Below are 230,686 nucleotides of genomic sequence, written 5' to 3'. Positions count from 1 at the left end.
CGCTGAACTGGCAATGGCCAGCGACCCTGGCTCCCAATCTGGGATCTCCTTCGGGCCAGGGGGCCTTCGAGAAACCAAGGCGAATTTCGCTGTCGTCCAGATAGACGCACTTGCCCGCGCATTGCCGGCTGCCGGTGCACTTTTTGCCGGCGTCGGGAAAGCGATGCACGCACCGTTCCGTCTGGGCGCGGCCGTCGCGCATGATCCTGCCGCCGCCGGCAGCGCACGCTTTTTGCTCCGCCCGGGACATTTCTCCCGCCGCCCGGGCATCGCCCACGGAAAGCAGCGCGAGAAGTGCCGCCGATCCGCTGATCGCCATCCTTCTCACGCGCCCTCCCGGCTCGCAGCGCAACACGGGAAGCCTCAGCGCCCGGCGCGCCGCCTGTCACGCAGCCAGAACAGCACCGCCGCCAGCGCGCCCACTACGACGCCGCCGACCACGCCGGCCGAAGGCTCTCGCGCGATCATGCCGATCGTGGCGCCGGCCAGGATCGCGATCGCGAGCAGGATGCCGGCGGCGGCGGGTTCGGGCTGTTGCTTGTCGCTCATCGTGTCCTCCCTGCCACTCCGCCGCAGAGCTGGCCAGCCCCGCGCGAGCGGCGTCTAGCGGTGGACCGTTGCCTGCCCTAGGGGAGGAGCATGCCTGCGGTAACCATGCGGGCGGCGATGTATGCCGCCGCGGCTGCGACATTCTGCCTGATGCCGCCGTCCGCTGGCGCGCAGACGGCCGTGCCCGCTACAGCCGAGCCACAGGCTACCCCCGCAGCCACCGGCGCCGACGCGACGCAGACGGCGCCGATCGATACCGATCTGCCGCTCGCGCCCATGCCCGATCTGGGGGTCGACTGGCCGGATCTTTCCGCACCCGATGCCGGCGCGGCACCCGCCCCTGCCCCGGCATCCTCCACGGCACCTGCATCCGCCGCTGCCCGATCGGCCACCTCCGCGCCCGCCGGGAAGGGAAAGGGCGCGCCCAAGAACGCCGGCACGGATGCCGAGCTGATGCGCCCCTATAGCGTGGCGATCACCGGCATAGACGAATTGGGCGCGGATTTCCGATTGCGCTTCAATGCGTTGTCCGCGCTGGACGCGGGGCATGGCAAGCCCGCCAACGCCGCCCAAATCGATCGCCGGGTGAGCGAGGACGAGACGCTGATGAAGCAGCTGCTCCGCTCGATCGGCCGCTATGACGGCGAGGTGGCGAGCCGGGTGGATGCGAGCGACAGCGCGATCACGGTGACGCTCGCCGTGACGCCGGGGCGCGACTATCATTTCTCGCGCATCGACCTGCCGGGCATCGATGCCGCCGGACCACGCGCCGACGTGCTGACCGCCGCCTTCGCCATCCGCACCGGCGATTCGGTGAATGCGGAGCGCGTGACCAACGAGGTGATCGCCTATCGCGCGCGGCTGGGCCACCAGGGCTTCCCTTTCGCCAAGGTGGGCGAGCCGGAGGTGACGGTGGATCACGCCACCGGCGAGGCGACACTGTCGCTGGCGGTGGATCCCGGCGCGCCGGCCCGCTTCGGCAAGATCATCCCGGCCGGCAACCGCCCCGTCTTTTCCGCGCGCCATATCGGCGAAATCGCCCGCTTCCACGCCGGGCAGGAATATGATGCCGTGCGGCTGGACGATCTGCGCCGCGCGCTGATCCAGACCAGCCTCGTGTCCGTCGCGACGATCACGCCCGTCCCGAGCGACGATCCCGGCATCGTCGACATACGCGTGCTGACGGAGCCGGCCCCGCCGCGCACCGTGGCGAGCGAACTGGGCTATGGCACGGGCGAAGGCGCGCGCGCCGAAATTTCATGGCAGCATCGCAATCTCCTGCCGCCCGAGGGCGCCGTGACGTTTCGCGCCATCGCCGGCACGCGCGAACAATTGCTGAGCGCCACGCTGCGCAGATCCAACTTCCAGGCTCGGGACCGGGTGCTCAACGCGCAGGTGGCCGCTTCGCACAGCAATCTCAACGCCTATGACGCGCGCACCTTCTCGGTATCGGCCAATCTGGAGCGCCAGACGAACATCATCTGGCAGAAGAAATGGATATGGTCGGGCGGCGGCGAACTGCTCGCCACCGACGAAAGGGACACGATCAAGGCGACGGGCCAGCCGCGCCGACGCACCTATTTCGTGATCGCCGCCCCCGGCAGCCTGGCCTATGACGGATCGGACGATCTGCTGAACCCGAGCCGGGGCTATCGCCTGTCGCTGCGCATCTCGCCCGAGGCATCGCTACGCAAGCAGTTCGACGGCTATCTGAAGGCGCAATTCGATGCGAGCGCCTATCTGCCGGTCACTTCCCGGATCGTGCTGGCGGGGCGGATCCGTTTCGCCTCGATCACGGGCACGCAGACATCGAGCATCGCCCCGTCGCGCCGGCTGTATTCGGGCGGCGGCGGATCGGTGCGCGGCTACAGCTATCAGGGGATTGGCCCGGTCGACGTGGACGGCGATCCCGTCGGCGGGCGCGGCCTTGCCGAATTCGGCACGGAGGCCCGCTTCCGCTTCGGCGCGTTCGGCGTGGTGCCCTTCTTCGACGGCGGCAATCTTTCCGACGCCTCCAACCCCACGTTCAAGACGATCCGCTACGGCGCGGGGCTGGGCGCGCGTTATTATACCAGCTTCGGGCCGATCCGCATCGACGTGGGCACGCCGATCAACCGCCGCGCCGGGGAATCGCGCGTCGCCGTCTATGTTTCGCTGGGGCAGGCCTTCTGATGGAGGACGAAAGCCAGCAGCACGCCCCTGCGGACGAGACGCCGCCCGCGAAGCGCCGCCGCTGGCTGCGCGCGATTCTGGGCATGCTGCTGGGGCTGGTCGCGATTCTGGGGCTGGCCGTGATCGCGGTGGATACCGGACCCGGCCACCGCCTGATCGTCGATCGTATCGCCGCACTGAAGATCAAGACGGGCCTGCGCATCCGGATCGGCCGGATTGAGGGATCGATCTGGAACCGCGCGGTGCTGCGCGACGTGCGGCTCTATGATCTCAAGGGCCAGTTCTTCGAGGCGCCCGCCATCCGGCTGGACTGGCACCCGCTGGGCTGGCTTTCCAACCGGCTGGATATCGAGAGCCTCTCCTCCGATCTGGTGATGCTGGATCGGCTGCCCACGCTGCGCCGGACGAAGAAGGGACCGATCCTGCCGGGCTTCGACATCCGCATCGGCAGGCTGGAGATCAAGCGGCTGCGGCTGGGCAAGGCGGTGGGCGGCACGGCGGCGGAAGCGAAGCTGGCCGCGCGCGCCCATATCCACAAGCGCCGCGCGATGATCTGGCTGCAGACAGCGAGCGACAAGGGCGATCGTCTCGCGATCGATCTGGATGCCGAACCCGATGGCGATGTCTTCCGCCTGATCGCGCGTGCCGAAGGGCCTGCGGGCGGCGTGCTTGGCGGCCTGTTCGGCACGAAGCGGCCGATCCTGGCGGCGGTGGACGGGCATGGCACCTGGTCGCGCTGGCAGGGTGCCGCGCAGGCCCGTCTGGACGGACGCCAGATCGCCGATCTGGCGCTGACAGTGAAGGATGGCGATTATGGATTGAGCGGGCGGCTGGCCCCCTCCCCCTTCCTCCACGGCAAGCTGCAGCGGCTGACCACGCCCGCCATCTCCGTGGCGGGGCAGGCGCGGCTGGCGGACCGACAGCTGACCGGCCATCTGGCGCTGGCGGCGCCGGCGCTGCGGATCGCGGTGGGCGGCCGGATCGATCTGGCCGAAAGCGCCTTCCGCGCTTTCGCGATCGATGCCGAACTGCGCCAGCCCCCGGCGCTTTTCCCGAACATGACCGGTCGGGAGGTGCGGCTGCACGCCGTGCTGAACGGCGATTTCCGGGAGCCGGACTTCCGCTACGCGCTGACCAGCCCGCACATCGCCTTCGACAATACCGGCTTCGATCGCGTCTCGGCCACGGGCGCGGGCCGGTTCGGCAAGATGCCGGTGATGCTGCCGATCACGCTTTCCGCCGCGCGCGTCACCGGGATCGGCGATGTCGCGGGCGGCATCCTCGCCAACCTCTCCGTAAAGGGGACGCTGGCGATCGACGCGAAGACGGTGACGGGCACCGGCCTGCTGCTTTCGTCCGACAAGCTGAACGGCAAGCTGGGCCTGCGCCTCGATCTGGCGAGCGGCGCCTATGACGTCGCGCTGACGGGTGGCCTGCAGCGTTATCTGATCCCCGGGCTGGGCATTGTCGACGTGGACAGCGTGCTTTCGATCGTGCCCGGCCCCGGCGGACATGGCACGATCGTGACCGGGCGCGGCACCGCCGACGTGCGCCGCTTCGACAATGCCTTCCTCCGTTCGCTGGCGGGCGGCCTGCCGCATCTGGAAACGAAGCTGATCCGCGATCCGGACGGCACGCTGCGCTTCCAGGATCTGGTGCTGACGGCTCCGGCGATCCGCATCACCGGCACGGGGCTGCGCCGCCGCGACGGCACCTTCAAGTTCGACGGGCAGGGTCGGCAGGATGTCTATGGCACGTTCCGCCTGGGGCTGGACGGGCAGATCGATCATCCCAAGGTGGATCTGCTGCTGGACACGCCCGTGCCCGCGCTGGGGACGACAGGCGTGCATCTCGCGCTGGATCCCGTGCCGCAGGGCTTCGATTTCCACGCAACGGGCGGCTCCTATCTCGGGCCCTTCGCGGGCAATGGCCGGATCGAGACGACACCGAACCAGCCGACCTTCATCGACGTGCGCGCGCTCGACGTTTCGGGCACACGCGCGAGCGGGCGGCTGCGATCCGATCCGGATGGCTTTACCGGGCGGCTGGATCTGAATGGCGGCGGCATCGCCGGTTCGCTCCAGTTCGCGCCGCAGGAAAGCATCCAGCGGATCGACCCGCACCTCACCTTCGCCAATGCGAAGCTGGCTACGCTCACGCCGATCGCGATCGGCCGGGGGCGGCTGGACGGATCGATCCTCATCGATCCCGCCGGCATCGGCATGGACGGCACGTTCGCCGGACGCGGGCTGCGGCGCGGCAAGCTTTCGATCGATCGGCTGGCGGCCGAGGCGCATCTGCGCGGCGGGCGCGGCACGGCGACCGGCACGATCGTGGGCAGCCGGGGCAAGACATTCGATCTCAAGCTCGGCGCGCAGGTGGAGCCTGGCCACATCACCGTCACCGGATCCGGCAATCTGGATGGCAGGCCGATCCAGATGCCCCAGCCGGCCAGCTTCACGGCACAGCAGGATGGCTGGCACCTCGCGCCCGTGCGACTGGAATATGGTGGCGGCACCGCGCTGGTGGGCGGCGAATTCCGGCCCGGCCGCGTCGCGATCGATTCGACGATGGAGCGGATGCCGCTCATCATGGCGGACATCTTCGTGCCGAAGCTGGGCCTTTCCGGCTATGCCAGCGGCAAATTCTCCTTCCGGCGCGAGGGCAAGGCGCTGCCCGTGGGGCGGATGGACCTGACGCTGCGCGGGCTGGCGCGCGCCGGCCTCGTCCTCGCATCGCAGCCGATCGACGTGGGGCTGGCCGCCGTGCTGACCCCCAGCGGCATCGCCGCGCGCGCCGTCGCCGTTTCGCAGGGCAAGACGATCGGCCGGGCGCAGGCGCGGGTGGCGCCGCTGCCACCGGGTGACGATCTGGCCGAACGGATCCTGAGCGCGCCCCTCTTCGGCCAGCTGCGCTACAGCGGACCGGCCGACATTCTCTGGCGGCTGACCGGCGTGGAGACGATCGACCTTTCCGGCCCGCTGACCGTGACGGCGGACACGAGCGGCACGCTGGCCGATCCGCAGATACGCGGATCGCTGCGCACCGATGCGGGCCGGCTGGAAAGCAGCGTCACCGGCACGGTGGTGCGCAACGTGAAGGCGGCGGGCACGTTCGAGGGATCGCGCCTGCTGCTCTCCTCGATGAGCGGCGAGACACCCGAAGGCGGCACGCTGAGCGGCCGGGGCGATTTCGATCTTTCGGGCGCGACCGGCGTGGCGATGAACCTCTCGCTCGTCGCGAACAACGCCCAGTTGCTCAACCGCGACGATATCGGCGCGACCGTGACCGGCCCGATCACGATCCGATCGGACGGGCGCACGGGCACGATCGGCGGCGAGGTGGATCTTGTGAAGAGCCGCTATCAGCTGGGCAGCGCCGCCGCCGCGCAGGTGCCCCAGCTCGCCGTGACCGACATCAATGCCGACGACGACGATTTCGACGACACGCTGCCGGCCACGCCCTGGCAGATGGATCTCAAGGCGCATGCGCGCAATCGCGTGATGGTGCGCGGGCTGGGCCTGGACAGCGAATGGCGCGCGGACCTGACGATCAAGGGCGCGGTGACCAATCCGGCGATCGGCGGCAAGGCCGATCTGGTGCGCGGCGGCTATCAGTTTGCCGGCCGCCGCTTCGAACTGGAGCGCGGCGTCATCCGGTTCACCGGCGCCGCCCCGCCCGATCCGATCCTGGACATCACGGCGCGCGCCGACATTCAGGGGCTCAACGCCTCGATCCAGGTTTCGGGCACGGGCCTGAAGCCGGAGATCAGCTTCCAGAGCGTACCGGCCCTGCCGGAGGACGAACTGCTTTCGCGCCTGTTATTCGGCACGTCGATCACCAACCTTTCGGCGCCGGAAGCACTGCAACTGGCGTCGGCCGTCGCCTCGCTCAGAAGCTCGGGCGGGGGTGGGCTCAATCTGGATCCGATCAACGCCGTGCGCCGCGCCGTGCGCCTCGATCGCCTGCGCATCCTGCCCGCCGATCCCACCACGGGCGCCAAATCGGCGGTGGCGGCAGGCAAATATATCGGGCGGCGCACCTATGTGGAGGTGGTGACCGACGGCGCCGGCTATTCGGCGACGAGCGTGGAATTCCGCATCACGCGCTGGCTGTCCCTGCTTTCCACCATCTCCACGATCGGCCGCCAGAGCGCGAACGTGCGCGTCTCCAAGGATTATTGAGCGCGCGCGAGCGACTGCGGGGACGGCCTGCGGCTTGGTTGCGGTCGCTCAAAAATCAGGGGATAGTTGGCAAGATGATCGGATTTCACGACTACGTCGTCGATCGGCGGAGCGGGCGCCCTGAACCGCACGCCTCCTGGCAAGGCGAGCGGCTTATCACCTGGACCGGATGGGCGACGGCGATCGTTTCAGCGACCGGCGCGGCCTGTTACTACTATAAATGGCGCGAGATTGATGGCGCCGCCGCCATGCTCATCGGCGCGGGCATCTTTTCGCTTGTCGCATATGCGCGGTGGCACGCGCTCAGAAAGAAAAAGGCGGCTTTGCTGAAGGCCATCACCGCCTATCGAGCCTTGCTGGACAAGCCCTTCCTCTGACAACCGCCGACCATCACTCACGCTCGTCAATCTGGACGACGCTCGATCCAGTGAACGAATTCCCATGTGAGCGCGGCGCCTATCGCACCACAAGCTTCGAGGGTTTCGCCTTCGGCAAATAGCCAACCTGAGAACAACAGCACCGCGATCCAAAGGGTTATGATCGACGGCCTCGACATCAACCGACAGATTAGGGGCGCCAGCCCCCCGCCTGCCAATATCCCGGCCCCGTGGCCGCCGGATTGCACGGTGGCCATCATCGCCCCTCGCCTAGCTCGCCACCGGGGCGTGATGCGGGCGGAAGAGCTTGCCGCGTTCCGTGATCGTGACGGCGGCGATTATGCAGAAGCCGATCACGCTGAAGCCCGTGGCGAGCGGCACGGTCGTCCCGTTGAAGGACTGGCCGATCGCAAGCCCGATCAGCGCGCCCAGCAACGTCTGGAAGAAGCCCTGGATCGAGGAGGCCGTGCCGGCAATGTCGCCCACCGGCTCCATCGCCATCGATCCGAAATTGGCGCCCATCATGCCGAAGAAGAACATCGTGCCCGCCTGGATCAGGGCGAGCGTCCAGATCGTCTCGTGCCCGGAGACGGCAATGGCCAGATGGAGCAGCGACAGGCCGGTGAAGCCCAGCATCGCCGACTGCGAGACGCGGCGCGTGCCGAACCGGCCGACGATCCGCGAATTGAGGAAGGAGGCGACGCCCATCGTGGCCGCGATGCAGGCGAAGACGAGCGGAAACAGTTTCGCGGCATGGAAGATATCCGCGAAGATCTGCCCCACCGAATTGATGAAACCCATCATCGAACCGAAGGCGAAGGTGCTGCACAGGGTATAGCCGGCGGCGGTGCGATTGCCGATCACGCGCCCCATCGCCCGCGCGACGCCGCCGATCGATATGGGCCGCCGATATTCGGGATGCAGCGTTTCCCGCAGCGTGAGCGCGGCCGTGAGCCCCACCAGGCCGCCGAACAGGCCAAGCAACAGGAAGATCCAGCGCCATGATCCCGTGAGCAGCAGGATCGCCTGGCCGATGCTGGGCGCCAGGATCGGCACGGCGAGGAAGCACATGAAGGCGAGGCTCATCACCCGCGCCATCTGCCGGCCTTCATAACAATCGCGCACGATCGAGACGACCAACACGCGCGAGGCCGCAGCGGCGATGCCCTGGCAGAAGCGCGCGACGAGCAGCAGCTCGAACGTTTTCGACAGGCCGGCGATCAGGCTGAGCACGGCGAAGGACAATGTGCTCGCCACCACCACCGGCTTGCGCCCGTAGCGATCCGCGAGCGGCCCCCAGAAGAGTTGGGCCGAGCCGAAGCCGATCACATAGGAGGCGATCACCCACTGACGCTGATTTTCGGTGGGAATATGAAGGCTGCGCGCAATTTCCGGCAGGGCCGCGAGCATCACATCGATCGCCAGCGCATTCATGGCCATGAGGCAGGCCATGAGCGCCACGAACGGCCGGAACGAGAGACCGGGATCGGCGGCGCCGGGCGCACGGTTCGGCGGCACGGACATGCGCGGCCTACTCCCAAAGAAAAAGGGCGGGAGCAACCGCCCCCCGCCCCTTTTTTATACGATCCACCCAGGCAGGCTCGGCCGGCGGCGCGATGGCACCGGCCTGGCGAGCCAGCAGCCCCCGGGTTCCCGGGAGCCGGAGAGGATCAGGCCTCGGCGGCCGGCTTGCGGCCGCGACGCTTCGGAGCCGGCGCAGCCTCCGCGGCGACGCGCGGCTTGCGGCCGAGGCCGATCTTGTGCGCGAGCGCACGGCGCTGTTCGGCATAATTGGCGGCGACCATCGGATAGTCACGCGGAAGACCAAAGGCTTCGCGATAGCTTTCCGGCGTATAGCCATGCTGCGAAATGTGGCGGCGCAGCATCTTGTACGGCTTGCCATCGATCATGCTGACGAGGAAATCGGGCTTGATCGACGAACGCAGCGAAACAGCCCCCTTGGGCTTTTCCGCAGCGGGCTCCGCCGCAGGCGTGCCGAGCGCACCGAGCGCGCCATAAACGCTCTGGATCAGAGCGGCGACTTCGGCCGTGGGCACACTATTGTTGCTGACATGCGCCGACACGATATCGGCCGTAAGCGTGATCAAATCCTGATTATCGGTAGACACAGCAAACTCCTTGAGGACGGGCGCGATATAGTTCGACGAACGAGAAGCGCCAGAAGAAATTTGTAACATTGCCGCCCTGTTACGGCGGATTGTCGCAAACTGACGCCGAGCCGCGTCTGTGGATTTGGCGATAAACCTCCAAATACGAATTCACCATCGTATCTATGGAGAACCGTTTCTCGGCCGCCGCGCGGCAAGCGGCGCGATTAATCTGCTCGACACGCCCGATCGCGGCTACTGCTTCATCGAAACTGTCGACAAGAAAGCCTGTCACGCCGTTTTCGATCAATTCCGGCATGGAACCGCGCCGATAGGCGATAACAGGTGTGCCGCAGGCCATCGCCTCGATCACCGAAAGGCCGAAAGGTTCGTCGAAATCGATGAGATGCAGGAGCGCACGCGCCCGCCCAAGCGCGCGCATGCGCGACTCGCCGCCGACCGCGCCGAGATAGGCCACCGCATCGCCATCGACGAAGGGCGCCACCTCGCGCTCCCAATAGCCCTGATCCTGCACGATGCCGGCCATGACGAGCCTTCGTCCAGCAGCTTTTGCCGCGCGGATCGCAGCGCCGGCGCCCTTGTCCGGATGCATCCGGCCGAAGAAAAGCAGATCTTCCCCGCCTTCCGGATCGAACGGGAAATCCTCGATCGGAATGCCGTGATGGATGGTCGCGGCATAGCGCAGACCGGGGCGCCGATCGGCATGCGAAATCGCGACATAATCGACGCGATCCTCATAACGCTTGAACACCGGCAGGATCCGCGACGAGGAAAAGCCGTGGATCGTCGTCACCATCGGCGTATCGATCAATCGACTGAAGGCCAGCGGCATGAAATCCGCCTGATTGTGGATGATGTCGAAATCGCCGGCCTTCTCGAAGATATTGGCGAGATGAAGGATTTCCATGACCTTCGCATCCAGCCCCTCCGCTTCCGAATAGCCGGTGGGCACCACCGCATCCAATCTGGCCGCCGTAATGCTGTCCGCCGTGGCGAACAGAGTGACATCCACCCCGCGCGCGACCAGAGCTTCGGTGAGAAGGCTCGTCACATATTCCCACGGGCCATAATGGCGGGGCGGCGTGCGCCACGAAATGGGGGCCAGCATCGCGATCTTCATGATGCCGGCGCGGCCCGAAGAACGAGCCCCTCATTCCCCGCCAGATCGACGGAGCCGCGCCGGGAGGGGTCATCCGCCCGCATTCCGCGAACAGTGGAAAGAAGTTCCGTTACGGCCACAGTCTCCGGCAAATCGACGCGTGCATCCGCCGCGCCCAGATTGAGCAGAACGAAGATGCGTTCGCCGCCATCACTTCGCTCATAGGCGAGAACCGAATCGTGCCGCGCCATCAACCGGATGTCGCCAACGGCCAATGCCGGAAAAAGGCGCCTGATCCGCAATAATTCCCGATGGAGCGAGAGCATCGATCGATCCTCGCCCTGCTCGACCATGACATTCCGGGTTGGCCAGTCTTCATGAAGGGGCAACCAGGGGGTTCCGCGCGTGAACCCTGCCTGAGCGGAACTGTCCCACGCCATCGGAGTACGCACCGGATCCCGCCCGAAACCCAGCTCCGGCTCGCGCAATTCTCGCGGATCCGCGACCCGATCGGGCGGTATCCGGACGGCACCGATACCGATCTCGTCGCCATAATAAAGCGTGGGCGTGCCGCGCAACGTGAGCAGCAGCATCGCCGCGACACGCGCCTGCGCCTCCCCCAGCCGCGCCGCCACACGCGGGCGATCATGATTGCCGAGCACCCAATTGGGCCACCCGCCGGGCGGCAAAGCGGCCTCGTAATCCGCGATCAGATCATGCAGCAGGCGCGCATCCCAGGGCGCCTCGATCAACTGGAAATTGAAGGGTAGCTGCACGCCGGGCGCCGCATCCTTCCCATAATAGACCATCAATCGATCGATCGGGAGATAGATTTCCCCCACCAGCAGCCTGCCCCCATAGCTATCCGCCAGCGCGCGCATCTCCGCGGCGATGCCGTGGACTTCTGGCTGATCGGTGGAATGAAGCTGGAGCACGCGATGCATATCGGCCATGCCCGGGCTCCAGCCGGGATTAAGCGGATTATCCGGAAACGCCTCCGCCTTGATCATGTGCCACAATATATCGACGCGAAAGCCATCGACGCCGCGATCGAACCAGAAGCGCATCGCATCCAGCATCGCCGCCTTGAGATCGGGATTGCGCCAGTTGAGATCCGGCTGCTCGACGAGCATCGCATGATAATAATATTGGCCGGTGGCCTCATCCCATTCCCATGCCGGGCCGCCGAAATCGCTGATCCAGTTGTTGGGAGGGCCGCCATCGGGCGCCGCATCGCGCCAGATATACCAGTCCCGCTTCGGATGATCGCGCGCGGACCGGCTTTCCAGAAACCAGGGATGCTGATCGGAACTGTGATTGGGCACGAAATCCAGCAGAAGCCGGAGCCCGCGATCGTGCGCCGCCGCGATCAGACGATCGAAATCATCGAGCGTGCCGAACATCGGATGGATGCCGGTATAATCGGAGACATCATAGCCGAAATCCACCATCGGCGAAGGATAGATGGGCGAAATCCAGATCGCGTCCACGCCGAGATCGACGAAATGATCGAGGCGCCGAGCGATGCCCGCGAGATCGCCGATGCCATCGCCATTCGTATCCTGAAAGGAGCGCGGATAGATCTGGTAGACGACGGCGCCCTCCCACCATGGGCGGCCCATCACCCCTCCCCTTTCGGCAAGCGGGCGATCACGCGAAGCGACTCTTGGGGATATGGGTGATGCGGCAGGCGAGGTCCGCCTCGCCGCTGGCGACGACATAGCTATCCCCGCCATCGGCGATGCCGGTGGTGAAGACGACTTCGGTAGGAAGATAGAGCTGGTGCGCGATCGCGGCCGTCAGCCCCGGATTGGCCTCCAGCAGCGGAGCATCATCCTCCAGTCGCAATATCTTCCACGGCTCCTCCCGATCGAGCAGCGCCCAGAAGGTGCGATAGATGCCCACCTTCGCGCGCGTTTCCACGCCATGATAGAGGATCAGCCAGCCCGCATCGGTGAGGATCGGCTGGGCGCCGCCGCCCACCTTCATCGCCGATGTGGAGCCGCGCCGGGCACGAAGGAAGGGATGGTCGATCGGCTTCCAGTGCAGGGCATCGGGCGAACGCGCGAGATTGATCGAGGGGCCGCCCGCATAATCGCTGCCTTCGGGATAGGCGAAATAGAGTTCGCCGAGCGGGCGGGTGAGCGCGTGGAAGGCGCCATCCACCTTGCCTTCGAAGAAGATCATGTCCTTGTTCTGATGATCGAGGACGATGCCCTCCAGTTTCCATTCCCGCGCATCATCGGAAGTGTAGAGCGTGGTGGAATGACGCTCGGGCGAGACCGAACAGGTCGTCATGTACCAGCGATCGCCCACCTTCGTGATGCGCGCATCCTCCACGCCATAGGATTGGTAGGAGGCCGCCGGCGCGATCGCGCGATCATAATGGACCGCGATCACCGCCCGCCCGGAAGAATCGAGTTCCACCGGCAGCAGCCAGGAGAGCGAGGTGAGGGCCAGCATCCGATAGCTGGAGCCGCCGACATCGAACTGGCGCGGATCGCTCATGTTGACCGCCGTCAGCGGATGCTCATCCAGCAGATAACGCCCCTCTTCCCAGCGAATCGCATGCACCTGATCGCCGATCACAGGCTCCCGCAGCGCCTCCGCCACGCGCACCATCATCAGCAGATTGCCGCTGGCGAGGCGGGTGAAGCCGGGATTGAAGGCGCCGAGCACATAGGTTTCCGCGGTGAGCGAGCGACGCAGCGGCGATCGCCGCAAATCCACATCATCGGGCGCGAAGATCAGATAATCGTCCATTCATCCCCCATCGGCGCCCGCGCCTTTGCAACCAAAACCATGACGGTGCGATTTGCTCCCTGACATCCTAGGGAGCTTGCGTGACATGACGGCCTTCCGGAAGGGCGACAGGGTAAAATGGGCCTCCCACGGGGGGACCGCGCACGGCATCGTGGAGGCAAGGATCACCGCCCCGCGCCACATCAAGGGGCATATCGGGAGCCACAAGGCGGCCGCCTCTCACGACGATCCACAATATCTCGTGAAATCGGACAAAGGCGGCGAAGCGGCGCACAAGCCCGACGCCCTGAGGCGCGACTGAGCACGCGCCCTTACGAAACCACTCGCCTCCCCCGAAAACGCCGCCTAAGGAGAGGCATCCCAGAGCAGGAGAGCATAGATATGGCCAAGGATACCACGAAGGCGCCTACGGGTGGCATTCACAAGCCCGTGACCCCGTCCGCCGAACTCGGCGCGATCGTCGGCACCGGCGCGATGCCGCGCAGCGAAATCGTGAGCAAGATGTGGGAATACATCAAGAAAAATAACCTTCAGGACGCGAAGGACAAGCGGCAGATCAACGCCGACGCCGCGCTGGAGAAGGTCTTCGGCAAGAAGAGCGTCAGCATGTTCGAGATGAACAAGCACATCTCCGCTCACGTGAAGTAAGCGAAGGCGGGCGGACGGCAGAAGATGCCGTCCGCCACAAGCCTGTCGACGGCCGGTTCGGATTCCGGCGCGCCGCAAGATAATCTCTTCTCATATATCCGCTTCTCCTGTTATGTGTCCGGCATAAGAGAACCGGCGCGTCCCATAACACCGCGTCGTGCGATGAAGAGGGATGAACATGACGGAGCCAACCGACAAGATTTTGACGTTGACGGCCGAAATCGTCGCCGCCCATGTGGGGCATAATCGCGTCGGCCCTGCTGATCTTCCCGATCTTATCCAGCGCGTTCATCAGGCACTGAGCGGCCTCGGCACCGAGACAGTCGAAACGCCCATCGTCACCGAAACAAAGCCCGCCGTTTCGATCCGCTCTTCCATCAAGCCCGATTATATCGTCTGCCTGGAAGACGGTAAGAAGCTGACGATGCTGAAGCGCTATTTGCAGACGCGCTATGGCCTTACTCCGCAACAATATCGCCAGAAGTGGAAACTTCCGGCCGATTATCCGATGGTCGCCCCCAATTATGCGGATCGCCGGCGCGAACTGGCCAAGGCGATCGGCCTCGGCCGCAAGCCCAAGGCTCCGCCGCCCCCGCCCGCCGCCCCCGCCAAGCGCGGTCGCAAACCCAAGGCGGCCTAGGCGCCGTAGCCGACAAACGCCCCGTGCTTCCGCCAGATCGGAAGCACGGGTCATTCTAGCAGGCGAAAAGCTTATTTCGCCCGCAGGTAGCGATCGAACCAGCCCAGCATGCGGCCTTCCTGATCCGCCAGATTCTTCGGATCGCGGATGGCGTGGCCCTCATCGGCATAGATGACGAGTTCGGTGGGAACGCCCATCGCCTTCAGGCCGTGCCAGAATTCCAGGCTCTGCGCGGCCGGTGTCTCCACGTCGCGCTCGCCCACATACATCAAGGTCGGCGTCTTCGCATTCTTCACGAAACGCACCGGCGACAACGCATCGTAGATGGCGGGCTCGTCATAGGCGGAGGCGCCGAAATAGGGGATCATCCACTGATCGATCCCGTTCTGCCCGTAATAGGCCACCCAATCCGAGATGCCGGCGCCCGCCACCGCCGCCTTGAAGCGCTGGCTGTGCGTGACGGTCCACATCGTCATGAAGCCGCCATAGGAATGGCCATAGACGCCCAGCCTCTCGCCATCGATCGGCGCCTGCTTTTCCACCGCATCGATCCCCGCGAGGATATCGGAGAGATCCCCACCGCCGAAATCGCGCACATTGGCCCGCACGAAGGCGGCGCCCTGCCCATAGCTGCCGCGCGGATTGGGCTGGAACACCCAATAGCCCGCGCGCAGGAAGGCCGCGACAGGCCCGGTCCACGGGAAGCGCGGCGTGGAGGCCGAGGCCGGGCCGCCATGCACCACCGTGATCATCGGCGCTTTGGCAGAAGAAGCCACGGTCGAAGAGGCCGGGGTCGAAGAAACCGGGGCCGAGGGCGCCACGAGCCAGCCCTGCACCGCCCGGCCATCATTGCGCCAGCGAATATCGGTGGCGACGTTGGAGGAAACGATCGCATCATTTTCGTGGCTGATCGGCTTCATCCGGCCGAGCGGGCCGAACAGGATGCGCGGCGGCGTGGAATAATCCTCCGCCACCGCCGCCGCCCAGACGCCGCTGCGATCCAGCGCGACACGGCCATCGCCTGCATCCAGCGTTTCCGCCGCGACGGTCGGCGGCGCGAGCAGCCCCTTGACGGGATCGACGGCCGCGACGCCGGTGGAGCCCCCCTGCGTGACGCCCGCGATCAGCCGCTGCCCGCGCCAGGCGAGCGAAGTGAAGGTGGCCGGCGCCTTCTCCGTCAGATCACGGGGTGTTCCGCCGGTGATCGGCACGAGATAGACGTCGCCGCCCACCGCACCGAAATCGCTCATCAGCCCGCCGATGAAGGCGACGCTGCCGCCATCGGGCGAAACGCGCGGGAAATTCATCTGCATCTTCGGCGCGGCGATGGTGCGCATCGCGCCATCGATCGGGAAGGCACGCAGCGTGGCGACCCACCATTGATTGTCGCCATTGCCCTCCGCCGCCGTGCCGACGAAGCCGCGCCCGCCTGGCATCCAATCATATTCGTAAACGAATGTGCCCTCGGGAGAGACGAGCCGTGTCGCGCCGCCCGCCGCCGGCACGATCGCGATGCGGCGGCTGTCATCCTTCTCGCCGATCACGCCGATCTGGCGCACGCCGGGCATTGTGGCCCCCGTTTCCTTCGCGGCATCGATCGTGGCTAGGAAGGCGATGCTGCGCCCGTCCGCCGACCAGCGCGGATTGGCGGCCAGCCCCTTCACGCTCGTAATCTTGGTGAGCACGCCATTTTCGAGGCGCCACAAGATCGCCTCGCCCCGCGCGCTGGCCACGAAAGCGAGCGCGCGCCCATCCGGCGACCAGCTGAGCCCGTCATAACGGCAGACGTCACACGGATCATAGCCGACCGGCCGCGCCCGGCCCGTGGTATCCCGGATCGTGACGATGCCGTGCCCGGCCGAAGGCGCGCCCGCCGCATGGAGGCTGTCCACCGTCGCAATGCGCTTGCCGGCGGGATCCATCGCGAGCCCCGTATATTTGGCGAGCGAGACGGGAGTGGGCGAAGTGGCGGTGGAAACGGGGGCGGGAGCGAGGGCAGCGGCGGCGATCAGGGCGAACATCGGCAAGCAACATCCATCGAAGGAAAACAAGGCCGCGCCCCATGCGCCGCGGGGGCGGGGCTGGCAAGCGCCGTGCTACCGGGCCGCCATTCCGCGCGACGGGGCCGATCGCACGAAGGTGGCGGGACCTTCATGGCGGTTTTGCAGAGGCCCCCGCGCCGGGTCGCAGCTGCGGGCGCGCAAAGCTCCCCTCGACAGGCTCCGTGCGAACGGACAGATAACGCCCGCAGGACGATCCGCCGCGCGCGGCATGAGGGAGCAGGGGCCGCCAGGATGATCGATCGGGAGCATATGCTGTGATCCAGCCGCCCTCCTCCCCCGGCCAGCCCGCCGGCCGCCACGCCGTGACCTTCGTGCTGCTCGCGGTGCTGATCGATTCGATGGGCTTCGGCATCGTCCTGCCGGTCCTGCCCGATATCGTGATGAAGCTGGGCCATGTCGATCTGCCGGAAGCCACGCGCATCGGCGGCTGGCTGGGCGTGGTCTATGCGGCGGTGCAGTTTCTGACCGGGCCGCTGATGGGCAATCTGGGCGATCGCTTCGGGCGCAGGCCGGTGCTGCTGGGCGCACTGGCGGGCTTCGCGATCGATTATCTGCTCATGGGTTTCGCGCCCTCCCTCGGCTGGCTGTTCCTTGGCCGCGCGCTGGCGGGCCTGTTCGGCGCCTCCTTCGGCCCGGCGGGCGCGGCCCTGGCCGACATGTCCACGCCAGACGAACGCGCGCGCTATTTCGGGATGATGGGCGCCGCCTTCGGCATCGGCTTCGTCGTGGGGCCGGCGGTGGGCGGTCTGCTGGGCGAGTTCGGCCCGCGCGCGCCCTTCCACGCCGCCGCCGCACTCGCCGCCCTCAATTTCGTGATCGGCCTGTTCCTGTTTCCCGAAACGCTGAAGCGGGAGAATCGCCGCCCCTTCACGCTCGCCCGCGCCAATCCGGCAGGCGCGTGGCGGGCACTGGGCAAACTCCACGGCGTGATCCCGCTCAGCATCGCCGCCTTCTTCTGGCAGGTCGCGACGATGATCTATCCCGTCACCTGGGCCTATTTCGCGATCGCCGCCTTCGGCTGGACACCCGGCCTGATCGGCGCATCGCTCGCAATGGTCGGCATATTGATGGCGATCAGCCAGATGCTGTTCGTGGGGCCGGTGGTGAAAAGGCTGGGCGAGCGTGGATCCGTGGCGCTGGGCATCGCCGGCGCGATCGCGCAATTCCTCTGCTATATGGTGATCCAGGACGGGCGGCTCGTCTTCATCGTGATGCTGCTTCAGCCGATCCAGAGCCTTGTCTTCCCGGCGATGAACGGGCTGATGTCGCGCAAGGTGCCGCCTGATGCGCAGGGCGAGTTGCAGGGCTTCAACGGCAGCGTGGCGGCGATCGCGGCGATCTTCGCACCGGCCATCTTCAGCCCCGCTCTGGCTTTCTTCACCGGGCCTTCCGCGCCCTTCCGCTTCGTGGGCATCGGTTTCGCGATCGCGACTGCCTTCGCGCTGATCGCGCTGGTCATCCTGCTGCTGGGCGGCCGGGCGCCCGATCAGATGCCGCCGTCCACGCCCCGGTAACCAGCCTCCGCCAGGCGCACCAGCAATTCGGCGGCGCAGCGCGTGAGCAATTCCCCGTCGGTGGAGCGGATCACGAAATTCGCGCCGGTGCGCCCTTCGCGGAAGAAGGGATAGGAACCGATCTGGCACCCCGGATGATCCGCCTCCGCCCTGCGCAACAGCTCCGCCACGGCGCTTTCCGCGACCCAGCAGCCGATCGTGCGGGACAGGAGCGGCAGGCCGCCTTCCAGCGTGCCGGTGAGCGCCTCCAGCATGCGCGCCGCGATGCTGGGGACGCCTGCGAGAATGAAGATGTTGCCGATGCGGATGCCGGGCGCGCCCGAAGCCGCATTTTCGATCAGCCCCGCTCCTTCCGGCGCGCGCGCCATGCGCAGGCGCGCCTCGCTCAGGCCGCCGCGGTCGGCATAATAGTCCTCCAGTATGTCTCGCGCGCGTGGCTGGATGACGACGGGCAGCCCCAAGGCGGCGGCGATCGCATCGACCGTGATATCGTCATGCGTGGGGCCGATGCCGCCTGTCGTGAACAGATAATCGTTGCGGGCCGCGAGCGTGGAGACAGCCTCGCCGATCGCCTCCATCCGATCCGCCACCACGCGCACCTCGGCCAGGCGGATGCCCTGCACGTTCAGCCAGGTGGCGATCTGGGCGATGTTCCTGTCCTGCGTGCGGCCGGACAGGATCTCGTCACCGATCACCAGCAGCGCGGCCGTCCAGATGCGTGCGGGCTCCATCGCCCCACGCCATAGCGCGGGCCGCCGCGCTGGCAAAGCGGCGCCATTCGCCCTATATTCCGGCCATGACCCATTATCAGGCGATCACCTCCGACGATGTCGTTTCGCGCACCGGCGCGATCAAGCTCTACGGGCCAGACGGGTTCGAGGGGATGCGCCGGGCGGGCAGGCTGGCGGCCGAGATACTGGACGCGCTGGCGGCCCATATCGTGCCCGGCGTGACGACCGAGGAGATCGACCGGATCGTCTATGACATGACGATCGCAGGCGGCGCCGTGCCGGCCACGCTCGGCTATCGCGGCTATACGCACAGCTGCTGCATCAGCATCAATCATGTGGTGTGCCACGGCATTCCCAGCGCCAAGACGATCAAAGATGGCGACATCGTGAATGTCGACGTGACGCCCCTTCTGGATGGCTGGCATGGCGACACGAACCGCACCTATCTGGCCGGCAACGTGCCGCTGAAGGCGAAGAAGCTGGTCGAGGTGACCTATGAATGCCTGATGCTGGGCATCGCGCAGGCGAAGCCCGGCAATCATCTGGGCGATATCGGTCATGCGATCCAGACGCATGCCGAGAAGCACCGCTACGGTGTGGTGCGCGATTTCTGCGGCCATGGGGTAGGCCGCCTGTTCCACGACACGCCCGAGGTGGTGCATGTCGGCCGGCCGGGCACCGGGCCGGAGCTGAAGCCGGGCATGTTCTTCACGATCGAGCCGATGATCAATATCGGTCGGCCGGACGTGAAGGTGCTGGACGACGGCTGGACGGCCGTGACGCGCGACCGCAGCCTTTCCGCCCAGTTCGAACATTCGATCGGCATCACCGAAACCGGCTGCGAGATCTTCACGAAAAGCCCGATCGGGCTGGACGTGCCGCATCTGGGCGTGAGTGCCTGAGCAAGGCGTTTCCGCCCCCTCCCGGATCGCGATCCACGACCCGCCCGCCGCATGTTCCCATCCCGCAGGCGCGGTGCTCCGGCGAAGGCCGGAGCGCTGCAGGCAAAGCGGGCCACTACATCGAGGACATTCCGGCGTTCGCGTGACGCCGGAAAAAACGCGGATCGCCGCCCCCGGGAAGCGACAGACCTCCGGCGTTCATGCTCCTATCGCCCGGCCGCCGCGCCCAGCCGAGTGGATGCCCTCCCCCCGGATGCTGAATCGCGTCCACATGCCAGCCTTGCGGAAGATGCCCGCTAGCCTGCGCGAACTTTGATCCTCTGTGCCGGCTGCGACGTTTCGGGGCGGATGATCTCCGCGATCAGCAATGGCGGATCGGCCTGCCGATTTTCCAGGCGCCGGCGCACCAGCGCTTCCCATTCAGCGGCGTCCGTTTCCGACTCGATTCCCAGCCAGAAATGGCAGGGATTTCTCTCGCTCTCCATCGGCCATCTCCCGGGCCCGGCCATTTTCTGGCTGAGCTCATGATACAGGAGTTGGCGGCAGGCTGCCAGCACGGCGGCGCCCCTGCGCATTGGCGGCCGCCACGCTTCCCCCCAAGCCGCAGAAGCCGGCGCCCATAGCTCAGGGCTCCGGCTTTCGCCGGAGCATGCTCCGGCGCGCGCCTCAGCCGAGGTTGCGCTTGAACAGGGCCAGCATCTCGCGCCAGCCGCGCTCGGCCGAAACCTCGTCATAGATGGGGAAATCGGGCTTCATCCAGCCGTGGAGCGCGCCCGGATAGATTTCCGCGCGATGCTTCACGCCCGCATCGCTCAGCGCCTCTTCCATCCGCTCCGCCATTTCGGGCGGATAGCTGGGATCCTGATCGGCGCCGGCGACGTAGATTTCTCCCTTCATCCGGGGCGCGAGCAGATGCGGGCTGTCCGGCTTGTCCGATGCGATGCCGCCGCCATGATAGCTGGCCGCCGCCGCCACGCGATCCGGGAACGTGCCGGCCGCCGCCAGCGCCATGCCGCCGCCCATGCAGAAGCCGACCGTGCCGATCTTCGCGCCTTTCACATCGCTGCGCGTATCGAGATATTCGAGCAGATAGCGCGTATCCTCGGCCGCCTTGAGAGGGCCGGTCAGCGCCATATGCGGCCCGATGATCGCCATCAGATCGCCGGTGGCGAACGCCTCCTTGGGCGTCGGGATATGATAGTCGCCCGAGCGATAGAAGAGATCGGGAAGCAGCGCGAGATAGCCATTGGCGGCAAGCCGCTCCGCCACCTTGACGATGGCGGGGCGCATGCCGAGCGCATCCATATAGACGATCACCGCCGGCCAGGGGCCGCTGCCCTCCGGCGTGACGATCCGGGTGGGGCAATCGCCATCGGCCGTGCGAATGATGACCTGTTCGTGCGGCATGCTGAGCTCCCTGTCGTCGATCCGGCGCCGTCTGATCGTGCCGTGGGCCGCGCGTCAAGCAGGCGGGGCGCGAGATGGCCGGCCGATCCAGCCGCGCGCCGAAATCGGCCGAAATCAGCGCAGCGTCATCACGCCTTCGATCACGGTGACGCAGGTGCCGCCGAGCACGACGCGATCGCCCTCCAGCCGGCAGGCGAGGTGCCCGCCGCGCGCCGAGGCCTGAAAGGCGCTCAGGCTGGCACGGCCAAGCCGCTCCGCCCAATAGGGCACGACCACGGCGTGGGCCGATCCCGTCACGGGATCCTCGTCTATGCCCGCGCCCGGCGCGAAGGCCCGACTGACGATATCGGTATCCCGCCCGAGGCTCGTCACGATCGTGAGCCAGTCGCCCGACCGGGCCAGCCTTCGCATGTCCGGCGTGCAGGCGCGCACCGCCGCCTCATGGGCGAGCACGACCACGCCATAATGGCGCTCGTGCCATAGCGTCTCGACCACGTCGGCCGGATCCACGTCCAGCGCGGCCACGATTTCCGGCAGGGGCTTCGGATGCGGGATCCAGACGGGCAGAGTGAGTGCATAGCCCTGCCCGTCCCGCGCCACTTCCAGCAGGCCCGCCTTGCGCGTGGCGAAGCGCACACGATCGCGCGCGCCCATCAGCACATGGCCCGATGCCAGCGTCGCATGGCCGCACATCTCCACTTCGGAGGTGGGCGTGAACCAGCGCAGTTCATAATCGGCCGGACCATCGTCGAGCGGCACCGTGAAGGCGGTTTCGGCCAGATTATTCTCGGCAGCGATCGCCTGGAGCAGGGCGTCTTCCGGCCATGCCCCCAGCGGCATCACCGCCGCCGGATTGCCCGTGAAGGGACGATCGGCGAAGGCATCGACCTGTGTGAACGGCAGGCGCATCACGGGTAGAGCAGGCCTTCCGTCCAGCCGTCTCCACTGCGCGTGAAGACATGGCGTTCGTGCAGGCGATGCGCGCGATCCTGCCAGAATTCGATCCGCTCCACGGCAACCCGATAGCCGCCCCAGTGCGGCGGGCGCGGCACGGGCGCGCCTTCGTAGCGCGCCTTTACCGCATCGAATCGCGCCTCGAACGTGGCGCGCGAATCCAGCGGGCGAGACTGATCCGAAGCCCAGGCGCCCAGCTGGCTATCGCGCGCGCGGCTGGCGAAATAGGCATCCGCCTCCTCGGCCGAGACGAGCGACACCGGCCCTTCGACCCGCACCTGCCGGCGCAGCGACTTCCAGTGAAACAGCAGCGCCGCGCGCGCGGGATCCACCAGTTCGCCCGCCTTCCGGCTCTGCTGATTGGTGTAGAAGACGAAGCCGCGCGCATCATGCCCCTTCAGCAGCACCATGCGCGCGGAAGGCTGGCCATGCGCGCCCACCGTAGCCAGCGTCATCGCGGTGGGATCGTTGGGTTCGGATGCCTTCGCTTCGGCGAGCCATGCCTCGAACAGTGCGTGGGGATCGGATTCGCTCATGCGCGCGCCATAACGCGCCCGCCCCCGGTTTGAAATTGCCGGAAAGGAGCGATGCGCGGAGCCACAGGCGGCCGCGCGCCGCGCCGGGCCGTCAGCGGCCCACGAACAGGAAGGCCACCGCCCCCATCAGGCACAGGAAGGCGGCCGCGTGGCGCCAGTGGAGCGGCTCGCCCAGCACCAGCACCATGAAGCCGCCGAAGATCAGGAGCGCGATCGCTTCCTGCACGATCTTCAGCTGGCCGGCGGACCAGCCATGCGCATAGCCGATCCGGTTGGCGGGCACCGCGAAACAATATTCGACGAAGGCAATGCCCCAGCTGATGAGGATCACCGCGAGGAGCGGTTTTTCCATCCCCCCCTTCAGATGCCAGTACCACGCGGTGGTCATGAACAGGTTGGAGACGATGAGCAGCAGGATCGTGGGCATGGCCCGCTGTAGCGGGAAGCAATGCCCGCAGAAACAGTGACGGCCGCCGCCGCCTTGGCTATCCCGTCGCGACGCCTGACGAGGATGACCGCCGATGTTCCTGCCCTTCATCGCCGCCGCCGTGACCACCGCCGCCGATCGCGCCGCCGTGATGGCACCCGTAGAGGCGACCTTCGCCGCGCTCGCCGCGCATGACGGGGCGGCTTTGCTCGCCCAGACCTGGGGCATGGGCGGCGCGACCATCGCCGCGGAGCGGGAGGACGGCACGCGCAACGTGCGCCAGCTTACGTGGCAGCAGTTCGCCGACGCCATCAAGCCAGGCCCCGAGGCGCTGGAGGAGAAACTGGGCGACACGATCATGCGCGTGGATGGCGACATCGCGGTGGTCTGGGGCCGCTACACCTTCCGGATCGACGGCAAGATGCACCATTGCGGGATGGACCATTTCCAGCTGACCCGGATCGAGGGTCAGTGGAAGATCACGAACATCAGCTGGACGACGCGGACCGCCGGCTGCGGCGCCTGAGCATCGGCCTCCGGACAGGCGACCATAAGCGTTCCGCAGGCCGCACCGGCCCGCTCCCCCCTCAGCGCCCGGCGTAGGCGCTGTCCGCTTTCCATGCGGGCCGCGCCGGCGCATCGGCCACCTTCTGCGTGAGATCGTAGAAGAAGCGATTGAAACGGGCCGCCGCCTGCCAGTTGATCGGCTGGGACAGATCATCCTGCGGCCGGTGGTAGCGCGTCTCATACCAGCCCCGGTAGATCTTTTCCGAGGGCGATCCCGGCTTGTAGCCAAAGACGAAACCCGTGGCCGGGATGCCCTTGCGGATGAAGGGCCAGTGATCGGCGCGGGTGAGCAGGTTGCGCTCAGGCTCCGGATCGATCCGCACCGCGATCTTCTGCCGCGCCGCCACCTCGCGCACGTCGTCCCCCAGCGAACTGTCGTTCAGCGCATGCACCGTCAGCAGATCGAGCGGGAAGATGGGGCGGATCTGATCCAGATTGATATCCGCCACGATCGTCTTCAGCGGCACGGTGGGGTGATCGGTGAAATGGGTGGCGCCGAGCAGCCCCTTCTCCTCGCCCGTGAAGGCCGCGAACAGCACCGAACGGCGATAGCCCTTGCCCGCGCGCCGATCCGCCAGTTGCTGGAGCAGCGCGACATAGGCGGCATCGTCGAACGCGCCATTGTAGAGTGCGTCGCCATCCACCGCCTCGCCAAAGCCATAACCATCGAGATGCGCGGACACGACGACGATCTCGTTCTTCAGCACGGGATCGGTGCCCGGCAGCAGGGCCAGCACATTATCCGATCGCAGTGCTCGATGCGAAAGCACGACATGCGCTACCAGACGACCGGGGGCATCGAAGGCGGGCAAGGGGCGCCCCGCGCTCCCTTCGGCGACGATCGCCTCCGCCCCCGACGCGCCCCCCGCGAGCAGCGCGCCGAGAGCATCGGCATTGACCGTTCCGATCAGCATATCGTCATTGGCGGGCGGCGGCGCATCCTCGAAGCTCACCGTGCGCGCATAAGCGGCGGGCCAGCGCGGCGGCTCCACCGTGAAGGAAGGATCGGCGATCGTCAGCAGGCCGATCGCGCCGCCCGCCTTCGCCGCCTCGATCCGCTCGGGAGCGGCGGGAAGGCCGGGCTTGCGCGTGCCGTAGCAGAGCACGACCTTCCCGCGCACATCGGCCATCATATCCCGCCCGCAATAGCCGCGAAAGGCGAGCGGCGCATCCAGCTGCGTCGGCATGCCGGGCGAGGCGCGCAGCGTGAGATCATAGAGGAAGCGGAGCGGCCGGCCGCCCATGGCGACGCTGGTCCCTTCCTTTTCGATCGTCACATCGCCCAGCCTGAGCGTCTGGAAGAAGGAGCCGTTGTCGCCGGCCGGCTTGAGGCCTGCGCGAGCGAAGCCGGCCGCCACCAGGCGCGCCGCCCGATCATAGCCGGCCGAGCCCGTATCCCGGCCCTCCATATCATCACCCGACAGGGCCTGCGTCGCCTGCCACCACGCCGCCGTGTCGCGATCGGGGAGAGCCGGCGCGCGCGGCGGCCTGTGCCCGGCGGCGGCGATTGCGAGCAGGAACGGCAACATCATGGTCTTACCCCCGATGGCGGCAGGTTTGGTCACCTCGCGGAGGAACGCAAGGCCTCTCTCCTTCCCGCGCGCTGCTTTGGGCGGCCCTTCTTGCCGAACGCCGGCCCGATAGCGGGCGACGCGCGAAAAACGGACCGGCATTGGCCGGCGCTGGACAGGCCACCCTTTCGGTGGTTCAAGTTAACCATGAGTAACGTACCGGTTTCGAAGCGTTTTCGCTCGCAGAGCCTTGATCTGCATTATGTCGATTGGGGGGGTGACGACCTCCCGATCCTGATCCTTCTCCATGGCGGCAACGATCATTGCCGAAGCTGGGACCGGATCGCCGAGGCGCTATCGGATCGCTTCCGCGTGATCGCGCCCGATCTGCGCGGCCATGGCGACAGCGGCTGGTCCAACGATGGCCATTATTCGATCACGGCCCACGTCTTAGATCTGCTGGCGCTTTACGAGGCGCTGGGCGTCGAGACCGCGCCGATCCTGGCCCATTCCTTCGGGGGCATGGTCGCGCTGCGCTTCGCGGGCCTCTATCCCGCCGCCGTCTCCCGCCTGATCCTGCTGGAGAGCGCGGGGCGCTTCGATGCCGAGGCCGCTTGGCTCGCCACGCCGGTGGAGCATCGCATCACCGATTATTTCGAGAAACTGCGCAAGGCCGCCGCATCGCGGCCACGCCCTTATGCCAGCCTCGCGGAGGCCGCCGCGCGGATGAAGGAGCGGAATCCGAGGCTGTCGGACGCGCTTGCGCTGCACCTCGCGGATCATGGCACCCATCCGGGCGAGGACGGCCAGCGCCGCTGGAAATTCGATCCGCGCATACGCGCCCGCTTCCCCCACGACATCTCCTTCGAGGAAAGGCGGCGGCTGCGCTGGCAGGTGGCGGCCGCCGTGCTGATCGTGGACGGAGCCGAGCATTTCGGCGCGCCCGATCGCACGCCGCTGGACATTCCCGGCGCCCGGCGGGACATCATCGCCGAGGCTGGCCACTGGCCGCATCACGACCGGCCGGATGACGTGATCGCCGTGATCCTCCCGTTCCTCGATCAGGGCTCGCTCGGGCAGGGCTGAGTGAGAGGCAGCCCCGGAGCGCCGATCAGTGGGCCGGGCGCAGCTTGTGCAAGGCCAGCGCGATGATGCCGCCGACCACGAGCCCGGCCATCGCCGATCCGATCGCGCCGATCAGCCACGCCACCAGACCGCCGATCGCGGGCAGCGCCTCCCGCCCGGCCTCGCCGGCTTCGTGGAGCAGATGCGCGGGCAGCGCGAAGCCCAGCTTTTCCAGCCCGTGCACCAGGATGCCGCCACCGACCCACAGCATCGCCACCGTGCCGATCGACGCGAGCGCCGACATCACGATCGGCATGCCCTTCACCAGCCCGCGCCCGAGGGAGCGGACCACGCTGGCCGAACGGCGCGACAGATGCAGGCCGATATCGTCCATCTTCACGATCAGGCCGACCACGCCATAGACGCCCGCCGTGATCCCGATCGCCACGAGGATGAGCGCCACCGCCTGCGTGAGAATCGGGGAGGAGGAAACATCGCTCAGCGCGATCGCCATGATCTCCGCCGAGAGGATCAGATCGGTCCGGATCGCACCGGACACCTTCTGCTTTTCCAGCTCGGCCGGGCTGGAGGCGCCTTCGGCCTCATCCTCATGCCCCTCGCCGCTCATCGCCTCGATCAGTTTTTCGCCCGCCTCGAAACACAGAAACGCGCCGCCCGCCATCAGCAGCGGCGTGATCGCCCAGGGCGCGAAGGCGCTGAGCAGCAGGGCCGCCGGCAGCAGGATCAGCAATTTGTTGCGGAGCGAGCCCAGCGCGATCTTTGCGATGATCGGCAGTTCGCGCTCGGGCGACAGGCCGGTGACATAGCGCGGCGTGACGGCCGTATCATCGACCACGACGCCCACCGCCTTGCTGCCGGCCTTGCCCGCCGCCGCCGTCACATCATCCAGGCTCGCGGCGGCGAGCTTGGTGATGCCGGCAATATCATCGAGCAGGGCTACGAGACCGGAGGCCATGAAGATCCTGTGGCTGGAAGAAGACGCCCCACACCTGAAGCACCCGCGCGCGCGGCGCAAGCGGCGGTGCCGCGCTTCAGATCTCGACCTGGCTGCCCAGTTCCACCACGCGATTGGTCGGCAGCTTGAAGAATTCCATCGCGCTTTCCGCGTTGCGCACCATCCAGGCGAACAGATGCTCGCGCCAGATGGCCATGCCGGGGCGCGCCGAGGGGATCAGCGTCTGCCGGCTCAGGAAATAGCTGGTCTCCATCTGGCGGAAGGGGCCGCCGCAAATCTCGCGCATGTCCAGCGCGGCGGGCACATCCATCTCCTCCATGAAGCCGTAGCGGAGGAAGACGCGGAAGAAGCCCTCGCTCAGTTCCGAAACCTCGATGCGGCGATCATCCGCCACGAAGGGCACCGGCTCCACGATCAGCGTGAGGATCAGGTTCCGCTCGTGGAGCACCTTGTTGTGCTTCACATTGTGGAGCAGCGCGGGCGGAATGCCCTCCTTGGCGGAGGACAGGAAGACGGCGGTGCCGCGCACGCGCTCCAGCCGGGGCGAGGCCGAGGCGATGAAAAGCTCCGCCGCCATCATATCCTCAGCGATGCGCGCGCGCATCAGCGCGCGGCCCCTGGCCCATGTCGTCAGGATCGTGAAGACAATCGCCGCCACGAACAGCGGAAACCAGCCGCCATCGGGGATCTTGGTGACGTTGGACGCGAAATAGAGGCCATCGACGAACAGGAAGGCGCCGGTGGCCAGCCCCGCCAGCACCGGCGGCCAGCGCCACACCGTGAAGGTGAGCACGCCCAGCATGCAGGCGGTGATGAACATCGTGCCGGTGACGGCGATGCCATAGGCCGCGGCGAGATCGGAAGAGCTGCGGAAGCCCACCGTGATGAGCACGACCAGCACCAGCAGCAGCCAGTTGACCAGCGGAAGATAGATCTGCCCCGCCTCGCGCGCGCTGGTGTTCACGATCCGGAGGCGCGGCAGGAAGCCGAGCTGGATCGCCTGCTGCGTCACGGAGAAAGCGCCGGAAATCACCGCCTGGCTGGCGATGACGGTAGCGAGCGTGGCGAGAATCACGAGCGGCAGCCGGAAGGCTTCGGGCGCCATCAGGAAGAAGGGATTTTCGATCGCCTCCGGATGGGCGAGCAGCAGCGCCCCCTGCCCCAGATAATTGAGCATCAGGCAGGGGAAGGCCACATAGAGCCAGGAGAAGCTGATCGCCCGGCGGCCGAAATGCCCCATATCGGCATAGAGCGCCTCCGCCCCCGTCACCGCCAGGACGACCGATCCCAGCGCGAGGAAGGCCACCTTCGGATTCATCAGGAAGAAGCGCACGGCCCAGCGCGGATCGAGGCTGGCGACGATATCAGGCCGCCCCACGATATTGATCGCACCGAGCGCCGCGATGACGAGGAAATAGAAAAGCATCACCGGCCCGAACAGCGCGCCCACCCGTTCCGTGCCGTGCGACTGGATGGCGAACAGCCCGATCAGCACGAGGATCGAGATGGGCAGGACGAGGTGCGACAGCGCCGGTTGGACGACCGAGAGCCCCTCCACCGCCGACAGCACCGAAATGGCCGGCGTGATGATCGCATCGCCATAGAAAAGCGCCGTGGCGCTGACGCCGAGGATGGCGATCACCGGCGTCCATCGGCGCGTGCCCGCCGATCGCGTGACCAGCGCGAGCAGCGCGAGGCTGCCGCCCTCGCCATCATTGTCCGCGCGCAGGATGATGAGCACATATTTGACCGTGACGATCAGCATCATCGTCCAGAAGACGAGGCTGAGCACGCCGAACAGGTGCGCCGGATCCACCGCCAGCCGGTGGTGGCCGATGAAGCTTTCCTTCAGCGCATAGAGCGGCGACGTGCCGATATCACCGAAGACCACCCCGATCGCGCCGAGCGCGAGGAGGGTCGGCCGGCGATCGCCATGATGGGCGCTCGTTTCGGGATTGGCGGAATAGTTCGCCGGGGGCACGCTTTCTGGACCTTGCTGGCACCCGCACGACTCGGGCGGGCGGCCCTATGCTCCCGCGCGCGACGAAAAGCGAGACTTGCCCGATTCCCGCCCGCTCCGCCGCCATCCCCGCCCGGACGCACGGGGATGGCGATCGAGACCTTCGCCTCAGCCGAGCGGCGCGCCCGGCGGCGCGGGATAGCGCGAGCGCGGCCCTTCACCCCAGACCGGCATGGTCGTCCGGGGCGCCATCTTCTCGGGATCCTCGAGATAATGATCGATGTCGCGCGCGGACTGGCGATAGAAGGCCGCCGTCATCGGATCGCCATCCTTCTTGGCCTTGATCTCCGAGGCGAGCGAGGCCAGCCGATCCAGCGCATAGGCGCGCGCCTCCGGCGCTGTCGTCTTGGACGCGCCGAGAATCATCAGCGATTCGAGCGCGACGCGCTGGGTGACGCGCAGGATGGCGCGCTCCTCCGCGCTGCCGGCGGACGGAGCCCGCCACGTCCTGGCCATCACCGCGTCCACGGTTTCGGGCAGCGTCACCGCCCCCGGCTGGCGCGCCGCCAGCGCCACCAGCCGCGCGGCGCGATCCGGCGCGAACAGCGGCTGGATCACGAGCGAGGCCAGGATGCGCGCGGCACGCAGCTGATCGAACATGTCATCGCGCGAAAGATCCTCGCGGTTCGGATTGGGGCTGGGTGTGAGCTGCACGAGCAGGCTTTCCGGCAGCGTCATATTGGCGGGCTGGATCGCCTCCATCAGCAGATCCAGCGTGTCATGCTGCAACTTGGCCGGGATGAATTCGGTCGCGGGCATCGTTTCGCCCTTCACCGTGATGTTGGTGAAGATGCCGCCGATATATTTCACGCCGCTCTCGATCGCCCAGCGATGATGGAGATAGGCCATCCACAGCCGCGCATCGCGCAGCGTGCCGATCGGCTCGCCGGGCTTCAGCATATCCGGCCCGTAATGGGCGATCATGATCTTGCGGGCGTCCATCGCCTCGCGCAGATTCTCGGTCGGCGTCGCGCGGTCGTCATAGGCGGTCCAGCGCGGATCGCTGTCCGGCACGTAGAGGATGCCGTGCGCGCGCATGTCCGCGATGATCGCGTCGAGCCCCGCTTTCTCCTGCGCCGGCGCGAAAGGCGTATAGGCATAACGCACCATATAGGTGTCGTAGACGCCGATCTCCTTCTGGAAGCTTTCCGAAAGATCGAGCTTGCCGTTCACCACCTTCACGCGCGGGCTGGGATATTCCATCACCGAGGCCTGATTGTTCAGGCTCGACGCGAAATTGTGCCCGAAGCCGAGCGAGTGGCCCAGTTCGTGCGCCGTGAGCAGCGCCTGGCGCAGCAGGATCATGTCGCGCTGGCCCTTGGGCAGCGCATCCAGCGCGGCATCACCCTTGAGCAGAACGGGATCTGCCACCGTGATGCCCGATCCATCGGACGGCAGGCCGCCGGCATAGGCATCCCAGAAATTGCCGATCGTGCGGATGCGATAGCTGTCCATGTGCGTCTTGGAGCCCAGAAGCTCGCCCGTGCGCGGATCGCGATAGCCGCCGCTGGAGGAAAAGCCGCGCTCGTCGCGATCGATCCAGAGGACATAGGGATAGCGAATGTCCATGGGATCCATGTCCGCCGGCGCATCGGCCGCGACGATCGCATTGCTGAAGCCGGCCGCCTCGAACGCCTTGTTCCACCAGAGCAGGCCCTGCTTCATCGCGTGGCGGATCGGATCGGGGATCGCCGGATCGAAATAGATGGTGATCGGTTTCTTCGGATCGCTGATCGCCGCCGAGGGATCCTTCTTCTCCAGGCGATAGCGCGTGATCAGCGCCTCATAGGGCTGGTCATCCGGCTGCTTGTTGAAATCGGCGAAGCGCACGGTGGAGACGCCGATGCGCGGATCCGCCTCGCGCGGGACATAGCCCACCGGCGCGCGCAGGAAGCTGTGGTGGATGCGCAGCGTGAAGGCCTTGGGATCGGGCGTCACCGCGGAGACGAGGCTCGCCCCGCCGCCATTGCCCGAGGCATCCGGCGTGACGGCGCGGCCGCCGCTGCCGCCATCGGACGAGAAGGTGGCGACCGTCTCGATCTCCGTATTGTCGGGGAAGGCCTTCATCCGCTGCGGATAGAAAGTGAAACGGCCTGCATCGAAGCGGAAGGCACCCTGATTGGCGCGACGCAGCTTCGCCTCCACATCGGCGGCATCGCGCGCGAAAAGGGCGGTGGCATCGACGGTAACCTTGCCATCCGCCTCGGATTCGATCGGCAGGCTCGCCAGCACGGACGTGGGGAAACTATCCGCGACATTCTGCTTGCGCGCATCCGTGCCGCCCGTCGCCCGGAAATCGAGATTCTGGGCCACGACGAGCACCTTCTGCCCCTCGCGCACGAAATGGATCACCTCGCTCGCCTGGATGCCACGATCGAAGGGCAGCTCCACCGATCCGCCGCCCGTGGCCGCCGTGACATAATAGAGCACGTCCGCATCGAAGACCGGGACTTCCATCAGCACCTTGTTGCGCGCCGCATCGAACGCGAACGGCACGAAGCCCGGCTTCATCGGCGCGGATGCCGCCCTGGCCGGCGCGGCGGCCGCGGCACCCCGCGCGGGCGGCGCCGCGATCGCCGTGCCCAGAGCGACGAATGCCATTGCGGCGCAGCCGGTGCGCAGGACGATAAGGGCGCGTCCGCCGCGCGCGATCAATTTTGGCTTCATGCTGAAGGCTCCGAGACTGTCTTGCCGGGGTCGGCCCTCGGCAAGCCTAGCAGAAGGCCCCAGTACGGGTCCCGGCTTTCTTCGGCCAAAAGCAGCAACATGTTAGGGTAACCGGCTCGTTTTATTCAAATTTGCGAGGATTTCACAGTTTATTTCAAATCAGACACCGGTTTCCGGCGAGCCCTCGACACGGGTTAAAGCCTGCCAGCCATCAAAGAATACCCCATCGATACGGTACGGAAACATGGCCTACCTAACTCGATATTTGCCTATTCAACGGGCACGTGCCTATTATTTGAGCACATATTGGAGAGACATGCCATGTTCCTTCTCGCGCTAGCAGCCACCCTCGCCACCCCCGCCGTGGCGCCGCATCAGGCCTCGATCGATCATCGCGGCAGCGGCTATTCGGTCAGCTATCACCCGCGCATGGAGACGAAGATGAAGACGGTCGGCGTCGCCACCGGCGCGCGGATGAGCATGCAGCGCTGCCGCTGGACGACGACGCTGCAAGTGGAGCGGCAGATCGCCCGCCGCGACGAAGCCTCCGCCCACGCCACCCTGCTGCCCGCCGCATCGCGCACTTTCTCGGGCGAGCGGCACGGCCATTGCAGCGCACAGGGCGAAGCGAAGGCCGCGATCGGCGCGGACAAGATCCGGGATCATCTGGCATCGATCGCGGCGGCCGACCGGGGCGATGCCCTCGCCCAGATCGACGCCGCCTACAGCCTCGCCCAGGAGTGATCGCCGGCATACGCATCGCTTCGATGGCAGGAGCGGGAGCGGCGGCCACGGCCCTGCTGTGCGCCGCCGCCTCCGCCGCCCCGCCCCGCCTTTCGATTGAGGCGACAAGCGACCTGCGCGCGCGCGGGCTGAGCTGGAGCGATGGCCGGGCGAGCCTGCGGGCCGGACTCGACGCGCCGATCGCGGACGGCTTCTCGCTCGCGGGCGATCTCGCCGCGTTGCGCGGCGCCCCCCGCCACGGCGGCGCGGATGCCGGGCTCGATCTGGCTGCACGCTTTCGCCGGAACATCGACGGGTGGAGCCTTTCCGCCACGGCGGCACGGCGACTCTTCCTCGATGCGCGGGGGCAGGATTATTGGGAATTGGGCGCCGCCGCCGGGCGAACGATCGGCCCGGCGCTGCTGCGTGCGACGATCCACTACGCGCCCGATCAGAATGCCATTGGCGGAGACAATCTTCATCTCGGCGCGGAGGCGGATGTCGCCATTCCCGGCACGGCCTTCACGCTCTTCGGCGGGCTCGGCCACTCCTCCGGCAAAACGGGCGATGCCGCACGCGCGGCCCGGCTGCGACCGGACGGCGCCTATTTCGACTGGCGGCTGGGCGCGGAGCATGTGCACGGCCCCCTGGCGCTGGGCCTCGTCTATACGGACACGTCGATCACGCATGGCCGGCGGCGGACAGGCGGCACGGCCGAGCATGCCTCCGCCCGCCTCGCCGGTTATGCGCGGCTGGATTTCTGATCCGGCAAAGCCTCAATCGCGATCGTCGAAGGCCCTGCGCGCCGCCTCCACATCCATCAGATTCTCCTCCGCCCAGATCCACACGCCGCAAAATGCCGCGCCGAGGCCGCGCCCGAGCGCCGTCAGCCGATAGTCGACGCGCGGCGGCACCACCGCATGGACGGTGCGGACGACCAGACCATCCCGCTCCATGGCGCGCAGCGTCTGCGTCAGCATCTTCTGGCTCACGCCCTTCACCGCGCGCGAAAGCTGGGTGAAGCGCAATTCCCCCTGCTCTTCCAGCACCTCGAGCACGAGCATCGTCCATTTGTCCGCCACGCGCCCGATCAGGTCGTGCACCAGCGCCTCGACGCGCGGATCCACCTCCGGCGCCGCGCATTCTCCCGACGGGTTCGACATTGCCGCGGGCTGCCGTTCGCGCAGGTCGGCCATCCACACTCTCCTTTTGGTGGGTATAAAACTTTCGGGTGCCTTCTTTCGAAAGAACAGCGCCTCGCTAGATGCAGGCTTCGAGCAGGGCACGCAACAGGAGCGGCACATGAAAAGCAGCGGCAACACCATCCTCGTCACCGGCGGCGGCAGCGGCATCGGCCGCGCGCTCGCGCATCGCTGGCACGATCAGGGCAACACGGTCATCATCGCCGGGCGCCGCAGGCAGGCGCTGGAGGAAACGATCGCCGGGCGCGCGAACATGGCAGCGGTGACGCTGGACGTGGAAAGCCCGGAAGCGATCGACACCTTCGTGGCGGATCTCGTCGCCGCGCACCCGGCCCTCAACATCCTCGTCAACAATGCCGGCGTCATGGACCGCGAGGACCTGACGACGCGGCGCGATCTGCGGGTGGCCGAGGCGACGATCGTCACCAACCTGCTGGGGCCGATCCGGCTGACCAACGCGCTGGTGGATCATCTGGCGGCGCAGGCCGATTCCGCGATCGTCAACATCTCGTCCGGCCTCGGCTTCGTGCCGCTCAAGGCCGCGCCCACCTATTCGGCCACCAAGGCGGCGATCCATTCCTACACGATATCGCTGCGCGAGCAGCTTCGCGGCAGGATCGAGGTGATCGAGGTGGCGCCGCCCGCCGTACGCACCGATCTGACGCCTGGCCAGTCGACCCGCGAAGGCTATATGCCACTGGACGATTTCGCGGACGAAGTGATCGCGCTGTTTCGGCAGGCGCCGACGCCGGCGGAAATCCTGGTCAAGAATGTCCACTTCCTGCGCGCGGCCGAGGCCGAGGGGCGCTTTTCCGAGGCACTGGGCATGCTGAACAAGATGTGACAGCACGTCCGCGAGGGCGGAGGAAAACGTCTCCCCCTCGCCCGTCTTCCGAACGGCGCTCCGCCATATGTTAACAAAACGTAATAGTAATGGCCGCAGTATCGGTGCGCGACAGAAACGCCCGCATCGGCCATGACACGGCCAGACGGGAGTGATGGAGACTGAATTGGTGCTACCATCGCAAGAATTTCAATCGTTATTCTTCCGATATACTAGGCAATCGATGCTGCTTGGGCCATCAAGATCCCATGGCCCGCGCTGTGGGACGCGCGGACAAGCCTAAGGGAGACAATCGATGGCACGACGTTGGGCGTTCATTCTCGGCATTCTCGGCACGCTTGCGAGCAGCCCCGCCTGGGCGGATCGCGATACCGAATATTACACGTCCGTCACCGTATTCGGCGATAGCCTGGTGGATGCGGGCAATCTCTACATCGCCAATGGCGGGACGCGGCCCAATCCAGCGCTCGGCTATTTCGAGCATCGCTTCACCAACGGCTATGACTATCCCGATCTGCTCTCGCTGGATCTGTTCGGCGTGCCGACCACGCCTTCGCTGGCGGGCGGCAGCAACTATGCCTTTGGCGGCGCGCGCGTGATCGACACGGGCGACGGCATTCCCGATCTGGCCGCACAGCTGACCACCTTTGCGGCATCGGGCACGGGCATCGATCCCAACGGCCTCTACATCTTCAACTTCGGCGGCAATGACGTCTTCGCCGCGCGGGGCGAATTCGGCCCGAACGCGATCGGCACCTATTCAAGCGCCAGCGCCTATCTGCAGGCGGCGGCGGAGCAATATGTGGCCGGCGTCCAGTCGCTCATCGATCTCGGCGCCCGCAACATCCTGATGACCGATTTCCCCCTCGCCTTCGAACCGCTGACCGGCGAGGCCAATGGCTATCTGACGACGGCGCTGGCGAGCCTGACGGTGCCCTCCGATACCGATTTCTTCTTCTATAGCCTGAGCGACTTCAACCGGCGCGCCGTCACCGACTCCGCCTCGCTTGGCCTGCCGCCGCAGCGGACCGACACGAATTGCATCGCGGCGGGCGCGCAGGCCACGGGCTGCGTCGGCATTTTCTCGTTCGATGGCGTCCATGCATCGGCCCCGGTGCAGGCCGCCGGCTATCAGGAGCTGCTGCGCACCTTCGGCCTCGCTTCCGCCGTGCCCGAGCCGGCGAGCTGGATCATGATGATCCTGGGCTTCGGCGCGATCGGTGCCGCGATGCGCTCCCGCCGGCGCGAGCCCGCGATCGCCTTCGCCTGATCCCGTCCGCGAGACCCGAACAAAACCCCGCTGGCAGCCGTGCCGGCGGGGCAGCACGGCCCGCTCCCGATTCCGGGGGCGGGCCGTATCGCACCGCACTGGCGCGGCGCGATGCCGATCGGGCAATCAGCCGCCCGTCACGTCCAGGTTCGGATATTTGATGCCGAGCTGATCCAGATAGGTCGGATATTTGGCCGGATCGTAGTAGAATTTCTCCATCTGCGGCCGCAGCTTGTCCATCACGTCCTTGTTCAGCCAGATGGCCGGCTTGTCGCTCGCGGTGATGACGGGATCATATTTCTGATCCTTGAACTGCACATCCCGCTGGAACGCCTTGGCATCCGCGATCAACTTCGGCGTGGTCATCATATCCAGCACCGTGAAGGCCACCGCCTTGGCGCCCGCCACCGCGCCCTTGTGCGCGATCGGCGTGGCCATCGCGATCGCGCTGGTCTTGTTGTGGCCGATCATGCTGGGAATGTTGGAGGGATAGCGGATCGTGATCGTCGGCACCGTCCACATGATATCGCCGATATCGTCCGATCCGCCGCCGGTGGGCACGCGCGCCTCATAAGGGCCGCCGAGCGGGCTGATCGTGGTGGCGAGCGGCTTGATCGGGCGCTTCTGCGCGGTCTGCACCGCCTTGGTGAAGGACTGATCGTCCGCGCTCCACTTGGGCAGGCCGACGAGCTTGATATTCTCATAGGCGGCTTCGGCCATCGGCTTGTTGCCGTAATTGGGCGCGGCATAGCCCAGGATCTGATGCGTCACGCTGGTGCCGGTCGCCTTGGCGGCGGCCTCCGAAATCTCATTGCCCGTCTCATATAGGGCGCGGACATTCTTGAAGCCGAAATCGCGGAAATAATACCAGACGCTTGCCGTATCGGGCACCACGTTGGGCTGCCCGCCGCCATTGGTGATCACATAATGCGAGCGCTGCGAGATCGGCAGATGCTCGCGCCGCATGTTCCAGGCATTGTCCATCACCTCGACGCCATCCAGCGCGGAGCGGCCGTCCCACGGATCGCCGGCGGCATGCGCGGTGCGGCCGTGAAACGTATATTCCACCGATACGAGTGCGTTCGATCCCCCCATGCCCCAGCCCGTGGAAAAATCGCTGGAGACATGCGTGAAGATATTGGCGTCCACGCCCTTGAACAGGCCATCGCGCACATAATAGGCTTTCGTGGCGAGCAGTTCCTCGGCAATGCCGGGCCACAGCATCAGGCGGCCCTTGATGCCGTGCTTCACCATCACGTCCTTGATCGCGATCGCGGCCGCGATCTGGAGTGGCATGCCCGAATTGTGGCCCTCGCCATGGCCCGGCGCGCCTTCCACCATCGCTTTCAGCGTGGGCATGCCCGGATATTGCGAGGTGCCGAGCAGGCAATCCTCATCGCTGCCGAGTGCGATCAGCGGCCCGCCCTCGCCCCATGTCGCCGTCCAGGCACTGGGAATGCCGGCGACGCCCTTGGTGATCTTGAAGCCGTTCTTCTCCAGAATGGCCGTCAGATATTCCTGCGTCCTGAATTCCTGAAAGCCGGGCTCGGCAAAGCTGAACACGCTATCGACCATCTCCTGGACGAGCTTGGCATGCGCATCCACGTCGGCGGCGGCCTCGGCCTTCATCGCGGCGGGCGCGGCGGCGTGGACGGTGCCGATCGGTGCCACGCCGGCGAGCAGGCCCAGCGCCAGCGACTTGAGGCCCGTAGCTTTCATCACATGATCTCCGATCGAAAAAAGCGCCCCGACCTTCGCCGGAGCGCGACATTACGCACGATTGGCAGGCAAAAAGAAACCGGGCGGGCTTCCCGAAGGAGGCCCGCCCGGCAGTTGGTCGGATCAATAATCGACGCGGATGCCCATGCGGAAGACGCGGCCCAGAACATCGTAGAGGTTCCGGTTGGTCTGCGGATAGGCTTCGGTGTTGTCGCCGTTCGGGCCGTTGGCGACGAGCACCGGATCCTTGTTCAGGATGTTCTTGATCGAGAGGAAGACTGAGGCCTTCGTGTTCATGACCGTGAACTTGTAGTCCGCATTCATGTCGAAATACCACGCACCGGCGATGTGATTGCTGTTGGTGGTGCGATAGTCGCTCGTCGAAAGCGGGCAATCGGTGGTGCAGACGATGTAGTTGTTGTTGTACTTGCCCGACGAAACGCCGCGAGCCACCGCCTGGAACGAGAGGCCATTGTCCAGATTGTAGGCGGCCGAGAAGCGGAAGGTCCACTTCGGCAGGCTGCCCGTATTCTGGCCGGCGGCATCGGTGACGGCTGCCACGCCATTGTCGGTCTTCAGTTCGATCGCATGCGTGGCGAGGCCGCGCAGGCTGATCGTGCCGGGGCCGACGTGACGGCGATAGCTTGCCTCGAAGTCGATGCCCTGCGTCTTGATGCCGACGAAGTTGAGCGGCTTGATCGTGACGCTCTGGATGTCGGCATTCGGGTTGGTCGGGCTCGCCGTGCCACCTGAAGCAAGATTGATGTAGCTGCAGGAGGTCGCATCCTGCTGCACGCCATAGCAGAGGTCGACGAGGTTCTGCGCCGAATAGGTCGAGATCGCACCGGTCAGCTTGATCTTGTAATAGTCGATCGAGGCGGCGAAGCCCGGCAGGAAGGTCGGCGTCAGCACGATACCAGCGCCGTAGGTCTTGGCGATTTCCGGCTTCAGGGCTGGATTGCCGACCTGCGAGTTGATGTACGTGTCGGAAAGCGTGTTCGCGCCGCCCGCCACCGTCGGACGCGTAACCGAGTTGGTCGCGCCGCCGCCGGGGTTGAACAGTTCGCCCAGGTTGGGCGCGCGGATATCCCGGCTGATCGTGCCGCGCAGCTTGATGTCGGGGATCACCTGATAGGTGAGGCCCGTCTTCCACGTTTCCACCTGACCCGACGTGGAATAATCGGTCACGCGCAGCGCGCCGTTGAAATCCATGTTCTTGATGATCGGGATCACGGTTTCGACGAAGGCTTCCTTCACGCTGTAGTGACCGACCACAGGAATGAAGTTGCCGTAACGCCACGTCGGGTTGATCGTGCTGCCGGTGCCGATGGGAGCATAGAAGCTGTCGACGAAGCCGCTGACCTTCTCCTTGCGCGCCTCTGCGCCGAAGGCGAGGCTGACAGGGCCGGCCCACACTTCGAACAGGTTGTTTGTGGAGAAGCTGAGAGCGCCGATATCCTGCGTGATGCGCTGATCGCGCGTCGGATTGCGGCCGTTGCCGGTCACGTAATCGATGGCGGCCTGGCTCATGCCGCCCACGCCGATGCGATTGAGCGGAACGCAGGCGGCATCATCGTCGGCCGTGCTGGCATTGGCATTGACGGCGCACTTGATCGTGCCATCCGCCGCCGTGACGGCGTCGGTCGCCTTGGCCATGCGATCATAGTTCCAGGCGTTCACCAGCCGCTCGTGCGTCTTGGTGATGCCCTTCTGATAGTAGCCGCTCCAGTGCCAGTCGCGATCCAGCGCCGTGAAATCGCCGTCCGCGCCCGCCACATAGCGGAAGACTTCGCGCTTCATGTTGCTGCCCTGCGCGGGCAGGCCGGCATTGCCGGTGCTGATGATGATCGACTGGAGATTATTGGCCGTCATCAGCGCCTGAACCGCGGCGGGCAGATAGGGATTGCCCGACTTGATCTCGACGCCGCTGGTGGAGCTGGCACCCGGGCTCGTCGTCGTCGTCTGCGAAGGCGTCGCCTGATAATAGCTCAGGCCGCGATAATAGCTGTAGCCGAACTGGCCGAAGACGTTGAGCCAGGGCGCAACTTCATAGCTCGCGCGGCCAAAGGCGCTGCGACGGTCCTCGGACGGCAGCAGGGTGGCGGTGCCGACATGGCTGGAGCTGGCATAGGCATAGTCACCGCCGGACATCCACTGGCCACCACGCGCACCGACTGCGAGCGTGCCCGTCGTCGCCTTGCCCGTCGACGGATCGATCGTGCCGAAATAGGTGTTCTGCAAGCCGCGCACGGCATCCGACAGCGCGCTATTCGTGAGCGCGAGCGTGCTGCCGGCCGAATTCTTCACGCCAACAATCAGGCCGCCCGGCGTGAAATTGCCGGAGCCGACGCCGCGGCTGACCAGATATTCGTTGGTGCAGATCGTGGCCGCGCTGCTGTCCGTGCAGGCCGACGCGCTGTAAGCCGGATTGTTGATCGTGAAGAAGCCACTGTCATTCCAGTCGCGATCGATCGTCTGGATGCCCTTCTGGTGAAAATATTCACCGGAGGCGATCAGGTGGCCACGGCCATCGCCGAAGGTCATGCCGCCGGTGAGCGAGGCCTTGTGGTTCGCGCCGTCGCCATAGGTGGTGACGCCATATTCATACTCGGCCTTGAGGCCCTTATATTCCTTGTCGAGGATGAAGTTCACGACGCCGGAAACGGCGTCCGAGCCATAGGCCGAGGAGGCGCCGCCCGTCACGACTTCCACGCGCTGGATCAGCGCCTGCGGGATCGTGTTGACGTCGACCGTGCCATCCACCGTGGAGGAAACCGAGCGCTGGCCGTCGAGCAGGACGAGCGTGCGGTTCGCGCCGAGGTTGCGCAGGTTGACGGTGGCGACACCGGCCTGGCCGTTCGAGAGCGCGCCGTTCGAGCTGGCGGCCGTGGCCGAACCGCGCACGGCCGGCAGCGTATTCACGAAATCGTTGATGTTGGCGGGCGCTTCGCGGTTGATTTCTTCCGTGCTGATGACGGAAACCGGCGTCGGAGCGCTATAACCGTCGCGAACGATGCGCGTACCGGTAACGGTGATTTCACCTTCATTCGCCGGCGTCGGCTCTTCGCTGGCCAGCGTGGCAGGCGCAGCCTGCTGCGCCTGGACAGCCTCCACACCAAGACAAAGCGCCATTACGCCTACAGTTGCAAGAATAGCCCGCTTGCTTGCGGACACGGAATTTCGATCGCTGGACGCGATTCCGCTAAGAAGAGTCGTCATCGATTGCCCCCTTCAATTGAATGGCTGCCGAGCGATCCTCTCCGCTCTATTTATGTTTTTAATATCACCCTGATATTTATATTTTTGACGTCTTCAACGGATTGGATCTCATCCGGGGCGGAGTACATGCTCCGCCCCGATCGTCCGAATCTCCTGCGATGAACAAGGTGTAACAGAACCGCCGTATTCGATCCAATCAATCTTCACACATTTTGCGGGCGATTGGTTGGAAATCCACCAATCCCGCCTCATGAAGATCCGCTTTCAAGCGCTCGCGACGAGTTGAGCGCGTAAAACCACCGCAACAAATTCAACGGGCGAAAATCAGCGCCCCTCGCCCGGCCCGCTGAAGACGATCGGCGCGACGGTACGGTGCATCACTTCGCGCATGACGAAGCTGGAGCGGATCTTGGCGACATGCGGCAGCGTGGAAAGCTCGCTGCGATAGACGCGATCATAATCCTCGAGGCTGCGGACATGGACCATCATCAGGAAATCCGTGTCCCCGGAGACGAAGCTGCAATAGGACATGGAGGGGCATTTCACGACCGCCGTCTCGAATTCCACCAGCGCCTGCTCGGCCTGGCTCGACAATTCGATCGCCACCATCACGACGATGCCGAAACCGAGCCTCGGCAGATCCAGCTTTGACGTATATCCTGCGATGGCGCCGCGCTCTTCCAGTATCTTACGGCGCCGGGCGGCGGCGGTGCTGGACAAATGGACGCGTTCGCCGAGATTGACATCGGAGGCCCGCCCATCCGCGCTCAACTCCCGCAGGATGCGAAAGTCTGTGGCATCGATCGAATAGCTACCAGATTCGTCCATGAGTTTCGTCGTCCTAATTGGAAATCCTGCACTGTTGAGCACATTCCTGTCGAAAATTGAAGGGATGCACAAGCCGGAAACATGCTAGCCTCATCGCAGGTGCGGCACGGGCCGGCAGAAAATTTGGGGGCTTCATGATCTGGAAGGCGCGCGCCATCGGCGCGTTGATGGCATCCGTGTGGGCGGCAAATGCGCTCGATTGCGCCGTTGCGCAGGCGCCGGCCGCAGCCTTGCTGCCCGTTCGCGCCGTGGCCGGGGAAGGCCGCGTGTTTTTCACGCTTCCCGCGCCCGACGCGCAGGGAATCGCCGGCCGCTACCTCTATGCCAGCTCGATTCGCGAGGGCCTGGGCTCGGCCGATATCACGCTGGATCGCGGCATGACCGGCAGCCAGCAGATCCTGGCCTTCAAGCGGATCGGCAAGAAGGTGGCGGTGATCTTCGAGAATCACCAGTTCCGCGCGACGGGCGATGCCGATGTCGTGAAGGGCGGGATCGAGAGCTTCCCCGTCAGCGTCATCGCGATGCTGGACGTGGTTTCCACCGATGCCTCGGGCGCGCTCGTCGTGGACGTGACGCCTTTCCTCGGCAGGGACGTGGTGGGCATTGCGGACCGGCTGGGCGGCGGGGCCAGCTTCACGGGGGGCAACAGCGCCGCCGGCGGGCGGGGCTTTCGCCTGGCGGAGGCGCTGAGCGCGGTCGACGCCGCCTCGCTGAAAGCCTTCCCGGACAATATCGAGGTGGATGCGCTCCAGACTTTCACCTCGGACCAGCCCGGCCGCGACGTGAGCAGCATCGCGCCTGATCGGCGGCAGGTGAGCTTCATCGTCCACCACAGCTTCGTCCGCCTGCCGGCGCCGGGCTTCGTACCGCTGAAATATGATCAGCGCTCCGGCACGTTCGGCGATCTTCATTATGATTACGGCACGCCGCTGGGGCAGGACGTGGCCCAGATCGTCGCCAACCGCTTCCGCCTGGAGAAGGTCGATCCCTCGGCCCCGCGCTCGAAGGTGAAGAAGCCGATCATCTTCTACATCGACACGGCCGCGCCCGAGCCGGTGCGCACCGCGCTGATGGAAGGCGTGAACTACTGGAAGACGGCGTTCGACAAAGCCGGCTTCATCGATGCATTCGAGGCCAGGATCCTGCCGCCGGGTGCCGATCCGCTCGACGTGCGCTACAACATGGTCAACTGGACGAACCGGCTGACGCGCGGCTGGTCCTATGGCGGCGGAATCACCGATCCGCGCACGGGCGAGATCGTGAAGGGCAACGTCGTGCTGGGCGCGCTGCGCGTGCGGCAGGACATGATCCTGTTCGAGGGCCTCGTGGGAACGGCGGAGGAAAACAAGGGCACCGCCAACGATCCCGTGCGCGTGAGCCTGTCGCGCATCCGCCAGCTCGGCGCGCACGAGGTGGGCCATGCGCTGGGCTTCCAGCACAATTTCATCGGATCGACCGAGGATCGCACCTCGGTGATGGAATATCCCTTCCCGCGCATCAAGCTGGTGGACGGCAAGATCGACCTGTCCGACGCCTACAAGGATGGCGGCGGCGCATGGGACGATTTCACGGTGGACTGGCTCTATTCGGTGCCGCCGCCCGGCGTGGATCCCGACAAATGGGCGTGGGACAAGGCGCAGGCCATCCAGGGCAAGGTGCGCTACGTGATCGACGGCAGCCGCGGCCCCGAAGGCGTGAGCCCCTATTCGAGCATGTGGGATGACGGCCCCGATCCCACCGCATCGCTGAAACAGATCATGGCCGTGCGCCGCGTGGCGCTCAACAATTTCGGCCCGGGCGTGCTCCATCATGGCGAGCCGATGGCGAATCTCCAGCGCGTGTTCGTGCCCGTGTGGCTGCTCCACCGCTACAGCGTCTATTCGGCCGCCAAGGCGATCGGCGGCATCGATTATGACTATCTCGTCGTCGGAGACGGCCGCGATTTCGCCAAGCCCGCACCGGCCGCGATGCAGACGGCCGCGCTCGATGCGCTGCTGGAAACCCTGTCCTCGAAGGAACTGACGGTTCCGGACCGGCTGGTCATGCCGCTGTCGTCGGCCGCCACGGGGCCGCGCAACGTGCAGTTCAGCCAGGAGGTGTTCAAGACGGCGGCCTATACCGCCTTCGATCCGCTGGTGGCGGCCGATGTCGCCGCACAAATCACGCTGGATGCGCTGCTGGATCCCACGCGCCTGATCCGCGTCTATGAGCAGCATCGCCGTGATCCCTCGCTGCCCGGCCTCGATCTGCTGCTCGACCGGATCACGGCGGCCACGGTGGACCAGCGCGGCGATGCGGTCGCGCGGCGCGTGGCCTATCGCGCGCTCATCACCATGGCTCGCGTCGCCCGTGATCCGGAAAGCTCGCCGGATGTGGTGGCGATCGTCAACGACAGGCTGCGCACGATCGCCGGCCGCCTCGCCAGGGGCGGCGCGGGCGAGGATGGCGCGTGGAGCCGGAGCGTCGCCAAATTGCTGACCGACGAGGACATGCTGGCCCGCGAATTCGCCAAGAAGCAGGTCGCGCCCACCATCCCGCCCGGCATGCCGATCGGCGGCAGCCCGGATTTTGACTGGATGGAGCCGCTGTGATCCCGGCGCTTCCGCGCATGAAGCAGCGCCGCGGCCGCGCGGCATCGCCGGCTCGCGGGGCATGAGCCTGCGTCCGCCCCTGCCGCATCGCCCCTCCCCGGCGCCGGGGCGGCATGTGCTGGCGCTCGGCCTGCTCGCGCTGGTCGGTGGCTGCGGCAAGGGAGTGACCGCTTCGAAGAAGCTGGCGCCGCTGGTGGCGGCCGCCGCGGCGACACCGCATATGTTCATCGAACGCGTCGAGACCGTAGGCACCGCGCGGGCGAACGAACAGGTGACGCTGGCGGCACCGGTGACGGAGCGGATCGATCGGCTGTTCTTCGAGGATGGCGGCTATGTGCGGAAGGGCCAGATCATCGCGATCCTGGCGCAGGGCCAGGAGCAGGCCTCCCTCGCCGCCGCGCAGGCGGACGAGGCGCAGGCCATGTCGCAGCTGCGCCGCATCCAGGCGCTGAGCGCGCAGGGATTCGCCACCGGCACGACGCTGGATCAGCAGGTGGCGGCCGCCCGCCGCGCCCGATCGGATGCGGACAATGCCCGCGCGCAGATCGCCGATCGCGTGCTGCGCGCGCCCTTTTCCGGCTATGTCTCGCTGCGTACGGTTTCCGAAGGCGCTATCGTGAACCAGGGCACGCCCGTCGCCACCATTTCCGACATGTCGCGGATCAAGCTGGATTTCACCGTGCCGGAGACGGCATTGTCCTCCATCCACACCGGCCAGCCCCTGCAGGCGATCGCCGCCGCCTATCCGGATGAGCCGGTGCGCGGCCATATCGAGACGATCGATCCCGTGATCGATCCCGCCACGCGCGCCGCCACGATCCGCGCCATCCTGCCCAATCCCGGCAACCGGCTGAAGCCCGGCATGCTGCTGACGGTGGGGATCGAGGCCGCGACGCGCAAGGCGATGGCCGTGCCGGAACTGGCCGTCGTCGGCGATGGATCGGATCGCTACGTCTATGTCGTGGGCGCCGATCTCAAGGCCAAGCGCACGCCTGTCACCACCGGGCTGCACGATGACGGGCTGATCGAGATCAAGGGGCTGCCGGCCGACGCGCGCATCATCACCGAAGGCGTCGTGAAGGTGGCGGACGGGCAGACGGTGCGCCTGTCCGGCCCGGCCGAAAAGCAGACCGGCGGAGGCGGCTGAGCCATGTTCCTTTCCGACCTGTCCGTCCGCAGGCCGGTCGTCGCCGCGGTCGGCGCGATCCTGCTCACGATCATCGGCATCGTCGGCTTCCTGAATCTCTCGGTCCGCGAATATCCGGAGACGGATCCGCCCGTCGTTTCCGTGCAGACCAACTATATCGGCGCGGCCGCCGCGATCATGGAAAGCCGCGTCACGCAGCCGCTGGAGGAAAATCTGGCCGGCATCGAGGGGATCGAGACGATCACCTCCACTTCGTCGGACGGGCTTTCCAACATCTCCATCGAATTCCGCGCCGACCGCGACGTGGACGCCGCCGCCAATGACGTGCGAGATCGCGTATCGGGCGCGCTCAACGACCTGCCCGAGGATATCCTGCCGCCGATCGTGAAGAAGGTGGATGCGGATGCGCAGGCCATCATGTTCCTGACGGTGCAGGCGCCCGGCTGGGACAAGATGAAGCTTTCCGATTATGTCGAGCGCTACATCAAGGATCGCTTCTCCACGATCGATGGTGTGGCGGAGATCCAGATACGCGGACTTGCCCGCCCCTCCATGCGGGTGTGGCTGGATCCGGATCGCCTCGCCGCCTTCCGGCTGACGCCCAAGGATGTCGAGACGGCGCTGCGCTCGCAGAATGTGGAGCTTCCCGCCGGCCGGATCGAATCCGCATCGCAAAACCTCACTCTGCGCGTCAATCGCGGCTTCCGCACGGCGGCCGACTTCCGCAGCCTCGTCATCGGGCGCGGCACGGATGGCTATCTCGTCCGCCTGGGCGATGTCGCGCGCGTCGAGCAGGGGCCGGAAAACCCTTACACCAGCTGGCGCTACAATCAGCAGACCGGCGTCGGCATGGGCATCATCAAGCAATCCGGCGCCAACACACTCGCCGTGGCGCAGGCCGCCAAGAAGCTGGCCAACGATATCCAGAAGGAATTGCCGCCGGGCGTGCAGATCCTGATCGGATCGGACACGTCCATCTTCATCGAGGAAGCAATCCGGGGCGTGTATCACACGCTGGCCGAGGCGGCCGTGCTGGTGGTGGCGGTGATCTTCCTGTTCCTGGGTTCGTGGCGGGCGACCCTGATCCCGGCCATCACCGTGCCGATCTGCCTGCTTGCCACCTTTGCCGTGCTGTGGGCCTGCGGTTTTTCGATCAACCTGCTGACACTGCTGGCGCTGGTGCTCGCGATCGGCCTGGTGGTGGACGATGCGATCGTCGTGCTGGAAAATATCCACCACCGTATCGTCGGCGGGGAAGATCCGCTCGTCGCTTCCTTCCGGGGCACGCGGCAGGTGGGGTTCGCGGTGATTTCCACCACGCTCGTCGTCTGCGCGGTGTTCGTGCCGGTGATGTTCATCGCGGGCCAGACGGGGCTTCTGTTTCGTGAGCTGGCGGTGGCGATGATCGCATCGGTCGCCATTTCCGGCGTGCTCGCGCTCAGCCTCGCGCCGATGCTGTGTTCCAAGCTGCTGCGCAACGAAAAGCCGGGCCGTCTGGCCGCCTTCATCGATCGCAGCTTCGATCGGCTGGAGCGCGCCTATGAACGCACGCTGGAGCGGGTGATGGCCCGTCCGCTGCCGGTGATCCTCGTGGTGTGCGCCTTCCTCGCCGGATCCGCCTGGCTGTTCATGACGGTGGATACCGAACTGGTGCCCCCGGAGGATACCGGCGTTATCGAAGTGCGCCTGAACGCGCCCGAGGGAACCGGCTTCGACCAGCTCAACCGCTTCACCAAGCAGGCGGAAACGGTGCTGCTCCCGCTCATCGGCGATGGCCCCGTGCGCGCGATGAGCACCCGGCTGCCTTATTCCACCAGCGCGACCGAGGATTTCAACGCGGGCAGCATGACCGTTTTCCTGCGGCCGTGGGAGGAGCGCACCGCCACCTCGCTGGATGTGGTGAAGACGGTCAATTCCAAGCTCGCGGAGCTTACCTCCGTGCGCGGCAACGCCACCGTGCGATCCTCGCTGGGGCGCGGCCGCGGCCAGCCAGTGAATTTCGTGATCGCGGGCGCCACCTATCCCGATCTCGCCCGGGCGCGCGATCGCATCTTCGCCGCCGTGCGCGAAAATCCGGGGCTCGTGAACGTCGATGCCGATTATGTGGAATCCAAGCCGCAGGTGCTGATCGACGTCGATACCAAGCGCGCGGGCGATCTGGGCGTCTCCGTGGACGATGTGAGCCAGGCGCTGCAGACGCTGATGGGCTCCCGCCGCGTTTCCACCTATGCCGACAACGGCAAGGAATATCGCGTGATGGTGCAGGCCGAGGCCAAGGGCCGCAACGACGAGACGCGCCTCGCCAGCGTTTATGTCCGCTCGCGCAGCGGTGGCCTCGTCCCGCTTTCCAATCTGGTGAAGATGCGCGCCAGCTCCACCGCGCGCGAACTGGGCCGTTTCAACAAGATCCGCGCCATCACCTTCCAGGGCGGGCTCGCGCCGGGCTATTCCCTAGGCAAGGCGCTGAAGTTCTTCGAGGACGAAGCCGCCAAGAGCCCCGAGGTGCTGGCCGTCGGCTATCGCGGCGAGAGCCAGTCCCTGAAGCAGACGGGCAGCTCGATCTGGATCGTGTTCGGCATCACCGTCGTCATCATCTATCTGCTGCTGGCGGCCCAGTTCGAAAGCTTCATCCACCCCGCCGTCATCATCGCGACGGTTCCGCTGGCGGTGGCCGGCGGCGTGATCGGACTGTCGCTGGCGCATGTCACGATCAATCTGTTCAGCCAGATCGGCATCGTCATGCTCGTGGGCCTCGCCGCCAAGAACGGCATCCTGATCGTGGAGTTCGCCAACCAGCTGCGCGACGAGGGAATGGCCCTGCATGCCGCGATCGTCCACGCGTCGGTGCGCCGCCTGCGGCCGATCCTGATGACCTCGATCGCCACCGTGCTGGGCGCCGTGCCGCTGGCGATGAGCCATGGCGCGGGCGCGGGCGCGCGATCCGCCATCGGCGTGGTGATCGTGTTCGGCGTATCGATCGCGACGATCATCACGCTCTTCATCATCCCGTTGCTCTATGGCTGGTTCGCACGCCGCACCGGATCGCCGCTGGACGTGACCCGCCGGCTGGAAGCCGCACTGGCGGACGCGCCAGAAACCGGCGGCGGGCATCATACGGCCCCGGCGGAGTGAAACGAGCCTGATCCTTTCGAATATCCGTGAGCTTCCAGCATGGCGACAGGTGCGTCATCAGGACCACGCGGATTATCGCCAAGCGAATCCACAGTTTTTCTCGCGCGGCTATTGGCACCTCGAAGAAACGTTTTTCTTTGGAAAACCCCACGAAAAAAGGATCTTATCGTCAGGGTCCGAATGAACCGAAGATGCGTCGGACAATCTCCGGGCACTTCGACCTTGCCGAATTCGATCCGTTTCGGTTGAATATCCCTGTGGCGCCCAGGGGGCTCGGCGCCACGAAAAGGGGGGAACGCGCATCAAACGCGTCGCGATCGTGGTGGGCACGCGCCCTGAAGCGATCAAGCTCGCCCCGGTAGCCCGCGCCCTGCGCGCCCGGACCGATCTGGAAACCCGCATCGTCGCCACCGCCCAGCATCGCGATCTGCTGGATCAGGCGATGGCGGAAGTGGGCATCGTACCCGACATCGATCTGGATCTGATGAGGCCCCGCCAGACACTGCCCGACATTGCCGGCCGCTGCCTGATCGCGCTCGGCCAGACGTTCGCGCGCGAGCGGCCCGATTATGTGATCGCGCAGGGCGACACCACCACCGTCTGGGCCACCGCGCAGGCCGCGCATCTGGCCCGCATCCCCTTCGGCCATGTCGAGGCGGGGCTGCGCAGCGGCCTGCCCGACACGCCCTTTCCCGAAGAGATGAACCGCAGGATCGCCGGCCTGCTGGCCCGCCACCATTTCTGCCCCACGCCCGCCGCCCGCGCGAACCTGCTGCGCGAAGGAAGATCGGCCGGCACCATTCACGTCACCGGCAATACCGTGATCGATATGCTGCTCTGCATCGCCCGCGATCTGCCCGCTCCATCGCGCGGGCGCCGATCGCTGCTCGTGACCGTCCACCGCAGCGAGAATGTCCGCGCGCTTCCCGCCATCGCCGGCGCGATCCACGCCTTGCTGGAACGCTATCCCGATCTGCGCGTGCTCTGGCCGATCCACCCCAATCCCCGCCTGGCGCCCGCCATTCGCGGCGCGCTCGGCGCGCATCCGCGCGTCGATCTGACGAGGTCGCTTCCCTATCGCGCCTTCGTGCGCGCGATGCGCGACGCGCGCCTGATCCTCACGGACAGCGGTGGCATTCAGGAGGAAGGGCCGGCGCTCGGCACGCCCGTTCTGGTGCTCCGGGGGGAGACGGAACGCGGCGAGGCGATCGCCGCCGGAGCCGCCCGCCTGGTGGGTACGCGGGCCGATACGATCCTGCCCGCCGCGATCGAACTGATCGAGGATGATGCCGCCCACCGCCGCATGGCCGACGCGCCATCGCCCTATGGCGACGGCCGCGCGGGCGAGCGGATCGCGGAGGTGATCCACGCCTTCCTGAAGGAGGACGAGACGGTATCGGGGCGCACCGACGGAAGCCCCGCCGCCGACTGATCGGCGCGGCGCCGCGTGCGCCCTAGCTCCGCTTCATGCCCGGCGGCGGCGGGGGAGGCTGATGCGCCGAACGTGGCGCTGTCGGCAGCAAGGCCGCCACGCGCTTTTCGCCCGTCAGCGCGGCCTGCCCGGGGGGCGGACTACCCGGAACCGGCCGCCCGCCCCCGCCGGGAAACGGCCCGCCCGGAGGCGCGCCGGGCGGCGGCCCCGGCGGAAAACCGCCAGGCCCTCCCTCGCCGGGCGCGGGCGGGCGATCGATCGCCGGATTGGCGTTGCGATCGACCCGGACGAGCAGCGACGCGACATAGCGGCCTGCACTTTCGCGCACGGCGCCTTCCACCGTCGCCCCCGCTTCTATGGCGATGCCGTCTTCCGAATTCAGCGTATCGCGCAGTTCCGAGCGGCGATAGGCCTCCACCTGCGTGTAGAGATATTCGCTCAGCGTATCCGGCAGGAAGAATTGCGAGGTGAGGTTGGTCAGCGCGCCGCGCCGCACCTTGAAATGGATGTGCGTGGTGCGCCCCTGATACCAGCCAGGATAGATGGAATGGAAGGTGGCGGCGCCATCCGCCCCAACGGGCAAAGTGCCGCGCAGGAACGTCTTGCCCTTCATCGCCACGCCCGGCTGATCGAAGCCGGAATAGAGGCCCTGCGCATCGCAATGCCAGATATCGACGAGCGCGCCCTCATAAGGCCGGCCGATTTCGTCGACGACGGTGAACGTCACGTCCAGTGGAATGCCGCTCAGGCCCTCGGTGATGTCCGCCCGATTGAGGTTGAGCGCCAGATAATAAGGGCCTTCGGTCGTCTGCGCGGTGAGCCCGCCTGCGGGATGCGACGGCGACGCGGCAGTGGCGGGGCGCGACAGAGCGAGCGTTCCGGCGCCCGCGAGAGCCGATGACAGGAAAGTGCGGCGCCGGACAGGGGCGCCATCGGAGGGAAAGGTCATGCCGAGCGACTGCCCTTGCGCCCCTTTCGAGAGGTTGAACGAAGTTTCGCCGCGCAGGGCCGATCCGCCGCCCGGCCCGCGCGATCCCCAGCGGCCATGCGCCTCGCTGTTGCGCTCCCCCGCCCCCACCGGCTAGGAGCGCCGCCTTCCATACCCCTTACTGACGAAGGCTTTCCCGATGGGATTCCGCTGCGGCATCGTCGGCCTGCCGAACGTGGGCAAGTCGACGCTCTTCAACGCCTTGACCGAGACGGCGGCCGCGCAGGCCGCCAATTATCCGTTCTGCACGATCGAGCCCAATGTGGGCCAGGTGGCCGTGCCCGATCCCCGGCTGGACGATATCGCGCGCATCGCGGGATCGGCCAAGATCATCGAGACGCAGCTGGGCTTCGTCGACATTGCCGGGCTGGTGCGCGGAGCGAGCAAGGGCGAGGGCCTGGGCAACCAGTTCCTGGGCAATATCCGCGAATGCGATGCGATCATCCACGTCCTGCGCTGCTTCGAGGGCGAGGTGACCCATGTCGAGGGCAAGGTGGATCCGATCGCGGACGCCGAAACGGTGGAGACGGAGCTGATGCTCTCCGATCTCGAAAGCCTCGAAAAGCGCGTGCCGGCCTTCCAGAAGAAGGCGACGCAGGGCGACAAGGAGGCGAAGATTGCCGCCTCCATCCTGGGTCAGGCGCTGGATCTGCTGCGAGACGGCAAGCCCGCCCGCCTCGCCCAGCCGAAGGATGAGGATGAGAAGCGCGTCTTCGGCCAGGCGCAGCTGCTGACGGCCAAGCCCGTCCTCTACGTCTGTAATGTCGAGGAGGGCGCCGCCGCCGAGGGCAATGCGCTTTCCGCCAAGGTCTTCGCCAAGGCGGAGGCCGAAGGCGCGAAGGCCGTGATCGTCTCCGCCGCGATCGAGGCCGAGATCGTGACGCTCGATCCCGCCGACCGGGCCGATTTCCTCTCCGATCTGGGCCTGAAGGAAACCGGCCTCGCCCGCGTGATTCGCGCGGGATATGATCTGCTCCACCTCCAGACCTTCTTCACGGCGGGGCCGAAGGAGGCGCGCGCCTGGACGATCCCGATGGGCGCGAAGGCGCCGCAGGCGGCCGGCGCCATCCATTCGGATTTCGAGCGCGGCTTCATCCGCGCCGAAACGATCGCCTTCGCGGATTTCGTCGCCTGCAAGGGCGAGGCCGGCGCGCGCGAAGCAGGCAAGCTCCGCTCCGAAGGCAAGGACTATGTGGTCCATGACGGGGACGTGATGCTCTTCCGGTTCAACGTCTGATGGGCGCGCCGCGCCTCTGGTTCGAGGATATCGCGGTCGGCCGGATCGACCGCTATGGCGATTATCCGGTGACGCGCGAGGAAGTCCTCGATTTCGCGACACGCTATGATCCGCAGCCCTTCCATGTGGATGACGAGGCGGCGGCAAAAAGCCCCCTCTTCGGCCGGCTGGCGGCGAGCGGATGGCATACCGCCTCGATCGGGATGCGGATGACGGTGGATCATTGGGCGCCGCTCGGCTTCGCCTCGCTCGGCGCGGCGGGGATCGACGAATTGCGCTTCATCGCCCCGGTCTATCCGGGCGACCGGCTGCGTGCCGAGGCCGAGGTGCTGGAGACGCGGACATCGGCCTCGCGCCCCGCCGTGGGCATCGTGCGATCGCGCACCACGATCCTCAATCAGGAGGACAAGCCGGTGCTGAGCCACGTCGCAACCATCTTCGTCGCGCGGCGGCCGCAAGCCTAGCGCCTTCGGGCATCGGCGCCCCGCCGGGCTGTCGCCGCGCCCGGAAGGCACCAACGGGACGGATACGCGCGCTCGCGGCCGCCTCGCCACGGCGCACGGAATCCGCCGATAACAGCCGCGCTATGGAAAGTGCCACACACGTCGGGCATCGTCCGCGCATGGCCCTGATCTCCCGATTCGCCTCGCTCGCGCTCCTGGGCGCGCTTTCCGCCTGTGCCACGGCGCCCACCCCGCCACTTCCGGCCGCTTCCGCAGCCCCCGCCGCCGTCACGGCGGAGCAGCGCGCGCCGGTGACGATCCTGATTTCGATCGACGGCTTCCGGGCGGACTATCTGGATCGCGGCGCGACGCCCGCTCTTTCCGCGCTGGCGGGCGGCGGGCTCACCGCGGCGATGCGCCCCTCCTACCCTTCGAAGACCTTCCCCAATCACTGGACGCTCGTGACGGGCCTCGTTCCCGATCATCACGGCATCGTCTCCAACAATATGGAGGATATCGCGCGGCCGGGCGAGAAATTCACCATGTCCACCGACGATCCCTTCTGGTGGAACGCCGCCGAGCCAATCTGGGTGGCCGCCGAAAAGGCCGGCATCCGCAGCGCCACGATGTTCTGGCCGGGCAGCAATGTCGCGGTGGGCGGCGTCAAGAAGAAGGACGTGTTCGATTATATCGACGGCGGAACGCGGCCTGACGACTGGCAGCAGTTCAACATCGCCATCCCATCGCACCAGCGCGTCGAAACCCTGCTGGACTGGATGCGCCGCCCGGCCGACGTGCGCCCGAAATTCGTGACGGCCTATTTCGACACGATCGATACGGCCGGCCACAAATATGGCCCGGATTCCGCCGAGGTGACGAAGGCGCTGGGCGAACTGGATGCCGAAATCGGCCGCCTCGTGGCCGGGCTGAAGGCGCTGGGCCAGCCGGTGAATTTCGTGATCGTCGCCGATCACGGCATGGCGGGGATCGACAATGCGCGCACCGTGCCGCTGGCGAGCCTGGCCAGCGCGGCGGATGCGCGCGCCTTCGAAACGGGGCCGTTCGCGTCCTTCTATCCGGTCGCCGGCCATGAGAAGGCGCTGGAAGCCACGCTGCTGAAGCCGCACGATCATGCGCAATGCTGGCGCAAGGCCGAGATACCGGCGCGCCTGCATTACGGCACCAATCCGCGCATCCCCCCTTATTTCTGCATGACGGAGGTGGGCTGGAGCGTGGCCGACAAACCATTCGACGAGAAAGGCACGCACGGCTTCGACAATCGCGCGCCGGAGATGGCGGCGCTCTTCATCGCCAACGGCCCGGCCTTCCCCACCGCGCGGAAGCTGGCGCCGTTCGACAATGTGGACGTCTACCCGCTGCTGCGCGATGTGCTGGGGCTACCGGCGAAGGCCGGCGACGGGGATGACGCGCCTTTTCGCGGACTGGTGAAGCCCTAACGTCTCCCCGTCCTGAAAGGGAGGGATCAGGGGCGGGTCGCTCCGGTTGCGGCCTCGTCGGCCGCCGATATCCCGCCTCCCATTCCTTCCCTTCCGGAGAGGGCAGGAAGCTTACCGCCGGTCCTTCGTGGCGGCGAAGCGGATGTCGGGATTACGCTGCTGCACGTAGCTCAGCTCCCAGCTGTCCTTCGCCATGAAGACGGGCGCGCCATCGCGATCCTCTGCCATGGCGGAGCGATGATCGCCGATGAAGGCATCGATCAGCTTCTGATCGCCCGTCACCCAACGCGCCGTATCCCAGGGCGAAGGCTCGAAGCCCGCATCCACCTTATATTCCGCCGACAGGCGCGAGATCAGCACTTCCAGCTGGAGCTGGCCCACCACGCCCACGATCCACTGCGATCCGATCGAGGGATGGAAGACCTGCATGATCCCCTCCTCGGCCATGTCGTTGAGCGCGTTGCGCAGCTGCTTGGTCTTGGTGGGATCGGCCAGACGCACGCGGCGCAATATTTCCGGCGCGAAGTTCGGCAGGCCGGTGAAGCGCAGTTCCTCCCCCTCGGTCAGCGTATCGCCCACGCGCAGCGTGCCGTGATTGGGGATGCCGATGATGTCGCCGGGAAAGGCTTCGTCCGCCAGTTCGCGATCGCGCGCCATGAACAGCAGGGGGGAATGCACCGCGATCGTCTTGCCCGTGCCGATCTGGGCCAGCTTCATGCCGCGCCGGAACCGCCCCGCGCACAGCCGCATGAAGGCGATACGATCGCGATGCTGCGGATTCATGTTCGCCTGCACCTTGAAGATGAAGCCCGCGACGGCCGTCTCCTCGGGCTTCACCTCGCGCGGCTCCGCCGGCTGGGCGCGCGGCGGGGGCGCATGCTCGGCCAGCGCGTCGATCAGTTGCTCGACGCCGAAATCCTTCAGCGCGGAGCCGAAATAGACCGGAGTGAGATCGCCCGCGCGATAGGCGGCGACATCGAAGGCCGCATAGCCGCCCTGCGCCAGCTCGGCCTCCTCGCGCAGGCGGGACAGCGCCTGTCCGGATAGCAGGCCATCGAGCCTGGCATCGTCGAGCCCCTCGGTCGCCTCCCAGCGGCCTTCATAGGCGCCGGTGGCATCGTCGGCCGGCAGATAGATGCGGTCCCGCGCAAGATCGTAAATGCCCTCGAATTCGCCGCCCATGCCGGCGGGCCAGCTCATCGGGCAGACATCCAGCGCCAGCGCATCGGCAATCTCGTCCAGAAGCGCGAAGCCGTCGCGCCCCTCGCGGTCCACCTTGTTGACGAAGGTGATGATAGGCACGTTGCGCAGGCGGCAGACCTCGAACAGCTTGCGCGTCTGCGCCTCGATGCCGCGCGCCGCATCGATCACCATCACGGCCGAATCCACCGCCGTCAGCGTGCGATACGTATCTTCCGAGAAATCCTCGTGGCCCGGCGTATCCAGCAGATTGAAGGTGATGCCGCTGCGCTCGAACGTCATCACGCTGGAGGTGACGGAGATGCCGCGCTGCTGCTCGATCTTCATCCAGTCCGATCGCGCGCGCCGCGCCTGGCCGCGCGCGCGCACCTCGCCCGCCGCATGGATCGCGCCGCCGAACAGCAGCAGCTTTTCCGTCAGCGTGGTCTTGCCCGCGTCCGGGTGGGAGATGATCGCGAAAGTGCGACGGGGGGGAATGTTCTGGGAGGCCATGATCGGCCGCGCGCTTAGCAGTCTCGATGCGGGGCGTCATCCATCGCGAATGACGCCCCCGCGTGCGGCGCGTGGGGATTATCTGGCGGGGTGGCGCAGGACGGTGCGTGCGCACCTGTCATCGGCGATCACATCCGATCCCCAGTTGCTGGCCCATCTGGAAAGGCACGCGCCCTGCTAAGGCCTGTCCTTCCTCAGGCGGGTGGCCGAGGCACGCGGCGCGGCCACCGGAATCGTGAGCAGGGAAGAGGAAAGGCGCATGGCGGAGAGACGGCAAAAATCCTGACAAGGATCGCCTTTCCATTGCGCGCGGCGCCTGCCAAAGCGAAATCATGCTCAAGAAGATCATTCCCGACCCGTTCCTGCTCGTTTTGATCGGAACCGTCCTCCTCGCCAGCTTCCTGCCCGCACGCGGAACCTTCGCGGTTGCGGTCGGCTGGCTTTCCACGGTGACGGTGGTGCTGCTCTTCTTCTTCCATGGCGCGAAGCTGGCGCGCGAGCAGATCGTGGCGGGTATCACGCACTGGCGGCTGCATCTCGCCATCCTCGGCACGACCTTCGTGATGTTTCCGATCGTGGGCGTGATCGCGATGCATGCGCTGGCGGGCATCGTCCCCGCCCCGCTTGTGCTGGGCATCCTGTTTCTCGCCTGCCTGCCCAGCACCGTGCAATCCGCCATCGCCTTCGTCGCCATGGCGCACGGCAATGTCGGCGCGGCCGTGGCATCGGCATCGGCATCGCAGATGCTGGGCGTGATCCTCACGCCGCTGCTGATGGGCCTGCTCGCCGGCACGCGTGGCGGCAGCAGCGGGCTGGAAGGGATGGGCGAAGTGGCGCTCCAGATCCTGGTGCCCTTCATCGTCGGCCATCTGATGCGGCCGTGGCTGAAAGACTGGATCGCGCGCAACAAGCAACTCGTGAGCCTCACCGATCGCTCGACGATCGTGATCGCCGTCTACAGCGCGTTTTCCGCCGCCGTGCTGGGCGGGATCTGGCACCAGCTGCCGCCGGCGGCGCTGGCGATGCTGTTCGTCATCAACGCGATCCTGCTGGTCATCGGCCTCGCCTTCAGCTGGGGGCTGGGCGGGCTCTTCGGCTTCGCCCGCGAGGATCGCATCGCGCTTCTCTTCTGCGGCACCAAGAAGAGCCTGGTGCAGGGCGTGCCGATGGCGCGCGTTCTCTTCCCCGGCGGGGAGGCGGGCGTGATCGTGCTGCCGCTGATGATCTTCCACCAGATGCAGCTGATGGCCTGCGCCTTCATCGCCCGCGGCTTCGCCAATCGCGACGATGCAGCTTTGCGCAACCGTGCGTGAGTTTCACGCACTTGTGGGGTAAAGCGCGGCAAGGCTAGCCTCCGGACGGAACGCCGGCGCGACCGGCGAGCGTTGGAGGGATGATTGAACGACGAGGTCTATGCCGTTCCCGCAGACTGGGCGGCGCATGCGAAGGTGAATGCCGACCGCTACGAGACGATGTATCGTGCCTCCATCGATGATGCGGAGGCTTTCTGGCTGGATCAGGCGAAGAGGCTGGATTGGCTCGCTTTCCCCACCAGGGCCGATGAAAGCGATTTCGGGAAGGAGAATTTCGGCGTCCGCTGGTTTGCGGATGGCCGGCTGAACGTTTCCGCCAACTGCCTCGATCGCCATCTGGCGAGCCGGGGCGACGCCACCGCGATCATCTGGGAACCGGACGATCCCGCCGAGGCGCCCCGCACGCTGACCTATCTGGAGCTTTACGAACAGGTCTGCCGGCTCGCCAACGTGCTGAAGGCGCGGGGCGTGAAGAAAGGCGATCGCGTCACCGTTTACATGCCGATGATCCCGGAAGCGGCGGTGGCCCTGCTCGCCTGCGCGCGCATCGGCGCGATCCACTCGGTCGTGTTCGGCGGCTTTTCGCCCGAAGCGCTGGCGGGCCGGATCGAGGATTGCGGATCGACGGTGGTGATCACCGCCGACGAAGGCCGGCGCGGTGGCAGGGCCGTGCCGCTCAAGGCCAATGTCGATGCGGCCATCAGGCACGCGCCGATCGTGGAGACGGTGATCGTCGTCGCGGCGACCGGCGGCAAGGTCACGATGGTCGAGGGGCGCGACGTGGATTACGCGGCCGCGCTCGCCGACGCCTCCCCCGATTGCCCGGCCGAGCCGATGGGCGCCGAGGACCCGCTCTTCATCCTCTACACCAGCGGATCGACCGGCAAGCCCAAGGGCGTGATGCACACCGGTGGCGGCTATCTCCTCTGGGCAAGCCTCACGCACGAGGCGGTGTTCGATTATCGCCCCGGCCAGATCTACTGGTGCGCAGCCGATATCGGCTGGGTCACCGGCCACAGCTATATCGTCTATGGCCCGCTCGCGAATGGCGGCACCACCCTGATGTATGAAGGCGTGCCCAACTGGCCGGATGCCAGCCGCATCTGGCAGGTGGTGGATCGGCACCGGGTGGAGATCCTCTACACCGCCCCGACGGCGCTGCGCGCGCTGATGAAGGAGGGCGACGAGCATGTCACGAGCACGAGCCGCACCTCGCTGAAGCTGCTGGGCACGGTGGGCGAACCGATCAATCCCGAGGCATGGCGCTGGTATCACGAGATCGTTGGCGAGGGGCGCTGCCCGATCGTGGACACATGGTGGCAGACGGAAACGGGCGGGCACATGATCACCCCGCTGCCCGGCGCCACCGCCCTGAAGCCGGGATCGGCGACGACGCCCTTCTTCGGTGTCGAGCCCAAGCTGCTGGATCCGGAAGGCAGGGCGCTGGAGGGCGCTGCCGAAGGCAATCTCGTCATCGCCCGATCCTGGCCCGGCCAGATGCGCGGCGTATGGGGCGATCCCGAACGCTTCTTCCAGGCCTATTTCACGACCTATCCGGGCGTCTATACCACCGGCGACGGCGCCCGCCGCGACGCGGACGGCTATTGGTGGATCACCGGCCGGGTAGATGACGTCATCAACGTTTCCGGCCATCGCATGGGCACCGCCGAAGTGGAAAGCGCGCTGGTGCTGCACGAGACGGTGGCCGAGGCGGCGGTGGTGGGCTTCCCCCACGACATCAAGGGCCAGGGCATCTACGCTTATGTGACGCTGAACGCCGATGTCGAGGCGAGCGAGGATCTGCGCAAGGCGCTGCGCGCCTGGGTGCGCGAGGAGATCGGCCCGATCGCGACGCCGGATGCGATCCAGTTCGCCCCCGGCCTGCCCAAGACGCGCTCCGGCAAGATCATGCGCCGGATCCTGCGCAAGGTGGCCGAAGGAGACGTTTCCAGCCTGGGCGACACCAGCACGCTGGCGGACCCCGGCGTTGTGGACGATCTGATCGCCAACCGGGTGAAGTGACGGCCGCCGCCGCAGCCTAGACGGCTGTGGCGGCGATGAAGATCCAGCCGCCCCAGCCGGCCACCGCCAGAAGCGTGCCCAGGGGCAGGCGATCCTGCGCGCCCTTCCGCGCGAGGATCGCCCAGAGGATGCCGAGCGCGCAGGCGGCGAGCAGCACGAACGGCAGCGCGGCCCAGCCGAGCCATGCCCCGATCGCGCCGAGCAGCTTGGCATCCCCCCGCCCCAGCCCGATCCGGCCGCGCGCGCGGCGATAGGCGGCGGCCAGCAGGGCGAGCGCGGCATAGCCGGCAGCCGCGCCGATCAGGCGATCGATCGCGAGCGCCGGCCCGATCGCCAGCCCCAGCGCGCCGAGCGGCAGGGTCAGCCGATCGGGCAGCCAGAAATGATCGAGATCCAGGAGCGCGAGCACGGCCAGCCCCCAGCCGAAGAGTGCGCCCGCCGCGCCAGGCCAGCCCGGCGCGAGGATCAGCGCCACGGCACCGATCGCCGCGCACAGTACTTCCATCGCCGGATGGCGCCAGTCGATCGTGCCGCCGCAGCAGCCGGCGCGCCCGCGCTGGGCCACGAAACTGGCCAGCGGCACCAGCCGCCATGCCGCGATCGGCGCGCCGCATCCATCGCAGGCCGATCGCCCGCGCGCCACGGATCGGCCGGCGGGCCAGCGGATCGCCAGCGTGGAAAGAAAGCTTCCGGCAACCAAACCCAGCAACGCTCCTGCAACCGGAACAGGCCATGCGTCCGTATCCATGATCATGTTCGACGAGCGACCCTCGACTTTTGGTTCGGTTGAGGGCAGCAGCGATATGCGAGAGTCGCTCGGGGGCATAGGCGGCTGCGCGGGACGCATGCGCATTGGGGGATGGCGATGTTGCGGAAGCTGATCTCAGGCATCGCGCCGATCGCGGCGGGGCTGTGCTCGGCCGCGTCCATCGCCGCCGCGCCCGCGCCGATCATTCGCCCCAGCGTCGCGGACAGCTTCCGTCTCGGATCCGGCGGCTCCAGCCTGTGCCGCGTCCAGAGCCTGGCGGCGAGCCCGGTGAGCCGGGGCATGTTCGATCACAGCTATGCCATCGCCTGTCGCGATGCGGCGACGCCGGTGGGCGAGATCCATGTGATCCGCCCCGCCGCCAAGGAAGACCCGCTCGCGCGCCTTTCGGCCGGGACATGCGAGGCCCCCACCCAGCAGGCGCTGGAAAATGCCGGGACGGCGACGGCTTTCACCTGCGAGGGATCGCGGGCCGGCGTGCCGCTGCGCCGCTACGTGATCCGCCGGCGCGGCACCGTCTATGTGGCGCAGGGGCTTGCCGGCTATGACAGCGCCCTCGCGCTGGCGCTGCGATCGATCGTCGCGGATCGCGTGCTGCCGGGCGAGGTTTCGGTCGCGGTGACGGAGGCGGGCGATGCCGCCGCCTTCGCGCGCGTGCAGGCCGGCAGCCTCGATCTGGATCAGGCGCTGGCCGAAGGCTATCGCCGCAACAATGGTGGCAATTATGCCGAGGCCGCCGAATTCTTCGATACGCTGCTGCAACGCCGTTTCTCCGCCGCCGATCCGAACCGCCGCTACGGCGAATATATGGTCAACCGGGCGCTCCAGAAATCCAATCTCGGCGAATTTGCCGAGGCCGATGCGCTTTTCGCCGAGGCGCGCCGAATCCCCACTGCCGATCCGGTGGAACTGCGCCTGCGCCGCAACCTGGAGGCGATCAACCATCTCAATCAGGGCCGGCTGCCGCAGGCGCTGGCCGTGCTCGCCACGCCGGTGGCGCCCATCGGCGGGATCGAGGCCAGACCCGGACAGATCGACCCCGCCACCTCGGCCGCGATCAACAGCGAGGGGCCTTTCGCATCCGAACTGGGCATCGGCACGGTCGCCACGCTGACGCCGGAGGAAAAGGCCGCGATCCTCGATGCGCAGGCCATCTCCATCCGGGGCAGCATCCTGCGCCTGCAGGGCAGGAGTGCGCAGGCGCGCGCGGCGATGGACGACATGCTGGCGCGGATCGCCGGCATACGCGATGGCAACGTCAGTTCTGTCACGCGCCTGCGCGCGCAGGCGCTCTCCGAAATCGCCCAGATCGACGAGAGCGAGGGCAATGTTCCGCGCGCCGAGGCGGGGCTTCGCCAATCGCTGGCGATCCTCGATTCCGAATATCCGGGATCGGCGGCGGTGAATGCGGCGCGCGCGCGGCTGGGCGCCTTCCTCGCGCGCACGAACCGCATTCCCGAGGCACTCGCTTTCTATCGGCAGGTCGTCGATACGATGATCGCGAACGGCGGCGCCACCGCCGGCTTCGAAGGACTGCTCGCCCCCTATTTCACATTGCTCGCGCAGCAGATCCCGGCCAATCCCGCGCTCACCGCCAATTTCTTCGGTGCGGCACAGACGCTGCAGCGGCCCGGCCTCGCCGAAACGCAGGCGATCCTGACCCGCGAGCTTTCGGGCGGCGATGATGCCGCCTCCGCCCTGTTCCGCCAATCCGTGACGCTGGGGCGCGAGATCGAGCGGCAACGCATCGTGCTCGCCCGGCTCGCGACCATCGAAACGCCGTCGCCCGATCAACTGACCCAGATCACGGGCGGGCGCGAACGGCTGACGCAGCTTCAGGCGGATCAGGTGGGCATCCAGTCCCGGCTCGGCGCCTTCCCGCGCTATCGGGTCGTCTCGGGGCGCATCTCGTCGCTGCCCGAATTGCAGCAGGCGCTGAAGCCCGGCGAAGGCTATTGGAAGCTGCTCGTCGTCGGTGGGCGCGTCTTCGGCTTCTTCGCGACACAGACCGAGGCGACCGCCTGGGCGGTGGCGCTGGATGGCCCGGCGCTGGATACCGCCGTCGACGCGATCCGGGAGAGCATCGCCGTCACCGTCGACGGCCGGCTGGAAACCCATCCGTTCGATGTCGTGAAGGCCCGCTCGCTCTATCTCGCTCTCGCGGGTCCGCAGGCGGCCGCCTTCCCCAAGGTGAAGCATCTGATCTTCGAACCGGACGGCGCGATGCTGCGCCTGCCCGCCAACCTGCTGATTACCGAACAGGCCGGTGTCGACCGCTATCTGAAGCGGGCGGCGGATCCCAGGGGCGACCCGTTCGATTTCCGCGGAATCGCGTGGCTGGGCAAAGCGATCGACATCTCCACCTCCGTCAGCCCGCGCTCGTTCGAGGATGTGCGCAGGACGCCGCCTTCCACCGGCAGGAAGACCTATCTGGGCCTCGGCCACAATGCGCCCGTGCCGCCCATGCTTCAGCTGACATCGTTCAGCCCGCCCGCCCCCGGCACGCTGGACTGCAACTGGCCGCTGGCCGCCTGGAGCAATCCGATCTCGGCCAAGGAATTGCTGCTCGCCCAGAAGGTGATCGGCACGGACAAGGCGGATGTGGTGACGGGCGCGGCCTTCAACGACACCGCGATCCGCGACGCGAAGGATCTGGGCGAATATCGCATCCTCCATTTCGCCACGCACGGGCTGGTCGCGGCGCCGCGCCCCTCCTGTCTCGCGCGCCCCGCCTTGCTCACCTCCTTCGGCCCCACCGCGAGCGACGGCCTGCTGAGCTTCGTGGAGATTTACGATCTGAAGCTGGACGCCGATCTGGTGATCCTTTCGGCCTGCGACACGGCCGGCAGCGCCTCTGTCGATGCGACGCGCGAGGCGGGCGTCACCTCCGGCGGCGGCCGCGCACTGGACGGCCTGGTGCGCGCCTTCATCGGCGCCGGCAGCCGTTCGGTGCTGGCGACGCACTGGCCCGCGCCGGACGATTACCGCGCCACCGAGCGGCTGATCTCCGGCCTGTTCGAGGCGCCGGCGGGCACCTCCATCTCGGAAGCCCTGCGGCAGGGGCAGCTCAGGCTGATGGATGAGGCCGATACCTCGCATCCTTATTACTGGTCGGCCTTCGCGCTGATCGGCGACGGCGCCCAGCCCGTCCTACGGACGAAGTGAGGCGGGCATGGCGGCGGACGACACCGAGATGGCCGATCCCGGATCGGGCGAGTCCGTCGGCGCACTGAACGCGATCGGGCGCACGGCCCGGCGGATCGGCTATCGCCAGATTGCCGGAACCACCATCATCGTGATCCTCGCGCTGATCTTCGCCCGCTACAGCGCGCATCCGCGCATGCCGCTGACGGTGGACGTGGAGCGCGCCTTTTACGACGTGCGCCTGCTGATGACCGAACCCCGGGCCATACAGGACGACCGGATCGTGATGGTCGTCTATACCGATCAGACGCTGGAAGCGACGGCGCGCCGCTCCCCGCTGGATCGCACCGTGCTGGCCAAGGCACTCACCAACATCGACAAGCTGGGCGCCAAGGCGATCGGCATCGATATCCTGATCGACGAGCCCCAGCCTGAGGACGACCAGCTGATCGCTGCCTTCCGGGGCATGAAGACGCCGGTGAAGCTGGCCTTCGCCTCCAACGCCACGAACGGCACCTACATGCAGCCGTGGCAGGAGCAGTTCCTGCGCAAGTTCCTGGCATCGGTGAAGCCAGGCAATGTCGCACCCACGTCGATCCGGATCGAGGCGGATCCGGATAATGTGATGCGCAGCTGGCCCACGCGGCCGCCCGGCCTGCCGCCGCTGATGGCGAGCGCGCTGGCGCCTTCGGATCAGAAGTTCCGGAACTATAGCGGAAGCCTGCTGTATCGGGAGCCGCACAGCCTGGGCAAACAGGATGAGCGCGAAGCCTTTTCGAAGCTGTCGATCGAGCTGTTCAGCGATCCTCAGGCAGCGGCCTTCCTGAGGGACCAGATTGCGGGGCGCTACGTTCTGATCGGCGGAGATATTTCCGATATCGATCAGTTCCTGACACCCGCCACCCGGATCACCGGGCGCACGACCAGCGGGCTGGAAATCCACGCCAACATGCTCTCGCAGCTGCTGGACCATAAGGTGCCCCGCCACATTTATGGCGTGGCGAAATGGGGGGCGGCGTTCCTCGTGATCCTGGCCGCCGTGATCGCCGGCTTCACCGAGCTTTCCGCCGCGCGCAACGCTCTGGTGATCGTGGGATCGCTTTTGCTGCTGCTCGCGACGCCGGTGATCCTCCAGGCGATCGGCTTCGATACGCAGGGCCTGCCGATGTTCGGCTGGCTCGGCGGCTGGACCCTGGCCTTCATCGCCGCATCCAGCGCGGGACGCGCCGTAAGCTCCGACGAGCGCCGCTTCGCCCAATCGGCGCTCGGCAAATATCTGCCTCCGGACGTCGCCAAGCAGATATTGCGCGATCCGGACAAGCTGGCCCTCCACGGCGAGCAGCGCGAAATCTTCGCCATGTTCACCGATCTGGAAGGCTTCACCCAGCTTTCGTCGCAGATCCCCCCGGCGATGGTGGCGCAATTGCTGAACCGCTATCTCGACCTGCTTTCGGCGGTGGTGCTGGAACATGGCGGCACGCTGGACAAATTCGTGGGCGATGCCGTGATCGCCTTCTGGGGCGCGCCGATCTCGCGCCCCGACGATCCCGATCGCGCGGTGAAGGCGGCGATGGCGATGTATGCGGCGGGCGAACGCTTCCGGCAGGAGGCGCCCGCCGGCGTGCCCCCGATCGGGCGAACGCGCGTCGGCCTGCACATGGGCGTGGCGATCGTCGGCAATTTCGGCGGCGAGGGCCGCATCCAATATACGGCGCTGGGCGACAGCATGAACGCGGCCTCCCGCCTGGAAAGCGCCAACAAGAAGCTGCACACCACGCTGCTCGTGAGCGGCGATGTCGTCGCCCGATCGAAGCTGGATTGCTTCCGCCCGATGGGGCGCATCACGGTGCGCGGCCGATCGGAAACGCCGATGACGATCTACGAAGCCCTGCCGAATTGCGACAGGATACAGGCAAATGCCCTGGCGGATATTCTTTCGCGGTTCGATTCGGGGGATGCGGATGCTATTTTGTCGCTCCGGTCGCTGATTTCCCAGAACCCGAACGACCGCGCGCTCGTAAATCTGTTAGAACGTCTCGAACGAATTGGCCCGGGAGGGAGCTATGTACTCGACTGATCGTGTCGCGAAACTGGCGGCACTCTGTTTCATGGCGGCGGCGGCCGCGGCGCCGATTTCGGCCGCGACTCTGGTGGTCCGTTCGGCTGGGCCGTCCGCGGCATCCTATCCTCCGGGCAAGATGCTACAGCCAACGGCCAAGCTCGTCCTGAAGGCGAACGATCAGGTGACCCTGCTGGACGAGCATGGCACGCGCACGCTGCGCGGACCCGGCAATTTCGCGGCGACCGCCACGGCCGCCGTGGACGCCGACAGCGGCAATACCGCGCTCGCCGCCCTGGTTTCGCAGCGGACCGACCGGCGCGTGCGGATCGGAGCCGTGCGCGGCGTGGAGAGCGAGACCGGGCGCCCACCCAACATCTGGTTCATCGACGCATCCCGCGCGGGCACGGTCTGCGTGGCCGATCCGGCGACCGCGAACCTGTGGCGCCCGGGCAGCGATGCTCCCGCCAAGACCGTGATCGCCAGCGCCACAGGCTCCGCCAGGGCGACGATCGACTGGTCGCCCGGCCAGGCGGTGGGCGCCTGGCCCTCCGCATTGCCGATCACGGAGGGCGCCCGATACATGCTGACCACCGGCACCTCGGCACCGGTGGAGGTGCGCATCACGCTGAGCGGCAAGCCCGCCGCCGATGTGCAGGGCATGGCATCCACGCTGATCGCCAAGGGCTGCGCCGCGCAGCTGGATCAGTTGGTGGAAACGACAGCGGCGGCGACGAAAGCCAGCGGTGGTGAGTAATTTTTAAGACGGCATGACCAAGGGAGAGTGCGGCGGGGAGGCCGCACCGGGGAGAATGAATGCGGTTTAGCGGGGGAGCTTCTCATGGGCGGCTGGCGTCGGGCGCGATCGCGCTCGCGGCGATCGCCTGCCCGTCCGGTCTGCGCGCCCAGTCCGCACTCCAGACGCCGACGCGCGAGGCGATCGAGCGGGCGACCCCGCCGCAGGAAACCGCCCCGCCTTCGAAGCTGACGGTGGATGGCGGGGTGGAACGATCCCCCTGCCCGCTTGCAGAGCCGCGCTTCGCGGACATGACGATCGATTTCAAGGGCGCCGTCTTCGATAATCTCAAGGGCCTGACCCCGGAGGATCTGGCGCCGGCCTTCGCCGATTTCGTGGGCAAGAAGGTTTCGATCGCCACCGTGTGCGAGATACGCGACGCGGCCGCCACGATCCTGCGCCGCGCGGGCTATATCGCCGCCGTGCAGGTGCCGCCGCAGCGCATCGCGGACGGCACCGTCCATTTCGACGTGCTGATGGCCAGACTGGTGCGCGTGCAGGTGCGCGGCGACGGTGGCCATTCGGAGAAACTGCTCGCCGCCTATCTCGACAAGCTGACAGCGCAGCCCCTTTTCAACGAGAAGGAAGCCGAACGCTATCTGCTGCTCGCGCGCGATCTGCCGGGCTATGATGTGCGGCTGACGCTGCGCCCGGCGGGCACCGCGCCCGGCGAGGTGGTGGGCGAAGTCGTCGCCAGCCGCATTCCCTATACGCTGACGGCCAACCTCCAGAATTACGGCAGCCATCAGGTCGGCCGCTGGGGCGGGCTCATCACAGGGCAGGCGAATGATCTGCTTGGCTTCGGCGACAGGCTGACGCTCGGCCTGTTCCAGAGCCTCCAGACGCACGAGCAGACGGTGCTCCAGTCGGGTTACGACATCCGCGTCGGCGGCGAGGGCCTCACGATCGGCGGGCGCTTCACCTATGCCTGGACCCGACCCAGCGTGGGCCTGGGCGATCCGCTGAAATCCCGCACGCTGGTCGCCTCGCTGGAGGCCAGCTATCCGCTGCATCGTTCGCAGACATCGAACATCCGCCTCAGCGGTGGCGGCGATCTCGTCGATCAGGATCTCCGCTTCGCCGGCGCCCTGTTCACGCGCGACCGGCTGCGCGCCGCCTATCTCCAGCTGGATCTGGATGCGACCGATCCGCGCAGCATCACCGGCCGGCGCGGCTATTCCAGCATATTGCCATTGTGGCGCGTCTCCGGCTCGTTCGAGCTGCGCCGGGGCCTCGGCATATTGGGCGCGAGCGAGGATTGCGGCGCGCCGCCGCTCTACGCATTGTGCGCCGCGGGCGTGTCGCTCAGCCGCAGGCAGGCCGATCCCACCGCCAGCGTGCTGCGCTTCACGGGCTTCGGCGAGGTGCGGCCACGCCCCGATATCGGCATCGCCTTCTCACCCCGGCTGCAATACGGCTTCTCGCCGCTGATGAGCTATGAGCAATATTCGGGCGGCGCCTATACGATCGGGCGTGGCTACGATCCCGGCGCGATCATCGGCGATAGCGGTGCGGGCTTCTCGCTCGAGGGCCGCTACGGCACGTTGCTGCCGCGCAGCCGCACCGCCTTCGCCTTCCAGCCCTATGCCTTCTTCGATCTGGCGAAGGTCTGGAACAAGCGTCCTTTGCAGGACGAACCCGGCTCGATGACGATCTATTCGATCGGCGGCGGCCTGCGCGTGGCTTATGGCGATCGCGTGCGGCTGGATCTGACCGCCGCCACCCCGCTGAAGAAAGCGCCCAACGATCTGCGGCGCGGCGATACGCGGGTGATGGTGTCGCTCACGACACGTCTCATTCCGTGGGGGAAGTGATGCGGCATCCGAACCCCTGGCCGAACGCCAAAGCGAAAGCACAGGGAACGGGCACGCGCCGCCGCCGGCTGGAACTTTATACCACGGCCGCGATCGGCGGCCTCTCCGCCCTGCTGATCGTCGCGCCGGGCAACGCGCAATCCGTCAATCCGGGCGTGACGCCCACCGTGCGCGACAATGTCAGCACGCCGAGCGCGACAATCACCACCGGCACCGGCACCACCAACGTCCAGATCAATACGCCCCAGGCGATCATCGACTGGGGCGTGCCGGCCGGGACGGGCGCCTACGATTTCATCCAGGCGGGCACGACGACCACGTTCAGCTCGACCAGCAACTTCACCGTGCTGAACGTCGTCAACGTGCTGAGCGGATCGCCGCGCGCGATGCAGATCAACGGCAGCGTCGTATCGCTCGTCAACGGATCCACCGGCGGCAATGTTTGGTTCTACAGCCCCGGTGGCATCCTCGTCGGCGCCGGCGCCAGCTTCAATGTCGGCAGCCTGCTGCTCACCACGATCAATCCCGATCCGAACAATCTGCCCGGACAGAGCTTCTCCAGCTTCAGTGACGGCACAAACGGCACGATCGGCCTCACGACCGACACCAATATCTATCCCGGCGACAATGGCAGCCAGATTTCGATCCAGAACGGCGCCACGCTCACCGCGCAAAATTATATCGGCCTGGTGGCGCCCGCGATCGAAAATCAGGGCACGATCCGCGCGGGCGGCGCGATCGGCCTGATCGCGGGCGAACAGGTCAATCTCGATATCTCCATGGATGGCGGCCTGTTCGGCATCAGCGTTCCGCTGGGCACGAACACGCGCAACACATCCTCGCCCAATTACACGATCACCCAGGGCGGCGTGATCGGCGGCCCCGTGGGCAGCGCATCGGCGCGCAACACCTATATGGTCGCGGTGCCGAAAAATACGGCGGCGGCGATCTTCCTCGGCGGCAGCGTGGGCTATGATCTCGGCGCGACATCGGTGGATGGCATCGTCACGCTGACGGGCAATGGCGTCTCCACCTTCCTCGACAACAGCTATAACACGCCGACCGATACGGCGATCGACAGCTCGATCACCATCCCGGCCGCCACCTTCGCCACGAAGCTGGTGGCAGCGGCGGGCCGGATCGACGTCTCCGTCACAGGCGCGGATCTCAGCTTCGGCGGCGGCGCCACGCTGATCGGCAGCCAGAGCGCCACGCTGAACGTCGCCGCGACACGGACCCTCACGTCCGATGGCAATCTCGTCGTCCGTGGCCAGTTCGCCGACAGCGAAGGCACACAGACCGGCGGAACGGCCTCCGTGACGGTGGACGGCACGTTGCGCATCGCCCAGGGCAGCACGCTGACGATCGACGCCACCAGCCGGGGCATCGACGGCAGCGACGGCGACACCAACAGCGGCCTCGGCGGTGACGTAACCGGCGGCACGGCCACGCTGGCCGTGAATGGCGGCACGATCGAGGGCCTCACGGCGGGATCGATCGGCGGCAGCATCATCGTCTCGGCCGACGCCTTCGGCGGGGCCGGCTTCAATGGCGGCGGCAATGGCACGGGCGGAACCGCAGGCGTCGTCATGTCCGGCGGCACGATCGACGCGACCGCGATGCTCATCAGCGCGGCCGGCTCCGGCGGGACGAGCGTGCAGAATGGCGCCGGATCAGGCACGGGCGGCAATGCGAGCCTGCTGATGCAGGCCGGCGCGCAGGCGAACCCCCTCCTCCATCTGCCGAACGAACTCATCATCGATGCGAGCGGCAAGGGCGGCAACGCCATCTGCGACCTGTCCTGCTACGATGGCTCTGGTCTATTACTTATTTCAGCGACCGGCGCACTCGCGGGCGACGGCACCGGCGGCAATGCCAGCCTGACGATGACGGCCGCGAGCGGCGCGATCCAGGCCACCACCCTCGTGCTCGCCAGCGCAGGCACCGGCGGCAATGGCGGCTTGGCGATCGGCCCCGACGGCAACAGCATATTCTACAATGCCGGCGCCGGCGGCCAGGGATCGGGCGGCACATCGCAATGGTCGCAGAGCGCGGGCGACGTTTCCGTGCTGAGCATCAACGTCATGGCCGATGGCACGGGCGGAACCGGCGGCGACGCGCTCTATGACGGCTACGGCAACTTCACCCAGACCGGCAATGCCGGGGATGGCGGCGTGGGCCAGGGCGGCGTGGCGGCGATGCTCCTTTCGGGCACGGGCCGGATACTCGGGCAGAGCGGCGGATCGCTGACGCTGAGCGGCACCGGCCTTGGCGGAACGGGCGGCCTTTCCGAAGCGGCGCTGATGGGCACGGGCGGCATCGGCCGCGGCAATGGCGTGGATCCGATCCGGCTCAGCCTGGCCGGAACCTCCTCGATCACGCGCGACACCGTAATCGTGACGGGTGCGGCAGCGGGCGGCAGTGGCAGCGCCAGCGATTTCTCCGATGGCGACGGCGGTGCCGCCACGGGCAATGCCGTGCTGCTGGCATCCACCGGCGGCGCGCTCACCGTCGGCAGCCTCAACCTCGACAGTTCGGCGAGCGGCGGCGCCGGAGGATCGGGCAACAGCCCCAGCAGCGGCGGCAATGCGTCGGGGAGCAACTCGACGATCGATTTCACGGGCGGGCTGCTTGCCGCCACGACCACGCAGATCACCGCGACCGCGCAGGGCGGCATCGGCGGCGGATCGGGCGGCGGCACGCTCGGCATTTCCGATTCCGGCAATGCGATCGTGACGGCGACGGGCGCGGTCGTGAATCTCGGCCTCGCCAATATCTACACCTTCGCCAACGGCAACGATCCGTTCGTCACGATCGGCAGCGCGGCCTTTGGCGGCGACATATCGATCACCTCGCAGGCAGGCAGCACCGTGACCGCCGCCTTCGGGATGAACCTGCAGGCCTATGCGCATGGCGGATCGGGATCGAGCAGCGCCGCCGATGGCGTGGGCGGCGCGATCACGCTGCTCGCCACGGGCAACAGCGGCATCAGCTTCGGCAGCGCCAGCACCTTCGATTCGCGCGGCTATGGCGGCACCGCATTCTCCAGCGGCGCCGGTTCCGGCACCGGCGGCGTCCAGTCGATCCAGGCGCAGGCGGGCTCCAGCCTCAATTTCGCGCCGTTGCAGATCCTGACGGGCGGCACGGGCGGCGACGGGCTGTTCCAGGGCGGCAATGGCACGGGCGCCGCCGCCGGCCTGTTCGCGACCGGCAGCACCATCACCATATCCGGCATCACCATCGATACGAGCGGGGTCGCCGGATCGGGCTTTTCGGGCGCGGGCGGCACGGACATCGGCGGAGACGCGGTGCTGAGCGCCAGTTCCGGCGCCTTCTTCATCGCCGGAGACCTCTCCGTCTCCACGCTGGGCACCAACAATGGCAGCGGCGGCAACATCCTGATCGAGGCGAGCGGCAGCGGCGCGCTCTCGCAAATCTCGACCGTCACGGGCACGACCACGCTGGATGCCTCGGGCAGCGTCGCGACCGGCCTCATCACCATCCGCAACACCATCGACGGAGCAGCCACCCCGCTGAGCTTCGCGGACATCACCGCGACATCGTCGGGCACGCAGGACGCCGGGACACGGATTTCCATCCAGACGATCGACAACCGGATCAACGCCGGCCGCGTCCAGCTCGACACCGATTCCGACATCATGATCTCGGCAACGGGCGCCGGCGGGCTCTATGCCAGCGACGATTTCGTCTCGGCGGCGGGCGGGCGCACGACGATAGCAGGCAATCTGGCCGACCCGACGATCCAGGCCCGCAGCATCATCATCGATTATAACGAGATCACGGCCAACACCGCCTATCTGGACGCGGCGGGAACCGCCACGGATGCGGGCTATCTCACCATCCAGGGGCCCGGGGACCTGTCGCTTGGCCAGCTGCGGGCGAAGACCGGTATCTCGCTGGTTTCCGGCCGGAACGTGACGATCGCCGACGCCACCGTCACCGACAGCGCCATGTTCGACGGATCGGGCGATCTTTCAGGCGATAGTGCCTATATCGATGCCTCGGCCGGCTATTATGAGGGCCGTTTTGGCGGCCTGAGAACCAATGGATCGCTGACCGTGACGGGCGATGTTTCGGCCGCGGCCCGTATCTCGCTCTTTTCGGACACGGGCAGCATCTCGGTCTCGGGCCAGGTCCAGTCACAGAACCTGCTCGACGTGATCGCCGGCGACAATATCACGGTATCGGCGACCGGCGCGCTGAAGGCCGGAACGAACCCGCTGACCGGCTCCAGCGGCGGCCTTTCGATCCTGGCCGGCACAACGGGTGGCAGCAATCCCGGCAGCCTCGTCAATCTGGGCCTGATCGACGCCTTCGATTCGTTCCTCTCCATCTATGCGGACGCGATCCAGGCCAAGACCGGTACGTTCGGCGGGGGCAACATCTCGATCGGGCTGCAGGACAATGGTGTCACCGGCAATGACAGCGGCCTGCTGACGGCCGACTGTACGGCGGGCTCCCTCTGCCTGGGCAACATGCGGGCGAGCGGCCAGATCTTCCTCGACACGTCGAACCGCACGCCCGCGACGGTGACGTTGGCCGGCACGATCGCCGCCGACGGGCTCACCGTCTTTGCCAATAACGGCATCGTGCTGGGCAATAACGGGCTCATCACCGACATGGCGGTGGCGGGCAGCGCCCGGCTCGATGCCGGCATGGGCTCCATCACGGGAGCGTCCGGCGGCAGCGGCACGCTGACGGCGGGCGACATCCTCCTCTCCGCCGCCTCCCTTTCCGCGCCCAATCAGGGCTTCGTCACGACGAGCGGCGATCTTCTCGTCAACATCTCCGGGGCCGTGCAGGCCGGGACCTTCTCCAGCGCGGCGCGCTTCGGCCAGGATGTGGACGGCTTCGAAAACGGCCTGTTCCTGACCGGGCCGTTCGCCGCGACCGGGCTGCTCTCGGTGGCATCGGGCGATGTGGAAATCCGCGCGAGCGGCATCAACATCGGCCAGCTCGTCACCCCCAATGGCGTGACGCTTGCGGCACCGGCCGGCAACATCACCGTGGCGGATCTGCTCGCGGGCGGGAATGTCGCGGCCTCCGCCGCTTCCGCCAGCTTCCGATCGACCGGCGATCTCTCCTTCTCCACCATCTCGATCGGCAGCGGCGGGCTGCTCGCCATTGCCGATGGGCAGCTTTCGATCGCCAGCGCCACGATCGGTGCGGATACGATCCTCGGCAGCGCGAATGCGGGCGTCTCCGTCCAGACGATCACCTCGACGGGACCGATCTCCCTCTTCGCGGCGGGCGCCGTCTCCGTCACCAATCTCACGGAGGGGGGGACCGTCTCGGTCGACGCGGGCAGCGTGCAGATCGCCTCGACGGAATCGCTCACCTTCGCCAATGCGATCGCCCGCAACGGCGGCGTGAACATCTCCGTGCAGAACGATCTCAGCTTCGGCATCGGCCGGGCGACGGCGGATAGCAGCTTCACGGCGGGCGGTGCGCTACAGGTGACATCCTTCACCACGCCGGGGAATCTGACGCTGCAGGGCAACAGCGTCGGCAGCTTCACCGCATTGTCTGGCGCCAACGTCTCGATCACGGCGCTGTCGGGCAATATCGGCGGGCAGGCGCTGACGGCGACGGGCACGACGACCCTCTCGGCGCCGGGCACTGTCTCCGTTGCCGCGCTGGCGTCCACGGGCGGCGTCACGGCGAGCGGAAGCGGCATCTCGCTCTTCGCCCCGGCCGCGATGACGATCACGAGCGCGACGGCCGGCACCGGCGGCATGACGCTCAGCGCCGGCGGGCTGCTGACCGTGGCCAGCGCGGCGAGCGGTGCGGACATCCTGCTGGAAAGCAGCGGCGGCGCGATCACGGCACAGACGATCACGGCGGCCGGCCCGACCGTTGCGACAGCTCCGGGCGCGATCACGATCGCCAGCCTTTCTTCGGGCGGACCGGTGCGCGCGCAGGGCGGATCGGTGCAGATCGCCTCGCCCGGCACGCTCACCTTCACCGATGCCAGCGCCACGAGCGGCGGCGTGATCCTGACCACACAGGGCGCACTGACCGTGAACGCCGGCTCCGCGACCGGCAACAGTGCCTTCACGGCCAATGGCCTGCTCACGCTACCCACCTTCACCACGGCCGGCGATCTGCTGCTCCAGGGAAGCGGGATCAGCGCTTTCACGGCGCTTGCGGGCAGGAACGTGGCGCTCACCGCCGCCACCGGCCCGATAGCGGGCCAGTCGCTGACGGCGACCGGCACGACCACCCTTTCGACGCCAGGCGCAGTGACCATCGCGGCCTTGCGATCGACGGGAGCGGCCAGCGCGAGTGGCGGCGATATCGCGCTCACCTCGCCTGACACCCTCACGCTGGGCACGATCAGCGCGACCGGCACGGTGACGGGCAATGCGGCGGGCGCAATCACGTTCGACCAGATCGGCGGGACCGATGTCGCGCTCACCACCACCGCCGGCGGAATCAGTGGCCAGCGGCTGACGGCGAGCGGCAGCGCGATCCTTTCGGCGCCGGGCGCGATCGCCGTTTCGGGCGATTTCGGCGCGGCGACGGCATCCGTGACCGGCGCGAGCGTCGCGATCACCTCGACGCGCGACCTCACTTTCTCCACGCTTTCCAGCACCGGCGGCGATGCCACCGTCAGCACCACCGGCGCGCTTACCGTGAATGGCGGCAGCGCCACCGGCGCAGCCAACCTGTCTTCGGGCAGCACGCTGACGCTGGCTTCCTATTCCGCGGGATCGGACCTGATCCTGCGTGGCAACGGCATCAGCGCTTTCACGACGCTGTCGGGCCGCAACGTATCGATCACGGCCCTGTCGGGTGATATCAGCGGACAGACGCTGGCGGCGACCGGCACCACCTTCCTCTCCGCCCCCGGCATTGTTTCCATTTCGGCGCTTTCCTCCACGGGCGGAGTGACCGCGAGCGGCAACGGTATTTCGCTCTTCTCGACAGGCACCCTGACCATCGCCAGCGCTACCGCCGGCACAGCGGGCCTGGCGCTGAGCGCGGGCGGCCCCCTCACCGTTACCACGGCGACAAGCGGCGCGAATGCGCTGCTCGGCAGCGGCGCCGCCCTCACACTGGGCACGATCAGCGCGACCGGCACGGTGACGGGCAATGCGGCGGGCGCGATCACGTTCGACCAGATCGGCGGGACCGATGTCGCGCTCACCACCACCGCCGGCGGAATCAGCGGCCAGCGGCTGACGGCGAGCGGCAGTGCGATCCTTTCGGCGCCCGGCGCGATCGCCGTTTCGGGCGATTTCGGCGCGGCGACGGCATCCGTGACCGGCGCGAGCGTCGCGATCGCCTCGACGCGCGACCTCACTTTCTCCACGCTTTCCAGCACCGGCGGCGATGCCACCGTCAGCACCACCGGCGCGCTCACCGTGAATGGCGGCAGCGCCGCCGGCGCAGCCAACCTGTCTTCGGGCAGCACGCTGACGCTGGCGTCCTATTCCACCGGCACGGACCTGATCCTGTCGGCGGCGCGGCTGCCCGCCTTCGGCAATCTTACGGCGCGCAACATCAGCCTGACCGCGCTGGCCAGCGACCTGACCGGTGGTACGCTGATCGCGACCGGCACGACCAGCCTTGCGGCATCCGGCGCCGTCACGATCACCGATCTCCGCTCCACGGGTGCGGTGTCTCTGAGCGGCGCGACCGTGAACGTGGGATCCACCGTGGCGCTGAACGTCACCAATGCAAGCGCGGGCGACGGGGGCCTTCGCCTGCGATCGACCGGGGCACTCACATTGGGCAGCGCCACGAGCAGCGCAGGCGTGGATCTCGCCAGCACGGGCGGCAGCCTTACCGTCGGCACGATCACCATGACGGGTACGCCCGCCATCACGCCCCAAGCAGTGGCGGGCACGTCACCGCTCACCATCGCCTCGGCCGGCACGACCACGATCAACGGCGCGATCACGGGCGCCGGCGCCGCGACGATCAGTGGCGTGGGCCTAGTACTGAACGGCCTGATCGACGCGAGCGGCATCTCGCTCGCCTCGCAGACGATCGCCATCGGCCCGCAGGCGCTGATCGGCACGCTGGCGCGCACGGGCACCGTTTCCTTCACCAACAGCGGCACCAGCCGAAGCTTCATCGGCGGCACGGGCAGCCAGAGCGGCTATTCGCTGGACGCGGCCGCCCTTTCCCGCATCCAGGCCAGTTCGGTGACGCTCAACCTGCCGCAGACGGCCAACGGTTCCGTGGCGAACCCGGATGTCGTGATCGGCGCGCTCACCCTCTACGGCACGGGCGCGGCGGCACCGGCGGGATCGCTCCAGAATCTGGGCACCGGCCTGTTCAGCATCCTCACCGCCGGACAGGTGCAGGTGAACGGCGCGGTCCAGCTGCTCAATCTTCCGAACAACGGATCGGGCGGGCTCACCATCCGCGCCGCCGGAATCGACGTGGTGACGCCCACCGGATCGATCGTGCAGACGAACGCCGCCGGCGCGCCGGGCGGCACGCTGGATCTGGACGCGCGCATCGTGCGCGTCGCCAGCGCCAGCGCGCTCACCAGCCTGGCCACGCTCGATACGCCCAACGCGCGCGAGGCGCGGCTGGCCGAAAATGACGGCAATATGAGCGAGACGGGCTGGCTCAGCGCCAACACGATCCGTTTCGCTTATCCTTCGGGCATCGCGGCGGGCAGCGGCATCGCCGCCATCTATGTGCAGAATAGCGGCGGCACCGGCACCGATGCACGGCGCGGCCTGACCACGGGCACGGGCGGCGTGATCATCGCGGATTTCCCGACGAACGATCCGCCCGAAGTGTTCATCAGCGGCCGCACGCAAACGACACCGACGACCTTCCTGACCGGCGCGGCCTTCCTCGCCAGCATCTCCCAGACGGGATCGGGCGCGAACGCGACGGACATCCTCATCAACGGTTGCGTGCCATCCAGTGGCGTGTGCAGTGGCGCATCTCCCACCGCGGCCTTCATCGCCCAGCTGGCGCCGCCGCAGGACCTGATCGGCGTCATCAGCAATTCGACCGATGACGATCAGGACGAGGATTCGAACAAGCCGGGCGATCCCGTGCCCTCCGCCGCCCCCCAGACCCTGATCCAGCTGGCCCCGCCCAATACCGATGCGGACAATATGGCGAGCGACGATCCGGTGATCGGCGCGGGCAATGACAGCCTGTGGACGGGCGGTGGCGGCACCGGAGAAGGCGGCGCCGGGGCATCGCCCTTCGACACGATGATCGGGATCGGCAACGATGCGGGATCGGCCAACAACAGCGAACGGCCGGGCACCGGCGGCGCCAATGCGGGCACGCCGCAGCAGCCGGGCGAACGCGCGCCCGGCGTGAACCCGGCGACCGACGGCGGGCTTGGCGTTGGCAGCGATGCCGGCGATCAGCGCGCGGGCGCAGGCAATGGCGCGGGCAATGCGGCGGGCGGCAATAGCACGAATTCGAACATGCCGGCCGCACCGGGCAACGTTCCCAACGGGGGTGGCGGCATCGGCATGGGCGGCGACGCATCGGACCCGGCGGGCTCGAACGGAGGCGCTTCCCCCAACGGAGCCTCGGGCGCGCCGGGCTCCACCGGATCGACCACGCCGGGGACCACCAACAATAACCGCCAGACCGAGCAGAACGGGCCGCGCTAGGCCGGATCGACGTTCAAGTCCCAGGGCGAGGCAGTTCCAGGGTGGAACGGGCATGGCCCGGGCGGCCATGCCGGCGGCGGAGCCTATCGCGCGGTGGTGCCGGGCGTCGGACGAAGCGGAGCGCCCGCGAAGGTGGGAATACTTTCCTCGCCGCCCTTCGCCAGTGCCGAGACCGCAAAGAAATGATCGTCGATATTGGTGCGGGCGAGATCCACGCTGGTCACGTCCGCGCCGACATCGCGGCTATCCGTCCACGCCATGCCATCCGCGCGGCGCCAGCGGATGCGATAGCCGGCCGCCCCCGGAACGGCGGGCCAGCTGACTTTCGTATCGTCGCTCAGCGCGCCTGAAATCGCGGCCGATTCCGGTGCGGCGGGCGCCTCCGCCAGCCGGCGCGCGACGGCCATGTTCAGCGCCGTGACCTTCGCCAGATAGGGGAAATCGACGAACTCGATCGTATCGCCATAGCGACGGCCATTTTCGGTGCGCACCGTCTGGTGCTGGCGATCATAATTCTCCGTCGCCTCGGTGAAGCGGACGGCGGGCAGGCCGGCCTCCAGGAACGGGGTCTGATCGCCGCCGCGCTGGAAACGATCGGGACGGCGGATCGCCAGCGCCTCCAGCCCGATGCCGGGATCTGCCGCCGCCGTCGCCACGACGACCTTGGCGAGCGCGCGCGAGGGGCTGTCATCCTCCTCGCCGGTCTGGCGCTGCAACCGGGGATCGCCGAGGAAGCGTATGCCTTCCGAGAAGACGCGCACCTTATCGTCGACATGTTCGCCGCCGATGCCGTGCGTATTGCCCACGATATCGTTGTTGAGCACGGCCGCGACCTTCCAGCCGCGCGCCTTCGCCGTATCGGCCAGCAGCTTGCCGCCCCACAGACCCTGCTCCTCGCCCGACAGCAGGGCATAGACGATGGTGCCGGCGAACTTCTCGCGCGAGAGCAAGCGGGCCGTTTCCATCACGAGCGCGCTGCCCGAGGCATCGTCATTGGCGCCGGGGGCATCGGTGGCGATATCCATCACATCGTTCACGCGGCTGTCGATATGGCCCTGCACGATCACCACGCGATCGGGATCGCCCGTGCCCTTCTGGATCGCGATCACATCCTCCACCCGCACGCCATCGGGCGCGCGGGGCCCCGTGAACATATCGCCGATCGTTTCCACCGCGAGACAGCCGCCGCACGCTTTGGAATAGCTTTCGAAGCGGCCCGCCGCCCAGCGCCGCGCCGCGCCGATGCCGCGCTTCGGATCGGTGGTGGTGGAAAGCGTGTGGCGCGTGCCGAAGCCGACGAGCGAGGCGATCGTGGCACGCAGGGCGGCCGGATCGGGCTGCGCCGGGGCGGCCGCGACGAGAAGGGAGGATGCGGCGAGGAGAAAGACGGCTTTTTTCATGCGCCGGAACCTGCTGGCCTGCGCCATGTGTTGCAACCCGAATCGGAAGGGAGAATGACGATGGCCGAAACCACCGACGTGATTGATCGGGCGGAGCGAAGCCGCTTCGAGCTTGTGATCGACGGCCATATCGCGTTCGCCGCCTATCATCGCGACGGCAACGTCCTGACCTTCACCCACACGATCGTGCCACAGGCCCTGGCCGGACAGGGCATGGGATCGAAGCTGATCGGCGGCGCGCTGGCGCAGGTGCGCGCGCGGGGCGAGACGATCGTGGCGCAATGTTCGTTCGTGGCGGCCTATCTCGCCAAGCATCCCGAACAGGCCGATCTGATTTCCGGCTGACAGGCGGCTTGCCGGGGCGCGCCCTCCCCGCTATCAGCCCGCTTCCCCTCGAGAGAGCCGGCGCTTCGAGAAGCGATGGCCCGATGGCGGAGTGGTTACGCAGAGGACTGCAAATCCTTGCACGCCGGTTCGATTCCGGCTCGGGCCTCCAACTCTCTCGATGCACGCCGTGCCGCTGGCCCCGCGGGTGGGGCGACGCCGGACAAGCGGATTTCCGGAAGCGGCGCAGGCCCGCGCCGATGAGGCACGGGCTCCGCCTTCGTCCCCTCAGAGTTCGCCGATAATCTCGTGCAGCGCGCCGATGCAGTCCGCGCCCATCCGCATCGATCGCTCGGCCGACCAGCCGAATTCCGGATCGGGCAGCCCGTCATTGTCCTTGAAGGGCATTTCCAGCGTCATCGAAACGGCGCCGAACCGATTGGCGACCTGATTGGTCGACATGGTGAGGTTGGCCGATCCCGGCCGGGCCACCGCATAGCCATGCTCGATCTGGAAATCGGGCGAGCGGCGCGCGAGCGTCTCGCGATAGCGCAGGTAAAGGGCGCCCTGCTGGTCCGTCCAGTTGGGGATCCCCTCGAATCCTGCGACGAAGACGTAGGGAATCGCCTCGTCTCCATGCACGTCCATCGCGAAATCGACGCCGGTCTCGTCCATCCGGTTGCGCACGGCCAGCACTTCGGGACTGCGCTCGGGCGTGGGCGCATGCCATTCGCGGTTGAGGTTCACGCCCGCCGCGTTGGTGCGCAGATGGCCCCGGCGGGAGCCATCGGGATTCATGTTGGGCACGATATGGAAGGTCGCGGCGCGGCGCAGGGCGCGTGCGGCCGGATCATGCGGATCCGTCAGCTTCTCCAGCGCGCCCTCCATCCACCATTCGGCCATCGTCTCGCCGGGATGCTGGCGGGCATAAAGCCATACCTGCTTGCCGCCTTCGCCTAGCGTGAGGCAGTCCATCTCCTGCCCATCGAGCGTGAGGCCGAGCGAGCGATAGGATACGCCCGGCCGCGCGGAGATGCGCGCCACCAGATCATGGTGCCGCTCCATCGAATAAGGCGCGAAATAGGCGATCCATAGAGTGTCGCTTTCTGGCGTGGGGCGGATGGTGAGCACGCCGTCGCGATATTCGGTCTCCGCGAGCCGCCAGTGAACCCTGTCGGCGGAGATGCGCGCGGAATAGCCGGGCCAGCCCAGCGGATAGGCCGATCCGGCGCCGTTCAGGATCCGCAGCTCGATCGGCCGCCCGGCCGCGCCCGTCAGGCGGAAATAAAACCATTGATAGAAATCGCTGCCGCCATCGGCGACGATTTCCAGATCGAAGCGATCCCCCTGGGCGGCGACGACGCGAATATTGCCGGCATCGAAATCGGCCGAGATGCGCGCGCTCATTTCACGGTGATCGTGCGGCCGGAGACACCGGGGAAATCCCGGAAAACGGCCGAGGCGAGCATCTTCACCGTGGTCGCGGGATCGGCGGCGGCGGAGCCCGCCGGCGCGGCGGTCTCGGCCCGGCCTTCCCAGATGACCGTGCCCTCCGAGCGGCGCTTGATCTGAACCGCAAGGCGCGTGACCACGATCTCGTTCGAGCGCTTCTTGCCGATCGGGAAGCTGATGCCGAGGCCCACGCCCCCGCCATAGCTGCCGGTAGAGCCGCCCAGCCCGACCGATACCGGCGAACGCTGCGCCAGCGTCTCGCGCGAGCCGCGCTCGACGGAGATTACCGCCACCTGCTCCGATTGCTTGAGGCCGGGTGCCTCTGTGAAGCCGATTCGCGCGAGTTCGGCGCCGACGATCGAGGCATAGGTCTGATATTCCAGGCTGCCTCGATCGGCCGGCACCAGCGGCTCCACCGCAATCTCCCCGCGCGCGATCGGCTCGCCTAGGTGGAAACGCGTCACGCGGCTGGTGGGCGTGGTGGCACAACCGGCCAGGGCGAGAAGGGCGGCAAAGGCGGCAAGCGGCTTCAGGTGCATCGAAAAATCTCCCTGCGCAGCTGGTAGAAGCGCCATATCGGAGGTGCAACGTCCCACCCGTGGAAATCGCTGCATCGGATCGTCGCCGCGCTTTTCCTTGACTCTCGGCGCGCCTCTACCTAACGGACGCCTCTCTTTCGACAATCCAGACCAAGCAGGCAGTAACCGGGCCATGAAGATCCGCAATTCGCTCAAGTCGCTCAAGGACCGGCACCGGGACAACCGTGTGATCCGCCGTCGCGGCCGCACCTACGTCATCAACAAGACGAATCGCCGCTTCAAGGCCCGCCAGGGCTGATCCGGCTTTCGGCTGAGTGAAACGGCCGCGCGGGCAATCGCGCGGCCGTTTTCGCGCGTCCGGAGAAGATCGATGGAAGAGACGGCCGCGCCCCTCCTCCTGAAGATTTGCGGAATGCCGAAGGGCTGGAGGTGAAGAAAGCGGCAGGCGCAGGCCCGCACGGGTGCGCCCGCCGCCATCCCCATCCTCAATCGCGATAGCCGTCCAGTTCCTTGCCGGTCAGCCGCTGGACGTGGAGCACATTGGTGGAGCCCGGCGTTCCGAACGGCACGCCCGCCATGATGACGATTCGCTCACCGGCCTTGGCGAGACCGTGGCGCAGCGCCATGCGCTTGGCCTTGCCCACCATTTCCTCGAAGCTCGCCACATCACGCGTCTGCACGGCATGCGCGCCCCACAGCAGCCCCATGCGCCGCGCCGTCTGCAGCTTCGGCGTCAGCACCAGCACGGGCACGGACGGACGATCGCGCGCGATGCGGCGCGCGGACGAACCGGAAAGCGTGAAGCAGATGATCGCGCTGGCCGAGATGGTATCCGCGATGCCGCGCGCGGCCAGGCTCAGCGCGTCGGCCGTGGTCGCATCCGGCAGCGTCTCCGTGAAATGGAGGCGCGCGGCATAGCCCGGATCGTTTTCCACCGCCTTGGCGATGCTATCCATCATCGCGACCGATTCCACCGGCCAGGCGCCGGCCGCGCTTTCCGCCGAGAGCATCACCGCATCCGCGCCATCATAGATGGCGGTGGCGACGTCGGAGACTTCGGCCCGCGTGGGCGTGGGCGACAGAATCATCGATTCCAGCATCTGGGTGGCAACCACCACCGGACGCCCCATCGCGCGCGCGGCGGCGACGATCTGCTTCTGCACCAGCGGCACCTGCTGCGGCGGGCATTCCACGCCCAGATCGCCACGCGCGACCATCACCGCATCGGCCAGTTCCAGAATCCCGTCCAGCCGCTCCACCGCGGCCGGCTTCTCGATCTTGGCGAGCAGCATCGCCTTGCCGCCGATCAGGCGGCGCGCCTCGGCCACATCCTCCGGCCGCTGCACGAAGGACAGGGCGATCCAGTCCGCCCCCTCCTCCAGCGCGAAATCCAGATCGCGGCGATCCTTCTCCGTCAACGCCGCCATCGGCAGCACGACATCGGGCACGTTCAGGCCCTTCGAATTGGAGAGCGCGCCACCGACCTCGACGCGCGTGACGATCTTCTCCGGCGAGACGGACAATGCGCGCAGCACCAGCTTGCCATCATCCAGCAGCAGCCGCGCGCCGACCTCCAGCGCCTGGAAGATTTCGGGATGCGGCAACCGCACGCGCGCCGCATCGCCGGGAATATCCTCGCGATCGAGCACGAATTCCGCGCCCGTCTCCAGCATCACGCGGCCTTCCTCGAACCGGCCGACGCGGAGCTTGGGCCCCTGCAGATCGAACAGGATCGTGGTGGCGCGCTTGAGATCCTTTTCCAGCTCGCGGATCGCGGCGATCAGCGGCTTCTTATCCTCATGGCCGCCATGGCTCATGTTGATGCGGAACGTATCGGCACCGGCGAGCATCAGCGCGCGGATCATTTCAGGAGAGCTGGAAGCAGGACCCAGCGTCGCGACAACGCGCACCTTGCGTCCCCGGGGAGCGATCTGGCTCGGCATGGACATTTTCTCTTTCTGTGAGCGGCGGCGGCCTTATGCCCTGCTCACGCGGCGATGCAACCTCGCGGCACGCCCCGGCAACGTGATTTAACGCAGTTCGGCGCGAGGCCCGAGAAAAGCGAAATGGAGGGGTTGCGCGGCCCAAAACATCTGCTATCAGCCCCGCTCCCCGGGGGGCACAGCCCTCCTCCAACGCCGCGAGCGGGCGTAGCTCAGGGGTAGAGCACGACCTTGCCAAGGTCGGGGTCGAGGGTTCGAATCCCTTCGCCCGCTCCAGCGTTTCCCGAAGTGTCAGATACACTTAACCGCTTTGCGGTACGGGAATCCGCGTGTCCGGAACATGGCCGGACAACGATCAGCCTTCCATCCACGCCGCACCGCGTCATGGTTCCGGCTCCGTGCTGGTATTCACGGAAAAGGGGGACCTCCACCTCCCGATCGACCCGCTAGCAGCCCCCGTCCCGGCAATCCGCACAGGCCGCGAAGTGCCGGTTTTGCCGCACTGCGGCGCCTTGCCAGTTGGCCCCGGTTGGCGTACGCGCGACCCACCAGCCCAGGCCGGTTGACAAGGCCGGTCGGTGGCACCGCATCCGCCTTCGTGCGCTTCATGGCATTGGGAACAAGATGAGCCTTTACCTGGATTACCTGGCCGAAATCGAAAGCAGAGCACAGCAGGGGCTCTCTCCCAAGCCGATCGACGACGGCAAGCTGCTCAGCGAGATCATCGCCCTGATCCAGGATGCCGGCAGCGAGCATCGCGCCGAAGCGCTCAAATTCTTCATCTACAACACGCTGCCCGGCACCACGAGCGCCGCCGCCGTGAAGGCGGCCTTCCTGAAGCAGATCATCCTCGGCGAAGCGATCGTTCCGGAAATCACGCCCGCCTTCTCGCTCGAACTGCTGTCCCACATGAAGGGCGGCCCTTCGGTCGAGGTGCTGCTGGATATCGCGCTTGGCGACGATGCCGCCATCGCCGCGCAGGCGGGCGACGTTCTGAAGACCCAGGTGTTCCTCTATGACGCCGACCTGTTCCGCCTGCGCGACGCCTATGCGGCGGGCAATGAGGTAGCGAAGGCGGTGCTGGAAAGCTACGCCAAGGCGGAATTCTTCACCAAGCTCCCGGATGTGGAAGACGAGATCAAGGTCGTCACCTTCATCGCCGGAGAGGGCGATATCTCGACCGATCTGCTCTCGCCCGGCAACCAGGCGCATTCGCGCTCGGACCGCGAACTGCACGGGCAGTGCATGATCTCGCCCGAGGCGCAGAAGCAGATCGTGGCGCTCAAGGCGCAGCATCCCGACAAGCGCGTGATGATGATCGCCGAAAAGGGCACGATGGGCGTCGGCTCCTCGCGCATGTCCGGCGTGAACAATGTGGCGCTGTGGACCGGCAAGCAGCAGAGCCCCTACGTTCCCTTCGTCAATTACGCGCCTGTCGTGGCGGGCACGAACGGCATCTCGCCGATCTTCGCGACCACCGTGGACGTGACCGGCGGCATCGGCATCAACCTGAAGAACTGGGTCAAGATGAACGGCCCGGACGGCAAGCCGATCCTGAACAATGATGGCAATCCAGTGCTGGAGGAGAAATTCTCGGTCGAAACCGGCACGATCCTGAAGATCGACGTGAAGGGCAAGAAGCTGACCGACGAGGCCGGCAACGAGCTGGTCGATGTCGCCGCCGCCTTCACCCCGCAGAAGATGGAGTTCATGAAGGCGGGCAGTTCCTATGCCATCGTCTTCGGCAAGAAGCTCCAGACCTTCGCCGCCGAGACGCTGGGCATCGAGCCGACGCCGGTCTTCGCCCCGAACAAGGAAATCACGGTCGAGGGCCAGGGCCTGACTGCGGTGGAAAAGATCTTCAACCGCAATGCCGTGGGCGTGACGCCGGGCAAGGTGCTGCATGCCGGCTCCGACGTGCGCGTGAAGGTGAACATCGTCGGATCGCAGGACACGACCGGCCTGATGACGGCGCAGGAACTGGAGGCGATGGCCGCCACCGTCATCTCGCCGCTGGTGGACGGCGCCTACCAATCCGGCTGCCACACCGCTTCCGTGTGGGACAAGAAGGCGCAGGCCAACATCCCGAAGCTCATGTCTTTCATGAACAATTTCGGCCTGATCACCGCGCGCGATCCCAAGGGCGTCTATCATGCGATGACGGATGTGATCCACAAGGTGCTGAACGACATCACCGTGGACGACTGGGCGATCATCATCGGCGGCGACAGCCACACCCGCATGTCCAAGGGCGTGGCCTTCGGCGCGGATTCGGGCACGGTCGCGCTGGCGCTGGCCACGGGCGAGGCGACCATGCCAATCCCGCAATCGGTGAAGGTGACCTTCAAGGGCCGCATGCAGCCGCACATGGATTTCCGCGATGTCGTCCATGCCACCCAGGCGCAGATGCTCAAGCAGTGCGGTGACAATGTCTTCCAGGGCCGCATCATCGAAGTGCATATCGGCACGCTGCTGGCGGATCAGGCCTTCACCTTCACCGACTGGACAGCGGAGATGAAGGCCAAGGCCTCGATCTGCATTTCGGACAACGAGACGCTGATCGGATCGCTGGAAATCGCCAAGGCGCGCATCCAGATCATGATCGACAAGGGCATGGAGAATGCGGCGGGCACGCTGAAGGGCCTGATCGCCAAGGCCGATGCCCGCATCGCCGAGATCCGCTCCGGCACGAAGCCTGCGCTCGCGCCCGATCCCAACGCCAAATATTTCGCCGAGGTGGTCGTGGATCTCGACGTGATCGACGAGCCGATGATCGCGGATCCGGACGTGAACAACCCCGACGTATCCAAGCGCTACACGCACGACACGATCCGCCCGGTTTCCTATTATGGCGGCACCAAGAAGGTGGATCTCGGCTTCGTCGGATCGTGCATGGTGCACAAGGGCGATATGAAGATCATCGCCCAGATGTTCCGCAACATCGAGAAGGCCGAGGGCAAGGTGGAATTCAAGGCGCCGCTCGTCGTGGCGCCTCCGACCTACAATATCGTCGACGAGCTCAAGGCCGAGGGCGACTGGGAGATCCTGCGGAAATATTCGGGCTTCGAGTTTGACGACGTGCACCCGAAGACGGCCAACCGGACCGCTTACGAAAATATGCTCTATCTGGAGCGTCCGGGCTGCAACCTGTGCATGGGCAATCAGGAGAAGGCCGAGAAGGGCGACACCGTTCTCGCCACCTCCACCCGCCTGTTCCAGGGCCGCGTGGTCGAGGATACGGCCGAGAAGAAGGGTGAATCGCTGCTGGCCTCGACCCCGGTGGTGGTTCTCTCGACGATCCTCGGCCGCACGCCGAGCGCCGACGAATATAAGAGCGCCGTCGCGGGGATCGACCTGACCAAGTTCGCGCCGCCCAAGGCGGCCTGAGGCCGAAAACCCCGTTCGCTCCCCGCGCGGGGAGCGAACGGGGCTCTGCCGAAGCAATAAAGCGGCGGCCGGGCGCGGCATGGGCGGTTCGCCCGTGCCACTCTGGCGGGCCGCCCCCCCCTTCCGCCGAACCCGGACGCCATACCGGCTATCGATCCTGTGAAGGAACGGGGCGGCGCTCCGCCGGGCCAAAGCGATCCTCGAGGCCATTCCCGGACGGCAGGAACTCCGCCCGCTTCGCCATCGCTTTAGATGGCGGCTTCCCCGGCGCGGGCGATCGCGCGGCGGGCGATGCTTTCCGCGAACATCGGCGTTTCGCGGCGATTATGATCGCCGCCGGCGGATTGACGCGCCGCGGCGGCATCCTCGAACGCGATGCCATGCACTTCGAGGAAGGCCATGAAGGCATCGGTGGGTCGGGCGGTGACGCGGTTGGTGTAGCGGGTGCGGCCCCCGCCGGCATCTTCCGCGATCAGTTCCCAGAGCACATTGACCTGGGTGCGGCCATTGGCGGTGAATACATCCGAAATCGAGTTCATCCGCACGTAGCTCGGCGTCGCCTCGTCGGCGACATAATGCTGGACCACGAGGCCGGTGCCGATCATCTCCACGTTGATCGACATGCGCCGGCCATCATCGGTCGTCGTGGTGCCGGCCGCGATATGATCGGGCACGCAGCAGCGCTGATATTCCGCTTCCGGAAGGGTGAACAGCCATTCGGCGATGTCGATCTGCGCCAGCGGCACATCGATCTCGTGCGAATAAGCGGACTGGGACAGGATCTGGTCGAGGATCTTCACGGTCATTCTCCTTGATTTCGGCGGCGCGGGGCGGCGCTCCGATGGGCAGGGAATGCCTCGACAGGGGGGCGATGATAACGCACGCTCATTCGCAAACGGCTTTGCGATTTCGGCAAAGATGGAGTGCATATGAGGGATCCCCGCTTCGCCGAGCATCTGGCGGTGTTCGTCGAGGTGGTGCGCCACGGCAGCTTTTCGGGCGCGGCACGGCGTCGCGGGCAGACACCCTCGGCCATCGTGCGCCAGATCGACGCGCTGGAACATTCGCTCGGCGTGCCGCTGCTGATCCGCTCCACGCGTGCCCTGACGATGACGGACGCGGGCGAACGCCTGCACGAGCGGGCACAGCCGCTCTTGGACCAGCTGATCGACACGCATGCCGAAATCGCGGCATTCGATGGAGCGATCGCGGGCACATTCCGGCTGGCCTGCTTTCCCACCTTCGGCAAACGCTATGTGATCCCCGCGCTGGAGAGGGTGATGGCCGATCATCCGGGGCTGGCGGTCGAACTGGATCTGACGGAGCGTCTGGCGGATCCCGTGCGGGAGCGACTGGATGCCGTCATCCGCATCGGCCGGCTCGCCGACAGCACGCTGATCGCCTCGAAGCTCGCCGATCAGCGCCGGTTGCTGGTGGCGAGCCCAGGCTATCTCGAGCGCGCCGGCCGCCCGGAGACATTGGCCGAGTTGGCTGGCCACCGCCTGATCGACAAGCTCCACGGTGCCGATCTGCTCGGTTGGGGGGACATCGCCGCCAGGCCCGGCGGCGCGGCCGCGATTGCGCAAGCCATATTCCGTTGCGACGATTTCGAGGCGATGCGGCTGGCGTGTCTTGCCGGCATCGGCATCGCCTTCCTTCCCGACTGGGTGGTCGGACATGACGTGCAGGCAGGCAGGCTGGAACGGCTGGGGCCTGGCGGCGAACATTGGAATGCGACGCCTACGGGCGTATGGCTGCTGCGCGCGCTCGCCCAGCCTTCCGCCTGCCTGCGCATCATCAGCGCGGCCCTGCGCGAGGCGATCGGCGATCCGCCCGTCTGGGGCGGGACAGAACCGCGCCAGACGGCTTTCGAAGCGGGCCGAATGCCATGCCGGCCCGGAGATCGCGCCACGCCGAATGACCGAAGCGGTTGATCCGGCGAACCGGATCGAAAGCCCGCCTAAAGACCGCCGAACACGAAATTCGAAGCCGTGAACGAGGACAATTGCTTGTTCTGCACCGTCACGCTGTTGTTCGCATCCAGCGCGATCACGGTATCGCCGCCGACCATCGATGCATGCGCCATCACATCCGCAAAGGAGCCGAACGTGCCCGCGGCGAAGGAGATGACATCGCTGCCGAACGTGAAATCCGTGATGGTGTCGTGGCCGAAGCCGGTGCGGAAACCGAACGTGTCGGAACCGCCGCGCCCGGTCAGCACATTATTGGCTCCGTTGCCGATCAGCACGTTATCCTGACTGTTGCCGAGCGCATTGATCGCATTGGATCCGGTCAGCTCCAGCGCCTCGATGAACTGTCCGGCAAGATCGAAGCCGATCGAGGAATAGACCTTGTCATTCCCATACCCCTGATATTCGATCACCTGATCGCCGACATTATCGACATAGTAGGTATCATCCCCGGCACCGCCGCTCATGATATCGGCACCCGCCATCCCGTTCATCACGTTATTTCCGTAGTTTCCGTTGATGATATTGTTCTGGGCGTTTCCGGTGGCGTCGATATTCAAGGAGCCGGTGAGCGTGAGTGTTTCGACGAATTGCTGGAACAGACTATAGCTGACACTGGAATAAATGGTGTCGTTGCCGGCGCCCTGCGCCTCGATCACCTTGTCGCCGATATTGTCCACATAATAGGTGTCGTCGCCCAGGCCGCCGATCATGGTTTCGGCGCCACCATAGCCGGCGAGAACATTGTTCCCGGCATTGCCGGTCAATAATTCAGCGTCGCCCCCTGCAAAAACATCGATATTGTCGGTGCCGACCAGCGTGACCGCCTCGATCGACTGATTCACAACGTTGATGCTCACCGATGCCTGGACGCTGTCATATCCCTGGCCCGCAACCTCCAGAACGGCATCCTGCGCGTTATCGACATAATAGATGTCGTTGCCCTTGCCGCCGGCCATGATGTCCGCCCCGGCCATGCCGTTCAGCACGTTATTGCCATCATTGCCGTTGAGGCGGTTCGCCTGCGCATTGCCGGTCGCATCGATATTCGCGGTGCCGACCAGCGTCAGCGTTTCCACGAACTGCTGGAAGAGGCTGTAGCTGACGGTGGAATAGATCGTGTCGTTCCCCGGCTCCTGATATTCGAACACCTTGTCGCCGGGATCATCCACATAATAGGTGTCGTCGCCCAAACCGCCCGACATCAGATCCGCGCCCGGCCCGCCATAGATCTGATCATTGCCGCCAAAGCCGTTGATCACATCATCGCCGGCAAGGCCGAAGATGCTATCGTCGCCCGAGGTGCCATCCATCGGCCCGCCGATATCGTTGCCCGGCGTACCCGTCTGTCCGGCGACGAAGGTGCCCGCCGTGAAATCAGCCACCATCAGCGTCGTGGGCGCGGTCGCTCCCGTGAAGGCCAGCACCAGATCGGTCGCGTCCAGCTGGCGATTGTCGTTCAGATCGCCGATCAGATAAGTGGTCGATCCATCCCGGTACGACCAGAATTGCGAGAAGCCCGAACCGATATCTTCCCCACCGAGATGCGCGCCGGCCGTGAGCGTGAACCCCGACGCCACATCGCCACGAAGCATGGCCGGCCGGAGACCATAAGCGGAGGCCGCATATTCGAGATCGATGCGGTCACCCTCGGCCCGATTGAAATCGGTCACGACATCGAGGAAGCCCAGCGTCGAGATATAATGCGCGGAATCGTAAAGCCGCAGGGCGAACGTGTCCGCTCCGCTGCCGCCGGTCATCGTATCGCTGCCGCCGTCGCCACGGAGCCGGTCATTGCCTGCCCCGCCTTCCAGCACGTCATCGTCCTCGCCGCCCAGCAGGGTATCATTGCCGGCGCCACCCCGCAGCGTATCGGCATCTAGCCAGCCGACCAGATAATCGTCGCCGTCGCCGCCATCGAGCAGATCGGCACCCTTGCTGCCGTTCAGCAGATCGTCGCCCGCTTCTCCATAAAGCTGATTGGTCACTCCGGCCGCATCGTCACCCGCCCAGAGGTGATCGTTGCCATCACCGCCGTATAGCGTGTCCTCGCCCGCACCTCCGTAAAGCGTGTCGCCGCCGCCCAATCCCCGGATCGTATCGTTGCCCGCCAGACCATAGAGGACATCGGCCGCGTAATAGCCGTCGGCCCCGGTCATCACGTCGTCGCCCATCGTCCCGGTGACCAGGCCGAAACTGTTATAGACGAAATCGCTGGCAACGAGCGTTTCGGGCGCCATTGCCCCCGTCAGCGCGATCACGGTATCCGTCGCGTCGAGGATGTAATTGCCGTTCAGATCGCCGATCAGATAGGTCGTCGATCCCTCGCGATAGGACCAGTAGGACCGGACATCCGTATAATGATCCGCATCGGTCAGCTGGGCCCCAAGCGTAAGCGAGAAACCCGCGCCCAATTCACCGAAAAAGCCTGATCTGCCGACATCGTAATAGGTGTTGATGATGCGGACATCGAGGAGATCATGCTCCGCGCGATTGAAATCCGTAATCGTGGCGGGCGCCGAAAAGTGCCCGCTGGAGGAAATGTTGGAACCCGTGACGAAAACGTCCGCGCCCGCGCCCCCTGTCAGCGTGGCGCCATCGTAGAGCAGATCGGAGCCGGCGCCGCCCTCCAGCACCGCATCCTTGCCGCCATAAAGGCGATCATCCCCGTCCCCGCCGCGCAGCGTATCCGCGCCGCCGCCGCCATAGATGGCGTCGTCGTCGGCACCGCCATCGAGGAGATCCGCCCCGGCCGTACCGTACAGGATATCATCGCCCGCCTCGCCATAAACCTGATCGTAGGCGCCGGCGGGCACGCCGGTCACGGGATCGTACAGCGCCGAGCCCGCATACAGAATATCGTTGCCGGCGCCGCCATGAATGATGTCGATGCCGCTTTCGCCGAAGATCGTATCCTGGGAATCGCCACCGTTCAGCGTATCGCTGCCGGCGCCGCCATGGATGATATTCGCGCCCGCTCCGCCATCGACGATATCGTCGCCATCGCCTGCGTAGATGGTGTCATTCCCGGCAAAGCCGTTGATCACGTCATTCCCGCCGAAACCGTAGATCAGATCGTTGCCCGACGTGCCATCCATCTGGCCGCCGACATCATCCCCCTCCGTGCCCAGCCGCAACCCCGAGGTGAAGGAGCCGGCAACGAAATCATCGTTCGTGAGGACGGCAGGCACGTCCGGCCCGTCCACGGCCAGCACGAAATCTGTCGCATCCAGCACGCGATTGTCGTTCAGGTCCCCGATGAAATAGGTCCTCGTGCCGCTGCGGTACGACCACGTCTGCATATATCCGGAGCCGATATCCTCGCCGCCCAGATGCGCGCCGATGGTGAGCGTGAAACCCGCCTCCACCGCCCCGCGCAGCACCGCCTTGCGGTAGCCGTTATTTTCGCTGACGTACGAAAGGCTGATGCGATCCCCTTCGGCACGGCTGAAATCGGCGATCGGCGCGGCCGCCGCCAAGGCCGAAAACGATCCCAGCACCGGAACGAAGATGTCCGCCCCGGAGCCCCCGGTAAGAAGATCGCCGATCGCCCCGGCATAGAGCGTGTCGTTGCCAGCATCGCCGTAGAGGCGATCGGCCATGCCCGCCGGGGCACCTCCCCCCGCATAGATCTTGTCATCGCCGTTGCCGCCGTAGAGCGCATCGGCGCCGGTTTCTCCATAGAGCGTGTCATCGCCGTCGTCGCCGTAGAGCGTGTCGTCGCCCGCGCCTCCATGGAGCTCATCGTTGCCCGTGCCGCCATACACCACGTCATTCCCGGCGCCGCCGTCCAGGAAATCCGATTTGGTGCCGCCGCGGATCATATCCGCACCGGCTCCGGACTGGACGGTAAACCCCGTCGTCACGGCGGATCCGTCGAGCGAAAGCATGTCGCCCTGGCCCTGCGCCGTCGCGACCACATAAAAGCGGTCGACAGCCTTGGTGGTATTCGCGTCCAGCTTCAGGCGGATGGTGCTGCCGGCCTCCGCTATGAAGAACTTCACGCCCGTCACCGTATTCGGGCCGAGCACCACCTCGTCCAGATAGGTGCCACCGAGGATCAGCCGATCCTCCTGGTAGGAGAAAAGGCCGCCGCCGTTGATCCGATCCCCGGAGTCCAGCGCGGCACCGACATAGATGGTATCGGCGCCCGTGCCGCTGCCGACGACCGTATCCGACCCGCCCAGCCGGAGATCATAATAGCTGCGGCCAACCGCCGAATTGTCGAGCGTATCGTTGCCCGCGCTGCCCAGCCGGACGAGATGCAGGCCGCCGAACAGGAAATTGAGATCGGAAAGCGCGCTGAACGAGACCGATGTGAGCCGGACCGCATAGCCATTGCGGATGATGACATCGCCACCGACTTGCTCGATCCTCAGGTTCGCGGGCGCATATGCCGAGCTGAAGGAAAGAATATCGGTTGCAGGATCAAATGCGATGGGCGTTCCCGCCGACGATGCCAACGATGCGAAATCATAGGTCGCCATACTTCGCTCCCCCGGGGTCTGTCAGTTCGTTTCCCGACCTCTCGACCGATCGGAGAGAGATCTGAATCCGTCACTGCGAGAACGAAATCATGGATAACGCCATAGCATGACGGCCCGCAATCATCTTATACGGCCGCTCGAATTTTTCCGCCGAGCCGGATCGGGCGCGCCGCCGCCCTCCCCACTCCTCCGCCCGGGTGGAATCGCGTAGGGACAGGCGATGAACCCACCCGTTTCCATCCTCGTCGATGCCGATGCCTGCCCGGTTAAGGAAGAAATCTACAAGACCGCCTTCCGCCATGCGGCGCCGGTGACGATCGTGAGCAACAGTCATTTGCGGATCCCGCCCCATCCGCTGATCCGTCGCGTGGTGGTGAGCGACGGATTCGACGCCGCCGACGACTGGATCGCGGCAGAGGCCGGCCCGGCGACGATCGTGGTGACGAGCGACATCCTGCTCGCCGATCGCGGCATCAAGGCCGGCGCGACCGTGATCGCGCCGACCGGCAAGCCGTTCACCAGCGCCTCGATCGGCAGCGCGATCGCCGTGCGCGCGATCATGGCGGATCTGCGCGCGGGGGGCGAGCAACTGGGCGGACCCGCGCCTTTTTCCAAGGCGGATCGCTCGCGCTTTCTTTCCGCGCTGGACGAGGCGCTCGTCCGGCTGAAGCGGCATCCCATCGCACGCTGAGGGACATGGCGGCGGCTATAGCCATACCGGCTTTCGACGGGGAATCCCGCGCATATTCCGCGCAATGGAGGCATTCACCGGCATCGCATCCCCGACGCGCCACACGCGTTGGACGATCGGAAACGGGGCATCTACAAGGGCGGGCGGTGCAGCAACTTCTTTCCTTCTTCGATATTTCCCTGGTCCTGCCCTTCATCGCCGTAGGCTTCGCCGCCCAGCTTGTGGATGGCGCGCTGGGCATGGCCTTCGGCGTGATATCCAGCACATTGCTCATCAGCCTGGGCCTGCCGCCGGCGGCCGCATCCGCCAGCGTGCATGTGGTGGAGACGTTCACCACCGCCGCCTCCGGCATCAGCCATATCGCCCACCGCAATGTCGATTGGCGGATGTTCCTGCGGCTGGTGATCCCCGCCATGATCGGCGGCGCGCTGGGCGCCTATGTGCTGAGTTCGGTGAGCGCCGCGACGGCGCGGCCGGTGATCCTCGCCTACCTTCTCTGCATCGGCTGTTACCTGATCTGGCGCGGCCTGCTGTATCCGCCGCGCGAGCGCACGCCGAGGATCATCGAGCCGCTCGGTCTGATCGGCGGCTTTCTCGATGCGGCGGGCGGTGGCGGCTACGGCCCCGTCGTGACGAGCAACCTGCTGGTGCAGGGCGGCAGCCCGCGCCGCGTGATTGGCACGGTGAACACATCGGAATTCTTCCTCACCATCACCGTCTCGGCGACGTTCATCGCGGCACTCGGCCTCTCCGCCTTCACGCATGCGACGGTGGGGCTGCTGATCGGGGGGCTGGCCGCCGCCCCTTTCGGCGCGGTGATCGCGAAGCGCGTGCCGACAAAACCCCTGATGATCCTGGTCGGCACCGTGCTGATCGCCACGAGCGCCTATGGCATCTATTCGGCGCTGCGCTGAGGGCAGGTTCGGAAACGCGATGATCCGGCGCGGCGCTGCACCGGATCGCCGGGAGGCCCGATCCCACGCGCATTTTGAAACGGATTTACGATGCACGCACCGATCCGCAGGAACCGGATCGTCGCAACACGGTTCTTGTGGGTAAGGGATGGCGATCAAAGGGGCGATAGAAGGGCGGCGATGCCGCAGGCGCGGACTGCGGGCCTTGTTGCTTGCAGGCAGCTTCTGCGCGGCTTCGCTCCACGCCCAGCAGCCCCATCAGCAGCCCCAAATGTCTGCCAGCGGCAGTTCCAGCGCGCAGCCAGCGGAGCCCGCCGCGCCGCCGACGCCGGCGCTGGACGATGCCGAGTGCGACAAGGCCCTGCCGCCGATCGAGGAGACGGGCACGCCACCTGCGGAAACCGCGGCCGAGGCGCCGTCAGCCGCGCCGGAACTGGAGCAGCCTCTCCCGCCGCTCGCGACATTCGATTCCGAGCCGGCGCCGACGATCGGGGCGGAAGCCGGCGAACAATCGCGCCAGATTCCTTATACCGTGCGTGTGGAGGGTCTGAAGCCGCTGGGGCTGGAGGATCGCTTCCGCGAGCTTTCGGCCCTGCTCCATGATGGCAAGAAGGCGGCCAACGCCACCCAGATCAACGCGCGCAGCGAAGAAGATGTCGCTCTCGCCGGACAATTGATGCGCGCCGAAGGCTATCTCGACGGCAAGGCAATCGCGACGATCCCGCCATCGGCCGATCCCGCCGCATCCATTCCCGTGACGATCACGGCGACGCCCGGCACGCTCTACAAGCTGGGGGCTATCGCCGTGACCGGCTCCCCGCCCGAACCCACAGGGTTCGCGATCGAGGCGCTGCGCCTGAAGGCGGGCGAGGCGATTGCCGCCGCCCGGATCCAGGAAGCGGAGGCGCGCGTGGCGCTGCGCCTGCCGGAACAGGGCTACCCCTTCGTAAAGGTCGGCCAGCGCGACATCCTGATCGACGGTGCCACGGCGACGGGCGACTATACGCTGCCGCTCGAAGCCGGCCGCAAGGCACGCTACGGCAATCTGCGCACCGAGGGCGACCCTGTCTTTTCGCTCAGGCATCTCGCCGTTTTCCCGCGTTTCAAGGCCGGGCAGATCTACGATGCCCGGCGCGTAGACGACATGCGCCAGGCGCTGATCGGCACGGGGCTGCTCTCCACCGCATCGGTGGAGCCGGTGGCGACCGGGGAGATCCAGCCGGATGGCACCGAGACGGTGGACCTGCTGGTGCGGCAGGCGCGCGGCCCGGCGCGGACGCTTTCCGCCTCCGGCGGCTATGGCACGGGCGAGGGCATCAAGCTTACCGGTGGCTGGACCCACCGCAACTTCTTCCCGCCGGAGGGCGCGCTGATCGTGGATGCCACGGCAGGCACCCAGCTCCAGTCCGTGGCGACCACCTTCCGCCGATCCAATGCGGGCAAGCGCGACCGCACGTTCGAGGCGGGCACCACCGTCAGCCGCCAGCGCTTCGATGCCTATAATGCGGATACGGTGAGCCTCGCCGCCAGCATCTCGCGCCAGTCGACCCCGATCTGGCAGAAGAGATGGACCTATTCGATCGGCAGCGAACTGACCGTGACGCGCGAAACGCCGTTCGACCCCACCCGCGCGACGCGCCCCAAGGACACCTATTTCATCGCCGCCTTGCCGCTGCAGCTGGGCTATGACACGTCGGACAGCCTGCTGGATCCGACGCGCGGCCTGCGCATCAACACCAAGCTCAGCCCCGAGGCGCAGAAGCGCAAGGGCGGCGGCTTCGATCAATATGCACGCATGCTGGTGGAAACGAGCAGCTACAGGCAGATCACGGACAGCCTGGTGCTGGCGGGCCGCGTGCGCGTGGGATCGATCGTGGGTGCCAGCCGCAACGATATCGCGCCTTCGCGCAGGCTCTATTCGGGCGGCGGCGGATCGGTGCGCGGCTTCGGCTATCAGCAGCTCGGCCCCAAGGACGGCAACAACGATCCGATCGGCGGCCGATCGCTCACCGAATTCGCCGTCGAGGCACGCTATCGCTTCGGCAATTACGGGATCGTGCCTTTCTTCGACGGCGGCCGCGTGGGCGAGAAGAGCACGCCATCCATCAGCGGCATGCGCTACGGCGTGGGCATAGGCGCGCGTTACTATACCAATTTCGGCCCGTTCCGCATCGACGTGGCGACGCCGCTGGGGCGCAAGCCGGGTGAATCGAAGATCGGCGTCTATATCTCTATCGGGCAGGCCTTCTGATGGCCCGCAAGATCCTGAAATGGACGGGCATCGGCATGGCCGGCCTCGTCGCGCTGGTGGGCCTGCTCCTGCTGGTGCTGGATACGGCGCCCGGCAAGAGGCTGATCGCCAACCAGCTGGCCGGATTCAGCACGGCATCCGGCCTGAACTTCCGCATCGCCCGGATCACCGGATCGATCTACGGGCGGATGGTGCTGCGCGGGGTGGAGGTGCGCGACACGAAGGGCGCCTTCATCACCGTGCCGGAGCTGACCGTGGACTGGCGCCCCTTCGCCTATGCCCATTCCAGGATCGACGTGCGCGAATTCGATACGCCGCTGATGATCGTCGCGCGCAATCCCGTGCTGAAGGAGGTGCCGTCCGACCTGGACGCGCCGCTGCTGCCCGATATCGATCTGTCGCTGAGGAAGCTGCGCATCGGCCGCCTCATCATCCAGCCGCCCGTGACGGGCCAGCGCCATGTCGTGCGCATCGCCGGCTCGGCCGAGATTGCGGACGGGCGCGCGCAGCTGAATGTCGATGCGGCCGCCCTGCGCGCCGCCGGCATTGCGGGCGGCGACAGGCTGCACCTGATGCTGGATGCGCGGCCGGACGCCAATCGCTTCGCGCTCGATGCACGACTGGATGCGCCCCGGGGCGGCCTGCTCGACAGCTATGCGAAGCTCGGCAAGCCACTGATGCTGAAGGCGGACGGCAGCGGTGACTGGGCCGACTGGAAGGGGCGGCTGACCGGCGCGCTGGACGGCCAGCCCCTCGCCGCGCTGGACGTGAACGGGCGCAACGGCACTTTCCACACGACAGGCGCGATCCGCCCCGGCCTGATCCTGACCGGCCCCGCCGCGCGGCTGACCGATCCGGCGATCCGGCTGGACCTGACCACCGCGATCGCCAAGCGCCGGATCGACACGAAGCTTGCCGCGCGATCCGACGCGCTGGCGCTCGACGCGGCGGGGCTGATCGATCTGGGAGAGAGCCGGCTCGGCGATTTCCGTATCAACGCCACCCTGCTGAAGCCGGGTGCGATCGCCCCCAACGTCGCCGCGCGCGATCTGCGCCTTTCCGCCACGCTGGACGGCGCCTTCGCCACGCCGACGATCGATTACCGGATCACCGCGCAGGCGATCGGCTTCGACACGACGATGGTGCAGGGCCTCGCCGCCGAGGGCAAGGCGACGATCAGCACGGAACGCATCCTCGTGCCCATCCACGCCACCGCGCGCGCCGTGACCGGGCTCAACGCGGCGGCGGGCGGCCTTCTGACCAACCTGAAGCTGGACGGCGACATCGCCTATCAGGACGGCAAGGTGGCGAGCGACAATCTGCGCGTCCGTTCCGATCGCATCGATGCGACCGCGATCATCCTCGCCGATCTGGCGAAAGGCACCTACACCGGCGCGCTCAAGGGCCGGATCAACGATTACACCATCGACGGCATCGGCCGCATCAATCTGGTGACCGATGCGGAGCTGGTGCCCGGCATCGGCGGCGGCTTTGCCGTGAAGGGCAAGGTGCGGATCGCGACGCGGCAACTGACCAATGCCAGCCTGCGCGATCAGCTTGGCGGCAATGCGATCATCACCGCCGATATCGGCTATGATCTGGCGGGCGGCGCAACCCTGCGGAACCTGCGAATGGCCGCCCCCCGACTGCGGATCACGCGCGGCGACGGCTTCTATCGGCCGGACGGGCGCATCGGCTTCACAGGCGCGGCCCAGTCGCAGGCCTATGGCCCGGTGACGGTGGCGGTTTCCGGTACGGTGGCGAAGCCCGTCGCGCGCCTGCGCGCGCCACGCCCCGGCCTGGGCGCGAACATCACCGATCTGGAAGCGACGCTCACGGGCACGGGGCGCGGCTATCGCGTGCGCGCCGGCGGCCAATCGGATTACGGCCCCTTTTCGGGCGACGTGATGATCAACATGGGCGCCGGCCCGATGAGCTTCGACATCATCTCCGCCGTGTTCGCCGACATACGCTTCGCCGGCCATGTCGCGCAGACGCCCGCCGGCCCGTTCGCGGGCACGCTGACGATGACGGGCGCGGGCCTCAACGGATCCGTGCGCCTCGCGGCGGCCGGATCCGTGCAGCGCGCCGATTTCGACCTGCGCGCCAATGCCGCACGCGTGCCCGGCACCACGCCGATCACGATCGGCAGCGGCACGATCCACGCATCCCTGCTGATGACGGCGGACGCGCCGACCGTGACCGGCAATTTCGCCTTCGCCGACATTCGCAGTGGCCAGCTTCAGGTGGCGCGGGCACAGGGCAGGATCGATTATCGCGGCGGACAGGGGAAGATCGCGCTGATCGCAAAGGGCGGACAGGCCGGAGCCCCCTTCGACATCGCCGCGCAGGCCGCGCTTTCGCCCGAACGCATCGTCGCCAATCTGCGCGGCACGCTGAACGGCGTCGCCGTCAGCCTCGTCCGCCCCGCCGTCATCACAAAGGCGGCCGTCGGCTGGACGCTCGCCCCCGCCACTTTCGTACTGCCGCAGGGGCAGGTGGATATTGCCGGAAGCTATGGCGAGCATAGCGCCCTGCAGGCCAGGCTGCGTGCGCTGGACCTTTCGATCATCAACGCCTTCGTTCCGGGGCTTGGCCTGGGCGGCAAGGCGAGCGGGACGATCGATTATGCCGCCAAGGGCACCGTGCCCGACCTGCGCGCACGGATCGACATCGCCCGCTTCACGCGCACAGCATCGCTGGTCGTATCCCAGCCGGTGGATATCGCCCTGCTGGGCACGCTGAACGAGACGGGCGGCGATGCGCGCGCGCTGATCCGGCGCGGCGGCGCGGTGGTCGGCCGGGTGCAGGCGCGCCTCGCCCCGCTGGGCGAAGGGGCGAGCCTGAGCGAAAGGCTGTTCGCAGCACCGCTTTCCGGCGGCATACGCTATAATGGCCCGGCCGAGATATTGTGGACGCTCACCGGCATCGCCAAGCAGGAGATTTCCGGCAATATCGCGATCGGCGCGGATCTCGGCGGCCGGCTGGACCAGCCGACCGTGACCGGCCTCATTCGCGCCAATGCGCTGCGCTATGAGAATGAGGCGTTCGGAACGGTGCTTTCGGCCATGGCGATCGACGGCCGCTTCACCCAATCCGAACTGCTGCTCAATCGCCTGACCGCCAAGGCCGGGCAAGGCAGCGTTTCCGCCAGCGGCCGGATCGGGCTGGATGCGGCGAGCGGCTTCCCGATCGACGTGACCGCCAAGCTGGATCGCGCCCATCTGGCCGAAGGCGACGATCTGGACGCCATCGCATCGGGCACGATCCGGATCACGAACAGCAAGGCGGCCGGCGGCCTGATCCAGGGCGACATCAACATCCCCGAGGCGCGTTACCAGATCGTGCGCCAGGGCGCGGCCGCCGTGCCGGAGCTGACGGGTATCCGCCGCAAGGGGGCGCCACCCGCCGCAGCGAACGACGCCGCGACGCTGCCGAGCAACTGGAAGCTGGACATCCGCATCCGCGCCGACAACCAGATTTTCGTGGGCGGCATGGGGCTGGAGGCCGAATGGCGCACCAACATGCGCATCACCGGCACCTCCAACGCGCCCAATATCGTGGGCAAGCTGGAAGTGGTGCGCGGCACCTACAGCTTCGCCGGCCGCCGCTTCGACATCGATCACGGCATCGTCACCTTCCAGGGCGGGATGCTGAATCCCGAGCTGGATATCGAGGCGACGACCACCGTGGACAGCGTGACGGCGACGATCACGATCAGCGGCAATGCGCAGGCGCCCCGCATCGCCTTCACCTCGACGCCCACATTGCCGCAGGACGAGGTGCTTTCGCGCCTTCTGTTCGGCTCCTCCGTCACCTCGCTTTCGCCGACGCAGGCGATCCAGCTGGCGGCGGCGCTCAATTCGCTGCGCGGATCCGGCGGCGGGCTCAATCCGCTGGGCAAGCTGCGTTCGGCGGCGGGCGTGGATCGCCTGCGCGTGCTGGGCGCGGACGAGGCCGCCGGGCGCGGCACCGCGCTGGCGGCGGGCAAATATATCAGCAACAACATCTATGTTGAGATCGTGACCGACGCGCGCGGCTTCACCGCCACGCAGCTGGAAATCTCGCTCTCGCGGGCGCTGAGCCTGCTGAGCCAGACCGGCTCGTTCGGCGGATCGAACGTGAGCCTGCGCTACAAGAAGAATTATTGAGGCGCGAGAGTGGCGGCCCGCGCCACACCGTCTCTGCCCCCCATGTCGACTATCGGCGCATGATATCGGCTCGTCGCAGCGGAATTCCGGTCTATTTGCGGGCGATCCTTACGATATGTTAGGACCAGCGCGGGTAAAACGATGTTCGATGGCTGAGGCGGCTTCGGGAATCATGACGGCACGTACCGATTCCGGCGCCCCCATCGCCATGCCCGCGCTCGTATCGCCGCTGCGCGTGCATCTGCCATGGATGATCGCGAGCGCGATGGCGGCGTTCATCCTGATCCTGGGCCTGTATCTCGTCATCGCCACGCGCTTCACCGCCAGCGCGCAGATCGCCTTCGATGCCGGCGGCCGGACGATCCCGGCGACAAGGGTGCGCGATTATGCGCTCGCGCCCGAGCGGATCAACGCGCTGGTGGACCGGCTGGGGCTGACGGGTTCGCCGGCTGCGAACGGATGGTCTCCCACGCTGATGAGGACGGCTTCGCGCCAGAAGGCGATCGAGCAGATCTGGCGTGGCCTCCAGATCGAGCAGACCGACCTCACCAACGTCTTCCTGCTGCGCTATACGAGCGGTTCTCGGCGGACGGTGGCGCCGATCGTGAACGACATCGCCGAAACGATCGTCAGCGCGGGCGCGCCACCCTCGCCCGTCCATGCACGCATCATCATTCCCGCGACCGAACCCGTGGCACCCGATGGCTCGCTGCTGCTTCCGTTCGCGCTGGCCCTGCTCGGCGCCGGCCTCGCGGCGACAGGCACACTCTTCTGGCGAGAGTCGCGCCAGGATGGGCCGCGATCGCCCGCCACCGCCCGCAAGGCACTGGGCCTGCCGGTGGTCGGGCTGATCCCGACGGTGAGCGGCATCGCCGCCGGGGAGCGCGCGCCACTCACCGAGATGCCGGTTTCCGCCCAGCAATCCGAATATGCGCGGGCCTTCCGCCGGATGCTCGCCTCGGGCCAGCCCGCAGGGCGTGTCGTGGCGGTCTGCTCGGCGCTGGCGGCGGAAGGGAAATCGACCTTCACCATCTCTCTCGCGCGCACGGCCGCGCTGGCGGGGCGTCGCGTCGCCCTGATCGACTGCGACGGGCGCATCCGCGCGGCCAGCGCCGCGCTGGACGTGATGGGCAAGCCCGGCCTCGTCCAGGTGATGGATGGCGAGATCGGCCTGGAGGACGCGCTGATCGGGGATACGCGATCGAGCCTGATGATCCTCGGCCACAGCAGGGACGCCGCCGTCCGCAGCTTCTGGGCCAAGGATGCGATGGCGAGCCTGCGCGCGGTGACGGAGGCGCTGTCGCGCTCATACGATCTGGTGATGATCGATACGCCGCCCCTGCTGGCGCTGGTGGAGGCCCGCGACATAGCCAGCGTCGCCGATCAGGCGATCGTCGTGGCGCGCTGGCGCAAGACGCCCTTCGGGGCGCTGCGGCCCGCCATCGCCATGCTCGCCGAAAAGGGCGTCAGCGCATCGCTCGCCCTGAGCTTCGTGCGCCTCGCCGAGCCGGATCGCGGCCCGATCGTGCCCACGCCGCAGCGCCGCCGGCGCCCCGGCCACGCGCTGGTGCTTTCCTAGAGCCAAGGCCGTTTTCGAGCCGGCAGGTTGCATCGCCCACCTGCCTTCGCTCCGGCTCTAGGCCGCCAGTTCCTCGCCGGGCAGCACTTCCGTATCCACCTGCGCCTGCGCGAAGGCGGCATAGCGGGGGCCGCGCATCGCATTGAACGGAAAGAGCGCCGTGACGGCATCCAGCGCATCCCGCGGCACCAGCTTCGCAAGCGTCGCGACATCCTCCTCGAGGTGCGCGATATTCGTGGTGCCGGGCAGCGCGATGACATTCTCGTCCTGCGCCAGCACCCAGCCGAGTGCGAGTTGCGCGGGCGCGAGCCCGGCCTCGTCCGCGATCCGATCGAACGCATCGACCAGCTTCAGGTTTTCGGAAAGCTGCGGTTCCACGAAACGCGGCATCACACCACGAATATCGCCCTTCGCATAATCCGCGCTCCGGATCGCCCCAGCCAGAAGCCCGCGCACCACCGGCGAGAAAGCCACCATCGCCGTGCCCAGATCGCGGCAGGCATCCAGCACGCCGATCTCCACATTGCGGACGGCCGGGGAATATTCATTCTGGATCGCGGCGATCGGATGCACGGCGCTGGCCCGCCGGAGCGTGGCGGCGGACATCTCGCTGATGCCGATCGCGCCGATCTTGCCCGCCTCCCGGGCGCGCACGAGCGCACCCACCGAATCCTCGATCGGCACCTTGGGATCCAGCCGGTGGAGATAATAGAGATCGATATGATCGGTGCCGAGCCGCCGGAGCGCGCCTTCCAGCGTGGCCGCGATCGCCTCGGGCCGGCCATCCAGCCCGCGCTTGCCATCGAACAGGCCGAGCACGCATTTGCTGGCCAGCGTAAATTCGGAGCGCCGGTGCATCACCGCCCGGCCCACCAGCCTCTCATTCTCGCCATCGCCGTAGAGGGCGGCCGTATCCAGCATCGTCACGCCCAGATCCAGCGCGCGATTGAGCAGGCGCACCGCCTCCTCCTCCGGCGGAAAACCGCCATAAGCGTGGTTCAGGTTCATGCAGCCGAGGCTGACGGCGGAGACCTCGAAAGGCCCCATCTTGCGGGTGGGAAGCGTCATGAAACGGCCTTTAGGAGGGATTCGGGATCCGTGAAAACCGGCCGCCCGAAAATCGCGCGAACCGCCGAATTAGAGCGGCAAACCGACATAATTCTCCGCGATCGCGGTCTGCATCGCCCGCGACGACGCGACAGAGGACAGCTCGGTCACCTGCATCGCCCGGCGGAAATCATCCGTATCGGGGAGGCGATGCATCAGCACACGTGGGCGACCCACTGGATCGCTCCGCCCTCCATATCCGCGCCAGCGCCTTTCGGAATAACCCTCGCCCTCCCAGACCGGAGGAGGAGGCCCATCGGGAACCCTGCCGGGCCGGCGCCGATGATGGCGGCTCGGTCTTCACCTCACCGCGAACCGCCCAGTTGCTTCTCCAGATCGCCCAGCACGCGATAGCAGGGCATCACCTTGGCGACGCTGGAATTGGGCTCGCGCCCCTCGCGGATCGCGGCGATGAATTCGCGATCCTGCAACTCGATGCCGTTGTTGGAAATGGTCACGCCCGTGAGGTCCACCGGCTCCTCCTTGCCGGTCACCAGATCATCGTAGCGAGCGATCCAGGTGCCGTTGTCGCAGATATAGCGGAAGAAGGTGCCGAGCGGGCCATCATTGTTGAACGAGAGGCTGAGCGTGCAGATCGCGCCGCTTTCGGCCTTCAGCTGGATCGACATGTCCATGGCGATGCCCAGTTCGGGATGGATCGGCCCCTGCAACGCGTGCGCCTCCACGATCGGGCCGGCCTGATAGGCGAACAGATCCACGGTGTGGGCGGCATGATGCCAGAGCAGGTGATCCGTCCACGAACGCGGCTCGCCCTTGGCATTGATGTTCTTCCGGCGGAAGAAATAGGTCTGCACGTCCATCTGCTGGACGCTCGCCTCGCCCGCCACGATCCTGTTGTGGACATATTGGTGGCTGGGATTGAAGCGGCGCGTATGGCCGACCATGCAGACGAGGCCGGTCTGCTTCTGCAGTTCCAGCACGCGCTCGCCATCGGCCAGATTGTCGCAGAGCGGGATTTCCACCTCGACATGCTTGCCCGCTTCCATGCACTGGATGGCCTGCGCCGCGTGCATCTGGGTGGGGGTGGCGAGGATCACGGCATCGAGACCGGGCTGCTCCAGCGCCTCGGCCAGATCGGTGCAGGCGTGGCCGATGCCATATTTGGCGGCGACGGCCTGCGTCGGCGCCAGATCGCGGCCGACGACCGAGATCACCTCGACATCGTCGATCAGCTTCAGGGCATCGAGATGCTTTTCACCGAAGGCACCGGCACCGGCGAGGGCAATTTTCATCGTCATATTCTCCTCCCCTCCCGCATCGGGAAGGGCTGGGGGTGGATCTGCGCCGATCGGGGCACATGCCCGAACCAGCAATCTTTGCGGGGAGGTGGACCGCCCACCCCCGCCCCTCCCCCGCACGCGGGAGAGGAGAAACACGTCACGAAATCAGCTGCTGCGCTTCCTCGCTGTTCGCCTCGATCGCGCTGCTCGGCGGGACGCTGCCGTCCACGGGCTCCAGCACGAGATGGCCGACGGCGGTGTTGCTGGCGGGCACATGATAATGGCGATGCAACATCCGCGTTTCCCGGCCGAGCGCGCCGCGCATGATGAGCCACATCACCATCTCGATCCCTTCGGATCCGGTTTCGCGCAGATATTCGATATGGGGAATACGGCGGAGCGCGTCGCTCGATCCGATCATGCCATCGAGGAAGCGATTGTCCCATTCCCTGTTGATGAGGCCGGCGCGCTCGCCCTGAAGCTGGTGGCTCATGCCGCCCGTGCCCCAGACCTGCACGTTCAGATCCTCGTCGAAGCTCGCCACCGCGCGCGCGATCGCCTCGCCCAGCGCCCAGCAGCGATTGCCCGACGGCGGCGGATAGGTGACGACGTTCACGGCCAGCGGGATCACCCTGCACGGCCATTCCTCCGGCTTTCCGAACATCATCGAGAGCGGCACGGTAAGCCCGTGATCCACATCCATCTCATTGATGATCGTCATGTCGAATTCGTCGAGGATGCAGCTCTGCGCGATATGCCAGGCGAGATCCGGATGCCCCTTAACCACCGGCACGTTGCGCCGCCCCCAGCCCTCATCGGCGGGCTGGAATTCCTCCGCGCAGCCGATCGCGAAGGTGGGGATGATCTTCATGTCGAAGGCGGAGGCATGATCGTTATAGACGAGCACGATCACATCGGGCTTCGCCTGCTTCTCCCACTCCTTCGTCCATTCGTAACCGGCGAAGGCGGGGCGCCAATATTCCTCGGCGGTCTTGTCGAAATCGGAGGCGACGCCCAGCGCCGGAATGTGGCTGGAGGCGACGCCGGCGGTGATCCGTGCCATCAATATTTTCCCTTGATCGAGCGCACGCCTTCGGGCGAACGGCCGCCGGCGATCATCATCGCGGCATAATCTTCCAGGCTCATACCACTCATCGTGCTGACGGCCTGGAGGAAGCTCTTTCCGTCCGTCGAGAAGATCTTGGACAGGAAGTAGATGTTGCCGCCGAGATCCAGCAGCCGGGTATAATCCCGATCCAGCACGGCCTGCTTCTGTTCGGGCGTGAGTTTCCAGTCATCCAGATAGGCGCGCTCGTCCGCCTTCCAGCGCTCGCGATTTTCGGCCTTCATCAGGCTCATCGCGAACTGGTTGAGATGATAGCCCGCCCGCGCGCGCTTCGCGGTGAAGACGCGCGTGCCGGGAATATCATCGAATTCGGCGAGATATTCGTGAATGTCGGTCGGCTTCGTCATGCGGCGATGCTTTCGTTGGACGGCGCGCGCGGGCCGCCGTCTATGTCCTTTTCGATCACGCGACGGGCGCGCACGCCGCCACTGTCGATCGCATAGGCGCGCAGCTTCAGATCGGGATTGGCGAGGATCGAGCGCTGCTGCGCCTCGAGTATTTCGATATCCTCGTTGAAGACCCCGCCCTGCTGGCGCTTGAAGCGCGCGGTGAAGCCCTGATCGGCAATGTCGAAATTGCGCGCCATGCCCCAGAAATAATGGCAGCTCGTCTCCGTCTCCGGCGTCATGCTGTCGATCACGAAGCCGCGCACGCCCTGGGTATCATGATCCGCCAGCGTCGCGCCGGCGCCCTGCGGCGCCACGCCGACATCGATGATGACGGAGGACGGCGCCACGAAATGGCACACCTGCCAGCGATCGACAGGCCCGTCCTTCTTCAGCGCCCCGCGCCAGAAAGGCGGCGCATCGACGCCCGGCATCCAGCGGCTGACCGTCACCGCCTCGCCATCGCTGGCCGTCTCGATCGGCGCTTCCATCAGCTCCGGCTGGCCGATCGAGCCCGAATGGACATGCGTCTCATGCGTCAGATCCATCAGATTATCGATCAGCAGGCGATAATCGCAGCCGACGCGATCATGGCCGCCATCGAACGTCCAGCCCGGCGTGGAGCAGGGCCAGAAATCGGGGATCAGCGCGGGATCGGCCTTCGCCTTCTCACCCACCCAGATCCAAACGAAGCGATGCTTTTCGGCGATCGCATAGGTCTCCACGCAGATCGCCTTGTTGAGCTTCTCGGTCTTGAGCGGCATCTCTTCCGCCACGCCGTCCGCCCCCAGCTTCAGCCCGTGATAGCGGCACCGGATGCTGTCGCCCTCGCGAAGGCCCATCGACAAAGGCAGCAGCCGATGCGGGCAGGCATCGCGCATGCCGATCACCCGCCGGTCCAGCGTGCGATACAGCAGGATCGGCACGCCGCAGATCGTGCGCGCGAGGGGCGCACGATCCACCTCCGCATCCCAGGCCGCAACATACCAGCGGTTGGTCATCCAACTCGACATGGTTCTCTCTCCTCGCCCGCGCGCGCCCTAGAGGCCGCGCGCCTTCAGCTTCGCATCGAGGCGGGGGAAGACGCGCCGGGCATTGCCCTCGAAAATGGCGTGCCTTTCCGCATCGCTGATCGCCAGCGCATCGACGTAACGCTTGGTGTCATCGAAATAGAAGCCGGTGGTGGGATCGATGCCCCGCACCGCGCCGACCATCTCCGATCCGAACAGGATATTCTTGTTCTCGATCACGTCCGCCAGCAGATCTACGCCCGGCTGGTGATACACGCAGGTATCGAAGAAGACGTTGTTCATCAGGTGCGTCGCCAGATCCGGCTTCTTCAGCATGTCCGCCAGCCCGCGATAGCGGCCCCAATGATAGGGCACAGCACCGCCGCCATGCGGTATGATGAAGCGCAGGCTGGGGAAATCCTTGAACAGATCGCCTTCCAGCAGCTGCATGAAGGCGATGGTGTCCGCCGCGATATAATAGCCGCCCGTGGCGTGCATCGCCGGATTGCAGCTGCCCGAGACGTGGATCATCGCCGGCACGTCCAGCTCGACCATCTTTTCGTAGAAAGGATACCAGTAGCGATCCGTCAGCGGCGGATGGGTGAAGTGGCCACCGCCCGGATCGGGATTGAGATTGCAGCCGATGAAGCCCAGCTCCGTCACGCAGCGCTCCAGCTCCGCGATCGAATTGGCCATGTCCGCCTTCGGGCTCTGCGGCAGCATGCAGACGCCCACGAACGTTTCCGGAAACAGGGCGACGACGCGCGCGATCAGATCGTTGCAGCGGATCGCCCATTCCTTGGCGACGCCTTCATCCCCCACATGGGGCGCCATGGCCGAGGCACGGGGCGAGAAGATCGTGAGATCCGCGCCGCGCTCGTTGATGAGGCGCAGCTGATTGGCCTCGATCGTCTCGCGAATCTCGTCGTCCGAAATCTCCGGATAGGGCGGCGGCGTGGTGCCGGCCTTGAAAGCGGCCTTCTGCTCCTCGCGCCAGGCATCATGCCCCTTGGGCAGGACGGTGTAATGGCCGTGGCAGTCGATAATCAGCGTCATGCGGCTTTTTCCTGTTTTTCCTGCAGGATCGCGGCGATCTTCGCACCCAGCGATCCCTCTGCGTTCAAACCCATGGATCCGATCGCGCGCTGACGCTCCACCGTGCCGCGCGTCATCGCGGAGCCGGTGCCGAGCCCGTCGAGCGTCTTGACGACCTCCTCCATCTCCTCGGCGCGGCGGATCCCGTGGACCATCATCCGCTCCAGATTATAATCGGCCTTCTCCAGCCAGTCCGTGCCGGGCCAGCTCGCGTTGAGCGCGCCGAACACCTCCTCCGTCAGCCCGGCGCGATGCGCGGCCAGCACGCATTCGGCCGTGAGCGCCTCCAGCCCCTTCACCATCACCGAGCGGAGCATCTTGGTGGCGGAGGCGGCGCCGATCCCGCCCGGCAGGATGCGCAGCTTCGTGAAGCCCGCCGCCCGCAGCGCCGCCTCGCCCGCCGCGGCATGCGGCCCGCTCAGCAACAGCGGCACCGCGCGCCGCGCCGGATGGACGGGGGCCATCACCGCGACATCCACATAGCGGCCGCCCGCCGCATCGATCAGGGCGGCGGCGGCCCGCTTCGTATCGGGCGCGACGGAATTCATGTCGCAATAGAGCGCGCCGGGCGCGATCCGCGCGGAGCTTTCCCGCGCGGCGAGCAAGGCCTGATCCGCGGTGACAAGCGACAGGATCAGGGGCGTGGCGCCGACGGCATCCGCATTAGCGGCGCAAGGAATGGCGCCCTCCCGGCGATAATCGGCAAGCTTGGCCTCGCGCGTGGCGGCGATATCGGCCTTGCGATCATAAGCGCCGAACGAAAGCGGCATGCCGTTCGCAAAGGCCTGCGCGGCCTCGCCGAAACCGATGAAATTCAGATCCGACCTCTCCATGAGCGAAAGGGCTAGGGGCGCTCCGCTCTTCCGGCCAATCGAAAAGCCGCCGAGCTATTCGCTTTCCTGAAGTCTTGTTGCGCGTGCCGCCTCACGGAGCATTTCGATAAAGCGTTGCTGCACCCCCGTGGGGCGCCAGCCCTCGCGCGTCGTGATGCCGATCGGGCGCTCCCCGTGATGCAGAGGCGGCCCGATCTGGCACAACGCGCCGCTCTCCATTTCGATCGCCACCTGTTCGGGCGAGAGCAGGGTCAGCAGGTCGCTCTGGTGCAGCACCCCGCGTATCACCATGACCGATCCGCACTCGATCGGCGCCAGCGGCAGGGTCGCACCCGCGAACAGATCCTGCCAATGCTGGCGGAGCGGCGTATCGCCATGGCCGATGATCCAGCCGTAGCGCGCATAATCCGCAAGCGTGGGATCGGGGATTGCCGCCAGAGGATGCCCGGCGCGCGCCACCACGACGAGCCGATCCTCGAACAGATGATCCTGGCGCAATCCGGCCGGCGGCGGATCGCGCAACGCCCCCACCATCAGATCGATCGAGCCATCGCGCAGGGGATCGACCAGTTCGCGCCACGATCCCTCGCGCACGTCGATCGCCGCGCGCGACTCGGCACGAACCAGCGACGCGATCGCGGCCGGCAGCAGGAGCGCCCGCGAAAGCGGCATCGCGCCGATCGTGATGCCGCTGCCGATGCCCGGATCGGGCGAAATCTCTCCGATCGCCGCCCCGATCTCGGCCGCGGCGAGGCGTACGCCGCGCGCCAGCTTGCGCCCCGCGCTCGTGACGACGAGGCCGCGCCCCGATCGTTCGGCCAGCGGCACGCCGCACAATTGCTCCAGATCGCGCACCGCCCGGTGGAGCGCGGGCTGGGTGATGCCGGTGCGAATGGCGGCGCCCGCGAAGCTCCCCGCCTCGACTAGGCTCAGGAAGGCGTGAAGCTGGGTGGCCGTCATCAGCAGATCGGGCCGGGCGAAGCCCCGCCCGCCGCCGCGCAGGCCGCTGCGCGTCGCCTCCGCCAGATGATCCAGCGCCGCGCCCACGCGCTCCGCCATCAGCAGGCCCGACTGCGTGGGGCGTACGCCATCGGCACGGCGATCGAACAGGCTGGTTCCCAGCTGCCGCTCGATCTTGGCCAGGCCTTGCGTGAGCGCGGGCTGCGAAAGGTTCACGGCCTGCGCGGCCGCGCTCATGCTGCCGTGCGCGACGATCGCGGCAAGCGCCCGCAAATGGCGCAGGTTGAGATCGAAGGGCTTGAGCGACATCGAGCATGGACTTAGCAAAATCTTATAGGCGCGGTCCATTTGTGATTGGAGGATGGCGGCCCGCCGGGCCAATCCCCGGCACCAAAGCTCAGGGCCAAATCTCGAGGAGAGTGAGAATGGCGGGACGTGTCGTCCGCAATATCCAGCGCGCGCAAGCCGAGGTGATCGATGGCCTGGCCCATGCCGGCGTCGCCACGGTGCACGAGGCGCAGGGCCGCATCGGCCTGCTCGCGCCCTATATGCGCCCCATCTATCCCGGCGCGCGCATCGCGGGATCGGCCGTCACCATCTCATCGCCCCCCGGCGACAACTGGATGGTGCATGTCGCGATCGAGCAGCTTCAGGCCGGCGACATCCTCGTCCTGGCCCCGACCTCCCCCTGCTTCGACGGCTATTTCGGCGATCTCCTTGCCACGTCCGCGCAGGCACGGGGCTGTCGCGGCCTCATCATCGATGCCGGCGTGCGCGACGTGCGCGACCTGACCCAGATGAACTTCCCGGTCTGGTCGCGCGCCGTCTATGCGCAGGGCACGATCAAGGGCACATTGGGATCGGTCAACGTGCCGATCGTGTGCGCCAATGCCGCGATCGAGGCCGGCGACGTGATCGTGGCCGACGATGACGGCGTCTGCGTCGTCAAGCGCGCCGATGCCGACGATGTGCTGAAGAAGGCGCAGGCGCGCGAGGCGGCCGAGGAAGCCAAGCGCATCCGCCTGGCGGCGGGCGAACTGGGCCTCGACATCTACAACATGCGCCCCCGGCTGGAAGAAATGGGGCTCGTCTATGAGTGAGGCCATTCCCTGCATGTGGATGCGGGGAGGCACCTCGAAGGGCGGCTTCTTCCTCGCCTCCGATCTCCCGGCCGAAACGGAGGCGCGCGACGCCTTCCTGCTGCGCGCGATGGGATCGCCCGATCCACGCCAGATTGACGGCATGGGCGGCGCCGATCCGCTGACGTCCAAGGTCGCCGTGGTTTCGAAATCGGATCGGCCGGGCGTCGATGTCGACTATCTTTTCCTGCAGGTGTTCGTGGATCAGGCGATCGTCACGGACTCCCAGAATTGCGGGAACATGCTGGCCGGCGTCGGCCCCTTCGCGATCGAACGGGGCCTCGTGCCCGCAACGGGCGAGCAGACCAGGGTCGCGATCTTCATGGTCAATACCGGACAGGTCGCCGTCGCCACCTGCGAGACGCCGGGCGGCGTGCCGGCCTATGAAGGCACGGCCGCGATCGACGGCGTGCCCGGCACGGCCGCGCCGGTGCCGCTGGAATTTCGCGACACGGCCGGCTCCTCCTGCGGCGCGCTGCTCCCCACCGGCAACGCCGCCGACATGATCGAGGGCGTATCCTGCACGCTGATCGACAACGGCATGCCCTGCGTCGTCTTCAAGGCGAAGGATGTCGGCGCCACCGGCTATGAGGATCGGGACGTTCTGGACAACTGGACGTCGCTGAAGGCGCGGATCGAGGCGATCCGCCTGAAGGCCGGGCCGATGATGAACCTGGGCGACGTGAAGGACAAATCCGTGCCCAAGATGATGCTGGTGGCGCCACCGGCCCAGGGCGGCGCGGTGACGGTGCGCAGCTTCATTCCCCATCGCGCCCACGCCACGATCGGCGTGCTCGGCGCGGTGAGCGTGGCCACCGCCTGCCTCGTCAAGGGATCGCCCGCCGCCGATGTGGCGAAGATCCCGGACGGATCCACCAAGACGCTTTCAGTGGAACATCCCACGGGCGAGATGAGCTGCGTGCTCACGCTCGACGAAAAGGGGCAGGTGGCCACCGCCGCTTTGCTCCGCACCGCGCGCAAGCTGATGGACGGGACGATATTCGCATGAGCATGGACGACGTCATCGATTCCCGGGGCCGCGTCCGCAGCTGGACGCTGACGCCCTCGAAGCCTGCCTACGTGCCGCCCGCCGGCGCCGTGGACGCCCATTGCCACGTCTTCGGGCCGGCGGCGGATTTTCCGTTCAGCCCCAAGGCCAAATATCAGCCACAGGACGCGACGCCCGAAATGCTGTTCGCCCTGCGCGATCGGCTGGGCTTCGCGCGCAACGTGATCGTGCAGGCCAGCTGCCACGGCACGGACAATGCAGCGACGCTGAACGGCATCGCCCGATCGAACGGCCTTGCGCGCGGCGTGGCCGTCGTCGATCCGGCCATTTCGGACGAGGATCTGGATGCGCTGCATGCCGGCGGCGTTCGCGGCATCCGCTTCAACTTTCTCAAGCGCCTCGTCGACGATGCGCCCAAGGACAAGTTCCTCGCGGTGGCGCAACGCATCCGGCGGCTGGGCTGGCATGTCGTCATCTATTTCGAGGCGGATATCCTTGAGGAAATGAAGCCCTTCATCGCGGCCATCCCCGTGCCGGTGGTGATCGATCATATGGGCCGCCCCGACGTGACGCAGGGACCGGGCGGCGCGGACATGACCGCCTTCCGCGCGCTGATGGATAGCCGGGACGACATCTGGGTGAAGGTTACCTGCCCCGACCGCCTGGATCCGGCGGGTGCCCCCTATGATGATTTCGTGGCGGCCGTGCGCCCGCTGGTGGAAGCCTATCCGGATCGCGTCCTGTGGGGCACGGACTGGCCGCACCCCAATATGGAAACCCGCATCCCCGACGATGGCGGCCTGGTGGACGTGATCCCGAGGATCGCCGTGACCGAGAACTTGCAGCGCAAGCTGCTCGTCGACAATCCGATGCGGCTTTACTGGGCCGACTGAACCCCTGCCGGGCAATGCGCCTCGCGGCCATTGCCCGGCAGCTTCCAAACTTTCCCGGAGATCGCGCCTTGGCCGCGCGCCACCGGATCAGGCGAACAGCCGATCCGGCATGATCTGGTCCGGCCGCACGCCATAGGCGGCCAGCTCTTCCGGCCATGCCTCGCCAAACAGAAGCGCCTCGGTCGCCAGCGCCATGGCGGGCGCCGTCTGCAGGCCATAGCCGCCCTGCCCCGCCAGCCAGAAGAAGCCCGGCGCATCCGGCGCGAAGCCGGCCGTGGGCACCTTGTCCGCCGTGAAGGTGCGCAGGCCGGCCCACTTCGCCTTGATTCGCCCCACTTCCAGCGTGGTCGCCTCCTCCACGCGCCACGCCGCGAGCGCGATATCGAAATCCTCGGGCTGGGCGTCCGTGGGCTCGGTCGGCGTCACATCCATGGGCGAGGCGAGCAGCCGGCCCGCATCGGGCAGCATGTAAAACCCTTCGTCGCCGGCCGTCTTGGTGAAGGGCCAGGCGGATACATCCAGCCCTTCCGGCGGATCGAAGCCGATGATCGTGCGCCGCATCGGCTGGAGCCCGAGCGGGCGCACGCCGGCGGCGATCGCCACCTCGTCCGCCCAGGCGCCGGCGGCATCCACGATCGTGGCAGTGGAATAGGTTTCGCCCGCCGTATCGACGATCCAGCGCTCGCCCTCGCGTCGCAGGCCGATCGCGCCCGCCTCCGTCACCACCTCTCCTCCAGCCGCGCGCACCGCCTTCGCACAGGCCTGCAACAGAAGATCGCTGTCCAGCTTGCGCCCGCTCCGGTCCAGCAGCCCCTCGACGATGCCGCCCACCCCCGTCTTCAAAACGGGCACGATCTCCAGCATCTCGGCCGGGCTGACACGCGTGATCGTATCGGTGTAGCGCGTCATCTCGCTCTCCAGCGCGCGCAGCTCGCCGATCAGCTCCTCGGTGGCGATGAACATGGCCGGCTTGGCGAAGGAAAGTGGCCGCTCGACGAAGCCATCCGGCGGCGTCTCGAAGAAGGGTCGGCTCGCGGCCGTCATGCCGCGCACCGCCGCATCGCCGATGCCGAAATGGCTGAACGTCGCGCTGCGGCCGGACGAGTGATAGCCGAGCGCCCCCTCGCGCTCGATCACCACGGTCCGCGCGCGGCGGGCGAGGCGCATCGCCGCAGAAAGCCCGGCGATCCCGCCCCCGATCACGACGATATCGACCTGCCGCACCGCGCCCCCTTTCATCGGACCGGCCGCATCCACGCGGCGGGCTTGCCGGGGCTCGCGCGGGCCGCTAATCGAGGGGCTCCGGTCCACCCGACATTCCAACCGGGCGGGACGGAAATCAATCGCGGAATTTCGCCGGTTTCGCGGGTGTAGCTCAATGGTAGAGCAGAAGCTTCCCAAGCTTACGACGAGGGTTCGATTCCCTTCACCCGCTCCACCTCTGACGGGGGGCCGCTGGTTTCGCACGCGGAGGCGGCGTGATGCGTGTCCTGAAGGGCTTCTGGCGGCTGCTGGTCGGCATCAAGGATGCGCTGGTCCTCCTCCTGATGCTGCTGTTTTTCGCGATCCTGTTCGCGGCCCTTTCCGTTCGCCCCAACCCCGCTTTGCCGGGGGCAGGCGCGCTGGTGCTGAAACTGGACGGCGCGATCGTCGAACAGCCGGCCGACGCCGATCCGGTTGCGGTGCTTTCGGGCAATGGCCCCGCCACACGCGAATATCGGCTGCGCGACGTGATCCGCGCGCTGCGCGTGGCCGCCACCGATGCGCAGGTGAAGGCGGTGGTGCTCGATCTCGATCGCTTCACGGGCGGCGGACAGGCTGCGCTGGCGGAAACGGGCGAGGCGATTGATACGGTGCGCAGCGCCGGCAAGCCGGTGCTCGTCTATGCGACCGGCTATGCCGATGACGGCTACCAACTGGCGGCCCACGCCAGCGAAGTGTGGCTGAACCCGCTGGGCGCGATCTTCCTGAGCGGCCCCGGCGGCTCGCGCCTCTATTACAAGGGCCTGCTCGACAAGCTGGGCGTGACCGCGCACCTTTATCGTGTCGGTCGCTTCAAATCGGCGGGCGAGCCCTATATCCGCGCCGATCAATCGCCCGAGGCACGCGCGGCCAACCAGGCCCTGGCGGACAGCCTGTGGGCGCGCTGGGGCGAGGATGTCTCCAAGGCACGGCCCAAGGCACGGCTGGCGCCCTATATTTCCGATCCGGCCGGCGCGCTGGAGCGCGCGGGCAACGACACCGGCAAGGCAGCGCTGGACGCCGGGCTGGTCGATCGACTCGGGGACCGGATCGCCTTCGGCAAGCGCGTGGCGCAGCTGGCGGGCGCCCCGACCAGCGGCAAGTCCGGCGATTATCAGTCGCTTCCCCTCGATCGCTATCTGGCCGCGCACCCGGAAGCCGCCGCCGGACGTGTGGGCGTGGTGACGATCGCGGGCGAGATCGTGGATGGCGAGCGCGGGCCTGGCACGGCCGGCGGCGAGACGATCGCCCGGCTGCTGACCGACGAACTGGCGAAGAAGCGGATCAAGGCGCTCGTGGTGCGCGTCGACAGCCCCGGCGGATCGGTGACAGGATCGGAGCGGATTCGCAGCGCGATCCTGGAGGCCAAGGCGCAGGGCATCCCGATCGTGGTCTCGATGGGATCGGTCGCCGCGTCCGGCGGCTATTGGGTGTCGACGCCGGGCCAGGCCGTGTTCGCGGATCCCGCGACGATCACCGGATCGATCGGCGTTTTCGCGCTCATCCCCACTTTCGAGGGCACGCTCGCCAAGCTTGGCCTGACCGCGGATGGCGTGGCGACGACGCCGCTTTCCGGCCAACCGGACGTTTACAAGGGCACGTCCCCCACGATCGACCGGCTGATCCAGGGCAGCATCACCAGCACCTATGCCCGCTTCATGACGATCGTGGGCGCGGCACGGCACATGACGCCGGCCCATGTGGACGAGATCGGCCAGGGGCATGTGTGGGCCGGCGGCACGGCGCGGCAGCTGGGGCTGGTCGATCGCTTCGGCGGGCTGGATGACGCCATCGCCTTCGCCGCCACCGCCGCGAAGCTTTCCGGCGGGGATGCGCGGCCGCGCTGGATCGAGCGCGATCCCAATCCCTACAAGGCGCTTCTGCGCGACTGGGCGGAGCGCCGCCCCGATCGCGATACGGATGCCGTGACCGATCCGCTCGCCCGGATCGCGCGCGCGCCGCAGACGACGGCGCTGCGCGCGCTGGCCGATGCGGGATCGATCCTTTCCGGGCCCGTGGTGCAGGTGCGCTGCCTGGAATGCGGCGGCGCCGAATCCAGGGCCGAGCCCGCGACCGTGCGGGCGCTGTTGCCCGGCCTGCTCGCCCGGTTGGGGCACTAGGATATGCTTTCCCAGCACAGCCGCTACGCGCTGAAGGCGCTGCTCTATCTGGCATCGTGCGACGCGACCGCGCCGATGCCGATCGTGACGATCGCGACGGCCGCCAACGTGCCGCGCAAATTCCTCGAGGCGATCTTCGTGGATCTGAAGCGCAACGGCTTCGTCGTCAGCACGCGGGGGCCGCGCGGAGGCTATATGCTCACGCGCCCGCCCAGCGAGATCAGCTTCGGCGAGGTGATCCGATCGATCGAGGGGCCGCTGGCGCTGATCGGCTGCGCGAGCCAGAATTTCTACCGCCCATGCCGCGATTGCCCGGACGAGGCCGCCTGTGCGCTGCGCAGGGTGATGCTGGATGCGCGCGAACAGCTCGCCTCCGTGCTGGACAATCGCACGCTGGCGGATGCGGCGCGCGATCCCCATTGCGCCGGATCGATGCTGGAGCCGGCCGAATGAGGGCGCGGGCGACCGCGGCATACATATTTTGGTGACGGCCGGAGCCTAGCCTGAGCACCGCCTTCATCGAGGATCGATCTTGCGTCCCATCCTGCCACTGGAACTGCATCATAGCTGGCCCCTTTTCGAACAGGAGCAGCGCTTCGATCTGGGGCTGATGGATCGGACCGACGCATTCGAGCGCGCTTTTTCCCCGATCAGCCCGCTGGATCGCGATGCGGCGCAGCGCGACGGCATCGGGCAATGGTCCTGCGATCTCACCGACGACAACCGGCTCACCTGGTCCGGCACGATATTCGACATATTCGGCCTGCCGCGCGATGCCACGCCAACGCGCGAGGAAACCGTGGGCCTCTATGCCGAGGAATCGCGCGCGGCGATGGAGCGGCTGCGCGCTTATGCGATCCGCCACCGGCGCGGCTTCATCCTCGATGCGATGATAAACGGGGGAGACGGGCAGCGGCGCTGGATGCGGCTGATCGCCGCGCCCGTCTGCGCCGGCCCCCGCGTGACGGCGCTGCGGGGATTGAAGCTCGACGTTTCGGCCACCTATCGCTGAGCCGCCCTGCCCCCGCTTTCGCGGGAGCACGCCCCGCGCGGTTCAGGGCTTCACGAATTTGCGGAACGCGCTGTCCGCATTCCAGGCCGGGCGCTTCGGCGTGTTCGCCACGCGCAGCGCCATTTCCGCCACGAAATCGTTGAGCTTCACCGCCTCTTCCTTCTCGACCGGCTGATCCACATCGTCGGAAGGCGAATGATAGCGGACGGCGCGCCATTCCTTCTCGATCGCCTCTTCCGGCGTGCCGCGCGCGAAGCCGAACTTGAAGGCGACGGACGGGATGCCGACGCGGATGAAGCTGAACTGGTCGGAACGGGTGAAGCTGTTGCGATCGGGCAGCGGATCGGGCGTGAGCGGCAGGCCCTGCGCCATGCTGACGGCCTTGGCCACCTCACCCAGGCTGCTTTCCTCCGCGCCCAGCACGATCACATTCTTCAGCGGCCAGAGCGGCAGCGGCATATCGAAATTCAGATCGGCGACGATCGCCTGCTTCGGCACCGTGGGGTGCGCGGCGAAATAGCGCGAGCCGAGCAACCCCTTCTCCTCGGCCGTCACGAACACGAACAGGATCGATCGTTTCGGCTTCGCGCCATCCGCCTTCAGCTTGGCCGCGATCTCCAGCACGGTAGCGACGCCCGAGGCATCGTCCATGGCGCCGTTATAGATCGTGTCGCCCTTGATCGGCTCGCCCACGCCCAACCCGTCAAGATGGGCCGAGACGACGACATATTCATCCTCCAGCCCTGGATCGCTGCCGGGCATCTTCGCCACGATATTGGGTGAGGTCACCTCGCGCCGCTCGCTCGCCACCTTCACCTTCAGGCGCTGGGCGAGATCGAAGCCCTTCACCGGCTTCGATGCGTCGGCGAGCGTGCCCACCTCCTCGAACGTGTGGCCGGAACCCTTGAACAGCAGTTCCGACTGGGCGGTATCGAACATGGCCGAGAAGAAGCGCGTCTTGATATCGCGCATCCCCCCATCCGCCAGGAACATGGCCGGCTGGGACGAAATGCCCATGCGGCGCGCCCACGGAATCTCGATCTGCTTGGGCGGCGTGAGGGCGAGGATGCCGACGGCGCCCTTTTCCGCCAGATATTTGGTCCGTTCCGAACGCGCATTGGATTTGAGCGCACCGGATATGGTGGAAGGGCCGCCCGCGATGACGACGACGATCTTGCCCTTCACATCCAGCCCGGCGAAGTCATCATAGCCGGCCTCCGGAATGCGCAGGCCATATCCCGCGAACACCATCGGCGCGTCGATCATATCCGGTGCGGGGCCGCCACCGCCCGAGATGATCATCGCATCCGGCACCTTCAGCGGCACCGAGCCGCCCGGCCCTTCCAGCGAAGCCTGCGTGAGCGGCCCCAGGATGCGCTGCTCGGTGAAGCCCACCGGCTGGAAGAAGCCGTCCACGCCCGCCGGCTGCAGCCCCATCGCCTTCAGGCGGCCGATCACATAATCGGCCGCGCGCAGATGATCTGGCGTTCCGGTGAGCCGCCCCTTCATGTCATCGGCGGCGATCGCCTGCACATGCGCCCACCATTGTTCCCCGCGCGTCGCCGCGGCCGACGAGGCGACAGGAGCGGTGGCGGCGAGCAGCGAAACGGCGGTGGCGAGCAGACGGCGCATGGGATCTCCCGGATCGGTTCGTCGCACGATGGCCGAGTGCCGCGCGCAAGAAAAGGGCCGCGCGCGATCGCGCAGGAAAGCGGCGCGCCAACACGCCGGCGATGCGGCCCGAGGCGGAAAAAAGCCGCTCATTCCCGCCTGTCTCCGGATCCCGGCATGCGCCTGGCCAGCCCCGCATTCGGGCCGGATGGCGTGCCTTTGCGCGCCGAACGGACGGCTGGATGCGACGCACGGGCGGCGGGACTCTTGCACAGCGACTCGCGATGGATTCCAATGGGGCATGAGTTGGGAGACGCCGTGAGAGGATCTCTGCTGGCGGCCATCGCCGCCGTGATGCTGACCGTTCCCGCCAATGGCGGTGCCGCCGCGACCGAACAGGTGCGGCTCGATCCCCCCTCGCTCGCCCGCAAGAATCCCACCTTGGCGATGCTGCAGACCAAGCTGGACGCCGAGGCCCGCAGCGGATCCGCACGCGTCGGCCTCGCCGCGATCGACATGACGACGGGGGATATGGTCTCCGTGAACGGTGACCAGCATTTCCCGATGGCCAGCACGGTGAAGGTGGCGATCGCCGCCGCCTTTCTCCACGGCGTGCAACGAGGCAAACTCTCGCTGGATGCCACCTATCGCCTGCCGACGGACCAGCGGAAGATGGCGAGCGGCATCGGCAATATGCGCGCGCCGCAACGGGCGCTTTCCGGCGCGCAGGCGCTGGACGAGATGCTGACGCGCAGCGACAATACCTCCGCCGACATATTGCTCGCCGCGATCGGCGGAACGGACGCGCTGGGCCGCTGGCTCACCACGGCCGGCATCAGCGGCCAGCGCGTCGACCGGTCCATCGCCGAACTGCTGCGCGATCATGAGACGAAGAAGCGCATCCGCGTCGGCCACGGCAAGAAGCGGCACTGGATCACCGTATCCGTGCCGCGTGCCGCGCCCGTGGGCGATCGACGGGACAGTTCCACGCCGGAGGCGATGGCGGCCCTGCTCGCCAAGCTGCGCAACGGCGAGCTGCTGGACAAAGAACGCACGCTCTATCTGTTCGAGGTGATGGCGCGCTGCCGCACGGGATCGGGGCGGATACGCGGCCTGCTGCCGGCGGGAACGCCCGTCGCGCACAAGACCGGCACGATGAACGGCATTACCGACGATGTCGGCATCGTCGGCCTGCCCAACGGCCACGAACTGGCGGTCGCCATCTTCGAGACGGGCGCGGGCGGCGCGCGCGCGCACGATCGCAAGATCGCCCAGCTTTCGCGCATCCTCTACGATCATTTCGGCTCGTCACGCCCCATCGAGGCGGCGGCGGGCGACACCGAGGAGCGCAGCGCGGTCCGGTAAAGCGCGGGGCGATCCGCCCAGACGTCGCTTTCACCAAGATGCGAGAGAGGTTCGCATATGGCGCGCGCCCCGACCTCGACGGTTTGCCCCGTCGTCACTGCACGAAAGTGGGCGTGTAAGCGCAGGCGATGACGAACCGGATCTTCACGGCACCGGCTATCGCGCGACGGACATAGCCTCCGCCTTCATCATCCCGACCGGACACAGCGCGATCGGCTTTCGCCTCTTCATGGACATGGATTGCGCGGGCGCCTTCACGGTCCGCGATTTCAGCCACGCTTCGCTGTTCCATCTCGGCGAGCACCTCCGCCTCGGGCGTCTATCGGACGGCGGCCGTGGTGCCGGAACCGGCGACATGGGCGATGTTCATCGGCGGCTTCGGGCTGGTCGGCGCGACGATGCGACGGCGCAGGCCGACCGTGCGTTTCGCCTATCGGAACGCGCGCCGGTCAAAGTCCAGTCAAAAATGACATCAGCATGTTGACCGCCCGCGCGAGCAATGGCGCTGAGGCCAATTCGAAAGATGGCAGGCCATTCAATATCTTGGACGCCCCTAGGCTATAAACCATTTTATTCCAATCTCTTGGCGAATACATGACCCGTCATGCCGAAACCTTCGCGCGCGAAGAACTTATGTGCCCGCTCGTTGTGCAGCCCGCTTTCGAGAAAAAGCCATTCGATCCCACGTTCATTTATGTGCTGCTCGACTCTCTGTATCATTTCACGACCGATGCCACCCGAACGACTATCCGGTGAGACGACCATATCCTCGAGAACGGCGAACCGCCGCCGCGTGGACTGCTCCCACGCAACGATCGCCACGCCGACGATGACGCCGACAGCGTCCCGCGCCACCAGCAGATCGCGATCATCGCCAAGCGAGGAAAAATCCTCCGCATAAAGAGCCGGCAAGTCCGGAAACCAGGTCTTGCCGTCGGGGCTGAGCCCCGTCTGAATTTCACCGTGGCTGATATAGGCCGGGTCCCGCCCAATCATCGCCGCCGCGAAGGCGGCGGCCTCAGCAGCTACAGCTGGAGTTTTGTCCCATGCGAAGGACGTTTCGGTCGGCATAATTTCCCCACAATCATTTAGATTCAAACGAAGGAGCGGACTCCATATCGTCGGATATCACGGCCGACGCCCGATCAAGCGACACATCGTTATCGATGAATACTCCTTGATAATATTTTGAACATCTAAGTATGTAATTATAAGTTTCATCGTTATAATATTCTACAATGTAATCTTTGAATTTCTCTGACGCAATTTCATCAGGTTTTCTTAAATTATTCAGCGGATTTATTATGCGATGACAATAAAACGTCAAATCAGCATACATAATTTCGTCGATTTTTGCAGATCTAAGATCAGTAACAGTTTGTTGAATAAATGATAAAAATGAATCGAAACACGTTCTATACGTGTATGGTATAGGATCGGTCCATCCGTCATTCTTTATAACAGAAATGGATTCGACGAATACGCTCCATTCTATATTGAGTATTTTTGACGAGTGGTGATTCCCCGATTTATCTTCCTCGAAGAATATTTGCAGATCCTTCGGGATCAGGGCGGGACCATCTCGCCAATCGAGAACCCGGTAAATCAGGGAAACCTTTTCGTCATTCGCCATATCCGATAGGAGCTTCCGGACGAATTCGGATCGCCGCCATGTCATTTCCTCATTGTGACGCTCGGCAGCTTGCTCGATCTGCAAACTCGCATTTCTTATCTGACGGTTGGCGTAATAGAATCCGGCCACTGTCACCCCAGCCGTTAGCAATGATCCTACAAATGACGGTGTTGCGAAAAGACTGGCCATCCATCGATATGCAACCGTCGCTATCGATACACCCAACTCCATCTTTATCCCCCTGCAGATCGCCCCACCAACGGAATAGCGCATAAGCAGCCACCGCAGAACGCCCTCTATTCTGAAATTTTATTTCATCGAGGGTACTGCCCGCTATTTTTCCTCCCCAACGAAAAGGGCGCCCGCATCGCTGCGGGCGCCCTCCTTGGTCCGGCAAGCCGGCTTCCGATGATCCGCCTGGGATCAGTAGGAATAATACATGTCGAATTCGACCGGGCTGGGCGCCATTTCCCAGCGATACACTTCCGGCCACTTCAGCTCGAGATAGCTTTCGATCTGATCCTCGGTGAACACGCCACCCTTCGTGAGGAAGGCATGATCGGCGGCCAGGCTATCCAGCGCCTCGCGGAGCGAACCGCAGACGGTGGGGATTTCCTTCAGCTCTTCCGGCGGCAGATCATAGAGATTCTTGTCCATCGCCTCACCGGGGTGGATCTTGTTCTCGATGCCGTCCAGGCCGGCCATCAGCAGCGCCGCATAGCAGAGATACGGATTGGCCATCGCATCCGGGAAGCGGAATTCGACGCGCTTCGCCTTGGCGCCCGAGCCGTACGGAATGCGGCACGAGGCCGAGCGGTTGCGGGCCGAATAGGCCAGCAGCACGGGAGCCTCATAGCCCGGCACCAGACGCTTGTAGCTGTTCGTGGTCGGGTTGGTGAAGGCGTTGAGCGCCTTGGCGTGCTTGATGACGCCGCCGATGAAGTACAGGCACATGTCGCTCAGGCCCGCATAGCCATTGCCGGCGAACAGCGGATTGCCCTTGTCCCAGATCGAGATGTGGGTGTGCATGCCCGAGCCGTTATCCTTGGCGATCGGCTTCGGCATGAAGGTCACCGTCTTGCCGTAGGCATTGGCGACGTTCCACACGACATACTTGTAGATCTGCATGCGATCGGCCGTCTGGACGAGCGTGCCGAAGGTGAGGCCCAGCTCGTGCTGCGCGGCCGCCACTTCGTGGTGATGCTTGTCGCAGGGAAGGCCCATTTCGAGCATCGTGGAGACCATCTCGGCGCGGATGTCGGTCGCGGGATCGACCGGGGCGACCGGGAAATAACCGCCCTTGGCGCGCGGACGGTGGCCCAGATTGCCGCCCTCATATTCCTTGCCGGTGTTGGTCGGCAGCTCGACATCGTCGATCTTGTAATAGGACGTGTCGTAGGTGTTATCGAACTGCACGTTATCGAACATGAAGAATTCGGCTTCCGGGCCGACATAGACCGTGTCGCCCACGCCAAGCGTGCCGACATAGGCCTCGGCGCGCTTCGCCGTGGAGCGCGGATCGCGCGCATAAAGCTCGCCGGTCGAAGGCTCGACGATGTCGCAGACCAGGATCAGCATCGGAGTGGCCGAGAAGGGATCGACCCACACGGCATCCAGATCCGGCTTCAGGATCATGTCGGATTCGTTGATGGCCTTCCAGCCCTCGATCGAGGAACCGTCGAACATGAAGCCGTCTTCCAGCTCACCCTCGCCGACGACGCCGGACACCATCGTGAGGTGCTGCCACTTGCCCTTCGGATCGGTGAAGCGAAGATCGACCCACTCGATCTCCTTGTCCTTGATCAGCTTGAGAACGTCGGACGCCTTGTTCGCCATGATTAGCCCTTCCCGCTAAAATTCCGGAAACCTGTCGCGGCTCGTTGGCCGCATTGCCTGTCGCGCGATCGATCAGATCGCGTCGGCATCCCTCTCCCCGGTCCTGATCCGCACGACCGTATCGATCGTGCTGACGAAGATCTTGCCGTCGCCGATGCGCCCCGTCTGGGCCGCATTCTGGATCGCCTCGACCACGCGCTCGGCTAGGCCGTCCTCGACGACGACCTCCAGCTTCACCTTGGGCAGGAAATCCACGACATATTCGGCGCCGCGATAAAGCTCGGTATGGCCTTTCTGGCGCCCGAAGCCCTTGGCCTCGATCACCGTGATGCCCGATACGCCCACGTCGTGGAGCGCTTCCTTCACCTCATCCAGCTTGAACGGCTTGATGATCGCTTCGACTTTCTTCACCTCGCCCCTCCCCGGACGCAAGACGCGCGTCCCGGACGCCAGGACAGCAAGCCAGCTTCAATAAGCGTGCCACTCGCAGGCTGGCAAGCGGAGCACCGGCTTATGCGATGGAAATCCAATCGACTGCCCGCAAAGCGAGCATATCCGGTCGCCATTGCTCGCTTTGACGGCAGTTTTGGAAGGCAAATCGAACGGACGGCCGCCTCAAGCGCAACCGCGCGACTCCGGGCGCGAGACTCGCCCTCAGCGGCTCAGACGGCGACGAGTCTTTCCAGCAGGGCCACCGCCTTATCCAGCCCCGGAAGCGCGGCCATGCGCGCTTGCAGGGCGCGGGCCGCGGCGCAATAGGCCGGGTCATCCAGCCCGCGCCGCGCCGCATCGCGGACGATGGCAGGCGTCAGCCGATCAGGCCGGATGATCGGCAGGCCCTTGGCGCTCAACCGCCATGCCGGCGCGGGCAGATCCACCGCCACGCCATTTTCATAACACATCTGCGCGATCACCGGCTGATCCGCCGTGAGCGGCAGCAGCAGCAGCGGAATGCCCCGGATCGAGGCCTCCATCACGCTGCTGTAGCCTGCATGGTTGATGCACAGATCGACATGCGGAAGCAGCGTCCGCAGCACATCCTGCGTGATGAAGCGCTCGATGCGGACATTTTCCGGCTGCGGGCCGAAACGCGCGGGATCGACCGTGCCCCCCATCGTGACGATCAGGTTGATCGGCTCGTCACGCAGGCCTTCCAGGATCCGGGCGAACACATCGGGATATTGGCCGCTGAAGACCGTGCCGAGGCTGACATAGACGGTTGGCCGACGCGGCATCCGCGCAAGCCATTCGGGCGGCGGCGGCGCATCGCCTTCGCCCAGCGCCTGGCCGATGAAATGCGTGGTCGCCCCGGCCTCGGCCTGACCGGGGCGCAGGCGCTGGTTGAGCGCGAGCAGCCGCTGGAGCAGCAGCGCCTTCGCACCGAGCCCGCGCTGGCCGAGCGACAGATCGGATTTCACCACGCGCCCCCAGACGGTGCGGGTGAGCGCTGGGCGCAGCAGCGCCTGCGTCAGCGTCCAGGAGGGCGGCACGAAGCAGAGATCGAGGAACCGGCCGAAGGCACCCAGCTTCGGATCGGGCGGCAAGCCGAATTCGCGACGCAGCGCCGCGATCGGCCTGCCGACGATACGATCGAGGATCCAGCGATCCCAGCGGATCGAGATGCTGCAACTCACATGCGGCACGCCCAGCAATTCGGCGGCGAGCGGGCCGCCGAATTCGAACGTGCCCGAAAGGATCGCGTCGGGCCGCCACGCCGGAATGATCTTCAGGAGATCCGGCACCATCCGGCGCGGCGAGCGATCGAGGAAGATCGTCTGCATCAGCCATTCGCCCTGATATTCGGCGGCGATGTCGCAAAGCTCCGGCTGGGTTCCCAGAAGGCGCGATTCATCCCAGTTCAGCCCGGCGGGGATCGCCTCCAGCCCCGCCCGCGTGACGGCCGGGGCGAAGGCCGGCGCCGTGACGATCGCGACATCATGCCCCGCCGCGATCAGCGCGCGGGCCAGCGGCACGATCGGGTGGAAATGCCCGAACCCCGGAATGCAGGTGAACAGGAAGCGCATCGGGCGGCAGGGATCACGCGAAGCGGCGCGGCCGTCAACCATCCACCCAATATGATCCGCGCGGGCGGGCGACGATCCGCGTGGGCGGAGGCGCGCCCGACTATGCCGCCTCTGTCAGCTCCGCGCCGATCGTTTCCTCGATCCAGCCGCCCCCCAGCACGCGATCGCCATCATACAGCACCGCCGCCTGCCCCGGGGCGACGCCATATTCGGGAAGGGAGAAGTGCACCGCCTCACCATCGAAGCGCGCCGGCGTCGGCTTGGCGAGCGAGCGGACCTTGGCGGTAAGCGGCCGCGCGGGATCCAGCGTGCCGCCGATCCAGTTGATTTCGGACAGGCGCGCCGAGGCCACCGCCAGCGCGCGGCGGGGGCCGACCACGAGCCGCTTCGCCTCCGGCTCGATGCGGACGACGTAGAGCGGATCGGCCTGGCCGCCAATCTCGATCCCCCGGCGCTGGCCGACCGTGTAACGGGTGATGCCGCGATGCCGGCCGATCACGCGGCCGGAAAGATCGACGATGTCACCCGGCGCCTCCGCCTCGGGCCGCAGGCGGGCGACGAGGCCCGCATAATCGCCATCGGGCACGAAGCAGATATCCTGGCTGTCCGGCTTGCCGGCGACGCCAAGACCGAGTTCGGCCGCGATCGCGCGCACCTCCCTCTTCTCCAGGCCACCGAGCGGGAAGCGCAGGAAATCCAGCTGGGCGGCCGTGGTGGCGAACAGGAAATAGCTCTGGTCGCGCGCCGGATCGATCGCGCGATGAAGCTCCGCCCCCTCCTGCCCCATCATCCGGCGAACATAATGACCAGTGGCGAGGCAATCCGCCCCGAGTTCGCGTGCGAGACCCAGCAGATCGGTGAACTTCACGCCCATGTTGCAGCGGACGCACGGTATGGGCGTGCGGCCGGCCATATAATCGTCCGCGAAACGATCGATCACGCTTTCGCGAAAGCTGCTTTCGCGATCGATCACATAATGGGCGATGCCGAGCCTGTCGGCCACAGCACGCGCATCCGCGATATCGCGCCCGGCGCAGCAGCTGCCGGCGCGGCCAACAGCAGCACCATGATCGTAGAGCTGAAGGGTCACGCCGATCGTCTCGGCGCCCGTACGCGCGGCAAGCGCCGCCACGACCGACGAATCGACGCCGCCGGACATGGCGACGACGATGCGCGGACGAGCGCCCTTGCCCTCGAGCTGGAAGTCGATCTGCATGATGCGCGCCTTCTAGAGCGTCATCGCGCGCGGGGGAAGCACGAGCGGGAGACGCATGCGGCATCCTCACGGCCGCCAGGATCGACCAATGGCGTAGCGATACCCGATTCCAAATCCCGATGGGGCTAAAATGTCGCGCCGCCGGGCCGTCAATGAGGCTGACGGAAGGCGGTTGAAATGAAGGTTACCATCGGGATGAAGGGCGCGAAATCGATCGCGCCCGATTATTCAATGCTCAAGGCCGCCCTCGTCGCCGCGCAGGCCGCCACCCCCACGGGACGGGTGAATCTCGAACGGGGAGAGGCGCCTGTGGATCCACATGCGGCGCTCCACGCGCTTTTTTCCAGCGAAACCGGCCTGCCATCGTCCGCGGCGGCGCTGGGACATCGCTTCAGCACCGATGCTCCGGATCCGGAGGACAAAAATGAGAAAAAATGACCGGGTTCTTAACCGTTGCGTTTCAAGCTTCGTTGAAATGACAGCCTTACAGCCCCTTTCCGGGAAACGTCACCTGATCGGCTTGCGGTCGATCGGCCAGGTACAGGGACCAAAATGATCGAGAATCAGAAAATCCGGCCGGCGCAGGTCGTCGGGCCGCTGGGGGAACCTTTGACCCTGGATTCGTTGCCGCCCCCCGGCACGACACGCTGGGTCGTACGTCGCAAGGCCGAGGTGGTGGCGGCCGTGAACGGCGGGCTGCTGACCTTCGAGGAGGTGTGCGAACGTTACGACCTGACGATGGAGGAATTCGCCAGCTGGAAGCGCGCGGTGGAGCGATCCGGCATGCCGGGCCTGCGCGTGACGCGCATCCAGCATTACAAATCCCTCTACGAGCGCCAGCAGCGCTTCTGATCGCGCGCCCGCGTCAGCGGGCCGACAAGAAAGGCACCGCCTCGCCGATGGGCGCGGGGCGGTGCCTTTCTTTATCCGGAGCGCGACATCCGGCTTGACAAGCCCGGAAACACGGAACCGTTTCGCCCCCGGTGCGTCTAGTCCATCAGCATCGCCCGTCCGGAAACAAGGGCGCGGCAGCGGATGGAGGATCATATGGGACTTATTCTTTGGCTGATCATCGGTGGCGTCGTCGGCTGGCTGGCCAGCCTGGTCATGCGCACGGACGCGCAGCAGGGCATCGTTCTTAACGTCGTCGTCGGCATCGTCGGCGCCTTCATCGGCGGACTGATCTTCACGGGCGGCACGATCAACAATGCAGGCCTCTCGCTCTACACCTTCCTGACCTCGCTCGTGGGCGCGATCGTCCTGCTGGCGATCGTCAATCTGGTTCGTCGCGGCACCGTCCGCTAACCGGAAAGCCTCTGAAGGCGCGCCGCCCGCGGCGCGGGAAAAGCCCGTCCCGACGCGAGTCGGGGCGGGTTTTTGTTTGTTTCGTACGTGAAATGACCTGTTGCAATCGAGCAACAATACTCCTGCCTTCCGCACCTGAACCTCAAATTAACAATTGCGCAGCCCCGGACGGCAGGATCATGAAAGTGTCATAGCGATGCAAAATCGCCGACATCTTCAGGGGCCGATTTCATGAAAAAAACCCGTTTTCTCGGAGCGAGCGCGCTCGCCGCGGGCGCCTTGGCGCTGCTGCCGTCGATCGCTGTTGCACAGACCACGCCGGAGGCGATCGAGGCGGCCAAGGCCGCCGGCGCCACCTCTCCCGTCACCGACACCGATGTTTCCAACGCCGCCATCGTCGTGACCGGATCGCGCATCCGCCAGCCGAACCTGGAATCGACCGTTCCCGTGACGGTGGTGGCCGGTGAGGAACTGTTCCAGAGCGGTAAACTCTCCGTGGGTGATATCCTGAACGAGCTGCCCCAGCTCCGGAACACCTACAGCCAGCAGAACAGCACGCGCTTCCTCGGCACGCGCGGCATCAGCCTGATCGACCTTTACGGCCTCGGCACGCAGCGCACGCTGGTGCTGCAGAATGGCCGCCGCCACGTCGCCGGCGATATCCTCGTCAACGGCGTTTCGCCCGACATCAACACGATCCCGATGGATCTGCTGGAGCGCGCCGAAATCGTCACCGGCGGCAATTCGGCCATCTATGGCTCGGATGCGATCGCGGGCGTCGTCAATTTCGTGCTGAAGCAGGATTATGACGGCATCCAGGTGCGCGGCCAGTCCGGCATCAGCGACAAGGGCGACGCGGGCAACCAGTATGTCTCCGGCCTGTTCGGCAAGAATTTCAACGAGGGCCGGGGCAACATCGCGGTCAACCTCGAATATTCGCACCAGTCCCGCTATTTCGCGAGCGGCCGCAAGGAACTGGCGCAGAATAACGGCCTCGTGGTGGTCGATACCGATCCCTCGGGCTCCGATGGCAATCCGGATCGCCTGTTCCTGCGCGACATCCGTTCCACGACCATCTCCACGGGCGGCATGATCGCGCTGCGCCAGCCGACCGGCGGCCGTTGCGGCTCCGGCAATCAGGGCATCGGCGGCGCCTTCACCTGCACCTATCTGTTCCAGCCGGATGGCTCGCTCGCCGCGCAGACCGGAACGCGCGTGGGCATCGGCCCGAACGGCAGCTTCCTGGGCGGCAATGGCTATTCGGGCCGCGAAGGACAGCTCATCACGCTTTCCCCGGATCTGAAACGCTATTCGGCCAATCTGCTCGCGCATTACGAGATCTCGCCGGCCTTCGCGCCGTTCGTCGAGGCCAAGTATAGCCGCACCGATGCCTTCGGCTCGCAGAGCGGCCCCTTCTTCTCGCAGGGCACCACGCTGGGCGATCCCGGCAATCGCGAGCGCGTTCGCCTCGACAATCCCTTCCTGTCGACCCAGGCGCGCGATCTGATTACCGCCCAGATCCTGGCGGCGGGCGTCGATCCGAACTCGACCGCCGCGACCGCGCCGGCGCTGACCACCGCGCAGCGCACGGCGATCGCCAACGGCTCGTTCAAATTCAACCTGCGCCGCAACTGGGTGGATCTCGGCATTCGCGACGAGAAGATCCGTCGCGAGACCTACCGTATCGTCGCCGGCGTGAAGGGCGATTTCAACGACGACTGGAACTATGAAGTCGGCGTCAATTACGGCGAGCACAAGGAACGCAACCTCATCCAGGGCAATATCAACGTCCAGCGCTACCTGCTGGCGATCGATACCGTCCGAAATCCGGCCACCGGCCAGATCGTCTGCCGTTCCCAGATCGATCCGGCGGCGCGCATCGCCTATGTCGACGGCTCGAATGCCGCCGGCGTGGACTCGATCCTGAACAACGACATCGCGGCCTGCGTTCCGCTCAATCCCTTCGGTGACGGCTCCGTCAGCAAGGCCGCGCGCGACTATCTGACGGTCGCTTCGCTCGCCACCGGCAAGATCACTCAGTTCGACGCCTATGGCTTCGTTTCGGGCGATTCCAGCCAGCTGTTCGAGCTTCCGGGTGGCCCGGTCGCCTTCTCGCTCGGCTTCGAATATCGCCGCGAGACGAACCGCTACGATCTGGATGATCTCACGCAGGCCGGTTACGCCTTCTACAATGCGATCCCGGCATTCACGGCGCCGGCCTTCGAGGTGAAGGAACTCTATGGCGAGTTGCGCGCACCGATCCTGAAGGACGTGCCCTTCTTCCAGGAACTTTCGCTCTCCGGCTCCGCCCGCGTTTCCGATTACAAGGGCTCGGCGGGCACCGTCTGGGCCTATGGCGGCGGCGTCGACTGGAAGCCGATCGAGGACATCAAGTTCCGCGGCGCCTATTCGCGCTCCGTCCGCGCACCGAACCTGTCCGAGCTTTATTCCACGCCCAGCCAGAATTTCGCGCCCGCACCGAACGATCCATGCTCGGCCCGCAACATCGGCACCGGCTCCTCCACCCGCGCGGCCAACTGCGCGGCGGCGGGCCGCCCGGCGAGCTACGACTATGTCTATGGCGCCTCGCTGGAGATCGTGAGCGGCGGCAATACGAATCTGGGGGTCGAAAAGTCGGATTCCTACACGGCCGGCGTCGTCGTCACCCCGAGCTTCCTGAAGGGCTTCTCGGCGACGGTGGATTATGCGCAGATCACGGTGAAGAACGTGATCGCCTCGGTCAGCGCGCAGAACATCCTGAACCTCTGCTACGACTCGCCGACGCTGGACAACCAGTTCTGCCCGCTCTTCCAGCGTGCCGGCGCCAGCGGAGGCCCGAACGGCGAAATCCCCTTCCAGGTTCTGGAAGGCTCGCTGCTCCAGTCTTCGCTGAACTTCGCGAAGTATCGCGTTCGGGTCATCAATTCGAACGTCAGCTACGTGAAGAAGTTCGATTTCGGCACGGTCAGCCTGAACGCCATCTGGACTCACTATCTCCAGAACGATCAGTTCACCGATCCGAGCACGCCGACCTTCAAGAATCGCCTGCTGAACGAACTGGGCGATCCTTCGGACCGCGTGAATGCGAGCCTGAACTTCAAGCGCGGCGCCTTCACCTTCGGCTATCAGGTGCGCTGGATCGACAAGATGTATCTGAATACGTGGGAGGATTATAACGCCCTCAACGGCCAGCCCGCGCAGAATGCCGACTATGCCGATTTCAAGAAGTATCCGGACGTCTTCTATCACGACATCCGCTTCTCGCTGGACGTGAACGAGAAGTTCCAGATCTATGTCGGCGTGGACAACATCACCGATCGCATGCCGCCGTTCGGCCTGACCGGCGTCGGCGCGGGATCGGGCATCTACGACGTGCGTGGCCGCTTCGGCTATGCGGGCGTCAACGTGAAGTTCTGATCCTTCGGGACCGGAACGAAAAGACGAGGGGTCGGGCCTTCCCGGCCCCTTTTCTTTTGCCTCTTTCGCGCGGATGAAAGCGGGGTGAGCCCAACTTCGCCCGTCGAGCGCGCCGAAGCGCTGCTGGCCGCGGACCGCCCCGACGAGGCGATCGCCGTGATGCGCGGGGCGGCCGAACGCGGCGATGTCGACGCGCTTTATCAGCTTGCCCTGTGGCATCTCATCGGCGCGCCCGTGCCGCGCGATCTGCCAGCGGCGCGCAGCTGGCTGCGCCGCGCGGTGGAGATCGGGCATGTCGATGCCGCGCTGATGGAGATCGCGCTCACCGCCAACGGATCGGGCGGCGCGGCCGACTGGCCCCGTGCGCTCGCTTTGCTGGAAGTGGCCGCCGCCGACGACCCCCTCGCGGCCGATCAGCTTCGTCTCGTTCGGGCCATGCGGATCGATACGCAGGGGCTGCCGCTCGATCCCCCGGTGGGCCGCCCCCTCTCATCCGCCCCGGACGTGCGGCTTTTCCCGGCCTTGTTCACCGCGGACGAATGCCTGCATGTCGCGCGGACGGCCGATCCGCTACTGGAGCCCGCGCGCGTGATCGATCCACGCACCGGGCGCGCCATCCCGCATCCCGTGCGCGCGGCGGACGATGGCGTGATCGGGCCGGCGCGCGAGGATCTCGCGGTGCGTGCACTCAACGCCCGGATCGCCGCCGCCAGCGGCACGCGCGTGGAACAGGGCGAGCCGCTCACCGTGCTGCGCTATGCGCCCGGCCAGCAATATCGCGCGCATCACGATGCGATCGCGCACAGCCCCAATCAGCGTGGCTGGACGATGCTTGTCTATCTGAACGAGGGATATGGCGGCGGCGAGACGATGTTCCTCGCCAACGGGCTGCGCGTGCGGGGCAGGCTGGGCGATGGCCTGCTGTTTCGCAACACCGATGCGGCCGGCACTCCCGATCCGCGCGCCACGCATGCGGGCATGCCGGTGACGGCCGGGCATAAATGGCTCTGCTCGCGCTGGATCAGGCTGGGGCCGCACGATCCCTGGACGGCGGGCTGAAGGCCATTTCGCGCGCCTGCCCGCGCGGGAGCGGGGCTTTGCGCATCGGAATCGCGATCAACGCGCTCCCGCCGTGGTGGCCGCGCCCGTCGGCATCGGCCCCGCCACGAGCAGCGGATCGATCCGCGCGCCCTGCCACGTAAGCCCCCAGTGGAGATGCGGGCCGGTGGCACGGCCGGTGGAGCCGACGAGGCCGATAATCTGGCCCTGCCGGACATGATCCCCCTGTTTCACGTCGATCCGCGACAGATGCATGATCGCGCTCATCAGGCCGAAGCCATGATCGATCATCACCAGATTGCCCTCCAGGCTGAAGGGTTTCGCCGTCGCCAGCGCGATCACGCCATCGGCCGGCGCCGCCACCGGCGTGCCGGTCGGCCGGGCGATGTCCATGCCGCCATGATAGGCGCCCTCGACCCCGCCTTTGTAGATGCGCTGGGATCCGAAGAGCGTGCTGATCCGGCCCGTCGTGGGGTAGATCATCTTCTGTCGCCAGCCGTCACTGTTGGCGTTCAGCGCGCGCGCGGCGGCGATCTGCGCCAGTTCGGCGGCGCGGATCTTCTGGTAGGCGGGGCTGGGCGACGTACCCATCGGCAACGTCGACAGGTTCGAAATATCCCAGGCGCGCTTGCCGATCGTGAGCGGCAGCCGCAGCAGGCGCCCGTCCTGGAGGCGCGCCTCCAGCATCGCATGATCGGGCGCGTCGCGATTGAAGCCGATGATGAAGCGGCCATCCGCCGCGATTCGGACAGGCTTGCCATCGAGCATCAGCAGCGCCGTGCCCGCCGGAGCGACTCCGCGCAGCAGCGTGCCCTGCGTCATGTCACCCTGTAGCCCGAACAGATCCGGGCCGACGATGCGCGGCGGCGGCGGGACGACGGGGCGGCCGGGCGGAGGCGGCGCCGTGCCCGGACCGGGGGCGACCGGCCGCCCCGCGCAACCCGCCAGCACAAGGAGGAGCGAGGCCAGCGCGGGCGCGCGCTTCAAGCCTTGCGCTCCGCCTGCGTCGAAAGCTCGCAGCTGGCATAGGGCTCCTGCCGGGCGACGCTCCAGTAGCGCAACTCGTCCAGCGGGACGCGCTCGCCGGATATCGCGCAGACGACATGATCGCCGGCCGCCATCACGCGAAACCCATTCGCCATATAGTGGAGCCGGGCGGGCCGCCCCTGCGCCATCAGCATGTTTCCGCGATCCTCTTTGCTGCCAATTCCGGGGAGATAGCGCGTCCCGCCCGCACGGCAAGCATGGGCAGCCATTTACAAGGCGGATCGTCGCGGCATGCTACAGCAATGTCGGCTGATCCGGGCCTTTCGCGGGCCTAGCCGGGCGCGCGGGCCTGGGTGCCGTGCCCTCCACCTGCACGTCCACGCGATCCGCGCCCGCGAAGACGAGCGTGACCGATCCCGCCGCGCGCACCGCGGCCCCCGTCGTCACCACGCCGCCCGCGCGATCCTCCACCCATGCATAGCCCCGCGAAAGCACCCGCTCGGGATTGAGCTGTTCGATCAGCCGCCACGTCTGGCCCAGCCGGTGCCGATCCGCCTCGATCCGCGCGGTGACGAGGCCGGGGCGCAGGCGAAGCCCGGCCAGCCTCTCCCGCCCGCGTGCCAACCGCGCCTCCAGCAGGGCCGGGCGGAGCGCACCTGCCGCATCGGCCAGTTCGCGTCGCGCCTCCGCCAACCGGCCGGAAAGCGCGCGCGGCAGCCGCTCGCCCGCCTCGTCCAGCCGCTGGCGCTGGGGTGCGAGCAATCGTTCCGGCGGCGGCAGGCGACGCGCCACCGTGGCGAGACGTTCCGCGCCATAATCGCGATAGCGCCGCGCGCAGCGGCCCGCACGCAGCCAGAGCTGCTGGATGCCATCCGCCAGATCCGCCTTCACCGGCACGGCCATTTCGGCGGCGGCGGTGGGTGTCGGCGCGCGCACGTCCGCCGCGAAATCGCAGAGCGTGGTATCCGTCTCATGGCCCACGGCCGAGATGGTGGGGATGGGAGATTCCGCCACCGCGCGCACCACCACCTCCTCGTTGAAGGCCCACAGATCCTCGATCGATCCGCCGCCGCGCGCCACGATGATGAGATCGGGCGGGCTCGCCATCCGCGCGAAGCCGCGCACCGCCGCCGCCACCTGCGCCGCCGCGCCCTCCCCCTGCACCGCCACCGGCCAAACGAGAACGTGGCTGGGGCAGCGATCCTCCAGCCGGTGCAGGATATCGCGGATCACGGCGCCGGTGGGCGATGTGACGACGCCGATCGTGCGCGGCAGGAACGGCAAAGGCCGCTTGCGATCCCGATCGAACAGCCCCTCGGCCGCCAGCGCGCGGCGCCGCTGATCGAGCAGCGCCATCAGCGCGCCCTGCCCCGCCAGTTCCATGCGCTCGATCACGATCTGGTAGCGCGAACGCCCCGGATAAGTGGTCAGGCGGCCCGTGGCGATCACCTCGGCACCATCCTCCGGCCGAAAGGCGAGCGGCGTGCCCTTCCAGATCACGCCATCCAGCGCCGCGCGATCATCCTTCAGCGTAAGATAGGAGTGACCGGAGGCGACGCGCTTGTAGCCGGAAATCTCGCCGCGCACCCGCACATGGGAGAATGTGTCCTCCACCGATCGCTTCAGCGCGCCCGAAAGCTCCGATACGGAAAGCGCGGGCGCGTTGTCGCCGGCCGCTTCCTCGGCTAGCAGCCGGCCGTTCGCATCGGGGATCGTCATGAAAGTCCTGCTTATCGGTTCGGGGGGACGCGAACATGCGCTCGCCTGGAAGCTCGCGCAATCGCCTCGCCTCACCAAACTCTATGCCGCGCCCGGCAATCCGGGCATCGCGCGCCACGCCGAGCCGGTGGATCTCGACCCTCTTCATATCGAGGCGATCGTGGCTTTCGCGCGCGACGAGAATATCGGTCTGGTTGTGGTGGGACCGGAGCAGCCGCTGGTCGCCGGCCTCGCCGATCGGCTGCGCGAGGATGGCATCCTCGTCTTCGGCCCGAGCAAGGCGGCGGCGCAGCTGGAAGGCTCCAAGGGCTTCACCAAGGATCTGTGCCGGCGCGCCGGCATCCCCACCGCCGCCTATGCGCGCTACACCGATCTGGCGGCGGCGCAGGCCGGCCTCACCCGCTTCGGCCTGCCCGTGGTGATCAAGGCGGACGGCCTCGCCGCCGGCAAAGGCGTGGTGATCGCCGAAACGGCCGGAGAGGCACAGGCCGCGCTGGCGGACATGTTCGGCGGCGGCTTTGGCGGAGCCGGCGCGGAAGTGGTGATCGAGGAATATATGACGGGCGAGGAAGCGAGCTTCTTCGCCCTTGCCGATGGAACCACGGCCATCCCCTTCGGCTCCGCGCAGGATCACAAGCGCGTGGGCGAAGGCGATACCGGCCCCAATACCGGCGGCATGGGCGCCTACAGCCCCGCCCCCGTGCTGACCCCCACGCTGGAAGCGCAGACGATGCGCGAAATCATCCTGCCCACCGTGCGCGCGATGGCCGAGGCCGGCATGCCCTATTCGGGCGTTCTCTATGCCGGCCTGATGCTGACGGCCGAAGGGCCGAAGCTGATCGAATATAATGCGCGCTTCGGCGATCCGGAGACGCAGGTGCTGATGCCGCGCTTCGACGGTGACCTGATCGATCTGATGCTGGCCGTGGCCGAGGGCCGGCTGGCGGAAATCCCGTTGCCAGAGCTGGCGCCGCGCGCGGCGCTGACGGTGGTGATGGCCGCGCGCGGCTATCCCGGCACGCCCGAAAAGGGCGGCGGGATCGAGGGCGTTGACGCGGCGGAAGCCGCCGGCGCGATCGTTTTCCACGCCGGCACCACGCTTGAGGACGGGCGCCTGATCGCGAATGGCGGCCGCGTGCTGGCGGTGACGGGCACGGGCGCCTCCGTGGCCGAGGCCCAGGCCGCCGCCTACGACGCGGTCGACCGGATCGCCTTCCCCACCGGCTTCTGCCGCCGCGACATAGGCTGGCGCGAAGTGGCGCGCGAGGCGCAAGGGCCTAACGGCTAGCTTGCGTCCCGCGACGAACGGAGGCTAGGGCCGCACCACCGCCTGCGGACCACCAGAGAGAACAGGGACGATATGGACCAGACGACGCTCATCATCATCGCCGCGATCGTGGTGGCCGTGCTTCTGGCCTTCCTCCTGCTCCGCAGTCGCAAACAGCATGTGACATTCAGGGAAACGCCCGCCGTGCCGCCGATGGCGCCCGCGCCGAAGGCCGCACCGGCTCCCGTTCCCGCGCCGGCACCCGCCGCTCCTCCATCCTCCGCGATCGAGGAAGGCCATGGCGTCGATTCCGAGATCAGCGCCGCGATCGAGGATGTCGTCGATCAGTTCATCGGCATCGATGCCCACCCTTCGGGCCAGCCCGCGCCCACGGGCGACATATTGACGACGCTCAAGGGCCTCGGCCCGAAGGCCGAAGCGCGCCTGCACGATCTGGGCGTGACGAGCTTCGAGCAGATCGCCTCGTGGAGCCTTGCCGACGTGGAGGCGATCGACTCGCAGATGGGCGCCTTCAAGGGCCGCATCGTGCGCGACAAGTGGGTCGAGCAGGCCCGCCTCCTCGCCAAGGGCGATCGCGAAACGTTCGAAGCGCAGTTCGGCAAGATCGGCTGACGGGAGCACCCCTCCCATGGCCCGGACGGATCGGATCGAGATACCGTTCCGGATCATTATCCGGCAGCCCGTTCCGAACGTTCTCCACAGCCTTCAGGCGAGGAACGGCGGCCCCCTCGATCCGAAATCCTCGCCGGACGGCGCACCGCTGCGTTTCGATTTCCCGGTGCGCATCGGGCCCGGCCCCAAATTCCATGGCGATCAGGTGCGCCCGGAAGGCCCCGTGCGCCGCTTCGTCTATATCCGCGTGGGCGATCTGGCCGGCGATGCGGCCTCGCCCTGGTCCCGCCGGATGAAGATCGACATCCACGATATCGACGAGGCGATGATCGAGCATGCCGCCCGCAGCGGCGGCGTGATCGAGACGATCATCATCGGCACCGCCAGCGACGGCACGCCCGCCTGCGCCACCATCACTCCTGCGGAACGGCGCGTCGCGGAAAGGTGATCGCCCTCGAAGATGCAGCGAGGCATCGAAGCGGGCCGAAACCGGAACGCGGCCCTCAGCCCCTCGTCACCACGTCTCCATCCTCCTTCCGGAACGTCACGGGGCCGCGTTCGAGCAGATCGAACACCGTCTCCGACGGCCGGCACAGGCGCGCACCTCTGGGCGTGACGACGATCGGCCGGTTCACGAGGATCGGGTGCCGGATCATCGCGTCGACAAGCGCATCGTCCGGCACTGCGGGATCGAGCAGGCCCAGATCGGCCGCGGGTGCCCCCTTCTCACGCAGAATGTCGCGCGGGCGCATGCCCGTGATGGCGAGCAATCGTTCGAGAAGCGCCCTGCTCCAGCCGACGGCGCGATAATCGACGATGTCGGGCCGGTAGCCAGCCGCTTCGATCATCGCGAGCGCGTTGCGCGAGGTGCCACACTCGGGATTGTGATAGATGGTAACGGGAAAGCTGTCGCTCATGGCGTGTAATCCTCCTGCATCAGCCACGGGAACAGGAGCAGGGCTGCCACGGCCCCGCCCAGTTGGCCCGCGATGAAGAGGGGGATCGAATGTGGCGCGATCCCGGCGAAGCTGTCCGTCATCCCGCGCGCGATAGTGACGGCGGGATTGGCGAAGGACGTGGAAGCCGTGAACCAATAGGCCGCAACGATATAGAGACCGATGGCCGATGGCATGGCATCCGGGCGATGGCGGCGCGTACCGAGGATCGTGCCGATCAGCCCGAACGTCGCGATCGCCTCCGCAAATCCCTGGGGCAGCCCGTCGCGCGCCTTGGTGGAAACCTCGAAAAAGGGCGCGGCGAACATCAGATGGGCCGCCCACACGCCGGCGATCGCGCCCACCATCTGCGCCGCGGCATAGAGGCTGGCCGTCGCCACCCCGATCTCGCGCCGCAACAGCAGGACGAACGTGACGGCGGGGTTGAAATGGGCACCCGAAACCGGCCCGAAAATGTGGATCAGGACGATGAGGCCGGCCCCGGTGGCGATCGTGTTCGCAAGCAGGGCCAGCGCATCATTGCCGGCGGCAAGCCGCTGGCCCATCAACCCCGATCCGACGACGATCGCCAGCAGCATCGTCGTGCCCAGGCATTCGGCGGCCAGGCGGCGCGAAAGGCTCACCCGCAGCATTGCACGTCCCGGGCGATCCGCTCCAGGGGCGCACAGATTTCAGGGCGGCCGCCACAGCAATCCGCGACGAGGAAACCGAGCAGATCGCGCATCCGATCATATTCCGCGGCATAAATGATCGATCGCCCCTCGCGGCGCAGGCGAACGAGGCCCGCATGGCCGAGGATCATGAGGTGCGTGGAAAGCGTGCTGGGGAGAACGCCGATCTCGCGCGCTATCTCCCCGGCGGGCACGCCCTCCGCACCCGCGCGTACAAGGAGCCGGAACACGGCAAGACGAGTGGCATGCGCAAGTGCCGACAAGGCCTCGACGCCCGTCGACAGATCCATCGAAGTCTCCAATCCCGTCGCCCCCTCCGCCAGTCGATATCGATTCGATATTTCGCTTATCATCGAAATATCGAATCGTCGATGGCTCGCGCGATGGCGGCGCGTGCCGTCGGCTGGACGCGGGCCGCAAAAGAAAGGGCGGCCCGTCGCCGGACCGCCCTTCCCCGATCTTTCGATCAGGTGTCTTTCGACCGAGGCCCCGCCGAAGCGGGGGCAAGTCTCCCGGGGGGCGAGCCCCCGAAAGGCTTACTTCAGCTCGACGGTCGCGCCGGCTTCCTCGAGCTGCTTCTTCAGCTTCTCGGCCTCGTCCTTGCTCACGCCTTCCTTGACGGCCTTCGGAGCGCTCTCGACGAGCGTCTTGGCTTCCGTCAGGCCCAGGCCGGTGATGGCGCGGACTTCCTTGATGACGTTGATCTTCTTGCCACCGTCGCCGGTGAGGATCACGTCGAACTCGGTCTTCTCTTCAGCGGCGGCGGCGCCACCAGCTGCGCCACCGGCGGCCGGAGCGGCAACCGCAACGGCAGCGGCGGCCGAAACGCCCCACTTCTCTTCGAGGAGCTTCGAGAGCTCGGCCGCCTCGAGGACGGTCAGCGCGGACAGGTCTTCAACAATCTTCGCGAGGTCTGCCATGATATTCTCCATGGGGGCGCGACGGCCCCGATAAGGTCAGGTGTTATGCTTCTTCCTTGGCCGCATAGGCCCCGAACACGCGGGCGAGCTGGCCGGCCGGCGCCTGAAGCACCGATGCAACCTTCGTCGCCGGAGCCTGGATGAGACCCAGGATCTTGGCGCGCAGCTCGTCGAGGCTGGGCAGCTCTGCGAGCGCCTTCACCCCGTTCACGTCGAGGACGGTCGAGCCCATCGCGCCGCCCACGATTTCCAACTTGTCGTTGGTCTTCGCGAAATCGACGACGACCTTGGCGGCCGCGACCGGATCCACCGAGGTGGACAGCGCCGTCGGCCCCGTCAGCATCTCGCTGATCGTGGCGTAAGGCGTGCCTTCGGCGGCAATGCGGGCAAGGCGGTTCTTGGCCACTTTGTAGCTGGCGCCCGCTGCCCGCATCTTCACCCGGAGCGCCGTCGACTGGGCGACGGTCATTCCAAGGTTGCGCGTGACGACCACGACGGACGTCTCGCTGAAGACTTGGTTCAGCTCTGCGACCAGCTCGGACTTCTGAGCACGATCCATTGCCATTCTCCACTCATCCGGCGATGTTTCGCCGGATGTACCAATGCACCCGGCGCGACATGCGCCGAATGCAACGAACCGCCCCGGCAGAACCGGAACGGCAAGAGTCCGAAGGGGAATGGATGCCCGACCCGAAGGGCGAACCCGTCAGGCAGACCGGCGCGGCTTGAAGGACGCGGCCGGCAAAATCTCTTCCCCGTCTAGGCAGGGCATTAAGAGGGGCATATTCCCCTCACCTGCTGTCTCGGACGGATGCCCATCGGCAAACCGACGGGCAGGTGCGGCCCCTTAGCGAATCGCGTGCGAAAGTCAATCGGATGCGGCGCAGGCATAAGGCGGAAGCCAGCAGGGCGCCCCGATTTCCCACCCGATCCTGTAGCGGTGCAACGGCAGTGCCCCGCCCGTCATGATGCCCGGCGCCGGCCTTGCACCATTGCCTGCGGGCCACGCGACGGATGGTGGAGCGTCCGGCAACCAGCGCTCCTCCCCTGCGAAGTCGCGGGTCTGGGCGATCGCCCAGACGCCGTGGACTCTCTGAACCTGGTGATATTCGACCGTGTTTCGCACCATGCCGGCCCGATCGGTTATGATCGAGCGCGCCATGTAGATCTTCCCGAATTCGCCCGGCAGGGCTTGGAATACCAGCGCGCGCGCCGGCTCATCCGGTTTGGCCTCGACCGGGACGAGGCGGATGCTCGCAGCCAACAGCACCCATGCGAACGTGGCGAGACTTGCGCGGGGAAACGCCTTCAATCCGCGCACGAACACCAGCGCGAAAAGAGCGAAAAGTGGCAGCAGCCATTTGAAATAATGAATGTTTCCATAGCGCCAGAGGCCCGGCGGCAGCAGATCGACATAAGCGAGCATCGTCGCGGCATAAGCCAGCATGGGCAGGATGATCGTGAAGGCAGCCAGACGCCTGTCCGGTCGGCAGGCGATCGTGACGAGCATGCCTGCCGCACCGAGGATCATCCAGGGGCACAAGGCCAGCAGGCTGAGGCCCGCGGGGAACCATGGCTGCGGCTCCACGATCAGCACATAGGCCTTCCACGGAAGCCATGCGAGCTTCAGGCCATAGGCGGCCGACAATTCCATATAGCGCGTCGGCCGCAGGCCGTAGATGACGAGATGGAGCACGCCATAGATCAGGATCGCAACCGTGCCGGATGCCACGGCTCACGCCACCGCCGATCGCGAAAGACCAGCGTTGCGCACACGATCGCGCCGGTTACCGCGCCAACCAGCGCATCTCCGGGACGCGCGATCGGAAGCGCCGCAAGAACACACCCGAAAATGGCGGCGCGCGCGTCGCCTCGGGCGCAGCCGGCCAGCGTGTCGAGCGCCAGCCCCAGTGCCAGCCAGATCAGGGCGGCGGAAAGCGTCGTCGTCCATGGCACCACCCAGGCAACGTTGATCGCCGGATAAAGAATGGTCGTCCCGATGAAGAGCAGGGCCGCCGGCAGGCGTTCCACATCGAAATGCGCCGCCACGCGAAGAAAGCCCGCCAGCGCAAGCAGCAGATAAAGGCATCCGGAGATCAGAAAGGGCGCGTGCGGCGTGAGAACGTGGAACGGCACTTCGAGCAACGGGTAGAGCAAGGGATACCAATGTTCGCCCGGCTCGAGACGTCCGGCCGCAAACGCCGCGATCGATCGCAGATACTGGCTCTGATCCCAGCTGTCATACCAGTAGGCCACCCGCCAGCGGGACTGGACGAGGGTCAGCAGCATCATCACCGCATAGGCGCCGGCGGCGAACAGATAGGGCAGAAGGCGGCTCACGCGGGCGCGGATCGAAATTGCCTCCATATGCCTGCGTCTTCCGGATAGTCGGCTGGTCGCTAGCCCGGAAAAGGTTAACGGCTTGCCAAGCCGCCTGCCCTGCCCGCCCGCATCAGCAGCGTGTAGCTGGCCATCGCGCCAAACAGACCGACGAACCAGGCATAGGCATAGAGCCCGCTCCAGAAGGCGCCGATGCCGGCCCCGATCGCCGGAAAGGCGGTGGCGACAAAGCCCGGCAGATTGGGCAGGACACCGGCGGCGAAGGCGATCAGGGCAGCCGGATTCCAGCCGGCGCGATAGCGATAGGCGCCTTCCTCCCGATACAGCGCCTCCACCTCGATCCGGCCACGGCGGACGATCCAGTAATCGGCGATCAGGATACCCGCGATCGGCCCGAGCAACGCGCCATAGCCCGTCAGCCAGACGAAGATGAAACCGCCCGTCGTCTCCAGCAATTTCCACGGCATCATGACCACGCCGATCAGCGCGCTGATGAGCCCGCCCGTGCGGTAGGAAATGCGCGAGGGCGCCAGCGACGAGAAATCATAGGCCGAACAGACCAGATTGGCGGCGATGTTGCACGAAATGGTATCGATGCTGATGACGATCAGGCCGAGCAGCACGAACGGCCCGGAGAGCGTGCCGGCAAGCTTCACCGGATCCCAGATCGCCTGCCCATAGATGACGACCGTGGCCGATGTGGTGATGACGCTGGCCAGCGCGATCAGCCCCATCGTGGGCGGCAGGCCCATCGCCTGCCCGATCATCTGATCGCGCTGGCTGCGGGCGAAACGGGTGAAATCCGGAATATTGAGAGCCAGCGTTCCCCAGAAGCCGACCATCGCCGTCAGCGTCGGCCAGAAGACGACCCAGAATTGCCCCGCTCTGGCACCGCCGGGCGCGAAGGCCGAGGGAGCCGAGAAGATCGGCCCGAAGCCGCCTGCCCGGCTCACCGCCCACCAGACGAGCGCCAGGCAGACGAGGATCTTGATCGGCGCCGTCCAGGTTTCCAGCCGCCGGATCGTCGTCAGCCCCTTGCGGACGAAGAAGAGCTGGAGAAGCCAGAAGGCGAGGAAGGCTGCGAACTGCCCCGCGCCTATCCCCAGCGCGGGCAAGGCCGCGCCCGAAAGATCGCGGCCGAGGAAGATGCCGAGCAGGGTGAGCAGCGCCTCGCCGCCGATCCACGTCTGGATGCCATACCAGCCACAGGCGACGAGCGCGCGGGCGATCGCGGGCACGCGCGCGCCGCTGGTGCCGAAAGAGGCGCGAGCCAGCACAGCAAAGGGCACGCCATAGCGCGCGCCGGCATGGCCGATCAGCGTAAGCGGCAGGAGCAGCACCAGATTGCCCAGCAGCACGGTGAGCGTCGCCTGCGCTGCCGACATGCCCTGTTCGATCAGGCCCGAGGCGAGCATCCAGCTGGGCACGGCGACGACCATGCCCACCCAGAGGGCGGCGAAATGATACCAGGCCCAGGTCCGCTGTTCGGGGCCGGTGGGCGCGAGATCCGGATTCCAGAGGGATGCCGAGCGATCGGCGGCGGGCGCGTCCACCGCGGTCAGAATTCCACCTCGAGTTCCTGCAGCTCGACCGGCTCGGCCTTCGCCGCCGCGATCCATTCCTGCATCGGCGCCCAGGCCATGATCGTATCGCGATAGGCGGCCGCCCCGTCGCCCAGCGGCACGTCATAGGTCACGAAGCGGGTCGCCACCGGCGCATACATCGCATCGGCGATGGTGGGTTTCTTCCCGAACAGGAAGGGGCCGCCGTAGCGCTTCAGGCAATCGCCCCAGATTTCCTCGATCCGCTCGATATCGGGCTTCGCGCCCGAGAAGATCTTGAAGTTCCGGAATTGCGAATGGAGGTTCATCGGCAGCGCCGAGCGCAGATTGAAGAAGCCCGAATGGATCTCCCCAGTGATCGATCGGCAATGCGCGCGCGCCTTGGGATCGGCCGGATACATGCCGGCTTCGGGAAACACCTCGTTCAGATAGCCGGCAATCGCGAGCGTATCCCACACGCTCACCCCATCATGCGTGAGCCGGGGGACGCGGACCGAAGGGGACAGCAGCAGCAATTCCGCCCGCGAATCGGCGTCGACCGGTATCAGTTCCTCCTTCACATCCAGCCCGGCCAGTTTGCACAGCAGCCAGCCGCGCAACGACCAGGACGAATAATTCTTGCTGGAAATCGTCAGCGTCGCGCTCATGATCGCCTCACCCCCGCCGGCTCGATGATCGTAGTTGTGGCGCACCGCAGCAAAAAAGCCTAGGCCCATGCCCACCGTTTGGGGGAACGGCTGCACGATGCTGTACGAAACCTACCAGACCTTCACGGATTTCATGGCCCCGGTGAGGCTGGGCGCTCGGCTGGCGCTGATGGGCGAGACGGCCGCGAACGAGTCGCCGGTCGGACGCAGCGCGATGGCGCTCGCGCATATCGTGGCCGAAACGAAGCTTTCGCATCATCGCCCGCCCTATCGGATCGACAGCGTGGTTTCCGGCAACCGCACGCTGCGCGTGCACGAAGAGGTGGCGCTCTCGCTGCCCTTCGGAAACCTGCTCCACTTCGTACGCGAGGATGCGGAGCCCAAGCCGAAGATGCTGGTGGTGGCGCCGCTTTCCGGCCATTTCGCGACGTTGCTGCGCGATACCGCCGCGACCTTGCTGCGCGATCATGACGTGTACATCACCGACTGGAAGAATGCGCGCGACGTGCCGCTTTCGGCCGGCGCCTTCGGCTTCGACGATTATGTGGACTATGTGATCCGCTTTCTCGAGACGATCGGTCCGGGCGCGAACCTGATCGCCGTATGCCAGCCCTGCGTGCAGGCGCTCGTGGCCGTGGCGGTGATGGCCGAGGACGATCATCCCTGCCAGCCGCGATCGATGACGCTGATGGGCGGCCCGGTGGATACGCGCGTGGCGCCCACCACGGTGAACGCGCTCGCCACATCGAAGCCGCTCGAATGGTTTCGCGAAACACTGATCGGCCGCGTGCCGATGCGCTATGCGGGCCGGGGCCGCGAGGTTTATCCGGGCTTCATGCAGCTTACGGCCTTCATGTCGATGAACATGGGCCGCCACATGGCGCAGCATCGCAAGCTCTATCAGCAGATGGCAGACGGCGAGGACGGCCATGTGATCCGCGAATTTTACGATGAATATTTCGCGGTGCTGGATCTGACGGCGGAATTCTATCTGGAAACGGTGGACAAGGTGTTCCAGCGCGCGCTGCTGGCGAAAGGCGAGCTGGATTATCGCGGCGCCCGCGTGCGGCCGGACAAGATCCGCAAGACGGCGCTGCTGACGGTAGAGGGCGAGCGCGACGACATTTGCGCGGTCGGCCAGACGGCGGCCGCGCACGATCTCTGCTCGTCGCTACGCCCCCATCTGAAGCGGCACCATCTGCAGCCGGGTGTCGGCCATTACGGCGTCTTTTCCGGCCGCAAATGGGAAAATCAGGTCTATCCGCAGGTGAAGAGCCTGGTGCTGGCGGTGAACTGATCGCTCAGCCCGCGATCGCGTCCCGCAGGGCCTGAACCTGCATATTGAGCGCGACGAGATCGGCCAGCGTCATGCCCGATCGCGCGAGCAGCGCCTCGCCCAGGCAGCCACACTCCTCCCGCAGCGCGCGGCCACGATCCGTGAGCCCCACATGCACCTGTCGCTCATCCTTCGGATTGCGCGAACGGGCGACGGCGCCAGACGCCTCCAGCCTCTTCACGAGCGGCGTGACCGTGCTCGATTCGAGCGCGAGCCGATCGGCGATCGCGCCGATCGTGCGGCCATCCTCCTCCCATAAGGCGTGCAGCACCAGATATTGGGGATAGGTGAGCCCCAGCGCATCCAGCATCGGCTTGTAGGCGCGATTGATCGCCATGGATGCCGAATAAAGCGAAAAGCACAGCTGGCTATCGAGCGGCAGGGCAGCGGACATCATCATTCTCCCCAACCGGCGAGCCTCGCCCGCCAATTAAATATCGCGATAAATAATGTCTGGACAAGGAAAGGCAACGCCTCTATCTAATGATTATCGCGATAATGAATATGGCGATATTAGATGGAGTTCGGGATATGTCGATCGATGTGAAATATCGGACGCGCGCCACCGCCACCGGGGGCCGTGAAGGCAAGGCGCGCAGCGAAGATGGCCGGCTGGACGTCACCCTCTCGCTCCCAAAGGAACTGGGCGGCGCCGGCGGCCCCGGAACGAATCCGGAGCAATTGTTCGCAGCGGGCTATTCGGCCTGCTTCATCGGCGCGATGGGCGTTGCCGCCCAGCAGCTGAAGGTGAAGCTGCCGGCGGACGTGAATGTGACGGCGACGGTGGGCATCGGCCCGCGCGCGGCCGGCGGCTTCGGCATCACCGCCGATCTGGAGATCAGCCTGCCCGGCCTGGATCGCGCCGTGGCGGAAGAGTTGGTCGCGACCGCGCACCAGATCTGCCCCTATTCGAACGCGACGCGGGGCAATTTGGATGTCGGCCTGACCGTGGCGTGACCTGGATGGGAGGGGCGGACGGACCCGCCTGCCCCTCCCGCCTGCCCGATCCTTTCAGGGCATCGGCACCGAATAGACCGTGAAGAGGCCCGGATCCTGGCCGGCCATTTCCGCCGCGCGGAAGCGGAGCTTCGCCACCACCCCATAGGCCCTCCCCTTCCAGGCGATGGCGGATGTGGTGCCCGGCAGGCTGCCCGGCAGCATCCGCACCTCGAGCCGATTGCCCGGCATGACCACCGCTTCGGAAATGCCGCCCTGCTCGCCATTTTCGCCGAACAGAAAGCGCCCCTTGGCAACGAAGCGCAGGCCATCCGGATGATCGAGCGGGCGGGATGGGGCCAGTTCCACCAGTTCGCCGGGCGCGCCATCGCCGTTCGGCTTCACGCGAAAGACCCGGTTCGAGCGGACCGAACTCAGATACAGCGTGCCATCGGTATCGAAAGCGATGCCGTCGACCCCGGCAAGCCCTGGATCGCTCAGCCAGATATCCAGCGCGGGCGCACCCTTGCGGAGCCGGATGATCCGGCCGCTGGCGGTTTCGGCGATATAGACGGTGCCGTCCGCGCCGATGGCCATATCGTTGCAGACATCCTTCGCGCCGCCCGGCATCTGCCAGCGCCCCCTGGGTGCGCCCGTCTTGAGATCATAGGCGAACAGCGAGGAGCTGCGATCGCGCACATCATCGGGATCGCCCGCGTGCGGCCTGCCGCATGCCCACAGGATTCCCGCCTTTTCATCCGGCAAGACACCCAGCATCGCGACCATGCCGCTGCGCGCGGGCGTGAGCCATTCGGTGGCGACGGCATCGCCCGGCCGCGCGCGCCAGATGGCGCCATCATCCGCGCCGCTGACGAACAGATCGCCTGCGCGCGTGACGGCGATGCTTTCCGGAAAGATGCGCCCGCGCGGAAAGCCGATCGGATCGGCTGGCCCTGCGCCGACAAGCAGCGTCATCGCCGCAACGATGAGCGGCCCTCGCATGCCGAGCCCCATTTCGCCTCTCCCTCTCCGGATCCGTTCATACGACGACTGTATACAATTCTGCACGGATCGGCGTTGGGCGGCAAGACCCGCCGGAACGAAGCAGGACCAGGTCCATTCTCGTGTTGCGATCGATGTCCGGCAGGCAACCGGCGCTGCCGCGACACCGGGTGTCGCGTCCCGGGCAACCCTCGTCCCTTCCCATCGTTATGTGCGGATAAGGAGACTGACGATGCGGAAACTGCTCATCCTGGCGATGCTCGCCACCACCACGACCACGGTGGCTATCGGCCCTGTCGGCGTGGCCTCGGCCCAGGAGCGCCGCTATGATCGCGACCGCGAATATCGCGGACGGGATCGCCGCTATTACCAGAATTGCAAGAAGAGCAGCGGCACGACCGGCCTTGTCGCGGGTGGCGCCGGCGGCGCGCTGGCCGGCAATCTGCTGGGCGGCGGCACCATCGGTACGATCGCCGGCGGCGTCGGCGGCGCGCTCCTCGGCAAGCATCTCGACAAGAAGCATGACGCCGCCCAGAATCGGAAGAACGGCTGCTGACGCTCAACCCGGCTCGTCCGGTTCGCGCTGGACGATCCATTCGTGGCTCTCGACGATCACGGATCGGACCGGGCTTCCGTCTTCGTCCCGCGCGGGGCGAAAGCGGAAGCGATCTTCGATCAGGCGGCAGGTCAGACCATCGACGACCGGAATGCCGCTCGTGCGATCGATCCGGCAATCGGTGACGCGCCCGTCCGTGCCGACGGCATAGCGGACGCCGACCTTTCCGTTCCAGCCCGTCGCGCGCAGATCCGCCGGAAGATCGCGGAAGGACAGGCGCCCCCGGATCCAGCGCGGGGGCGTGCCATCGCCGTCACCGCCCCGGCCGCCTCCTCCAGCGCCCTCGCCCTGGCCGCCCGCCCCTCGCCCGGGACCGGGCCGATCGGATGCGCCGGAATTGGCTGCCATGCCGATATCGGGCGCGGGCGCGGCGACCAGAGGTGGCGGCGCGACCGGCAGGACCGGCGGGGCAGCGACGATCTCGGTCGCCTTGTTCTTCAGGTTGCGTGGCGATGGGGCGCCCTTCGCGCGTTCCCGAAGAGCCACTGGCCTGGCGCGAGGCGCAGGCGGAATGGGCGTGCGCACGTCGACCAGCGCCAGCGCGGTTTCCCGTATCCGCGTGACCGGCACATCGAACGCACCCAGCAGCAAGGCGGCCGCCGAGGCCAGGATGGCGGCGGTGCCGGCTCCGGCCAGGATCCTGTCACGGGCGGGTGTGCGCATCGCCCATCAACGCATGCATCAGCATAGATGCGCCATGAATGCCGTCCGGCAGCGCCAAAAGAAAAGGGCCGGGGATCACTCCCCGGCCCTTCCCGTTTCACTGAGGCTTTAAGGCTCAGGCCGTCGCGACTTCCGTCACGTCAACCTTGATGCCCGGGCCCATCGAGGAGGAGATGGCAACCTTCTTCAGGTACTTGCCCTTCGCGCCCGTGGGCTTGGCCTTCACCACCGCATCGACCAGCGCGTCGAAATTCGCGCGCAGATCTTCCGCCGGGAAGCTCGCCTTGCCGATGCCGGAGTGGATGATGCCGGCCTTCTCGACGCGATATTCGACCTGGCCGCCCTTGGCGTCCTTCACGGCCTGCGCGACGTTCATCGTCACCGTGCCGAGCTTCGGGTTCGGCATCAGGCCCTTCGGACCCAGCACCTTGCCGAGACGGCCGACGAGGCCCATCATGTCCGGCGTCGCGATGCAGCGATCGAAATCGACCGTGCCGCCCTGGATCGTCTCGAGAAGATCCTCGGCACCGACGATCTCGGCACCGGCAGCCGTGGCTTCCTCAGCCTTGGCGCCGCGCGCGAAGACGGCGACGCGCACATCCTTGCCCGTGCCCTTCGGCAGATTGACGACGCCGCGGACCATCTGGTCGGCGTGACGCGGATCGACGCCGAGGTTCAGGGCGACCTCGATCGTCTCGTCGAACTTGGCGGTGGCGTTGGTGCGGGCGAGGGCGATCGCCTCGTTCACGCCATACAGCTTCTCGCGGTCGATGGTGGTGGCCAGAGCCTTGGCCTTCTTCGTCAGCTTGGCCATGTTCAGCCCTCCACCACTTCGAGGCCCATCGCGCGGGCGGAGCCTTCGATGATCTTCGTCGCCGCATCGATATCGTTGGCGTTCAGATCCTTCATCTTCGCGGTCGCGATCTCGGAGATCTGCGAGCGCTTGATCTTGCCCGCAGACACCTTGCCCGGCTCCTTCGAACCCGACTTGAGGCCGGCGGCCTGCTTGATCAGATAGGTCGCCGGCGGCGTCTTCGTCTCGAACGAGAAAGAGCGATCGGCATAGACGGTGATCACGGTCGGCAGCGGCGTGCCGACGGCTTCACCAGCCGTCTGCGCGTTGAACGCCTTGCAGAATTCCATGATGTTCACGCCGCGCTGACCGAGCGCGGGGCCGATCGGCGGCGACGGATTGGCCTTGCCGGCCGGCACCTGCAACTTGATGTAACCCGTAATCTTCTTCGCCATGATTACCTCCTATGGCTTAGCGGTGCTGACGGCGGGCCGAAACCTGCCTCCCGCGGATCTGCTCGCTACATGCTCCTGCCAAAGCTGGAACCCAGGGCCGCGAGCGCAGCGCCTGATACTCTGGATCCCCGCATGTGCGGGAATGCCGGAATGCTTATTTGACGCGTTCGACCTGCTCGAATTCCAGTTCCACAGGCGTCGCGCGGCCGAAGATCGAAACCGAAACCTTCACGCGGCTGCGATCGAAATCCAGTTCCTCGACCACGCCGTTGAAGCTCGCGAACGGGCCGTCCAGCACCTTGACCGAATCGCCAATGTCGAAATCGACCTTGATCTTGGTCTTGGCGGGGGCGGCGGCGGCCTCCTCCTTGGTGTTCAGGATGCGCGCGGCCTCCGCATCGGAGATCGGCTGCGGCTTGCCCGAGGATCCCAGGAAGCCGGTCACCTTCGGCGTATTCTTCACGAGGTGATAGACATCGTCGTTCATCGCCAGCTTCGCGAGCACATAGCCCGGGAAGAATTTGCGATCCGACGTCACCTTCTTGCCACGGCGAACCTCGGTGACCTTCTCGGTCGGAACCTCGACCGCCTCGACCAGCGTTTCGAGGCCGAGCCGGGTCGCGTCGGTGAGGATCTGCTCCTTCACCTTGTTCTCGAAGCCCGAATAAGCGTGGATGATATACCAGCGCGACATAGTTCTAGACGAGCCTCAACCCTGTACGAGCGACAGCAGGAACTTGACGATCCGGCTGAAGCTCCAATCGACGACGAAGAAGAAAATGCTGAGCACAAGCGTCAGCACCACCACCATCACGGCGGTCATCACCGTCTCGCGGCGGCTCGGCCAATAGACCTTGGCGGTCTCGGCCTTCACCTGCTGGATGAATTCTGTGGGACTGACCTTCGCCACGGCGCGCTTTCTTCCTTGATTCCTGAACGGGCATGGGACCGCCGCCCGGTCCTCGTCGGAGCCGGTGCGATCCATCCACGCTTTCGGATTGGCGGGCCAGATAGACCTTTGGCGCTCCGGACGCAAGACGCCTCCCTTGGGGTGCCGGTCGGGCGGAATGGCCGGTCTTGCCTCTCGCTTCCGCCCGGCTAGTTTCGCTCAGGGGATCCCGCATCGACGTGTCGCGGGATGAGACGAGCTTTTGGGGGTAGAATGGTTCTGGTGAAGGCGACGGCGCTGCTCGCGCTCGTCGCGGTGGGTGGCGGAACGGCCCGTGCGGCCGATCCGGTGGCGGAAGCATTCGGCGTGCGGCCCGGCGTGGAACAGGCATCCCTCTCTCCGGACGGGATGAAGGTGGCCTTCATCGTGCCCACGAAGGGCCAGGGATCGACCCTGTTCACCGTGAGCACCGAGGAAGGCGCCGCGCCGCGCCCGGCACTGGCCGTGCCGGGAACGCCGGACCGGCTTTCGGGCTGCAAGTGGATCTCGAACAGCCGCCTCGTCTGTAGCGTCTGGGGAATGAAGAAATCTCCCGATTTCACACGACCTTATTCTTATGGGCGCCTAGTGTTCGTCGATACATCTGGCGCCAACCAGAAAATGCTGAAGGTCGACTCGGTCCTCGATTGGCTACCTGGCTCGGAGGGGCAGATCCTCATCGCTACGGGCTATCGTAACTATCTTGGCGTCTCGAAGATCGACGGGCAGAGTCTCCGGACCGAACCAGTCGAACAGCCGAGGCTCAACGCGGCCGAATATATCACAGACGGCAAAGGGGCCGTCCGTATAACAGGCTATATTCGTATTGCCGGCCAAACCGGTCAGGCGACGGGAGGCTACACATACCGATACCGAACTCTGGACTCGCGTGAATGGCGAACCCTGGGTGATTATGACTCTGTAACCCGTGAGGGATTTAATCCGCTCGCGGTCGATCCAGAGAGCAACGTCGCTTACGGATTCCGAAAGCTGAACGGGAGACTGGCGCTTTACACGCATTCACTGGATGGGTCGGACACCGAAACGCTCATCCTCTCGCACCCGCAGGTCGACATGGACGGACTGGTGCGGATCGGCCGCAAGCGGCGCATCGTCGGCGCCAGCTATGCGACGGACGGCCGCGAGATCGTCTATTTCGATCCGGCCCTGAAGGCGCTGCGCGCCGCGCTGGGCAAGGCGCTGCCCCAGGCGCCGATCGTCAGCATCGTCGATGCGAGCGAGGATGAGAGCAAACTGCTGCTGATCGCCGCATCGGACAATGATCCCGGCACCTATTATGTGTTCGACAAGGGAACCAAACAGCTCAAGCGCCTGCTGGAGGTGCGCCCGCAGTTGGCGGAACGTACGCTCGCCACCGTCCGGCCGATCACGCTGACAACGCGCGACGGCACCGCCATTCCCGCCTATCTCACGCTGCCGCCGGGCAGCACCGGCAAGGGGCTGCCGGCGATCGTGATGCCGCATGGCGGTCCGGCCGCGCGCGACGAATGGGGTTTCGACTGGCTGCCCCAATATTTCGCGGCGAAGGGCTATGCCGTGCTCCAGCCGAACTTTCGCGGATCGGAAGGCTATGGCGACGATTTCCAGATGGAAAATGGCTTCAAATCGTGGCGCACGTCGATCGGGGACGTCGTGGACGCCGGCCAGTGGTTGATCCGGGAAGGCATAGCCGATCCGAAGCGGATCGGGATCGTCGGCTGGTCCTATGGCGGCTATGCGGCGCTGCAATCGGCGGTGATGGCGCCCGATCTTTTCAAGGCGGTGGTCGCGATCGCCCCGGTGACGGATTTCGCGACCTGGCGCGAGGAATCGCGCAACTGGTCCAACCACCGGATCATGACAGATTATGTGGGGCCGACTATGGCGGAGGCCTCACCCGCGCAGAACGCGGCGAGGATCAAGGCGCCCGTGCTGCTGGCGCACGGCACGCTGGACAGCAACGTGAGCTATGCCGAGTCTACGCTGATGAAGGCGAAGCTGGAAGCGGCGGGCGCGAAACCGGAACTGCTGACCTTCCCCGAACTGGATCACCAGCTGGAGGACGGGGCCGCCCGCGCGGATCTGCTGGAGCGAAGCGACGCGCATCTGCGCAAGGCTTTCGGCATGTGAGAGACTGCCTGGGGAGGCGCCGATGCGCGCATTCCCAAGCGGGATCGGCTGGCGCCCCCTTTCGGGGAAGATCAGCCGAAAATGGCAGGAGTGGGGGGACTCGAACCCACGGCCCTCGGTTTTGGAGACCGATGCTCTACCAACTGAGCTACACTCCTCCGCAGAGGTGGAGGGGCGCATAGCGGCGCCCGACGGAACGCGCAAGGGCATCGATCCCGCTGGCACGATCGCGCCGAGGCGGCGCTCCCGCGAATGAGGGAACCCGGCACTTCCGGACGCGACGCCCGGAAACGCTGGGCTCCCGCTTCAGCAGGAGCATCACCGCATCAGCCCTGCTGGGCGACGAGCACCTCGGCCACCTGCACCGCGTTAAGCGCCGCGCCCTTGCGCAGATTGTCGCCCACCACGAAGAAAGCGAGGCCGTTCGCCACCGTGGGATCGGGGCGGACGCGGCCGACGAAAACGGGATCGCGGCCGGTGGCCTCCAGCGGATTCGGCACTTCGCTCACGACTACGCCCGGCGCATCCTGCAACAGCGCCAGCGCCGCATTCACCGAAATGGCACGCTCGAACTCGGCATTGATCGAGATCGAATGGCCGGTGAAGACGGGCACGCGGACGCAGGTGGCCGAAACGGTGAGATCCGGCAGATCGAGGATCTTGCGGCTCTCGTCGCGCAGCTTCAGCTCTTCTTCGGTATAGCCATCCTCGCCCAGCACATAATTGAGCGGCACGACATTGTAGCCGATCGGCACCGCCCACTTGCGCACGGGGCCGAGATCGGCCGCGGCACCGTCCATCGCCAGCCTGTCGCAATCCGCGGCACCCGAGGCGATCTGGTCGCGCAGCACTTCGACCCCCTCCATGCCGCCGCCCGACACCGCCTGATAGGTACTGGCGACCAGCCGCTTCAGGCCAGCCGCCTCGTGCAGCACCTTCAGCACCGGCATGGCTGCCATCGTGGTGCAGTTCGGATTGGCGACGATGCCCTTGGGAATGGTGCGCAGGGCCTTGGGATTCACCTCGGCCACCACCAGCGGCACCTCCGGATCCGAGCGCCAGGCGGAGCTGTTGTCGATCACGATCGCGCCGGCCGCCGCCACCCTGGGCGCCAGCGCCTTCGAGGTGGAGCCGCCCGCCGAGAAGAAGACGATGTCGAGACCGGCGAAATCGGCGGTGGCGGCATCTTCCACCACCACGTCGCGATCGCGGAAGCGGATGGTGGATCCGGCCGAGCGGGCGGACGCGAACAGGCGCAGGCCATCGAGCGGGAAATCGCGCTCGGCCAGCAGCTTCGTCATCATCGTGCCGACAAGGCCGGTGGCACCGACGACGCCGACATTGGGAAGGCCATCGCGGCCACGGAAGCTGGTCATGGGAAATGCGTCTCCTGGTGGGTGCGGAGGCGCGGAGGTGGTTGGTCCCGTTTGGGAGCCGCCCCGCGCTTCGGCGGGGCTGTGTCCGGTGCGCCTAGCGGGAAAGCCCCAGCGCAGCACGGACCGCCCCGCTCGCGCGGGTCGGCTTGATGCTAATCGCTTTGATGGTGGCGACGGACATGGAGCGCCGGTTAGCGGGGGAAAGTACGCATGTAAATAACGCCGCGAGCCATTTCGGCATCTTAAATGGAAACCGGCGCCAATCATCGCTACTTTGCGGCCAATGCTGCGCGCATCCCGTTCAGATCCCCATCCGCCAGTGTGGCACAGGCCGGGGTGCACGGCCCGCACCCCGGGGCATATTGCCCACGGCAGCCGGGAATCGGCCCGGACCCGCGCCGGGATGACGGACGGAAGAGCCGGAATGCGCTGCGCATGAGCAAGCCCGGCGCGCGAAGCAGCATCGCCCCTCCCCCTCCTCCGACACGGCCGGAGCCGCATGAATGCTGCGGGCGGGGCTGCTGCCCGTGCATCTTCGATTATTATAACGATGCGCTTGCCCGCTGGCGGGAGGCGATGCGGGCGCTCGGCATGGAGCCGCCGGACATCATGGATGCGAAACCCTGGCAGAATCGCTGATCCGGCACTCGCGACCGTTGGCAGCGGCCCGGCTTCAGGGTTAGGCTGCGAATATGGCCGAGCTGGACCCCGATCTGCTGCTGCGCGCTTATTCGGTCGGCGTGTTTCCGATGGCGAACAGCCGCGAGACGGATGATGTCTTCTGGGTGGAGCCGAAGAAGCGGGGCATATTGCCGCTCGATCGTTTCCACCTTTCCCGCAGCCTGGCCAAGACACTCCGGTCCGGCCGCTTCACCACCACCGCCGATGCCGCCTTCGGCGACGTCGTCGCCATGTGCGCCGAGCCGACGCCGACCCGGCCGGATACCTGGATCAATCCGCAGATCGAGATCGCCTATGGCGAATTGCACCAGCGCGGCTACGCCCATTCGATCGAAACGTGGGAGGATGGCCGGCTGGTGGGCGGGCTCTATGGGGTGAGGCTGGGCGCGGCCTTCTTCGGCGAAAGCATGTTCAGCCGCGCGACTGATGCCTCGAAGGTCGCGCTCGCGCATCTCGTCGCCCGCCTCAGGGTGGGAGGCTTTCGTCTGCTCGACTGCCAGTTCCAGACCAGCCACCTCGCCTCGCTCGGCGCGATCGAGATCGGGCGGGCCGATTATGTCGTGCTGTTGGACGAGGCGCTGGGCCTGGGCTCGGCCGTTTCTGCGGCGGGCGCCTTGGCGGCGGGATCGGCCGACTTCTTCGCGCTCGACCGGGCCGTTCCCGGCGAAGAGCCGGCGACCACCGTGGCCGGCCCGGTTTCCGCATGCCGCATCGTGCAGCTCTTGGGCCAGACATCCCAATAGGGATTTTCCACCACGTTGAGCGACGGGCTTTCCTTGTAGAGCCAGCCCGAGAAGATCCGCCGCCACTGGCCGTCCGTCCCGTGCAGATCGGCCTGGATGAAGGCGCCCGTCAGCTGTTCCGGCTCCCAGTCCGCCGTCTGATCGCAGGCGCGCAGGCGCACGATCAGCGGGCCAACGCGCTTCGCTTCACCCGGGCGCATCGTGAGATCACGGGACGTGCCGTCGCGCTTGTTGAGCACACCGATCACGGCGACACGCTCGGCCATGGGCGTATCGGCCTTGGCGAGCGGCGGCGCGGCGGGCCTGGGGGCGGCCTTTTCCACCGTCGCCGGCGCGGTTTCGTTGGCGAGGGCGGCATCCGGCACGAGCGGGGCCGTTTCGCTCCCGTTCGACGGCGCCTGGATCGCCACCGCGGCGCCGAGGCCGATCGCCCCGGCGAGGATCGCCGCCAGCGCCAGCGCGCCGGTCCTGCCCATCATCACGGAGCCTTGTCCGCAGCCCCTTCGGTGGGCGCGGCGGGCTTGTTGATGAACTGGCCGATCAGCGCCATCAGATCCATCGCCCCCTGCGTATCCGTGATCGTGTCGCCACTCTTCAGCAGCGTTTCGGAGCCGCCAGGCGTCAGCGAGACGAAGGTGCTGCCAAGCAGCCCTTCGGACGTGATCGACGCGCTCGAATCGGCCGGCAGCTTCACCGAAGGATCCAGCGCGAGCGTGACCGAAACCTGGAAGCTCTGCGGATCCAGCTTCTGCCCCGTGACGCTGCCCACCTTGAGACCGGAAACGCGCACATCCGTGCCAACGCTCACGCCGCTGGCATTGGGGAAGAGAGCGTTGACCTTGTAGCCGCCGGCATAACTGCCGCCGCCCGTATGCTTCCAGGCGAACAGGATGAAAAGACCCGCCAGGACGACGACGAGAAGGCCGACGATCGCCTCGCCGGCATTCTCGCGGAAGAGGCCCTTCATGGGTTGCCGGGGCTCCACGCCTCATAATCGCCGGTGGCGGCGGCGCGATTCCCGCCCCGCTCCAGCGCGCCCGCCGGGCGGAAGGCCGCCACGGTGCCGGTCAGGTTGGGGAGCGATTCCTTTTCCCAGATGCGCGCGGGCGGCAGCGCATCGGGCACCAGATCGGTCGTATGATGCAGCCAGCCATGCCATTCCGCCGGCACGCGGCTCGCGTCGTTCGATCCCTTGTAGATCACCCAGCGCCGGCTGAAGCCGTTCGAGGCCGTCTTGCTCTCGAAATAGGCGTTGCCCAGATCGTCCGTGCCGACAGACCGGCCGTTGCGGCGGCTGAACAGGAGGGTTCCGACGGTGGCACCTTCCCACCAGGTGAAGATTTTCATCAGCACAGACATGGTTTTGCGCTTAGCCGCTTACCGGGCGCGAGCGCAACCGGCGCCTACACATCCGGCCGCCGCCTGCCGCAAATTTTACCAGCGAACGAGATCGCCCGCGACGATCCCCTGCTTCGCCGCTGCGCCGCCGTTCAATTCCAGCACGGCGGCCACCGGCTCGCGACACTCGATCAGATCCAGCGAGAGCGGCTGGGCATTGGCCGCGATGCTGATGATTCGCCGATCCGGGCCGATGAACACCAGATCCAGCGGCAGATAGGTGTTTTTCATCCAGAAGCTTACCGGGCGCGCGGGATCCATCGGAAAGATCATGCCATGATCCGCCGGCATCGTGCGGCGATACATGAGGCCGGTTTCCTGCTGATCGGGCGTGGCCGCCACCTCAACCCGGAAACGCCGGACCTTGCCCTTGCCCGTGATGCTGAGCGGCACCGCCTTCAGCGATTGGGCGGCAGCGGCATATTCCGCCGAGGCGGGCGCGGCCGACGCAAAAAGCAGGAGCGCGGCCAGCGCCGCACCGAACGCGCGAATCATACCCGCTCGACGAGGACGGCGAGCGGCCCCTTGCGCCCCTCCGCGATGCGCGCGCGCAGCGGCTGATCCGGTTCCAGCTCGATCAGGCCGGCGCGCCGGACCGTCTCCATATGGACGAAGATGTCCTGCTGCGTGCCGGGCCGGAGCAGAAAGCCATAGCCCTTGATCTGATTGAACCACTTGACGATCACCGGCTCCAGCGGCCCCGCAATGGCGACCAGCGCCATCGGATCCACGCGATCGGCATTCTTCTTGGCGATCAGATCGGCATCCGGGCCGATCGCGGTCGACAGATCGATCTTCAGGATGCGGCGGGCCTGCAGGCCGCGCTGGCGCTCCACCGCCTCGCACACCACGCGCGTCCCTTCGGGAAGGGTGCGCCGGTCATGTTCGCGCAGCACGGAGAAATGGATCAGGACATCGCCCTCGCCATCGTCTCCGATCATGAAGCCGAAGCCGCGCGTGCCATCGAACCATTTGACCGAGCCGCTGACGCACAACGTTGCTTCCGCCGTGGCGGCCGCGGGCGATGCCTCGTCCAATTCCTCTCCTGTCGCGAGCACGCGGCCCGCCTCGTCGTCATTCATCGGAACTCAGGCATTCCTTCCAGGGCCGATCGGGCCTATAAAATGTCAGCTTAGCAGGCGCCCGTTTCGAGGGAAAGTCTCCGCCCCAAAAACGACGGAACTAAGGCAGCAGGAAAGCGTTTGCGTCAGTCGCCGGGAATCTGCCCGGGCGGGCTCGACGCAATTTGCCGAGCAAGCACAGGATCATGGCCGGCTCGGACGAGCATCGCGATCGCCTTTTCGCGGGCGGGGCGATCGGGCATTTCATCCGCGAACGGCCCGATCCGGCGGCGCCTGGCAAGCGCCAGCGCGGCCGCGAGCGCGCCTTCGCGGGCAACCTCCAGCGCGTCCTCGCCATCCTCGCCCTCGATTCCTGCCGCCCGCAAGGCCATGCCGATGCGGCGCGCGCCATAGCCGCGCCGGCCGAGCGCCGCGGCGCGCTGCCCGGCAAAAAGCCTGTCGTCGACATAGCCAAGCTCCGCCATCCGGCTGACGAGCGCCGCCGGATCGGGCGGGTCGGCGCCCGCCCATTCCGCGCCATCCAGCTTGCGCAGCAGATAATCGCGCAGTTTCGCGCGCGTCGTCGCGTAACGGCCGACATAACGGAGCGCGAGCGCCTCCAGCCGCGCGGCATCCAGGGCACGGCCGCCGCGCCGCTCCGGCGTACCTTTATATGACGTCGACTGTCTCACCCGCCACGTTTGTGCCACAAGGCTGTCGAAATTAGAACGCGCCGCCGATTATAGGTTAAAGGTTGGTGACACGGGTGCCCACGCTCCCGGTGGAATTTTTGGAGCTGCCAGAGAGTGAGTTCGGCCAAGACCCTGAATGAAGACGGCGCGGTCCTCCGCAGCACCCCCAGCGATGATGATCGGCCGCGTCGCTACGCCGATTTCCCCACGTTGTGCGCCGCGCTGGATTATGCCGCCGGCGGTGAGCGCGGGCTGAACTTCCACGATCCGCGCGGCACGCTCGTCCGTCCCTATCCGTTCGCGGAGCTGCGGCGCGATGCCATCGCCAGCGCGAAGGGCCTGATCGCGGCCGGCATCCGGCCGGGCGACCGGATCGCCCTGCTGGCCGAGACCGGCGCCGAATTCGCCGCCGCCTTCTTCGGTGCGGTCTATGCGGGCGCCTGGCCGGTACCGCTGCCCCTGCCTACCTCGTTCGGCGGGCGCGAAGCCTATATCGAGCAGCTCGCCGTGCAGCTGGCCAGCTCCGATCCGGCGCTGCTCCTTTACCCGTCCGAACTGGAGACGATGGCGGAGGCCGCCGCCGCATCGAAGAACGTGGCGGCCCGCTCCTATGCGGCGCAGGCCGCCCTGCCCGCGACGGATGTGTCCCTTCCGGAAGCTGCGGCGGATGATATCGCCTATCTGCAATATTCCAGCGGATCGACGCGCTTCCCGCACGGCGTGGTCATCACGCACCGCGCGCTCATGTCCAACCTCGCCGCCCACTCGATTGGGATGGACGTGCGGGATGGCGATCGCTGCATATCCTGGCTGCCCTGGTATCATGACATGGGCCTTGTCGGCTGCCTGCTCTCGCCGGTCGCCAACCAGGTTTCGACCGATTATCTGAAGACCGAGGATTTCGCGCGCCGCCCGCTGGCCTGGCTGGATCTCATCAGCCGCAATCCGGGCACGACCCTCTCTTATTCGCCCACCTTCGGCTACGATATCTGCGCGCGCCGCATGTCGAGCCAGACCAAGGCGTCCGATCGCTTCGATCTTTCCCGCTGGCGCGTGGCGGGCAACGGCGCGGACATGATCCGGCCGGACGTGATGCAGGCCTTCGTCGATGCCTTCTCCGAGGCCGGCTTCAAATCCTCCGCCTTCCTTCCTTCCTATGGCCTTGCCGAAGCGACGCTCGCCGTCTCGATCATGCCGCCGGGCGAAGGCATCGTGATCGAGCTGGTCGAGGAGACCGAGCTTTCCGGCAGCCGCGATGCCGAGGCGGACCGCCCCCAGCGCTATCGCGCGATCGTCAATTGCGGAAAGCCCGCGCGCGAGATGGAAATCCAGATCCGCGACGAGGATGGCGGAGCCCTGCCGGAACGCGCGATCGGCAAGGTCTGGTGTCGCGGCCCGTCCGTGATGGTCGGCTATTTCCGCGATCAGGAGGCGACGGACGCCTGCCTGGTCGACGGCTGGCTCGATACCGGCGACATGGGCTATCTCAGCGACGGCTACATCTACATCGTCGGCCGCGCCAAGGACATGATCATCATCAACGGCAAGAATCACTGGCCCCAGGATATCGAGTGGGCGGTGGAGCAGTTGCCGGGCTTCAAGGCGGGCGACATCGCCGCCTTCGCGATCACCACGCCCGGCGGCGAGGAAACGCCCGCCGTGCTCGTCCAGTGCCGCACGAGCGATCCCGAGGAGCGTTCGCGCCTGCGTGACGAAATCCGCGAGCGCGTGCGCGCGATCACCGGCATGAACTGCGTGGTGGAACTGGTGCCGCCCAAGACGCTGCCGCGCACCTCCTCCGGCAAGCTCAGCCGCGCCAAGGCGCGCAACCTCTATCTCTCTGGCGAAATCCAGCCTTACGATCTGGCGGCATAAGGCGCCGTTCCCTTCCCCCCGTCCCGCCGGATCTGGTTCAGCGGGACGGGGGCTGTGGACTTCGCAGTCCCAGCCTTTAGCCTTCGGCCCGCTTCACCACGGGAGGAACAGGCATGAAGGCGATCATCGCGGCACTCGGCGCAACCCTGCTGACGACGAACGCCCCGGCCCAGGCGCAAACGACGACGCCCACACCCGGCCAGCTCGCCTTCCGCGATCTCTACAGGGAGTTCGTCGAGACGGACACGTCGGTGGAGAGCGGCAGTTGCACGGCACTGGCCGAAAAGATCGCCGGTCATCTGAAAGCGGCAGGCTATGCCGATAACCAGATCACGCTTTTCAGGGACGAGAAATTCCCGCTCGATGGCGGCCTCGTCGCGATGCTGCCCGGCAGCGACCCCAAAGCGAAGCCGATGCTGCTGCTCGGGCATCTCGACGTGGTGAATGCCCGGCGCGCCGACTGGGAGCGCGATCCCTACAAATTTATCGAGGAAAACGGCTATTTCTACGGCCGCGGCACATCCGACATGAAGGTGATGGACGCGATCTGGGTGGATATGCTGATCCGCTTCCGCAAGGAAGGCTACCGGCCGAAGCGCACGATCAAGCTGGCGCTCACCTGCGGCGAAGAATCGGGCGCGCGGATGAACGGCGCGGAATGGCTGGCGAAGAACCGGCCGGACCTGATCGCCGCCGAATTCGCGATCAACGAGGGCGGCGGCGGCGATACGGACGGCAAGGGCAAGATCCTCACCCAATCGATGCAGGTGGGCGAAAAATCCAATCGCAGCTTCGAGCTGACCGCGACCAATCCGGGCGGCCACAGCTCTCTCCCCGTGGACGACAATGCCATCTACGAACTGGCCGACGCGATCGGGAAGGTGCGCGCCACCAAATTCCCGATCCACTTCAACGATACGACCAAGGCTTTCTTCGCCCGCGCGGGCGCCGCGCGCGGCGACGATCTGGGCAGGGCGATGATGCGGCTTTCGGCCGATCCATCGGACAAGGCGGCCGAGGCGATGGTCGTTTCCGATCGCACCTATAATTCGATGCTGCGCACCACCTGCGTGGCGACGATGCTGGCGGCGGGCCATGCCGTGAACGCCCTGCCGCAGCGCGCCGTCGCCACCGTCAACTGCCGCATCGCGCCCGGCGAGGATGCGGACACGACGAAGGCGACGCTGGAAAAGGCGATCGCCGATCCGAAGATCGCGGTGGCGCTGGTGGGCCGGCTGCGCCCCGTGGCGGTGGTGCCGCCGCTGACGCCGAAGATCATGGCCCCGGCCGAGGCGCTGGTGAAACGCTATTTCCCGGGCGTGCCGCTGATCCCCATCATGTCCACGGGCGCGACGGACGCAACCTATATGACCGGCATCCCCACTTATGGCGTGCCCGGCCCCTGGGGCGACCCGGACGGCAACGGCGCCCATGGCCTGAACGAGCGCCACGCGGTGAAATCCGCTTATGTGGCGCGCGATTTCCTGACCGACCTCGTCAAGGCCTATGCCGACGGGCGGTGAGCGGCAAACGGGCGGACGATCCGGGATCGGCGCGTGGAGCGGGGCGAGCGGCTGTTTTGGGTGGAAAGCGGACGTTCTACCAAACGTGTTTGAAAGCTCCGACCCCCGTTCGCGGTTCGCGCAGGAACCTACCCCGCCGTATGAGAAGGCGACAGGTCGCGTCGTCCAACGCCTTGCTTCCCGAACTTTTGAGCACGATGCAGTCAACTGCCCGAGCGTCGGAAAAGTGAAACCGCACCACAACCTCGCCGTGCTCGCCTGTCGCGTTGTCGTCGTCAGTTATAAGCTGGTCCGAGTTTGTTACGGACCGCGCTCCAACGATCGAGAAACCAAACACCTCCGGGTGCTCGTCGCGAAACTTAATCGCGGCGGCGCGGCAAGCTACGTCGCAGGGCGGTGCGGGCGGGGCGACTGTCATGGCGAGCAATATGCCGATCATGGAAGATACTTATTGCAAAATTTGAGCATGCGCGAATGTCCGCAATTGGGGCGCAACCATCGCCGAGCCCATGCGCGCGCCCTCAAGGCTTCAGGTGGCGCCGCAGGAACTCCACCGATGCCTCGTCCGCGCGCAGCCAGCTTTCGTAGCGCAGGAAGCCGTGAATCTCGTTGGGCAGGATCAGGCTCTCGAACGGCGTGCCCTGCGCGCGCAGGCGGCGGGCGAGATCGACCGTCTGATCGAAGCGGACGTTGCGATCGTCATCGCCGGCGATGAGGAGAACGGGTGACGTCCAGCCCTTGAGCGCGCTTTCGGGCGAGCTTTCGAAGGCGGATTTCATCGCTGCTTCATAATCGCCCTGCTCGTAGCGCTCCGGCCTGCCGATCAGGTTCGGATAGAGCGACCAATCGTGGACGCCGTGGAAATCCACGCCCGCCTTGAAGGTGGCGCTGTCATGGGCGAGCGCGTGGGCCGTGAGCAGCCCGCCATAGCTGCCGCCCCAGATGCCGATCCGGGCGGGATCCACCTGGCCCTGCGCGGCAAGGAAACGGGCGCCGGCCTGCACATCCTGATATTCCGAATTTCCGGCGATGCCACCCTTGGCGGGATGCTGGAAGGCGCGGCCATAGCCGATGCCGAGCCGGTAATTGACCGACAGCACGACATAGCCATGCGCGGCATAATATTGGTTCATCGCATAGGAATGGGCGTAATAATCCATATAGGACCAGCCCAGCAGCATCTGCCGGGGCGGCCCGCCATGGACGAAGATCAGCCCCGGCCTGCGCGCGGCACCACCCCTGGCCGCGAAGAGCTGCCCGTGGATCAGCGTGCCATCGGCGGCGGTGAACGAAACGGGCTGCGGCACGACCATCCCGGCCGGCGCATAGGCCGCGCCCGCCTCGCCCAGCGCCTTGCCGCCAACCAGAGCCACGCGCATCGGCCCGGTCGGCGTGGCGCCGACATAGGCGATCCGGTCATTCCCGGCGACGGCGGCCGTGAACTCGACGCCCTCGCCCTTCGTCAGCGCGACGGGCGCGCCGCCTGCCACATCCACGCGAAACAGATGCCGCCGATCGATGTCGCCGGCCGCCCCGCCCGTATTCGCATCATAGACGATCGCCTTCCGATCGGGCGTCATCGTCACATGCTCGACCATGAAGGCGCCGGGCGTGAGCGGCTTCGGCACGCCCCCTCCGGCGGACAGCGTATAAAGATGCGGCCAGCCATCCATCTCCGCCCGGAACACGATCCGGTCGCCCGCCGCCCAGCGCACGAACATCCCGTCCGGCACGCCGGGATAGGAGCCGTCGAGCGTATCCGGGCTCGCCCACAGCTCGCGGCCCTTGCCATCGGAGACGCTCGCCACCCGGATCGAGAAGGGATTGGGCGTCTGGACCAGTGGCGAGGCAAGCACATCCGCCTCCCCTTCCCGCCGGACGAAGGCGATCCGCGCGCCATCGGGCGACCAGGCGAAATCGCCATCGAAGGCGGTGGACGGGTCCAGCCAGCGGATCGGCACGTCCGCCCCGGCATAGATGCCGATGAAGCTGTGATCCCCGCGCCGCGAGACGAAGGCGAGCTTCGATCCATCCGGTGACCAGGCGAGATCGCGCACCTTGCCGCGATCGTAGAAGAGCTTCTCGGGCTTCGCACCGGGCGTGAGCACGACCGTCCACGCCTGATGATCCTTGATGAAGGCCAGTTGTCCCTTTGCCGACAGGGCCGGCTCGGCGCCCTCGGCCACCTGCACGGGCGCCGCGCCATCGATCGAAACCCAGATCGCCTGCGCCGGCTGCATCACCGAGGAGGCCGGGTTGGGCGGCGGCAGGTTCGCCGCCCAGTCATTATGCTCGCCGCCGCCGCGCACCCAGGCGAGGATGCGGCCATCGGGCGAGAAGGCGAGCTCGGCCAGTTCCATCCCGTCATCCAGCCCGGTGCCGACAAGCCGCGTCGCGGCGAGATCCCTCCCCGTCGCCAGCCAGACGGAGCGGCGCCCCTGCCGCATCTCGATCCAGGCGAGGCGGCCGCCCTGATCCGGCGCGACGAGATCGGTGACGAAAGGATAGGAAAGGAAATCTTCCAGATCCGGCGGCGACGCGGCGTGAGCCGCCGTGATGGCCGCGCCGAAACATCCGAGGATCGCCAGCCACCGCTTCGCCCGCATCATTCGCTCCCGCAAACCGGGGCACAGCCTATGGGCCGGATGCGCCGCTTTCAATCGCGGCGGCGGGAAACGGCGGATCGCGGCGCGCGCCTCCTACGCCACCAGCCTTTTCTGCATGTAGATCACATCGAGCCAGCGATCGAACTTGTGGCCGACGCGGCGGATGGTGCCGGCATGTTCGAAACCGAAGGCGGCATGAAGGCCGATCGAGGCGGCATTGTCGGCATCGCCGATCACCGCGATCATCTCGCGAAAACCGTCCTCCGTGGCGCGTTCGATCAATGCGGCGAGCAGCGCCCGGCCCGCACCGGTGCCGACATGATCCGGATGGACATAGATCGAATCCTCGCAGGTGAAGCGATAGGCATGGCGCGTGTGGAAACGCGAACAATAGGCATAGCCGATCACCTCGCCACCGCGCTCCGCGACCAGCCACGGCCACCCCCGCGAGGCGACGGTCGCGAGCCGCAGCCGCATTTCCTCCGCATCCGGCGGATCCACCTCGAAGCTGGCCGTGCCATGCAGGACATGGCCAGCATAGATCGCCGCCAGCGCATCGGCATCGTCAGCCCTGGCCGCGCGAATCACGATCCTGCCGGGCACGTTTCTCGCTCCTCTCGGTCGTTTTCCGTGGGTCCGTCATCGAACCCGTCCCACACCCGCAACGTGCCACCAAAAGGGGATCGAAGGCGATACCGGCTTTCCGCAGGTCACCCTCACCGGACATGACCGAACCTCTCCCACAAACAGGGCTTTCCAATTTCTGAAGAGGGCTTATATGAGCGCGATCCAACATCCATGGCGCCACTTTCCCCTCGGGGTGAGTCGTGCCGCCCGTCCCGCCCCGGGACACGGCCGCTGGTAGCGCAGTGGCCGCGACGAATGGGGGCAGACGGGATCAGACGCTGCCAGTGCGGTTCCGACGGCCCGGACCCGCACTTTTTTGCGTGGAGTCCTTCCGCGCAAAGGCCGCATCCCCGCAGCGAGGCGGGATATTTTGACGGTCCTATGCGAGGTTATTGAATGGCGACCCAGGCAGTCCCGCCCCAGGCAGCGGCGCTCACGAGCGTAGCTAAGAAGCGCATCCGCAAGGTTTTCGGCAACATCCACGAAGTGGTGCAGATGCCGAACCTGATCGAAGTGCAGCGGGAGAGCTACGAGCAGTTCCTGCGGTCCGATCCCTCGATCGGCTATGTTTCCGGCCTGGAGAAGACGCTGCGCTCCGTCTTCCCGATTCGCGATTTCGCCGGCACCGCCGAGCTGGATTTCGTGACCTACGAGCTGGAAGAGCCGAAATACGACATTGAGGAATGCCGCCAGCGTGGCATCACCTTCGCCGCCCCCATGCGCGTCACGCTGCGCCTGATCGTGTTCGAGGTGGATCCGGATACGGAAACCCGCTCGGTGCTCGATATCAAGGAGCAGGACGTCTACATGGGCGACATGCCGCTCATGACCGCGAACGGCACGTTCATCATCAACGGCACCGAACGCGTGATCGTCAGCCAGATGCACCGTTCGCCGGGCGTCCTGTTCGATCATGATCGCGGCAAGACGCACGCTTCGGGCAAGTATCTCTTCGCCGCGCGCGTGATCCCCTATCGCGGCTCGTGGCTCGATTTCGAGTTCGACGCCAAGGACATCGTCAACGTCCGCATCGATCGCAAGCGCAAGCTGCCGGTGACGACCCTGCTCTATGCCCTCGGCCTGAACGGCGAGCAGATCCTCAACGAATTCTACAAGACGCAGCGCTATGTGCGCGGCGAAGGCGGCTGGAAGGTTCCCTACCTGCCGGAGAACTGGCGCGGCCAGAAGCCGTCCTTCGATGTCGTCAACGGCGACAGCGGCGAGGTCGTCTTCCCCGCCGGCACCAAGATCAGCCCGCGCGCCGCCAACAAGGCGGCCAAGGACGGCCTGCAGAGCCTGCTGATCCCGACCGAGGAAATTTACGGCCGCTATTCCGCCTACGACCTGATCGATGAGTCCACCGGACGCATCTACATCGAGGCCGGCGACGAGGTGACGCCCGAAAATCTCGAGAAGCTGGACAATGCCGGCTTCGATCATGTCGACCTGCTCGACATCGATCACATCTCGACCGGCGCGTGGATGCGCAACACGCTGGCGGCCGACAAGGTCGAGGAGCGCGATCACGCGCTTTCCGAAATCTATCGCGTCATGCGCCCCGGCGAGCCGCCGACGAAGGAAACGGCCGAGGCGCTGTTCGCCGGCCTGTTCTTCGATCCGGAGCGCTACGATCTCTCGGCCGTGGGCCGCGTGAAGCTCAACATGCGCCTCGACCTGGACGTCGAGGATACGGTGACGACGCTGCGCACCGAGGACATTCTCGAGGTCGTCAAGACGCTCGTGAACCTCAAGGACGGCAAGGGCGAGATCGACGATATCGACAATCTCGGCAATCGCCGCGTCCGTTCGGTGGGCGAGCTGCTGGAGAATCAGTATCGCGTCGGCCTGCTCCGCATGGAGCGCGCCGTGAAGGAGCGCATGTCCTCGGTCGACGTGTCGACCGTCATGCCGAACGACCTCATCAACGCGAAGCCGGCAGTGGCCGCCGTCCGCGAATTCTTCGGCTCCTCGCAGCTGTCGCAGTTCATGGACCAGACCAACCCGCTCTCCGAAGTGACGCACAAGCGTCGCGTCTCGGCGCTCGGGCCGGGCGGCCTCACCCGCGAGCGCGCGGGCTTCGAGGTCCGCGACGTTCACCCGACCCACTATGGCCGCATCTGCCCGATCGAAACGCCGGAAGGCCCGAACATCGGCCTGATCAACTCGCTGGCGAGCTTCTCGCGCGTCAACAAGTATGGCTTCATCGAGACGCCGTACCGCAAGGTCGTGGATCACAAGGTCACCGACGAGGTCGTCTATCTCTCGGCGATGGAAGAGGCGAAGCACACGATCGCCCAGGCCAATGCCGAGGTGAAGGGCGACGGCACGTTCGTGGAGGATCTGATCTCCGCGCGCGAAGCCGGCGAATTCCTGATGGCGCCGCGCGACCACATCACGCTGATGGACGTGAGCCCCAAGCAGCTCGTGTCGGTCGCGGCATCGCTCATTCCCTTCCTGGAGAATGACGACGCCAACCGCGCGCTGATGGGATCGAACATGCAGCGCCAGGCCGTGCCGCTCGTTCGCGCCGAGGCGCCCTTCGTGGGCACCGGCATGGAAGAGACGGTGGCCCGCGATTCCGGCGCCGCGATCGCGGCCAAGCGTCCGGGTATCGTCGACCAGGTCGATGCCGGCCGTATCGTGATCCGCGCTTCGGGCGACGTCGATGCCGGCAAGTCGGGCGTCGACATCTACACGCTCATGAAGTTCCAGCGCTCGAACCAGTCGACCTGCATCAACCAGCGCCCGCTGGTGAAGGTGGGTGACGTGGTGAAGGCGGGCGACATCCTCGCCGACGGCCCGTCGACCGAGTTTGGCGAGCTGGCGCTGGGCCGCAACACGCTCGTCGCGTTCATGCCGTGGAACGGCTACAATTACGAGGACTCCATCCTGATCTCCGAGCGGATCGTGAAGGATGACGTCTTCACCTCGATCCACATCGAGGAATTCGAGGTGATGGCCCGCGACACGAAGCTCGGGCCGGAAGACATCACCCGCGACATTCCGAACGTGGGCGAGGAAGCGCTCCACAATCTCGACGAGGCGGGCATCGTCTATATCGGTGCCGAAGTGGAGCCGGGCGACATCCTGTGCGGCAAGATCACGCCGAAGGGCGAAAGCCCGATGACGCCGGAGGAAAAGCTCCTCCGCGCCATCTTCGGCGAAAAGGCCTCCGACGTGCGTGACACGTCGCTGCGCCTGCCGCCGGGCGTTTCCGGCACGATCGTGGACGTCCGCGTCTTCAATCGCCACGGCATCGACAAGGACGAGCGCGCGCTCGCCATCGAGCGCGAGGAGATCGATCGCCTCACCAAGGATCGCGAGGACGAACGCGCCATCCTCAACCGCGCCAGCTGGTCGCGACTGAAGGAGATGCTGCTCGGCCAGACGATCGCTTCTGGCCCGAAGGGCACGAAGAAGGGCGCCGTGATCGACGACGCCGTGCTGGACGAGGTGGAGCGTCGCGAATGGTGGAAGTTCGCGGTTGCCGATGACGCCCGCCAGTCGGATCTGGAAGCCGTGAAGGCCCAGTATGACGAGGCTGTCGCCGCGATCGTCCGCAAGTTCGACGATCGCGTCGAGAAGCTGCAGCGCGGCGACGAGCTGCCGCCGGGCGTGCTCAAGATGGTCAAGGTCTTCGTCGCGGTGAAGCGCAAGCTGCAGCCGGGCGACAAGATGGCCGGCCGTCATGGCAACAAGGGCGTCATCTCGCGCATCCTGCCGATCGAGGACATGCCGTTCCTGGAAGATGGCACGCATGTCGATATCGTGCTGAACCCGCTGGGCGTGCCTTCGCGCATGAACGTCGGCCAGATCTTCGAGACGCATCTCGGCTGGGCCGCGCGCGGCCTGGGCCAGCAGGTGACGCAGGCTCTTGAGGAATGGCGCGACGCCAATCCCGATCCGAAGGCGGGCGCCGCTCCGTCGGCGGTCGTGGAGAGCCTGAAGCAAGTCTATGGCGCGCAGTATCACGACGAGATCGATGCGATGAGCAGCGATCAGGTCGTCGATATGGCGAAGCTCCTGAAGAATGGCGTGCCGATGGCGACGCCGGTGTTCGACGGCGCTCGCGAGGCGGATGTGTCCGCGATGCTGACGCTGGCGGGCTACGACACGTCGGGCCAGTCGACGCTCTATGACGGCCGCACCGGCGACGCGTTCGATCGCAAGGTGACCGTGGGCTACATCTATATGCTGAAGCTCCACCACCTCGTGGACGACAAGATCCACGCACGTTCGATCGGGCCGTACAGCCTCGTCACCCAGCAGCCGCTGGGCGGCAAGGCGCAGTTCGGCGGCCAGCGTTTCGGCGAAATGGAAGTCTGGGCGCTCCAGGCTTACGGTGCCGCCTACACGCTGCAGGAAATGCTGACGGTGAAGTCCGACGACGTTGTCGGCCGCACCAAGGTCTACGAGGCGATCGTCAAGGGCGACGACACGTTCGAGGCCGGCATTCCGGAGAGCTTCAACGTGCTCGTGAAGGAAATGCGCTCGCTGGGCCTGAACGTCGACCTGAATTCGGTCGACGATCAGGAGGATGACGGGCTGGCCGAGGCCGCGGAGTGAAATTCGGGGCACCGTCTCCCGAAGGCGGTGCCCCAAACCTCCGCCGCCCGAGAATTTGACCCTCTAGAGGGACGAAAGACATGAACGAACTGACCAATTTCGCCAATCCGATCGCGAAGCCCGAAACCTTCGACCAGATCAAGATCGGCATCGCCTCGCCGGACCGCATCCGCTCGTGGAGCTTCGGCGAGATCAAGAAGCCCGAGACGATCAACTATCGCACGTTCAAGCCCGAGCGTGACGGCCTGTTCTGCGCGCGCATCTTCGGTCCGATCAAGGATTACGAGTGCCTGTGCGGCAAGTACAAGCGCATGAAGTACAAGGGCATCGTCTGCGAAAAGTGCGGCGTCGAGGTCACCGTCTCGAAGGTCCGCCGCGAGCGTATGGGCCATATCGAGCTGGCCGCGCCCGTCGCGCACATCTGGTTCCTGAAGTCGCTCCCGAGCCGTATCGGCCTGCTGCTCGACATGCAGCTGAAGCAGCTGGAGCGCGTGCTCTACTTCGAAGCCTATATCGTCACCGAGCCCGGCCTGACACCGCTCGAGAAGTTCCAGCTCCTCACCGAGGATGAACTGCTCGATGCGCAGGACGAATATGGCGAGGACGCTTTCTCCGCCTCGATCGGCGCCGAAGCGGTCAAGACCATGCTCATCGATCTGGACCTCGAAGGCGAGAAGGTCGAGCTGCTCAAGGAGCTGGCCGAGACCAAGTCCGAGCTGAAGCCCAAGAAGATCATCAAGCGGCTGAAGGTCGTCGAGAGCTTCATCGAATCCGGCAACCGCCCGGAATGGATGATCCTCGATGTCGTTCCGGTCATCCCGCCGGAACTGCGCCCGCTGGTGCCGCTGGATGGCGGCCGCTTCGCGACCTCGGATCTCAACGATCTGTATCGCCGCGTGATCAACCGCAACAACCGCCTGAAGCGCCTGATGGAGCTGCGCGCGCCGGACATCATCGTCCGCAACGAAAAGCGCATGCTTCAGGAGGCGGTCGACGCCCTGTTCGACAATGGCCGTCGCGGCCGCACGATCACGGGCGCCAACAAGCGTCCGCTGAAGTCGCTGTCTGACATGCTGAAGGGCAAGCAGGGCCGCTTCCGCCAGAATCTGCTCGGCAAGCGCGTCGACTATTCGGGCCGTTCGGTGATCGTGACCGGTCCGGAGCTGAAGCTGCACCAGTGCGGCCTGCCGAAGAAGATGGCGCTCGAACTGTTCAAGCCCTTCATCTACGCCCGCCTCGACGCCAAGGGCCTGAGCATGACGCTCAAGCAGGCGAAGAAGTGGGTGGAGAAGGAGCGCAAGGAAGTCTGGGACATCCTGGATGAGGTCATCCGCGAGCATCCCGTCCTTCTGAACCGCGCGCCGACGCTCCACCGCCTCGGCATCCAGGCGTTCGAGCCGGTGCTGATCGAGGGCAAGGCGATCCAGCTTCACCCGCTGGTCTGCTCCGCCTTCAATGCCGACTTCGACGGCGACCAGATGGCCGTGCACGTTCCGCTGAGCCTTGAGGCGCAGCTGGAAGCGCGCGTGCTGATGATGTCCACCAACAACATCCTCAGTCCCGCCAACGGCAAGCCGATCATCGTGCCGTCGCAGGACATGGTTCTGGGCCTCTATTACCTCTCCATGATGAAGGAGGGTGAGCCCGGCGAAGGCATGCTGCTGTCCGACATGACCGAGGTGCATCAGGCGCTCAACGCGAAGGCGGTGACGCTGCATTCGAAGATCACGAGCCGCGTGCCCCAGACGGACGAGAACGGCCAGACCTACATGAAGCGCGTCGAGACGACGCCGGGCCGCATGCTGCTCGGCGAGACGCTGCCGAAGAGCCACAAGGTGCCGTTCGAAACGATCAACCGCCTGCTGACCAAGAAGGAGATCGGCGACGTCATCGACATCGTCTATCGCCACACCGGCCAGAAGGAGACGGTGCTGTTCGCGGACGGCATCATGAGCCTGGGCTTCCGCCACGCCTTCCAGGCCGGCATCTCCTTCGGCAAGGACGACATGGTCATCCCCGCCGCCAAGGAGGAGCTGGTCGACGAGACGAAGCTGCTCGTGAAGGATTATGAGCAGCAGTATCAGGACGGCCTGATCACCCAGCAGGAAAAGTACAACAAGGTGATCGACGCCTGGTCGCGCTGCGGCGACCGCGTGGCGGGCGAGATGATGAAGGAGATCCAGGCGGTCAAGCGCGACAGCGAGACCGGCCGGGAGAAGCCGATCAACGCGATCTACATGATGGCGCATTCCGGTGCGCGTGGCTCGGCGGCGCAGATCAAGCAGCTCGCCGGCATGCGCGGCCTGATGGCCAAGCCTTCGGGCGAGATCATCGAGACGCCGATCATCTCGAACTTCAAGGAAGGCCTGACCGTCCTTGAATATTTCAACTCCACCCACGGCGCCCGCAAGGGCCTGGCCGACACCGCGCTCAAGACGGCGAACTCGGGCTACCTGACCCGCCGTCTGGTCGACGTGTCGCAGGATTGCGTGATCGTCGAGCTGGATTGCGGCACGGAGCGGGCGCTGGAAATGCGCGCGATCGTTCAGGGCGGCGCGACCATCGCCTCGCTGGGCGAGCGTATCCTGGGCCGCACCACGGCCGAGGACATCGTCGACAGCAAGACCGGCGAAGTCGTGGCCCCCGAAGGCACGCTGCTGGACGAGGCCCTGATCGCGAAGATCGAGGCCGTCAGCCCGCAGGCGGTGAAGATCCGTTCGCCGCTGGTCTGCGAGAGCAAGGGCGGCGTCTGCGCCGCCTGCTACGGGCGCGATCTGGCCCGCGGTACGCCGGTGAACATCGGCGAGGCCGTCGGCGTCATCGCGGCACAGTCGATCGGCGAACCGGGCACGCAGCTCACGATGCGTACCTTCCACATCGGCGGCGCGGCACAGCTCAACGAGCAGTCGAACCTCGAGGCGGTGTCGGACGGCAAGCTGGAGCTTCGCGGCCTGCCGACGATCGTCAACCCGCGCGGCCAGCGCATCAGCCTGGCGCGTAACGGTGAGATCGCGATCGTCGACATGGAAGGCCGCGAGCGGGCGACGCATCGCCTGCCTTATGGCGCGCAGGTGCTGTTCGAAGACGGCCACATCGTTTCCAAGGGCGATCGCATCGCGCAGTGGGATCCGGCCTTCATGCCGGTGATCACCGAAAAGAAGGGCACGGTCCGTTATCAGGATCTCATCGAGAACCGCACGGTTCGCGAGGAATCCGACGAGACGACCGGCCTGACGCAGCGCGTCGTGATCGAGGATACGGGCCGCGGCAAGAAGGACGATCTGCGTCCACGCATCACCCTGCTCGACGAAAGCTCGGGCGAGGCGGGCGTCAGCCGCCTGATCGTGGGTGCCGTCATCGCGGTGGACGATGGCCAGGCGGTGGAGGCCGGCGAGGTTCTCGCCCGCGTGCCGCGTGAAGCCGCGAAGACCCGCGACATCACCGGCGGTCTGCCGCGCGTCGCCGAGCTCTTCGAGGCGCGCAAGCCGAAGGAGAATGCGATCATCGCCAAGGTCTCGGGCCGTGTCGAATTCGGCAAGGACTACAAGGCCAAGCGCAAGATCCTGATCCGTCCGGAGGATGGCGGCGAGCCGGTCGAATATCTGATCCCGAAGTCGAAGACGATCGACGCTCAGGAAGGCGACTACGTGAAGCGTGGCGACAACCTGATCGGCGGCTCGCCGGATCCGCACGATATTCTCGAGGTGCTCGGCATCGAGCCGCTCGCCGAATATCTCGTGTCGGAAATCCAAGAAGTCTATCGACTGCAGGGCGTGAAGATCAACGACAAGCACATCGAGACGATCGTTCGTCAGATGCTGCAGAAGGTTGAAATCACGGCGGCCGGCGACACCACCCTGCTCCCCGGCGAGCAGGTGGATCGCGAGGAGATGGACGAGATCAACGCCAAGGCGGCGCTCACGGGCGGCGCTCCGGCGGAGGGCAAGCCCATCCTGCTCGGCATCACCAAGGCCAGCCTGCAGACGCGCAGCTTCATCTCGGCCGCCTCCTTCCAGGAAACGACCCGCGTGCTGACCGAGGCATCGGTGCAGGGCAAGGTGGACTCGCTGAACGGCCTCAAGGAGAATGTCATCGTCGGCCGCCTGATCCCGGCGGGCACCGGCGCGGGCATGAACCGCCTGCGTGTCACCGCATCGTCGCGCGATGCGGCGCTGCGCGCGCAGCAGAAGAGCTGGCAGGCATCCCTGATCGCGCCGAAGAGCGCGGCCGAGGAGCATGCCGCCGAGCTCAAGCAGCCCGTGCAGGCCGATACGGGCAGCGATCCGCTGGCCGAAGTGGTCGGCCAGACGCATGGCAGCGATGCCGATGCGGGCGATTATCTGAACAGCTGATCGCAGGCTGAATCGCGAACGAATGGCGCCGTCGTCCCCCAGGGGGCGGCGGCGCTTTTCGTTTGGGCCGGGAATGCGCCGGAGACCGTTCCGGACACGAAACCGATTCGTGCTTTTTTCCACAAATCCGTCATAAGAGGCGCTAATGCAGCACGTCATTGGTGCCTGCCGGCGGAAACACGTCCCACGATGTGAACCGTTGGGGTGTGCCGGGATTGCGTTCGTAAGTGGGGTAAGAGCATGGTTTTCATCACGCCGACGGGGGAAAGGCTGGCATTTGACCGGCGGCGGACCAAGAGATGGCAGACACGAGCCACCTGCGGTATCCGCGGCCCCGATGGCGAAACATCCTCGGTCACGCTCTGGAACATTTCCGAAGGCGGTTTCGGCGCGCAATGTGCCGCCAATCTTGCGGACGGCGACATGCTGACCTTCCGGCTTGGCCGCACGGGGCATGCCGAGGCGCGCGTCGTCTGGCGGATCGGTGAGATCGTGGGCTGCGAATTCCTGCGCGGCGTATCGGCCGCGGAAGTGGCGCTGGCGCTGGCCACGGCGACCCCGGCCCCCTGAGGCGAAGGGCTCGCCCCGCCGCTGTCCGCACCGTTCCCACCGCATTCCATCGCGCCTGCCGCGATCCCGCCGCAAAGGACCGGCAAGCCATGCGAATGACCCGCATCCTCCCCCTGCTCGCACTGGCGGCGTTCTCGCTCACCGGCTGCGTCCGCACGGTGGGAACGATCGTTACCGCGCCGGTGAAGGCGGCGAGCTGGGGCGTGGACAAGGCGACGACCAGCCAGAGCGAGGCGGACCGCAATTACGGCCGCAAGATGCGCAAGGAAGAGGAGAAGCGCGCCCGCGAGGACCGCAAGCGCGCGCGGGAAGACGAAAAGCGACGCAACGATTCGCAAGGCTGACGATTCCCGTCACCCTTCGAACACGGAGCATCTTTTTCCTGCACGCCCGTTGGGCACCCGTTTACCTTTCAAAAAGGCTTCGGGAACTGAACCGCAGATAAACGCAGGACTCAGTCGCTTCGCCGCAGGCCCGCTTAACAGCTCCGCCCCGACACCGTAGCCCGATCATATCAGCCGGGTCGGGGGATTCGACACCTTGTTCAGGAATATACGGGCAGCCTTCGCCGCCCTGATCTTCATGGCAGCGCTTTCGGCCCCCACGGCCGCCAACGCCCAGACCTATTGGCAGTGCGCGCCCTTCGCCCGCGTCTTCTCGGGCATCCAGCTTTTCGGCGCCGCCGCGAGCTGGTGGCACCAGGCGATCGGCAAATATGCCCATGGCGAGGCCCCCAAGATGGGCTCGGTTCTGGTGTTCAAGGCGATCGGCGCGATGCGTTCGGGCCATGTCGCGACCGTCACCAAGATCGTTTCCGACCGTATCATCAAGGTGACCCACGCAAATTGGGGCGGCGCCAAGGGCCGTGTCGAGCGCGACGTGACCGTCGTCGATGCCTCGCCCGCCGGTGACTGGAGCCAGGTGAAGGTGTGGTATTCGCCGATCGGCAATATCGGCACCCGCGCCTACCCCACTTACGGCTTCATCTATAACGGCGCCAAGGCCGTTGCCGCCGAGGCGAGCGCCGCCGGCCGCGCGCTGGAATCCGCCGACGGCAATATCGGGGGCTGATCCCCGCACGATCCCGCGACGGGGCATCCGGAAGCGGATTTCCCGGATCGTCGGCTCGGCGCAGCCGCGTTGCACCCGGCGCGCCCCTTCGTTAGGGGCACGCGATGGACGTCACCGACCTTCGCGTCGCCCTTTTCTCCGGCAACTATAATTATGTGCGGGATGGGGCCAATCAGGCACTGAACCGGCTTGTCGGCTATCTGATGCGTCAGGGAGCCAAGGTGCGCATCTACAGCCCCAAGGTGGCGAGGCCCGCCTTCGCTTCCACCGGCCGGGTGGTGAACGTTCCCTCCATCCCCCTTCCCGGCCGCGGCGAATATCGCGCGCCGCTTGGCATTCCGGGAAAGGTGCGCCGCGACATACGCGAATTCGGCGCGAACATCTTCCACGTCTCCAGCCCGGAGATACTGGGCCATCGTGCCGTCACGCTCGCGCGCCATTGGGGCAAGCCGGTGGTTGCATCCGTCCACACGCGCTTCGAAACCTATCCGCGCTATTATGGCTTCGCGTTTCTGGAGCCGGCGGTGGAGGCCTGGCTGCGGCGCTTCTATCGCCGTTGCGACGCGATCTTCGCGCCATCGGAATCGATGGCCCAGGTGCTGCGCGAACAGCGCATGAGCTATGATGTCGGCATCTGGACGCGCGGCGTGGACAATGAATTGTTCACTCCCACGCGCCGCGACATGGAGTGGCGCCGCAGCATCGGCCTGGCCGACGACGAAGCGGCGATCGGCTATGTCGGCCGGCTCGTGATGGAAAAAGGGCTGGATGTCTTCGCCGAGACGATCGACCTGATGATGCGGCGCGGATCGAAGGCGCGCATCGTGGTGGTGGGCGAAGGGCCGGCGCGGGAATGGTTCGAAAAGCGCCTGCCTGAAAATGCGATCTTCACCGGCTTTCAGGGCCGCGAGGATCTGGGCCGCGCCGTGGCCTCCTGCGATGTGTTGTTCAATCCTTCGGTGACGGAGACGTTCGGCAACGTCACGCTGGAAGCGATGGCCAGCGGCCTGCCGGTGGTGGCGGCCAAGGCCACGGGCAGCGAGAGCCTGGTGGAAGATGGCGTCACCGGTCGACTGATCCGGCCCGGCGCGAACGAGGCCTTCGCGCAGGCGCTGCGCCTTTATTGCGAGGATCGCGATGCGCGGCAGGCCGCCGGCCGGGCCGGGTTGCTCGCCAGCGAGCGTTACACCTGGGATCGCGTCAACCAGGCACTCGTCGACGGCTATCTCCGCGTGATCCGCCTGCGCGAGGCGGGCGGGCGACCGATCAGCCGGGCACGCTGACCCCGAACCTGCGGCTCGGCGGAAAAGGCATGGAGGCTGGGGCGATGGGGCCGGCTCCGTGCTTTCGCGGTGGGAACGGCTCGGATATTCTTGCCTGCGCGTGACCAAGCCCCCGCCTTCCCCCCGCAAGCCCGCCATCCGCCCGTTCGCGCGGCAGCGCGCGAGCCTGTTCCCGCCGGTGATCGGATGCGATGAGGTGGGGCGCGGCGCGCTGTGCGGGCCGGTCGTTGTCTGCGCCGTCTGGTTCGATCCGACGGCCCTGCCCAAGGGCCTGCTGGCGCGGCTGGACGACAGCAAGAAGATCGACCGCGCCGAACGCGAGGCGCTCTACCCGCTGATCGCGGGGGCCGCCCGCGTCTCCTTCGCGGCGCGATCGGCGCGCTACATCGATGTGTACAATATCCGCAACGCCACCTTGCAGGCGATGACGCAGGCCGTCGCGCGGCTGGCGCTGGACGCCCCCGTGCGGATCGACGGGATCGATGTGCCGCGCGGGCTTTCCGGCGATGCGATGGCGGTGGTCAAGGGCGACGCCAAGGTGCCGCAGATCGCGGCGGCCTCGATCATGGCGAAGGTGATGCGCGATCGGCTGATGGCGCGGCTCGCGCAGCGGCACATCCATTATCGCTGGGAACAGAATAGCGGCTACGGCACGAAGGCGCATCGCGAGGCGATCATGACGATCGGCCCCTCCCGCCACCACCGCCGATCCTTCGGGGATCTCCTGTCGGGGCTGTGACGCCCCGCCGGACAAACCTGCCGGAGCCGCCGCTGCCTCTCTAGATCGGCGACAGCGCCTCATCGCGCAGGCCGCGCCAGACGCGCAGCGCCTGCACGGTTTCGAACGCATCATGGACGCGGACCATCTGCACGCCCTGCGCCGCGCCCGCCAGCACGACCGCAACCGACCCGCCAAGACGCGCCTCCGTCGGCGCCTCGTTCGAAAGCGCCCCGATGAAGCGCTTGCGGCTCGCGCCGAGCAGAATCGGACAGCCGAGCCCATGGAGCAGCGACAGGCCGTTCAGCACGGCGAGATTGTGGCGCAGCGTCTTGCCGAAGCCGATGCCGGGATCGATCATGATCCGCGATCGATCGACGCCGGCCTCCACCGCCGCCTCGATCCGATCCTCCAGCCAATCATAGACATCGATCAGGGCGTCGCCATAATGCGGATCCTGCTGCATCGTCGCGGGATCGCCCTGATGGTGCATCAGCACGACCGGCGCCCCGCGCGCCGCGACGAGCGACGCCGCCTCACCATCATAAGTGAGGCCCGAGACATCGTTCACCAGCCCCGCGCCCGCATCCAGCGCCGCCGCCATCACCGCCGCCTTGCGCGTATCGATCGAAACGGCCGCCCCGCCGCCGGCCAGCAGCTGGATCACCGGCACGACGCGGGCAATCTCATCCTGCTCCCAGACGGTGGTGGCACCCGGCCGGGTGGATTCGCCCCCCACATCGATCAGCGCCGCGCCTGCCTCCAGCATGCGCGCGGCGCCGGCGGCGGCCGCGCCCGGATCGGCATGGCGGCCCCCGTCCGAAAAACTGTCCGGCGTCATGTTCAGGATGGCCATCACCTGCGGCTGATCCAGCCGGATCGTGCGCGCGCCCACCTGAAGCGGCGGGCGCGGCGCCACGATCCGGGCCAGCATGCCCCGCCCCTGATCGGCGAGATCGCCCGGCAGCGAGGCGAGGAAATCCTCCAGCCGCTCGACAGGCACGAGCGTCTGCGCGATGCGGCGGCCATCCTCCACCTCGATCGCCTCGATGGCGGAAAAGAAGCAGAGCCCGCCGGCCAGGCGCAGCACCTTGCCATCATGCCCGAAGGGTGCCTCCACGAAGCCGGTCGGGCGAAGATAGAGACGAGAGCGGACCATGCCGCCGATCAATGCAGCTTGGCGATCGAGAGCCCGTCCAGCTTGGCGCGCTCCTTCACCGATTCCTCGCTGCGAGTGAGCGCCTTGGCGATCGCCTTGAGCGCCATGCCCTTCTTCGCGAGCGTATGGAGTTTCTGGATCTCGTCCTGCCGCCAGGGCTGGCGATGTCGTTCGAAGCGTTCGGCCATGCCCGCCTCCTACAGGCGGCGGCGGCCGGCGTCATGCCCGATCAGCATGCGCGCCCGGCATCATTCCTTGATGTGCGGCGAAACCAGCCGGGGCAGCTCCGCGCGGACGAGCGCGCCATCGCCGTTGCGGTCCAGCGCCTTGAACCGGGCCATCGCGGCGATCTGGAATTCCAGCTTGGTGACGCCACGATCCATGTTGGTGTCGGCCGCGATGATCGGCTCCGGCGCCGCGACCCAGCTGTAGCGCCCGGCGCCGAGCCGGGTGGGATAAGGCGGCGCCGTGATGTTGCCATCGGAATCCACCTTCATCTTCGACATGTCGCCCCAGGTGGAGGTGACCATCGTTTCCGGTGCGATCTCCGTTTCATAGTGCAGCAGCTCGATCGGCCCGATCACGCCATCATGATCGCTGTCGACGATCGCGAAGAAGCGCATCGCATCGGCGAGAAATTCCTCGCGCGTCACGCGCCGGTCCCCGTTCGCATCGGCCTTGAGGAACCAGTGCTCGGCCCCCGAAAGCTTGTCCTCCGAACGGAAAGGCTCTCCCATCGGGCTCAGGAAGATGGAAGGCCCGTCCAGCGGATCGATCGGCTTCGCCTGGCCGCTCACTGTGATGTCTGGCCCTCCCTCCGCGGGCGGGACGGCACTGGGCGCGGAAACACTGGGCGCGGCGGCAGCAGGCGCCTGCGCAGTGGCGGCGACGGGCGCCGGTGCCGGTTGCTGCGCGAGCGCGGGGACGGCTGCGAAAAGAAGGGTGGCGGCGAGCGGAATGTGACGGGCCATGCGAACCCCATAACGAGGGATCGGCAGAAGCACCTCCCTTATATTCACGCCGGACCCGAGTTGCGACGAACCGCCCCGCCTGTCAGCCGGCCGCCTTCGCCAGATGGCGCTGGCGCAGCGCATCGATCGGCAACAGCGCGTCCCCTTCCTCCACATGCCAGAAGGTCCAGCCATTGCAGGAAGGCGCGCCCTGAAGCGTGGCGCCCAGCTTGTGGATCGAGCCGGCATTGCCGTCCGTGCAGACCAGCCCACCATCGGCCATCACCTCCGCATGCCAGCGCCCGCGCGCATCGCGCAGCTTCGTGCCGGGGGCGACGAGCCCGGATTCCACCAGCACGCCGAATGCCACGCGCTTTTCCGTCTTCCGTTCGGGCACGACGAGCATCGCGCTTTCATCGAGCGGCAGCGTCGCATCGATGCGCGCGCGCGCCGCTTTCACATAGGTCGTCTCACGATCGATGCCGATCCAGCGGCGGCGCAGGCGCCGCGCGACCGCGCCCGTGGTGCCCGTGCCGAAGAAGGGATCCAGCACGATGTCGCCCGGCTTGCTGGCGGCGAGCAGCACGCGATAGAGCAATGCCTCCGGCTTCTGCGTCGGGTGCGTCTTGTGGCCGTGCTCGTCCTTCAGGCGCTCGGCACCGCCGCAGATGGGAAGCTCCCAGTCCGAACGCATCTGCACATCATCGTTCAGCGTCTTCATCGCGCGATAGTTGAACGTATAGCGCGCCTTCTGGCCCTTCGAGGCCCAGATCATCGTCTCGTGCGCGTTGGTGAAGCGCGTGCCCTTGAAATTCGGCATCGGATTGGCCTTGCGCCAGACGATGTCGTTGAGGATCCAGAAGCCCTCGTCCTGTAGCGCCGTGCCGACGCGGAAGATGTTGTGATAGCTGCCGATCACCCAGATCGAGCCATCATCCTTCAGGATGCGGCGCGCCTCCTTCAGCCAGCGCCGCGTGAAGCGATCATAGGCGCCGAGGCTGTCGAACTTGTCCCATTCGTCGTCGACGGCATCCACCTGGCTGCCATCGGGCCGGAAGAGATCGCCCCCCAGCTGTAGATTGTAGGGCGGATCGGCGAAGATCATGTCGATCGATCGATCCGGCAGCTTCGCCATTTCCGCGATGCAATCCCCGATCAGGATCGTGTCCAGCGGCAGCAAGGCCAGCATCGGCCGCGCAGCAGCCTCCCGTATCGGACGTACCACCCCCATGTCTTCCGCCCTTCCCCGCAATGAGCCGCGCAAATGAATCCGCCGGGACTCCGCGGTCAAGAGTCCTGTTTGCGCCAATTTTCCGCGAAGGCCGATCGACGCCGCCGGCACGATAAAGTTATCCACAGGATCTGGCGATCGAAAATGCGAGGGAACTCAAGCTCTGGTGGGTGTTGCCCAAAAGACTCACGCCGAATTGGATCGCCTTGGCCCTTCGAGCACTTGAGGTACAGGAACAGCGCGTCTAAACCGCCCGAAACAACAGGGACGGGGATTGCAGATGGCCGAAGGCGCTCCAATGGACCAGAAGGCGCATGAGGAAACCTATGCGCGCTTCATCGGGCTCGCGAAGACGGGCACGATCGTCTGCGCGCTGATCGCGGCCTTCGTCGTCTTTCTCATCACGCGCTGATCCTTCGTGGCTATCAAGATCGCCGTCCTGAAGGAGACGGCGGCCCGAGAGACGCGCGTTTCCGCGACGCCTGAAACGGCCAAGAAGTTCGCCGCCCTCGGTGCCTCCGTCGCTGTCGAAGGCGGCGCGGGCCTCTCCGCCTCGATCGCCGACACGGATTATGCGGCCGCAGGCGCCAGCGTGGGCGATCGCGCCGCGACCCTCGCCGGCGCGGACATCATCCTCGGCATACAGGGGCAGGATCCCGCGAGCCTTGCCGGCGCCCGGCCCGGCGCGTGGATCGCCGCCGGCCTCAATCCCTTCGGGGAGCGGGCGCGCGTCGATGCCTATGCGGCGGCCGGCTATGAGGCGCTGGCGATGGAATTCATGCCGCGCATCACGCGCGCGCAATCGATGGACATCCTCTCCTCCCAATCGAACCTCGCCGGCTACAAGGCCGTGCTGCTGGCGGCGGCCGAATATGGCCGCGCCTTTCCCATGATGATGACGGCGGCGGGCACGGTTTCCGCCGCCAAGGCCTTCGTGATGGGCGTGGGCGTGGCCGGCCTGCAGGCGATCGCCACCGCCCGCCGGCTGGGCGCGCAGGTCTCGGCGACCGATGTGCGCTCGGCCACGAAGGAGCAGATCCAGTCGCTCGGCGCCAAGCCGATCTTCGTGGAAAGCGTGAAGGGGATCGAGGGCGAGGGATCGGGCGGCTATGCCACCGAGATGAGCGAGGAATATCAGAAGGCGCAGGCCGAACTGGTTTCCGCGCACATTGCCAAGCAGGATATCGTCATCACGACCGCGCTGATCCCCGGGCGCCCCGCCCCGCGCCTGATATCGGACGCGCAGCTCGCCACGATGCGGACGGGCAGCGTGATCGTTGATCTGGCGGCCGAGAGCGGCGGCAATGTCGAGGGCGTCATCTCCGGCGAAACCGTCACCAAGCACGGCGTGAAGATCATCGGCGCCAGGAATATCGCCGCGACGATGGCTGCGGATTCATCCGCCCTGTTCGCGCGCAACCTCTTCAATTTCCTGTCCGCCTTCTGGGATAAGGAAGCGGGCAGGCCGGTGCTGGACGAGGAAATCGGCGATGCGATCCGCCTGACCAGGGACGGCAGGGTCGTGCATCCGAGACTGCTGGGCTGAAGGGGACGCATATGGACTTCATCTCGATCCTGTCCATCTTCGTGATGGCCTGTTTCGTCGGCTATTATGTGGTCTGGTCGGTCACGCCCGCTTTGCATACGCCGCTGATGGCGGTGACCAACGCCATCTCCTCCGTCATCATCGTCGGCGCGCTGGTGGCAAGCGCGGCGGGAGCGCTCGGCGGCTCCTCCGTGGCGAAATGGCTGGGCCTGATCGCGGTGGCGCTGGCCTCGGTAAACATCTTCGGCGGCTTCGCCGTCACCGAACGCATGCTTGCCATGTACAAGAAGAAGGACAAGCCGGCGGCCAAATGAGCCGCCTGCGCCTGAGAGGATAAGGCCGCGCACCGCGACATGCGGGCGCCGCGGCGAAGGGGGTTTGGAATGGAGCATGTTGCCGTCAATCCGTGGGCGATGCTGGCCTATCTGGTCGCGGGTGTCTGCTTCATCCTCGCGCTGCGCGGGCTTTCCAGCCCCTCGACCAGCCGGCGCGGCAACCGCTTCGGCATGGCCGGCATGGCCATCGCCATCGCAACGACCCTCCTCACCCATCAGGGCTCGCTGATCGAGATCGTGGGCGCCGTCGCCGTCGGCGGCGCGATCGGCCTCGTCACGGCGCGGCGCATCCAGATGACGGCGATGCCGCAGCTCGTGGCCGCCTTCCACAGTCTGGTCGGCCTCGCCGCCGTGCTTGTGGCGATCGCCGCCTATCTGAATCCGGAGGCATTCGGCATTCTGGAGCCCGGCGGGCTGGACATCGCCAAGAACAGCCGGATCGAAATGGGCCTGGGCATCGCGATCGGCGCGATCACCTTCTCCGGCTCCGTCATCGCCTTCCTGAAGCTCAACGGGAACATGGGCGGCAAGCCGATCCTGCTGCCCGGACGGCACATCATCAATCTGGGCACGCTGGCCGCGATCCTGATCCTCGTCTCGCTCTTCCACCTCGATACGCCGGCGATGTTCTGGGCGATCGCGATCCTCTCCTTCGCGATCGGCTTCCTCCTCATCATCCCGATCGGCGGCGCGGACATGCCGGTCGTCGTCTCGATGCTGAACAGCTATTCGGGCTGGGCGGCGGCGGCGATGGGCTTCACGCTCCACAATACGGCGATGATCATCACCGGCGCGCTGGTGGGATCCTCCGGCGCGATCCTGAGCTACATCATGTGCGCGGCGATGAACCGCAGCTTCATCAGCGTGATCGCGGGCGGCTTCGGCGGTGAGGCCGGCGGCGGTGGCGGCGGCGAGGCCAAGGAGCAGCGGCCGTGGAAGCGCGGCTCGGCCGAGGATGCCGCCTTCCTCATGCAGCAGGCCGAGCAGGTCATCATCGTGCCGGGCTACGGCATGGCGGTAGCCCAGGCCCAGCATGCCCTGCGCGAGATGGGCGATCTCCTGAAGGCCGAGGGCGTGACCGTGAAATATGCGATCCATCCCGTCGCCGGCCGCATGCCCGGCCACATGAACGTGCTGCTGGCCGAAGCGAACGTACCCTATGACGAGGTGTTCGAGCTGGAAGACATCAACAGCGAGTTCGCGCAGACGGACGTGGCCTTCATCATCGGCGCGAACGACGTGGTGAACCCGGCCGCCAAGACGGACAAGTCCAGCCCCATCTACGGCATGCCCGTATTCGACGTGAACAAGGCCAAGACCGTGTTGTTCATCAAGCGATCGATGGGCGGCGTGGGCTATGCCGGCGTCGACAATGACGTCTTCTACCAGGACAATACGATGATGCTGCTGGCCGACGCCAAGAAGATGGTGGAGGAGATCGTGAAGGCCATGGCGCACTGATCGCGCGACGGGCCGGCTCGACAGCATCGCCCTCGGGCGGCTAAAAGTCAGCCATTCCAGTCACGATTTCTCGACGGAGAGCCGCACGGTGGCCGAAGAAACGCCCGAAAAGACCAAGACCCCCGCAGACGCGAAGGCCCCCGCCAAGCCGGGTGCCAACGTGGGCATGTGGATCGGCGCGGGCGTGGGCGCCGGCATCGGATCGGCCGCGCTCGCGGCGGCCCTGCTCTATGCGACCCGTACCCGCAAGAAGAAGAGCCAGGCGAAGGACTGATCGCCGGCCCGTGATCGGGGCGGCGGCCGACCGCCTCAGGCCGCCGACAACTGCGTCAGCCTGTCCAGTTCCCGATCGATCAGCGCGCTGAGGCTGGCGCTGACGGCGGCAAGATCCGTGTTCGGCACCGCCAGATGGCGCTGCGGCAGCCCGAGCAGCAACACCATGATCATCTGCACGAAATCATCGCATGCCTTTGCGGGCGCATGCGGCGCGATCGCGGCCACGGCCCTGCGAAGACAGGCGCTGATCCGCCGATCGCCCTGCTGAAAGAGGCTCGATATCCTCTCGTGCCGCATTCCCCGGCACGATCGCGGCGGCAATCGTCCAGGGCGTCGATCGCCGGACTTTCTGGCCGCTCGTCTATACTCCGTTCGGTTGGCTCGGCGGCAGCGCGCTTGGGTTTTGGCTCTACACCAGTTTTCAAGCCGACAGCTGGCCGCTTGCGGTGATGATGCCCGCGGCCTTCGGTTTCTTGGGCGGCACGATCGCAGCCCGTCTTGCCGCCGGCCCGCGCAAGGTCTCCCATCTGCGCGGCACCCGCCTCGGCGTCTTCACCGGACAGCGTGGTGGTCGACTCAAGGCCCGCCTGATGGGCGGCGTCACCTTGGCGGGAGTTCCGCTCTCCCGGGAGGACGAAACCATGCATGTCGCGGCGATCGGTGCCACCGGTTCAGGGAAGTCGACCGCTCTACGAGCGCTCATGGCGGATGCGATCCGGCGCGGTGACCGTCAGGTCGTTGCCGATCCGGACGGCGCTGCGATGAGCGCCTTCTTCGAAGCCGGCGACGTCATACTCAACCCCTTCGATCGCCGCTGCGCGCGTTGGGACCTGCTCGCCGAGATCGAGCGCCCGGGCGACTATGCTTTTCTCGCCCAGTCGGTGCTGCCGCACCTCGGTATTGGCGAGCACGATCAGTGGATCACCTATGCCCAGCAATTGCTCGCGGCAGCGCTGGAAAATTTTGGACGGCTTGGGCTCGGCACGACCAGCGACCTCATCACCATACTCGCGTCAGGCTCCGTCGCCGAGTTGAAGCTCCTGTGTCAGGACACAGCCGCCGCGCGCTATTTCGAGCCGGGCGGCGAGAAGATGCTCGCCAGCATTCTCGGCACGTTAGCGCCAGCAATTGCAAACCTTCGCTTCATCACGCCGCTGGACGGGGAGTCCTTCTCGATCAGGCAATGGGTCCGATCCGGCACGGGGTCTCTCTGGCTACCCTATACCGCCAACCAGATAGCAGCGCTGCGCGGGTTGATTTCCTGCTGGATGAACATCGCCATCCTCGAAACCTTGTCGCTACCTCCCGTTCGGGATCGCCGGATCTGGTTTCAGATTGATGAACTGGATGCCCTGGGGCGGATTGAGGGCTTGAAGGACGCACAGGCACGTCTCCGGAAATTCGGCGGCTGCGTAGTGATCGGCTTCCAGTCATCCGCTCAGGTCAAGGCCGTTTACGGCGAAGGGGCGCACACCATCATCGAGAATTGCGGTAATCTGCTGCTACTTCGGTCCGGACTCAGCGAAGGCGGCGGAACAGCCGAACTTGCCTCTGATCTGATCGGCAGCCGAGAGGTCGAGCGTGACGACGTCAGTCGTTCGCGCACCCACGGCCGATACACCTCACGCTCGATGTCTATGCAGAACAAACGAATGATCGAGGATGTGGCGTTGGCGAGCGAGATTATGCAGCTTCCAAATCGCGAGGGATTTGTCAAACGGGCAACAAACTCCAACTGGCGCCGAGTGCGCTTTTCTTACATTAACTACCCGCAGCGCGTTGCAACGTTTGAGCCTAGGGCGCTTGCAATAGATTGACATCAGTATTGATTAATTACGAACTGATTCCAAGGCAGAATTCACCCTGGCGAATGATGGCGAAGCCTAAAGGCAGCCCCAATCGTCCATAGCGATGGGTGTGCTGTCCTTTAGCGCTTTTAAAATAGGACGAAAAAGCTTTGGTGAATCGATGCCGATCGCACCGATCGGCATTCCGTTGGCATCCACGCCGAGCCAGCATCCCCCGTCCACCGTCGTTCCGCGCTTGAATAGCACCGTCGCCGCCTTTTCGGGCAGTCCGGCGATCTGGATGTTGTGCTCATACTGTTCCGACCAGAGCCAGGGCAGTTCGACATATCGCAGGTCGTCACCAAGCGCCGCTCGTGCGGCCACGATCGCCTGGTTCTGCGCGTTGGCCCAACTCTCGCGGCGCACCGACCCGCCTACGAACGGGCAAGGGAAATTAGCAACGTCGCCTGCTGCGAAGACGTGGGGATCGGACGTACGCCCGGTTTCATCGACCATCACGCCGTTTGACACAGCGAGTCCGGCAGCCTCGGCAAGCTGCGTTTCAGGGATGCTTCCGACGCAAACCAACATACGGTCCGCCGCGATTCTGCCACCATCGTCAAGTAGCAGCGTAACCCCACCGTCGGTTTCAACCATGCTTTGCGCGCTACGGCCGAGGTGCAAGGTCACACCGTTGCGATGGTGGAGATCGGCGAGCCAGCGCGACACCGGTTCTGGCACGGATCGCGCGCACAGACGCGGTGCAGCCTCGACCACGGTAACGCCAACACCGAGCGCGCGGGCGGTCGCCGCAACCTCCAGCCCGATCCAGCCGCCGCCAACGATGAGCAGATGTCCACCGGCCGCAAGACCTTCCCGCAACGCGGCGGCATCGTCGAGTGTGCGAAGCATGTGAACGCAAGAGGAAAGGACCGGGCCCAGCCAGTCGGGTCTGCGCGAGAGAGCGCCGGTGGTCAGGAATAGGCGATCATAGCCGATTTCGCTGCCGCTTTCGCAGCGAACGACGCGCTTCGCCAAGTCGATCGACGCGACCGGATCGTCGAGCCGTGCCTCGACTCCGGCTGCGCGCAGCGCCTCGAGCGACATAAGCACAGTCTGGGAGACGGCGTCGGCATCCCGCAAGGCCGCCTTCGATAATGGCGGCCTTTCATACGGCGGATGCCCTTCCGCACCAACCAGCACGAGCCGTCCTGTGAAGCCCCGCGAGCGCAACGTTTTGACGATCCAACCGCCGGCTTGACCCGCACCGACCACGCAAAACGTGTCAGTCGCCATTGCCTTCTCCGTCGAGCGCCACCTGTATCCGACCATCATGCTCGCGCGCAGGGAAGCTGCGCACGGCCTCCGTCACAGGCGCGGATCGCGGCTCTCCGGTTTCTATGTCAAAGAGACCTTGATGCAGCGGGCATTCGATGCAGCCGTCTTCAACGAAACCATCAGATAACCGTGCCTGGCCGTGCGTGCATAGATCGTGCAGTGCGAAGCAGTGGCCATCCTTACGGAACAATGCGAGCGGAACGCCCTTCGCATCTGCGGCAGCGACTTCGCCCTCCGCCACAATGTCGACAGGTCCGATATCAATCCAGTTCATAGAAATTCCATACAAGGTTGAAACCCGCAGATTTAGCCTAGGGATTGAGCCTGCGAAACGCGCAGGTATAGCGCGAAAAAGGGCCTAAATCGGCAGCGCAAGCAGGGTCTGTACCCGCGCGGTATCGAATATCGCCCGCTTGCTGGCAAACAACCAGTCGCCGCTGTCGCGCACGGCACGATCGAGATAGCGGCCCACCTGATAGATACGAGAATCGCCGGCTTCGCTGCTACTCACGACGAGATAATTGCAGCTGAAATCGACCGTATCCGCTCCGATATCGGAGATTACGAGGCCCGAGAAGAAATGGCGATATGTCATCGGCGCGTAGATATTGGCCTGCCTGAGCGAAACGATCCGATCGTGCAGCATCCGCCTGTTGTCACACCGAATTAAAGGAGCGGGAAAGCCCCCATCCTCGTTTTCCTTCGGGATGATTTCGTAGAGGCAGTCTTCGGCGAACAGGTCTGGCCATTCCTCCAGCCGGTCATTGTCGATCACATCGGCATATCGATCGAGAAGCATCAGCATCTCGAACCGGGTGGTCTGCATGGGTGTCATGCCAGTTCCTCCGCAGGCAGGTCCATGAGGTCGCGATATGCTCGCCAGAAGCTGCGGATCATCTCTTCGGTGATTGTTGACGTTCCGCTTTCGTCGCTCCGTCCCATCTCGATGACGGAGGATAAATGAGGCGACGCCGCTGTGCCCTGCTGGACCAGTTCCGTCGCTTCGGTATCTTCCATCGAGATATAGCCCGCAGGCCCAACAAGATTGGCCTGTTTGATCCGTAACGCCCTCATCTCTGGTGTGTCATCGGCATATCCGAAGAAATGAAAGACTAGCTCGAAATTATTGGGCCCTTTTGGTAAAAGCTGTCGGGCGACGAGGGTGTTGTGAATCTGCTGTATGACGAGTTGTGGAAAAATCGCTTGGATATGGTTCGACGCTACCTCTTCATATTCCGGCACAAGCGCGAGAAGACTGGTATCCTGAAGTGCGAAGCCCTCGTCGAAAGAACGGATATTCTGATCCTTATAAGCCGATCCGTCGTCATGCCCCTCCTTTATGGACATGAACAAGCTGTGCAGACCTCCCCGTCCAATCAGGCTGTGCGCTCGCATACCCGCTCGAAAGATATTGAATGTCGTGTGGAACATATGGAGAAGACTGGCGTGGTATGGGTCCTTCACATTCTCTAGATAGAGTTTCCAGTTTGAGCTTGAATATTGGCGGGTGCATCCCAGATATTCGACCGGCTTACAAAAAACCCGGTCGACGTAGGGGCGCATTATTGGCCCAATATAGTCGGCGAGACTCTCGATCTCTTCGCTGAACGTCGCGAAGACGAGCCCCTTATAACTATCGACGCGGAGGCGCTGCAGACCGTGGTCAGATGGCTTAAAATCGGCCGGCATGCCCGGCGCACCTTTCTGGCCTCGGCGAAAGGGAACGCCGATCAAGGCACCTCGTGGATCGTAGCTCCATTGATGGTAGACGCAATCGTGCGTCGCCGCGTTGCCCCGCTTGTAGCGGCACAGGATCGCCCCACGGTGCGCGCAGCGATTGACCCAAGCGGCAATATCGCCGTCTGAAGACCGCGTCATCACGACAGGTGTGTCGCCGACGAATGTGGACTTGTAGTCGTTCGTATTCGGAATCTCGGCCTCCAGGCCGAGGAAATTCCAAGTCGGACCGCGAAAAATGCGCTCCTGCTCGCGTTGATAGATGTCGTCGCTGCTGAAGACCGAATAGGGCACCCTGGACCCGTCCGTTCGCGCAAATTTCGTCTCGATCTTCATCGCACTCCCCATCAATTTCGCTTGCTTGGCACTTTTTTCTTCCCGACATTCTGTCCGGGCTGTGCCTGCGGGCAGCACGCAGGGTAGCAAGCCAAACTGATCTGACAGTATCCCACCCTTTCTCGTCCAATATGGATATAGGATCGTGGCGATAGCTCAGGCGTATCGTCCATTCACCCGCTTCCAAAATCGGTGCGGCGAAAAAGAGGTTGTATTTTCCTCACGGGGTTTCGCGTAGATATCGCCAATGGAACTTCGACATCTCCGATACTTCGTTGCCGTGGCGGAGGAGCTGCATTTCAGCCGTGCCGCGATCCGCCTCAACATATCACAGCCGCCACTCAGTCAGCAGATTGCGGCGCTTGAGCTGGAACTTGGGGTCAAGCTGTTCGAACGCAGCAACCGCACCGTCGAGCTTACAGGCGCAGGCAGGGTTTTTCTGGAGCGGGCCCGCTGGATCCTCGCAGAGGCCGAAGACGCAGCGCAGGAAGCAAGGCGTGTGGATCGGGGTATCGAGGGGAAGGTTCTGATCGGTTTCATGAGTTCTGTGATGCTGTTCAAGCTCGGTCACTATCTGCGACGCTTCAGCACGGAGGTTCCCAATGCTGATCTCGTGTTGCAGCAAAAGCGATCCGACGAGCAGTATATGGCGGTGATATCGGGGCAGCTCGACATAGGTTTCGTCGATCTTTCGCTCGGCGAAGCACTCGCCACCTCGGACACGGTCGCGCTCGATGTGCGTCCGGCACTTCACGAGCGACTGGTCCTATGTGTTGCCCCAGACCACCCTCTAGCCGAAAGGCTATCCGTGAAGGCGGAGGAGTTGAAGGAATTGCCGTTCGTCGCCCTCAGTCGCCATAGCTACCCCGCCTCTTATGACAAGCTATGCCGGATGTGCGCGGAGGCAGGTTTCACGCCCAATATTCGGCAGCAGGTGGAAAGCATGCCGGTCGCAATTGCAATGGCGGCAGCCGGTTACGGCGTGGCTCTGGTCCCCGATTTCGATAAAACCATGCATGACGTGGTTCAGGCGCGCTTCGTCCCAATTGACGAAGAACCTTTCGCCATAATCTACATGGTTTCTCGGCTGAACGACCGTACGCCGCTTGTCGAAAAACTGAGAGATATCTGCTCGCTGCAGGGCTAACAGGGCAGTCTGCCGTTCATTACTATTCGTTCACCGTGATCACGCCGTTGGAGTGGATGCGGCGTCGCGAATGGCATCAGCGCCTTGATCGCATCGCTTACCCTCTAGTTTAAAGGAGACGCTGGTTTTCGACGACGCAGCGATAGCATCTCGAAAAAAGCGGTGATAGCAAACCCGAATGCGAGTTCGATGACATGCAAGGTGCAGGAAGAGCAAATGTTTGAAGTATCCTGGGATTCGGAGCGCCATATCCTGCTTGAGAAACTGAGTGGGTTCTGGGAAATGGACGAAATGCGCGCTTATGAGGATCGGATTAGGGCACTAATCCGGTCGGCAGCAGGGCAACCGTTTGATTCGATTTCTGATCTGAACGAGCTCGCGCCCCAATGTGCGGAAATTGTGAAACGCCACGAGCAAATCATGTCAGACTTGGACCGCGCCGGACGTCGCCGCAACATCATCGTAATTTCATCCGCTTTGCTCAGACGACAGGTCGCACGCTCGACCCCGGTTGGAAAGGAGCCGGAATATTTCGAGTCTCTAGAAGATGCCGAGCGCGCGCTACGCCGTTGATCATGTGACAGACTTGATCGCGGGATGGGCTATTGCGCCGCCTCGAATGTTCAAACCCGCAGCAAATCCCGGATCAGCGGAGAAGGCGGCATCTATGCCGTGATCCGCCAAGCGCATCACATAAGACGCTGTCGCAGCTTCAAGAGCATAGGTTGAGGTCAGCGGCGCAGCGCCTGGCATGTTTGCTACGCAATAATGCACAACGTCATCGACGACGAAGGTCGGTTTGTCGTGAGTCGTCGGTCGGGAGGTCTCGAAACAGCCCCCTTGGTCGATGGACACGTCCACAAGCACCGATCCCTGTTTCATCGACCTCAATTCGGCACGGCGTAGTAAGTGCGGCGCCGTCGCGCCAGGTATCAGGACAGTACCTACCACCAGGTCCGCTTCGAATGCCGCAGTGCGCACGGATTGAGGGGTCGAATAGACCGTCTTAGCCCTGCCGCCGAAGATATCGTCGAGTTCTTCGAGACGCGTCGCCGAGATGTCCATGATCGTTACGTCAGCCCGATGCCCAATTGCGATTTCGGCGGCATGCTTGCCCGCCACGCCTCCACCCAGGATGAGCACTTTGGCCGGACCGACGCCAGGAGCGCCGCCAAGAAGAAGGCCCCGCCCACCGAATGGGCGCAGCAGATGAACGGCGCCCACGTCGATGGCCATGCGTCCGGCAACCTGGCTCATCGGTGCAAGAAGCGGAAGACGCCCGTTGCGATCGAGCACGGTTTCGAAAGCGATGCAGGAGGCGCCGGACGCCATTAGCCCTTTCGTCAGATCAGGGTCGGGCGCCAGATGGAGGTAGGCGAACAGGATGTGATGCGGCCGCAGCCGCGCGACTTCGGCCCGCTGCGGTTCCTTGACCTTCACGATGAGTTCGGCCTGGTCGAACAGAGTGTCGGCATCGGCGGCGATTGCCGCACCCGCGGCCCGGTACGCCTCGTCATCGATGCCGACGCCATGGCCCGCGCCCGTTTCGACGAAGACCTGATGCCCCTTCTGCACAAGTTGCAGGATCGATCCGGGCGTTGCCGCAACGCGGCTTTCCAGCGTCTTAATTTCTTTAGGTATGCCGATCCGCATCATCATCTTCCCTGCACCAGTGTCTGACAAGCATACGATGAATTGCGCGCAGCTTCTCACCCGAATTAGGCGAAATAGCCTATACAGATGGAGCAAACATGCGATATAATGCGCTAATATGGTGGAGACCGTCGATCATTTGCATCTTGTCGATGTCGCGATCCTGAACGCTCTGCAGGAAGACGGGCGGATGGTATATGCTGATTTAGCCCGGCATGCCGGAATGTCGGATTCCGCGTGTCTGCGGCGCGTTAAGCAACTGGAAGCGAAAGGCATCATCGAACGCTATGGTGCTTTCGTCGACCAAAAAGCAGTGGGGTTGCCGCTAAATGTATTCCTGACTGTGACGCTGACTTCTCAGGCAGAGCATGCGCTGCGCGAGTTTGAAGCGGACATCGCATCAGTGGCCGAAGTTATGGAATGTTTCCTGATGACCGGGACAGCGGACTATCTCATTCGCCTGGTCGCGCGCGATGTCGACGATCTTGAAAGTTTGCACGCGCGTAAACTGACGCGGCTTAAGCATGTTGCTAGGGTCACGTCGAGTATTGCGATGCGCCAGGTTGTGAAAAGGTCGCGACTTCCGCTCCGGCCTTAAGGGGATGGTCGGTCAGACAGCCTCCAGCGCAAGGGCGACTCCCTGTCCCACGCCTACGCATAATGTCACCAGCGCGCGACCGGCACCAGCTTTTGCACATGCCCGTGCTGCCGTTAGCGCAAGCCGCGCGCCGGACATCCCCAATGGGTGACCGAGCGCGATCGCGCCGCCATTGGCATTGACCCGATCATCTTCGGGATCGACGTCCAATTGCCTCAAACATGCGAGCACCTGCGCGGCAAACGCCTCGTTGATCTCAATGACGGCACATTCACCGATCCCCCACCCAAGCCGCGCCAGCAGTTTGCGGGTCGCAGGCACCGGGCCGATGCCCATCAGACGTGGTTCCACACCGGCGGTCGCCATGCCGGCTATCCGCGCCAGCGGCCGCAATGCATGCGCCTTGACCGCCTCTGCCGACGCGATGAACATCGCTGCGGCTCCGTCATTGACCCCCGATGCATTGCCGGCCGTGACGCTTCCATTCACACGGAAGGGGGCCTTGAGCGAGGAAAGGCCCGCCAGCGTAGTGCCTGCGCGGGGATGCTCGTCCACCGCAACGCATACCGGGCGGCGTTTGGCGTCGTGTGTCTCGACTGCCACGATTTCGCCCGCGAACCATCCGGCCGCGCTTGCAAGAGCGACGCGCTGCTGGCTCGCAACGGCGAAGCGATCTTGCGCCAATCGATCCACACCATAGAACTCCGCGACGTTCTCGGCCGTTTCGGGCATCGAATCGACGCCATATTGTGCCTTCATCACCGGATTGACGAAGCGCCAGCCGATCGTTGTATCCTCGATTGCAGACGATCGCTGAAAAGCGGTCTCGGCCTTGGCCATGACGAACGGCGCCCGCGACATGGATTCGACTCCGCCGGCGATGGCGAGATCGATCTGGCCCGCCTGGATGGCGCGGGCCGCCGTGCCGACAGCATCGAGCCCCGATGCGCACAGGCGATTGAGCGTGGTGCCGGGCACCGATACGGGCAACCCCGCCAGCAACCCGGCCATGCGGGCGACATCACGATTATCTTCCCCGGCCTGGTTGGCGCAGCCAAGGACTATCTCATCAATCGCCGCCGGATCGAGCGCGGCATTGCGGGCTAGCAACGCGCGAAGCGGTATGGCCGCAAGGTCGTCCGTCCGCACATGCGCCAGTGCACCGCCAAAGCGACCGATCGGCGTGCGGACGCCATCGCACAAATAGGCTTCGGTCACAGCATCGCCCCCACGCGGAACGAAATGGGCGTCACTGCACGGACGCCATCGATCGTCTCGTCCGGCGCGAGCGCGTTCAGCGTGAGGGTGGCCGCGGCGCGGTCGATCTCGAAACAGGCGCGATCGGTAATGACGGCGTCGACCACGCCTACGCCGGTCAGCGGCAAGGTGCATTTGTCCACGATCTTGGACCGGCCGTCGCGATCGAGATGGTCCATTACCACGACGACGCGCCGCACGCCGGCGACCAGATCCATCGCTCCACCCATGCCCTTGATCATCTTGCCGGGGACCGTCCAGTTGGCGAGATCCCCATTGGTCGCTACCTGCATCGCGCCGAGAATCGCCAAATCGATATGGCCGCCACGGATCATTGCGAAACTGTCCGCCGAGGAGAAGAAGCTGGACGTGGGAAGCGTCGTCACCGTCTGTTTGCCCGCATTGATGAGATCGGGATCGACCTCTTCCTCATAGGGAAAAGGACCGATGCCAAGCATCCCGTTCTCGCTCTGCAATGTTACATCAATACCCTGCGGCACGTGATTGGCCACCAGCGTCGGTATGCCAATGCCCAGGTTGACGTAGCATCCGTCTCGCAATTCGCGTGCGGCACGTGCCGCCATCTGATCGCGCGTCCATGCCATCATGCGTCTCCCGTGACCGGCCGTAACCGTACTGTGCGCTGCTCGATGCGTTTTTCGTATCCTGACGCTAGTATGACCCGATCAACATAGATGCCTGGCGTGTGGACATGATCGGGGTCCAGCGCGCCAGCCGGCACGATCTCCTCAACTTCGGCAATTGTGATCCGCGCGGCGGTGGCCATGTTCGGATTGAAATTGCGCGCAGTCTTTCGGTAGATCAGATTGCCAGCGGAATCAGCCTTCCAGGCCTTGATGATCGCCAGATCGGCGCGCAGCCAGCTTTCGCGAACATAGGTCTCGCCTTCGAACTGCTCGGTCGGCTTCCCCTCCGCCACCACTGTTCCGACCCCGGTTTTCGTATAGAAAGCGGGGATGCCCGCACCGCCCGCCCGGATGCGTTCGGCAAGCGTGCCCTGAGGGTTCAGTTCCAGTTCCAGCTCGCCAGCGAGATAGAGCTCAGCGAACAGTCTGTTCTCGCCGATATAGGAACTGACCATCTTGCGGATCTGGCCATTGGCCAACAGCGCCCATAGGCCGAAGCCATCCGCGCCGCAGTTGTTCGAGATCACGGTCAGACCCTTCGGACCCAGCCGCCGCAGTTCGCCGATCAAGTCCTCGGGATTCCCGGTTAAGCCGAAGCCACCCGACATGATGATCATCCCGTCATATGCGACTCCGTCAAGCGCCTGTGCCGCCGATCCGAAAATCTTGTTCGCCACCGCATCCTCTATCATTGACTTATCACGTGAATATTCACTATAAGTAAGTGCGGTGGATGGCAAGTCTGTACGCTTTTGCGGCAGCTATTTAATATCTGGAGAGACGATGTTGGAAGAACTGACCGCGCCTACGATCGCTGCCGTAGGCACACGAATCAGATCCGTCGAAACCCACATCATCGATCTGCCACTCAAGCGCGTGCACAAGCTGAGCCGCGCGGTCCTGACGCATCAAAGCTATCTGATCGTCCGCGTCCTGACCGAAGACGGCGTTGAGGGCATCGGCGACGCGACGGTGCCCGGTGGTCCGTGGTGGGGCGGCGAAGCAGTGGAGGCCATGCAGGTCGTCGTCGAACGCTACCTTGCGCCGTTGGTCGTCGGGCAGGATCTGTTCGCGATCAACGCGATCATGGCGGAATTAGACAAGGTCGCTTTCGGCAATCCGGTGGCCAAGGCGGCGATCGAGATGGCGCTGTTCGATGCTGCTGGCCGGACGCTGGACGTGCCGGTCAGCCATTTGCTGGGTGGGCGGATCAACGACCGGGTGCCGGTGCTGTGGGTGCTCGCGACCGGCGAGATGAAACCGGATGTCGCCGAGGCGCGCGCCAAGGTCGATGCCGGCCTGCACAATCGTTTCAAGATCAAGGTCGGCCGGGGCGATCCTGTCGACGACGTCAAGCGGGCGGTGGCCACCGCCAACGCGGTTGATCTGCCGTGCGCGATCGACCTGAATGAAGCCTGGAGTTTTCCCGACATCGCGCGGTTGTTGCCGATACTGGAAGGATCGCGGGTCGAGATGATCGAGCAGCCGATCCCGCGCATCGACCATGCCGGCATGGCCGACCTGGTGCGCCGGTCGAGCCTGCCGATCATGGCCGACGAGGGCATTTGCTCGCCCGCGGACATGGTGGACATCGTCCGCGCCCGCGCCGCGACACTGGTATCACTTAAATTGTCCAAATCGGGCGGCTTTCTGAAGTCGATGGCAATCGCGCGCATGGCACAGGCAACGGGCATTGGATGCTTTGGCGGCACCGCGCTGGATTCGCCGATCGGTACGGCGGCGAGCCTGCAATTCTGCTCCACCATCCCGCTCGCTTGGGGCAGCGAATTGTTCATGCCATTGCTGCTGGCCGACGACATATTGGCCGCACCGCTGGATTATTCTGACTTTTCCGTGGCCGTCCCCACAGGACCGGGCCTGGGCATCACCATCGATCACGACAAGATGCGTCATTACGCACGCACCAAATAGGAGACTGAAATGCTCGATCATGCTGAATTGCAAGTGCGTCGCGCGCACGAAAAATCGCTTTATGACGGCACCGGAGAAGACCGCGTCGTCGAAGTCGTCGAAAAGCTGCTCGACGCCATTTGTCCCGCCATCCTCGATCTTCGTCCGACCATGGATGAACTCAACGCCGCGCTCGGTTATGTAGCGAAGCTGAGCGAATTGGACGTGCGGCTCATGTCCTGGGCGTTCGGTATCAACCAGATCGTCGAAGATCTCAACAGCCCGCTGGGGCCAGACGCAACTGTCAACACGGTACAGGGCCCGTTCCATATTGCGGATGCGCCGACAACCGACAGTGGTGCACCGATCGGACTGATCGAGGCCGATGCCGACATCCTCGTCATGGACGGCATTGTCCGCGATCTGGCCGGGCAGGCGCTGGCTGGTGTCGAACTGGATATATGGTGCGCTGATCGTAACGGTGAATATTCGCAGTTCGCGCCGAACATCCCCGATTTCAATAACCGTGCGAAGATCAGGACGAATGCGGACGGCTCCTACCGCATCGTCACCGAAATGCCGCAGCCCTATGCGCTGATCGGGGAGTGCAAGCTATTGCTGGAAAGAATGGGCCGGCAGATATGGCGGCCGCGCCACGTCCATTTCATGATCGACCATCCCGGTTTTGAATCGCTCATCACGCAGGTCTATTTCACCGGAGATGATTACACGTCGAACGACTGCGTGATCGGCGTCAAGGACGGATTGCTCACCGAATTGAAGCGTGTCGACGATCCTAAGCTCGGCTTCGATCGCCCGGTACTGGTTGCGCATTACGACTTCGCGCTGCAACCGGCGGCAAAAGCGGAGCAGGCGGCATGAGGATGGACGGGCAGGCGCGGCAGGTTGAAAACAGCTTCCTGCCCGTCGACGACGGCCGGATCGGGCTGACCGGCATCGTGCAGGACAGGGCTGGCGGCGATGAGCCGGGGCCCGCCGTCATCCTGCTGCATGAGATCTTTGGTGTGAACTTCGCCATGCGTGAGGAACTCGTCCGGCTGGCCGGGGCGGGCTATCTTGCGGTTGCGCCCGACCTGTTCCACCGGCAGGCGCCGGGCGTGCAGCTGAGCTACGATCCGCAGGAACGTCCTATGGCGCTCGCTCTTTGGCAGGCGTTCGACACCGACCAGGCGGTGCAGGATATCGAGAAGGTACGGGCGCATGTCGCTGCCGACCCACGCTGCGATGGCCGAGTTGCGGTGGTCGGCTTTTGCCTGGGTGGCAAACTCGCGCTGCTGGCGGGCGGGCGTGGCGGCTTTGCGGCGGTCATCAGTTACTATCCGGTGCAGATGAGCGATTTCCCCGACGCGCTCGACAGCCTCTCGACCCCGACCGTCATCCATATGGGCGACAATGATGTCCATGTTGGACCAGCGGCGGTCAGTCATCTGATCGAGGCAGCCGCGCGTAACGACTCTGTCGATTTCCGGCTGTATCCGGGTGCGGCGCATGCTTTCGCCAACCGTCACCGGTTGGAGGAATTCGACGCCGTGGCGACGACGCAGTCATGGGAACGGAATTTTGCTCTGCTCGACCAGAGCATGTCCAGATGAGTATCCTATCAGTATATCGCATTGGCTGGTCAGCTTAGTCATGGCCACGATCCGTCTTCTGGGTCGAAAGACCTCAGGGAATGTTCAGAAAATCCTCTGGATGATGAGCGAGATGAACCTCGCTTTCAGTCGCGAGGACTACGGCGGTCCTTTCGCCAGCCTTGATGCCCCGGCCTTTGTAGCGCTCAATTCCAATCGGCTTGTTCCGGTGCTGGTCCACGGGGACGAGGTCGTTTGGGAATCGAACTCCATCCTGCGATATCTCGCCAACGTTCATGGTCCAACGCCGCTTTATCCCGAAGAGCCATATATACGATCACTGTGCGAACGCTGGATGGACTGGCAACTCAGCAGCCTTAATCCCTGCATGTCCCCATTGTTCATCGCCATGGTGCGAACGGCGGCGGCAGATCGCGATCCGGTCATGCTCGAGCGCCTGACCGCTCAGGCGCGCGATCTATTTGCCAGATTGGATGAAGCGTTGGCTGCGACCGATTATCTGGCTGGTTCCTCTCTCACACTGGCAGATATCTCAACCGGAATGTTCGCCTATCGCTGGTTCGAAATGGCGCTCGACCGTGGCACGCCTACGCCGCATCTGCGGCGATGGCTGGAGCTTCTCAAGCAACGCGCGGCCTTCCGCGAATATGTGATGATCGGACTTTCATGATCGCTTTCATCCACCAGTTCAAAGCCCAGCGTGTGCTGTTTGGAAACGGCGTGCTGGATCGCGTCGCCGGTGAACTGGAGACGCTCGGCGCTGAGCGCACGATCGTTCTCACGACACCGGAACAGGCACGGTCGGGCGAGGCTGTAGCGGCATTGATTGGCACGCGCACTGTCGGCCATCTGGCGGTAGCAAGAATGCACACGCCGACCGATGTCACCGCCGATGCCCTCGCCGCAGCGCGCGCGCTCGACGCAGATTCGATCGTCAGCATCGGTGGCGGATCGACCATCGGTCTCGGTAAGGCACTCTCGGTGCGGACCGGATGGCCGCATCTGGCGATCCCGACAACCTATGCTGGGTCGGAAATGACGCCGATCCTGGGCGAGACCGAAAACGGCCAGAAGACGACGCGACGTGACGACGCGATCCTGCCGGCGACAGTCGTCTACGATGTCGACCTAACCCGGACACTACCGCAGGTCGTGCGCGTGACCAGCGGGATGAACGCCATCGCCCACGCGATCGAGGCACTGTATGCGCCTGATACGACGCCGGTGATCGATCTGATGGCACTTGAGGGCATGCGCCTTATCCTGCCAGCGCTCGAACGGCGTCGTGCGTCGCCCGACGACGACGCGGCGTTGGCGGAATTGTTGCGGGGCGCCTGGCTGTGCGGCGCCTGCCTGGGTGCGACGACGATGAGCCTGCATCACAAGCTGGCGCATATCCTGGGCGGCAGCTTTGTCCTGCCGCATGCCGAATTGCACACCGTCCTCATTCCGCATGTGCTGGCCTTCAATGCACCCTGCGTCCCGGAGGTCGACCAGCGGATTCGCGTCGCCCTGGGCTGCTACGAAGAACCTGGCGGCTTTCTGTTCGACCGCATTACGGCGTTGGGCGGGCCGACCAGCCTGCGCGACCTCGGTATGCCGCAGGACGGAATCCCCCGTGCCGCGTTATTGGCTACCTCCAACGCCTACGCCAATCCGCGCACCCCTGACGTCGGCGCAATCGAGGGCATGCTGCACCGAGCCTGGGCCGGCGAGCGCCCGATCGCAGACTGAAAGAAACCCCATGCCGCTCTTTATTGTCCAAATCACCAACAAACCCGGTACGAAAGATGCCCGGGCCGACGCCCTACCGGACCATCATCGCTATTTGCGGGACCGGGCCGGGAACGTGCTGATCGGTGGTGCGATTCTCGACGAGAGCGAAACCGGACCAACAGGTTCGATCTACGTCATCGAAGCCGGATCGCTGAATGAAGCCCGACGCTTTGCCGACGACGATCCTTTGACCCATGCGGGCACACGTGGCGAAATCGTGGTGTGCCCGTGGCGGACTGCGCTCTATGATCGGCGCTATGTCTTTGGAACGGCGGCTGCGGGCGATCCGATCCCGGGGCAGGCGCCGCCTACGACTTGACCAACTAACAGGTCGCGTTCGGCGCGGTTCGATATATGGTCCCGTTCATCGACAGATTCGCCGCAATTGACTATTTACCGGTCGGGCGCAGCTTTCTCCTTCAATCGATCACATCGCACCGGGACGGTAAATGGCAGGAAAGAAAAATACGGACGACGGTTTTTACGATCTTGAAGAGGAACGGTTCAAGATCGACGAATGGCCGATCTACTGGCTTACCCGCGTCGTGAGCCTGTACCTGACGCAAAGCGAGGGACAGTTGAAACGGATCGGTCTCGATATACCGAGTTGGCGCGTTCTCATGTTTCTCGGCAAAGACCAGAGCGCGAGTGTCAGCGAACTGGCCGATCACGCTATCGCCAAGCTCTCAACCATGACCAAGATTATCCAGCGGATGCAAGCGGAAGGCCTGGTAGAGTGCAGTCCGCGCGAAAATGATGGGCGCGTGACGGAGGTCAGACTGACGGAGCGAGGCTTCGAAGCAAGGGCCGACGCTTGGGCTGTATCCCACCGGACCTATGAGCGCGCGTTCGGCCAGGTACCGGCGAAGGAGACCAAGGCTCTCATTACGACGCTCTCGCGTGTGTTTGACGCTTTAAAACGGTGACATTTGGCACACTCGGAACAAGCCATCCCCATGGCGCCGCCTAGGAACAACGGGCGTATAAATCGAGAAACGGATTGCGTCGTTAAAATCAGTTGACAATTCACGTGATAAATATAGTATTTGACCTCTCGGAAGAGGAGGGGCGGATACGGCCGTGTCAATTCTTGTTCGCAAACTGGATCTGGGATCGACGGACCGAAAGGCGCTACGCGTTGCGATCAAGGATTCGATCGATATCGCCGGCTATTCGACCCGCGCGGGCAGCGCTGCGCTGGAACACGCTGCCCCCGCTATCTCGCACGCAGCTGTGGTCGAGGCGTTGCTGGAGGGCAGCTGCCGCATCGTCGGCAAGACCAATATGCATGAGCTTGCCTATGGCGTGACCGGCATCAACGACTGGACGGGCACCCCGGTCAATCCACGCTATCCCAACCTGATCCCCGGCGGGTCGTCGTCGGGCTCGGCAGCGGCCGTTGCAAGCGGCATCAGCGATATTGCAATCGGCACCGACACCGGCGGATCGATCCGCGTGCCTGCTGCCTGTTGCGGTGTCTTTGGACTAAAACCCAGCTTCGGCCGGATCAATCGCGCCGGAGCGATACCGGCCACCTCCTCGCTCGATTGCATAGGCCCGTTCGCGCGCAACATGCAGGGAATCGAGGCAGCGATGGCGATCATCGATCCTACTTATGTTTCCGCCTCTTTGCCGACGCATCCTCGCCTTGGCATCGTGGCGGTCGATGCGGATGCCGATGTGGCGGACCGTCTCGCGCAGGCGCTGGAGACACTCGGCTATCAGGGCGCGCGTGCAACGCTACCGGGTTTCGCGGCAGCATTTGACGCGGCGCTCGCCATCATTGCGGCGGAGACTTGGACAGCCTTCTCGCCATTGCTGGCATCGGGCAAACTGGGCGCGGATGTCGCGGCGCGCTTGACCAAGGCGGCGGATGTGAATGCTGCGCAGCGCGAACAGGCGGAACACGTGCGTCAGGCCTTCGCGGCTGAAGTCGATGCAGCGCTTGCCGACGTCGACGCGCTGGTCCTGCCAACTCTACCCTGCCTACCGCCGAGCCTTGCGGGCGCGGCCGATGTTGCAGCAGCAATAAAACTGACTGCGTTGGTGCGGCCATTCAATCTGTCCGGCCACCCGGCACTCAGCATTCCTCTGGAAACGGCCGCCGGTCAACCCGTCGGACTGCAACTGATCGGCAGGATTGGGGAGGATGCCGCGCTGTGTGCGCTGGGCCGCCGCATCGCGGCCGATCTCGGAATACGCGTCGAATTGACATTGGAGAGCGAAGCATGAGCGGGCAGATGCGATTGGCAACTCCGTTATCATCGGAAACAACGACCGCTGACGAGGATCTGCTCCTCGTCGCCATCCATGAAGAACGCGAATCTTTCGCGCAGACGCAGCAAGTGTCGCCGCGCATCGTCGATCTGATGAAGCGCGCGGGTGTGTACCGGATGCTGGTCGCAAAACAGTTCGGCGGTGACGAAGCATCCCCGGCGCAATTCCTGAAACTGATCGAGCGGATTTCGATTGCCGATGGATCAGTCGGATGGGTCGCCAGCTTCGGCGTATCGGCAATGTATCTGGCTTCGCTGCCTATCGCGACGCTGGAAACCATTTATGCCGAAGGGCCGGACGTCATCTTCGCTGGAGGCCTGTTCCCACCGCAGCCCGCACGGCACGCACCGGGGGGGCTGGAGATTTCCGGGCGCTGGAAATTCGGCAGCGGATGTACCGGCGCGGACCTGATCGGCGTCGGCATCACTCTGGCCGACGGCAAGGCATCCCCGCTGCCGCGCATGGCGGTTATGCCATCCGGGCAGGTGCGGATCGAACGTAACTGGGACGTGATCGGGCTGCAGGGCACAGGCAGCCACGACCTGATCGTCGACAAGGTCGTCGTGCCGGAAGGCTGGACCTTCATCCGTGGCGGGTCGTCCTCGCTCGATTCTCCGCTTTATCGATATCCGTCGATGGCGTTCGCTGCGCAGGTGCTGGCGGTCGTCGGTCTGGGCGTCGCTCGCGCGGCGCTGGACGAGATCAGCCATATGGCCGGAGGACGCAAGTCGATCACCGGTGCACCGGTCCTGGCAGATCGCGCCTATGTGCAGACCGAGGTCGCCAAGGCCGAAGCAGCGCTTCGTTCCGCCCGCGCTTTCTTCTACGAGGTGACGGAAGACGCTTATGCTGATCTGGTCGCGGGTGACGCTTTGTCGACCGACAAGATCGCTTTGCTGCGACTTGCCTCGACCCATATCGCCCGCGTGGGCGCAGACGTCGCGCGCATGGCTTACACCCTTTCAGGTACGACCGGCATCTACGCTGCACACCCGCTGGCGCGCTACGCGCAAGACGCGATGGTCGTCGTCCAGCACGCCTTCTTGTCGGAGGGCACGTGGCAGAATGCCGGCCGCGTCTTGCTGGGCCTCGAAAGCGCGCCAGGCTTTCCCTGAATTACCGACCCACCAAAAAGGATATTGCCATGTCAGACACCCCCGGAAAGCCCCTACGTGCCCTACTTTGCGGCGCGGTGACGCAGAATTTCTTCGACCTGCCAGCCGACGCGATCGGCCCGGTGTGGCAGGCGACCGGCGAGATGCTCAAGGGCGTCCGAGACCTGCCCGGCGTCAAAATACTGGGTACGCTCGATGATGACGAGTTGATGGTCGGGACCTCGCCCAATGGCTGGCCGTGGACTTTCTACATCATGGCAGACATGCCCGATCACGCCACTGTCGTCGCCGCTTGCAACCTGTTCCGCACGACAGCAGTGGGCGAGCATCTGCTGTGGAAATATATGCGGGTAGAAGCGCGGATCGGCCGCGATCTGACCATTCCCGCATGAGCGGTACGCGCGCACGGCTGGCACGGCTCGAGTCCGAGTCCGCCGTACGTGCAGTGATGACGCGCTACATGGCGCTGTGCGACGATTTGACCCGAGCTGGGGCAATGGATGATCTGTCGGTCCTGTTCACCGCCCACGCGGTCTGGCGCGGCGTCGGCGGCAAATATGCGCAGGCCTATGGCGGCTATGACGGCCGGGACGCGATCATGGCCATGTTCCGCCGCCATATCGGACCACCCGCTCATTTCGTGTTCAATGCGCATTTCCTGACATCGGAAGCGATCACCGTTGCCCCCGATGCACAAACCGCCAGCGGACACTGGATGCTAATCCAGACCGCCCGCTATGCGTCAGGCATGTGCGAACTACGATCGGCGCGGATCACCGCCCGGTTCGCGCAGGACGGCGAGGACTGGCGGATCGCGCTGTTCGAAACCGAAAACCTCTTCGCGCGCCCGGTCGATCTCTGGGACGCGCCCGAATCGACCCCAACTCCCTCCCGTTAAGAGGAAGCCCGATATGACTCAATCTACATTGCCTATCGATCGCGGCCCGCTGGTACGCGAGGATCGCGTCCATACATCGCTCTATCGCGACCCGGCCATTTTCGAGGAGGAAATGGACCGCATCTTTGCCAGCACCTGGGTGTTCGTCGGCCATGAGAGCGAAGTCGCCGCACCCAACAGCTTCAAAACGTCCTCCATCGGCCGCCAGCCGGTCATCGTTACCCGCGACAAGGCCGGCGAGATCCATGTGCTGCTCAATCGATGCCGCCATCGTGCGGCGAGCGTGTGCGAAGGCAAGTCGGGCAAGGCCAGCGTGTTCGTCTGCCCCTATCATGGCTGGAGCTATAATTTGGACGGCAAGCTGCGCTCCGTGCCGATGGCCGACGGCTATGACGCTGATTTCGACAAGGCCGACTTTCCGCTGATTGCGCTGCGCACCGAAAGCTATGGCGGTCTGATCTTCGCGACCTTTCGCAACGAGATCGAGCCTCTGGCCGATTTCCTCGGCCCTGCGACCAGATGGATCGACCTGTTTATGAAACAGGGCGCCGGATTCGGCGTGAAGGTTGCCGGCGAGCACAAGTTCCGGTTCCGCGGCAACTGGAAGATCCAACTCGAAAACACCACCGACGCCTATCATTTTCCGATCGTCCACAAGAGCTTCCTGACCTCGCTCGACGACGAGACCGAAGAACTGTTCGATCTGCTGGGACAGGGCGGATGGGTCGAGGATCTGGGCAACGGCCATAGCGTCATCGTGATGATCCCCGATCTGGTCGATCTGGACGCCGATCCCGATGCGCCGATCCCCGAACGCTTCCGGGCGCTCGCCGAAGAGCTGGGCAGGGATCATGACGAGACACAGGTCCGCCGCATCGTTCGTGCAGTCGGCGGGTCTGGCTTCAACCTCAACCTGTTTCCCAACGTCGCCTGTTCAATGTCTTTCTTCCGCATCCTGCGCCCGATCGCGGTGGAGGAAACCGAAATCACCCACGTAGCGCTGGCGATGGACGGCGGCCCGGATGCGGCGAACCGCATGCGGCTGCGCCTCCACGAACATTTCCAGGGACCGATGGGCTTTGGCACGCCCGACGATGCCGAAGGTTGGGAGCGGGTCCAGCGCGGCTCGGCATCGGGCGAGGATCTGTGGATCATGCTCAATCGTGGCAAAGAGCCGTTTCGCGGCGCCAATACCGGCGATGTCAGCGCCGAGACCGGCATGCGCGCTGCCTATCAGATGTGGAAGAGGATGATGACGGCATGACCACACGGACTGCATCCGCCCCCGAAATCGCCCCTGCCGCCAACATCGCCGTGCAGGAAGCGATCGAATTTATCTGGGTCGAGGCCGATCTGCTTGACCGCCGCGCCTATCGCGAATGGCTGGACCTGTGGGACGAAACGGGACTTTACATAATCCCGATCGAGCGCGATGCGGCCGACTATGCCGCGCACCTCAACGTCGCCTATGACGATGCGGAAATGCGGCAGGCACGCGTCAAGCGGCTGTCGAGCGGCTTTTCCATGTCGGCCAGAGCATCGGCCCGCACGGTCAGGACCGTTTCACGTTTCGTCGTTGACGAACGCGGCGAAAACTGGATCGCGCTACGCTGCGCCCAGCATCTAGCGGAATACAAGAATGACCGCGTGCTCGTTCATGCCGCCGATGTCGACTACCGGCTAACGCGGGCGGACGGTGCCCTGCGCATCGCGCGCAAAGTGATCCGCATGATAAATTCCGACGACGCCTTTGTCGGCGTGGGATATTTGTTTTGAGCGGTGCGGCACAGTCGGCTCTGGTGACGGGAGGCGGCGGCGGTCTCGGCGCGGCGATTTGCCGGGCGCTGCATGGTGCCGGCTATCGCGTGATGGTGAGCGATATCGATCCCGCCGCTGCCGAAAAAATGGCGCAATCGCTGAGTTCATCGGGAGACACCGCCGCCGCAATCCGGCTCGACGTGACCAGCCGGGCCGATCTGGAAGCAGCCCGCGATGCGATGATCGCCCGCTGGGGGTCCGCCGAAATATTGGTGAACAATGCCGTGCTGCAACGCACGACGCCGGTCCTGGACATTACCGACGAAGAATTCAATCAGGTAATGGCGGTCAACGTCCGCGGCAGCTTCGTCGCCAGCCAGATCTTTGGGCGGCTGTTCAAGGATCGCGGCTATGGCCGGATCGTCAACATGGCCTCGCTTGCGGGGCAGAATGGCGGTACCGCGACCGGCGCGCATTATGCCGCGTCGAAGGGCGCGATCCTCACCCTGACCAAAGTGTTCGCACGCGATCTGGCAGCCTTTGGCGTGACGGTGAATGCGATCTCGCCGGGGCCGCTGGACTTACCGTCGGTCCGTACCCTCGTACCGCAGGACAAACTCGATGGCATCGTCAGGGCCATTCCCGCCGGCACCTTGGGCGATGCGGCTTATGTCGCGGACCTCGTGTTGAAACTTGTGGCGCCCGATGCCGGGTTTGTCACGGGCGCGACCTGGGACGTCAATGGCGGCCTATGGATGCGTTGACCATGCCTATGGCGTCCGTTGAGCCTGGCCTGTTCCGCGATGCGATGTCGCAACTCGGGGCGGCGGTAAACCTGATCACCAGCGACGGGGTGGCGGGCCGCCACGGCATGACCGCCTCCGCCGTGTGCAGCGTAACCGACAGCCCGCCGATGCTGCTGCTCTGCATCAATCGCGCGTCGCAGGGGAATGCGGTGTTTCGGGCGAATGGGCGACTGTGCGTCAACATTCTGGCGAGCGGTCAGGAAGCCTTTTCGCAGCGCTTTGCGGACAAGGCATTGCCTGTGGACGAACGGTTCGGCGATCCCAACGACTGGTTCGCCATGCCCAGCGGCGTTCCGGCATTGAAAGATACCGTCGCCTGCCTCGATTGCCGCATCGAGAATATCGTCGAGAAATACACGCACAGCATCTTCTTCGGTGTCGTGGAAGCCCTCACCCGGACGACGAAGGCGCATGGGTTGATCTATTTCGACCGCCGCTATCACCCTGTCGGCAAATGATCGCGAGCGGCGTTCGGCTTCCGATTTCGCACAGGCACTTCGGGCCCCGGATAGCTGAACGCGGATAGAATGCCGATACCGGCAGCATATTCTTTCAGGAAGGCGAGAGCATGAAGGTTGCGGTAATCGGCGGTGGCCACGGCTGCTATGCGGCGGCAGCGGAACTCAGCGAAAAGGGCCATGAAGTCTGGTTCTGGCGGCGCTCTGCGGAAGAATTTACAGCTTTCATCGCCCGGCCCGTCATTACCGTAACCGATAAAGCGGGGACACGCGACGTGACAGTGGCGCACCCGACAACGTCCCTCGCCGAAGCGATTGGTAATGCCGAAATCATCGTCCTTCCATTGCCGGCCACCACGCATGACGATCTGGCCGCCGCGGTCGCGCCGCATCTGCACGACGGACAGATCCTGTTCCTGCCGCCCGGCACACTCGGCACGTTGCTGTTCGCCCGCGCCGCACAGGCGGCGGGCAATGGCGCGCGGGTCAGTTATGCGGAAACCGGCACGTTGCCCTACTTAGTGCGCAAACATGGCCCGCAGAGCATCACGGTCAGCGGTTATGCGACGCGGTTGCCGACCGGTTTCTTCCCTGCCGCCAATGCCCGCCAGGCGTTTGAACGGCTGGCGCAAGTGTATCCCGCGATCGAACTGGTCGATGACGCGCTGTCGGGTGGTCTGATGAACGCCGGACCGATCATCCACCCCCCGCTCATCCTGATGAATGCCGGGCCGCTCGAGCATTTCCCTGCTTGGGACATCCACAACGAAGGCACGCAGCCCTCGATCCGGGCGGTCGCGACGGCGCTGGACGCGGAACGTATGCGGCTGCGCGAGGCGATCGGCTATGGTGCACCGCATTTCCCGTTGGCGGACTATTATAACGACGATGGCGACGAATATATGTATGCCCGCTCGGCAAAGGGCGACCTGATCGACAGTTCCGACTGGCGCGAGCGGATCGACCTCAAGACACACCGCTACATGCGCGAGGATACCGCGCTCGGCCTCAGCATGCTGGCCTCTATCGGCCGTTGGGCGGGGCAGCCGATGCCGCTGACCGAAGGACTGCTCGCCATCGCGTCGGCCGTTGTCGGCGACGATCTCTATGCGCGGGGGCGCACGTTGGAATCGCTTGGGATAGCCGGTCTAGATCGCGCAGCCATGACGAAGTTCCTGCATCATGGCTATTGAACGCAGCATCGTCGGCGCCATCGGTGCCGGCCGGATGGGGCGCGGCATCGCCATCGCCTGCGCACTGGCGGGGCATGATGTGCTGCTGATCGATCTCAAGGACCGCGCGCCGGACGAACAGGCGGAGCGGTGGCGAGAGGCCGATGCAGAGATGCACGCCACTTTGGCCTTCTTCCGCGACACCGGCCTGCTCCCGGCCGGGACGGAAGAAAATATTCGCGACCGGATCGCGTTGGTCGATCATGCGAACGCTGCAGAGGCGATCGCCCGGTGCGACATCCTGTTCGAAGGTGTGCCGGAAACACTCGAAGCCAAGCAGGCCGCGCTGGCCCGCATCGGCGACCACGCGCCCCCCGACGCGTTGATCGCCTCGACAACCTCGACGATGGATGTCGAGGCGCTGGCGGCGTGCGTCGTCTCTCCCGAGCGCTTCCTCAACGCCCACTGGCTCAACCCCGCGTTCCTGATGCCGCTGGTCGAAATCAGCCCGGCACGGTTCACCGCTCCGGCCACCACCGCCGCCATGAAAAGCTGGCTTGCGGCGATGGGGAAGGTGCCGGTCGTCTGCCGCGCTTCGCCCGGTTACATCGTGCCGCGTATCCAGGCGCTGGCCTGCGCGGAGGCCAGCCGCCTGGTCGAGGAAGGCGTCGCATCAGCAGCGGACGTCGATCTTGCGATCCAGGTCGGGTTCGGTCTGCGCTTCGCGACGCTCGGCATGCTGGAATTCGTTGACTGGGGCGGCGGCGACATTCTCTACCATGCGTCGCGCCATCTCGCCGCGACGATCGATCCCCATCGCTACGCCACGCCTGACATCGTCGTGTCGAACATGCAGGAGGGCCGCCGGGGCCTGCGCGACGGGATTGGCTTTCACGATTTCCGCGGGATCGACGTCGAGTCCTATCGACAGGGTAAGCTCCGCGATTTCGCAACAATCCTGCGTCAGCGCAACCTGCTGCCGTTCATCGCCCCGGCGTGAGCGTTTCGACCACACGCCCCGGATTGAGGACGCCGGCCGGGTCCATCGTCCGCCGCAGCGTGCGCATCAGCGCGATTTCCTCCACCGTGCGGCTATGGCCAAGCCAGCCGCGCTTGAGCAAGCCTATGCCATGTTCGGCCGACACCGACCCCGCTGCGTCACGGACGGCGTTATAGACCAGCGCCTCGGCCACCGTCCGATCCGCGTCGGTCGGCAGGTCGAGCGCCAGATGCAGATTGCCGTCGGCGATATGGCCGAAGAAATAGGGGCGGCAGCGCGGGATCGCGTCCAGCAGCGCCGCTCGCAAATGGGTGACGAGCGGCCCGATCCGCGCGATCGGCGCACTGACGTCGAACGGCTCGACGATCGTCATGCTACCGACGAGCGGCCCGATCGCATCGCGCAGGCTCCACAGCTGAGCGACCTCCCTATCCGACTGCGCGATGATCGCGTCGGCGACGATGCCGGCATCGAGCAATTCAGAGAGGATGCCGACGAACGGCGCGTCGTCCGCTGCCTCTACCTCGATCAAAATCTGATAGTCGTAGGACACGGCGAAGGGCATGCCCCCTGCGGCGATGGCGCCCGCCGCCTCGAAGAAGTCCCGCCACATGAGTTCAAAGGCACTAACCTGTCCGGGCAGCGCGCGCCCGACCCGGTTGAGCATCGCGATGACGGCGTCATAATCAAGCAGCCCACACAAGGCCGTCTGCCGCCCGATCGCGGGCGGACGCAAGCGCAACACTGCGCGCGTCACGATGCCCAGTGTCCCTTCAGACCCGATGAACAAATGCTTCAGGTCATAGCCCGCGTTATTCTTCAGCATCTGGTTCATCGACGACAGGACCGTTCCGTCGGCCAGCACCACTTCCAGCCCTAGTACCTGGTCGCGCATCATACCTTGGCGCATGACCTGATGGCCCCCGGCATTGGTGGCGATCATACCGCCGATTGTACAGCTGCCGCGTGCGCCAATATCGACTGCCAGCCGCCAACCGGCTTCGGCGGCCGCCTCCTGCGCGCTTTGCAGGATCACTCCGGCACCGACGATCATCGTGCCGGCCTTAGCATCGATGCCTTCGATCCGGTTCAATCGTTCGAGCGACAGGATGATTTCGTCGTCCTGCGGCGTTGCGCCATGGCACATGCCAGTCCGGCCGCCCTGAATCGCGATAGCACGCCCCGCCCGCGCGCAGTTGGCGACGACATCGGCCAATTGTGCAGTATCGGCAGGTCTGACCAGCAGCGCAGGCTTGCCGCTCCGTCCGCCCGCCGCGTCGGTAAGGTAGCGCGGCTCAATCGCGTCTCCAGTCAACGCATGTGCCTCGCCGACGATGGCACGGAGCTGATCGACGATCATGGCCTCATATAGCCGATGTCCGTCAAGCAGGCGGCCAGCCGCTCCTCGAACAGCACGGAATCACAGACAGCGATGTTGAAACGAACCCAGGCGGATGGTGTGGCCGTCGATGAGAACAGCGAACCGGGGGCCAATACGAGTCGCTGTCGCAAGGCCGCTTCGGCGAGATGATCACTCGATCGGCCGTCCTTCATGCAGGCCCAAAGGAAGAAGCCCCCTTCCGGCTCTTCGGATACCGAAAATCCCGCATCGGCGAGCCGCGCAACGACCCCGGTTTGCTTGGCCGCCAGCCGTTCCCGGATACGTGCCATCTGTCGACGATATTCGCCCGATGCGAGCAGTTCCGCAGCGATCCGTTCGCTGATTTCGGACGTGGCGAGGCAGGTCGCCTGCTTGCGTTCGGCCAATCGCGCCAGGATGTCCGTATGCGCCGCGACGTAACCAAGGCGCAAATTGGCAGAGATCGTTTTCGAGAAGCTCGAAAGATAGACGACGCGCTCGAGCTGATCGAGATTGGCGATACGAAAAGCGCGGCCCTTGTAGAAATCACCGTAAATATCATCCTCGACGATGGTCAGGTTGTGACGTTCCGCCAGTCCTAATATCTTGTGCGCATTGATCGGCTGAAGTGTGGCGCCGGTCGGGTTGTGCAATAGTGAGTTGAGGACGATCACCCTGGCTTTGTGTTCCCGGATCGCGCGTTCGAGCGCGTCGAGATCGAGGCCTTCGCGCGAGCGGGGAATTGCCACGAAGTTGATGTCATGCATCTTGAGATAGGAATAGAGCGCATAATAGCCTGGATCCTCAACCAGGATAGTATCGCCTGGCCTGACCAGCGTGCGCAGTACCAGATCCAGAGCATGACTTGCTCCAGACGTTAACAATATCTGGTCCGCCTGTGCCGTAATGCCGGTCTCAATGAGCTTGAGCGCGATCAATTCGCGCAGCGGACGATAGCCCAGCACTTGCGGATATTCGCCGAAGGACTTGCCCGACAGGCGCAGTGCTGATCGTGCGCAACGCTTGAGTGCTTCCTCGTCGAACCAGTCGAGCGGCAGCACACCGGCCCCCGCCTTGATCGTTCCCGAGCTGTCGTGCAAGGCACGGAATAGCCAGCTCGGTCCGATCGGCAATGTCGAGACAGATTTCTCCTCAACGTGATCAAGCTGCTTTTCGACGACGTAGAAACCGGCTCTTTGCCGCGCTCGAATATAGGCCGACGCGGCTAGCCGGTCATAGGCGTTGACGACCGTGAAGGTGCTGATCCCAAGATCCTTGGCCAGCCGACGGACCGACGGCATGCGGGCGCCGGGGGCCAGTCGACCATTTTCGATCAGATCGCGCACTTGCCGCTCGACCTGCGTAACAATCGCACTGTCCTTTGTCAGAATGATCGGCAGCACAGAGCACCTGTATGGGTACGGTTTACGACACAGTTATACCCATATTCACGTGACTATTCAATTATGATCATGTCACTGCCGCCATGGTTCGAAACCGCTCCTCGCGCCAGCTCCCGCTATCGAGAATATCTGCTAGGATCGTGACGGCGTTCCATACATCCTCATAGGAAAGATAAAGCGGTGTGAAGCCGAAGCGCAGCACCGATGGCGCCCTGTAGTCGCCGATCACGCCACGCTCGATCAGGGCTTGGATCATCGCATAACCGTCGGGGTGCGCGAAAGAAATGTGGCTGCCCCGGTCGGCGGCATCGCGTGGCGTGACCAAGGTCAGCCCGTGTCCCGCGCAACGCGTCTCAACCAGTTGTACGAACAGATCGCACATCCGGTGCGCCTTCGTCTCGACACGCGCCATCTCCGCCTCGATCATCAGGTCCACACCAACTTCGAGCGCCATCAGACCCGGCACCGGATGTGCGCCGCACAGGAACCGGGCGATTCCGTCCGCCGGCCGATAGTCATCGACGAAATCGAACGGTCGGGCGTGGCTGAGCCAGCCGCTGAGCGGGGAGACGACCCGGTCCTGATGGCGCTTCGCGACATAAATATAGGCAGGGCAGCCGGGGCCGCCGTTGAGGTATTTGTAGCCGCATCCAATAGCGAAATCGACGTTCACGCCGTCGAGATCAATTTCTATCGCACCCGCGCTGTGGCACAGATCCCATATGACCAGCGCGCCCTTTTCATGTGCCCGCCGGGTGATGGCGGCCATGTCGTGCCGGTTGGCGGTCCGATAATGAACGTGGGTCAGCATGACCACCGCAACGCTCTCGTCGATCGCCTCCACTATGTCGGCCGCGTCGCGCAGGCGCATTTCGATGTTGCGGCCGTGCTGCGCCGCGATGCCCTGCACGATGTAGAGATCGTTGGGAAAATTTCCGGGTTCGGACAGGACGACTGCGCGATCCGGGCGCAGTTGCAGCGCCGCGTCGAGCGCCTTGTAGATGTTGATCGAAGTTGAATCCGCTGCCGCAACCTGCCCCGCAGCGGCACCGATCAGCCGCCCGATCTTGTCGCCGATCCGTAGCGGCGCTTCGTACCAGCCATTGATGTTCCAGCTCTTGATGAGGTCGTTGCCCCATTCCCGCCCGATCACATCCGCCATCCGTGCATTCGTTGCGGCAGGCAGGGCGCCGAGCGAATTGCCATCGAGATAGATCACGCCCGTGGGTAGTGCGAACCGATCGCGAAAACCGCCGAGCGAGTCGGCCCGATCGAGCGCACGCAGGCCGGCAAGGTTCGGTACGTCCGTCATGTCCATTACAGTTCCGTCCTGAGTTCCCAGAGTTCGGGAAAGAAATTATGATCGACGATCTGGCGCAGCCAGCCGACGCCCGCCGTACCGCCAGTGCCGGGCTTGAAGCCGATGAGGCGCTCCACCGATACGAAATGACGATAACGCCAGACCTTGAAGCGATCGCCCAATTCGATCAGCGCCTCGGCCAGATCAAAGAGCTGATCTTCCCGGTCCCGTTCCTTGTAGACGCTGAGCCAAGCCGCGCGCACCGAGGCGTTGCTCTGGTACGGCAGGGTGTAATCACGATTGAGCGCAGCGGCATCGATCGCCAATCCTTGGCGCGACAGAAACGCAACCACATCGTCATAGAGGCTCGGCATGCGTAGAGCCTCTTCCAGCATGGCATGGACCTTCGGAACATGGCGGTGCGGCTTCAGCATCGTCGGCTGCTTGTTGCCGAGCAGGAATTCCAGGCGCCGGTACATGAAGGATTCAAAGCCGGAACCGATGCCCAGATGATCACGAAATTCGAGATAACCCTGCGGTGTGATCGTGCCCAGCACGTCCCAGATGTTGCCCAGATAGGCAAGGATGCGGTGCCCGCGGCGCAGGGCCGGCATCACTTCGGCTAGCGCATCGCGGCGCAGCGCATCCTGCGCACGCAACATCTCTCCGCTCATCAGTTTGAACTGAAGCTCCATCACCTGCGCCATGCAGATGAACGTCAGCTCGTCGCGTCCGTCGCTGCGCGGCTGCTGCAGCGTGTGAAGAAAGTCGGCGTTGATATAGTCGATGAACGGCGTACTGCCTTCTGTACTGTATTCGGCCACATCCATTATCGGCGCGCCACCGGTTTCCGCCACGATGGCGGCCCGCTCCGCATCGGTTTGCAGCGGGATGGCACGGATCGGTCCTTCGCCGAGCAGCGCCTGTCGCGCCGTTTCGAGTTCATGAGACTTCAGCATGGGTGTATCATTCCTTGTGCAGCTTCTTGACCCAGCAGGTTTTTGACGACGAGTGTGCCCAGCGTCGTGCCGGGATCGGCAAGGTCGTAGACCAAATCGAAGTGATTGCGCCCTTGCACCTCGGCGAGGACCACCGATACGCCGCGTCGATCAAGTGTTTCCGCAAACTCTCGGCTTTGCCGCTTGAATTCGCCCGTCTCGTTGTTCCCGAAGAGAATGTTGACCGGCGGCAGATTTGCGTTCGAAATATCTCCCCGGAACTGGGGGCTATTGGTCAGCGCGTCCTGAAGGGACAGCCCAATCGGATCGTTGACATAGGTCAGCATGATCGGACGCAGGTCGAAGATGCCGCTCAGCAGGGTGAGGGACGCCAGTCGCATGAGCGCGTCTGCTGGCTGCAGCAGCGCAGCCATCGCCGCCAGGTGCGCGCCGGCCGAGCAACCGGACAGGTGGATCTTGTCGGGATCAATGCCGAGTTGTTCCGCATTTGCATGAATCCATTGAACGGCCGCGCAACAACGCGCGACCATGCACTCCATCGATGCCGTCGGCGCGAGGCCATAGTTGATCGCGATATAACTGACGTTTTGCCGAAGGAAATCCGGTGCAGGAAAGGCGTGATAGTCCTTGTTGAGTTCCTGCCAATAGCCGCCATGTATAAAAATCATCACTGGTCGCGGCTCTCCCTCAAGTGCCGAAGCACAGGGAAAGATATCCAGGCACTCATCTTGATCCGGCCCATAATATAGGGTTCGATAGGCGGGTGTGTTGTGGCGCACCCCTTGGCTCATTCGGCTATAGTCAGCCAATATTTCCGGCAGATTGTCGATACAGGAACTGGGCGAATATTCCCGTTCCAATGTCGCCCTGTCCGCAATGTCACGAAACACATTCACGCTGTCTTCCCCAGTTGCTTTCGCTTTGGATAAAAGGAAAACTTGGCAGGCAGCATACACACGCCGAGTTGATTGTCGGGAGGTGTATTGCACTCCGCTCCGATACAGATCAGCCCCTGTTCGGGCGCCGCATTCGATGCCATGCGAGCGCGAGCAAAGCATACCAGAGGAGGACCAGCGCGAAGGTCGGCCACATTTCCTTTCTGGCAGCCAGCAACGCCACAGTCAGGGCGATGAACATCAGGACAATCGTACTGGACCAGGGAAATAACGGCATGACGAAACGTCGAGCTGGTCGGGTGCCCCGATGCGCGCGCCGATAGGCCCAATGCGACAGGATAATCAGTGCCCAAACCGACAGCAGCAACAGGGCAACCGTCGCGATGATCGCGCCGAAGATGCGGTCCGGAATAAGCCAGTTGAGGAATACCGTGACGAGCAAGGCGCCAGCCGACACGGAAATCGCCGTGACGGGAAGGCCGGCTGGTCCGGTGCGGGCAAGCCATGCTGGCGCGTGATGCCGCTCCGCCAGCGACGCCAGCATGCGGCCCATCGCGAACAGGCCTGTATTGCAAGACGAAAGTACAGCCGAAATGACGATCAGGTTAACCACCGCGGCGGCCTGGCCGAACCCGACATGCTGAAGCATGTCGATGAACGGGCTGCTTCCAGCGGAAAAGCGTGTCCAGGGCATGATGGTCATCACGATCGCGAGGGCGCCAACATAAAAGACCAGGATGCGAAGGATGACGCCGTTAATCGCGCGGGGCAGCGATCGTTCGGGCTGCTCGGTTTCGGCTGCGGCCAGGCCGATCACTTCGACGCCGCCATAGGCGAACAGGGCAGCAGGCAGCACCGCGACGAGCCCGATAAGTCCATGCGGCAGGATGCCGCCCGATCCCAGAAGATTGCCTATACCGGCATGGTGGCGCGCCGCCAGACCCGGTGTGAACAGGATGACCAGACCCAAGGTGATGATGCCCAGGATCGCCATCACCTTCAGGAGCGAGATGATGAATTCGAGTTCGCCGAACAAGCGGACGCCGCGTAGATTGATCGCATAGACGGCGAGCAGAGCGACCAGCGACGGGAGCCATTGCGGTAAATCGGGGAACCAGAATTTCGCGAATATCCCGACAGCGGTGATCTCCGCGGCGCCCGCGAGCATCCAGTTCGCCCAATAGCTCCAGCCGGTCATGAATCCGGCAAAAGGACCGAGATAAATTTCGGCATAGCTGCTGAACGATCCGCGCGCCGGGTCGGCGATGGCCAGTTCGCCAAGCGCCCGCATGATGAGGAAGACCATGACCCCGCACAAGGCGTAAGCAATCAATATCGCCGGGCCGGCTGTTGCTATCCCCCCACCTGACCCCAGAAACAGGCCGGCGCCGATCGCGCCGCCGAGCGCCATGAACTGCAAATGCCTGTTAGCAAGGCCTCGTCGCCTGGCCGGTGTCTCGGTAGAACCATTCCAGCGCGCCATGCTCAAACACTGTCTCCCCTTATGGTGTTCGCAGTAGACCGTGCAGGACACCCCTCTATGGGATAAGCTTTGCTCCATTGTATGCGGAGATACAGCCCTGCGCCCATGCTCGAAACTGTACTGCCCATTACTCCATAACAGTCAGGCGTCAGCGAACGGGTCGTCATCGACATTCAAGCGGGCACCAACATATTGCTCCAACTTGCCCAATATTGTCAGCAGGGCATCTCGGTCCGCGTCGCTCAGCGCTGACAAGACCGCGCTTTCATCCTCGCGCCGCCGCACCGCGATGCGGTCATAGGCCACGCCGCCCTCGACTGTCAGCGTCACGACCTGCTTACGCCGGTCGGCCTTGGGACTACGCGACACGATATAGCCCGCTTTACGGAGAAGCTGCACGCCCCGCGTCGCTGTAGCGACATCGACCGAGAGCCGATCGGCGATCTGGGTGATTGTCGATGGTCCATAGGCTACGATCACCATCATGACCCGCCAGGACCGCGTAGTCATATATGGCTCATCGACAATATCGCGCGGCTCCAGAGACGCCAGCAGTGTGGCGAGACGGTCGATCCGATAGGGAAGATAATTGTCCAGGGCGATCGGGTTGTGGATCACCACGCCTAGCGGAAGCGCAATGCTTTTGGGCATTTTTATCCTTCTCTCAGTCCTATGTCCTTTCGCAGCATTTTGCTGTCGCGTCCATAGATGCAATTGACTCGTTGCATATGCAAGAATATGCTTGCAGTGCATAGGCATGAAAGGCGTTCGGATGGCAGTTTTAGCGACGGTACCCTCGGTCGGCACCCGCGACTATAGCGCTGAGGAATGGGGGCTGCGCGTCGAACTCGCGCGCTTCTATCGGCTCGTGGACTATTTCGGATGGACCGAACTGATCTTCAATCACATCTCGGTCCGCCTGCCCGGACCTGACCATCACTATCTGATGAACCCGTTCGGCCTAAATTACGACGAGGTGACGCCGGACAACCTCATCACCGTCGCGCTGGACGGCACGCTGGCCCGCCAATCGGAATATAAGGCCAATCCTGCCGGATTCTCACTCCACGGTGCGATCCATTCCACCCGAGAGGATGTGTTGTGCGTCGCGCATACGCACAGCATCGCAGTTTCTGCGGTCGCGATGAAACAGGGCGGTATCAGTCATGATAATTTCTACGGCGCGCAGCTTATCGACCGGGTCGCCTATCATGATTTCGAGGGGATCACGATCAATCCCGGAGAGATGGCGCGCATGGTACAGAGCCTTGGCGACAAGCATGTGCTGGTCCTCCGCAATCACGGCATCGCGGTTTGCGAACGTGATATTCCCAACACGTTCGTGTTGCTCTGGAAAGTCCAGCGCGCGGCGGAGGTGCAATGTCAGGCCGGCATGCTCCCCGGTCCGAACATCGCGTTGAGCAAGGCCGTGGGCCAGAATTGCGTCGAAGCGTCCGACTATCTTATGCAACACGCCTCCTTCTGCCGCCTGATGTTCGACGCGACTGTCCGCAAGATGGAGCGCGAGCGTGGCGGCTTTGCCTGATGGACGTTAGGAGCCGCGCCGCCGACACGCCGCCGCGCATCGTGGTTATCGGCGCAGGCGCGATCGGCACGGCGATCGCCGGCCGGCTTGCGGCGGATGGGCAGGATGTTCGCATTGTCGCGCGCGGTGCGCGGCGGCAGGCGCTGGAAGCCCATGGCGTAATCCTGCGCGAAGGCGGCGGGGTCACGCGCGCGCGGCCGCCCGTCAGCGCGCCCGATCAGCCCTCGCCGCATGACATCGTGATCCTAGCAGTAAAATCGCATCAGCTTGCCGAGAGTGCGGCCTCCCTCGCCGCATTCGCTGCGCCCGGGGCGCTGGTCCTGCCATTGGTGAACGGCGTGCCGTGGTGGTTTTTCAGCGAGCAGGCCCGAAGCGATCTACGCTTTGTCCTCAATTCGGGTGATGTGATCGGGGACGCGCTACGCGATACCGTCATCGTGGGCGCGGTGGTCTATACCTCTGCCACATTGGTCGAGGGGATCGCCGATGTCGTCGGTCGCCAACATATCGTATTGGGCATGACCGGACCCGGCTTCGTGCCGGACCACCTGCGGCGCCTTCTCGACCGTGCCGGCATCCGCACACAAATCTCGCCCGACATTCGCGGCGCGGCCTGGTCAAAGCTGATGCTGAACGCCGCCAGCAATCCGGTCTCTGTGCTCGCACAGGCTAGCCTGGGGCAAATTGCGTCCGATCCCGATCTTTTCGCTGTCATGATGGAGGTGCTGGAGGAAATGGCCGCGCTGGGGGCAAAGCTTGGTCATGCGTCGCCATTCGACCGCGATGCGGTCAAGGGCTTGATGCAGGCCCGCGGCGATTTCCAGACATCGATGTTGCAGGATTACCGGGCCGGCCGTCCGCTGGAGTTGGGAACCCTGTGTGAGGTGCCCCTAGCCATCGCGGACGTGGTCGGTCATCCGATGCCCGCGCTGCGCTGCATAACGCGGCTGGCGCGATTCCACGACCAAGGTATGTAAGGTCTGTCATTATAGTTGACTATTCACGTGAATAACGTAGCTTTCGATTCTACCCAGAAGGAGAAAGCCGTGCCCATCACTGGCAAGCCTGAAGAAAATCTTCCAGCCATCGATACCGGCCGGATGATCGATGAAGGCGGCTGGAACATCTATCAGAAGCGGGTGCTCGTCTTGGCGACGGCGGCCATATTGTTGGACGGGCTGGACAATCAGATGCTGGGCTTCGCGATGCCCGCACTCATAACATCCTGGAACATCAGTCGCGAAAGCTTCGTGCCGATCGTGATGATCGGCTTGCTCGTCATGTCGGTTGGCGGAGTGCTGGGCGGGCTGCTGGGTGATCGCATTGGCCGCCGCCCGTCGCTGATTGGCGCGGTTGGTATCTTTGGCCTGGCAACAGCGGCCAGCGCCTTCGCCAACACGCTCGCCGAACTTGCCGCGCTGCGCTTCATTTCCACGTTCGCGCTCGGCGCGGCACTACCCAATGCGACGGCGATCGTTTCGGAATTCTCACCACTCCGCCGCCGCAGCCTCGCAGTGTCGATCAGCATGTTATCGGTGGCAATCGGTGGCCTGCTGGGTGGTGTACTGTCGGCATGGCTCCTGCCTCTCCACGGCTGGCGGTCGCTGTTCATGGTCAGCGGGGCGTTGACGATCAGCGTGGCGGTCACCATGGTGTTTATGCTTCCCGAGTCTCCTCGTTTCATCAGTCTGCGCCCGCATCGTCACCGCGAACTCGATCGCATCCTTCGATCCTGTGGCCTTGCTCTGCCGGCACGTTACAACGTCGCCGTCCCCGAACGGTCCGAAGCGGCGCTCCGGAAACGCGCCTTGTTCGTCCCGCCTCTGCTACGCGATACCATCGCTATCTCAACCGCCTTTTTTTGTGCGCTGGTCGGCAATTACCTTGTCTTCAACTGGGCGCCGACGATGTTGACGGTGGCAGGTTATGGGCTTGCCGTGTCTTCGGTTGGGCTGGGCGCCTATAATATGGGCGGGGTCTGCGGCGCGCTAATCGGCGCCACACTCATGGATAGGCTCGGCGCGCGCCGTCCGATGCTGGCCATGGCCGGATTGGGGGGAATATTCGCCCTATTAGTCGGCCATATCCTGTCGGCCGGCCCGCAGCAGGTCTGGTTCGTGGTCGGCGCCTTCTGCATACAAGGCGCGTTCGTTGCCGGTCTTCAGGTGATGATCTTTTCGCTCGCCGTCCAGGCCTATCCCGCACCGATCCGCGCGCTGGGCGTGGGCGTGACGCTGTCCACCGGTCGCCTTGGCGCCATCGCGGGCGCGGGTGCCGGTGCGATGATCGTGGCGGCTGGCATCGACCGGTTTTTCCAAGTCGTCGGCATCGCGACGATCGGTGTCGGCGCGGCCGTGCTGATCGTCAAGCTGCGCAAGGAGCCGCCCGCGAAAGTTAGACTTCCGATGGCCGACGTTCCGCCGGCAGGAGGTTGAATGATGACGTCACCGATGGCCGAGCAGATCAGTCGCATCAACAATGCGGCTTATCACATAAGATCCAGCGAGCAGGGGCTGGTGGAACGGCAACTGAGCCAGTCGCTGATGCCGCACGCCATGCGTTGCCTGTCGCGATCCGGCATCGACACACGCATGGAAGCTCTCGATCTGGGCGGCGTCCTCATCTTCGACCTCAGTTATGGCGGTGACGTGGCGATCGATGTCGGCACGCTAAATGACTGTCATATTGTCCACGCTGCCGTCGGCGGAGACGCTTGGGTCAGCCATGGGCCTGCGCGTTATCGTATGGCTGCGGACAATTTGCTGGTGTCCTCGCATGGCGAGGCGCTCAGCCTCGAGCTTCCCGCTGGTTCGCGGAGCTTGGGCGTCCGGCTGTCGACGGCGGCAATCGCGCGCAAGTTGCGACAGGATTGGGATGTCGAGCTTGATGCCCCCCTCCTTTTTGACGCGACGGTCGATCCGTCCCGCGCTTTAGCGCTAGGATGGCGGGACATTCTGAAGTCGATCTGGCGACAATGGCGCCTTACGCCCGAACTGCTGGCCGATCCGGTCATCCGGCTTCACTATGCTGGCTTGCTGACCGATTTGTTGTTGCGTCACCATCATCACAGTCAAAGCGATCGGATCCTACAACCGTCCAGCCCGGCGCGGCCCTGGTACGTCCGTCGCGCTATCGAAATGATCAATGCTTTTCCGGATGCGGCTTTCACCGTCGCCGGCATGGCGGAGACGATCGGCGTTAGTCCGCGCACGCTCCAGACCGGCTTTCGCCGATTCACCGGCAAGGCACCCGCCGATTACATTCGCGTGCGTCGTCTCGATCGTCTGGATCGGGCGCTGCGGAACGCCATTGAAGGCCAGACCGTGACCGAGACGATGCTCGCTTGCGGCATAGCCAATTTTGGCCGTTTCGCCGGCTATTATCGGGAAAGGTTCGGCGTATCTCCCACCGACACTTTGCGTGCGGCGACGGACCGCAAGCAACTAGCTTGCCCGCGCCTGTCGATATGACGCATTCTACACCGCCCGCTCGCTCGCTTCGCTACGCGCGATCGGTGGCCGACTATCGCGCCATAGCACGACGCCGGTTGCCGCGCTTTCTGTTTGATTACCTTGATGGCGCGGCGCTAACCGAACGGACCGCTACACGGAATCGCGATGATCTGGATGCGGTCAACTTACGACAGTTTGTGATGCGCGATGTCAGCACCGTGTCGATTACTACCACGCTGTTCGGCCAGGAACTAGCTATGCCTGTCATATTGGGTCCAGTGGGTCTCGCCGGCATGTTTTCCCGGCGCGGCGAAGTGCAGGCAGCGAAGGCAGCGCGGAACCACAGCATCCCCTTTTCTCTATCTACTGTCAGCATCTGCGGCGTTGGCGAAGTCGCCAGCCAAGCCGGCGTCGCGCCATGGTTCCAATGCTATATGCTGCGCGACCGGGCGTTCATGCGGGCGATGCTGGCCGAAGCTTGGGCGGCAGGGTGCCGGGTGCTACTGCTGACGGCAGATGTAGCGGTATCAGCCCCGCGCTATCGCGACCGGCAATCGGGCCTGACTGTCACCGGCAGCCTGCACGGCAAATTCCGTCAAGCGGCACAGGTGATGGCGCGCCCGTATTGGGCCTGGCACGTCTATCTGCGCGGCGGGCCGCTGGTTTTCGGCAATATTGTGCCGGCTATCCCGGATGCCAGCACATTGGCCGACTTCTGGGCGTGGCTCGGCGTCAATTTCGACCCGGCGCTGTCCTGGGACGATATTGCCTTCGTCAAGGCGCAGTGGAATGGCCCTGTCATCGTGAAAGGCATATTGGAGCAAGGGGATGCGGTGCGCGCCATAAATTCCGGCGCCGATGCGATTATAGTGTCGAACCATGGTGGCCGCCAACTGGAAGGGGCGTGCTCGACCATATCGGCCTTGCCTAGTATAACCGAGACCGTCGCCGGCCGCATCCCAATCCTGATCGATGGCGCGATTCATTCGGGTGCAGATGTGCACAAGGCGCTGTCGCTCGGCGCAGATGCGTGTCTGCTCGGTCGGGCATGGGCCTTCGCCCTGGCTGCGGGCGGGGAGGCGGGCGTTGCGCAATTGCTCGCCGATCTTGCTGGCGAGATCAAGGCATCGTTCGCCCTGTCGGGCTGTACATCCGTCGCCGAGGTGGAAGCCGCTCGCCGCTAATCTCGCGGTTTATTCGGCAAACGCAAAAAAGAAGCGGCCCCCGTATGCGCAGGGGCCGCCATCAAGCGTGATGACCGCGACGCTCAGCGGTAGCGATAACTCAGCGTAACGCCGTACGTACGTGGCCGTCCCGCATAGCGGGCCGCGACGTCTGCCCCCGCATTGACCACGTTCGTCCAATAATATTCATTGGTCAGGTTCTTGACGAAACCGCTGATCCGCCAAGTATCGTCAATGGCATGAATGCCCGCGCGCAGGTCGACCAGGGTATAGGCCTTGATCGCTAGCAAAGGTTCGTCTCCCAAAGCGGCATTCGTCGCGCTTTGATAGGTTGCGCCAACGCCCGCGAATATGGCGGCCGAGCCGGAGACCGGAACGTCATATTGCGCATCGCCGGTCAGTTGCCACTTTGGTGTTAGCGGGAAGGCTTGGCCGCTCAGGTTCACCGGTCCACGCAAGATGCCGGTGAAGTTGGTGAAGTTGCCATCGATCTGCGATTTGACATAGGTCGCGCCGCCATTGAGCGTCAGCCCCGATACGGGCTGCCAAGCCAACTGCAACTCCGCGCCCTCGACATGCGATTTGGGAATATTAAGGAGCTGGTTGAGGCCACCGAGCGTGGGGTCGATGATACGACCCCGTATCTGCTTGTCCTGGTAGTCATAGTAGAAGACCGCGCCGTTAAGCTGGACGGTCCTGTTAAGCAGACCTAGCTTGAAACCGGCTTCATAGGCAGTGACGGATTCCTGCGTGGCCGGGAAAAGCGAGAGAGAGAAGGTCGCGCCGGTCGTTGGGAAATTGCCGTTCTTGTAGCCACGGCTAATATTTGCATAGAGTAGCGAAGTTGAATTGATCTTCCAGTTGATTCCCGTGCGCCAGGATACATTATTCTCCTTGAGCGTATTGGTGTAGACCGCCGGCACCAAGCTGGTATTCAGTGTCACGCAACTGCCCGGAGGGATGACGATCGGGGCTAGGCCTTGGCGCGCGCGCAGGCCGTTGGCAGCGCCCTGCACGGCAGCGCTAACGTCACCTGCACCCAGATCATACAGGCACCCTTCGTAAGCCCGTTTCTGATCGGTGTAACGTACGCCGCCCTGAAGCGTCAGGCCTTCCGCGACTTCCCAGTCAACGTTAGCGAAGCCGGCATAGGTATCGACTTTGTTGTTGCTCCGCGCTTCGGCAGAGTCGAAAGGAAAGCTCGAATCCAGCACTCGAGGTTGGGTGGCATCAGACACATTGTCATGCTGATAGTTCGCGCCGACGACCCAACGGATACCATTGTCAATCCTGCCTGACAGCCGGAGTTCCTGCGTGAAGGTCTTGGCGAAGCCATGGTTGAATACGCTGAAATTCTGGATCGCCATGCCGTCAGCGTCGGTAAAATTGCTCCGCTTCAGCTTTTCATAGGCGGTGATCGAAGTCAGCATTAGATCGTTGCCGAAATCGTAACTGGCACGGACCGAGCCCTGATAGAAATCATCGTGGGTGAAGAGGTTCGCGTTCGGATCCCAATCGGCCGCGCGCGGTGTTTCGGGGGAGAGTGGATAATTACGCACCGCTAGCGGTACACGTGCGATGGCGGGATTAAATACGCCAACCAATTGCCCCGCCTGAGTATCGGAGCGGTCCTGCCATCCATTCGCGTTGAAGTTGAACGTCAGCCGGTCGGTCGCGTCCCAGTCGATCAACAAGCGTGCTGTGACGCGGTCAGCCTTGCCAAGCTCATCGTTACGCGAGCTGCTCTGTTGCCACGGCCCGCTATAATCCTTCTTTACGGCGAGGCGAGCGCGCAAATTGCTGGTCAGCGGACCGCTGACATAGGCCGTGGTCTCGACCTGATCGAAACGGCCTAAGGTAAGATCGAAGCCGGCTTCCAGACTTCTGGTCGGCTTGTTGGCAATGAAGTTGATCGCGCCGCCCGTTGAGTTCTGCCCGAATAGGGTGCCCTGAGGCCCTTTGAGCACTTCGACCCGCTGCAGGTCGAATGCCGTCCCCGAAGACATCAAGGGGAACGGCAACGGCACTTCGTCGAGATAAAGCGTGACCGTCGGCGCCGCCGCCAGGCTCGTTTCGTTAAAACCAATGCCGCGGATTGTGAAGACCGGCGCGCCATAGCTGCTACGAGTGTAGTTCAGTCCGGGTACAACCTTGGTCAGATCAGATATCTGTGTAATACCTTGGTTACGCAGGGCATCGCCGGACAGCGCGGTGATCGAGATGCCGACATCGTTGATCCGCTCGGACCGCTTTTGCGCGGTAACGACGATGTCGCCGACACCTTGCGACTGATCCGCTGCCTGCGCTTCTACTTGAGGCTTCGGAGCGATCTGCTCCTGCGCATAGGCTTGTGTCGGCACCAAAGCCAGCAAGGAGACACCCCCCGCCAAGCGCCATACCCGGTTTGCGATATCGACCATGTTGTTTCCCCTTAATCTCTGTACGAAATCTCCATGCCGTCCTGCGTTTGCTTTTATCCTAACCGACATTTCGATTGAATATTCACGTGATAATTCGCCTTTTAATTTTTGCTGTCAAGCGGATTTTGCGGGACGGAAAGTGGCGAGCGTTCTATCGTTAGAAGCGGCTTCTGAACTCCACGCCAAGCGTACGCGGCGGATTGACGGTGACCCGCGCTTTACCCGGCACTTCCGCACCAACCGCGAGCGCATCCGACAGGTTGGCGCGCTCATCGGTCAGGTTCTTGGCGAACAGGGCAATCTCGGACCTGCCGAAATTCACGCCCAATCGGAGATTGACCAACTCATAAGATGGCCGAATCCGTGGGATCAGTCGCCCATTGGCGTCGGTGTTCGCGTTGATGCTACTGGTGCTCGACCCGACATAGCTGAAATCGCCATGCAGGAACCCGCCGATGCGATCAGTCAGGGTTACCCGGTAGTCCCCACCGATATTTGCAGTGACATGGGGCACTTGAGGCACACGATCCCCCTCGGCAAAGCGGGTGCCCGGTGAACTCTGCGTAAATTTCGCGTCGGTGTAGCCAAAGCCCAAACTGAGATCGAAATTGTCGGTTGGATGCACGTTCAGTTCCAGTTCGACGCCCTGGCTCCGCGCTGCACCGGCATTGCCGCGAAATCCGAAACCGCATTGCAGCTGGATACGCTGCTGGATATTGCTCCAGTCGATCCGAAAGGCGCTGGCGTTCGCGGTGAGGCGTCGGTTCAGCAAAGTCGCCTTGGCGCCGACCTCGTAGCTCCACACGCTGTCGGAGTCATAGAAGCGCGTGCTCTCCGGTGTACGGCCGAGTGCAGTGAGGTTGGCGGCGCAGCCCAAGGCGGTCGGCACTACACCGTTGACACCGCCCGGCCGGAAACCCTTGGCTGCGGTTGCATAAATCTGGTTGCCGCGCGAGAATTCATACTGGATCGACGCTTTTGGCGTAACGCCGCTCTGTGTCTGACTCTGGCGCGGGATTACGGTAGGCCCGCCGACGATAATGCCGTCCGATATGGTCGAAGATGTCGTCTTCACACTGAAACCACGAAGGCCAGCGATTATCTTCAGCTTGTTGGTGAGATTATAGGTGCCCTCGGCGTAGGCGGCGTATTCGGTCTGCACGATCGGCGTGTCAGTCTTGTAAAGCAGATCGGTCCCAAAGGCGCCGCCGAGCCGGGCATTGAGGCCATTGACGATGATCGATGGATAGGAGCGGCCAGTTTCGTTCCGATTGACGTACACACCGGTGACGACCTGAAATGGCCCGCGGAATGAGGATGCGAAACGTAGTTCCTGCGTGTAGCTATCGGTTTGGTTACGGATCTCGGCAACGGTTGCGATCGGGTTGTTCCCGAGACCGAACGCAGCGGTGATGAAATCAGTCGTATCCTCGACATCGCTGGAGCGGCGACGAAAATAGGAGGATGCTGAAGAGAAGCTGCCGAAGCCGGCATCGTATTTGATGTCGAGCGTCGCCAGCAGCCATTTGTCACGCGAGGCTTCCGGCACGTCCAGCGTGCGACGCTGTACCAAGCTTTGCGGTTTCAACACATCCGGTGTGGTACCGCCCGCAACGGCCACATCCGCAAAGGGAAAGCCATTGAGACGGGTGTTCTGATAGAGGATGCGGGGTGTAATCGATAGACGGTCGGTCGGTTTCAGCAGCGCTGCCACGGAGAAGCCGTCGGTCAGCGACTGTCCGATATTGTCGCGGGTTGTAGTGGGGCCGCCTGCAGGGCCGATGACGCGGGCAAAATAGCCTGCGTCTTGCTGGTGGACACCAACGACGCGCAGACCGATTTTGTCGGTCACAATCGGAATGTTGATTGCACCGTCGAGCTGATAATTTGGGCGGTCGGTATTGCGCGTTGTCGAGATCGCCCCATGGACGCGACCTTCAAAATTGGTTGTGCTGGGTTGCTCTGTAATCAGCCGGACCGTGCCGCCCATGGATCGTGCGCCGTAGAGCGTGCCTTGCGGGCCACGCAGAACCTCAATGCGAGATACATCGACAATGCGGGGATCGAGCGATTCGGAAACCGGCGTCTCGTCGATATAAAAGCCGGTGGTGTTGCGGTCTGCGATGCCGCGGATAGCGATGGTGCGCGATCCGGTGGTGCCCTCGGCGGTATTACCAAAGGAGAGATTAGGAATAGACGAACCATAGTCGAAAAAATTTGTCGCTGCCTTGCGCGCCAATGTTTCGGACGTGACGGCCGTTATACTAAGCGGAACGTCTTGGACTGATTGTTGACGGCGTGTCGCTGTAACGACGATGTCGCCTAGCTGGGTGTTTTCCGATTTTGCAGCATCTGCATTGACGGTATCAGCTGGCTGTGCAGGGAACGGTGTCGATGTTTGCGCCACTGCTGGCCAACTCGCACCTGCAAGCAGCGAGCAGATCAACGATCCAACGAAATGGCGCGACTGTATCACAATGATTCTCCCCCTTTAGATTGCGATGATGGCCCGGAGCTTGGTGCCGTACGCATTCTTGTCATTTCTTCGTGGTAATTTGCCCCAGTCTTTATCAAGCTGGAGATGTTGTCGGCATCGCGGGAGATACAAGCCGCACTAATTGCTCTGATCTGTACAGTGTGTTTCGAATGCACAGCGCAAGGGGATAGTTAGGCACCTGCCAACTGGCCAACTGTGCATGCCATCCATGCGATACAGGCGTCCAAGCTCGTTGTTGGTTGTATCTGCCTTGGGCGGGTCCAAGTCCATAATTTGTAAGAATTCAGGCCTTTTAGCGCGCAGGTTTAGTGAAGCATCGGTCGATGATGAGTTGTAATCACAAAGATTGACTTGGAAGGACTCTGAAGGATGCGGAATCTGTGGACCAGGCAGCAGTTTTTGCGATCCCTAATCGCCGGGGTCATTCTGATATCCTATCCTTCGGGCAGCGTCGCGCATGCAGAGAATCTAGTCATCCATGCCGGCGTGCTGATCGACGGCGTATCTCCTCAGCCACGCGAACATGTAACGATAGAAGTACATGGTGACAGGATTTTCGCCATTCGAGATGGCTTTGATGCGCCCGTCGGCATGCGCGTGATAGATCTTGAGGGATACACGGTCCTTCCCGGTCTCATCGATACGCACGTACATCTTTTCTCGACGCCTGGTCGTGGTAACCCGGTCGCCAACAGGGTGACGCATTCGGCATTCGATCGCGCCTATGACGCGGCCGCTAATGCGAGGCTGACGCTGGAGGCTGGCTTCACCAGTGTTCGCGATCTAGGCAATCTCGAAGGCCCGGCTGCGGCCGCAGTTGCTCTTAAACATGCCATTGATAACGGGACCGTTTCTGGCCCAAGGCTGTGGGTTGCTGGCGTACCCTTAGGGCCAACCGGTGGTCACAGCGATCTGCATAACGGCCTCGACCCCGGTCTTGATGACCCGACCTGGTCGGCAATGATCATCGATGGCCCGGAAGCTGCAATCCGGGCGGTGCGGGAATTGAAGCGCGAAGGGGTCGATGTCATCAAAATCATGCCGAGTGGGGGCGTGATTTCCATCAACGACGATCCCGACGCGGTATTGATGTCGGATGCGGAAATCGGTGCGGTCGTCCAAACCGCTCACAGTCTGGGCTTGAAGGTC

General features: G+C 65.3%; 198 protein-coding genes, 4 tRNA genes and 2 pseudogenes (2 of these 204 cut by a window edge). 103 read left to right on the top strand and 101 right to left on the bottom strand.

Translation table 11 applies throughout. The annotated features are described in order from the left end of the window. Together DI605_RS04705 and DI605_RS04700 are read right to left on the bottom strand one after the other, a co-directional pair. Window positions 1-328, bottom strand: the 5' portion of a protein-coding gene (locus DI605_RS04705) for a hypothetical protein (protein WP_293969781.1). The gene continues 68 nt to the left of window position 1, outside the view; 328 of the gene's 396 nt are visible here — the first part of the coding sequence; its start codon is at window positions 326-328; its stop codon lies beyond the left edge, outside the window. A gap of 35 nt (window positions 329-363) precedes the next feature. Then, window positions 364-549, bottom strand: coding sequence for a hypothetical protein (locus DI605_RS04700; protein WP_293969778.1), 186 nt, complete (start codon window positions 547-549; stop codon window positions 364-366). A gap of 90 nt (window positions 550-639) precedes the next feature. On the opposite strand from DI605_RS04700, the gene DI605_RS04695 reads away from it, so the two are divergent. The 3 genes from DI605_RS04695 (at window position 640) to DI605_RS04685 (ending at window position 7,282) form a co-directional block, all read left to right on the top strand. Then, window positions 640-2,721 (top strand): autotransporter assembly complex family protein, encoded by a 2,082-nt coding sequence (locus tag DI605_RS04695; RefSeq protein ID WP_293969775.1) that lies wholly within the window; start codon window positions 640-642, stop codon window positions 2,719-2,721. Further along, window positions 2,721-6,905 carry a translocation/assembly module TamB domain-containing protein gene (locus DI605_RS04690; protein ID WP_293969772.1) on the top strand — a complete coding sequence of 1,395 codons (4,185 nt, stop codon included), beginning with the start codon at window positions 2,721-2,723 and terminating at the stop codon, window positions 6,903-6,905. Before DI605_RS04695 ends, DI605_RS04690 begins: the two co-directional genes overlap by 1 nt. Before the next feature lie 74 nt (window positions 6,906-6,979). Beyond that, entirely contained in the window at window positions 6,980-7,282 is a 303-nt protein-coding gene (locus DI605_RS04685; RefSeq protein ID WP_293969769.1) for a hypothetical protein, read from the top strand. A gap of 26 nt (window positions 7,283-7,308) precedes the next feature. On the opposite strand, the gene DI605_RS04680 is transcribed toward DI605_RS04685, so the two are convergent. The 6 genes from DI605_RS04680 to DI605_RS04655 all read right to left on the bottom strand — a co-directional run bounded on the left by DI605_RS04680 (window position 7,309) and on the right by DI605_RS04655 (window position 13,273). After that, entirely contained in the window at window positions 7,309-7,542 is a 234-nt protein-coding gene (locus DI605_RS04680; protein WP_293969766.1) for a hypothetical protein, read from the bottom strand. 10 nt (window positions 7,543-7,552) lie between these two features. Further along, the gene (locus DI605_RS04675) at window positions 7,553-8,806 is read right to left on the bottom strand and encodes a multidrug effflux MFS transporter (RefSeq protein ID WP_293969763.1); all 1,254 of its coding nucleotides are present in this window, start codon (window positions 8,804-8,806) and stop codon (window positions 7,553-7,555) included. A 146-nt stretch (window positions 8,807-8,952) separates the two neighbouring features. After that, complete coding sequence (locus tag DI605_RS04670) at window positions 8,953-9,411, bottom strand: MucR family transcriptional regulator (RefSeq protein WP_293969760.1); 459 nt, start codon at window positions 9,409-9,411, stop codon at window positions 8,953-8,955. A gap of 79 nt (window positions 9,412-9,490) precedes the next feature. Beyond that, window positions 9,491-10,531, bottom strand: coding sequence for a glycosyltransferase family 4 protein (locus tag DI605_RS04665; RefSeq protein WP_293969757.1), 1,041 nt, complete (start codon window positions 10,529-10,531; stop codon window positions 9,491-9,493). Then, window positions 10,528-12,132 (bottom strand): alpha-amylase family glycosyl hydrolase, encoded by a 1,605-nt coding sequence (locus DI605_RS04660; protein ID WP_293969754.1) that lies wholly within the window; start codon window positions 12,130-12,132, stop codon window positions 10,528-10,530. The genes DI605_RS04665 and DI605_RS04660 overlap by 4 nt, the downstream gene beginning before the upstream one ends. Before the next feature lie 28 nt (window positions 12,133-12,160). Beyond that, window positions 12,161-13,273 carry a glycosidase gene (locus DI605_RS04655; protein WP_293969751.1) on the bottom strand — a complete coding sequence of 371 codons (1,113 nt, stop codon included), beginning with the start codon at window positions 13,271-13,273 and terminating at the stop codon, window positions 12,161-12,163. 85 nt (window positions 13,274-13,358) lie between these two features. Between DI605_RS04655 and DI605_RS04650 the strand changes: the two genes are divergently transcribed. From DI605_RS04650 to DI605_RS04640, 3 genes are all read left to right on the top strand, one after another. Continuing rightward, window positions 13,359-13,574 carry a DUF2945 domain-containing protein gene (locus DI605_RS04650; RefSeq protein ID WP_293969748.1) on the top strand — a complete coding sequence of 72 codons (216 nt, stop codon included), beginning with the start codon at window positions 13,359-13,361 and terminating at the stop codon, window positions 13,572-13,574. An 80-nt stretch (window positions 13,575-13,654) separates the two neighbouring features. Continuing rightward, window positions 13,655-13,921 (top strand): SWIB/MDM2 domain-containing protein, encoded by a 267-nt coding sequence (locus DI605_RS04645; protein WP_293969745.1) that lies wholly within the window; start codon window positions 13,655-13,657, stop codon window positions 13,919-13,921. Between the two features lie 178 nt (window positions 13,922-14,099). Next, window positions 14,100-14,561, top strand: a complete 462-nt coding sequence (locus tag DI605_RS04640) for a MucR family transcriptional regulator (protein WP_293969742.1) — start codon at window positions 14,100-14,102, stop codon at window positions 14,559-14,561. Window positions 14,562-14,632: 71 nt separating this feature from the next. Here DI605_RS04640 and DI605_RS04635 read toward each other — a convergent pair whose 3' ends face one another. Continuing rightward, on the bottom strand, window positions 14,633-16,582 hold the full coding sequence (locus DI605_RS04635; RefSeq protein WP_293969739.1) for a S9 family peptidase: 1,950 nt from the start codon (window positions 16,580-16,582) through the stop codon (window positions 14,633-14,635). 296 nt (window positions 16,583-16,878) lie between these two features. Here DI605_RS04635 and DI605_RS04630 point away from each other — a divergent pair, with 296 nt between their 5' ends. Beyond that, complete coding sequence (locus DI605_RS04630) at window positions 16,879-18,138, top strand: MFS transporter (RefSeq protein WP_293969736.1); 1,260 nt, start codon at window positions 16,879-16,881, stop codon at window positions 18,136-18,138. Here DI605_RS04630 and DI605_RS04625 read toward each other — a convergent pair. Continuing rightward, window positions 18,111-18,869: a molybdopterin-binding protein gene (locus DI605_RS04625; RefSeq protein WP_293969733.1), complete on the bottom strand. Its 759-nt coding sequence runs from the start codon at window positions 18,867-18,869 to the stop codon at window positions 18,111-18,113. The two genes, DI605_RS04630 and DI605_RS04625, sit on opposite strands and share 28 nt — an antisense overlap. 65 nt (window positions 18,870-18,934) lie before the next feature. Here DI605_RS04625 and map point away from each other — a divergent pair, with 65 nt between their 5' ends. Next, on the top strand, window positions 18,935-19,771 hold the full coding sequence (map, locus tag DI605_RS04620; protein WP_293969730.1) for a type I methionyl aminopeptidase: 837 nt from the start codon (window positions 18,935-18,937) through the stop codon (window positions 19,769-19,771). 296 nt (window positions 19,772-20,067) lie between these two features. On the opposite strand, the gene DI605_RS04615 is transcribed toward map, so the two are convergent. The 5 genes from DI605_RS04615 to DI605_RS04595 all read right to left on the bottom strand — a co-directional run bounded on the left by DI605_RS04615 (window position 20,068) and on the right by DI605_RS04595 (window position 23,095). Next, window positions 20,068-20,346, bottom strand: coding sequence for a hypothetical protein (locus tag DI605_RS04615; RefSeq protein WP_293969727.1), 279 nt, complete (start codon window positions 20,344-20,346; stop codon window positions 20,068-20,070). Between the two features lie 91 nt (window positions 20,347-20,437). Then, window positions 20,438-21,178: a dienelactone hydrolase family protein gene (locus tag DI605_RS04610; RefSeq protein ID WP_293969724.1), complete on the bottom strand. Its 741-nt coding sequence runs from the start codon at window positions 21,176-21,178 to the stop codon at window positions 20,438-20,440. A gap of 114 nt (window positions 21,179-21,292) precedes the next feature. Continuing rightward, window positions 21,293-22,087 (bottom strand): PhzF family phenazine biosynthesis protein, encoded by a 795-nt coding sequence (locus tag DI605_RS04605; protein WP_293970173.1) that lies wholly within the window; start codon window positions 22,085-22,087, stop codon window positions 21,293-21,295. After that, window positions 22,087-22,668 carry a pyridoxamine 5'-phosphate oxidase gene (gene pdxH, locus DI605_RS04600; RefSeq protein ID WP_293969721.1) on the bottom strand — a complete coding sequence of 194 codons (582 nt, stop codon included), beginning with the start codon at window positions 22,666-22,668 and terminating at the stop codon, window positions 22,087-22,089. Before pdxH ends, DI605_RS04605 begins: the two co-directional genes overlap by 1 nt. A 91-nt stretch (window positions 22,669-22,759) precedes the next feature. Next, entirely contained in the window at window positions 22,760-23,095 is a 336-nt protein-coding gene (locus DI605_RS04595) for a DMT family protein (protein WP_293969718.1), read from the bottom strand. Between the two features lie 94 nt (window positions 23,096-23,189). On the opposite strand from DI605_RS04595, the gene DI605_RS04590 reads away from it, so the two are divergent. Next, window positions 23,190-23,621, top strand: a complete 432-nt coding sequence (locus DI605_RS04590) for a nuclear transport factor 2 family protein (RefSeq protein ID WP_293969715.1) — start codon at window positions 23,190-23,192, stop codon at window positions 23,619-23,621. 61 nt (window positions 23,622-23,682) lie between these two features. Here the strand turns inward: DI605_RS04590 and DI605_RS04585 are convergent, their stop codons facing one another. Beyond that, entirely contained in the window at window positions 23,683-25,194 is a 1,512-nt protein-coding gene (locus DI605_RS04585) for a M28 family peptidase (protein WP_293969712.1), read from the bottom strand. A 186-nt stretch (window positions 25,195-25,380) separates the two neighbouring features. Between DI605_RS04585 and DI605_RS04580 the strand changes: the two genes are divergently transcribed. Beyond that, complete coding sequence (locus tag DI605_RS04580) at window positions 25,381-26,259, top strand: alpha/beta hydrolase (RefSeq protein ID WP_293969709.1); 879 nt, start codon at window positions 25,381-25,383, stop codon at window positions 26,257-26,259. Between the two features lie 25 nt (window positions 26,260-26,284). Here DI605_RS04580 and DI605_RS04575 read toward each other — a convergent pair whose 3' ends face one another. The 3 genes from DI605_RS04575 to DI605_RS04565 form a co-directional block, all read right to left on the bottom strand. Next, window positions 26,285-27,214, bottom strand: coding sequence for a DUF808 domain-containing protein (locus DI605_RS04575; RefSeq protein ID WP_293969706.1), 930 nt, complete (start codon window positions 27,212-27,214; stop codon window positions 26,285-26,287). Window positions 27,215-27,290: 76 nt separating this feature from the next. After that, window positions 27,291-29,111 (bottom strand): potassium transporter Kup, encoded by a 1,821-nt coding sequence (locus DI605_RS04570; protein WP_293970170.1) that lies wholly within the window; start codon window positions 29,109-29,111, stop codon window positions 27,291-27,293. Between the two features lie 231 nt (window positions 29,112-29,342). Continuing rightward, window positions 29,343-31,901 carry a zinc-dependent metalloprotease gene (locus tag DI605_RS04565; RefSeq protein WP_293969703.1) on the bottom strand — a complete coding sequence of 853 codons (2,559 nt, stop codon included), beginning with the start codon at window positions 31,899-31,901 and terminating at the stop codon, window positions 29,343-29,345. 321 nt (window positions 31,902-32,222) lie between these two features. On the opposite strand from DI605_RS04565, the gene DI605_RS04560 reads away from it, so the two are divergent. Both DI605_RS04560 and DI605_RS04555 read left to right on the top strand, forming a co-directional pair. Beyond that, the gene (locus DI605_RS04560) at window positions 32,223-32,645 is read left to right on the top strand and encodes a hypothetical protein (protein ID WP_293969700.1); all 423 of its coding nucleotides are present in this window, start codon (window positions 32,223-32,225) and stop codon (window positions 32,643-32,645) included. A 23-nt stretch (window positions 32,646-32,668) separates the two neighbouring features. Beyond that, window positions 32,669-33,388: a TorF family putative porin gene (locus tag DI605_RS04555; RefSeq protein WP_293969697.1), complete on the top strand. Its 720-nt coding sequence runs from the start codon at window positions 32,669-32,671 to the stop codon at window positions 33,386-33,388. A gap of 12 nt (window positions 33,389-33,400) precedes the next feature. On the opposite strand, the gene DI605_RS04550 is transcribed toward DI605_RS04555, so the two are convergent. Beyond that, complete coding sequence (locus DI605_RS04550) at window positions 33,401-33,787, bottom strand: helix-turn-helix domain-containing protein (protein WP_293970167.1); 387 nt, start codon at window positions 33,785-33,787, stop codon at window positions 33,401-33,403. 139 nt (window positions 33,788-33,926) lie between these two features. Here DI605_RS04550 and DI605_RS04545 point away from each other — a divergent pair, with 139 nt between their 5' ends. Continuing rightward, the gene (locus tag DI605_RS04545; RefSeq protein ID WP_293969694.1) at window positions 33,927-34,670 is read left to right on the top strand and encodes an SDR family oxidoreductase; all 744 of its coding nucleotides are present in this window, start codon (window positions 33,927-33,929) and stop codon (window positions 34,668-34,670) included. A gap of 295 nt (window positions 34,671-34,965) precedes the next feature. Continuing rightward, complete coding sequence (locus DI605_RS04540; protein ID WP_293969691.1) at window positions 34,966-35,940, top strand: PEPxxWA-CTERM sorting domain-containing protein; 975 nt, start codon at window positions 34,966-34,968, stop codon at window positions 35,938-35,940. A 126-nt stretch (window positions 35,941-36,066) separates the two neighbouring features. On the opposite strand, the gene DI605_RS04535 is transcribed toward DI605_RS04540, so the two are convergent. The 3 genes from DI605_RS04535 to DI605_RS04525 form a co-directional block, all read right to left on the bottom strand. Continuing rightward, on the bottom strand, window positions 36,067-37,659 hold the full coding sequence (locus DI605_RS04535) for an amidohydrolase (protein WP_293969688.1): 1,593 nt from the start codon (window positions 37,657-37,659) through the stop codon (window positions 36,067-36,069). Between the two features lie 123 nt (window positions 37,660-37,782). Continuing rightward, window positions 37,783-40,791, bottom strand: coding sequence for a TonB-dependent siderophore receptor (locus DI605_RS04530; protein ID WP_293969685.1), 3,009 nt, complete (start codon window positions 40,789-40,791; stop codon window positions 37,783-37,785). Window positions 40,792-41,202: 411 nt separating this feature from the next. Next, the gene (locus DI605_RS04525; protein ID WP_293969682.1) at window positions 41,203-41,706 is read right to left on the bottom strand and encodes an Lrp/AsnC family transcriptional regulator; all 504 of its coding nucleotides are present in this window, start codon (window positions 41,704-41,706) and stop codon (window positions 41,203-41,205) included. Between the two features lie 134 nt (window positions 41,707-41,840). On the opposite strand from DI605_RS04525, the gene DI605_RS04520 reads away from it, so the two are divergent. The 4 genes from DI605_RS04520 to wecB all read left to right on the top strand — a co-directional run bounded on the left by DI605_RS04520 (window position 41,841) and on the right by wecB (window position 50,008). Next, entirely contained in the window at window positions 41,841-44,297 is a 2,457-nt protein-coding gene (locus tag DI605_RS04520; RefSeq protein WP_293969679.1) for a zinc-dependent metalloprotease, read from the top strand. A 61-nt stretch (window positions 44,298-44,358) separates the two neighbouring features. Continuing rightward, window positions 44,359-45,444: an efflux RND transporter periplasmic adaptor subunit gene (locus tag DI605_RS04515; RefSeq protein WP_293969676.1), complete on the top strand. Its 1,086-nt coding sequence runs from the start codon at window positions 44,359-44,361 to the stop codon at window positions 45,442-45,444. Window positions 45,445-45,447: 3 nt separating this feature from the next. Next, window positions 45,448-48,576 carry an efflux RND transporter permease subunit gene (locus DI605_RS04510; RefSeq protein WP_293969673.1) on the top strand — a complete coding sequence of 1,043 codons (3,129 nt, stop codon included), beginning with the start codon at window positions 45,448-45,450 and terminating at the stop codon, window positions 48,574-48,576. A gap of 319 nt (window positions 48,577-48,895) precedes the next feature. Further along, window positions 48,896-50,008, top strand: a complete 1,113-nt coding sequence (wecB, locus tag DI605_RS04505) for a non-hydrolyzing UDP-N-acetylglucosamine 2-epimerase (RefSeq protein ID WP_293969670.1) — start codon at window positions 48,896-48,898, stop codon at window positions 50,006-50,008. A 22-nt stretch (window positions 50,009-50,030) separates the two neighbouring features. Here wecB and DI605_RS04500 read toward each other — a convergent pair whose 3' ends face one another. Then, window positions 50,031-51,086 (bottom strand): intradiol ring-cleavage dioxygenase, encoded by a 1,056-nt coding sequence (locus tag DI605_RS04500; protein WP_293969667.1) that lies wholly within the window; start codon window positions 51,084-51,086, stop codon window positions 50,031-50,033. A 49-nt stretch (window positions 51,087-51,135) separates the two neighbouring features. On the opposite strand from DI605_RS04500, the gene ychF reads away from it, so the two are divergent. From ychF to DI605_RS04485, 3 genes are all read left to right on the top strand, one after another. Beyond that, a complete protein-coding gene (ychF, locus tag DI605_RS04495) occupies window positions 51,136-52,233 on the top strand; it encodes a redox-regulated ATPase YchF (RefSeq protein WP_293969663.1) in 1,098 nt (365 codons plus the stop codon). After that, window positions 52,233-52,697, top strand: a complete 465-nt coding sequence (locus tag DI605_RS04490; RefSeq protein WP_293969660.1) for a MaoC family dehydratase — start codon at window positions 52,233-52,235, stop codon at window positions 52,695-52,697. The genes ychF and DI605_RS04490 overlap by 1 nt, the downstream gene beginning before the upstream one ends. A gap of 158 nt (window positions 52,698-52,855) precedes the next feature. Then, window positions 52,856-54,133: an ectonucleotide pyrophosphatase/phosphodiesterase gene (locus DI605_RS04485; RefSeq protein ID WP_293969657.1), complete on the top strand. Its 1,278-nt coding sequence runs from the start codon at window positions 52,856-52,858 to the stop codon at window positions 54,131-54,133. Window positions 54,134-54,244: 111 nt separating this feature from the next. Here DI605_RS04485 and DI605_RS04480 read toward each other — a convergent pair whose 3' ends face one another. After that, complete coding sequence (locus DI605_RS04480; RefSeq protein ID WP_293969654.1) at window positions 54,245-55,825, bottom strand: peptide chain release factor 3; 1,581 nt, start codon at window positions 55,823-55,825, stop codon at window positions 54,245-54,247. A 332-nt stretch (window positions 55,826-56,157) separates the two neighbouring features. Here DI605_RS04480 and DI605_RS04475 point away from each other — a divergent pair, with 332 nt between their 5' ends. Both DI605_RS04475 and acs read left to right on the top strand, forming a co-directional pair. Then, window positions 56,158-57,138: a bile acid:sodium symporter family protein gene (locus DI605_RS04475; RefSeq protein WP_293969651.1), complete on the top strand. Its 981-nt coding sequence runs from the start codon at window positions 56,158-56,160 to the stop codon at window positions 57,136-57,138. 84 nt (window positions 57,139-57,222) lie between these two features. After that, the gene (gene acs / locus DI605_RS04470) at window positions 57,223-59,160 is read left to right on the top strand and encodes an acetate--CoA ligase (RefSeq protein ID WP_293969648.1); all 1,938 of its coding nucleotides are present in this window, start codon (window positions 57,223-57,225) and stop codon (window positions 59,158-59,160) included. Window positions 59,161-59,176: 16 nt separating this feature from the next. Here acs and DI605_RS04465 read toward each other — a convergent pair whose 3' ends face one another. Next, the gene (locus tag DI605_RS04465) at window positions 59,177-59,908 is read right to left on the bottom strand and encodes an A24 family peptidase (RefSeq protein WP_293969645.1); all 732 of its coding nucleotides are present in this window, start codon (window positions 59,906-59,908) and stop codon (window positions 59,177-59,179) included. Between the two features lie 117 nt (window positions 59,909-60,025). On the opposite strand from DI605_RS04465, the gene DI605_RS04460 reads away from it, so the two are divergent. Genes DI605_RS04460 through DI605_RS04440 form a run of 5 tightly spaced genes read left to right on the top strand, consistent with a single transcriptional unit; the run spans window position 60,026 to window position 77,365 of the window. After that, a complete protein-coding gene (locus DI605_RS04460; RefSeq protein ID WP_293969642.1) occupies window positions 60,026-63,091 on the top strand; it encodes a CHAT domain-containing protein in 3,066 nt (1,021 codons plus the stop codon). A 7-nt stretch (window positions 63,092-63,098) separates the two neighbouring features. Beyond that, window positions 63,099-65,147: an adenylate/guanylate cyclase domain-containing protein gene (locus DI605_RS04455; protein ID WP_293969639.1), complete on the top strand. Its 2,049-nt coding sequence runs from the start codon at window positions 63,099-63,101 to the stop codon at window positions 65,145-65,147. After that, window positions 65,134-65,886 carry a hypothetical protein gene (locus DI605_RS04450; protein WP_293969637.1) on the top strand — a complete coding sequence of 251 codons (753 nt, stop codon included), beginning with the start codon at window positions 65,134-65,136 and terminating at the stop codon, window positions 65,884-65,886. The genes DI605_RS04455 and DI605_RS04450 overlap by 14 nt, the downstream gene beginning before the upstream one ends. 59 nt (window positions 65,887-65,945) lie before the next feature. Then, a complete protein-coding gene (locus DI605_RS04445) occupies window positions 65,946-67,739 on the top strand; it encodes a ShlB/FhaC/HecB family hemolysin secretion/activation protein (protein WP_293969634.1) in 1,794 nt (597 codons plus the stop codon). Continuing rightward, window positions 67,739-77,365, top strand: a complete 9,627-nt coding sequence (locus DI605_RS04440) for a hypothetical protein (RefSeq protein WP_293969631.1) — start codon at window positions 67,739-67,741, stop codon at window positions 77,363-77,365. The genes DI605_RS04445 and DI605_RS04440 overlap by 1 nt, the downstream gene beginning before the upstream one ends. Before the next feature lie 83 nt (window positions 77,366-77,448). Here DI605_RS04440 and DI605_RS04435 read toward each other — a convergent pair whose 3' ends face one another. Beyond that, window positions 77,449-78,765 carry a M28 family peptidase gene (locus DI605_RS04435; protein WP_293969628.1) on the bottom strand — a complete coding sequence of 439 codons (1,317 nt, stop codon included), beginning with the start codon at window positions 78,763-78,765 and terminating at the stop codon, window positions 77,449-77,451. Between the two features lie 60 nt (window positions 78,766-78,825). Here DI605_RS04435 and DI605_RS04430 point away from each other — a divergent pair, with 60 nt between their 5' ends. Continuing rightward, window positions 78,826-79,110 (top strand): GNAT family N-acetyltransferase, encoded by a 285-nt coding sequence (locus DI605_RS04430; RefSeq protein ID WP_293969625.1) that lies wholly within the window; start codon window positions 78,826-78,828, stop codon window positions 79,108-79,110. 77 nt (window positions 79,111-79,187) lie between these two features. Continuing rightward, window positions 79,188-79,261: transfer RNA gene (locus tag DI605_RS04425), tRNA-Cys, on the top strand. 116 nt (window positions 79,262-79,377) lie between these two features. Here DI605_RS04425 and DI605_RS04420 read toward each other — a convergent pair. Both DI605_RS04420 and DI605_RS04415 read right to left on the bottom strand, forming a co-directional pair. Next, complete coding sequence (locus DI605_RS04420) at window positions 79,378-80,496, bottom strand: M14-type cytosolic carboxypeptidase (RefSeq protein WP_293969623.1); 1,119 nt, start codon at window positions 80,494-80,496, stop codon at window positions 79,378-79,380. After that, complete coding sequence (locus DI605_RS04415) at window positions 80,493-81,080, bottom strand: DUF4136 domain-containing protein (RefSeq protein ID WP_293969620.1); 588 nt, start codon at window positions 81,078-81,080, stop codon at window positions 80,493-80,495. Before DI605_RS04415 ends, DI605_RS04420 begins: the two co-directional genes overlap by 4 nt. A gap of 172 nt (window positions 81,081-81,252) precedes the next feature. On the opposite strand from DI605_RS04415, the gene ykgO reads away from it, so the two are divergent. Further along, window positions 81,253-81,378 (top strand): type B 50S ribosomal protein L36, encoded by a 126-nt coding sequence (gene ykgO / locus DI605_RS04410; RefSeq protein WP_003046794.1) that lies wholly within the window; start codon window positions 81,253-81,255, stop codon window positions 81,376-81,378. Between the two features lie 187 nt (window positions 81,379-81,565). On the opposite strand, the gene pyk is transcribed toward ykgO, so the two are convergent. After that, on the bottom strand, window positions 81,566-83,023 hold the full coding sequence (gene pyk / locus DI605_RS04405) for a pyruvate kinase (RefSeq protein ID WP_293969617.1): 1,458 nt from the start codon (window positions 83,021-83,023) through the stop codon (window positions 81,566-81,568). A 201-nt stretch (window positions 83,024-83,224) separates the two neighbouring features. On the opposite strand from pyk, the gene DI605_RS04400 reads away from it, so the two are divergent. After that, window positions 83,225-83,299 (top strand) — tRNA-Gly (locus DI605_RS04400). Window positions 83,300-83,647: 348 nt separating this feature from the next. Then, entirely contained in the window at window positions 83,648-86,410 is a 2,763-nt protein-coding gene (locus tag DI605_RS04395; protein WP_293969614.1) for a bifunctional aconitate hydratase 2/2-methylisocitrate dehydratase, read from the top strand. A 248-nt stretch (window positions 86,411-86,658) separates the two neighbouring features. On the opposite strand, the gene DI605_RS04390 is transcribed toward DI605_RS04395, so the two are convergent. Then, window positions 86,659-87,216 (bottom strand): hypothetical protein, encoded by a 558-nt coding sequence (locus DI605_RS04390; protein WP_293969611.1) that lies wholly within the window; start codon window positions 87,214-87,216, stop codon window positions 86,659-86,661. Window positions 87,217-87,339: 123 nt separating this feature from the next. On the opposite strand from DI605_RS04390, the gene DI605_RS04385 reads away from it, so the two are divergent. Next, window positions 87,340-88,344, top strand: a complete 1,005-nt coding sequence (locus DI605_RS04385; protein WP_293969608.1) for a LysR family transcriptional regulator — start codon at window positions 87,340-87,342, stop codon at window positions 88,342-88,344. A gap of 26 nt (window positions 88,345-88,370) precedes the next feature. On the opposite strand, the gene DI605_RS04380 is transcribed toward DI605_RS04385, so the two are convergent. Then, a complete protein-coding gene (locus DI605_RS04380; RefSeq protein WP_293969605.1) occupies window positions 88,371-92,867 on the bottom strand; it encodes a calcium-binding protein in 4,497 nt (1,498 codons plus the stop codon). 220 nt (window positions 92,868-93,087) lie between these two features. Between DI605_RS04380 and DI605_RS04375 the strand changes: the two genes are divergently transcribed. The 5 genes from DI605_RS04375 to DI605_RS04355 all read left to right on the top strand — a co-directional run bounded on the left by DI605_RS04375 (window position 93,088) and on the right by DI605_RS04355 (window position 102,453). Further along, a complete protein-coding gene (locus DI605_RS04375; protein ID WP_293969602.1) occupies window positions 93,088-93,558 on the top strand; it encodes a YaiI/YqxD family protein in 471 nt (156 codons plus the stop codon). 146 nt (window positions 93,559-93,704) lie between these two features. Next, complete coding sequence (locus tag DI605_RS04370) at window positions 93,705-94,472, top strand: sulfite exporter TauE/SafE family protein (RefSeq protein WP_293969599.1); 768 nt, start codon at window positions 93,705-93,707, stop codon at window positions 94,470-94,472. Between the two features lie 271 nt (window positions 94,473-94,743). Continuing rightward, window positions 94,744-96,723: an autotransporter assembly complex family protein gene (locus tag DI605_RS04365; RefSeq protein ID WP_293969596.1), complete on the top strand. Its 1,980-nt coding sequence runs from the start codon at window positions 94,744-94,746 to the stop codon at window positions 96,721-96,723. Beyond that, window positions 96,723-100,874, top strand: coding sequence for a translocation/assembly module TamB domain-containing protein (locus tag DI605_RS04360; RefSeq protein ID WP_293969593.1), 4,152 nt, complete (start codon window positions 96,723-96,725; stop codon window positions 100,872-100,874). The genes DI605_RS04365 and DI605_RS04360 overlap by 1 nt, the downstream gene beginning before the upstream one ends. A gap of 172 nt (window positions 100,875-101,046) precedes the next feature. Continuing rightward, window positions 101,047-102,453, top strand: a complete 1,407-nt coding sequence (locus DI605_RS04355) for a CpsD/CapB family tyrosine-protein kinase (RefSeq protein ID WP_293969590.1) — start codon at window positions 101,047-101,049, stop codon at window positions 102,451-102,453. 57 nt (window positions 102,454-102,510) lie between these two features. On the opposite strand, the gene DI605_RS04350 is transcribed toward DI605_RS04355, so the two are convergent. The 9 genes and pseudogenes from DI605_RS04350 to DI605_RS04310 all read right to left on the bottom strand — a co-directional run bounded on the left by DI605_RS04350 (window position 102,511) and on the right by DI605_RS04310 (window position 110,520). Then, on the bottom strand, window positions 102,511-103,521 hold the full coding sequence (locus tag DI605_RS04350; RefSeq protein WP_293969587.1) for an aldo/keto reductase: 1,011 nt from the start codon (window positions 103,519-103,521) through the stop codon (window positions 102,511-102,513). A 69-nt stretch (window positions 103,522-103,590) separates the two neighbouring features. After that, a pseudogene (locus DI605_RS04345) lies at window positions 103,591-103,774 on the bottom strand (4-hydroxybenzoate 3-monooxygenase); the annotation flags it as partial. Between the two features lie 91 nt (window positions 103,775-103,865). Further along, the gene (locus DI605_RS04340) at window positions 103,866-104,813 is read right to left on the bottom strand and encodes a Gfo/Idh/MocA family oxidoreductase (protein WP_293970164.1); all 948 of its coding nucleotides are present in this window, start codon (window positions 104,811-104,813) and stop codon (window positions 103,866-103,868) included. A 145-nt stretch (window positions 104,814-104,958) separates the two neighbouring features. Next, entirely contained in the window at window positions 104,959-105,864 is a 906-nt protein-coding gene (locus DI605_RS04335; protein WP_293969584.1) for a class III extradiol dioxygenase subunit beta, read from the bottom strand. Next, complete coding sequence (ligA, locus tag DI605_RS04330) at window positions 105,864-106,274, bottom strand: protocatechuate 4,5-dioxygenase subunit alpha (protein WP_293969581.1); 411 nt, start codon at window positions 106,272-106,274, stop codon at window positions 105,864-105,866. Before ligA ends, DI605_RS04335 begins: the two co-directional genes overlap by 1 nt. Next, complete coding sequence (locus tag DI605_RS04325) at window positions 106,271-107,326, bottom strand: aromatic ring-hydroxylating dioxygenase subunit alpha (RefSeq protein ID WP_293969578.1); 1,056 nt, start codon at window positions 107,324-107,326, stop codon at window positions 106,271-106,273. The genes ligA and DI605_RS04325 overlap by 4 nt, the downstream gene beginning before the upstream one ends. 27 nt (window positions 107,327-107,353) lie before the next feature. Further along, complete coding sequence (locus DI605_RS04320) at window positions 107,354-108,379, bottom strand: amidohydrolase family protein (RefSeq protein ID WP_293969576.1); 1,026 nt, start codon at window positions 108,377-108,379, stop codon at window positions 107,354-107,356. Next, a complete protein-coding gene (locus DI605_RS04315; protein WP_293969574.1) occupies window positions 108,376-109,251 on the bottom strand; it encodes an NAD(P)-dependent oxidoreductase in 876 nt (291 codons plus the stop codon). The genes DI605_RS04320 and DI605_RS04315 overlap by 4 nt, the downstream gene beginning before the upstream one ends. 54 nt (window positions 109,252-109,305) lie before the next feature. After that, complete coding sequence (locus tag DI605_RS04310; protein ID WP_293969571.1) at window positions 109,306-110,520, bottom strand: LysR family transcriptional regulator; 1,215 nt, start codon at window positions 110,518-110,520, stop codon at window positions 109,306-109,308. Window positions 110,521-110,636: 116 nt separating this feature from the next. Here DI605_RS04310 and ligK point away from each other — a divergent pair, with 116 nt between their 5' ends. From ligK to DI605_RS04295, 3 genes are read left to right on the top strand one after another with little or no spacing between them, the layout of a single operon-like run. Further along, window positions 110,637-111,311, top strand: a complete 675-nt coding sequence (ligK, locus tag DI605_RS04305; RefSeq protein WP_293969568.1) for a 4-carboxy-4-hydroxy-2-oxoadipate aldolase/oxaloacetate decarboxylase — start codon at window positions 110,637-110,639, stop codon at window positions 111,309-111,311. Continuing rightward, complete coding sequence (locus DI605_RS04300; protein ID WP_293969565.1) at window positions 111,304-112,359, top strand: 4-oxalomesaconate tautomerase; 1,056 nt, start codon at window positions 111,304-111,306, stop codon at window positions 112,357-112,359. Before ligK ends, DI605_RS04300 begins: the two co-directional genes overlap by 8 nt. After that, on the top strand, window positions 112,356-113,252 hold the full coding sequence (locus DI605_RS04295) for an amidohydrolase (protein ID WP_293969562.1): 897 nt from the start codon (window positions 112,356-112,358) through the stop codon (window positions 113,250-113,252). Before DI605_RS04300 ends, DI605_RS04295 begins: the two co-directional genes overlap by 4 nt. Before the next feature lie 87 nt (window positions 113,253-113,339). On the opposite strand, the gene DI605_RS04290 is transcribed toward DI605_RS04295, so the two are convergent. Further along, window positions 113,340-114,476, bottom strand: coding sequence for an FAD-binding oxidoreductase (locus tag DI605_RS04290; protein WP_293969559.1), 1,137 nt, complete (start codon window positions 114,474-114,476; stop codon window positions 113,340-113,342). Between the two features lie 140 nt (window positions 114,477-114,616). On the opposite strand from DI605_RS04290, the gene DI605_RS04285 reads away from it, so the two are divergent. From DI605_RS04285 to DI605_RS04270, 4 genes are all read left to right on the top strand, one after another. Continuing rightward, window positions 114,617-114,690, top strand: a tRNA-Gly gene (locus DI605_RS04285). Window positions 114,691-114,733: 43 nt separating this feature from the next. Beyond that, the gene (sppA, locus tag DI605_RS04280; protein WP_293969556.1) at window positions 114,734-116,614 is read left to right on the top strand and encodes a signal peptide peptidase SppA; all 1,881 of its coding nucleotides are present in this window, start codon (window positions 114,734-114,736) and stop codon (window positions 116,612-116,614) included. 3 nt (window positions 116,615-116,617) lie between these two features. Next, entirely contained in the window at window positions 116,618-117,067 is a 450-nt protein-coding gene (locus tag DI605_RS04275; protein ID WP_293969553.1) for an Rrf2 family transcriptional regulator, read from the top strand. Window positions 117,068-117,146: 79 nt separating this feature from the next. After that, complete coding sequence (locus DI605_RS04270) at window positions 117,147-117,626, top strand: hypothetical protein (RefSeq protein ID WP_293969550.1); 480 nt, start codon at window positions 117,147-117,149, stop codon at window positions 117,624-117,626. Window positions 117,627-117,668: 42 nt separating this feature from the next. Here the strand turns inward: DI605_RS04270 and DI605_RS04265 are convergent, their stop codons facing one another. Continuing rightward, window positions 117,669-119,258 carry a M28 family metallopeptidase gene (locus DI605_RS04265; protein WP_293969547.1) on the bottom strand — a complete coding sequence of 530 codons (1,590 nt, stop codon included), beginning with the start codon at window positions 119,256-119,258 and terminating at the stop codon, window positions 117,669-117,671. Between the two features lie 297 nt (window positions 119,259-119,555). On the opposite strand from DI605_RS04265, the gene bla reads away from it, so the two are divergent. After that, window positions 119,556-120,602 (top strand): class A beta-lactamase, encoded by a 1,047-nt coding sequence (bla, locus tag DI605_RS04260; RefSeq protein ID WP_293969544.1) that lies wholly within the window; start codon window positions 119,556-119,558, stop codon window positions 120,600-120,602. A 94-nt stretch (window positions 120,603-120,696) separates the two neighbouring features. Here the strand turns inward: bla and DI605_RS04255 are convergent, their stop codons facing one another. Continuing rightward, window positions 120,697-120,906, bottom strand: a complete 210-nt coding sequence (locus tag DI605_RS04255; protein WP_293969541.1) for a hypothetical protein — start codon at window positions 120,904-120,906, stop codon at window positions 120,697-120,699. A 31-nt stretch (window positions 120,907-120,937) separates the two neighbouring features. On the opposite strand from DI605_RS04255, the gene DI605_RS04250 reads away from it, so the two are divergent. Further along, window positions 120,938-121,072, top strand: coding sequence for a PEPxxWA-CTERM sorting domain-containing protein (locus tag DI605_RS04250; RefSeq protein ID WP_367120027.1), 135 nt, complete (start codon window positions 120,938-120,940; stop codon window positions 121,070-121,072). 100 nt (window positions 121,073-121,172) lie between these two features. On the opposite strand, the gene DI605_RS04245 is transcribed toward DI605_RS04250, so the two are convergent. The 6 genes from DI605_RS04245 to mnmA form a co-directional block, all read right to left on the bottom strand. Beyond that, window positions 121,173-121,673 carry an N-acetyltransferase gene (locus tag DI605_RS04245; protein ID WP_293969536.1) on the bottom strand — a complete coding sequence of 167 codons (501 nt, stop codon included), beginning with the start codon at window positions 121,671-121,673 and terminating at the stop codon, window positions 121,173-121,175. Between the two features lie 13 nt (window positions 121,674-121,686). Then, on the bottom strand, window positions 121,687-122,466 hold the full coding sequence (locus DI605_RS04240) for a hypothetical protein (protein WP_293969533.1): 780 nt from the start codon (window positions 122,464-122,466) through the stop codon (window positions 121,687-121,689). Window positions 122,467-122,658: 192 nt separating this feature from the next. Then, on the bottom strand, window positions 122,659-124,071 hold the full coding sequence (gene glnA, locus DI605_RS04235; protein WP_293969530.1) for a type I glutamate--ammonia ligase: 1,413 nt from the start codon (window positions 124,069-124,071) through the stop codon (window positions 122,659-122,661). Between the two features lie 72 nt (window positions 124,072-124,143). Further along, window positions 124,144-124,482 carry a P-II family nitrogen regulator gene (locus DI605_RS04230; protein ID WP_293969527.1) on the bottom strand — a complete coding sequence of 113 codons (339 nt, stop codon included), beginning with the start codon at window positions 124,480-124,482 and terminating at the stop codon, window positions 124,144-124,146. Window positions 124,483-124,733: 251 nt separating this feature from the next. Continuing rightward, entirely contained in the window at window positions 124,734-126,137 is a 1,404-nt protein-coding gene (locus DI605_RS04225; RefSeq protein WP_293969525.1) for a glycosyltransferase, read from the bottom strand. A 58-nt stretch (window positions 126,138-126,195) separates the two neighbouring features. After that, window positions 126,196-127,311 (bottom strand): tRNA 2-thiouridine(34) synthase MnmA, encoded by a 1,116-nt coding sequence (mnmA, locus tag DI605_RS04220; protein WP_293969522.1) that lies wholly within the window; start codon window positions 127,309-127,311, stop codon window positions 126,196-126,198. A gap of 177 nt (window positions 127,312-127,488) precedes the next feature. On the opposite strand from mnmA, the gene DI605_RS04215 reads away from it, so the two are divergent. The 5 genes from DI605_RS04215 to DI605_RS04195 all read left to right on the top strand — a co-directional run bounded on the left by DI605_RS04215 (window position 127,489) and on the right by DI605_RS04195 (window position 133,092). Continuing rightward, window positions 127,489-127,749, top strand: coding sequence for a hypothetical protein (locus DI605_RS04215; protein ID WP_293969519.1), 261 nt, complete (start codon window positions 127,489-127,491; stop codon window positions 127,747-127,749). Window positions 127,750-127,863: 114 nt separating this feature from the next. Next, entirely contained in the window at window positions 127,864-128,163 is a 300-nt protein-coding gene (locus DI605_RS04210; protein ID WP_293969516.1) for a DUF1153 domain-containing protein, read from the top strand. Between the two features lie 195 nt (window positions 128,164-128,358). Next, on the top strand, window positions 128,359-128,616 hold the full coding sequence (locus tag DI605_RS04205) for a GlsB/YeaQ/YmgE family stress response membrane protein (RefSeq protein WP_293969513.1): 258 nt from the start codon (window positions 128,359-128,361) through the stop codon (window positions 128,614-128,616). A gap of 231 nt (window positions 128,617-128,847) precedes the next feature. Continuing rightward, a complete protein-coding gene (locus DI605_RS04200; protein ID WP_293969510.1) occupies window positions 128,848-132,033 on the top strand; it encodes a TonB-dependent receptor in 3,186 nt (1,061 codons plus the stop codon). An 84-nt stretch (window positions 132,034-132,117) separates the two neighbouring features. Continuing rightward, the gene (locus tag DI605_RS04195) at window positions 132,118-133,092 is read left to right on the top strand and encodes a 2OG-Fe(II) oxygenase (RefSeq protein ID WP_293969507.1); all 975 of its coding nucleotides are present in this window, start codon (window positions 132,118-132,120) and stop codon (window positions 133,090-133,092) included. 57 nt (window positions 133,093-133,149) lie between these two features. On the opposite strand, the gene DI605_RS04190 is transcribed toward DI605_RS04195, so the two are convergent. From DI605_RS04190 to xseA, 3 genes are all read right to left on the bottom strand, one after another. Continuing rightward, window positions 133,150-134,079, bottom strand: coding sequence for a M23 family metallopeptidase (locus DI605_RS04190; RefSeq protein WP_293969504.1), 930 nt, complete (start codon window positions 134,077-134,079; stop codon window positions 133,150-133,152). Further along, entirely contained in the window at window positions 134,076-134,273 is a 198-nt protein-coding gene (locus tag DI605_RS04185; protein ID WP_293969502.1) for a DUF2093 domain-containing protein, read from the bottom strand. Before DI605_RS04185 ends, DI605_RS04190 begins: the two co-directional genes overlap by 4 nt. Window positions 134,274-134,373: 100 nt before the next feature. Beyond that, complete coding sequence (gene xseA, locus DI605_RS04180) at window positions 134,374-135,798, bottom strand: exodeoxyribonuclease VII large subunit (protein WP_293969499.1); 1,425 nt, start codon at window positions 135,796-135,798, stop codon at window positions 134,374-134,376. Here xseA and purD point away from each other — a divergent pair. The 3 genes from purD (at window position 135,797) to DI605_RS04165 (ending at window position 138,146) form a co-directional block, all read left to right on the top strand. Then, a complete protein-coding gene (gene purD / locus DI605_RS04175; protein ID WP_293969497.1) occupies window positions 135,797-137,086 on the top strand; it encodes a phosphoribosylamine--glycine ligase in 1,290 nt (429 codons plus the stop codon). The genes xseA and purD overlap by 2 nt on opposite strands. A gap of 72 nt (window positions 137,087-137,158) precedes the next feature. Beyond that, entirely contained in the window at window positions 137,159-137,698 is a 540-nt protein-coding gene (locus tag DI605_RS04170) for a hypothetical protein (RefSeq protein WP_293969494.1), read from the top strand. 16 nt (window positions 137,699-137,714) lie between these two features. Beyond that, window positions 137,715-138,146, top strand: a complete 432-nt coding sequence (locus tag DI605_RS04165; protein ID WP_293969491.1) for a DUF5990 family protein — start codon at window positions 137,715-137,717, stop codon at window positions 138,144-138,146. Between the two features lie 55 nt (window positions 138,147-138,201). On the opposite strand, the gene arsC is transcribed toward DI605_RS04165, so the two are convergent. From arsC to DI605_RS04120, 9 genes are all read right to left on the bottom strand, one after another. Then, window positions 138,202-138,615, bottom strand: coding sequence for an arsenate reductase (glutaredoxin) (gene arsC / locus DI605_RS04160; RefSeq protein WP_293969454.1), 414 nt, complete (start codon window positions 138,613-138,615; stop codon window positions 138,202-138,204). Beyond that, window positions 138,612-139,286, bottom strand: a complete 675-nt coding sequence (locus tag DI605_RS04155; protein WP_293969451.1) for an MIP/aquaporin family protein — start codon at window positions 139,284-139,286, stop codon at window positions 138,612-138,614. The genes arsC and DI605_RS04155 overlap by 4 nt, the downstream gene beginning before the upstream one ends. Next, window positions 139,274-139,615: a helix-turn-helix transcriptional regulator gene (locus DI605_RS04150; protein WP_293969448.1), complete on the bottom strand. Its 342-nt coding sequence runs from the start codon at window positions 139,613-139,615 to the stop codon at window positions 139,274-139,276. The genes DI605_RS04155 and DI605_RS04150 overlap by 13 nt, the downstream gene beginning before the upstream one ends. 246 nt (window positions 139,616-139,861) lie before the next feature. Beyond that, window positions 139,862-140,245, bottom strand: coding sequence for a 50S ribosomal protein L7/L12 (gene rplL, locus DI605_RS04145; protein ID WP_293969445.1), 384 nt, complete (start codon window positions 140,243-140,245; stop codon window positions 139,862-139,864). Window positions 140,246-140,288: 43 nt separating this feature from the next. Then, entirely contained in the window at window positions 140,289-140,804 is a 516-nt protein-coding gene (gene rplJ, locus DI605_RS04140) for a 50S ribosomal protein L10 (RefSeq protein ID WP_293969442.1), read from the bottom strand. A 309-nt stretch (window positions 140,805-141,113) separates the two neighbouring features. Then, the gene (locus DI605_RS04135; RefSeq protein ID WP_293969439.1) at window positions 141,114-141,977 is read right to left on the bottom strand and encodes a hypothetical protein; all 864 of its coding nucleotides are present in this window, start codon (window positions 141,975-141,977) and stop codon (window positions 141,114-141,116) included. Then, window positions 141,950-142,612 (bottom strand): hypothetical protein, encoded by a 663-nt coding sequence (locus tag DI605_RS04130; protein ID WP_293969436.1) that lies wholly within the window; start codon window positions 142,610-142,612, stop codon window positions 141,950-141,952. Before DI605_RS04130 ends, DI605_RS04135 begins: the two co-directional genes overlap by 28 nt. 47 nt (window positions 142,613-142,659) lie before the next feature. After that, window positions 142,660-144,138 carry an NCS1 family nucleobase:cation symporter-1 gene (locus DI605_RS04125; protein WP_293969433.1) on the bottom strand — a complete coding sequence of 493 codons (1,479 nt, stop codon included), beginning with the start codon at window positions 144,136-144,138 and terminating at the stop codon, window positions 142,660-142,662. A gap of 5 nt (window positions 144,139-144,143) precedes the next feature. After that, entirely contained in the window at window positions 144,144-144,794 is a 651-nt protein-coding gene (locus DI605_RS04120; RefSeq protein ID WP_293969430.1) for a glutathione S-transferase family protein, read from the bottom strand. A gap of 97 nt (window positions 144,795-144,891) precedes the next feature. On the opposite strand from DI605_RS04120, the gene DI605_RS04115 reads away from it, so the two are divergent. Beyond that, window positions 144,892-146,091: a polyhydroxyalkanoate depolymerase gene (locus DI605_RS04115; RefSeq protein WP_293970161.1), complete on the top strand. Its 1,200-nt coding sequence runs from the start codon at window positions 144,892-144,894 to the stop codon at window positions 146,089-146,091. 4 nt (window positions 146,092-146,095) lie between these two features. On the opposite strand, the gene DI605_RS04110 is transcribed toward DI605_RS04115, so the two are convergent. Further along, on the bottom strand, window positions 146,096-146,524 hold the full coding sequence (locus DI605_RS04110) for a MarR family winged helix-turn-helix transcriptional regulator (protein ID WP_293969427.1): 429 nt from the start codon (window positions 146,522-146,524) through the stop codon (window positions 146,096-146,098). Between the two features lie 137 nt (window positions 146,525-146,661). On the opposite strand from DI605_RS04110, the gene DI605_RS04105 reads away from it, so the two are divergent. Next, a complete protein-coding gene (locus DI605_RS04105; protein ID WP_293969424.1) occupies window positions 146,662-147,087 on the top strand; it encodes an organic hydroperoxide resistance protein in 426 nt (141 codons plus the stop codon). Window positions 147,088-147,141: 54 nt separating this feature from the next. Here the strand turns inward: DI605_RS04105 and DI605_RS04100 are convergent, their stop codons facing one another. Then, on the bottom strand, window positions 147,142-148,068 hold the full coding sequence (locus DI605_RS04100; RefSeq protein WP_293969421.1) for a hypothetical protein: 927 nt from the start codon (window positions 148,066-148,068) through the stop codon (window positions 147,142-147,144). Window positions 148,069-148,300: 232 nt separating this feature from the next. On the opposite strand from DI605_RS04100, the gene DI605_RS04095 reads away from it, so the two are divergent. Beyond that, entirely contained in the window at window positions 148,301-148,624 is a 324-nt protein-coding gene (locus DI605_RS04095; RefSeq protein ID WP_293969418.1) for a hypothetical protein, read from the top strand. A gap of 3 nt (window positions 148,625-148,627) precedes the next feature. Here DI605_RS04095 and DI605_RS04090 read toward each other — a convergent pair whose 3' ends face one another. The 5 genes from DI605_RS04090 to secE all read right to left on the bottom strand — a co-directional run bounded on the left by DI605_RS04090 (window position 148,628) and on the right by secE (window position 151,505). Then, window positions 148,628-149,347 (bottom strand): energy transducer TonB, encoded by a 720-nt coding sequence (locus DI605_RS04090; RefSeq protein ID WP_293969416.1) that lies wholly within the window; start codon window positions 149,345-149,347, stop codon window positions 148,628-148,630. A 115-nt stretch (window positions 149,348-149,462) separates the two neighbouring features. After that, on the bottom strand, window positions 149,463-150,161 hold the full coding sequence (rplA, locus tag DI605_RS04085) for a 50S ribosomal protein L1 (RefSeq protein WP_293969413.1): 699 nt from the start codon (window positions 150,159-150,161) through the stop codon (window positions 149,463-149,465). Window positions 150,162-150,163: 2 nt separating this feature from the next. Continuing rightward, window positions 150,164-150,595 carry a 50S ribosomal protein L11 gene (rplK, locus tag DI605_RS04080; RefSeq protein ID WP_293969411.1) on the bottom strand — a complete coding sequence of 144 codons (432 nt, stop codon included), beginning with the start codon at window positions 150,593-150,595 and terminating at the stop codon, window positions 150,164-150,166. A gap of 154 nt (window positions 150,596-150,749) precedes the next feature. Beyond that, on the bottom strand, window positions 150,750-151,289 hold the full coding sequence (gene nusG / locus DI605_RS04075; protein ID WP_293969407.1) for a transcription termination/antitermination protein NusG: 540 nt from the start codon (window positions 151,287-151,289) through the stop codon (window positions 150,750-150,752). Window positions 151,290-151,304: 15 nt separating this feature from the next. Then, complete coding sequence (secE, locus tag DI605_RS04070; protein WP_293969404.1) at window positions 151,305-151,505, bottom strand: preprotein translocase subunit SecE; 201 nt, start codon at window positions 151,503-151,505, stop codon at window positions 151,305-151,307. Window positions 151,506-151,757: 252 nt separating this feature from the next. Here secE and DI605_RS04065 point away from each other — a divergent pair, with 252 nt between their 5' ends. Then, window positions 151,758-153,653, top strand: coding sequence for a S9 family peptidase (locus tag DI605_RS04065; RefSeq protein WP_293969401.1), 1,896 nt, complete (start codon window positions 151,758-151,760; stop codon window positions 153,651-153,653). An 82-nt stretch (window positions 153,654-153,735) separates the two neighbouring features. Here the strand turns inward: DI605_RS04065 and DI605_RS04060 are convergent. Together DI605_RS04060 and DI605_RS04055 are read right to left on the bottom strand one after the other, a co-directional pair. Continuing rightward, window positions 153,736-153,811 (bottom strand) — tRNA-Trp (locus DI605_RS04060). Window positions 153,812-153,979: 168 nt separating this feature from the next. Further along, window positions 153,980-155,029, bottom strand: coding sequence for an aspartate-semialdehyde dehydrogenase (locus DI605_RS04055; protein ID WP_293969398.1), 1,050 nt, complete (start codon window positions 155,027-155,029; stop codon window positions 153,980-153,982). A 435-nt stretch (window positions 155,030-155,464) separates the two neighbouring features. Between DI605_RS04055 and DI605_RS04050 the strand changes: the two genes are divergently transcribed. Together DI605_RS04050 and aat are read left to right on the top strand one after the other, a co-directional pair. Continuing rightward, entirely contained in the window at window positions 155,465-155,668 is a 204-nt protein-coding gene (locus tag DI605_RS04050; RefSeq protein ID WP_293969395.1) for an oxidoreductase-like domain-containing protein, read from the top strand. A gap of 53 nt (window positions 155,669-155,721) precedes the next feature. After that, a complete protein-coding gene (gene aat, locus DI605_RS04045; RefSeq protein ID WP_293969392.1) occupies window positions 155,722-156,453 on the top strand; it encodes a leucyl/phenylalanyl-tRNA--protein transferase in 732 nt (243 codons plus the stop codon). A gap of 32 nt (window positions 156,454-156,485) precedes the next feature. Here aat and DI605_RS04040 read toward each other — a convergent pair. The 6 genes and pseudogenes from DI605_RS04040 to DI605_RS04015 all read right to left on the bottom strand — a co-directional run. Further along, window positions 156,486-156,653: pseudogene (locus DI605_RS04040) on the bottom strand (DUF2155 domain-containing protein); the annotation flags it as partial. Window positions 156,654-156,931: 278 nt separating this feature from the next. After that, window positions 156,932-157,420 carry an outer membrane lipid asymmetry maintenance protein MlaD gene (gene mlaD, locus DI605_RS04035; protein WP_293969389.1) on the bottom strand — a complete coding sequence of 163 codons (489 nt, stop codon included), beginning with the start codon at window positions 157,418-157,420 and terminating at the stop codon, window positions 156,932-156,934. Then, the gene (locus DI605_RS04030) at window positions 157,417-157,812 is read right to left on the bottom strand and encodes an NADH:ubiquinone oxidoreductase subunit NDUFA12 (protein ID WP_293969386.1); all 396 of its coding nucleotides are present in this window, start codon (window positions 157,810-157,812) and stop codon (window positions 157,417-157,419) included. Before DI605_RS04030 ends, mlaD begins: the two co-directional genes overlap by 4 nt. Window positions 157,813-157,887: 75 nt before the next feature. Next, window positions 157,888-158,346, bottom strand: coding sequence for a DUF192 domain-containing protein (locus tag DI605_RS04025; protein ID WP_293969383.1), 459 nt, complete (start codon window positions 158,344-158,346; stop codon window positions 157,888-157,890). Further along, the gene (locus DI605_RS04020) at window positions 158,343-158,933 is read right to left on the bottom strand and encodes a cold shock protein (RefSeq protein WP_293969380.1); all 591 of its coding nucleotides are present in this window, start codon (window positions 158,931-158,933) and stop codon (window positions 158,343-158,345) included. The genes DI605_RS04025 and DI605_RS04020 overlap by 4 nt, the downstream gene beginning before the upstream one ends. A 125-nt stretch (window positions 158,934-159,058) precedes the next feature. Then, window positions 159,059-159,604: a RecX family transcriptional regulator gene (locus tag DI605_RS04015; protein ID WP_293969377.1), complete on the bottom strand. Its 546-nt coding sequence runs from the start codon at window positions 159,602-159,604 to the stop codon at window positions 159,059-159,061. A gap of 114 nt (window positions 159,605-159,718) precedes the next feature. Here DI605_RS04015 and DI605_RS04010 point away from each other — a divergent pair, with 114 nt between their 5' ends. Further along, on the top strand, window positions 159,719-161,479 hold the full coding sequence (locus tag DI605_RS04010) for a fatty acyl-AMP ligase (protein WP_293969374.1): 1,761 nt from the start codon (window positions 159,719-159,721) through the stop codon (window positions 161,477-161,479). 113 nt (window positions 161,480-161,592) lie between these two features. Further along, a complete protein-coding gene (locus tag DI605_RS04005; RefSeq protein WP_293969372.1) occupies window positions 161,593-163,002 on the top strand; it encodes a M20/M25/M40 family metallo-hydrolase in 1,410 nt (469 codons plus the stop codon). A 521-nt stretch (window positions 163,003-163,523) separates the two neighbouring features. Here DI605_RS04005 and DI605_RS04000 read toward each other — a convergent pair. Continuing rightward, window positions 163,524-165,608, bottom strand: a complete 2,085-nt coding sequence (locus tag DI605_RS04000; protein WP_293969369.1) for a prolyl oligopeptidase family serine peptidase — start codon at window positions 165,606-165,608, stop codon at window positions 163,524-163,526. 93 nt (window positions 165,609-165,701) lie between these two features. Next, a complete protein-coding gene (locus DI605_RS03995) occupies window positions 165,702-166,211 on the bottom strand; it encodes a GNAT family N-acetyltransferase (protein WP_293969366.1) in 510 nt (169 codons plus the stop codon). 420 nt (window positions 166,212-166,631) lie between these two features. On the opposite strand from DI605_RS03995, the gene rpoB reads away from it, so the two are divergent. From rpoB to DI605_RS03960, 7 genes are all read left to right on the top strand, one after another. Further along, window positions 166,632-170,801: a DNA-directed RNA polymerase subunit beta gene (rpoB, locus tag DI605_RS03990; RefSeq protein ID WP_293969363.1), complete on the top strand. Its 4,170-nt coding sequence runs from the start codon at window positions 166,632-166,634 to the stop codon at window positions 170,799-170,801. Window positions 170,802-170,881: 80 nt separating this feature from the next. Then, the gene (rpoC, locus tag DI605_RS03985; RefSeq protein WP_293969361.1) at window positions 170,882-175,153 is read left to right on the top strand and encodes a DNA-directed RNA polymerase subunit beta'; all 4,272 of its coding nucleotides are present in this window, start codon (window positions 170,882-170,884) and stop codon (window positions 175,151-175,153) included. Window positions 175,154-175,393: 240 nt separating this feature from the next. Continuing rightward, window positions 175,394-175,723 (top strand): PilZ domain-containing protein, encoded by a 330-nt coding sequence (locus DI605_RS03980; RefSeq protein ID WP_293969358.1) that lies wholly within the window; start codon window positions 175,394-175,396, stop codon window positions 175,721-175,723. 95 nt (window positions 175,724-175,818) lie between these two features. After that, on the top strand, window positions 175,819-176,067 hold the full coding sequence (locus DI605_RS03975; RefSeq protein ID WP_293970158.1) for a hypothetical protein: 249 nt from the start codon (window positions 175,819-175,821) through the stop codon (window positions 176,065-176,067). Between the two features lie 196 nt (window positions 176,068-176,263). Further along, window positions 176,264-176,794, top strand: coding sequence for a CHAP domain-containing protein (locus DI605_RS03970; protein ID WP_293969356.1), 531 nt, complete (start codon window positions 176,264-176,266; stop codon window positions 176,792-176,794). Window positions 176,795-176,898: 104 nt separating this feature from the next. Continuing rightward, window positions 176,899-178,077, top strand: a complete 1,179-nt coding sequence (locus DI605_RS03965; protein WP_293969353.1) for a glycosyltransferase family 1 protein — start codon at window positions 176,899-176,901, stop codon at window positions 178,075-178,077. A gap of 100 nt (window positions 178,078-178,177) precedes the next feature. Continuing rightward, a complete protein-coding gene (locus DI605_RS03960; protein ID WP_293969350.1) occupies window positions 178,178-178,816 on the top strand; it encodes a ribonuclease HII in 639 nt (212 codons plus the stop codon). Between the two features lie 40 nt (window positions 178,817-178,856). On the opposite strand, the gene folP is transcribed toward DI605_RS03960, so the two are convergent. From folP to DI605_RS03940, 4 genes are all read right to left on the bottom strand, one after another. After that, a complete protein-coding gene (folP, locus tag DI605_RS03955) occupies window positions 178,857-179,954 on the bottom strand; it encodes a dihydropteroate synthase (protein ID WP_293969347.1) in 1,098 nt (365 codons plus the stop codon). Window positions 179,955-179,962: 8 nt separating this feature from the next. Beyond that, the gene (locus DI605_RS03950) at window positions 179,963-180,142 is read right to left on the bottom strand and encodes a hypothetical protein (RefSeq protein ID WP_223797146.1); all 180 of its coding nucleotides are present in this window, start codon (window positions 180,140-180,142) and stop codon (window positions 179,963-179,965) included. A 60-nt stretch (window positions 180,143-180,202) separates the two neighbouring features. Next, entirely contained in the window at window positions 180,203-180,925 is a 723-nt protein-coding gene (locus DI605_RS03945) for a hypothetical protein (RefSeq protein ID WP_293969340.1), read from the bottom strand. Window positions 180,926-181,007: 82 nt separating this feature from the next. Next, on the bottom strand, window positions 181,008-182,135 hold the full coding sequence (locus DI605_RS03940) for a site-specific DNA-methyltransferase (protein WP_293969337.1): 1,128 nt from the start codon (window positions 182,133-182,135) through the stop codon (window positions 181,008-181,010). Window positions 182,136-182,415: 280 nt separating this feature from the next. On the opposite strand from DI605_RS03940, the gene DI605_RS03935 reads away from it, so the two are divergent. The 5 genes from DI605_RS03935 (at window position 182,416) to DI605_RS03915 (ending at window position 185,751) form a co-directional block, all read left to right on the top strand. Beyond that, the gene (locus DI605_RS03935) at window positions 182,416-182,547 is read left to right on the top strand and encodes an aa3-type cytochrome c oxidase subunit IV (RefSeq protein WP_293969334.1); all 132 of its coding nucleotides are present in this window, start codon (window positions 182,416-182,418) and stop codon (window positions 182,545-182,547) included. Between the two features lie 12 nt (window positions 182,548-182,559). Then, complete coding sequence (locus DI605_RS03930; RefSeq protein ID WP_293970155.1) at window positions 182,560-183,681, top strand: NAD(P) transhydrogenase subunit alpha; 1,122 nt, start codon at window positions 182,560-182,562, stop codon at window positions 183,679-183,681. A gap of 11 nt (window positions 183,682-183,692) precedes the next feature. Then, complete coding sequence (locus DI605_RS03925; protein ID WP_293969331.1) at window positions 183,693-183,995, top strand: NAD(P) transhydrogenase subunit alpha; 303 nt, start codon at window positions 183,693-183,695, stop codon at window positions 183,993-183,995. Window positions 183,996-184,064: 69 nt separating this feature from the next. After that, on the top strand, window positions 184,065-185,477 hold the full coding sequence (locus DI605_RS03920) for an NAD(P)(+) transhydrogenase (Re/Si-specific) subunit beta (protein ID WP_293969328.1): 1,413 nt from the start codon (window positions 184,065-184,067) through the stop codon (window positions 185,475-185,477). Window positions 185,478-185,565: 88 nt separating this feature from the next. Beyond that, entirely contained in the window at window positions 185,566-185,751 is a 186-nt protein-coding gene (locus tag DI605_RS03915; RefSeq protein ID WP_293969325.1) for a hypothetical protein, read from the top strand. A gap of 35 nt (window positions 185,752-185,786) precedes the next feature. Here the strand turns inward: DI605_RS03915 and DI605_RS03910 are convergent, their stop codons facing one another. Further along, on the bottom strand, window positions 185,787-185,978 hold the full coding sequence (locus DI605_RS03910; RefSeq protein WP_293969322.1) for a hypothetical protein: 192 nt from the start codon (window positions 185,976-185,978) through the stop codon (window positions 185,787-185,789). A gap of 224 nt (window positions 185,979-186,202) precedes the next feature. On the opposite strand from DI605_RS03910, the gene DI605_RS03905 reads away from it, so the two are divergent. Beyond that, window positions 186,203-187,570, top strand: coding sequence for a type IV secretion system DNA-binding domain-containing protein (locus DI605_RS03905; RefSeq protein ID WP_293970152.1), 1,368 nt, complete (start codon window positions 186,203-186,205; stop codon window positions 187,568-187,570). Between the two features lie 66 nt (window positions 187,571-187,636). On the opposite strand, the gene DI605_RS03900 is transcribed toward DI605_RS03905, so the two are convergent. From DI605_RS03900 to andAc, 4 genes are all read right to left on the bottom strand, one after another. Further along, entirely contained in the window at window positions 187,637-188,836 is a 1,200-nt protein-coding gene (locus tag DI605_RS03900; protein WP_293969319.1) for an FAD-dependent oxidoreductase, read from the bottom strand. Then, window positions 188,826-189,152 carry an anthranilate 1,2-dioxygenase ferredoxin subunit AndAb gene (gene andAb, locus DI605_RS03895; RefSeq protein WP_293969316.1) on the bottom strand — a complete coding sequence of 109 codons (327 nt, stop codon included), beginning with the start codon at window positions 189,150-189,152 and terminating at the stop codon, window positions 188,826-188,828. The genes DI605_RS03900 and andAb overlap by 11 nt, the downstream gene beginning before the upstream one ends. Before the next feature lie 84 nt (window positions 189,153-189,236). Then, complete coding sequence (gene andAd / locus DI605_RS03890) at window positions 189,237-189,713, bottom strand: anthranilate 1,2-dioxygenase small subunit AndAd (protein WP_293969313.1); 477 nt, start codon at window positions 189,711-189,713, stop codon at window positions 189,237-189,239. After that, the gene (gene andAc / locus DI605_RS03885; protein WP_293969310.1) at window positions 189,710-190,951 is read right to left on the bottom strand and encodes an anthranilate 1,2-dioxygenase large subunit AndAc; all 1,242 of its coding nucleotides are present in this window, start codon (window positions 190,949-190,951) and stop codon (window positions 189,710-189,712) included. Before andAc ends, andAd begins: the two co-directional genes overlap by 4 nt. A 247-nt stretch (window positions 190,952-191,198) precedes the next feature. On the opposite strand from andAc, the gene DI605_RS03880 reads away from it, so the two are divergent. Both DI605_RS03880 and DI605_RS03875 read left to right on the top strand, forming a co-directional pair. After that, window positions 191,199-192,098, top strand: a complete 900-nt coding sequence (locus tag DI605_RS03880; protein ID WP_293969307.1) for a LysR substrate-binding domain-containing protein — start codon at window positions 191,199-191,201, stop codon at window positions 192,096-192,098. A 189-nt stretch (window positions 192,099-192,287) separates the two neighbouring features. Next, window positions 192,288-192,671, top strand: a complete 384-nt coding sequence (locus DI605_RS03875) for a hypothetical protein (protein WP_293969304.1) — start codon at window positions 192,288-192,290, stop codon at window positions 192,669-192,671. Here the strand turns inward: DI605_RS03875 and ald are convergent, their stop codons facing one another. Next, on the bottom strand, window positions 192,672-193,751 hold the full coding sequence (gene ald, locus DI605_RS03870) for an alanine dehydrogenase (protein WP_293970149.1): 1,080 nt from the start codon (window positions 193,749-193,751) through the stop codon (window positions 192,672-192,674). It lies immediately after the preceding gene. A gap of 118 nt (window positions 193,752-193,869) precedes the next feature. On the opposite strand from ald, the gene DI605_RS03865 reads away from it, so the two are divergent. After that, a complete protein-coding gene (locus tag DI605_RS03865; RefSeq protein ID WP_293969302.1) occupies window positions 193,870-194,349 on the top strand; it encodes an Lrp/AsnC family transcriptional regulator in 480 nt (159 codons plus the stop codon). Between the two features lie 12 nt (window positions 194,350-194,361). Here DI605_RS03865 and pcaF read toward each other — a convergent pair whose 3' ends face one another. Genes pcaF through DI605_RS03850 form a run of 3 tightly spaced genes read right to left on the bottom strand, consistent with a single transcriptional unit; the run spans window position 194,362 to window position 196,945 of the window. After that, window positions 194,362-195,567, bottom strand: coding sequence for a 3-oxoadipyl-CoA thiolase (gene pcaF / locus DI605_RS03860; protein ID WP_293969299.1), 1,206 nt, complete (start codon window positions 195,565-195,567; stop codon window positions 194,362-194,364). Then, window positions 195,564-196,211, bottom strand: coding sequence for a 3-oxoacid CoA-transferase subunit B (locus DI605_RS03855; RefSeq protein WP_293969296.1), 648 nt, complete (start codon window positions 196,209-196,211; stop codon window positions 195,564-195,566). The genes pcaF and DI605_RS03855 overlap by 4 nt, the downstream gene beginning before the upstream one ends. Further along, the gene (locus tag DI605_RS03850) at window positions 196,211-196,945 is read right to left on the bottom strand and encodes a CoA transferase subunit A (protein ID WP_293970146.1); all 735 of its coding nucleotides are present in this window, start codon (window positions 196,943-196,945) and stop codon (window positions 196,211-196,213) included. Before DI605_RS03850 ends, DI605_RS03855 begins: the two co-directional genes overlap by 1 nt. Window positions 196,946-197,036: 91 nt before the next feature. Here DI605_RS03850 and DI605_RS03845 point away from each other — a divergent pair, with 91 nt between their 5' ends. From DI605_RS03845 to DI605_RS03765, 17 genes are all read left to right on the top strand, one after another. Continuing rightward, window positions 197,037-198,185: a muconate/chloromuconate family cycloisomerase gene (locus tag DI605_RS03845; protein ID WP_293969293.1), complete on the top strand. Its 1,149-nt coding sequence runs from the start codon at window positions 197,037-197,039 to the stop codon at window positions 198,183-198,185. Between the two features lie 9 nt (window positions 198,186-198,194). Beyond that, window positions 198,195-199,046, top strand: a complete 852-nt coding sequence (locus DI605_RS03840) for a dioxygenase (protein ID WP_293969290.1) — start codon at window positions 198,195-198,197, stop codon at window positions 199,044-199,046. A 2-nt stretch (window positions 199,047-199,048) separates the two neighbouring features. After that, window positions 199,049-199,777 carry a dienelactone hydrolase family protein gene (locus DI605_RS03835; RefSeq protein ID WP_293969286.1) on the top strand — a complete coding sequence of 243 codons (729 nt, stop codon included), beginning with the start codon at window positions 199,049-199,051 and terminating at the stop codon, window positions 199,775-199,777. 40 nt (window positions 199,778-199,817) lie between these two features. Next, a complete protein-coding gene (locus DI605_RS03830; RefSeq protein ID WP_293969283.1) occupies window positions 199,818-200,447 on the top strand; it encodes a glutathione S-transferase family protein in 630 nt (209 codons plus the stop codon). Continuing rightward, window positions 200,444-201,511 (top strand): maleylacetate reductase, encoded by a 1,068-nt coding sequence (locus DI605_RS03825; protein WP_293969280.1) that lies wholly within the window; start codon window positions 200,444-200,446, stop codon window positions 201,509-201,511. Before DI605_RS03830 ends, DI605_RS03825 begins: the two co-directional genes overlap by 4 nt. 10 nt (window positions 201,512-201,521) lie before the next feature. After that, on the top strand, window positions 201,522-201,872 hold the full coding sequence (locus DI605_RS03820; protein ID WP_293969277.1) for a YciI family protein: 351 nt from the start codon (window positions 201,522-201,524) through the stop codon (window positions 201,870-201,872). A 130-nt stretch (window positions 201,873-202,002) separates the two neighbouring features. Next, complete coding sequence (locus DI605_RS03815; RefSeq protein ID WP_293969274.1) at window positions 202,003-202,479, top strand: MarR family winged helix-turn-helix transcriptional regulator; 477 nt, start codon at window positions 202,003-202,005, stop codon at window positions 202,477-202,479. A 154-nt stretch (window positions 202,480-202,633) separates the two neighbouring features. Beyond that, the gene (locus tag DI605_RS03810) at window positions 202,634-203,785 is read left to right on the top strand and encodes an amidase (protein ID WP_293969271.1); all 1,152 of its coding nucleotides are present in this window, start codon (window positions 202,634-202,636) and stop codon (window positions 203,783-203,785) included. Continuing rightward, window positions 203,782-204,945, top strand: a complete 1,164-nt coding sequence (locus DI605_RS03805) for an acyl-CoA dehydrogenase family protein (RefSeq protein ID WP_293969269.1) — start codon at window positions 203,782-203,784, stop codon at window positions 204,943-204,945. Before DI605_RS03810 ends, DI605_RS03805 begins: the two co-directional genes overlap by 4 nt. 29 nt (window positions 204,946-204,974) lie before the next feature. Then, window positions 204,975-205,337: a hypothetical protein gene (locus DI605_RS03800; protein ID WP_293969266.1), complete on the top strand. Its 363-nt coding sequence runs from the start codon at window positions 204,975-204,977 to the stop codon at window positions 205,335-205,337. Then, window positions 205,334-205,843 carry a nuclear transport factor 2 family protein gene (locus DI605_RS03795; RefSeq protein ID WP_293969263.1) on the top strand — a complete coding sequence of 170 codons (510 nt, stop codon included), beginning with the start codon at window positions 205,334-205,336 and terminating at the stop codon, window positions 205,841-205,843. The genes DI605_RS03800 and DI605_RS03795 overlap by 4 nt, the downstream gene beginning before the upstream one ends. Window positions 205,844-205,856: 13 nt before the next feature. Continuing rightward, window positions 205,857-207,107, top strand: a complete 1,251-nt coding sequence (locus DI605_RS03790; protein ID WP_293969260.1) for an aromatic ring-hydroxylating dioxygenase subunit alpha — start codon at window positions 205,857-205,859, stop codon at window positions 207,105-207,107. Then, window positions 207,083-207,619, top strand: a complete 537-nt coding sequence (locus DI605_RS03785) for an aromatic-ring-hydroxylating dioxygenase subunit beta (protein ID WP_293969257.1) — start codon at window positions 207,083-207,085, stop codon at window positions 207,617-207,619. Before DI605_RS03790 ends, DI605_RS03785 begins: the two co-directional genes overlap by 25 nt. Continuing rightward, window positions 207,616-208,365 carry an SDR family oxidoreductase gene (locus DI605_RS03780; protein WP_293969254.1) on the top strand — a complete coding sequence of 250 codons (750 nt, stop codon included), beginning with the start codon at window positions 207,616-207,618 and terminating at the stop codon, window positions 208,363-208,365. The genes DI605_RS03785 and DI605_RS03780 overlap by 4 nt, the downstream gene beginning before the upstream one ends. Further along, a complete protein-coding gene (locus DI605_RS03775) occupies window positions 208,353-208,865 on the top strand; it encodes a flavin reductase (protein WP_293969251.1) in 513 nt (170 codons plus the stop codon). The genes DI605_RS03780 and DI605_RS03775 overlap by 13 nt, the downstream gene beginning before the upstream one ends. A 110-nt stretch (window positions 208,866-208,975) precedes the next feature. Continuing rightward, the gene (locus DI605_RS03770; protein WP_293969248.1) at window positions 208,976-210,058 is read left to right on the top strand and encodes an NAD/NADP-dependent octopine/nopaline dehydrogenase family protein; all 1,083 of its coding nucleotides are present in this window, start codon (window positions 208,976-208,978) and stop codon (window positions 210,056-210,058) included. Then, a complete protein-coding gene (locus tag DI605_RS03765; RefSeq protein ID WP_293969245.1) occupies window positions 210,048-211,037 on the top strand; it encodes a 3-hydroxybutyryl-CoA dehydrogenase in 990 nt (329 codons plus the stop codon). The genes DI605_RS03770 and DI605_RS03765 overlap by 11 nt, the downstream gene beginning before the upstream one ends. Here the strand turns inward: DI605_RS03765 and DI605_RS03760 are convergent. From DI605_RS03760 to DI605_RS03730, 7 genes are all read right to left on the bottom strand, one after another. Beyond that, entirely contained in the window at window positions 211,021-212,397 is a 1,377-nt protein-coding gene (locus tag DI605_RS03760; protein WP_293969242.1) for an FAD-binding oxidoreductase, read from the bottom strand. The genes DI605_RS03765 and DI605_RS03760 overlap by 17 nt on opposite strands. Then, window positions 212,394-213,800, bottom strand: a complete 1,407-nt coding sequence (locus tag DI605_RS03755; protein ID WP_293969239.1) for a PLP-dependent aminotransferase family protein — start codon at window positions 213,798-213,800, stop codon at window positions 212,394-212,396. Before DI605_RS03755 ends, DI605_RS03760 begins: the two co-directional genes overlap by 4 nt. A 67-nt stretch (window positions 213,801-213,867) precedes the next feature. After that, window positions 213,868-215,112 (bottom strand): kynureninase, encoded by a 1,245-nt coding sequence (gene kynU / locus DI605_RS03750; RefSeq protein WP_293969236.1) that lies wholly within the window; start codon window positions 215,110-215,112, stop codon window positions 213,868-213,870. Between the two features lie 5 nt (window positions 215,113-215,117). Next, window positions 215,118-216,059: a tryptophan 2,3-dioxygenase family protein gene (locus DI605_RS03745; protein WP_293969233.1), complete on the bottom strand. Its 942-nt coding sequence runs from the start codon at window positions 216,057-216,059 to the stop codon at window positions 215,118-215,120. Beyond that, window positions 216,053-216,955 carry an alpha/beta hydrolase gene (locus DI605_RS03740; RefSeq protein WP_293969230.1) on the bottom strand — a complete coding sequence of 301 codons (903 nt, stop codon included), beginning with the start codon at window positions 216,953-216,955 and terminating at the stop codon, window positions 216,053-216,055. The genes DI605_RS03745 and DI605_RS03740 overlap by 7 nt, the downstream gene beginning before the upstream one ends. Window positions 216,956-217,064: 109 nt before the next feature. Further along, window positions 217,065-218,438, bottom strand: a complete 1,374-nt coding sequence (locus tag DI605_RS03735) for an amino acid permease (RefSeq protein WP_293970143.1) — start codon at window positions 218,436-218,438, stop codon at window positions 217,065-217,067. Between the two features lie 141 nt (window positions 218,439-218,579). After that, window positions 218,580-219,089, bottom strand: a complete 510-nt coding sequence (locus DI605_RS03730; RefSeq protein WP_293969227.1) for a MarR family winged helix-turn-helix transcriptional regulator — start codon at window positions 219,087-219,089, stop codon at window positions 218,580-218,582. Between the two features lie 121 nt (window positions 219,090-219,210). On the opposite strand from DI605_RS03730, the gene DI605_RS03725 reads away from it, so the two are divergent. From DI605_RS03725 to DI605_RS03705, 5 genes are all read left to right on the top strand, one after another. Next, the gene (locus DI605_RS03725; RefSeq protein ID WP_293969224.1) at window positions 219,211-219,984 is read left to right on the top strand and encodes a class II aldolase/adducin family protein; all 774 of its coding nucleotides are present in this window, start codon (window positions 219,211-219,213) and stop codon (window positions 219,982-219,984) included. Next, entirely contained in the window at window positions 219,984-220,961 is a 978-nt protein-coding gene (locus DI605_RS03720) for a ketopantoate reductase family protein (RefSeq protein ID WP_293969221.1), read from the top strand. The genes DI605_RS03725 and DI605_RS03720 overlap by 1 nt, the downstream gene beginning before the upstream one ends. 123 nt (window positions 220,962-221,084) lie before the next feature. Then, on the top strand, window positions 221,085-222,419 hold the full coding sequence (locus DI605_RS03715) for an MFS transporter (RefSeq protein WP_293970140.1): 1,335 nt from the start codon (window positions 221,085-221,087) through the stop codon (window positions 222,417-222,419). Then, on the top strand, window positions 222,420-223,454 hold the full coding sequence (locus DI605_RS03710; RefSeq protein ID WP_293969218.1) for an AraC family transcriptional regulator: 1,035 nt from the start codon (window positions 222,420-222,422) through the stop codon (window positions 223,452-223,454). Window positions 223,455-223,498: 44 nt separating this feature from the next. Continuing rightward, the gene (locus DI605_RS03705; RefSeq protein ID WP_293969215.1) at window positions 223,499-224,620 is read left to right on the top strand and encodes an L-lactate dehydrogenase; all 1,122 of its coding nucleotides are present in this window, start codon (window positions 223,499-223,501) and stop codon (window positions 224,618-224,620) included. 83 nt (window positions 224,621-224,703) lie between these two features. Here DI605_RS03705 and DI605_RS03700 read toward each other — a convergent pair whose 3' ends face one another. Together DI605_RS03700 and DI605_RS03695 are read right to left on the bottom strand one after the other, a co-directional pair. Further along, on the bottom strand, window positions 224,704-227,040 hold the full coding sequence (locus DI605_RS03700; protein WP_293969212.1) for a TonB-dependent receptor: 2,337 nt from the start codon (window positions 227,038-227,040) through the stop codon (window positions 224,704-224,706). Between the two features lie 157 nt (window positions 227,041-227,197). After that, a complete protein-coding gene (locus tag DI605_RS03695; protein WP_293969209.1) occupies window positions 227,198-229,516 on the bottom strand; it encodes a TonB-dependent receptor in 2,319 nt (772 codons plus the stop codon). A 390-nt stretch (window positions 229,517-229,906) separates the two neighbouring features. Here DI605_RS03695 and DI605_RS03690 point away from each other — a divergent pair, with 390 nt between their 5' ends. Continuing rightward, on the top strand, window positions 229,907-230,686 hold the 5' portion of the coding sequence (locus DI605_RS03690; protein WP_293969205.1) for an amidohydrolase family protein. It continues 546 nt past the right edge of the window; 780 of the gene's 1,326 nt are visible here — the first part of the coding sequence; it begins with the start codon at window positions 229,907-229,909; its stop codon lies beyond the right edge, outside the window.

The organism is Sphingomonas sp. (assembly GCF_003248515.1).
GTDB lineage: Bacteria > Pseudomonadota > Alphaproteobacteria > Sphingomonadales > Sphingomonadaceae > Sphingomonas_I.
This window is presented reverse-complemented; position numbering and strand designations above follow the sequence as displayed.

What these genes read in the sequence shown, in the direction of transcription:
- DI605_RS04700 (WP_293969778.1), bottom strand. Translation starts at nt 549, where the DNA reads ATGAGCGACAAGCAACAGCCCGAACCCGCCGCCGCCGGCATCCTGCTC.
- DI605_RS04695 (WP_293969775.1), top strand. Translation starts at nt 640, where the DNA reads ATGCCTGCGGTAACCATGCGGGCGGCGATGTATGCCGCCGCGGCTGCG.
- DI605_RS04690 (WP_293969772.1), top strand. Translation starts at nt 2,721, where the DNA reads ATGGAGGACGAAAGCCAGCAGCACGCCCCTGCGGACGAGACGCCGCCC.
- DI605_RS04685 (WP_293969769.1), top strand. Translation starts at nt 6,980, where the DNA reads ATGATCGGATTTCACGACTACGTCGTCGATCGGCGGAGCGGGCGCCCT.
- DI605_RS04680 (WP_293969766.1), bottom strand. Translation starts at nt 7,542, where the DNA reads ATGATGGCCACCGTGCAATCCGGCGGCCACGGGGCCGGGATATTGGCA.
- DI605_RS04675 (WP_293969763.1), bottom strand. Translation starts at nt 8,806, where the DNA reads ATGTCCGTGCCGCCGAACCGTGCGCCCGGCGCCGCCGATCCCGGTCTC.
- DI605_RS04665 (WP_293969757.1), bottom strand. Translation starts at nt 10,531, where the DNA reads ATGAAGATCGCGATGCTGGCCCCCATTTCGTGGCGCACGCCGCCCCGC.
- DI605_RS04660 (WP_293969754.1), bottom strand. Translation starts at nt 12,132, where the DNA reads ATGGGCCGCCCATGGTGGGAGGGCGCCGTCGTCTACCAGATCTATCCG.
- DI605_RS04655 (WP_293969751.1), bottom strand. Translation starts at nt 13,273, where the DNA reads ATGGACGATTATCTGATCTTCGCGCCCGATGATGTGGATTTGCGGCGA.
- DI605_RS04650 (WP_293969748.1), top strand. Translation starts at nt 13,359, where the DNA reads ATGACGGCCTTCCGGAAGGGCGACAGGGTAAAATGGGCCTCCCACGGG.
- DI605_RS04645 (WP_293969745.1), top strand. Translation starts at nt 13,655, where the DNA reads ATGGCCAAGGATACCACGAAGGCGCCTACGGGTGGCATTCACAAGCCC.
- DI605_RS04640 (WP_293969742.1), top strand. Translation starts at nt 14,100, where the DNA reads ATGACGGAGCCAACCGACAAGATTTTGACGTTGACGGCCGAAATCGTC.
- DI605_RS04635 (WP_293969739.1), bottom strand. Translation starts at nt 16,582, where the DNA reads ATGTTCGCCCTGATCGCCGCCGCTGCCCTCGCTCCCGCCCCCGTTTCC.
- DI605_RS04625 (WP_293969733.1), bottom strand. Translation starts at nt 18,869, where the DNA reads ATGGAGCCCGCACGCATCTGGACGGCCGCGCTGCTGGTGATCGGTGAC.
- map (WP_293969730.1), top strand. Translation starts at nt 18,935, where the DNA reads ATGACCCATTATCAGGCGATCACCTCCGACGATGTCGTTTCGCGCACC.
- DI605_RS04615 (WP_293969727.1), bottom strand. Translation starts at nt 20,346, where the DNA reads ATGCGCAGGGGCGCCGCCGTGCTGGCAGCCTGCCGCCAACTCCTGTAT.
- DI605_RS04610 (WP_293969724.1), bottom strand. Translation starts at nt 21,178, where the DNA reads ATGCCGCACGAACAGGTCATCATTCGCACGGCCGATGGCGATTGCCCC.
- DI605_RS04605 (WP_293970173.1), bottom strand. Translation starts at nt 22,087, where the DNA reads ATGCGCCTGCCGTTCACACAGGTCGATGCCTTCGCCGATCGTCCCTTC.
- pdxH (WP_293969721.1), bottom strand. Translation starts at nt 22,668, where the DNA reads ATGAGCGAATCCGATCCCCACGCACTGTTCGAGGCATGGCTCGCCGAA.
- DI605_RS04595 (WP_293969718.1), bottom strand. Translation starts at nt 23,095, where the DNA reads ATGCCCACGATCCTGCTGCTCATCGTCTCCAACCTGTTCATGACCACC.
- DI605_RS04590 (WP_293969715.1), top strand. Translation starts at nt 23,190, where the DNA reads ATGTTCCTGCCCTTCATCGCCGCCGCCGTGACCACCGCCGCCGATCGC.
- DI605_RS04585 (WP_293969712.1), bottom strand. Translation starts at nt 25,194, where the DNA reads ATGATGTTGCCGTTCCTGCTCGCAATCGCCGCCGCCGGGCACAGGCCG.
- DI605_RS04580 (WP_293969709.1), top strand. Translation starts at nt 25,381, where the DNA reads ATGAGTAACGTACCGGTTTCGAAGCGTTTTCGCTCGCAGAGCCTTGAT.
- DI605_RS04575 (WP_293969706.1), bottom strand. Translation starts at nt 27,214, where the DNA reads ATGGCCTCCGGTCTCGTAGCCCTGCTCGATGATATTGCCGGCATCACC.
- DI605_RS04565 (WP_293969703.1), bottom strand. Translation starts at nt 31,901, where the DNA reads ATGAAGCCAAAATTGATCGCGCGCGGCGGACGCGCCCTTATCGTCCTG.
- DI605_RS04560 (WP_293969700.1), top strand. Translation starts at nt 32,223, where the DNA reads ATGTTCCTTCTCGCGCTAGCAGCCACCCTCGCCACCCCCGCCGTGGCG.
- DI605_RS04555 (WP_293969697.1), top strand. Translation starts at nt 32,669, where the DNA reads ATGGCAGGAGCGGGAGCGGCGGCCACGGCCCTGCTGTGCGCCGCCGCC.
- DI605_RS04550 (WP_293970167.1), bottom strand. Translation starts at nt 33,787, where the DNA reads ATGTCGAACCCGTCGGGAGAATGCGCGGCGCCGGAGGTGGATCCGCGC.
- DI605_RS04545 (WP_293969694.1), top strand. Translation starts at nt 33,927, where the DNA reads ATGAAAAGCAGCGGCAACACCATCCTCGTCACCGGCGGCGGCAGCGGC.
- DI605_RS04540 (WP_293969691.1), top strand. Translation starts at nt 34,966, where the DNA reads ATGGCACGACGTTGGGCGTTCATTCTCGGCATTCTCGGCACGCTTGCG.
- DI605_RS04535 (WP_293969688.1), bottom strand. Translation starts at nt 37,659, where the DNA reads ATGAAAGCTACGGGCCTCAAGTCGCTGGCGCTGGGCCTGCTCGCCGGC.
- DI605_RS04530 (WP_293969685.1), bottom strand. Translation starts at nt 40,791, where the DNA reads ATGGCGCTTTGTCTTGGTGTGGAGGCTGTCCAGGCGCAGCAGGCTGCG.
- DI605_RS04525 (WP_293969682.1), bottom strand. Translation starts at nt 41,706, where the DNA reads ATGGACGAATCTGGTAGCTATTCGATCGATGCCACAGACTTTCGCATC.
- DI605_RS04520 (WP_293969679.1), top strand. Translation starts at nt 41,841, where the DNA reads ATGATCTGGAAGGCGCGCGCCATCGGCGCGTTGATGGCATCCGTGTGG.
- DI605_RS04515 (WP_293969676.1), top strand. Translation starts at nt 44,359, where the DNA reads ATGAGCCTGCGTCCGCCCCTGCCGCATCGCCCCTCCCCGGCGCCGGGG.
- DI605_RS04510 (WP_293969673.1), top strand. Translation starts at nt 45,448, where the DNA reads ATGTTCCTTTCCGACCTGTCCGTCCGCAGGCCGGTCGTCGCCGCGGTC.
- ychF (WP_293969663.1), top strand. Translation starts at nt 51,136, where the DNA reads ATGGGATTCCGCTGCGGCATCGTCGGCCTGCCGAACGTGGGCAAGTCG.
- DI605_RS04490 (WP_293969660.1), top strand. Translation starts at nt 52,233, where the DNA reads ATGGGCGCGCCGCGCCTCTGGTTCGAGGATATCGCGGTCGGCCGGATC.
- DI605_RS04485 (WP_293969657.1), top strand. Translation starts at nt 52,856, where the DNA reads ATGGCCCTGATCTCCCGATTCGCCTCGCTCGCGCTCCTGGGCGCGCTT.
- DI605_RS04480 (WP_293969654.1), bottom strand. Translation starts at nt 55,825, where the DNA reads ATGGCCTCCCAGAACATTCCCCCCCGTCGCACTTTCGCGATCATCTCC.
- DI605_RS04475 (WP_293969651.1), top strand. Translation starts at nt 56,158, where the DNA reads ATGCTCAAGAAGATCATTCCCGACCCGTTCCTGCTCGTTTTGATCGGA.
- DI605_RS04465 (WP_293969645.1), bottom strand. Translation starts at nt 59,908, where the DNA reads ATGGATACGGACGCATGGCCTGTTCCGGTTGCAGGAGCGTTGCTGGGT.
- DI605_RS04460 (WP_293969642.1), top strand. Translation starts at nt 60,026, where the DNA reads ATGTTGCGGAAGCTGATCTCAGGCATCGCGCCGATCGCGGCGGGGCTG.
- DI605_RS04455 (WP_293969639.1), top strand. Translation starts at nt 63,099, where the DNA reads ATGGCGGCGGACGACACCGAGATGGCCGATCCCGGATCGGGCGAGTCC.
- DI605_RS04450 (WP_293969637.1), top strand. Translation starts at nt 65,134, where the DNA reads ATGTACTCGACTGATCGTGTCGCGAAACTGGCGGCACTCTGTTTCATG.
- DI605_RS04445 (WP_293969634.1), top strand. Translation starts at nt 65,946, where the DNA reads ATGCGGTTTAGCGGGGGAGCTTCTCATGGGCGGCTGGCGTCGGGCGCG.
- DI605_RS04440 (WP_293969631.1), top strand. Translation starts at nt 67,739, where the DNA reads ATGCGGCATCCGAACCCCTGGCCGAACGCCAAAGCGAAAGCACAGGGA.
- DI605_RS04435 (WP_293969628.1), bottom strand. Translation starts at nt 78,765, where the DNA reads ATGAAAAAAGCCGTCTTTCTCCTCGCCGCATCCTCCCTTCTCGTCGCG.
- DI605_RS04430 (WP_293969625.1), top strand. Translation starts at nt 78,826, where the DNA reads ATGGCCGAAACCACCGACGTGATTGATCGGGCGGAGCGAAGCCGCTTC.
- DI605_RS04420 (WP_293969623.1), bottom strand. Translation starts at nt 80,496, where the DNA reads ATGAGCGCGCGCATCTCGGCCGATTTCGATGCCGGCAATATTCGCGTC.
- DI605_RS04415 (WP_293969620.1), bottom strand. Translation starts at nt 81,080, where the DNA reads ATGCACCTGAAGCCGCTTGCCGCCTTTGCCGCCCTTCTCGCCCTGGCC.
- ykgO (WP_003046794.1), top strand. Translation starts at nt 81,253, where the DNA reads ATGAAGATCCGCAATTCGCTCAAGTCGCTCAAGGACCGGCACCGGGAC.
- pyk (WP_293969617.1), bottom strand. Translation starts at nt 83,023, where the DNA reads ATGCCGAGCCAGATCGCTCCCCGGGGACGCAAGGTGCGCGTTGTCGCG.
- DI605_RS04395 (WP_293969614.1), top strand. Translation starts at nt 83,648, where the DNA reads ATGAGCCTTTACCTGGATTACCTGGCCGAAATCGAAAGCAGAGCACAG.
- DI605_RS04390 (WP_293969611.1), bottom strand. Translation starts at nt 87,216, where the DNA reads ATGACCGTGAAGATCCTCGACCAGATCCTGTCCCAGTCCGCTTATTCG.
- DI605_RS04385 (WP_293969608.1), top strand. Translation starts at nt 87,340, where the DNA reads ATGAGGGATCCCCGCTTCGCCGAGCATCTGGCGGTGTTCGTCGAGGTG.
- DI605_RS04380 (WP_293969605.1), bottom strand. Translation starts at nt 92,867, where the DNA reads ATGGCGACCTATGATTTCGCATCGTTGGCATCGTCGGCGGGAACGCCC.
- DI605_RS04375 (WP_293969602.1), top strand. Translation starts at nt 93,088, where the DNA reads ATGAACCCACCCGTTTCCATCCTCGTCGATGCCGATGCCTGCCCGGTT.
- DI605_RS04365 (WP_293969596.1), top strand. Translation starts at nt 94,744, where the DNA reads ATGTCTGCCAGCGGCAGTTCCAGCGCGCAGCCAGCGGAGCCCGCCGCG.
- DI605_RS04360 (WP_293969593.1), top strand. Translation starts at nt 96,723, where the DNA reads ATGGCCCGCAAGATCCTGAAATGGACGGGCATCGGCATGGCCGGCCTC.
- DI605_RS04355 (WP_293969590.1), top strand. Translation starts at nt 101,047, where the DNA reads ATGACGGCACGTACCGATTCCGGCGCCCCCATCGCCATGCCCGCGCTC.
- DI605_RS04350 (WP_293969587.1), bottom strand. Translation starts at nt 103,521, where the DNA reads ATGACGCTTCCCACCCGCAAGATGGGGCCTTTCGAGGTCTCCGCCGTC.
- DI605_RS04340 (WP_293970164.1), bottom strand. Translation starts at nt 104,813, where the DNA reads ATGAAAATTGCCCTCGCCGGTGCCGGTGCCTTCGGTGAAAAGCATCTC.
- DI605_RS04335 (WP_293969584.1), bottom strand. Translation starts at nt 105,864, where the DNA reads ATGGCACGGATCACCGCCGGCGTCGCCTCCAGCCACATTCCGGCGCTG.
- ligA (WP_293969581.1), bottom strand. Translation starts at nt 106,274, where the DNA reads ATGACGAAGCCGACCGACATTCACGAATATCTCGCCGAATTCGATGAT.
- DI605_RS04325 (WP_293969578.1), bottom strand. Translation starts at nt 107,326, where the DNA reads ATGTCGAGTTGGATGACCAACCGCTGGTATGTTGCGGCCTGGGATGCG.
- DI605_RS04320 (WP_293969576.1), bottom strand. Translation starts at nt 108,379, where the DNA reads ATGACGCTGATTATCGACTGCCACGGCCATTACACCGTCCTGCCCAAG.
- DI605_RS04315 (WP_293969574.1), bottom strand. Translation starts at nt 109,251, where the DNA reads ATGGAGAGGTCGGATCTGAATTTCATCGGTTTCGGCGAGGCCGCGCAG.
- DI605_RS04310 (WP_293969571.1), bottom strand. Translation starts at nt 110,520, where the DNA reads ATGTCGCTCAAGCCCTTCGATCTCAACCTGCGCCATTTGCGGGCGCTT.
- ligK (WP_293969568.1), top strand. Translation starts at nt 110,637, where the DNA reads ATGGCGGGACGTGTCGTCCGCAATATCCAGCGCGCGCAAGCCGAGGTG.
- DI605_RS04300 (WP_293969565.1), top strand. Translation starts at nt 111,304, where the DNA reads ATGAGTGAGGCCATTCCCTGCATGTGGATGCGGGGAGGCACCTCGAAG.
- DI605_RS04295 (WP_293969562.1), top strand. Translation starts at nt 112,356, where the DNA reads ATGAGCATGGACGACGTCATCGATTCCCGGGGCCGCGTCCGCAGCTGG.
- sppA (WP_293969556.1), top strand. Translation starts at nt 114,734, where the DNA reads ATGCGTGTCCTGAAGGGCTTCTGGCGGCTGCTGGTCGGCATCAAGGAT.
- DI605_RS04275 (WP_293969553.1), top strand. Translation starts at nt 116,618, where the DNA reads ATGCTTTCCCAGCACAGCCGCTACGCGCTGAAGGCGCTGCTCTATCTG.
- DI605_RS04265 (WP_293969547.1), bottom strand. Translation starts at nt 119,258, where the DNA reads ATGCGCCGTCTGCTCGCCACCGCCGTTTCGCTGCTCGCCGCCACCGCT.
- DI605_RS04245 (WP_293969536.1), bottom strand. Translation starts at nt 121,673, where the DNA reads ATGCCGACCGAAACGTCCTTCGCATGGGACAAAACTCCAGCTGTAGCT.
- DI605_RS04240 (WP_293969533.1), bottom strand. Translation starts at nt 122,466, where the DNA reads ATGGAGTTGGGTGTATCGATAGCGACGGTTGCATATCGATGGATGGCC.
- glnA (WP_293969530.1), bottom strand. Translation starts at nt 124,071, where the DNA reads ATGGCGAACAAGGCGTCCGACGTTCTCAAGCTGATCAAGGACAAGGAG.
- DI605_RS04225 (WP_293969525.1), bottom strand. Translation starts at nt 126,137, where the DNA reads ATGGTTGACGGCCGCGCCGCTTCGCGTGATCCCTGCCGCCCGATGCGC.
- mnmA (WP_293969522.1), bottom strand. Translation starts at nt 127,311, where the DNA reads ATGCAGATCGACTTCCAGCTCGAGGGCAAGGGCGCTCGTCCGCGCATC.
- DI605_RS04215 (WP_293969519.1), top strand. Translation starts at nt 127,489, where the DNA reads ATGAAGGTTACCATCGGGATGAAGGGCGCGAAATCGATCGCGCCCGAT.
- DI605_RS04210 (WP_293969516.1), top strand. Translation starts at nt 127,864, where the DNA reads ATGATCGAGAATCAGAAAATCCGGCCGGCGCAGGTCGTCGGGCCGCTG.
- DI605_RS04205 (WP_293969513.1), top strand. Translation starts at nt 128,359, where the DNA reads ATGGGACTTATTCTTTGGCTGATCATCGGTGGCGTCGTCGGCTGGCTG.
- DI605_RS04200 (WP_293969510.1), top strand. Translation starts at nt 128,848, where the DNA reads ATGAAAAAAACCCGTTTTCTCGGAGCGAGCGCGCTCGCCGCGGGCGCC.
- DI605_RS04185 (WP_293969502.1), bottom strand. Translation starts at nt 134,273, where the DNA reads ATGCTGATGGCGCAGGGGCGGCCCGCCCGGCTCCACTATATGGCGAAT.
- purD (WP_293969497.1), top strand. Translation starts at nt 135,797, where the DNA reads ATGAAAGTCCTGCTTATCGGTTCGGGGGGACGCGAACATGCGCTCGCC.
- xseA (WP_293969499.1), bottom strand. Translation starts at nt 135,798, where the DNA reads ATGACGATCCCCGATGCGAACGGCCGGCTGCTAGCCGAGGAAGCGGCC.
- DI605_RS04170 (WP_293969494.1), top strand. Translation starts at nt 137,159, where the DNA reads ATGGACCAGACGACGCTCATCATCATCGCCGCGATCGTGGTGGCCGTG.
- DI605_RS04165 (WP_293969491.1), top strand. Translation starts at nt 137,715, where the DNA reads ATGGCCCGGACGGATCGGATCGAGATACCGTTCCGGATCATTATCCGG.
- arsC (WP_293969454.1), bottom strand. Translation starts at nt 138,615, where the DNA reads ATGAGCGACAGCTTTCCCGTTACCATCTATCACAATCCCGAGTGTGGC.
- DI605_RS04155 (WP_293969451.1), bottom strand. Translation starts at nt 139,286, where the DNA reads ATGCTGCGGGTGAGCCTTTCGCGCCGCCTGGCCGCCGAATGCCTGGGC.
- DI605_RS04150 (WP_293969448.1), bottom strand. Translation starts at nt 139,615, where the DNA reads ATGGATCTGTCGACGGGCGTCGAGGCCTTGTCGGCACTTGCGCATGCC.
- rplL (WP_293969445.1), bottom strand. Translation starts at nt 140,245, where the DNA reads ATGGCAGACCTCGCGAAGATTGTTGAAGACCTGTCCGCGCTGACCGTC.
- rplJ (WP_293969442.1), bottom strand. Translation starts at nt 140,804, where the DNA reads ATGGATCGTGCTCAGAAGTCCGAGCTGGTCGCAGAGCTGAACCAAGTC.
- DI605_RS04130 (WP_293969436.1), bottom strand. Translation starts at nt 142,612, where the DNA reads ATGGAGGCAATTTCGATCCGCGCCCGCGTGAGCCGCCTTCTGCCCTAT.
- DI605_RS04120 (WP_293969430.1), bottom strand. Translation starts at nt 144,794, where the DNA reads ATGAGCGCGACGCTGACGATTTCCAGCAAGAATTATTCGTCCTGGTCG.
- DI605_RS04115 (WP_293970161.1), top strand. Translation starts at nt 144,892, where the DNA reads ATGCTGTACGAAACCTACCAGACCTTCACGGATTTCATGGCCCCGGTG.
- DI605_RS04110 (WP_293969427.1), bottom strand. Translation starts at nt 146,524, where the DNA reads ATGTCCGCTGCCCTGCCGCTCGATAGCCAGCTGTGCTTTTCGCTTTAT.
- DI605_RS04105 (WP_293969424.1), top strand. Translation starts at nt 146,662, where the DNA reads ATGTCGATCGATGTGAAATATCGGACGCGCGCCACCGCCACCGGGGGC.
- DI605_RS04100 (WP_293969421.1), bottom strand. Translation starts at nt 148,068, where the DNA reads ATGCGAGGGCCGCTCATCGTTGCGGCGATGACGCTGCTTGTCGGCGCA.
- DI605_RS04095 (WP_293969418.1), top strand. Translation starts at nt 148,301, where the DNA reads ATGCGGAAACTGCTCATCCTGGCGATGCTCGCCACCACCACGACCACG.
- DI605_RS04090 (WP_293969416.1), bottom strand. Translation starts at nt 149,347, where the DNA reads ATGCGCACACCCGCCCGTGACAGGATCCTGGCCGGAGCCGGCACCGCC.
- rplA (WP_293969413.1), bottom strand. Translation starts at nt 150,161, where the DNA reads ATGGCCAAGCTGACGAAGAAGGCCAAGGCTCTGGCCACCACCATCGAC.
- rplK (WP_293969411.1), bottom strand. Translation starts at nt 150,595, where the DNA reads ATGGCGAAGAAGATTACGGGTTACATCAAGTTGCAGGTGCCGGCCGGC.
- nusG (WP_293969407.1), bottom strand. Translation starts at nt 151,289, where the DNA reads ATGTCGCGCTGGTATATCATCCACGCTTATTCGGGCTTCGAGAACAAG.
- DI605_RS04065 (WP_293969401.1), top strand. Translation starts at nt 151,758, where the DNA reads ATGGTTCTGGTGAAGGCGACGGCGCTGCTCGCGCTCGTCGCGGTGGGT.
- DI605_RS04055 (WP_293969398.1), bottom strand. Translation starts at nt 155,029, where the DNA reads ATGACCAGCTTCCGTGGCCGCGATGGCCTTCCCAATGTCGGCGTCGTC.
- DI605_RS04050 (WP_293969395.1), top strand. Translation starts at nt 155,465, where the DNA reads ATGAGCAAGCCCGGCGCGCGAAGCAGCATCGCCCCTCCCCCTCCTCCG.
- aat (WP_293969392.1), top strand. Translation starts at nt 155,722, where the DNA reads ATGGCCGAGCTGGACCCCGATCTGCTGCTGCGCGCTTATTCGGTCGGC.
- mlaD (WP_293969389.1), bottom strand. Translation starts at nt 157,420, where the DNA reads ATGAAGGGCCTCTTCCGCGAGAATGCCGGCGAGGCGATCGTCGGCCTT.
- DI605_RS04030 (WP_293969386.1), bottom strand. Translation starts at nt 157,812, where the DNA reads ATGTCTGTGCTGATGAAAATCTTCACCTGGTGGGAAGGTGCCACCGTC.
- DI605_RS04025 (WP_293969383.1), bottom strand. Translation starts at nt 158,346, where the DNA reads ATGATTCGCGCGTTCGGTGCGGCGCTGGCCGCGCTCCTGCTTTTTGCG.
- DI605_RS04020 (WP_293969380.1), bottom strand. Translation starts at nt 158,933, where the DNA reads ATGAATGACGACGAGGCGGGCCGCGTGCTCGCGACAGGAGAGGAATTG.
- DI605_RS04005 (WP_293969372.1), top strand. Translation starts at nt 161,593, where the DNA reads ATGAAGGCGATCATCGCGGCACTCGGCGCAACCCTGCTGACGACGAAC.
- DI605_RS04000 (WP_293969369.1), bottom strand. Translation starts at nt 165,608, where the DNA reads ATGCGGGCGAAGCGGTGGCTGGCGATCCTCGGATGTTTCGGCGCGGCC.
- rpoB (WP_293969363.1), top strand. Translation starts at nt 166,632, where the DNA reads ATGGCGACCCAGGCAGTCCCGCCCCAGGCAGCGGCGCTCACGAGCGTA.
- rpoC (WP_293969361.1), top strand. Translation starts at nt 170,882, where the DNA reads ATGAACGAACTGACCAATTTCGCCAATCCGATCGCGAAGCCCGAAACC.
- DI605_RS03980 (WP_293969358.1), top strand. Translation starts at nt 175,394, where the DNA reads ATGGTTTTCATCACGCCGACGGGGGAAAGGCTGGCATTTGACCGGCGG.
- DI605_RS03975 (WP_293970158.1), top strand. Translation starts at nt 175,819, where the DNA reads ATGACCCGCATCCTCCCCCTGCTCGCACTGGCGGCGTTCTCGCTCACC.
- DI605_RS03965 (WP_293969353.1), top strand. Translation starts at nt 176,899, where the DNA reads ATGGACGTCACCGACCTTCGCGTCGCCCTTTTCTCCGGCAACTATAAT.
- folP (WP_293969347.1), bottom strand. Translation starts at nt 179,954, where the DNA reads ATGGTCCGCTCTCGTCTCTATCTTCGCCCGACCGGCTTCGTGGAGGCA.
- DI605_RS03950 (WP_223797146.1), bottom strand. Translation starts at nt 180,142, where the DNA reads ATGGCCGAACGCTTCGAACGACATCGCCAGCCCTGGCGGCAGGACGAG.
- DI605_RS03945 (WP_293969340.1), bottom strand. Translation starts at nt 180,925, where the DNA reads ATGGCCCGTCACATTCCGCTCGCCGCCACCCTTCTTTTCGCAGCCGTC.
- DI605_RS03940 (WP_293969337.1), bottom strand. Translation starts at nt 182,135, where the DNA reads ATGGGGGTGGTACGTCCGATACGGGAGGCTGCTGCGCGGCCGATGCTG.
- DI605_RS03935 (WP_293969334.1), top strand. Translation starts at nt 182,416, where the DNA reads ATGGCCGAAGGCGCTCCAATGGACCAGAAGGCGCATGAGGAAACCTAT.
- DI605_RS03925 (WP_293969331.1), top strand. Translation starts at nt 183,693, where the DNA reads ATGGACTTCATCTCGATCCTGTCCATCTTCGTGATGGCCTGTTTCGTC.
- DI605_RS03920 (WP_293969328.1), top strand. Translation starts at nt 184,065, where the DNA reads ATGGAGCATGTTGCCGTCAATCCGTGGGCGATGCTGGCCTATCTGGTC.
- DI605_RS03905 (WP_293970152.1), top strand. Translation starts at nt 186,203, where the DNA reads ATGATGCCCGCGGCCTTCGGTTTCTTGGGCGGCACGATCGCAGCCCGT.
- DI605_RS03900 (WP_293969319.1), bottom strand. Translation starts at nt 188,836, where the DNA reads ATGGCGACTGACACGTTTTGCGTGGTCGGTGCGGGTCAAGCCGGCGGT.
- andAb (WP_293969316.1), bottom strand. Translation starts at nt 189,152, where the DNA reads ATGAACTGGATTGATATCGGACCTGTCGACATTGTGGCGGAGGGCGAA.
- andAd (WP_293969313.1), bottom strand. Translation starts at nt 189,713, where the DNA reads ATGACACCCATGCAGACCACCCGGTTCGAGATGCTGATGCTTCTCGAT.
- andAc (WP_293969310.1), bottom strand. Translation starts at nt 190,951, where the DNA reads ATGAAGATCGAGACGAAATTTGCGCGAACGGACGGGTCCAGGGTGCCC.
- DI605_RS03880 (WP_293969307.1), top strand. Translation starts at nt 191,199, where the DNA reads ATGGAACTTCGACATCTCCGATACTTCGTTGCCGTGGCGGAGGAGCTG.
- DI605_RS03875 (WP_293969304.1), top strand. Translation starts at nt 192,288, where the DNA reads ATGACATGCAAGGTGCAGGAAGAGCAAATGTTTGAAGTATCCTGGGAT.
- ald (WP_293970149.1), bottom strand. Translation starts at nt 193,751, where the DNA reads ATGCGGATCGGCATACCTAAAGAAATTAAGACGCTGGAAAGCCGCGTT.
- DI605_RS03865 (WP_293969302.1), top strand. Translation starts at nt 193,870, where the DNA reads ATGGTGGAGACCGTCGATCATTTGCATCTTGTCGATGTCGCGATCCTG.
- DI605_RS03855 (WP_293969296.1), bottom strand. Translation starts at nt 196,211, where the DNA reads ATGGCATGGACGCGCGATCAGATGGCGGCACGTGCCGCACGCGAATTG.
- DI605_RS03850 (WP_293970146.1), bottom strand. Translation starts at nt 196,945, where the DNA reads ATGATAGAGGATGCGGTGGCGAACAAGATTTTCGGATCGGCGGCACAG.
- DI605_RS03845 (WP_293969293.1), top strand. Translation starts at nt 197,037, where the DNA reads ATGTTGGAAGAACTGACCGCGCCTACGATCGCTGCCGTAGGCACACGA.
- DI605_RS03840 (WP_293969290.1), top strand. Translation starts at nt 198,195, where the DNA reads ATGCTCGATCATGCTGAATTGCAAGTGCGTCGCGCGCACGAAAAATCG.
- DI605_RS03835 (WP_293969286.1), top strand. Translation starts at nt 199,049, where the DNA reads ATGGACGGGCAGGCGCGGCAGGTTGAAAACAGCTTCCTGCCCGTCGAC.
- DI605_RS03830 (WP_293969283.1), top strand. Translation starts at nt 199,818, where the DNA reads ATGGCCACGATCCGTCTTCTGGGTCGAAAGACCTCAGGGAATGTTCAG.
- DI605_RS03825 (WP_293969280.1), top strand. Translation starts at nt 200,444, where the DNA reads ATGATCGCTTTCATCCACCAGTTCAAAGCCCAGCGTGTGCTGTTTGGA.
- DI605_RS03820 (WP_293969277.1), top strand. Translation starts at nt 201,522, where the DNA reads ATGCCGCTCTTTATTGTCCAAATCACCAACAAACCCGGTACGAAAGAT.
- DI605_RS03815 (WP_293969274.1), top strand. Translation starts at nt 202,003, where the DNA reads ATGGCAGGAAAGAAAAATACGGACGACGGTTTTTACGATCTTGAAGAG.
- DI605_RS03805 (WP_293969269.1), top strand. Translation starts at nt 203,782, where the DNA reads ATGAGCGGGCAGATGCGATTGGCAACTCCGTTATCATCGGAAACAACG.
- DI605_RS03800 (WP_293969266.1), top strand. Translation starts at nt 204,975, where the DNA reads ATGTCAGACACCCCCGGAAAGCCCCTACGTGCCCTACTTTGCGGCGCG.
- DI605_RS03795 (WP_293969263.1), top strand. Translation starts at nt 205,334, where the DNA reads ATGAGCGGTACGCGCGCACGGCTGGCACGGCTCGAGTCCGAGTCCGCC.
- DI605_RS03790 (WP_293969260.1), top strand. Translation starts at nt 205,857, where the DNA reads ATGACTCAATCTACATTGCCTATCGATCGCGGCCCGCTGGTACGCGAG.
- DI605_RS03775 (WP_293969251.1), top strand. Translation starts at nt 208,353, where the DNA reads ATGGATGCGTTGACCATGCCTATGGCGTCCGTTGAGCCTGGCCTGTTC.
- DI605_RS03770 (WP_293969248.1), top strand. Translation starts at nt 208,976, where the DNA reads ATGAAGGTTGCGGTAATCGGCGGTGGCCACGGCTGCTATGCGGCGGCA.
- DI605_RS03765 (WP_293969245.1), top strand. Translation starts at nt 210,048, where the DNA reads ATGGCTATTGAACGCAGCATCGTCGGCGCCATCGGTGCCGGCCGGATG.
- DI605_RS03760 (WP_293969242.1), bottom strand. Translation starts at nt 212,397, where the DNA reads ATGATCGTCGATCAGCTCCGTGCCATCGTCGGCGAGGCACATGCGTTG.
- kynU (WP_293969236.1), bottom strand. Translation starts at nt 215,112, where the DNA reads ATGACGGACGTACCGAACCTTGCCGGCCTGCGTGCGCTCGATCGGGCC.
- DI605_RS03745 (WP_293969233.1), bottom strand. Translation starts at nt 216,059, where the DNA reads ATGCTGAAGTCTCATGAACTCGAAACGGCGCGACAGGCGCTGCTCGGC.
- DI605_RS03735 (WP_293970143.1), bottom strand. Translation starts at nt 218,438, where the DNA reads ATGGCGCGCTGGAATGGTTCTACCGAGACACCGGCCAGGCGACGAGGC.
- DI605_RS03730 (WP_293969227.1), bottom strand. Translation starts at nt 219,089, where the DNA reads ATGCCCAAAAGCATTGCGCTTCCGCTAGGCGTGGTGATCCACAACCCG.
- DI605_RS03725 (WP_293969224.1), top strand. Translation starts at nt 219,211, where the DNA reads ATGGCAGTTTTAGCGACGGTACCCTCGGTCGGCACCCGCGACTATAGC.
- DI605_RS03720 (WP_293969221.1), top strand. Translation starts at nt 219,984, where the DNA reads ATGGACGTTAGGAGCCGCGCCGCCGACACGCCGCCGCGCATCGTGGTT.
- DI605_RS03715 (WP_293970140.1), top strand. Translation starts at nt 221,085, where the DNA reads ATGATCGATGAAGGCGGCTGGAACATCTATCAGAAGCGGGTGCTCGTC.
- DI605_RS03710 (WP_293969218.1), top strand. Translation starts at nt 222,420, where the DNA reads ATGATGACGTCACCGATGGCCGAGCAGATCAGTCGCATCAACAATGCG.
- DI605_RS03700 (WP_293969212.1), bottom strand. Translation starts at nt 227,040, where the DNA reads ATGGTCGATATCGCAAACCGGGTATGGCGCTTGGCGGGGGGTGTCTCC.